The organism is Luteimonas sp. A482 (assembly GCF_054072655.1).
Genome location: NZ_JBSVRO010000001.1, coordinates 961,751 through 1,192,436, shown reverse-complemented (window position 1 = coordinate 1,192,436; position 230,686 = coordinate 961,751). Strand labels below are relative to the sequence as shown.

Here is a 230,686-nt window from a genome sequence, read left to right as displayed (position 1 = left end):
ACACCCTGTCGGGTGGCGAGGCCCAGCGCATCCGCCTGGCCTCGCAGATCGGCGCCGGCCTGGTCGGGGTGATGTACGTGCTCGACGAGCCCAGCATCGGCCTGCACCAGCGCGACAACGAGCGCCTGCTCGGCACCCTCACCCGCCTGCGCGATCTGGGCAACACCGTGATCGTGGTCGAGCATGACGAGGAGGCGATCCGCCTGGCCGACCACGTGGTCGACATCGGCCCCGGCGCCGGCGTGCACGGCGGTGAAATAGTGGCCCAGGGCAAGCTGGCCGACATCCTCAAGGCCCCGCGCTCGCTGACCGGGCAGTACCTGTCGGGCAAGCGCCAGATCGCGATCCCGGCGCAGCGCCACAAGCCCAATCCGAAGATGCAGCTGCGCCTGCTCGGGGCCACGGGCAACAACCTCAAGGACGTCGACCTGACCATCCCGTCCGGGCTGTTCACCGCGGTCACCGGCGTGTCGGGCTCGGGCAAGTCGACCCTGATCAACGACACCCTGTACGCACTGGCCGCCAACGAGATCAACGGCGCCTCGCACAGCGCTGCGCCGTACCGCGAAGTGCACGGACTGGACCTGTTCGACAAGGTCGTGGACATCGACCAGTCGCCGATCGGCCGCACCCCGCGTTCCAATCCGGCGACCTACACCGGCCTGTTCACGCCGCTGCGCGAGCTGTTCGCGCAGGTGCCAGAGGCACGCGCACGCGGCTATTCGCCGGGCCGCTTCAGCTTCAACGTCCGCGGCGGCCGCTGCGAGGCCTGTCAGGGCGACGGCCTGCTCAAGGTCGAGATGCACTTCCTGCCGGACGTGTACGTGCCCTGCGACATCTGCCAGGGCAAGCGCTACAACCGCGAGACGCTGGAGATCCTCTACAAGGGCTACAGCATCCGCGACGTACTCGAGATGACAGTCGAGGACGCGCTGGCGCTGTTCGAGCCGGTGCCGTCGATTTCGCGCAAGCTCGAGACACTGCTCGACGTGGGCCTGGCCTACATCAAGCTCGGCCAGCCGGCCACCACGCTCTCGGGCGGCGAGGCGCAGCGGGTCAAGCTGTCGAAGGAGCTGTCGCGGCGCGACACCGGCCGGACCCTCTACATCCTCGACGAGCCCACCACCGGCCTGCACTTCCACGACATCGAGCATCTGCTCGCGGTGCTGCACAAGCTGCGCGACGACGGCAACACCGTGGTGGTGATCGAGCACAACCTGGACGTGATCAAGACCGCCGACTGGGTGGTGGACCTCGGCCCGGAGGGCGGCCATCGCGGCGGCACGATCATCGGCCAGGGCACGCCCGAAGAGATCGCCCGGCTTCCCGCATCGCACACCGGCCGCTTCCTGGCCCGCACCCTGGGCCTGGACGCGAAGCCCGCCAGGCGCAGGTCGGCGGCTTGAGCATGCCGCTGGCGCGCAACGCCGATCAGCCGAGTTCCCCACCATGAGCCTGGACAACCGCACCGCCCTGTTCCGCCTGCCGATCGAGCTGCGCTGGCGCGACCTTGACGCGTTCAACCACGTCAACAACTCCAACTTCATGACCTACCTGGAGGAGGCGCGGATCCGCTGGTTCGAATCGCTGGGCGAGCCCTGGCTGACCGACGCCTTCGCGCCGCTGCTGGCCGCGGTGCAGATGAACTACCGGGTACCGATCCCGTACCCGGCGCGCGTGGTGGTGGAACTGTTCGCCGACCGGGTCGGTACCACCAGCGTCACCATCGGCCACCGCATCGCCGGCGAGGACGGCACCGTGCTGTACGCCGACGGACACGTGGTGATGGTCTGGATCGACCGCGCCAGCGGCCGCCCGACACCGCTGCCGGAGGCGGTCAAGCGGGTCGCCACCGGCTGAGGCGCGGACCGCTCAGGCGTCCTCGCTGCCGCCCTTGACCAGCGCCAGTCGGCTCCACTGCGCCTCCGGCCGGGCTTCGTGCAGGCCGTGTCGCAGCATCAGCCGGTACAGCGTGACGCGCGAGATGCCGAGCTCGTCGGCGGCCTGGCCCACGCGCTGGCCGTTGCGCGCCAGCGCGCGATCGATCGCGGCGCGCTCGCCCTCGCGCCGGGCCAGGTCGATGGTGATCACGTGCAGTTCCGGGTCCGTGTCCTGCAGCTGCAGGTCGCTTGCGGAGATGTAGCAGCCCTCCGCCATCACCATCGCCTCGCGCACCCGGTTGATCAGTTCCCGCACGTTGCCCGGCCAGGAGTAGGCCTGCATCGCGCGCAGCGCGCAGGCCTTGAAGCCCCTCAGGCGGCACTGCACCTCGCTGGCGTGTCGCTGCAACGCGTGCTGCGCGATCAGCACGATGTCGCTGCCGCGCTCGCGCAGCGGCGGCATCCGCAGTTCGATCACCCGCAGGCGGTGGTAGAGGTCGGCGCGGAACGTCCCTTCGGCCACCGCCCGGCACAGGTCGACGTGGGTGGCCGACACGATCCTGGCATCGACCCGGATCGATTCGCGGCCGCCGAGGCGCTGCATCCGCCCCTCCTCCAGGAAGCGCAGCAGCGAGGCCTGCGACTCCATCGGCAGGTCCGCCACCTCGTCCAGGAACAAGGTGCCGCCGTGCGCAAGTTCGACCCGCCCGAACTTGCGCTGGACCGCGCCGGTGAACGCGCCGCGCTCGTAGCCGAACAGCTCGGACTGCATCAGGCTGGACGGGATCGCACCGCAGTTGATCCCGACGAAGGGCATGCCGCTGCGCCGGGATTGGCGATGGATCGCCGCCGCGGCCAGCTCCTTGCCGGTGCCGGTCTCGCCGGCGAGGAACACCGGTGCCTCGCTGCCTGCGGCCTTGGCCACCCGGCAGGCCAGGCGACGCATCACCTCGCTGTCACCGACCATGCCGTCGATCCGCGGCCCGCCGGCATCCACGGCCCCGTCGCCGGCCGCCAGCCGCGCCATGCCCAGCGCATGCCCCAGCACGATCGAGAGCGTCTCCGGGTCGCAGGGATGGGTGACGTAGTCGCGGCAGCACACATGCACCAGCCGCCCCAGCGCCGGCCAGGCCCGCTGTTCCGGGCGCAGCACGGCCACCCACTCCAGCCGCTGGCCCGCCAGCATCGCCACCAGCTCCGGCTGCGCGAACAGTTCCTGCGCGCCGGCGTCGTCGACACCGCGCAGGTCCAGCAATCCGACACCCGGCACCTCGTGCGGCGACAGCCTTGCGATCGCCCCGGCATCGTCGGCAGTCCGGATCTTCCAGCCCGCCGCGAGCAGTCCGCGCTCGAGTTCACCATCGTCGGGGAAGGATTGCACCCGAAAGTGGATCAGCGCCTGCGGTCCGGGATACGACATGCGGGACATCTCCCCGCACCCTCCCCCCGGGATGCCAGTTGTTGTTGTTGTTGTTGCAAGCTCAACGCAACCGGCCGCGCGCAGCGGCCATAGTGTCGGGCACATCTACCGGACAGTGGAGTGATGACCGAAGGCGCGCCGAGCCGACGCGCGTCATCGCACGGCGCGGCGGCGAGGCAGGCGCGTCAGAAGCTGATCGGCAGGCGCACGGCCAGTGAGACGTCCGGGGTGTCGCGGGTAACCCCGACGCCAAGCGCCACGTTCAGGCTGGTGTGGTCGCCCAGACGGTAGGACCCGCCGACCACCAGTGTGCCCAGGACCACGCGCACCGCGCCCGGTGCGTCCACGCCGTTCTGCCTGGTGCGGTCGACGATGCTCTGGTCGTAGCCGAAGCTGACCGCCGCACGTTCGTTCAATGCCAGGCCCATTCCGAAGTTGAAGCCGATGATGTCGCCGGCCTCCACCGTCCCCAGCGGCTCGGTGGTGGTCTGCGGAAAACCTTCGGGGGCGCCGGTGAGCACGGTCCTGGAGACGTCGTCGCGTTCGAAGTTGTGCAGGTAGCTCAGGCTGCCGAAGAACACCACCGGATCGGAGGCGTACAGCCAGGTGATGCCGGGCTGCAGTGCCGCGAACCCGCTTCCCGTCGGCAGGTCCAGCGGCAGGCCGGTGCCGGTGGCATTGGCCACGCAGCGGGTCACGCAGTCGGTGACGACCTCGAACAGGTCGCGCCCGGTGCGCGTCTTGTAGCGCAGCCACAGCACGTAGAACGGCGTGTCGGCGCCGCCCTGGTTGAGCTGGTAGCGCGCGGTGAGTTCGACATCCCCCACCCCCCTGCCGTCGGCCTGGAAGACGCTGTCCAGCGCAGACCCGGTGAAGATCTCGCGGCTGACGGTATCGCTGCTGATGTAGGAGTAAGGCACCTTCACTTCCAGCTCGAAGCGCCGCCCCACTCCGTAGCGCGCGGCAAGGGCCGCGGTCAGGCTGGTGGTCTTGACCTGGCGCACGTCGATCAGGCCAATCAGGATCGCCGGGATCACGGTGTAGCCGACCAGCGCCACGCGATCGTTGCTGGAATAGTCGAACTGCATCGACGGTTCGAGCACAAGCTGCCCGCGCGGCGTGAGGACGCCAGGCTGGTCGAATATCTGCGCGACTTCAGGCGGCCGTCCGGCCGATTCGGGCGGGCGGCCGACCTGGGTGTCGGCGACCGCCATCGTGTCGGCGTGTCCGGCCGGACCGGCATCGGGTGCGTCCGGTACCTGCGCGGGGGCCATGGCGACCGCGGCCTGTCCGGCGGCAAGCGGAAGCTGCGCCAGCGCCGGACTGCCGCCGCGCGCACGCAGGTCGCCCAGCCGCGAGGCCCCGACCTCGCGCGCCAGGCCGTCGAGTGCGTGCTGCTGATGTTCGACCAGCTGCTGCAGGGCGCCGATCTGGCGATCCTGCTCGACCAATCGCGCTTCCAGCTGTTGCAGCCGCTCGTCCTGCGCGCCCTCCTGCGCGCAAACGTTGCCTGCCAGCAGCAGCGAGCAGCTGGCCAGCATTGGCCAGGCCAGCCGGGCATGGCCGGCTGTCGTGCGCGATGGCGCGCCGGAATCATCGCGGTGACGTGGTGCTGGAGGTTGCCTGTTCATCGCGCACGTCCCTGTCGCACGGGGGTGGTCACTACAGCCCGCCCAGCGAGCCGGTCGAAGCGGCCTGCAGCATCTGCGCCACGTTCAGCGCCTGCAGCATGCCGAGCGCGTTGCTGCTGGCGTCGAGCGTGCTCTGCACCTGGATGCGCTGGCCGTCCAGCGAGTTCTGGATCACCAGTCCGCCAGCCTGTGCCTGCGCCGCATTGCCGCTGCCGATCTGCACGAGCTGCGTCCGCCCCAGCGTCGCCAGCTGGCTCGCCTCATCGGCGCTGATCCGGCCCACGTCGACCACGTCTACGCGCAGCGCCAAGACCAGTGCGCCGTTGACGTGCACGGTGCGCTCGAATCCAAACGAGACCTGCAGACCCGAGGGCATCACCAGGCCGCCGCGCTGGTCTTCGAGCAGGGCCGGATCGACGCGCTGCCATGCCTGCACCGACTCGGCCGGTTCACCCCCGAGCGCCGACAGGCCCGGCAACAGCCAGAGACAGGCCACCAGCCACCACGCGCCTCGGGCAGCCATCAGATGTCTCCCGGGCCGCGCCGCGGGATCACGATGTTCTGCAGTCCCTGGCGCTGGATGCCCGTGTGCAGCGGCGCGGATGGCGTCATGTTCCAGTCGCGCGGCTGGTTGAAGCTGGCCAGCTCGCGACGGTTGTGGACGACGAACAGCACGCGGTTGTCCCAGATGCGTTCGAAATCGCGGCGCGGGATCGCGCGCGCGCCGCGCGCCGGGTCGGCCACCAGCACACGGCCCTGGCGCAGTCCGCGGACCACGACGAAATGGCGGTATCCGCGGTCGTTGACCAGCACGATTGCAGGCAGCCCCTGGTCGAGCAGCCTGTCCAGCGGCACCTGGAAACCGTCGGCGCTGAAGCCGCGCGAGGCGAGGTAGCGGCGCATGTCCAGCAGCGAGAAACCCTCGGCGCGGATCCGCGCCTGGTCGCCGGTGGCGTACATGTGCTCGAACACCTCGGCCTCGTCCACCGGCATCCCGTACTGGTAGGTCAGCAGGGTCGCGACCGCGGCCGAGCCGCAGCTGAAGTCGTAGTGCTGGCGAACCGTGGAGCGGAACCGCGCCTCCTTCAGGCTGGTCACCGGCACCGAGTAACCGCCCCCATACGGCACGCGCAGGTCCATCGACCCGGCCAGCGCCGGCGCCGCCGGCACGGCCAGCGCCAGCAGCGCCGCAAGCAGGGGCGTGAGCCGCATCGTCAGGGCCCGCTGCCGAAGCGCACGTTGACCGCCGTACCGTTCTGGATGAGCACGTTCGAGCCGCTGTTCTGGATCACCGTGGTCAGGCCGGCGGCGTTGGCGAATGCACCGCCGTCGATCCGGTTGTCGCCCGCCACCACGTGGCTGGCTGTGTTGCCGTCCACCGTGCCCTGGTTGTCGACCTCGACCGTGGCCTGGCCATCACCGCCCCGCAGCGCAGACAGTGCTTCGTCGGCGACTGCGCGGCCAAACACGTCCGCGTCCGCGACCGCTGTCGCCGCATCGCCTGCCCCCGTCGTGCGCATTCCGGCCGCAGCCGGCTGCCCCGCCAGCGTGGGCAGCGGTGCCAGCAGCAGGCCCGCGACCAGCACGCGACGCCATGTCCTGCATGCGTCCATGGATTCACCTCCTCGCCTCGACCATCACGGCCCGCGGCATGCCCTGGATGATCAACCGGTCGCGGTGCGCGGCTGCGCATCGCGACCGGTCGAGCCTCGCCCCGTTGCGGGGACGAATCACTGCATCACGGACCGACGGTGAGGTTGGCCTGGACGGTCACGCCCTGCTGGATCAGCGCCGCGGCGCCGCTGTTCTGCGCCATGACCATGATGCCGGCGGCCGCGTTGCCGGAGCCGTTCATGGCGTTGGACATGTTGAAGTTGCCGGTGTCGGCATAGGCCACGCCGCCGTCACCGCCGCGGCCGCCGTTGCCGCCGCTGCCGTCGCCACCGGTGGCGTCGCCACCGCGACCGTTGCCGCCGGTACCGCCGTTGCCGGCCCAGGACGAGGCATCGCCGCTGCTGCCGCTGTTGCTGGCGGTGCTGGCGCCGCCGGTGGCCGAGGTATCGGCGGTGGACGTGGCGTCGGCCTGCGACTGGCTGTCCGCACTGGCCGCACCGGCACCGCGTTCGCGGGTCCGGCTGCGCGCTTCGGCGTAGGCGTCGGACGCGGACTCGCCGGCCGCCGCGGTCTGCGTTGCGCTGCCCGAATCGCCGGCGCGGTCGCTCCAGGCGCCCGAATCGCCGCCATCGCCGCCGTCGCCGGCCGTGCCCGAACCGCCGCCGGCCGAGCCGCCGACGCCCGCACCGCCTGTGCCGCCCGCACCGCCTACCGCGTTGCCGGAGTTGCTGGCGACGTTGCCCAGGCCGGATACGCCGTTGCCGGTGACCGTCCCGCTGAGCTGGGTGGTCGCGACCACGGTGTTGGAGCTGGTGTTGAACGAATCGCTGGTGGTGGACGTGGCGGTGCTGTGGTTGTCGGCCGCGGCGCTGCCCGTTCCAGAGGCCAATGCCTGGCTGGTGTTGTCGCGGTTGTTGCCACGGGTGGAGTTGTTGTCGCCGGCGCCGGCTTCGCTCTGCTCCTGGGCCATGAGCTGGCCGGAGGCGCCCAGCACGACCAGGACGGCCGCAGTGAGGATGCTGTGTCGAATGCGCATTGTGTGACTCCTTCAGGTTCTTCGCGCCAAAGGCCAGTCGTCATGACGGACGCTTGCGCTGCACTCTCCCCGCAAGTGCGATGCCAATCGCTCGCACCGCGCGCAAGCGATTGAATGCCCTGGATTTCCGGACTGCCGGATGCAGCAGCATGCGTCGACGCGCACGTTTTTCGCTGCAAGATGTTGCATCCACGCAACATCCACGGAGCGGCGCTGCGCGTGCAGGCGTTGTTTGCCATCGAAAAAGCCGCGCCGGGCGCGGAATCACCACCATCGCGACGGCGGGCGCGGCTGATTCATGGATGCAACATGCGAACGCGCAAATCGGGCGCAGTGGCGTTACCGGGTCACGTGCAAGGACGGGGAGACTTGCGACCCACCATCACGACGGTATTGCGCGCGTCCGCGTGCAACCCATTGGCTGGCGCCGGGATGCATGGCACTCACAACGTGGCCGCCCCGGACCCGCCTAGGCAGCGATCGCGAAAGCGGTCCGATGTTCCTAGAGCGCGTTGGCGGCGCGCACTTCGAAACCGGCGCGAAGCCTGCGGCCATCGGCCAGCTCCAGTTCGATCTCGAGCGATTCGCCCAGCGCCGTCGTCGCGCGGGGCTGCATCAGCATCAGGTGCAGGCCGCCGGGGGCAAGCGTCGCGGTCGCGCCGGCCGGCACGTCGAGCGTGTCGACGTGGCGCATGCGGCTCACGCCGTCCACGCGCGTGGTCTCGTGCAGTTCCACCGAGCCGAACGCCGGGCTGCTGGCGGACACGACCGTGACCGGCGCCGCGCACGGGTTCCGGATCTGCGCGAAGCCCGCCATCATCGGCATCGCCATCGGCGGCTGGCGGATCCAGCCCGATTCCAGCAGCGGGACGCAGTCATCGGCGCGCACCGTCGCCGGAAGCGCAAGCAGCAGCGCCGACAGGAGCAGAACGATAGGACTTTGCATGACCACTATGATAGCGGCCTTCCATGCACCGGGCCTTGCGCCATGATCGAACGCAGCCAGCACGACGGCATCCACGAACTCCGCCTCGCGCGTCCGCCGGTGAACGCACTCAACCCTGAGCTGTGCGGGCTGCTGGTCGAATCGGTCGCCGCGGCCGTCGCCGATGGTGCCCGCGGCATCGTCCTCAGCGGCGGGCCCGGCGCCTTCTCCGCCGGCCTGGACGTGCCACACCTGCTGACCCTGGATGCGGCGGGCCTGCACGCAGCCTGGCAGGGCTTCATCGATGCGGCGCGGGCGCTGGCGCAATCCCCGGTGCCGGTCGTGGCGGCACTCAATGGACACGCGCCCGCGGGCGGCTGCGTGCTGGCGCTGTGCTGCGACTACCGGGTGATGGCGGAAGGTGACTACCGCATCGGACTCAACGAGACCCAGGTCGGCCTGGTCGCGCCCGAGGGCATCCAGCGGCTGATTCGTCGCGTGGTCGGGCCGCACCGCGCCGAGCGCCTGCTGGTGGCGGGCGAGATGGTCGATGCGCAGCGCGCCCTCCGGATCGGACTGGTCGATGAACTCGCCGCGATCGGGGACGTGCCGCAGCGCGCCCACGCCTGGCTGGCGCAACTGCTGGCGCTGCCGCGCAAGCCGATGCTGGCGACGCGCGCGATCGCGCGCGCCGACGTCATCGACGCACTGCGACCGGAGCTGCTCGACCTCGACCGCTTCGTCGCCTCCTGGAACGACCCGGACACGCAGTCGGCGCTGCGCGCCCTGCTGGCGAAGCTCGGCAAATAGATCGTCCGGTCGGCCCAAGCTGCCGCGCGCTTTGCGGGTCTGGTCCCTGGTCCCGCCCGCCGCGGCTCAATCCTCGCCCGTGGCGACCGACCGTGAGGGATCGCTGATCCATCCGCTCCATGACCCGGTGAACAGCCGAGCCCCGTGCAGGCCTGCGTGCTCGAGCGCCAGCAGATGGTGGCAGGCGGTGACGCCCGACCCGCACATGGCCACGAGTTCCTGCGCCTCACGCCCGTCCAGCAGCGCTTCGAATTCGGACCGCAGCTGCGCCGCGGACTTGAAGCGACCGTCTTCCAGGTTGGCCGCGTAGGGACGGTTGACCGCACCTGGCACATGGCCTGCCACCGCATCGAGCGGTTCGACCTGGCCGCGGAAACGCTCCGGCGCGCGTGCGTCGACCAGCAAGCCGCTGTGGTCGAGATGTCGGCCCGTCGCGTCGGCATCGAGCAGCCTGGCCGCGTCGAACACCGCTTCATAAGGCGCATGCGCAGGCGACGGCAGGTCGGCATCGACCGGCAGGCCGAGCGCGATCCAGCGCGCCCAGCCGCCGTCGAGCACGGCCACCGATTCGTGACCCAGCATCCGCAGCAGGCACCACAGGCGCGCGGCGAACGCGCCATCGCCGGCGTCATAGGCGACAACGCGGCTGCGCGGCGAGATACCCCAGGCCGAGAGCCGGCGGGTGAACGCATCCGCATCCGGCCAGGGATGGCGACCGCGGGACACCGAGGCGGCGCCGGACAGGTCGCGGTCCAGGTGCGCGTAGCGTGCACCGGGCACATGCGAGTCGCGGTATGCGCGCTCGCCCGCGCCCGGGTCGGCAAGGGAGAAGCGGCAGTCGAGGAGCACCATGTCGGCCTCGTCCAGCGCCGCGGCCACCGCTTCGGGCTGCACCAGCGTGGTCCATCCGCGAGCGTTCATCGCAGGGCCTCCAGACGTTGCCGCAGGTTGTACAGGATCGATGCGGTCACGCCCCATATCCGCTGCTCCGGCGCGCCCGGATATGGCGCATATTCGAGTACCGGACGCGGCCGGCCGCCAAACTCGATCCGCAGTTCGCGCAGATGCTGTCGCGCGAGCAGGAACGACAGCGGTACCTCGAACACCGCTGCGACCTCGGCCGGGTCAGGCCGCGCGACGAAGCCCGGATCGAGCTGCGCGATCAGCGGCACCACGCGATAGCCGGTGATCGTGCGCACCGGGTCCAGATAGCCAAGCGGGCGGGCCTGCGCCGGCGACAGGCCGATCTCCTCGCTGGCCTCGCGCAGCGCGGCACCGACCACCCCGGCGTCCTCCGGATCAACTCGTCCGCCCGGCAGGCTGACCTGCCCCGCGTGCAGCCGCAGCCCGTCGTTGCGCCGCGTGAGCAATACGTTGAGGCCGTCGTGACGCTCCACCAGCCCGAGCAGCACGGCCGCAACCAGCGGCGGACGCGGCTCGAGCAGGCCATCAAGTTCGGCCAGGTTCCATTCCGGTCCGACCGGGTCGGCACCCAGCGGATGCGCCGCCCGCACGATCTCGTCCAGATGCGCCATCGCCACGATCACGCCCTCCGCTGCGCTTCGCGCCGCGGCAGTTCGTCGTCCATCAGCCGCGTGCGCTCATCGTCATCCATCCGCGCCCAGTGCGTGATCTCGGCAACGTTGCGGTGGCAACCCATGCATAGACCATCCGCGTCGAGCGTGCACACGCCGGTACAGGGGCTGGGAATTGCGCGAACGAATGCACTCATCTGGATACCACAGGTGGCCTTGGGCCGGAAAGCACAACGCCGGCGGGAAGCCGGCGTTGGGTGATTACGGAAGCGGCTGGCCGGTGGGCGAGCTGACGCGGCATGCGCGTCAGTGAACCCCGCGCTGCGCGGAGATCCCTCGCCTGCGGCTCGGGATGATTGAAAGCCGCGCTGCGCGGAGATCCCTCGCCTGCGGCTCGGGATGATTGAAAGCCGCGCTGCGCGCGGCTTTCAATCACTTGACGCTGACGAGCTTGACGTCGAACACGACCGCCTGGTTGGCCATGCGCCCGGCGCGCATGTCGGTGCCGTAGGCCTTGTCGCCCGGCAACACCACTTCCCAGCGGGCGCCGGCCGGCATCTGCAGCAGTGCCTCGCGCAGGCCCACCAGCGGGATCTGGCTGATCTTCATCGTCACCGGACCAGCCTGCTGGCCTTCCTGCGCCTGCGCGGTGTCGACAAACACGGTGCCGTCGGGCAGCGAGCCCTTGTAGTTGAGCTGCACGTCGCTGGCCTGGGTCGGCTTGGCGCCGCTGCCGTTCTCGACCACGCGGTACTGCACGGTGCTACCCGGCACAGTCTGCACGCCGGCCTTGGCGCGGTTCTGCGCAAGGAAGGCATCGCTCTGGGCCTTGTTGTCGGTCGACAGCTTGGCGAACTCGGCCTCCATCTTGGCCTGCTGCCGCTTCTGCATGTTCTCGACCGCGGCCTTGAGCTGGTCGACGGGCACCGTCGGCTGCTTCTTGGCGTACGCGTCCTGGATCGCCTTGATCACGGTGTTGACGTCGACCGCCTCGCCGCGCGCGGTCAGCTCCGCCAACTCGACGCCGGTGTTGAAGCCGATGGCATAGCTCAGCTTGCCTTTCTCGGATGTGGTGTCCTGGGCGGAAGCCGCCGCGGAGACCAGGGTGATTGCCGCGAGGGAGGCGGCAAGCAGTCGCAATTTCATTCGGTCACTCTCCAGGGGATTTACGGTCGGCCAGTGGACCGGCCCGGACACGACAGGGGGCGGTCGAGCCGCCCCCTAGTGGACGCGCTAGGATAACGGCCGGCGGGCTTAACCGCCACTGACGCCACCCATCCGACCCGTCCCGGATCGACAAGTTCAACGCCGGGCGCCGGGCACCCGTCTTCACGTCCCTGACCATGACCAACTCTCCCCTGCTGATCGACGACCGCGGCGCCGTGCGCGTCATCGCCCTCAATCGCCCCGAGCGCCTGAACGCGCTGGACTCCGCCACCATCGAAGCCCTGCTGGCCGCGGCCGATGCCGCCGCGGCCGATCCGTCGGTGCGCGTGGTGGTGCTGACCGGTGCCGGCCCCAAGGCCTTCGTGGCGGGCGCCGACATCTCCGAGATGTCGGGCCTGACGCCGAGCGAGGGCCGCGACTTCGCCTTGCGCGGCCAGCGCATGATGCGCCGGTTCGAGACCCTGCCCAAGCCGGTGATCGCGATGGTCAACGGCTTTGCCCTGGGCGGCGGGCTGGAGCTGGCGATGTGCTGCCATCTGCGCATCGCGGCCGACACCGCGAAGCTCGGCCAGCCCGAGATCAACCTCGGCCTGGTTCCAGGCTTCGGTGGGACCCAGCGCCTGCTGCGCCTGGCCGGGCGTGCCGCGGCGCTGGAGCTGTGCCTGACCGGCACGCCGATCGATGCCGCGCGCGCCCTGCAGCTGGGTATCGTCAACCGGGTGGTGCCGGCCGCGGAGCTGGAGGCGGCGACAATGGCGCTGGCCACGCAGCTGGCGGCGGCGGCACCGCTGGCGCTGCGCGGGATCCTCGATTGCATCAACACCGGCGGCGAATGCGGCATCGAGGAAGGCCTCGCCTACGAGGCGGCGCAGTTCGGCCTGGTGTTTTCCACCGACGACATGCGCGAGGGCACATCCGCCTTCCTCGACAAGCGCAAGCCGGAATTCCGCGGGCGCTGAGCTACCGACGTGACGCGCCCCATCCCTGGCCCTGCCGCGCCGCCGCCTGCCGCGGCCGCCCTCGACGCGGGACACATCGCCGCGCTGATCCTGGCCGACGACCTCGACGCGGCCCTGGAAGCGGGACTGATGGAATTCGTCGACGACCCGGCGCTTGCGCCGCCCGCGCGCGCGCTGATCCTCGCCACGCAGCGTCGCCTGCGCGAGGCCTGGGACGCGCGCGAGCGCTACCGGGCACGCGAAGCGCGCCCGGCCAGGCGCAAGGCGGCGCGGGACACGCGCCGCGGTCCCGCGACCGCTGCCCTCGCCGGCACGCCCGCGCTGCCGCCGGCCGCAGCCGCTGCGCTGGCCCGGGCAAAGGCACGGGCAGGATCGTCGTGACCCGACCGCCTGCGCGGCGCAAGCCGGCGCGCCGGCTGCAGCGCAGCCGCCTGTCCGCCGCCGAGGTGCACGAGATGTTCGCGCGGCTCGCCGGGATCGACCCCTCGCCGACCACCGAACTCGAGTACACCACGCCATTCGAACTGCTGGTCGCGGTGGTGCTGTCCGCGCAGGCCACCGACGTCGGCGTCAACAAGGCCACGCGTCGCCTGTATTCGGTCGCCAATACGCCGCAGGCCATCCTCGAGCTCGGCGAAGAGGAACTGAAGCGGCACATCTCGACCATCGGCCTGTTCAACGCCAAGGCCAGGAACGTGATCGCGCTGTGCCGCATCCTGGTCGAACAGCATGGCGGCGAGGTGCCGCACGCGCGCGAGGCGCTGGAGGCGCTGCCGGGGGTCGGACGCAAGACCGCCAACGTGGTGCTCAACACGGTGTTCGGCGAGGGCACGATCGCGGTCGACACCCACATCTTCCGCGTGGCCAACCGCACCGGCCTGGCGCCAGGCAAGGATGTGCGCGCGGTCGAGGATGGGCTGATGAAGGTGGTGCCGGGGGAATTTCTGCTGGGCGCGCATCACTGGCTGATCCTGCACGGCCGCTACGTCTGCAAGGCGCGCAAACCCGACTGCCCGCACTGCGTGATCCGCGACCTGTGCCGCTACCCGGACAAGACGCCTCCCGCGTAAGGCGCCGGCGGCCGCGTCATCGCTGTGGCCGGGGATGTCCTCGGCGGCTTGCTGAATCCGTTCATCTACACAAGGGGGGACGCCGGGCATCCATCGCACCGGCTCCGGCATGCATCTGGCCGGCATCCGCCGCCCTCAGAGCCGCCATGCCGACCATGCCCAAGCCAGACTCCGCCAAACGCCAGCGCCGCGACGCCACTCCATCCCGGCGCCGTGTTGCGCCCGCATCGACCGGAGTCCGCTGAGCATGTGCGGGCTGGCGGGTTTCGCGGGCGAGGTGGCGGCGACGCCGCAGGACCGCCTCGACCTGCAGCGCATGATCGCAACGCTGCACCATCGCGGCCCCGACGCCACCGGCTTCCATCTCGCGCCGGGCGTCGGCCTGGCCCACGCACGGCTGTCGATCATCGACCACGCCACCGGGCAGCAGCCCCTGCATGACGGCAGCGAATCGACCTGGACCGTATTCAACGGCGAGATCTTCAACTTCGTCGAACTGCGCGAGGAGCTGCGCAGGCAGGGGTATCGCTTCCGCACCAGTTCCGACACCGAGGTCATCGTCCACCTCTACCACCGCGACGGCGACCGGTTCGTGGAGCGCTTGAACGGGCAGTTCGCGATCGCGCTGTGGGATGCGCGGCGGCGACGCCTGCTGCTGGCGCGGGACCGCGCCGGCATCCGCCCGCTCTACCACGCCACGGCGCGCGGCAGGCGCTGGTTCGCCTCCGAGGTCAAGGCGCTGCTGGCGGTGCTGCCGGAATGCGCGCAGCTGGATCCGGACGGGCTGGTGCAGGCGCTGACGCTGTGGGGACCCAGCGATCCGGACACGCTGTTCTCCGGGGTGAGCAGCCTGCCGCCCGGACACCTGCTGGCGATCGAGGCCGACGGCCGCGAAACGCTCACGCGCTACTGGGACTGGCAATTCCCCGACGCCGGCGCGGCTTCGCCCTTCGCGGCGTTCGACGATGCCGTGGTCGAGCTGCGCGAACTTCTGCTCGACGCGGTGCGCCTGCAGCTGCGCGCCGACGTCCCGGTGGGCGCCTACCTCAGCGGTGGGCTGGATTCTTCGGGGATCGTGGCCCTCGCCAAGCAGGCCGGCATCGCTTCGGTTCGCACGTTCTCGGTCACCTTCGACGATGCCGAGTTCGACGAGCGCGAACAGCAGCAGACCATGGTGCGGCATCTGGGCACCGAGCACACCACGCTGCACTGCACCCGCCGCGACATTGCCGACGCATTCCCCACGCTGGTCCGCCACGCGGAAGCGCCGGTGCTGCGCACCGCCCCGGTGCCATTGATGCTGCTGGCGGGCGAGGTGCGCCGGTCCGGCTACAAGGTGGTGCTGACCGGCGAAGGCGCCGACGAGGTGTTCGCCGGCTACGACCTGTTCAAGGAGGCGAAGGTCCGGCGGTTCTGGGCTCGTCGCCCGGACTCGGCCTGGCGCCACCTGCTGCTGGGGCGTCTGTACGGCTACCTCGGGCACTCGCCGGTCGGCACGCCCGGCTTCGCCCGCGCCTTCTTCGCGCAGGGCATGGAGCACATCGACCGCCCGGTGTTCGCACATGCGCCACGCTGGGCCACCTCGCGGCGGGCGCTCGCCTTCCTGGCGCCGGAACTGCAGGCGCGCGCGATGGCATTCGACCCGCTCGCGTTCCAGGAGAGCCGGCTGCCGGAGGATGTGTCGCGATGGGCACCGCTGTCGCGTGACCAGTACGTCGAGGCCAAGTCGCTGATGGCGGGCTACCTGCTTTCCTCGCAGGGCGACCGGGTCGCGATGGCCAATTCGGTCGAGGGCCGGTTTCCGTTCCTCGACCATCGCGTCATCGAGTTCGGCAATCGCCTGCCGCCGCACTGGAAGCTGCGCGGCCTGACCGAGAAGCACATCCTGCGCAAGGCGCTGGCTCCATTGCTGCCGCGCGAGATCGCCAACCGCACCAAGCAACCCTACCGGGCGCCGGATGCAAGCAGCTTCTTCGACAACGGCCGGCCGGCCGACTATGTCGACGAACTGCTCTCTCCCGCGCGCATCCGCGACGCGGGCTGCTTCGATGCCGGCAAGGTCGGAATGTTGTTCGAAAAGTGCAGGCGCGGACGCGCCGTCGGCTTCGGCGACAACCAGGCCTTCGTCGGCATCCTGTCGACGATGCTGCTGCACGACACCTTCATCCGCCGTCGCGACACGGCGGCGCCAAGCTTGCGTGCCACTGGAACGGAGTGAGACATGACTGAAACCGCCGTCCGCGAAAAGATCCGCGGCCACATCATGGAAAACCTGATGTTCACCGACGACCCCGCGCGCCTGCCGGATGACGCGTCGCTGCTGGACATGGGCGTCATCGACTCCACCGGCGTGCTGGAGCTGGTGCTGCTGATGGAGGAGAACTTCTCGCTGCAGGTGCAGGACGCCGCGATCGTGCCGGACAACTTCGATTCGGTGGACCGCATGGTCTCGTTCGTGCTCCGCTCGAAACCGGCATGACCCTGCCAGACGCGTACGCAGCCCGGCTGCAGCGGCTGCGGCAGGACTGGCAGCCGATCCCGGACAAGCCCGAGGAAACCGCGGAAAACACTCTGCTTGCGCTGTGCTGGACCGCGGCCGGCTCGCCGCGCTCCGCCGTCGCTGCCGACGCATCCGCGATGCTGCCATCGTTGGATGCGGACGCGCAGCGCCGGCTGGATCATCTGATCGACAGCCGCATGGCCGGGGTACCGCTCGCCCACCTCACCGGCCGCCAGCACTTCCTCGGACTGGAACTGATGGCGGGGCCGGATGCGCTGATTCCGCGCGCGGAAACCGAGCTGCTGGGGCGCGCCGTGATCGGCCTGGCGCAGGAGATCGCCGCCACGCTTGCGGTCGATGTGTGCACCGGCTGCGGCAATCTTGCCCTCGCGTTGGCCCACCATGTCGACGGCGTCCAGGTGCACGGCGCCGACCTCAGCGTGCAATCGATCGAACTCGCGCGCCGCAACGCCGCGATGCTGGGCCTGGAGGGACGCACCGGGTTCCGCAGCGGCGACCTGCTCGCGCCTTTCGACGCACGGGAATTTGCGGGCAGCGTCGATCTCATCGTGTGCAATCCGCCATACATCAGCAGCGGCAAGGTCGCGGCGATGGCGCCGGAGATTTCAGCGCACGAGCCGCGGCTGGCCTTCGACGGCGGGACGCTGGGCGTGTCCATCCTCACCCGGCTCATGCACGAAGCGCCACGGTTCCTGCGCAGCGGCGGCTGGCTGGCGTTCGAGGTGGGCGCCGGACAGGGAGCTGCCATGGCGCGCAGGCTGCGCAACGATGCCGCCTGGGATGAGGTGCGCGAACACAGGGATGCCGGCGGCGTGGTGCGCGCGGTGCTGGCACGTCGCGGCAAGCTCGAGGAGGTGGTGGCGTGAGTGGACTGGACTGGAACGTTCTGGACATCGACTACGAAAGTGAGGCCGACCGCATCTGCGCAGGGCTGCGCGAAGCGGTGGCAACGCAGCTGCGCCGGCGCGGCCTGGTGGTGGCGATCTCCGGCGGCATCGACAGTTCGGTGTGCGCGGCGCTGGCGGTGCGTGCCCTGGGCGCGACCAAGGTGCATTGCCTGATCCTGCCCGAGCGCGATTCCGACCCCGACAGCGCCGCGCGTGCGGCGCTGCTGGCCGACTCCTTGAGCGTGCACGCCGAGACCTTCGACATCGCGCCGGCGCTCGAAGCCATCGGCGCCTACGCGGCGCGCGATGCCGCGGTGCGCACCGTGCTTCCGGAGTACGGCGACGACTGGAAAATGAAGCTGGCGATCGCCGGCGGCAGCGAGGGCGCGATCAACCGCTTCCGCCTGGTCGCGCGCTCGCCGGACGGCGCCCTGCACGAACGCGAGCTGCGCCTGCACGAGTACCTGACGATCGTGGCGGCGACCAGCTACAAGCAGCGCCTGCGCAAGACCATCGAGTACTTCCACGCCGACCGCCTGCACTACGCCGTGGTCGGCACGCCCAACCGGCTGGAGTACGACCAGGGTTTCTTCGTCAAGAATGGCGACGGGTCGGCCGACATCAAGCCGATCGCGCACCTGTACAAGACCCAGGTCTACGGCATGGCGCGCCACCTCGGGCTGCCAGAACGGCTGTGCAGCGCGCAGCCGACCACCGACACCTACAGCCTCGAGCAGGGCCAGGACGAGTTCTACTTCGCCCTGCCCTACCGGTCCATGGACCTCGCGCTGTGGGCGCTCGAACAAGGCCTCGATGCTGAAGTGTTGGCGCAGGCCATCGGCGTCACCCCGGCGCAGGCGGCGGCAGTCTACGAGGACATCGTCCGCAAGCGGCGCACCACACGCCCGCTGCACATGCGTCCTGTGCTGCTGGGCGAGGTCGCGGTCGGGACAGACATCGCATGAGCGCCGCCGCCGAAGGCAACGGTTACCGGGTCGAAGATGGCGACATCGCGCGCGAAGGCGACGCGGCCATCGCGGTGTGGCGCGCCAGCCTGGGCGGCAGCGAGGGGCGTGCGGCCAAGTTCGAATGGTTCTACCGTGCCGCTCCCGAGGGCGCCCAGCTGCAGGTCCTGCGCCCCGGGCCGGGCCAGGAGATCGTGGGAACCGCGGGCGTCGGCTGGCGCCGCATGCGCGCCGGCGAGCGCGCCCTGCGCGGCGGCCTGCTTGCGGACATGGCGGTGCTCGCGGGTCACCGCACGCTCGGCCCGGCCATGCAGCTGCAGCGCGCGGCCAGCGAACGCGCACTGGCGACGGGCGATCTGGTCTACGGGTTTCCCAATGCCAACGCCGTGCCGGTGGTGAGGCGGCTTGGCTACGTCCACATCGGCGACATGGTGCTCTATGTCCGCGCCCTGCGACACGCGCCCTACCTCGAGCGCAAGCTGCCCAGGCCGCTCGCACGCATGCTGGGCAGCGCCGTCGACGGCGCGTTTGCGATCCGCGACCTGCTGCGCAACGCGCATCGCGGCCGACTGCATGCGGACTGGAGCCGGACGCCGCACGACCTGCCGCATCCGCGCTGGTCACATCCAGGCATGCTCGAAGGCGTGCGCGACCGGGCGGTGCTCGAATGGCGTTTTGCCCACAGCCCGCTGGCGGTGTTCCGGTTCCTCTATCTTCGCCGCAGCGCCGAGGCGCCGCCCATCGCATGGTTTGCATGCCATCGCGACGGTGATGTGTTGCGCATCGCGGATTTCGGCTTCGAGCCCGGGGCGTCCGTGCCGCACTGCATCGCGCGGCTCGCCCAGGCCGCGGTCGCCGAGGGCTGCAGGTCGCTGGCCGTCGAATGCTGCCTGCCGGAGCAGGAACTCTCCGCGCTCCTGCGCAGCGGTTTCCGGGCGCGGCAGCGGCGTCCCATCTACGCGCGCTGGAAGGATGCAACGCAGGCCACGCCCGCGGTCCGGTTCACCGCGTTCGACGAAGACGAGTAGGCCAGGCACAAAGACGAACCGGGCGCGGCTTTCGCTCGCGCCCGGTTCGCCGGCATCGCATCAGCAGGTGGCGTGTTACCAGGAGAACTGCGTGCGCAGCGCGTACTGCCCGGTCTCGTCGCCGGTGAAGCCGTTGTCGCCCTGCGTGTAGTTGAACATGAAGCGCAGGTTGGGATTGACGTAGTAGTTCACGCCGAGGATCCAGCTGCTGACGTCCAGCGCCTGGATGTCCTTGTTCTCGATCGAGTCGTAGCGCGCGGTCAGCTCCCACAGGCCGCGGTCGTCGACAGCCGCCGAGCCGAACACGCCGGTGCCGCCCTTGTAAGGCTTGTGGCCGCCGTTGAGGTGCCAGCTGCCCTGCAGGTACCAGCTGGCAACGTCCTGGTCGGGGCCGATCGGCTGGCCGAAGCTGGCGTTGGCGTATTCGCCCTGGAAGAACATCGGGCCGAACGAACCGGCGGCCTCGAGGCCGTAGGCCGTCACTTCATCGCCGCTGGCACCACTGACCGTTGCGATGGTCTGCGACGGGCCACGGCGGCCGGCATAGTTGACCGAGGCGCGCAGGTCGGCCGAGCCTTTGTTGGCGTTCTCCTGGCTCACCCAGCCGCCGAAGTGCAGGGTGCTTTCCGCGGTGTTGATCGGCGCGAACGTCGCGCGGCCCGCGTAGCCCACACCCTCGTTGCGCGTGCCGCTGGCGCCACGCAGGTTGAAGGCGCTGAAGCCGGCGGTGTAGCTGTCGCCCGCGCGCAGGTAGCCCACGCCCTGCTGGAACTGACGGCCGTTGAACAGGCCGGTGGCCGACGCGAACGGACGCTCCATCATCAGGATCTCGTTGGAGCTGGTCAGCTCCTCCATCGAGCGGTACGGCTTGAAGTGGCCGATGGTGACCTTGCCGCCCAGCGCGGACTTGGCGATGTAGACGTCGCGGAAGCCTTCCAGGCCACCGCCGGCGCCGAAGTCGTTCTCCATCTTGTAGTCCCAGCCGTAGGCCTTGCCCTGCAGGGTCAGGCGCGCGCGGCGGAACTCGGTGGTGCCGGTGGTATCGGCCTGGTCGCGATCGAAGGCATAGGCATCGAAATGGATGCGGCCGCCGATCGAGGCTTCGAACTTCTTGTCCGGCGAGGTGATCTTGATCCCGCCCTTGGTGGAGACGACCGGATTGGTCGTCGACATCTTGTCCAGGTTTTCCTGGGTGGCGACGTTGATGTCCGACTGCGCGTCGGTGCGCGTCTCCAGCTCTTCGACCTTGGCTGCGAGCGCCATGATCTGGGCCTTGAGCTCGGATACTTCGCGGTCCTGCGCCGACTGCGCGGCGGCGGTGAAGCTGGTCGAGCCGAGCGCGGTGGCAAGCGCGGCAGCGAGGATCGTGTGACGCATGTGATGGATTCCCGATGGTGAGTAGGAAGGAGGGTGCAGGCGACAAGAAGGGCGCGACACTGCGTCCGGAAGCACTTGGGCGGCGATGCATGGCCGCCCTGGCGTGCACAGAATGGGGCGGTTTGATTACGGGAAAATGACAGGACGGATGTGGCCGGCAACCACTGCAAGAGCGCGGTTCCGTAGCGCTGTCATGCAACCGTCATCGCAACGGCATCGGGCTGTCATCTCGCAGTCGTGCAATGGCGTCCGCAGCGGGACTCCTCCCGCATTGACTCCAGGGACTCCATGCACGCCATCCTCAAGACCTCGATCGCCGCGCTCGGCCTGTCGGCGGCCCTTGCCGCTTCCTCCGCATACGCCAACGACGCCACCGGCGCCGGCGCCTCCTTCGTGTATCCGGCCATCTCGCGCTGGTCGGCCGACTACCAGCAGGCCACCGGCAAGCAGATCAACTACCAGTCGATCGGCTCGGGCGGCGGTATCGCCCAGATCAAGGCGGCGACGGTGGACTTCGGTTCGTCCGACGCGCCGCTCAAGCCCGACGACCTGGCCAAGTCCGGCCTGGCGCAGTTCCCGTCGGTGATCGGCGGTGTGGTGCCGATCGTCAACCTGCAGGGCGTGCAGGCCGGCGCGATGAAGCTCGACGGCAAGACGCTCGCCGACATCTTCCTCGGCAAGATCACCATGTGGAACGATCCGGCCATCGTCGCGCTCAATGGCGGCGTTCCGCTGCCGGAAGCCAAGATCACCGTCGTCCACCGCTCCGACGGTTCGGGCACCAGCTTCAACTTCACCAACTACCTGTCCAAGGTCAGCTCCGGCTGGAAGGATGCAGTGGGTGAAGGCACCGCTGTGAAGTGGCCGGTCGGCATCGGCGGCAAGGGCAACGAGGGCGTCGCCGCCTACGTCAAGCAGATCAAGGGCGGCATCGGCTATGTCGAGCTGTCCTACGCGCTGCAGAACAAGCTGGCGTTCTCGCGCCTCCAGAACGCCGCCGGAAATTTCGTGAACCCCAGCGAAGAGACCTTCTCGGCGGCCGCCGCCAGCGCCGACTGGGCCACGACCCGCGACTTCCACCTGGTGATGACCAATGCGCCCGGCGAGAACGCCTGGCCGATCACCGCCACCAACTTCATCCTGATGCGCAAGCAGCCCAAGAACGCGGAAAGCGCGAAGAACGCGCGCGAGTTCTTCCGCTGGGTCTACGCCAACGGCGACGACCAGGCGCGTGCGCTCGGCTACGTGCCGCTGCCCGACTCGCTGGTGCGCCAGGTCGAAACCTACTGGACCACCGCGCTCCCTTACTGATCCGCCCTCCCTCTCTCCCTCGGCGATCTTCTTTGCGGGCCTTCGGGCCCGCTTTTTTTTGTTCCTTCTCCCATTCAAGGGGAGTCGGCCGGGTGGGCGGGATCAGGCCTGCGGCCCGGAATCGCCCCGGGTCGGGGGTTGCTCCTCGGCTCGGTCAGCCATCCATGGCTGACTCGCCGCCGCAGCGCATCCATGCGCTGCTTTCCGCAACCCCCGCCCCGGAGCGACCACTGCCGAGTCACTGATGTGGCTTCGAGAAAGCTGGCCATCGAAGCATCGCAGCACCAGTCCCAGTGAGCCGTGCCCTGGCGACCGGGGATCGCGAAAAGCAAAACATGGATGTTTTGCGCGCGAGTCAGGACAGGATGTCCTGACCGAGCGGAAAGCGATTCCCGGTCGACAGGGCGCGGCGTCCAATCGAAGCCGCGCGGACTCCCAGCAACCGTGTCCAGCTTCTCCCTTGGCTTGGAGAAGAGTCTTTTTTTGCCCGCTCCCGCGTCCGCCCCGTGCAGGAGCGGCTTCCTACAAATTCTGCGAACCGCGAAATACAGCCGTTTCCACGCTCCCCTGTCGCGGCGTCATACGCCTGTAACAAAAACATCATTTCATAGTGGCATCCCGTCCGCGCAGCACCGGACACAACGGAGTCGCCCATGAAATCCCCCATCGCGCGCCTGAGCCTGCTGGCGCTGTCGACCGCCCTGTTCGCCACCGCCTGCTCGTCCGACAGCCCCGCTCCCGGCCAGGCACCTTCGGCCGAAGCCTCGGCCGCGGCGGCCTCCGGCGAGCGCGTGAGCACCGAGATCTCCGGCGCCGGCGCGTCGTTCATCTTTCCGCTGGTGTCGAAGTGGTCGGCCGACTACAACGCCGCCACCGGCGCCAAGGTCAACTACCAGTCGATCGGATCGGGCGGTGGCATCGCCCAGATCAAGGCCGGAACCGTCGATTTCGGCTCCAGCGACAAGCCGCTGTCGAGCGAGGAACTGGCGCAGGCCGGCCTCGGCCAGTTCCCGTCCGCGATCGGTGGCGTCGTGCCCGTCGTCAACCTCGAAGGCCTGCAGCCCGGACAGCTGAAGCTGACCGGCGCCGTGCTCGCCGACATCTTCCTCGGCAAGATCACCACCTGGAACGACCCGGCGATCGCCGCGCTCAACGCCGGCACCACGCTGCCGGACGGCAAGATCAGCATCGTCCATCGCTCTGACGGCTCGGGCACCACGTTCAATTTCTCCAACTACCTGTCCAAGCTCAGCCCCGACTGGAAGGCGAAGGTCGGCGAAGGCACTTCGCTGCAATGGCCGACCGGCGTGGGCGGCAAGGGCAACGAGGGCGTGGCCTCCTACGTGCAGCAGATCAAGGGCTCGATCGGCTACGTCGAACTGGCCTACGCGCTGCAGAACGGCATGCCGTATGCGTCGCTGCAGAACGCGGCCGGCAACTTCGTGCAGCCCAGCGAGGAGAGCTTCGCCGCTGCGGCGGCGACCGCAGACTGGGCCAGCGCCAGCGACTTCAACCTGGTCATCACCAACGCACCGGGCGCGGACGCCTGGCCGATCACCGCGACCAACTTCATGCTGATGCACAAGCAGCCGAAGGATGCGTCGCGCAGCAGGGCGGCGCTGGAGTTCTTCAAGTGGGCGTTCGAGAACGGCCAGGCGCAGGCCAGCGAACTGCACTACGTACCGCTGCCGGCGGAGCTGGTGCAGCAGATCGAGACCTACTGGGCTGCGGAGTTCAAATGACGATCGGCCCCGCGCGCAACGCGCGGGGATGACGCCTCCTCCAATCCGGAAACCCAATGAGCGCCATCCCACTCCCCGCTTCGACCGGCAGCACCCGCGACGTTCGCGACGCGCGCAACGACCGCATGTTCCGATGGGTGCTCACCGCCACCGTGGTGTTCGTCTTGCTCGCGCTCGCCGGCGCCGCGCTGGCGATGCTCTGGGGCGGCCGCGACGCGCTCGCTACGCAGGGCTGGAGTTTCTTCTACTCGGCCGAATGGAATCCGGTCGAGAACCGCTACGGCGCGCTGGTGCCGATCTACGGCACCATCGTCACCGCCATCATCGCCATGATCATCGCGGTGCCGGTGAGTTTCGGCATCGCCTTCTTCCTCACCGAAGTGGCGCCGCGCTGGCTGCGCGGGCCGGTCGGAACCGCCATCGAGCTGCTCGCGGGCATCCCCTCGATCATCTACGGCATGTGGGGCCTGTTCGTGCTGGTGCCGGTGATGACCGAGTACGTCACCCCGTGGCTCAATGACCACCTCGGCACGATCCCGGGCGTGGGCGTGCTGTTCCGCGGCCCGCCGCTGGGCATCGGCATGCTCACCGCCGGCTTCGTGCTGGCGATCATGGTGATTCCGTTCATCTCCTCGGTGATGCGCGAGGTGTTCCTCACCGTGCCAACTCGGCTGAAGGAATCGGCCTACGCGCTGGGCTCGACCAAGTGGGAAGTGAGCTGGGACATCGTCCTGCCGTATACCCGCTCGGCGGTGATCGGTGGCATCTTCCTGGGTCTGGGTCGCGCACTGGGCGAGACCATGGCGGTGGCCTTCGTGGTCGGCAACTCGGTGCGGCTGTCGGCCTCGCTGCTCGATCCGGGCACCACCATCGCGGCGCTGATCGCCAACGACTTCGGCGAGGCCACCGAGACCTATCGCTCGGCGCTGCTGCTGCTGGGCTTCGTGCTGTTCGTCGTGACCTTCGTGGTGCTGGCGATCGCCCGCTTCATGCTGATGCAGCTCTCGCGCAAGGAGGGCAACTGATGTCCGCCGTCACCGCCCGTGAACTCGCGGTCGCCGACCGCCTCTACGCGCGACGCCGCCTTGGCAATGCGCTCGCCATCGTGCTTGCCGTGCTGGCCGCGGCATTCGGCCTGTTCTTCCTGGGCTGGATCCTGTGGACCCTGTTCAGCAAGGCGGTCGGCGGCCTCAACTGGGCGCTGTTCACCCAGATGACCCCGCCGCCGATGCAGGAGGGCGGACTGCTCAACGCCTTCTTCGGCAGCGCGGTGATGTGCGCCATGGCGATCGGCATCGGCACGCCGCTGGGCGTCGCCGCCGGCACCTGGCTCGCCGAGTACGGCAAGGCGCGCAAGATCGGGACCGTCGTGCGTTTCGTCAACGACATCCTGCTGTCCGCGCCGTCCATCGTGCTCGGGCTGTTCGTGTACACCCTGATCGTGATGCAGACCGGCGGCCGTTTCTCTGCGCTGGCCGGTGCGATCGCGCTGGCCTTCATCGTCCTGCCGGTGGTGGTGCGCACCACCGACGAGATGCTGCAACTGGTACCCGTGCAGATGCGCGAGGCGGCGCTGTCGCTGGGCGTTCCGCAGTGGAAGGTGATCGTGCAGGTGCTGTACCGCAGCGCCTCGGCCGGCATCATCACCGGCATCCTGCTGTCGCTGGCCCGTATCTCGGGCGAAACCGCGCCGCTGCTGTTCACCGCCTTCGGCAACCAGTACTGGAACTCCAACGTGCTGCAGCCGATGGCGAGCGTGCCGGTGGTGATGTACCAGTACGCCGGCAGCCCGTATGAATCCTGGCAGCAGCTTGCCTGGTCCGGCGCCTTCGTGCTGACCGCATTCGTCCTGCTGATCAGCCTGTCTGCGCGCGCCCTGCTGCTGCGCAACAGGATTTCCCATGACTGACCTTTCCCTGGACCCGTCCATGAACGATCTCGCCACCGCCGCGTCCCCGCAACGCATCAAGCTCGCGGCGCACCAGCGCGGCGCGCTGGCGCCGATGCCGACCAAGGTCTCGGTCAAGGGCCTGGATTTCCACTACGACAAGTTCCACGCGCTGAAGGACGTGAGCCTCGACATTCCCGAGAAACGCGTGACCGCGCTGATCGGCCCGTCGGGCTGCGGCAAGTCGACCCTGCTGCGCATCTTCAACCGCATCTACTCGCTGTATCCCAAGCAGGTCGCCAGCGGCCAGATCCTGCTGGACGGCGAGAACATCCTCTCGCCGAAGTACCCGATGAACCGGCTGCGCTCGAAGGTCGGCATGGTGTTCCAGAAGCCGGTGCCGTTCCCGATGACGATCTATGAGAACGTCGCTTACGCCATCCGCCACCACGAGAAGCTGTCGAAGACGCAGCTCGACGAACGCGTCGAGCACGCGCTGCACCAGGGTGCGCTGTGGGGCGAGGTCAAGGACAAGCTCGGGCAGTCGGCGCTGGGCCTGTCCGGCGGCCAGCAGCAGCGCCTGTGCATCGCGCGCGCGGTGGCGCTGCGCCCGGACGTGCTGCTGCTCGACGAGCCGACCTCGGCGCTGGACCCGATCTCGACCAGCCGCATCGAGCAGTTGATCGAAGAGCTCAAGCTGGACTACACCATCGTCATCGTCACCCACAACATGCAGCAGGCCGCGCGCGTGTCCGACTTCACCGCCTTCATGTACCTGGGCGACCTGATCGAGCACGACGCCACCGAGACGATTTTCTCCAACCCCTCCAAGCGGCAGACCGAGGACTACATCACCGGGCGCTTCGGGTGACACAGCCCGCTTGCGCGGCACTGCCGGACGCCCGGCCATGATGGCCGGGAAGGACGATCCGAAGCCCACGTTGCCGTACCACGTACGGCTGCGTCCACACCGCCCACCATTGGAACCGTGACCGTCATGAGCACCCAACCCCACGACCACATCGTCAAGAGCTACGACGAAGAACGCCAGCGCCTGCTCGGCGAGATCCTGCGCATGGGCGAAATGTCCGTCGCACAACTGGAGGCGGCGCTCGATGTCGTCGAGCGTCGCGACGACAAGGCCGCCGCGCGCATCGTCGCCAACGACGAGGCGATCGACCTGCTCGAGCAGGAGATCAGCCAGGACGTCATGCGGTTGGCGCTGCGCGGCCCGATGGCACGTGACCTGCGGGAAATCCTGGCTGCGCTGCGCATCGCTTCGGACATCGAGCGCATTGGCGATTACGCGGCCAACGTGGCCAAGCGTTCCACCGCCCTCAACGCCGCGCCGCCGCTGCCGCATACGCGCGGCCTGAACGTGCTGGGCCAGCGCGTGGTGCGCCAGATGCGCGACGTGCTGGCCGCCTTCGTCGCCAACGATGCCGAGGCCGCGCAGCGCGTGCGCGCGCAGGATGCCGAGGTCGACCTCCTGCATACCGGCCTGTTCCGCGAACTGCTGACCTACATGATGGAGGACGCGCGCGCCATCACGCCCTGCACCCATCTGCTGTTCATGGCCAAGAACCTCGAGCGCGTGGGCGACCACGCCACCAACATCGCCGAGAACATCTGGTTCCTGGTGCATGGCGACGACGCGCTGCCGCCGCGCGAGAAGCGCGACGACACCAGCATCGCGACCTGAGTGCTGCGCTGCGTCAAGGGCGCTGGACACGCCGTGCACATCGCTGCGGCAGCTCCCTGCCGCAGGCGGGAACGCGAGCCTGGGGAGGCGTCGGGCTAACCCGCGCTTAATGCGGCTGCGCACACACTCCCGGACCGGAGATGGCGGGACCTGGCAACCGGGTGACCCGTGCCGCCATGCGGCACGGGCTTCAGATCGAGCCGATGCGACGGATCCGCCCCTCCCGACTCCCGCCATCCGCATGGCGGGTGCATCCGTCCAAAGAGGAGCTCCACCATGACGCAGTCCAGCAAGAAACCGACCCTGGTCAGCCTCGGCACCGCCCTCGCCGGCGGCCTGTTGCTGTCGGGCTCAAGCTTTGCGATCACCCCCCTCGCGCAGGGCTACATGGTGGGCGCGCAGGAAGCGGCCACCGCCACCAGTGAACAGCAGGCCGCCCGCAGCGGCGACAAGGCGAAGGCCGAGGGCAAGTGCGGCGAAGGCAAGTGCGGCATCGACAAGGTCGACACCGACAAGGACGGCAAGGTCTCGCGCGCCGAATTCGCTGCCGTCCATCCGGACGAGGCCGCGAAGTTCGCCGCCATGGACGCCAACGCCGACGGCTTCGTCGACCAGGCCGAACACGAGGCCCACAAGGCCGGCAGCAAGGCCGGCATGGAAGGCAAGTGCGGCGAGGGCAAGTGCGGCGGCATGGCCTGATCGCCTGATCCGCGTAGCCATGCACGCGCTGCCGCCACCGCTGGCCGACGCCAGCGCGGGCCTGGGCCTGCGGCGCGGATTGCTGTCCGCGCTGCAGGCTGCCGAGCCTGGCGCATTCGATTTCCTCGAGTGCGCACCGGAGAACTGGATCGGCGTCGGTGGCCGGCTTGGCGCCGCTTTCGAAGCCCTGGCGGAACGGCATCCCGTCACCTGCCACGGCCTGTCCCTGTCGCTGGGCGGGCCGGCGCCTCTGGACGAGACCTTCGTCGCCCGCGTCGGGCGCTTCCTCGAGCGTCATCGCGTCCCGCTCTACAGCGAACACCTGAGCTGGTGCAGCGACGACGGCCAGCTCTACGACCTGCTGCCGCTGCCGTTCACCGAAGAGGCCGTCGAGCACGTGTCCGCCCGGATCCGCCGCGTGCAGGACATCCTCGGGCGCAGGATCGCCATCGAGAACGTGAGCTACTACGCGGCATTGCCGCCCGCGCAGTCGCAGGCGCTGGACGAAGCCGGCTTCATAGAGGCGGTGCTCGAACGCGCCGACTGCGACCTGCTGCTCGACGTCAACAACATCCACGTCAACGCGGTCAACCACGGCTACGACCCGCTCGGCTACCTGCGGCGCATGCCGACGGCGCGGATCGCCTGCTACCACGTCGCCGGCCATCATGACGAGGCCGCCGACCTGAAGGTCGACACCCACGGGGCCGCGGTCATCCCGGACGTGTGGGCCCTGCTGGCCGAAGCCTATCGCGTGCACGGCGTCCGCCCGACTCTGCTCGAGCGCGACTTCAACTTCCCGCCGTTCGGCGAACTGCTGGACGAGGTCGCTGCCATCCGCAGGCTCCAGTACGGCGCTGCCACGCTCGCAGCGGTGCCTGCGCATGGCTGAGGCGCCGGTCGCGCTGCGCGAGCAGCAGTTCGCGCTGTCGCGCCATTTGCGGGATCCGCAGACAGCGCCCGCGCCCGCCGGCATCGAGGAGCGGCGACTCGCGGTCTATCGCGACCTGCTCTACAACAACCTGCAGTCCCTGCTTGCAGGCAACTTCCCGGTGATCCGCGCGACCCTGCCCGATCCGGACTGGCACGCCCTGGTGCGCGCCTTCTACGCCGGCCATCGCTGTCAGACACCGCTGTTCACCGAGATCGGGCGCGAGTTCGTGCGCTGGCTCGACGCCCGGGAGTCCGATACCCCTGCGCTGCCGCCCTGGCTTGCGGAGCTGGCGCACTACGAATGGGTGGAGCTGGCGCTGCAGATTTCGGATGCCGAACCCGGCGCCGACGTGGTCGCGGTCCAGGCCGGGCAACTCGACGCGATGCAGGCACTGCTCGACGGCGTGCCCGTGGGTTCGCCGCAGGCCTGGGCACTGGCCTATCGCTGGCCCGTGCACCGGATCAGCCCGGGTCAGCGCCCGACCGCTGCGCCCGAGCAGCCGACCCTGCTGCTGGTGCATCGCGATGCCGAAGGCGAAGTGTCCTTCGCCGAACTGTCGCCGCTGGCATTCCGCCTGCTGGAGCTGCTGTCACAAGGCGACCGCTGCGGCCACGACTGCCTGCTGGCCCTCGCGACCGAAGCCGGCGCCGACCCGGAAACGTTCCTCGCCGAGGGCGGCGCCATGCTGCTGCAGATGCTGGCCGCAGGCACGATCTGCGGCATCCGCGAGACCTGACCCGGATCCCTTCCGCACTTGCCGGCCGCCACCAGTGCCGGCAGCCGCCGCCGCATGCCCGATCCGTCATCCCGGCGAAAGCCGGGATCCATTTTGATCTAGCTCCCGGGATAGCCACCGCCTGACAGCCTGCGGGCCGCCAAAGCCTGCAGCCCATCCATCAATGCACAAGCCTTGTCGCATTCCGGCCTGACCAGCCGCTCTGCTAGGCTTCGTGCATGGATCAAGCCACTACGCCCGCGCCCCCCGTCAGCCTGCTCACCCGCCGCTTCCGCGGCTACCTGCCCGTGGTCGTGGACGTGGAAACCGGCGGCTTCGATTGGAATCGCCACGCTCTGCTCGAGATCGCCGCCGTGCCGATCGACGTCGACGACAGCGGCGCGCTTGTGCTCGGCGAATCGGTCAGCACCCACGTCGAGCCCGCACCGGGAACCGACATCGACCCGCAGTCGCTGGAGGTCACCGGCATCGACCTCGACCACCCTTTCCGCTTCGCCAAGCCCGAGCGCGAGGCGCTGGACCACGTGTTCGCGACCGTGCGTGCGGCGGTGAAGAAGCACGGCTGCCAGCGCGCGATCCTGGTCGGGCACAACGCCCACTTCGACCTGAACTTCCTCAATGCCACGGTGGCGCGCACGGGCCACAAGCGCAATCCGTTCCATCCCTTCAGCGTGTTCGACACGGTCACCCTTGCCGGCCTGGCGTACGGCCAGACCGTACTCGCGCGCGCGGTGCAGGCAGCGGGTTTCGACTGGAGCAGCGAGGACGCGCACTCGGCGCTGTATGACGCGGAGCAGACCGCGAAGCTGTTCTGCAAGATCGTCAACGCCTGGCCGTCGCCGCAGCGCAGCTGAGCCGCTGACGCTCGCGCACCCACGCCGCAAGCGTCGACCTGGGCTGCACATCGCCTGTGATCCACTCGTGTACATCCGCACGAGAGGAGACCGCACGATGCAGATTACCCGCGCCAAGGCCAGCCAGCTGCTCAACCAGAAGGAAATGGCGCTTTACGACGAGAGCCGGGTCAACGGCCTGCGCCAGCTTGACGGCAAGGCGATCTCGACCCGCATCACCCGCGCCCGCGCGTCGCGCGACCGGGCGCGGGACCTGGTGCGCCGACAGAAACTGTCCTCCCGCGCCGACACCGGCAGCAAGCGCGGCGCCAGCGGCGCCGCCAACCAGCGCAGCAAGGACAAGGCCGAGCTGATGGCCGACATCCTCGCGCGCTTCGAGGCGGGGCTGCGAGATGCGGATGGGGAGGCCGGCACGAAGTCCCGCCGCGCGACCTCGACGGCCACGAAGAAGACGGCCGCGCCTGCGAAGAAGGCTGCGAAGACAACCGGCGCGAAGGCCGCCGGGAAGGTCGCCAAGTCCCCGAAGAAGGTTGCAACCAAGGCCGCAAAAAAGACCGCGACGAAGAAGGCTGAGACGGGAATCGGAAAGAAGACCGCGTCGAAGAAGGCTGCGACGGGAATCGGGAAGAAGACGGCGACCATGAAGGCGGCGGCAACTACCCCGAAAAAGCGGGCTGCGAACAAGACCGCAACCGGCGCCGCAAGTACCGCTGCCGCGAAGGGCAGCCGCACGACGCCAGGTATCGCGTCAGGCAAGGCGGGCGCGTCCCGCAGCCGTCCGCGCAAACGCGGGATCACGCCCGAGCAGGCGCTGGCGCAGACCCAGGCGCTGCTGGAAGCCAAGCAGGCGCGCGACCAGGAGCCCAAGCCCTGGGCCGACGGCGTCGAAGGCGGCGTCGATTCCGGCACGCCGGGCTACCAGTCGGACAGCGCCGCAGGCCGGGCCAAGCGGCTGCATGCCGGCGAGGTCCGTCTGCCGGCGATCCAGGGCAGCGTCAGCACCCGCGACCGCATCAATCAGGGCAAGCGGGACAATCGCGGCAACGACGATTGAGTCGCATCACGACAACCGCAACCTAGGCCGGCGTTGCCAGCTTCAAGCCGATGATCCCGAGGACGATCAGCCCCAGGCTGATCAGGCGCCCCGGGTTCGCCGGCTCGCCCAGCAGCACCATCCCGAGGATTGCCGTGCCGACGGCGCCCACGCCCACCCACACCGCATACGCGGTACCGACCGGCAGCGACTTCATCGCCACGCCCAGCAGCGCCATGCTGACCACCATGGCCGTCACGGTGCCAAGCGTTGGCCACAGGCGGGTGAAGCCCTCGGTGTACTTGAGTCCGATCGCCCAGCCGATCTCGAAAATACTGGCCAGCAGAAGAATGATCCAGGGCATTTCGCAGACCTCCATCATCGATGGGGTCGTCCCCGAAACCGGCAAACGCGCGGGGTCGTCCCCGCGCAGCGGTATCGTCGCACGCCTACCGCTGCGCGACAGGTGACCCGCCCCGGTGGCTCAGTGCCGGTCCGGCGCGCGCAGCAGGCGATAGGCGTTCAGCCCCACCCATGCCACCAGCAGGAAGAACAGCGGCGCGTTGAAGCGCTCCACCGCCACGGGCAGCAGCGCGACGGCACCGAGAAGGCCGAGCGCGGCACGAAGCCGTCCGCGGCCGTCGGCGAGTGGCGAGAACAGGTGCAGGAACAGCGCCAGCAGCATCAGCGCCGCACCGACGAAGCCAAGCCAGTCCTGCCACAGCAGCGCCGCCATCATCGCCATTCCTCCCTTCGTTCAACCGGTGCGCTGTTCAGCCGGTGCGCTGGCGGACCGCTTCGAACAGGGTCACGCCGGCCGCCACCGAGACGTTGAGACTCTCCACGCCCGGCGAAGTTTCAAGGCCCGGCATCGGGATCGACACCAGCTGGTCGCAGTGTTCGCGCGTGAGCCGGCGCAGGCCATCTGCTTCGCCACCCAGCACCAGCGCGACGTTGCCGGTCAAATCGAGCGCGTACAGCGAGGCCTGCGTCTGGCCCACCAGGCCGTAGGTCCACACGCCCTGCTTCTGCAGCTCGGCCAGCGTGCGCGACAGGTTGGTCACGCGCACCACCGGGATGCTGTCGGCGGCACCGGCCGAGGTCTTGCGCACGGTCGCGTTGACCTGCACCGCCTTGTCCTTGGGAATGACCACGGCGGTCACGCCCGCGGCGGCCGCGCTGCGCAGGCAAGCGCCCAGGTTGTGCGGGTCCTGCACGCCGTCGAGCACCAGCAGCAGCGCGCGCCCCTGCGCCTGTTCGACCAGCTCGGTCAGGTCATGCTCGTCCCAGGTCTTCGCTGCCGCGTAGCGCGCAGCCACGCCCTGGTGGCGAACGCCGCCGGCCACGCCGTCCAGCGCCTGCTGCGCCACGCGGCGCACGTCGATCTCGCGGCGGCGCGCGGACGATTCGATCTCGGTCAGGCGCGGGTTCTTGGCGCCGGCCTCGATCAGCACCTCGCGCACGTGCTCGGCGTCGTGCTCGACCGCCGAGGCGACCGCGTTGATGCCGACGATCCACTGGTTCTGTTTGGACATGCGGGGAGACGTGGGATTCTGGATGGATCCGCAAAGCGGAAACCGGGGCGAGGATTGTACGGACCCGCCCCGGATCTTCTCAGTACTTCTGCTTCTTCTTCTTCGCCGGCTGTCCGCGCGGCGCCGGCGGCTTCACCCCGCGCTCCCCGGCGAGGCGGAAGTCGATCTTGCGCTCCTCCAGGCTGGCCTTGAGCACGATGATGCGCACGCGGTCGCCGAGCCGGAACTCGCGGCCGGCGCGCTCGCCGGTCAGGGTCTTGCGCACCGGGTCGAAGTGGTAGAAATCGCTGGGCAGCTGGGTCACGTGGACCAGGCCGTTGACCTTGGACTGGTCGAGTTCGACGAACAGGCCAAAGCTGGTCACGCCGCTGATGGTGCCGTCGAACTCGGAGCCCACATGCTGCTCCATCCACGCGGCGCGGTAGCGCTCGTCCACCTCGCGCTCGGCTTCCTCGGCCCGGCGCGCGCGCTCGGAGCACTGCAGCGCCAGCGACGCCATCTCGCTCGGGCTATGGAAGACCTCGCGGCGACCACCTGCCAGCACATGCTTGATCGCGCGGTGCACCAGCAGGTCGGGATAGCGCCGGATCGGCGATGTGAAATGCGCATAGGCCTGCAGTGCCAGGCCGAAGTGGCCGAGGTTGTCTGGCGAGTACACCGCCTGGCTCTGGCTGCGCAGGACCACGGACTCGAGCAGGGTCGCGTCCGCCCGTTCGCGCACCTTGGTCAGCAGGTTGGCGAAGTCCTTCGGCTGCAGACGGCCCCAGGCGGGCATGCGCAGGGCGAATTCCTTGAGGAATTCGAGCAGGTCGGTGTACTTGGACTCCGGCGGCTTGTCGTGGATGCGGTACGGCGCGGGAATCTTCGCCTCGAGCAGGAACTTCGCGGCCTCGACGTTGGCCGCGATCATGCACTCCTCGATCAGCTTGTGCGCGTCGTTGCGCTGGATCATCCCCGCCTGCACCACCTCGCCGCGATTGTCGAGCACGAAGCGCACTTCGGACGATTCGAACTCGATCGCGCCGCGCTTCGCGCGCGCCTTGGCCAGTACCTTGTACAGCTGGTGCAGCCGCTCGACCTGCGGCAGCTGCGAGCCCACCTGCTGGCGCGCGTCGGCATCGTCCTCGCCCACCGCGTTCCAGACCTGGGTGTAGGTCAGCCGCGCGTGCGAGCGCATCACGGCCTCGTAGAACTTCGACTCCGACACCTCGCCGTCGCGGTCGACCTGCATGTCGCAGACGAAGCACAGGCGGTCGACATTCGGCTTAAGCGAGCAGATGCCGTTGGACAGCGTCTCGGGCAGCATCGGCACGACGAAGCCGGGGAAGTACACGCTGGTCGCGCGCAGCTGCGCCTCGTCGTCCAGCGGCTGGCCCGGACGCACGTAGCTCGACACGTCGGCGATCGCGACCACCAGCCGGAAGCCACGCGCATTGGGTTCGCAGTAGACCGCGTCGTCGAAATCCTTGGCATCCTCACCGTCGATGGTCACCAGCGGCGTGGAGCGCAGGTCGACGCGCCCGGCGGCGGCGGCGGCATCGACTTCCAGCGGCACCGCAGAAGCTTCGTCCAGCACTGCGGGCGGGAACTCGTGCGGCAGGTCGTGGCCGTGGATCGCGGTCTCGACCACCAGCGACGGGGTCAGCGCGTCGCCCAGCACCGCCAGTACCTTGCCGATCGGCGGACGCCGCTCCTCGGCCGGCGCGGTGATCTCGCACACCACCAGTTGCCCGTGCTGCGCCAGCAGGCCCGCGCTGGACGGGATCTGGATGTTGCGCTGGATGCGGCGGTCGTCCGGCACCACGAAGCTGATGCCCGAATCGACGGTGAAGCGCCCGATCAGGCGCTTGACCCGGCGCTCGAGCACTTCGACGATCACGCCCTCGCGGCGACCGCGGCGGTCCAGGCCGGTGACGCTGGCCATCGCGCGGTCTCCGTGCATGACCTTGCGCATTTCCGCCGGCGGCAGGAACAGATCGTCGCCGACGCCTGTGTCCGGGCGCAGGAAGCCGAAGCCGTCGGGGTTGGCGATGATGGTGCCGGCGATCAGGTCCAGCGTGCCCGCAGGCACGTAGCCGCCGCGCCGGTTCTGCAGCAGCTGACCGTCGCGCACCATGGCGCCCAGGCGCTTGCCCAGCGCACTGGCGCGGTCGGGCGCGGTGAGCTCCAGCCGTTCCGCCAGCATTTCCATGGTCAGCGGGCCGTCGGCCTCGTCCAGCTGCTGCAGGATCGCCTCGCGGCTGGCGATGGGTTCGGCATAGCGTTCCGCTTCGCGGCCCGCGTGCGGGTCGACGAAACGCGCGCCCCGACGGGCCGCTGGCCGCGCTTCGCCCCTGGGCGCAGGCGGAGCCGGAGGCAGCCAGCCCGGCGCCTTCGGCTTGCCGCGACCACCGCGCTTGGGTTGCGGGCCCTGGCCCGATGCGGAGCCGTCGCCCCGTCCTGTACTGCGGCCGGCGCCGCCCTTGCCTGGAGTCTTCGTCATCGGCGGCATGGTACACGGGCCGACGTGTCTGCCCGAGCAAAACCCGTTGACTTTGGCCCCGCCGCGCCGCAACATACGCGGCCACCTGCCCAGGTGGCGGAATTGGTAGACGCACTAGTTTCAGGTACTAGCGGGTAAAACCGTGGAGGTTCGAGTCCTCTCCTGGGCACCAAGATGGTCGGTCGGCAAGCAGCATCGCCAGCCGCACGAAAACCCCGCCAGGTGCGGGGTTTTTTGTGCCCGGAATCCGGACGCGCACCCGGCACGCCTTCGTGGACGCATCCTGAGACCGGCACAGTGAAGGCCGCGCGCAGCAACCGTTAGCTCGGCGTGGAGTGTTCATGCGCTGCGTTGCGGGCTGCCCGCAGTCACCGGGCCAGATCCGGCGCTCGCGCACATCAGCCTTGATCCGAAAGCGATGCTCCCCAGGCGGAGCGATACCTGCGGTACGCCTGCGCAAGCGGCTCGGGCAGCGCATCGTCCACGCGCAGGCCCAGCGCCGGCCATGCGTCCAGCACATCGACGATGCCCTGCCACAGGGCGGTCTGCGGCAGGGCATCGGACGGCAGGTCGCGCAAGCACTGCTCGCCCCACTCGAACAGGAGCGGGCGCTCCTCCTGCAGCCGCCGTCTCCACCAGGCTCCGGCGGGCTGATGCACGCGATGACCGAGCTGCAGGTCGCGCTCGGCCTCTTCGCGCAGGAGCGCGGAGGCACCCCGGTACCACTCGGTGTGCCCGCCGGCGCGCAGCGGCACCGTCAGTGGCTGGGGAGCATTCCATGAACGCAGCTGGCGATGCAGCCCGGTTTCGCGGCGCTGCGCCTCGGCCACGCTGTCGAAACCAACCAGGCTGCTGCGCTCGAGGTCAAAGCATTCGTAATAGCGCGGCGCAAACGCACGCACCCGCGCCAGCGGATCGACCGAAATGCCGAGCTTGACGAGGTCCTCGTTCAGCAGCGGGAGAATGTAGAGGTGGCAGGCCGGCATGGCTGGATGGGGCACGTGAAACGCGCAGCATGCGCGCGGACGGTCGCAGCGGTTGCGAAGGCGCGCCGAATCTACGCAGACGGGGACCCGGATCGAACGCCGGTCGAGGTCCGGCCTGCGCAGTTGCGCCCCGCGCCCGGCGGCTCCGCATCGGGACCGATCCGACCGGAATGAGGCGCCCTGCCCCATGCGCGGATGAGCTGCGGGGCGTGAAGGTCGGGCCCCGCATTTTTTCACTCCGCCTTCGTCCCGTCGTTCTTAGAGTCGGCGTTCCCCCCACACCACCCGCGAGGCACGCAACAATGGCAATCAAGACCATCGAGGAACTTTTCATCCACGACCTCTCGGACACCTACAGCGCCGAGAAGCAGATGAGCAAGGCGCTTCCGCGCCTGGCCAAGGCGGCCGACGCCGCTGAGCTGACCGCTGCATTCGAGCTGCACCTGGAAGAGACGCAGGGCCAGATCGAACGCATCGACAAGGTGGTCGAGCTGCTGGGCATCAAGCTCAAGCGCATCAAGTGCGCGGCGATGGAAGGCCTGGTCGAGGAAAGCAAGGAAATCATCGAAGAGATCGAAGCCGGTCCACTGCGCGATGCGGCCCTCATCGGCGGTGCGCAGAAGGTCGAGCACTACGAGATCGCCGCGTACGGCACGCTGTGCGCGCTGGCCAAGCAGCTGGGCTACCGCGACGCGCTTCCCCTGCTCAAGCAGACGCTTGAGGAAGAGAAGGCGACCGACGACAAGCTCACCATGCTGGCCGAGGGCGGCGGCAACCAGCGTGCGGCCAGGGCGGCCTGATCCTGGCCTGAAAAACCAACGTTCCACGAAGACGCTCCGGGTACGCACCCGGAGCGTTTTTCTTTGGCGCGGATATGCGCGGCACGACGCAGGTGCCAGGCGCAACTGCCTATCGGGTCAAGACTCAGTCCCAGCGCAGGCTGCAATGCATCGCCATGGTCTCGCCTGGCTGCAGGACGTGGTCAGGCACGAGGTTGAATGCATCCGGCGGCGCGGTTTGCGGCTCGACGCAGGTGGCGTGCGCGGTGGCGTCGTAGACCACCCAGTCCCGGCACGCGGAGGACACCACCAGACGCTGCCCGCCGCGGTGCAGGACCACATCCTGGCTGTTGACGAAGCAATCGTCCCAGGGGCCGGGCTGCACCGCACCGGTGGGCAGTACCGCGACGCCCTCACCGTCACGCGGATACATCGCCTCGGGGTGGAACTCCAGCCGCTCGGGCTTGCGGAACCAGGGGTGCCAGCCCAGGGACGCTGGCATCGACTGGTCGACGGCGGTGACCGACAGCGCCAGCAGCAGCTGTCGCCCATCGATCGCGACCCTCTGGCCGGCAACGCCCCCGAATGGCCAGCGCGCATCGGACGGCAGCGACAGTTCCATCTCCACGTGCGAGCTCGACTGCGTCGTCACCTGCCAGGGCAGGACGAAGCCCAGCCCGTGGATGGCGTGCTCGCCGAGGTTGGCCGGCAGCACGTGGCGCCGGCCTTCGAACTCGAAGCGGCCACGCCGCACGCGCCCACACCACGGCACCATCGGATAGCAGCCCCAGGCGATGGCGGCATCGCTGCCGTGTTCGCCATGCGAGACCAGTTGTTCAACACCGTCGCAGCGGATCTGCGCGATACGCCCGCCGGCCTGCGGCGCGATGTCCACCGACAGCGCGCCATCGCCGATCGTCAGCAACGGCCCCGGCGGCAGCGGCGCGAGCGCGCCGGCGTGGGCCGGCGCGGCCGCGTCATCGGCCATAGGGTTGCAGGGTGCGGATGCGTCCGTCGGCATCGTGCTCCAGCTCGGCGACCTTGGCCGAGCGCAGGTGGGTGACGCCTCCGGAGAGCAGCGAGTCGTGGTAGTACAGCCACCAGCGCCCCTCGAATTCCAGGATCGAGTGGTGCGTGGTCCAGCCGACCACCGGCTCCAGGATGCGGCCGCCGTAGGTGAACGGCCCGTACGGGTTGTCGGCCACCGACCAGCACAGCAGATGGGTGTCGCCGGTGGAGTAGGTCAGGTAGTAGCGGCCCTGATGCTTGTGTACCCAGGCGGCCTCGAAGAAGCGCCGCTCGGTGTCGCCGGCCAGCAGCGGCTTGCCGTCTTCATCCAGGATCAGCACCTCGCGCGGGGCTTCGGCGAGCTGCTTCATGTCGGCGGTCAGGCGCGCCATGCGTGCGCCCAGGGCCGGCTCGTCGGCGGCCGGCTCCTCGTTCGCCGCGTCGTAGGCGTTGTCGCGGTACTTCTGCAGCTGGCCGCCCCAGATCCCGCCGAAGTACATGTAATACGCGCCGTCCGCGTCCGCGTACACCGCAGGGTCGATGGAATAGGTGCCGGCGATGGGCTCGGGTTCGGCGCGGAACGGTCCCTCGGGGCGATCGCCCACCGCGACACCGATCTGGAAGATGCCGTCCGGCCGCTTGGCCGGGAAGTAGAGGTAGTACTTGCCGTCCTTCGTCGCTGCATCCGGCGCCCACATCTGACGGTCGGCCCAGGGCACGTCCTTCACGTCCAGCGCCAGGCCGCAGTCGGTGGCGGGGCCGTCGGGCGAATCCTGGCGCAGCACGTGGTAGTCGCGCATCTGGAAGTGGCCGCCGTCGTCATCGAACGCGGCGCCCATCTCGATGTCGTGCGAGGGATAGATGTAGATCTTGCCCTCGAACACGTGCGCCGACGGGTCGGCGGTGTAGATGTGGCTGACCAGCGGCTGCGAGAGCGCCCGGTCGGCCAGTGCCTTGAGTTCGGCGTCGGTGTATTGCTGGTCTGCCATGGCGGCGTCTCCTTCAGTAATGCCAGGTCATGCCGGCTGTGCGGCGCGGCGTTCGGCCAGTTCGCGCTCGATGCGCACTTCCGTCGGCTTGTCGATTCGGTAGAAAAACAGCATTGCCACGGCCGCCAGGAACGGCACCGAGCAGTACAGGCTGACCGACAGGCGGATGCCATCCACGGTCTCGGGTGCCTGCACCGCCAAGTCGGCGTTGTAGCCGTAGCGCGCCAGCAGGCCTGCGACCAGCGAACCGCCCACGGCCAGGCCCACCTTCAGCCCACACAGGATCGCCGAGAAGATGATGGCGGTGGCGCGGCGGTTGTTCCTCCACTCCGAGTAGTCGGCGACGTCGGCCACCATCGCCCACAGCAGCGGGATGGTGATTCCGTAGAAGAACCCGTGCAGGATCTGCGCTGTGAACACCAGGGCGATGCGGTCCGGCGGGAACAGGTAGAACGCGAGCATGAACATCGTCGAGATGAACAGGAAGATGCCAAACACATCGCGCTTGCCGAAGCGGTCGGCGAGCTTCTTGGAAAACCCGATGCCCACGACCATGAAGATGATGCCACCCGCATTGAACAGGCTGAAGGCCGAAGTCGATGCATCCTCGGGCCACTGGAACCCGGCCAGGCCCATGCTGGTCAGGGTCGCGTTGAGCCCGGCGATGAAGCCGTTGAATCCGATGTTTTCGAGGAACGCGGCCATGGCGCCGTCGTCCAGGTAGTACTGGAAGTAGTAGACGTAGGTGCCGCCCTTCAGCGAGAGCGTGGTGAACACCAGAATGGTCACCACCAGCAGCACCAGCCAGGGCCGGTTGGACGTGAGGTCGGCCACGTCCTGGCCGATGCTCGACTTCTGCCCCGCTGCCGGCACCACGCGCTCGCGCGTGGTGAAGAAGGTGATCAGGAAGAACACCGTGCCCACCACCGCGAACAGCAGCATGGTGTTCTGGAAGCCCTGCACACGATCACCGTCGCCGAGGATCAGCACCAGTGGCAGCAGCAGCGACTGCACAACCAGCTGCGCGACCATCACCGCGACGAAGCGGTAGGCCGACAGGCTGTTGCGCTCGGCCATGCTGCCGGTGAGCACGCCGCTCAGCGCCGAATACGGCAGGTTGTTGGCCGCGTACACCAGCACCAGCAAGGTGTAGGTCGCCGCTGCGTAGAAGATCTTGCCGCGCATGCCGAAATCGGGCGTGCTGAAGGCCAGCAGCGCGAGCACGCCGAACGGCACCGCGGTCCACAGGATCCACGGCCGGAACTTGCCCCAGCGCGAGTTGGTGCGGTCGGCCAGCACCGCCACCAGCGGCGTGAACACGAACGCGCCCAGCAGTCCGACGACGAAGATGATGGTGGCCGCAGTCCCCGCTGGGATGCGGTAGATGTCGGTGTAGAAGAAAGCCAGGAACGTCATCAACGTCTGGAAGATGAGGTTCGCCGCAAGATCACCGAGGCTGTAGCCGACCTTCTCGGTGACCGAAAGCCGGTCAGTGCGTGTGTTCAAGGAACTCCCCTGCTGTTCGTTGGCTGGAAGGATCGCCGGGCGCAGCTATCGTACCCGCAGCAGCCACGCTGCGACGGCCAGCCCCGCCGATTTTTCACCGTACCGATTCGAACTTTGGCATGGCGCGGCTCAGGACTGGAATGCCTGGCAAAAAAAAACACGACCCGCCCGGCGCAGCAACGCACCGGGAGGGTCGTGGGGAGTAAATGGTCAAGTCAGATCAGAAGGTTCCGCGCAGGCCGATCAGGAAGGTGCGACCGGGCTGGTAGATCTCGCCGGGCACGTTCGGGTAGGTGATGTAGTTGCGGGTCTCTTCGTTGGTGAGGTTCAGCACGTTGAAGGTGATCTGCGGCTTGGACGGAAGCGACGCCAGCGTGTAGCTCGCCGACAGGTCGAACTGGCCGCGGTCTTCGCCGAAGTACTGGCCGTAGGTGAGGCCGCCCTCGTTGTTCCCGAGCGCACGCTGGGCCGAACCCTCGACCCAGTTGTACGACAGGCGCACCGAGGTGACGTCGTTCTCCCAGTACGCCGTGGCGTTCCACATCACCGGCGAGATGCCGAACAGGTTGCCTCCCAGCTGGGCGGCCTCCTGGCCGGTCGGCTCCAGGTCGATGTCGGTGTAGTTGGCCATGAAACCAAGCCCCTGGAACACGAAGTCCAGCGGCTGCACCCAGATCAGCTCCCAGCCCTGGATATCGAGCGTGGCGTCGGCGTTGACCTGCTGGCGCACGTTGACCGGCGCGTCCAGCCCACCATTGGCGTTGAGCGCGGCCAGCTGGTTCTCGGTCAGCGCATCCAGCGGGATGCCGAGGGTGCGGAACGGACGCACGTTGATGCCCTGGTAGGTGTAGCCGGACACGCGCTTGTTGAACAGGGTAAGCGCCACCAGGCCTTCGTCACCCGTGTACCACTCCAGTCCCAGGTCGAAGTTGGTCGACAGGTAGGGCGCGAGGTTCGGGTTGCCCTGGTCGGCGATCTCCGCGGACGGATCGGAGAAGGTCGTCGCCGGAAGCATCGAGCGCGGGTTGGGACGCGTCATCGTGCGCGAACTGGACATGCGCACCACCCAGCTGTCCGCCACGTCCCACGCCACGTTGAACGAGGGCAGCCACTCGTCGTACTTGCTGCTCAACGTCTGCCAAGCACGCGTGCCGCCCAGGGTCACCGGACCGCTGATGTCCTGGTCGGTCTCGACATAGCGCACGCCACCGTTGAAGCGCAGGTTGCGGTTCCAGACCTCGGTCTCGCCGTTGAACTCGACGTAGGCGGCGACGTTCGTCTCGTCAACCCCGCCGGAAGCCGCGCCCACCGACTGCGACGTGTTCACTTCCGGTGCGTTGGCGTTGAACTCGTGGTAGTTGGTCGCGTCGAAGAACGCATCGAAATCGACCGTGACGAAACCGTAGGGCCCAGGCCGCAGAAACTGCGAAATGTCGGCGTTGGGAACCTGCTGCTGGGCATAGGCCTGCCAGTCGACGTTGTCGCCGAACGCCACGATCGAACGGCTGAAGCGGTCCTGCGAAACGCCCACCTTGATGTTCTGGCGATCATCGCCGAACTGCAGGTCGGCACGCAGCCGCCCTGCCTCGGTCACGCGCTTCTCGTTGTTGATCTGGAGGCGCCCGCCTTCCCAGGCCCAGCCCGCGTCGGGGTTGTTGAGATCAAGCCCGCTGGTGAAAGCCGGTGTGCCATTGTTGGTGTAGTCGACCGTGGTGAACGGCGAGGTCGGCATGATGGTCGGCGACTCGCGGAAGAACCAGCTGCGGCTCCAGTTGGCCTGCAGGTCGAGCTTGATGCTGTCGTCTTCGCCGAACCAGAAGGTGGCACCCGGATTGATGTTCCAGTACTGCACCTCATCGCGGTAGGGCCGCGCCTCGAGCAGGAACTGGGAGTTCACCAGGGTGGCGCTGGTGACCACGTTGTTGGCATCGAGCTGCATGTTGGTCGGGAGGAAGCCGACCGGGCCAAAGGTGCGCCCGACCAGATTCGCGTCGATGCGGTCGTTCTCGTAGTTGGCGCGCGAGTACATCGAGTCGACGTAGAAATGCATCCTGTCGTTCGGACGCCATTCCAGCGAACCGACCACCGCGTCGCGCTCGCGGTCGCCGGACATGTCGACCGGCCGTGCCAGGCGCGGGAACAGCGCCTCGGTGATCTGGCCCATCGTCAGCCCCGGGTTCTGCGCAAGCAGCCACTCGGCGTCAACAATGTCCCCCGGTGTCATTCCGGCCCCGAGGGTCGAACCGTTGTCCGGCACCACGTTGGGCATCTGCAGGCTGCCGCCGCCGCCGGGATTGCACTCGGCCGGGCGATTGGTCACCGAAGTACCGATGCCGCACTGCTGCTCGTTGAGGCCCGGATTCATCCAGCCCACCGACTCCCAGCCGCGCACCGCGATGCGGCTGCGCACAACGGACGCGCCAATCAGGGCGCCGAAGGTGCCTTCGTCATTGGTCCAGCTGTACAGGACCGAGCCGCGCGGATTGAACTTCTCGCCAATGGTGTTGTAGTCCATCTGGCCCGAGTAGTTGAGGTGGCGACCCGGGATGTCGAACGGGCGCATGCTGCGCATGTCGACCACGCCGGAGATGCCGCCCTCGGGCAGGCTCGCCTGCGGCGACTTGTAGACCGTGAGCTTGTTGAAGAACTCGGTCGGGAACAGGTTGAGGTCGACTTCGCGGTTCTGGTTGCCGCGGTTGAGACCGATCGAGGCCGTGGCTGCTTCGCCGCCGTTGATGATGGTCTTGGTGAAGCTCTGCGGCAGGCCGCGGATGCCGACGTTCAGGCCTTCGCCGTTGACGTCGCGGTCGATCTGGATGCCGGGGATGCGCGCCAGCGACTCGGCGATGTTGGTGTCGGGGAACTTGCCGATGTCCTCCGAGAAGATCGAGTCGGTGAAGCCGGTCGATTCACGCTTGGCGTCGGTCGAGTACTGCAGGCTCTGGCGGTAGCCGGTAACCACGACCGAGTCGAGGTCGGTGGCGGTGGTGGTGGTCGGCGCCGGCGCATCCTGCGCGACAGGCGCCTGCTGCGCGAGCGCGGAGCCTGTGAGGCCGACCAGGGCCAGGCCCAGGGCATGTGACAAAGCGGTTCTTGTGTGTCTGATCTTCACGGAACTCCCCTCCCGTTGCTGTGGACCGGCTTGGCCTTGAAAAATGACCACCGGTGGACATTGTTGGTTCGATATTTCCCTTGCTCGAGCGTTTGAGTCGCGGCCGGATGGTAGCGCTACCAAGTCAACGGATACACGCTGCGACGCAGCATGCTTCTGAGTGCGACACGAACTCGCGGTTTACTGCGGTGCGGCATCGATTCCGCTGCAACGTTCCATCAAGCGCACTGTCGTCAGGCCGACTATTGCGACCCTCACCGGATGTGATACTGATAGCGCTATCACGTGCGCCGGGGAGAGCGACATGACGCAGCTGCAAAACGTCTTCGGACGCACGTCGCGCCTGGGCGCTGACACCGGTGGCGCCGCATGACAGCGCCCCCTTCCGCTGCCGCACCGGCCGCCGCCAAACTCGGCATGTACCGCTGGCGCGTATGCGCGATGCTGCTCGCGGCGACGACGATCAACTACATCGATCGACAGGTGCTGGGCGTGCTCGCGCCGTTCCTGCAGGACGAGATCGGCTGGAGCGAGATCGAGTACGGCTACATCGTCACCGCCTTCCAGGCCGCCTACGCGATCGGCCTGCTTTGCGCCGGCGCGATCATCGACAGGCTCGGCACGCGCATCGGCTACGCAATCGCCATCGTCGTGTGGAGCATCGCGGCGATGTCGCACGCGCTGGCCGCGACCGTGGTCGGCTTCATGATCGCGCGCTTCTTCCTCGGGCTTGGTGAAGCCGGCAACTTCCCGGCCGCGATCAAGACGGTCGCCGAATGGTTCCCGCGCCGCGAGCGCGCGTTCGCCACGGGCATCTTCAATTCGGGTTCCAACATCGGCGCGATCGTCGCACCGCTGATGGTGCCGCTCATCGCATTGTCGCTGGGCTGGCAGGCGGCCTTCCTGTTCACGGGGATGCTCAGCGCCATCTGGCTGGTGGTCTGGCTGCTGTGGTACCGGGCGCCGGAGCAACAACCGAAACTCACGTCCGCGGAACTCGCCCACATCCGCAGCGACCCGCCGGAAGTGTCAGCCAAGGTGCCATGGGCGCGCATCCTCAAGCATCGCCAGGCCTGGGCCTTCGTCGCGGCGAAGTTCATGACCGATCCGATCTGGTGGTTCTTCCTGTTCTGGCTGCCGAAGTTCCTGCACTCCGAATACGGCTTGACCCTGCTCGGCCTGGGCCTGCCGCTGGTGGTGATCTTCGTGCTGGCCGACGTGGGCAGCATCTTCGGCGGCTGGATCGCGGGCCGCTTCATCAAGCTCGGCTGGAGCGTCAACCGCGCGCGCAAGGGCGCGATGCTGATCTGCGCGCTGTGCGTGGTGCCGATCGTGTTCGCCGCGCAGGCCGAGAACCTGTGGGTCGCGGTGGGCCTGATTGGCCTTGCGACGGCGGGCCACCAGGGCTGGTCGGCGAACGTGTTCACGCTGACCTCCGACATGTTCCCGCGCCACGCGGTCGGCTCGGTCGTGGGCATCGGCGGCTTCGCCGGCGCGGTGGGCGGCATGATGATCGCCACCTTCACCGGTTTCCTGCTGCAGACCACCGGCAGCTACGTGCCGGTGTTCATGATGGCCGGCTCGGCCTATCTGCTGGCGCTGCTGGTGGTGCACCTGCTGGCGCCGCGGCTGGAACCGGCGCGTCTGGATGCGGGCAGCGACGCACGCGCCTGAGCCGATCGACTACGCACACGCAACGCATGACATGACCTCCGGAGCGGCCGAGGTCGCGTCCCCGCAAGGAATCCCGACATGAAACCGACACTGCTGCTGGCCTTCCTGCTTGTCCTGCCGGGGGCAGCGGCCGCCAGCCAGGATTGCCGCGCCCCGGCGACCGTATGCGAGACACGGACCAGCGGCAGCCTGGCGCTGATCGAACGCGGCGCACCGGTTGGCGTGCTCATCGGAGAGGATGACTTTGCCGCCGTGCGCCACGCCGCGGATGCGCTGCGCGCAGACCTGGCGGCCGTGGCCGGCGCTGCGACGTCGTCATCGGCGGGCTCGAATGACACCGCGATCATCGCCGGCACGCTCGGCCACAGCGCGCGCATCGACCGGATCGTGCGCGAGCAGCAGATCGACACCAGCGGCGTTGCCGGCACCTGGGAGGCCTACCTGCTGCAGGTGGTCGACAATCCCGAGCCCGGCATCGATCGCGCGCTGCTGGTGGTCGGCGCCGACCGCCGCGGTACAGCGTTCGGCCTGTACGAACTCTCGCGCCGCATCGGCGTCTCGCCCTGGACCTGGTGGGCCGACGTGCCTCCGCCGCGCCACGCATCGCTCCACGTCGCGCCGGGGCGTTTCGTCGACGCGCCCAAGGTGAAATACCGCGGCATCTTCATCAACGACGAGGATCCCGCGCTCGGCAACTGGAGCAAGGCGACCTTCGGCGGCACCAACCACCGCTTCTACGAGCGCGTGTACCAGCTGATCCTGCGCCACAAGGCCAACTACCTGTGGCCGGCGATGTGGCAGCCGCGCGCGTTCTACGACGACGATCCGCGCAATGCCGAGCTCGCCGACGAATACGGCGTGGTGATCGCCACCACCCACCACGAGCCGATGATGCGCGCGCACGACGAATGGTCGCGCCACGGCAAGGGTCCCTGGGACTACGCGCGCAACGCAGATGCGCTGCAGGAATTCTGGCGCGGCGGCATCGAGCGCCTGCAGGGCCGCGAAGCGGTCGTCACGCTGGGCATGCGCGGCGACGGCGACGAGCCGATGACCGAGGAGACCGCCACCGCCCTGCTCGAGCGCATCGTCGCCGACCAGCGCCGCATCATCACCGAGGTCACCGGCCAGCCCGTGGAGCAGACGCCCCAGGTCTGGGCGCTGTACAAGGAGGTGCAGGACTACTACGACAAGGGCATGCGCGTTCCCGACGACGTGACCCTGCTGTTTGCCGACGACAACTGGGGCAACATCCGGCGCCTGCCCGATCCAGCGCACAAGCGCCCCGGCGGTTACGGCGTCTACTACCACTTCGACTACGTCGGCGGCCCGCGCAACTACAGGTGGATCAACACCACCCAGGTCGAACGTGCCTGGGAACAGATGCGGCTGGCCTGGGCGCACGGCGTGGAGCGGGTGTGGGTGGTCAACGTCGGCGACATCAAGCCGATGGAACTGCCGATCAGCGTCTTCCTCGACCAGGCCTGGGATCCCGATGCCGCCGACCTGGACTGGATCGCCGGCTATCCGGAAGCCTGGGCGGCCGAGCAGTTCGGCCCGGCGCATGCGCGCGAGATCGGCGAAATCCTCAGCCGCTATACGCAGTTCAACGCGCGGCGCAAGCCCGAACTGCTCGACGCCGATACCTGGAGCCTGCTGCACGACGGCGAGGCCGAGCGCGTGGTCGCCGAATGGGACGCGCTCGAGCAGCGCACCCTCGCACTCGCTGCGCGCATCCCGGCCAGCCACCGCGACGCCTGGGTGCAGTTGGTCGAATACCCGGTGCTGGCGAGCGCCAACCTGACCCGCATGTACGTCGCTGCCGCGCGCAACCGCCTGTATGCGGCGCAGGGTCGCGCGTCGGCCAACCACTGGGCAGACGAAACGCAGCGTCTGTTCGAGCGCGACGCCGAACTGCAGCGCGTCTACGAACACGACGTCGCCGACGGCAAGTGGGTGCACATGATGTCGCAGGTGCGCATCGGCTACACCCACTGGCAGCAGCCGCCGCGCAACGTGATGCCGGCGTTGGCGCGCGTGGACGTGCCGGAACGCGGTGTCGCCGGAGTCGCGGTCGAAGGCGATGCACGCGGCTGGCCGCAGCGTGCGGCATCGCCACGGCTGCCGGAACTCGACCCCGTCGGGGCGCGCAGCCGCGAGGTGGTGGTCTACAACCGAGGCGCGCAGGCGATCGGCTTCACCGCGAAGTCCTCGCAGCCGTGGCTGAAGGTATCCCCTGCCAGTGGCGAGGTACAGGACGCGCAGGCGCTCGAGCTCGCCGTCGACTGGGCGCACCTGCCCGAGGGCGAGCACGAAGCGGTGATCGCCATCCGCGGCGCCGACCGCACCGAGGTGTATGTGCAGGTACCGGTGCGCAAGCCGCCGGCGCATCGCGGCGCGCGCGGCTTCGTCGAAGGCGACGGCGTGATCGCGATCGAGGCCGCGCATCATGCGCGCGCGGTGGCGCCTGCCGGTGGCGAATGGCAGGTGATCCCGAATCTTGGTCGCACCCTGTCGGGCGTGACCGCTTGGCCCGCCACCGGCGAGCCGCTGGTGCCCGGTGGCGATGGCGCGCGGCTGGAGTATCCGATCGTCGTGGACGCCGATGGCGAGGTCGAAGTGGGCGTCGCGCTGGCGCCGACGCTCGACCTGCGCCATCGCGGTGGCCTGCGCTATGCCGTGTCGATTGGCGACGAGGCACCGCAGCTGGTCAACATGCGCCTGGATCCGACGCCGGGCGACCGCGACTTCCGCACCTGGGAACTTGCGGTAATCGACAACGTGCACATCGCCAGCTCGCGCCATCGCGTGGCGGCCGGCGCCAATATGCTCAAGCTGTGGCAGGTGGATCCGGGCGTGGTGTTCCAGCGCATCGAGGTGGTCACGCGGCCGCGCGAGCGCGGTACGCTCGGGCCGGAGGAGAGCCAGCGACGCTAAGAGGTCCGGTCCAGTCGCGCGCCGCTGTGGATTTCTCCCTCCGGTCGAAATGACATGTGGTTCGCCCGGGACGCAGCAGGCCTGCGGTCGGAATAGCCGCAGTTTCGCGCGCGGATCGATACCCCGGACTCCCACAGGCCAGCAGAGCCCCGCATCTGCAAACGCCCCAAGCCCTTCACTGCCCCGCCCGGCGGGCGCAGACCACGTATCCCAGACCCGAGCCCATGAACATCGCGACCAAGCCACTCCACCTCCACGAAGACCGCCTGTTTCCCGCCGACGCAACCCAGCGCGCGATCGCGCGGCGCCTGTACGCCGAGGTCGCGTCGCTGCCGATCATCAGCCCGCATGGCCACACCGACCCGGGCTGGTGGGCCAGCGACGCGCCCTTCGCAGACGCCACCGAGCTGCTGCTGGTCCCGGATCACTACGTGTTCCGCATGCTCTACAGCCAGGGCATTGGGCTTGACGCGCTGGGCATCCCGCGCGCCGACGGCTCGCGTGCCGAGGTCGATCCACGCGCGGCCTGGCGGCTGTTCGCGCAGAACTTCCACCTGTTCCGCGGCACGCCTTCGTCGATGTGGCTCAACCATGTCTTCCACGAGGTGTTCGGCCTGCGCGAGCGGCTGGATGCCGGCAGCGCCGACCGCTACTACGACACCATCACCCAGGCGCTGCAGACGCCGCAGTTCCGGCCGCGCGCGCTGTTCGAACGCTTCAACATCGAGGTCATCGCCACCACCGAGTCGCCGCTGGATCCGCTGGAACACCACCAGGCGATCCGCGACAGCGGCTGGGGCGGCCGCGTGGTCACCGCCTACCGCCCCGATCCGGTGATCGACCCGGAACACGAGCAGTTCCGCTCGGCGCTGGAGCGCTTCGGCGAGATCACCGGCGAGAACGTCTACGACTGGGACGGCTACTTGCGCGCGCATCGCCAGCGCCGCGCCTTCTTCGCCTCGATGGGCGCGACCTCGACCGACCATGGACACCCCAGCTGCGCGACCGCCGACCTGCCCGCCGAGCAGGCGCGCGCGCTGTTCACCCGTGTCGTCACCGGCAAGTTCACCGCCGCCGATGCGGAGCTGTTCCGCGCCCAGATGCTGACCGAGATGGCGGCGATGAGCCTGGACGACGGGCTGGTGATGCAGATCCATCCGGGCTGCTTCCGCAACCACAACCGCGGCCTGTTCGAGCATTACGGTCGCGACAAAGGCGCCGACATCCCGATGCGCACCGAGTACGTGCACGCGCTCAAGCCGCTGCTCGACCGTTTCGGCAACGAGCCCGGCTTCCGCCTGATCCTGTTCACCCTGGACGAGAGCACCTACGCACGCGAACTCGCGCCGCTGGCCGGGCACTGGCCCTGCCTGTTCCTCGGCCCGGCGTGGTGGTTCCATGATTCCCCCGACGGCATGTGGCGCTTCCGCGAGCAGACCCTGGGCACCGCCGGGTTCTACAACACGGTCGGTTTCAACGACGACACCCGTGCCTTCCTGTCGATCCCGGCGCGGCATGACGTCGCACGTCGCATCGACTGCGCGGTGCTGTCCAAACTTGTGTCCGAACACCGCATCGACGAGGACGAAGCCACCGAGGTCGTGGTCGACCTCGCCTGGCGCCTGCCCAAGGAGGCATACCGCCTGTGAATCCACACGCCCACGCCGCCCGCGCGCAATCGCGCTTCCACGGCAGCGCCCTGCTGCTCCTGCTTGCGGTGCTCGCGCCCCTGCCGGCGCCGGCGTTTGCGTCGCCGCGCGAGAGCGTCCGCCTCGACAGCGGCTGGCGTTTCCATCGCGGTGACCCGCCCGGCGTCGACGGACGCCTGGACTACGACGTACGCCCCGAGGTAATCCGGAGTGCCGACGGCAAGGTCGCCGACGCGCGCCCCGACGAGGCGGTGCGCATCCAGGCCGATCGGCCGGTGCTCAAGCCCTGGATCCTGCCGACCGCGAACCGCTTCATCGCCGATCCGGATCGCCGCCACGCGCGCCCCGATGCCGACCCGGCCGTGGGCGACGTATCGTTCCTGCAGTCCGGCTTCGACGACAGCAAGTGGCAATCGGTGACGCTGCCGCACGACTGGGCGATCGCCGGACCGTTCATCGCCGAAGGCCCCTATGGCGGCATGGGCCGGCTGCCCAGCTGGGGCATCGGCTGGTACCGGCGCAGCCTCGACATCCCGGTCTCGCAGCAGGGCCGGCAGGTGTTCCTGGACGTGGGCGGCGCCATGTCGCACGCCAGCGTCTGGCTCAACGGTGAGCTCGTTGGCGGCTGGCCCTACGGCTACAACAGCTGGCGCGTGGACCTCACGCCCTACATCGCGTTTGGCGGCGACAACCAGCTTGCGATCCGTCTCGACAATCCACCCGAATCCGCGCGCTGGTATCCGGGCGGCGGGCTGTACCGCGACGTGCGGCTGACCACGACCGCGCCGGTGCACGTGACGCAGTGGGGCACCTACGTCACCACGCCCGAGGTCTCGGCGCAGTCGGCGACCGTCAACCTGCGCGTGGAAATCGACAACGCCACCGACGCGCCGGTGCGGGTGCAGGTGGACACCGGCTTCTTCGCGCTCGACGATGATGGCGCCGCCACCGGCGAAGCTGTCGCAAGCATTCCCACGATCGGCGTCGACGTGGTTGCAGGCGGCAGCACCAGGGTCAGCTCCGGCACGCGCATCGCCAATCCGCGCCTGTGGGGTCCGCCCCCGCGACAGCAGCCGCATCGCTATGTCGCGGTGACCACGCTGCGCCAGGACGATCGCATCGTCGACCGTTACCAAACGCGCTTCGGCATCCGCGACGTGGAGTGGGATCCGGACCGCGGCGTGATCGTCAACGGCGAGCACGTCGTGCTCAACGGCGTGAACCAGCACCACGACCTCGGCGCGCTGGGCGCCGCCTTCAACCTGCGCGCCGCCGAGCGCCAGCTGGAGATCCTGCGCGAGATGGGCGTCAACGCCATCCGCATGGCGCACAACCCGCCCGATCCGCAGCTGCTCGAACTCAGCGACCGCATGGGCTTTCTGGTCGTCGACGAGGTCTTCGATTCCTGGGAAAAGAAGAAGACGCCGCTCGATTTCCACCTCGTCTTCCCCGACTGGCACGAGGCCGACCTGCGCGCGATGCTGCGCCGCGACCGCAACCACCCATCCGTGATCCTGTGGAGCGTGGGCAACGAGGTCGGCGAGCAGTACGACGGCGATGCCGGCGCGGCCATCGGCCGACGGCTGGTGGAGATCGTGCGCGAAGAGGATCCGACCCGGCCCACCACCGCGTCGATGAACTGGGCCAAGGCCGACATGCCCTTCCCCGCCGCCTTCGACGTGATCAACCTCAACTACCAGGGCGAAGGCATCCGCCAGGCACCGGATTTCGAAGGCACCGAGCGCATCCGCACGCCGCCGTCGTACCCGGCGTTCCGCAAGGCCTTCCCGGACAAGGTGATCTTCGGCAGCGAGACGGCGTCCGCGCTGAGCAGCCGCGGCATCTACCTGTTCCCGGTGTCGCCGCAGCAGAGTGCCCCGGTCCGCGACCACAACGGCGGCGGCGATTCGGTGAACCACAACGTCAGCGCGTACGAACTGTACGCCGTGGACTTCGGCTCGAGCGCCGACAAGGTCTTCGCCGCGCTCGACCGCCACCCCTTTGTTGCCGGCGAGTTCGTCTGGAACGGCTTCGACTATCTCGGCGAGCCCACGCCCTACTACACCGCGCGCAGCTCCTACAGCGGCATGATCGACCTGGCCGGCTTCCCCAAGGACCGCTACTACCTCTACCAGGCGCGCTGGCGCCCGGACCTGCCGATGGCGCACATCCTGCCGCACTGGAACTGGGCGGGCCGCGAGGGACAGGTGACCCCGGTGCACGTGTTCACCAGCGGCGACGAGGCCGAGCTGTTCCTCAACGGCGTCTCGCAGGGCCGCAGGAAGAAGGGGGAGTACGAGTACCGGCTGCGCTGGGACGAGGTGGTCTACCAGCCGGGCGAGCTGCACGTGCGGGTCTGGCGCGATGGCCGCGAATGGACGCAGGCGCGCGTGCAGACCACCGGCGCGCCGGCGCGGCTTGCATTGGAGGCCGATCGCGCGCGCATCGGCAACAACGGCCGCGACCTGTCCTTCATCACCCTGCGCGTGCTGGATGCCGACGGTCGCGCAATCCGCAATGCCGACAACCGGGTCCGCTTCGAGGTCGAAGGGCCGGCCGAACTGGTCGCCACCGACAACGGCGATCCGCGCGACCTCACCGCCTTCCCCTCGCCCGAACGCGAGGCGTTCAGCGGGCTGGCGCTGGCGATCGTGCGCGGCCTGCAAGACCAATCCGGCACCGCCATCGTGCGCGTACACGGCGAAGGCCTGGAACCGGCAGAACTGCATCTGCAGGTGGGTCCGCCACAGTGAACAACGCACGCGAGGAATGCCCATGCCGTTGACCCGCCTGACCACGCTGCTGTGCGCGCTGCTCCTGGCCGCGGCGAGCGCAGGCGCCGCGCCACCGGCGCGATCGCCCGAGCCCGAGGCGCCCACCGCCTGGGTGAAGGATCCCCGCTACTGGCCCGAACCGGTGATGGACCAGACGCCGCCACCGCTTCCCGCATTCGAACGCGAGCGCGCGGTGCTGGTGTTCTCCAAGACCAACGGCTTCCGCGACAGCGAACAGATCGAGGCGGCCAACGACGCCCTGGCCGACATGGCGGACGCGCGCGGATGGGACAGCTTTGTCAGCGAAAACGCGGCGCTGTTCAACCCGGATGCGCTGGCGCAGTTCAACGTGGTGGTGCTCAACAGCATCAGCGGCAATGTCTTCACCGACGCGCAGCGCGCCGCCTTCCGCCAATGGGTCGAAGACGGCGGCGGCGTGGTCGCCCTGCATGGTTCCGGCGGCGACCCGCGCTACGACTGGGACTGGTATGTCGACACCCTGATCGGCGCGCAGTTCATCGGCCACACCAATGCGCCGAACCAGTTCCAGGACGCGACCGTGCTGGTCGCCGAACCCGACCATCCTGCAATGGCCGGCCTTCCGGGCGAATGGCGCCGGCAGGACGAGTGGTATGCGTTCGACCGCGTGCCCAACGGCCACGGCACCCGCATCCTCGCGCGCCTGGACGAAGGCAGCTACGAGCCCGCACCCGAACATCGCATGGGCGACCATCCCATCGTCTGGACGCGCTGCATCGCGCGCGGCCGCGTGTTCTACAGCGCGCTCGGGCACAAGGCCGAAACCTACGCCGAGCCATTGCACCTGCGCATGATCGACGGCGCGATCGGCTGGGCCGCCGAAACACCGCGCGACGCCTGCCGCTGAGCCGCATCCACGCATTCCCGGTGAGGCTGCCGACGCCTCGCGACCGCTCCCGATCCGAGGTCTCCCCATGAAGCACTACTCCACCAAGCTCCTCGCCGCCGCGATCCTGCTCGCCGGTGCCGCCGCCACCCATGCCGCGCCACCGCCGACCACGCTCAAGCAGGCCTATGCCGACGCCTTCCTGATCGGCACTGCGGTCAACGACGAGATTGTCAGCGGCGAGGATGCGCGCGCCCAGGCGCTGGTGGCGCTGCACTTCAACGCGATCACCGCCGAGAACGTGATGAAGGCCGAGGTGCTGCATCCCGAGCCCGGCAAGTGGGACTTTGCGGCCGCCGACGCCTTCGTCGCCTTCGGCCGGCAGCACGACATGTATCTGATCGGCCACACCCTGGTCTGGCACAACCAGACCCCGGCCTGGTTCTTCGAAGGCGCGGATGGCCAGCCCGCCGGCATCGACACCATGCGCGAACGCATGCGCGAGTACATCAAGGTCGTCGCCGGGCGCTACGCCGGCAAGGTGCAGGCCTGGGACGTGGTCAACGAGGTGATGGGCGAGGACGGCCAGTACCGCGACACGCTGTGGACGCGCGGCTACGGCGGCGACGGTGACGCGCTGGTGCGCGATGCCTTCCGCTTCGCGAGCGAGGCCGCGCCGGACGCCCAGCTCTACTACAACGACTTCAACGCCTGGCGCCCGGAAAAGCGTGACGGCATCGTGCGCATGGTGAAGATGCTGCAGCAGCACGGCATCCGCATCGACGGCATCGGCATCCAGGGCCACTGGGGCCTCAACTATCCGTCCACCGCGCATATCGAGGCCGCGATCGACGCCTACGCCGCGCTCGGGGTGAAGGTGATGATCACCGAACTCGACGTCGACGTACTGCCGCTGACGAAGGAAGGCCAGATCATCGGCCAGGGCATGGCGCATCCGCAGTTCCAGCTGCCCGAGTTCAAGACCTTCCTTGATCCCTACCGCGACGGCTTGCCGGCCGAAGTGCAGCAGCAGCTCGCCGACCGCTACGGCGAGCTGTTCCGCATCTTCCACGGCCGCCGCGACAAGCTCCACCGCGTGTCGATCTGGGGCGTCGAGGACGGCATGTCGTGGAAGAACGGCTACCCGATCCCCGACCGCACCAACTACACCCTGTTGTTCGACCGCAGCGGCCAGCCCAAGCCCGCACTCGAGGCGGTGCTCGCGGTACCCCGGACGCGCTGAACGGCGGCGGCAGCGCGATTGATCAAGGCGACACCCCGGTCCCCGCGTCCTGGCGGCCGCGTACAATGCGCAGGCGGCCGCAACTGCAGCCGCACCTCCCCTGGGGAGTAGCCGGCTTCCACCCCGGAAGCGCGTCCGTCAACACACTCGGCCTGTACCGGCCGTGGCGGCCGCAACCTGACGTTTGGCGAGACCAGCGGGCCACGCACGCCATTGCGGTCGGGCGCGTGCGCGGTCCGTTGTGCCCAAGCCTCGCCGTCCCGGATCCCCGATGCACCCCGTTTCCATCCTGTTGCTCGGCCTGGCGATGTCCACCGATGCGTTCGCCGCGGCCATTGGCAAAGGCGCCGCCATGCGCAGCCCGCGCTGGCGCGATGCGCTGCGTGCCGGCCTGGTGTTCGGCCTGATCGAGGCCACCACGCCCATCGTCGGCTGGCTGCTCGGCTCGAGCGCGTCGGATCTGGTCGAGGCTTGGGACCACTGGATCGCGTTCGGCCTGCTGGCGGCGCTGGGACTGCACATGATCCACAAGGCGCTGCACGGCGGCACGGACGACGATGCGCCGCCGCAGCGCGGACTGGGTGCGCTGGCGCTGGCGGGGCTGGCGACCAGCATCGATGCGCTCGCGGTCGGCGTGGGCCTGGCGTTCGTGGAGGTGGACATCCTCGCCGTCGCGGCGGTGATCGGCCTGTGCACCTTCGTGATGGTCACCGCGGGCGTGATGGCGGGCCGCGCGCTCGGCCAGGTGCTGGGCCGGCGTGCGGAGATCGCGGGCGGGATCATCCTGATCCTGGTCGGCGCGATGATCGTGTACGAACACGTGTTTGCCTGAAGCGCGGGGCTCGCGTCACGGGATCCCTCATTGCGTCCGGGATGACAACCAAGCGTTGGGGAACCTCCGGGCAAGTCCGATTTGTCATTCCGAACGCAGTGAGAGGCGCTTTACAACGGCGAAGCCGGTCAATCTGGTCGAATCAAGGGAGCAGATTGACCAGCTTTGCTGTTGTAAAGCGCCTCTCGCTATGCTCGAAATGACAGTTGTCCGGAGATTCCTTGGAGGCTGCCCTGACCGGCCGCGCCACAGCGTTCAGCGAACAGCGCTGCTGCGCGCATCCACCCACGGTGCCAGCAGGCGCAGCAGCCGCGGACGGCTGGACAGCAACATCGCCACCAGCAGGACCGAACCGGACAGGGTCATCAGCCAGACCAACACCGCCATCGACGCGTGGTCGGCCTTGAGGCACAACGCCAGCGACGATGCGGCGCCAATTGCGCCGGCCACGCGCAGGAGCTGCGCATGGCGGACGTCAAGCGCACGGCCCCACACCTGCGCCGCGTGCGCCGGCATCGCCAGCGCCAGCCAGCCCATGCCGGCGAAGCCTGCAAGCATCGCGGCCAGCAGCAGTGCCGTTGCGTGCGTGGGCTCAGGCATGCCTTGCCTCCGTACCCGTCGGGCAGCCCACCGCTGCGGCAGCGCGCAGCCGCAGCCGGCGCGCGGCAAATGCCGCCACCGTCGCGCAGGCCAGCAAGGACAGATCGACGCCGGCCACCGGCCAGTAGCCCGCCGCGAGCGTGCGCAGCAGGTGGTCGCCGGTGGTTGCCCAGTTCAGCAGAACGGCGGTCACGGCCAGCATCGCGATCGCAACGCTCTGCTCGCGCCACGCCGGGTTGGATCGCCCCTGTGCGACCGGCGCGCTGCGCCAGGCCGCATGCAGCAGCGCCAGCACCCAGGTGCCCCAGAACGCGTAGCGCTGCCAGTCGCCGCGACCGGCTATGTCTTCGGGCAGCAGCCGGTTGGCGACCAGGATGCCCAGCGCCGCCAACACCATGCCGGTGACCGACGCCACCGCCAGCGCATCGACCACGCGCGCGCCCTGGCTACCCTGTTGCGCGTGCTGGCGCTTGCGCTTCTCGACGAAGAAGATGAAGCCGGTGGCGATGCACACCGCGCCCGCCAGCCCGCCGAACACATACAGCCAGCGCAGCAGCCAGTGGCGGAAGTGCTGCAGGTGCAGGCCGGTGAGGAACTCGGCGACACGCGCGACCGGCGTCGCCGCCGGGTCCTCGCGGATCAGCTCGCCGCTCGATGCCTTGAAGTGGATGGCATCGCCGACCAGGGCGATGCGGTCGGTGCCAGCGCGATAGACGCTGACGAAGCCGTTGGCATCGCCCACGTGCTGCAGCCACAGGAAGCCGACTTCGCCGGCCTTGCCGTTCGCCTCCCAGCGGCGCCGGGCTTCGGCCACCATCGCGTCGACGTTGGCCAGTCCCGCCGCCACGCCTGCGCGCTCGTGCGGCAGGCCGGTCTCGCGCGCCTCCACCTGCGCATGCAGGTCGTGCAGCGCATGCAGCTGGGTATGCCCGACCGGGAAGTAGTACGTGGCCGCGAAGATCAGCAGGCCGGTGAAGGCGAAGAAGAAATGGAACGGCAGCGCCACCACGCCGGTGAGGTTGTGCAGGTCGAGCACGCTGCGCAGGCGCGCCTTGCCCGGCCGGAAGGTGAAGAACTCGCGGAACATCCGGCGATGCATCACCACGCCGCTGACCAGCGCGGCCAGCATCACCAGCGCCGAGAAGCCCACGATCCAGATACCCAGGTTCTTCCAGTCCAGGGTCAGTCCGTAGTGCATCGGATAGAAGAAGCCGCTGCCGACCTTCAGCTGGTCGACCGGCAGCAGCCTGCCGTCGCGCGGGTCGATGGTCACGTCGGCCCAGATCGCCTCTTCCGGGTCCTTGGCGTTGGGCACCTCGAAGCCCGCGAACAGCGCCAGCACCGGGTCGCGATGGGTTGTGTACGCACTCCAGCTCACCGGGGTGTCGAAGCGCTCCGGCATCGGCCCATCCACGCGCGGTCGCATCGCCTCGATCGCGGCGCGCGTGGGCTGCATGCGCTCGAAGGCCGGGCGCAGCACCTGCTCGAACGACGGCATCGGCTGCGCTTCGATACGCGTGGCCGGGATCGCCCAGCGGTCGATCTCGCGGTCGAACACCGACAGCGCGCCGAAGAAGAACGCCGCCATCAACACGAAGCCCAGCACCAGTCCGAACCAGGTATGCAGCCAGGTCATGGCCTGGCGGAAGCTGCTGAACATCATCTTGTCCTCCTTCAGACCAGTGCCCGCTGCACGAGCGAAGCGACCACCGACAGCAGCCCACCCGCACCGAGCAGCAGCATCCACGCCCGCCACGGCCGCTTTGCGGCGATCGCCCACAGGAACACCACCAGGAACGCCAGCACGCCCAGCAGGCTCGCCAGGAACTCGGCGTCGTGGAACCCCATCCCCGCCGCAAACATCAAGCTCGCGCCCGCGGCGACGAAGCCCCAGGCAAAGGCATAGCCGCCGATTACGGCGGCGCCAATGCGCGGGACGACCTGCAGTCGCGCTGCGCGGGGTTGCACGAACGTGGTGGAAAGCCGAGACATGCCCATCAGAACCGCCAATCGAAGCTCAGTGTGTAGTTCGCCGGCGCCCCGTAGTACCCGCTGTAGCGCAGCGTATTGATGTACTTCTCGTCACCGATATTGTTCGCATTGAGCCGCAGGCTCGCGTTTGGCAGGAAGTCCCAGGCCGCGAACGCATTGAGCACAGCATAGCTGCCCTGCCTTACCGTGAAGCCGCTGGCCTCGATGTTGGATATCGCGCTCTGCCAGCGCCCGCCAACGCCCAGAGACAGCGCCGGAAACGCCGGCAGGCGCCCGCTCAGCAGCAGGTTGGCCGTGCGACGCGGCACCCACGGATACGTGTCCTCGCCATTCAACCCGTCCAGCTTCAGCGCCGTGTAGCCGAACACCAGGTCCACGTCCTCGCCAAGCCTGCCCACTGCCTCGAACTCCACGCCTTTGGAGCGCACGTCCATGGGCACGTAGATCGACGATCCGAATTCGTTGTACTGCCCCGTCGGCGTCGCCAGCCCGGCCTGGTCGGCCTTGAACACCGCCAGCGTGGTCAGCAGGCGCTGGTCCAGCCAATCGGCCTTGATACCGGCCTCATAGTTCTCGCCCTTGCTGGCGTCGAGGTAGCGGTCGTTTTCATCCACCTGGTCCTGCGGCTGGTAGATGTCCGAGTAGCTGACGTAGCCGAGCACGCGCTCGCTGAAATCGAAGGTCAGGCCGCCGTAGGGGCTGGTGTGGCTGGTGGTCTGATCGAAGTCCAGGTCGTAGGACCTGCCGCTGCGACGGTAGCGGGCATGGTTGGCGCCGGCGATGACGGTGAGGCGGTCGCTGAGCGCGATCCGTGCCGCGCCGAATGCGCGCCCGAGGCGCTGGTCGAGTACCGAGTACAGCGACGGATCGCTCCAGTCGGGTTCGGGAATGGCATCGGCTGGATACGGGAACGCTGGCAGCGCGCCCCAGGCCGGGTCCGAGAAGTCGGGAACGCCCTGCTCCCAGCCATCCGTCTCGCTCTTCGCCAAGCTGGCACCGAACGTCACCTCCTGGTCGCGGCCGAACATCTGGAAGTGGCCGTTCACCGTGATCGAGCCCAGATGGCTGCTCGCCTCGTCGATGCCGCCCCACGGGTAACCGTACAGGCCCAGCCCGGTGGCCGGATCCAGACCCTCCGCAATGCCGTCGCCATTCGTGTCCTGCAGGAAGGCGTAGAACATCTTCTCGTCGCCGCTGCTGCGGCGATGGTTGTAGGCCAGCTTCAGCTGCCAGTCCTCGCCCAGCCGATGCGCGTATTCGGCAAAGGCCGTCTGGTTGGTCGTGTTCCAGTACGTCCAGTCCTGGGTGGTCGAGGCATTGGTCGGCCACTCGCGCTGCGTGCCATCGCTGTTCATGAAGGTCAGCGCGCCCCACATGATCCCGTCGGACTTGGCCCGCTGCCAGGAATAGCCGAAGGTCAGCGTGCCGTTCTCGCCCACCTGCCCGTCCACGACGCCGTACAGGAAATCGCGACGGTTGTGGTTGGCCTGCAGGTGGGTATCGCCGTCCTCGTGCGCTGCGACCACGCGTCCGGCCCAGCTGCCGTCGGCGGTGAACGGGGTCGAATAGTCGACCTCCGCACGCAGCGTGCTCCACGAGCCGTAGCTCAGCCCGGCCACGCCCTCGCGCTCGTTGGTCGGCCGCTTGCGCACGTAGTTGATGGTGCCGGCGGCATTGCCCACGCCGGTGAGCAGGCCGTTGGCGCCGCGGATCACCTCGACCTTCTCGTAGCCGAAGGCATCGCTCGCCCCGGTGGCGACGCCCCAGCTGTTGGGCAGGCCGACGCCATCGATCTGGGTGTTGAGGATGTCGAAGCCGCGCGCGCTGTAGCTGGTGCGGTTGGTCTCCCATTCGTCCACCTGCACGCCGGTGGCCAGGCGCAGCGCGTCGTTGACGCTGCGTGCGCCGAACTGGCGCATCTGCTCGCTGCTCACCACGCTGATCGACTGCGGCGTGTCCTTGATCGCCAGGTCGAGGTTGGTGGCGCCATTGCTGACGCGGCTGGCGCGCTGGGCGACCACCAGCACCGTATCGAGGTCGGTGGCGGTGTCCCCGCCTGCCTCCGCGTCCTGCGGTGCCGACAGCGCGGCGCCCGGCAACCAGGCGAAGGCAAGGGCCAGCGCCACGGCAAGACGGCCGGGCACCAGCAGGGAATCACGGGCGGCAGCGGGCCGCGCACAGGACAAAGACGGCGAAAGAGTAGGCATGTGGGAGACGGCAATGGGAGGAAGGCCCGTCTCGTTGACGGGAGCACCAGGATTGCCATTGCAAGGGAACTGGGCGATGCGCCCGTTTCCCGGTGGGCGCACCGGGACATGCGCCGGTCTGCGTATTGAATACGAATGATTCGTATTTGACAAGAGACGCCGGTGACCCGCCCTCGATGTCTAGGCGGACATGACGCGCCGCGACCCGCCGCGCACCTGGCTGTACTTCTCGATGGGAGTGCGGCGTCGGCACGATGACGCTTGCGACGCGATATTCACGGCGTGGACGGGCTGGCTGCTGACCTGAGCGCTTGCGCACGGCTTGGACAAAAATCTGACGAGACCCGGCCTGGTCCAGGAGCTGCCGTTCCCTATCCCGGCAACTTCGCCAGATTCCCTACCGAGTCTGCTTCCGGCCAATGCATACACTCAGGGGTCTGCCCTCCGACCGATGAAACGCAGCCCCACCCCCGGCTCGGTGCCGACATAGCGCGGTGCAGCGGCATCGTCGCCCAGCTTATGGCGCAGCTTCGCGACCAGGATGCGCAGATAGTGCGTGTCGTGCTGATGGGTTGGACCCCACAGTTCACGCAGCAGCTGCGGCTGGGTGACCACGCGACCGGCGTGCTGGACCAGCAGTGCCAGCAGCGCGTACTCCTTGCGTGCCAAGGCGACGGGTTCACCCTCGATCCAAACCTCGCGCCGCGAGAGGTCGACATGCAGGCGGCCGTCGTCGAACACCGGCTCCAGTTCACCGGGTGCCATCGCATGGGCACGCAGCAATGCGCGCACGCGCGCCATCAGCTCCTGCACCCCGAACGGCTTGGTGACGTAATCGTTGGCTCCGGCGTCAAGCCCGGCCACCTTCTCGGCCTCGTCGGCGCGCACGGTCAACAGGATGACCGGCACCGACGACCACTCCCGCAGCTCGCGCAGCACGTCGTGACCGTCGCGGTCGGGCAGGCCGAGGTCGAGGATCACGAGATCGGCGCCGTGCATGGCCAGAGCCTCGAGCCCGGCGGCCCCCGTCGCCGCGGTTTCAACCCGGTAGCCTTGCGCACGCAGGCTGATGTCGAGGAACCTGCGGATCTGTGGTTCGTCGTCGACGACCAGCACGCGCGGCGGCGGCGCGGAGGGGGTTGCATCGACTCCCGGGTCGGTCATGGAATGGGTTTCGGCAGCGGCTCGATACGCGGCAGGGTAATGCGGATTGTCGTGCCGCGAGCAGCGGGGCCGGGCAACGCCGCAACGCTGCCGCCGTGGGCGCCGACCATGCCCTGGCAGATAGCCAGCCCCAGGCCAACCCCCTGGCGACCACGATCGCCCCGCTCGACGCTATAGAACATGTCGAAAATGCGCTTGCGCTCTTCCTCGGGAATACCGGGACCACGGTCGGTCACATCGATCTGCAAGGCGCCATCGTCGATGCGACGGGCATCGATCGCGATCGCCTCCCCTTGCGGCGAGAATCTGGCCGCGTTCTCGATCACATTGAACAGTGCCTGCTCGAGCAGCGCCGGGTGCACCCAGATCGTCAGACCGGGTTCGAGCATGACCTCGAAACGCACGCTGGGCTCGTAGCGTTGCAGTCGCGCAACCGCCGAGCCGATGAGCTCGTCGACGCCGATCCAGTCGCGGTTGAGGGCCAGCTTGCCGTGGCCGAGGCGGGTCATGTCGAGCAGGTTCTGGATATAGCGGTCGAGCCGCTCGCCCTCCAGGCGGATCGTCTCCAGCAGGTCGTGGCGATCGTCGAGGCTCATCGCCTCTGCGTAGTGGTCGAGGCTGCTGGCGGCACCGATGATCGCGGCCAGTGGCGAACGCAGGTCATGCGAGACGGACGACAGCAGTGCCGACCGCAGCCGCTCGGTCTCGCCGCTGACACGCGCGTCCTCGAGGTCTGCGACCAGTCGCGTGCGCACGACGGCCTGGGCGATGTCGTCGGCCATCGCCTCGGCGAGGCGCAGTTGCTCCGCACCCAAACGAGGGGTGTGAGGGGGAAAGCGCAACCCGACTACGCCGTCCCCCGCGCCGTCGATTGCCAGTGGCAAGAACCACCATGCCGAACCCGACAGCGTGTCCGTGAAGCGCCCGGCCGGTTGCCTGTGCTTGCGCGCCCAGTCGGCTGCGGCGCGGCCCTTGTCGCCAACACCCAGGCTGTTGTCGTGATCGAGCGCCTCTTCACCAATGTGGACCAAGGCGTCGGCTCCCAGCGAACGCCTGAGCGCGTCGCGTCCGGCCTTCACCACCTGGCCCAGGTCCGCCGCGCTGGCGAGTTGCCGGCCGAGCGTCTGCAACGCCATCGCATGGGCATTGGATGCGCGCAATGCGAGGACCTGCATGCGCAACTTCGCCGCGAGGCGACCGGCGACCAGCGCCGCGACGAGGAACAGCAGTACCGTCGCCACACCTTGGCGCGCGCCGATGAAAAACGTGAGGCGCGGCTCGATGAAGAAGAAGTTGTAGGCGAGAAAGCACAGCCCCGCCGCCAGAACCGCCGCGGCCATGCGCGTGCGTGAGGCGACCACCACCACGGCGACGATGAAGACCAGTGACAGATCGGCGAGCCCGATCCAACGCTCGGCTACCCAGCCCAGGGCCGCAGCCATGGTCGTCGCCGCGAAGGCGAGGCCGGCATCGTTGCGGGTCATCAGTCCGGTGATGCTACGCAGGGATCGCCGTGCCTTTGCGCGCGCCTCCGGCGTGCTGACGATGGTGAGTTCGTAATGCGCGCCGCGCTGGATCAGCTGTTGGGTCAGCGTGCGATTGAAGATCCGCGCGAAGGGTCGCTCACGGGTGCGGCCGACGACGATCGCCGACGCGCCGCTGCGACTGGCGTGGTCGAGCAGCGATTCGACGATGTTCACGCCGCGCACGACTTCCACCTCGCCGCCGAGCCGCCGGGTGAGGGCGAACGCACGATCGAGCTCGAGCTGCTGTGCCTCGTCGACGACCGCGCCCGTCTGGACCGTCACCACCGTCCATGGCGCGTCGCGGCGCTCCGCCAGCCGGCGCGCAACGCGCACCAGGTATTCGGACTGCCCGCGGCCGTCGATCGCTACCAGCACGCGGCGGCGCAGCGCCACCCCCGGCAAGCCGCGCGCGGCCTGGGTCTCGCGCAGGTCACTGTCGACGCGGTCTGCGGCGGTTTGCATCGCCAGTTCGCGCAACGCGGCCAGGTTGCTCGGCGAGAAGAATGCCTGCAGCGCGTGTGCGGCCTGCTCTGGCACGTAGACCTTGCCCTGCTGCAGGCGCTCGATCAGTTCGCGCGACGGCAAGTCGACCAGCACGATGTCGCGCAGGCGGTCGAACACCACGTCTGGCACTGTCTCGCTGACGCGCACACCGGTGATGCGGTGAACGACGTCATTGAGGCTTTCCAGGTGCTGGATGTTGATCGTGGTATAGACGTCGATACCGGCATCGAGGAGTTCCAGCACGTCCTGCCAGCGGCGCTCGTGGCGGCTGCCGGGCACGTTGCGGTGAGCCAGTTCGTCGACCAGCGCAAGCGCCGGCCGACGCGCGATCAGGGCATCGAGGTCGAGCTCCTCGAAGTGGCGGCCCTGGTGGGCGATACGCCGGCGTGGCAGCAACTCGAGGCCCTCGACCAGGGCCTGGGTCTCGCTGCGTCCATGGGTCTCGACCAGTCCGACCACGATGTCGAGGCCGCGCCGCTGCAGCTCGCGGCCACGGGCGAGCATCGCGTAGGTCTTGCCGACGCCAGGCGCCGCCCCGAGAAAGACCGTCAGCCGGCCCGCGCCCTCACGGCGCAGCGCGTCGACCAGGGCATCGGCCTGGTGCTCGCGGTCTGGGGTATGGCGGCTGTCGCTCATGCAGCAATTGTGGCCTTCACAGCGTCGACGCCGCCAGCGCGATCATCGCAACGCGTCGAGCGCGAGGTTCAGGCGCAATACGTTGACGCGTGGCTGGCCGAGGACGCCGAACTGCGCCGCTTCGGTGTGCGCGGCCACCAGTGCGCCCACCTCGACGGGATCGAGTCCGCGCGCGGCCGCGACCCGCGCGATCTGTACCTGCGCGCCGCGCGGCGAAACGTGCGGATCGAGGCCGCCGCCGGACTGCGTGGCCATATCTCCAGGCACGTCCGCCGGCGCGATGCCGTCGCGCAGCGCCACCGCCGCGATGGTCGCGTCGATGCGGACGCGCAGGTCGGGGTTGCTGCGCGCCAGGTTGCTGCCGGCCGCGGCCATCGGGTCGTACCCGGCGGCCGACGGGCGCGGCTGGAACCAGCCTGCGCCCTCGAACGGCTGGGCGACCCAGACCGAACCGACCACGATGCCGTCGCGTTCGATCAGGCTGCCGGTGGCCTGCGCCGGAAACAGCATCCGGCCTGCGCCGGCGCCGGCCAGCGAGTAGAGCAGGCCGAATCCGAGCAGCACCACGGCGGCAAACAGGAATGCGGCACGGAAGGAGACGCGATCGTCGATGGATGCGATGGAGTTCATGGTTCAGATCTCGCGAGAGGATGGGGTCGAACGTCGGCAGACGCTGATGGGGATGGGTGACCGGGGCGACGGACGGGCCGTCAGACGCCCACCGTCGCCGCCAGCGCCAGGTCGATCAGCTTGATCGCCGCGAACGGCAGCAGCACGCCGCCGAGGCCGTAGACCAGCATGTTCCGCCGCAGCAGCTCGGCCGCCCCGGCCGGCTTGAAGCGCACGCCCTTCAGCGCCAACGGGATCAGTGCCGGGATGATCAGCGCGTTGAACACGAGCGCCGCCAGCACCGCGTTGCGCGGGCTCGACAGCTGCATCACGTCGAGCGCCGCCATCGACGGGATCGCCGCGGCGAACAGCGCAGGCAGGATCGCGAAGTACTTGGAGACGTCGTTGGCCAGCGAGAACGTGGTCAGCGCGCCGCGCGTGATCAGCTGCTGCTTGCCGACCTCGACCACTTCAAGCAGTTTGGCAGGATCCGAATCCAGGTCGACCATGTTGCCGGCTTCCTTCGCCGCCTGGGTGCCGGAGTTCATCGCCAGGCCGACGTCGGCCTGGGCCAGCGCGGGCGCGTCGTTGGTGCCGTCGCCGACCATCGCCACCAGCTTGCCGCCGGCCTGCTCGGCGCGGATGCGCGCGAGCTTGTCCTCCGGCGTGGCCTCGGCGATGTAGTCGTCGACGCCGGCTTCGGCGGCGATGGCCGCGGCGGTGAGCGGGTTGTCGCCGGTAATCATCACCGTGCGCACGCCCATCGCGCGCAGCCTCGCGAAGCGTTCCTTGACGCCACGCTTGACCACGTCCGACAGCTCGACCACGCCGAGGATGTGGCGGCCGTCGGCGACCACCAGCGGCGTGGCGCCGCTGCGGGCCACCTGGTCGACCCGCGCGGTCAGCTCCGGCAGCACGTCGCCGCCGAGTTCGCGGACATGGCGGGCGATCGCCTCGCCGGCGCCCTTGCGGATCGCGCGGTCCGGTTGCCCGTTCGCCCCGGGCAGGTCGACGCCGGACATCCGCGTCTGTGCGCTGAACTGCAGGTAGCGGGCATGCTCCGGATCGACGAGGACCGCATGCTGCTCGAGGGCCAGGCGCACGATCGACTTGCCCTCGGGGGTCGGGTCGGCCAGCGAGGAGAGCATGGCGGCATCGCGCAAACGCTCGCGGTCGACACCGGCCATCGGGTGGAATGCGGTCGCCTGGCGGTCGCCGAAGGTGATCGTGCCGGTCTTGTCGAGCAGGAGCACGTCGATGTCGCCGGCGATCTCCACCGCCTTGCCGGACTTGGCCAGCACGTTCGCCGACAGCGCGCGGTTCATGCCGGCGATGCCGATCGCCGGCAGCAGGCCGCCGATCGTGGTCGGGATCAGGCACACCAGCAGCGCGATCAGCAGCAGCGGGTCGAGCGTGGCGCCGACGAAGCCCGCCAGGAATGGCAGCGTCGCGACCACGATCAGGAACGTCAGCGTCATTGCCGCCAGCAGCATCGACAGCGCGATCTCGTTCGGCGTCTTCTGCCGGTTGGCGCCTTCGACCAGGGCGATCATGCGGTCGAGGAAGCTGCCGCCCGGTTCGGCGCTGACACGGATCACGATCTCGTCGGACAGCACCGTGGTGCCACCGACCACGCCCGAGCGGTCGGTACCGGCCTCGCGCAGCACCGGCGCGGATTCGCCGGTGACGGCCGACTCGTTGATGGTGGCCACGCCGCGGATGATCTCGCCATCGGCGGGGATGAGCTCGCCGGCCGACACGATGACCTCGTCGCCGCGCCGGAGCGCGGAGGCAGTGACCGTGGTCTCGGTGCCGTCCTCGAGCTTGCGCGCGACCAGGTCGCGGCGTGCCGCCCGCAGCGATGCCGCCTGGCCGCGGCCACGGGCCTCGGCCACGGACTCGGCGAAGTTGCCGAACAGCACGGTCGTGAGCAGGATCGCGGTCACCGCGATACCGAAGCCCAACGGTGCGGCCCCCGCTGCCGTGATCAGTGCGGCCAGCACCGTGCCGAGGAGCACCACGGCCATCACCGGGCTGCGGATCGCCTGGCGCGGCGAGAGCTTGCGGAAGGCCTCGAGGATCGCGATGCGGAGGCCGGGGCCGTCGAGACCGGCGGCGCGATCGCGACGGGGCCGCGGGGTTGTTGCGGGGATTGGCACAGTCTTGTCCATTACAGTCTTCCTCAGCGCGCAACGAGCGTCAGGTGGTCGCCGACCGGGCCGAGCACCAGCGCGGGCATGAATTGCAGGATGGTCAGCACCACGATCACCGCCACCAGGGTCAATGCGAAGGTCGGAGATTCGACCTGCAGCGTGCCGCTGCCTTGCGGTGCGACGCGCTTGCGGGCCATGAGGCCGGCCACCGCGAGGGGTACGATCAGCGCGGGGAACCGGCCAAGGGCGAGAGCGGCAGAGCAGGTGAGGTTCCACCAATGCGTGGCATCGCCCAGGCCCTCGAAGCCGGAGCCGTTGTTGGCGAATGCCGAGGTGTACTCGTAGAACACCTGGCTGATGCCGTGGAAGCCTGGATTGGAGTTGCCGGTGAACTGCGGCAAGGCCAGCGTGAGCGCGGTGAAGCCGAGCACCACCAGCGGCTGCAGCAGGATCAGCAGGGCCAGCAGTCGCACCTCCGGCGCCTCGATCCTGCGACCGAACAGTTCCGGCGAGCGCCCGGTCATCAATCCGGCGAGGAACACCGCCAGCAGCAGGTACACCAGGAACTGCTGCAGGCCGCAGCCGACACCGCCCCAGATCGAGTTGACCAGCATGTTGACCATCGCAACGCCGCCGGTGAGCGGCGCCAGCGAGTCATGCATGGCGTTGACCGAACCGTTGTTGACCTGCGTGGTGATGGTGGACCACAGGGCGGACGACTGGGCGCCCAGGCGCACCTCCTTGCCCTCCATCAGCGCGATGTCCGCAGACGTCGCCGAGTGCGCCTCGGACCAGAGGGCCGCGCCGGTCGAAACCACCGACATCAGCAGCATCGTGCCGAACACCATGCCGGTGAGCCGCCTGCGGCCGGTGAACGCGCCGACCATGAAAACGACCGAGACCGGGATCAGCAGGATCGCGAGCAGCTCGAGCAGGTTCGAGAACGGGGTCGGGTTCTCCAACGCGACGGTGCTGTTGGGGCCGTACCAGCCGCCGCCGTTGGAGCCCAGCTGCTTGGCTGCGACCATCGGTGCGACCGGACCGAGCGGGATCTTCTGTTGCTTCATCTCGACACTCGGGTCGAGCGGCGTCGCGGTGGGCCCGGCATCGAAGGTCGCGGGCACGCCCTGCGCCACGAGCAACACGGTCCACAACAGGCAGAGCGGCAGCATGAAGCGCAAGGTGGCGCGGGTGACGTCGACCCAGTAGTTGCCGAGGTCGCGTTCGGCCGTCGCCGATGCGGCGCTGGCGGTGGCGATCGGGGCCGGCGAAACGCCCGTCCCCTGCAGCGGCGCCGATGCGTCCTGCGTCGTCGCGGCAGGCGTCGCCGACGCCGCCGCCATCGCCTCGCGCCCGCCGAACAGGCCGCGCAGCGTCGCCACCACCACCGCCAGCCCCATCATTGGCGTCACCACCTGCAGGCCGACGATGCCGACCATCTGCGACAGATAGCTCAGCTGCGCCTGTCCCGAATAGTGCTGCTGGTTGGTGTTGGTCAGGAACGACACCATGGTGTGCAGCGCGGTGTCCCAACGCATGTTGGGGATGGCGTCGGGGTTGAACGGCAGCCAGGCTTGGGTCATGAACAGCGCCCACACCAGCAGGCCGAGCACCAGGTTGCTCAACCCGAACGCCTTGGCATAGCCACGCCATGACATGGCGCGCTCCGGTCGCGTGCCCAGGGCGCGATAGACGGCGCGCTCGACCGGCACGAACACGCCGTCCAGCCTGGACGGCGCGCCGCGCATCACATGCGCAAGATAGTGTCCGAGCGGCCAGGCAAGGCCGATCGCCAGTGCCAGGACCAGCAGTGTCTCGATCATTGGGTTACATCCATTTGGCGGTCAGGCGCGCTCGTCGTTCGAGCCGCTCAGAAGTCTTCGGGGCGCAGGATCACGTACAGCAGATACGCGGCGGCAAGCACCACCGCGACACCGCACACCATGGCAAGCCAGCCGTGCATCGTCCTGCTCCTAGAACGAGGCCTGCAGGGCCGCTTCGATGCGCGTGCCTGCAAGTCCGGGGAACAACGTCTTTGCCGATGCGTCGGTACCGTGCGCGGTCACGCGCAGCTCCAACGGCGCCTTGAACGCCCACACCGCACCGAGCTGGGCGTGCGAATAGCTGTCGCCGTAGGCATCGTCGAGGTCGTAGTGCGCGACTGCCGCCTCCAGGCGAAGCGCGTCGTTGACCGGGAACTTGCCGCCGAGCTGCGCATAGACGCCGTTACCGTCGCTGGCGAACACGTCCGGCGAAAACCCAACCGTCAGCCACCAGGCATCGCGCAGCGTGAGCGTGCCGACCAGCTCGGGATAGTCGAGCTCGGCGCGCGAACCCGGGTAATCGAACCAGGTCACGCTCACGTCGAGCGCCCAGTCATCCGCGAGGCTGCCGCCCCAGCCGAGCACGTAGTCGATCTCGCTGGACGCGCCAGTGTCGCCGGCGAACTCGACCGTGGAGCCCCAGACCGCGCCGTACAGGCCGGACGCGGCCGCGAGCCTGGCGCCCGCCTGCATCGCCGGATCGCCCTGCGTCTGGCTGATGCCGCGGAACACGTAGTCGGTGGTGAGCGCCGCGCTGCCGGTCAACTCGGCGGCGTGGGCAGACGCACCCTGGGTGGCGCTGAAGATGCCGGCACACGCGGCGAGGAACAGCGGAAGCGACGCTTCACGCTGGCGAAGCAGATGCAGGGACATGCGGGTTCCGGGACTGGCGACGAGGCCGAATTGGCCACGGCGCCAGTCTGGGACGACACCGCGTAAAGCCTCTATTCCGCGGAGGCTTTGATGCGTAAATTCAGCGTAAAGCCACTACTGTTACCGCCGGGCAAAGATCCGACTGTCCGCTTCGATCTGAACGGACCATCACGAGGCGTGCGCGACCAGGCTATCAAGCCGCCAGCATTCCCAGCAGCAGCAGGCCACCCAGGCCCACAACGGAATTCGTCATTTCCATCACCGCCCAAGAAGCAACGCCGGCTTCATCGACAGGCTGAAGAACTCCTTGAACATCCAGGACGCTGGGTCGTTGACGTGCGACCCGAACACGCTGCCCGCGCCCATGCGACGGTCCGCTTATTGAATACGATGAGTCGTATTGCACGATTCATCGCCACCATTCATGGCCTCTGAAAGCCGCGGAGTGATGGCTTGTCGCACTCCGGCGCCGTCGCGTGCAAACGTCGCGACGGGTCGACGGATGTTGGCAGGCCCATCCGGAGAGCAGCCCTTGAACCCGGGCGCGCAGGGCCGCGCGCCCGGATCCGGACCACAGATCGCCCGACACCGACTACCTGGGCACGATTTCCAGCGCCTCCACGATGGCGTTGTCGTCCAGTCGCCAGACCTTGACCGTATGGCGGCCAGCCGCGAGCGCGTCGAAGTTCGCGGAAAGATCCACACGGTTCTCCGTCACCGCCTGGTACCAGTTCCGCTGTTGCGGCGTTGACGCGCCGCCGCCCGTGGCTTCGAGTGCGGACACCAGCGTCTGCACGGCGCCGTCATCGATCGACACGCCGATGCGAACGCCGCCACCGCCCGTCGTATCCAGGGTTGGCGCGAGCCGGAGGCGGACCTCGACACCGCGGTTCTCCGGAAGGATGACGTCGTACTCGACGCGTGGCGCGCTCGGCGGCGCCGTTGTCGGTCGCCCCTGGGGCAGCGTCACCAGGCCCGCGCGGGACTGGCCCAGATTCTGGATCGGGGTCCAGGCCAGGCCGTCGGCTGCCACGTTGCGCGCGAAATCCGCCGCCTCGATGGCGATGACGCCGGGCACGGTCTCGGGATCAACGAAGACCGCCTCGGCGTCGCGCATCTTTTCCGGGACATCGCCGGCGGTGCGGATCAGCACAGGTGGATTGTGCTGCGTGGGATCGTTCCAGATGACGTAGTTCATGTGGACCTGCGACATCATCTGGTCCCACTTGCCGTCATTGAGCGCGTGGTATTGCCGCGTCAGTTCGGCATCGCGCGCGTAGGCGCGCTCGGCCAGTTCAAGGAAAACGTTGCCGCGCGGATCGAACTGCGAAGCGAGACGATGGTTCCACGCGGTCGCGTAATACATCTCGTAGAGGTTGGACACCGCCAGGATCGGATACTCGACCAGCTGGAAGAAGGCCGCTTGCGCGTCCCCACCGACGCGTGGACGCACCGCATCGAGCTTGGCCACCAGCGCGCGCCAGTCCTCGACCACGCCGCTCCATTCGCCACGCACCAGCACGTCCGGACGGATCTCGCCGAGTGCATAGGTCTTCTCGTCCACCAGCTCCGGCTTGCGCCGGGCCGAGAGCTTCGCGTACAGGGTCAGCAGCTCTCCCACCTCGGCTCCGAGGTCGGCGCCGAATTGTTGCGTCGCCCAGACTTCCGGATAGGCCGCCAAGGCTTGCGGCGTCATCTTCTCCGGTGCCCAGGCCATGTCCATGAAGAACTCGAGCGGGTACTCCAGGGGCTTGATGTCACCGACGTTCGCGATCCAGATGTTTCGCGCGCCACGCGCGTGGGCCAGATCCATCTGCTGCCAGATCTTCTCGATCTGGTTGGTATTGATCCACTTGTAGTTGCGCGGCACGCCGACGTAGTCGAAGTGGTAATAGACGCCGAAACCACCCTCGCGATCGAGGTCGCGGGTCGGCAGCCGCCTGATCTGTCCCCAGTTGTCGTCGGAGAACAGCAGGGTGACGTCGTCCGGCACGGTCATGCCTTCGTCGTAGTAGTCCTGCACTTCCTTGTACAAGGCCCACATCTGCGGCGTCTGCGAGGCGGGCTTGCCGGTGACCTCCTCGATCAGCGCGCGCTGGTCGGCCACGATGGACTGGAGCAGATCCGTCGCCGTGCCTTCGCTCATCGGCGCGTCGCCGTCGCCGCGCATGCCGACCGTCAGCAGATTCTCGTGGGGGTCCGTGCCGTCCGCGCCCTTCATGCGCTCGAGCCCTCCTTTCCAGAAGGCGCGCAGGTTCTCGGCATTGGTCTGGTAGTTCCATTCGCCGCCGGTTGAAGGATCGTCTTCGAGGCGGTGCCACTCAGATTGCGCCCGGGTCAGCGGCTCGTGATGGGAGGTGCCCATCACAACCCCCATTTCGTGGGCGACACGCGCATTGTCCGCATCGTCCAGGTGGAAGGCCTTCGGTGCCCACATTGCAGGCCAGAGGTAGTTGCCCTTCAGCCGCAGGAGCAGTTCGAACACGTGGGCATACATCTCGGCATTGATCCCGCCAAAGCGCTGCTTCGCCCAGCCGCTGAAGGCGGGGTCCTCATCGTTGATGAAGAAGCCGCGGTAACGCACGCCTGGCCTGTCGGTTCGTGCACCGGCAGTGACATGGACCACGGATCGACGCTGCACCGGCACGTCGGCGAACCAGTACCACGGGGTAACGCCAATCCGCTCCGACAGATCATAAGTGCCGAACACTGCGCCACGGCGGTCGGAGCCGACGACCACCAGCGCACGCTGCGTGCCGGGCCAGGGCTGATCGACAACCGCGACCTGGTAGGCCTCCCACTGCGCCGTGATCGGATCGAGCTCCAGCTTGCCTGCAGCAACGAGTCCATCGATCAGCGCACTGTCACCCGCCACGCCGATCAGCACCAGCGGGCCCTTGGCCTGGCTGGCGTCGGTCAGCACCTCTGCACGGCGACTGCCTACGCGCCCGAGGTCTTCGGCGAAGTTCCCTGCCACGTGCCTGACCGCGGAGTCCGCGTTGACGTCGATCAGCACGGTCGCGGGAACGCCTTGCGCGATAAGGGCAAGGCTGCCCTCCGTGTCGCGATCGCAAACGGATGCCGGCGTATCGCAGGCGACGGCGAGCCCTGGACCCAACAGGCAGCACAGGGTCCCCAGGAATGTCAGCAGGTGCTTGTGTTGCATTGTCGTGCTCCGTTTTCAGATCCGCCGCTACGCGGCTGCGGCCTTGCTTCAGGCAAACAGGTGGCCGTCAGCCCACCAGCATTTCAAGGACCAGCACACCTGCCAGCCCCACGATCGAGATCGTCGTCTCCATCACCGTCCATGACGCGAACGTCTGCTTCATCGACAGGTTGAAGAACTCCTTGAACATCCAGAACGCCGAGTCGTTGACGTGCGAGCCGAACACGCTGCCCGCGCCCACTGCCAGCACCATCAGTTCCGGCGAGGCGCCGGTGGTTGCGATCAGGGGGCCGACGATGCCTGCGGCGGTGATCACCGCCACCGTGGCCGAGCCGATCATCACCCGCAGCAGTGCGGTGGCCAGCCAGGCGAACACCAGCGGCGGCATCTGCCACGTGCTGCTGAACGATGCGATGGTCGCGCCCACGCCGCTGTCGACCAGCACCTGCTTGAACACGCCGCCGGCGGTGATGATGAGCAGGATCACGGCGATGCCGGAGATGGCGGCGTTGAGCCATTTCGTCTGCGTATGCAGGTCGACGCCGCGGCGGTGGCCGAGCCACCAGAACGCAACCAGGGTCGAGAGCAGCAGGGCAACCGTGGGATTGCCGAGGAACAGCAGCGCGGACCGGGTGATGCCGTCGGGCAGCAGGCCGTCGGCCGCCACCGACAGGCCGATCAGCAGCACCGGCGAGAGTGCGATCAGGAACGAGCTCCACGTGCCCGGCAGTTCCTTGTGCCCGGTGCAGGACGCGAACAGGTCCAGCAGCGGCGGGTTGATGTGCTGCATGCGGCGGCCGAGGAACGGCCCGGCGATGATCACGGCTGGAATCGCCATGAGAATGCCGTACAGCAGGGTGACGCCCATGTCGGCGCCGAAGGCGTTGACCAGGATCACCGGCCCCGGATGCGGCGGCAGGAAGCAGTGGGTGGTGCTGAGCGATGCGACGGTGGGGATGGCGAGGTAGAGGATCGGCAGCCCGGTCCTGCGCGCCAGCGAGAAGATCAACGGCACCAGGATGATGAAGCCGGCATTGAAGTACAGCGGGATGCCGACCAGGAAGCCGGTGAGCAGCAGCGCCCACTGGATGTTCTTCTCGCCAAAGCGCGTGACCAGGGTGTTGGCGATCCTCTCGGCCGCGCCGCTTTCTTCCAGCACCTTGCCCAGGACCGCGCCGAGCACGATGACCAGGGCCAGGCCGGCGAGCGTGCTGCCGACGCCGTTGTCGATGGTCTTGAGCAGCTCCTGCGGCGACATGCCGAGCGCCAGGCCCATCGGGATGGCGACGATCAGCAGCGACAGGAACGGGCTGAGCTTGCGCGCGGTCAGGAAGATCTGCAGCGCGATCGCCGCGGCGATGATCAGAAACATGGTCATGCGGTGCGCCCTCCCCGGCGGCTGGGTGGATCCTGGGTGGTTTCAATCGTGTGAGGCGGTGGGTGTCTTGCCGGGTTTGGGGGCAAGAGCAGATCCCTCACTTTGTTCGGGATGACAATGTGGAGGTTGTTTGGGATGACAATTTTTGATTGTCATTTCGAGCGAAGCGAGAAATCTCGCCACTCATGTGCCCGCGTCGCGTGCAGCGCTGCCGTGTTCCTTCGCCAGCGCCTCGCGCCCAGCGCGCAGCGTTTCGATGATCGCGTCGACGTCGTACACGCAGCCGCCCCAGGTGCCGCCGCCGGCGTCCTGCAGCGCGGCCCACAGGCGGGTGTCGGCGGGCAGGCGCGGATGCGGGGCGATGGCGGGATGCAGTTCGCGTGCGTCGAGCAGTGCGGCCGCCACGACCGGTTCAAGCGGCGCGTCCGGGTCGCAGCCGACGAAGTCGATGCGTCCTTCCAGCCGGCCGCGATCGATCTCGATGCGGACGATGTCGCCATCGCGCAGTCGCCCGATCGGACCACCCGCAAGCGCCTCGGGACCGACATGGCCGATGCAGGCGCCGGTGGACACGCCGGAAAAGCGCGCATCGGTGATCACCGCGACGTGCTTGCCCCAGGGCAGGTGCTTGAGCGCGGAGGTGAGCTGGTAGGTCTCCTCCATGCCGGTGCCGGCCGGGCCGCAGCCGGCCAGCACGATGACATCACCCGCCACCACCGCGCCCTCGCCCTTTGACTTGATCGCGCGGATCGCGTCGCGCTCGCTGGCAAACACGCGGGCGCGGCCGCTGTGGCGATAGACGTTGTCGGCGTCGACAACGGATGCGTCGATCGAAGTGGCCTTGATCACCGCGCCTTCCGGCGCGATGTTGCCGCGCGGGAACACCAGCGCGCTCGACAGCCCCGCCGCACGCGCGGCATCCGGCCCCATGATGACGTGCGCGGGATCGACACCGTCGAGTTCTTGCAGGCGCTCGCGCGCAATGCGGCGCGCGTCGCTGCGCTCCCACCAGTCGAGGTTGTCGCCGAGGCTGCGGCCGCTGACCGTCGCCACGTCGAGATGCAGCAGGCCCATGCTTCGCAGGTGCAACATCACCTCGGGCACGCCGCCGGCCATGAACACCTGCACGGTCGGATGATGACGCGGCCCGTTGGGCAACGCATCGACCAGGCGCGGGGTGGCGCGGTTGGCGCGGATCCAGTCGTCGACCGTGGGACGCTCGACACCAGCCGCGTGCGCGATCGCCGGCACGTGCAACAGCAGGTTGGTCGAGCCGCCGAACGCGGCGTGCACGACCAGCGCGTTGTCGAATGCCTCGCGGGTGAGGATCGTCGACATCGCCCTGCCCTGCCCCGCCAGCTGCATCAGCGCCAGCGCCGAGCGGCGCGCGAGGTCGAGCCAGACCGGTTCGCCCGAGGGCGCCAGCGCGCTGTGCGGCAGCGCCATGCCCAGCGCTTCGGCAATCACCTGCGAGGTCGCGGCCGTGCCGAGGAACTGGCAGCCGCCGCCGGGCGAGCCGCAGGCGCGGCAGCCCATCGCCGCCGCGTGCTCAAGGTCGATCAATCCATGCGCGAAGCGTGCGCCGATGGTCTGCACCACGGCGGTGTCTTCGGCGTCGCGCGCCGGCAGGGTCACGCCGCCGGGCACGATCACGCCGGGCAGTTCGCTGCAGCCGGCCAACGCCAGCATCATCGCCGGCAGGCCCTTGTCGCAGGTGGCCACGCCCAGCACGCCCAGGCGCGTGGGCAGCGAGCGCACCAGGCGCCGCATCACCATCGCCGCATCGTTGCGGTAGGGCAGGCTGTCGAACATGCCGGTGGTGCCCTGGGTGCGGCCGTCGCAGGGGTCGCTGCAGGCGACCGAGAACGGCAGGCCGCCCTTCGCTGCCAGGGTCTCTGCCGCGGCGCGCACCATCTGGTCGAGTTCCCAGTGGCCGGTGTGCAGGCCGAGTGCGACCGGCTTGCCGTCCGCGGCGCGCAGGCCGCCCTGGGTGCTGAGGATCAGGTACGGGTCGCGTGCGACTTCGGATGCGCGCCAGCCCATGCCGGCGTTCTGGGTCATGCCGAACAGGTGGCCGCTGGGTGCATCGCGCAGGGTGTCGGCGTCGATCGGCAGGCTGCCGGCAGGGCCTTCGCCACTGGTGCGGGTGTGCAGGAGCGAGGTGCCGTCGCCGAAGATGGGGTCGAAAGAGGTAGTGGTCATGGTTGCCCCTCTTGGTCGAGGCAGTGGCAATTATTCGCGTTGGGCAGGGCGCGCGGGATCGGGTTCGATGCTTCGGTGCGCCCCCACCCCGGCCCTCCCCCGCAGGCGGGGGAGGGAGCGGAGCGGGAGATCGGGCAGCCAACGATCATTCGGCCGGGTTCTCAAGGACGAGGCCGTCGATGTCGATGCGCACCACGTCGCCGCTGCGCAGGGTGAAGTCTTCGCCGGGGACGATGCCGGTGCCGGTGAACAGCAGGGCGCCTGCGGGCTGGCGCAGCTCGCGGAACAGCCAGCCGGCGAGTTCCTCCAAGCGACGCTTGATCTGCGAGCTGCGGGTCTCTCCGGAGAACACGGATGTGCCGCCGCGCAGGATCTGCAGCGAGATCGGCAGGTCGCGCAGCGCATCCGCATCGCACAGGCGGATGCCCGGGCCGATCGCGCAGGAGCCGTCGTAGACCTTGGCCTGCGGCAGGTACAGCGGGTTCTCGCCCTCGATGCTGCGCGAGGATACGTCGTTGCCGGTGGTGTAGCCGACGATGCGCCCCGTCGAGTCGAGCACCAGCACCAGCTCGGGTTCGGGCACGTTCCAGCTGCTGTCGGCGCGCACGCGGATCGGCGCGCCAGGGCCGCAGGCACGCCAGCCGGTGGCCTTGAAGAACAGCTCGGGCCGCTCGGCGCTGTAGACCTTCTGGTAGACGTCCGCGCTCTGCGACTCGGCCTCGCGCGCCATGCGGCTGCTGAGGTAGGTCACGCCGCTGGCCCAGATTTCCTGCGCGTCGTCGACCGGCGCAAGCAGCGGTGCATCCGCCGCTTCATCGCCTGCATCGAGCGCACCGGCGGCTTCACCCGGCGCGAGCGCCAGCCAGCGCGAGAGCGAGAATTCGCGCGGCAGGTAGTGGCCGTCAATTGCCCAGCGCGGGCCGTCCGTGGTGGCGTGTCGGGTCAGCAGTGGGTGCATCGGTGTTGGCTCCGTGGGGCAGTGGGTGGAAGCGTTTCGGGATCACGCGCGCCGGGGAACGTGGTGTACGAACGCGAGCGCGATTGCGCGGCCACGGTTGCGCGTGCAACTTCAAAGGTGCCGCGCCGCGATCGTGTGCAGCGCTTATGATGCGGACGCGGCTTGCGACAGAGGCCGCCCGCGCGCGCACCATGCGGCGCACGCGCCACGCGATGGCGACCGGCTTGCGCATGCAGGCCGGCGCTGCTTCCGACACTTCCAGACAGGACATGCCGATGCGACTTCTTCCTTCGCTGCTGACCGCCGCCCTCGCCCTCGGCCTTGCCGCCTGCACGGCCGGAGGCGACGACAGCGCAAGCGCGAATACCGACGCCGATGCCGCTGCCGCCGAGCCGCCCACGGCCGCCAGCTTCGAAACCGTCGGCCAGCTCACCACCTACGACGCGGCCTTCGCCGACGTCGCGGACGCCGATGCGCGTGTCGAGAAGCTGACCGGCGACGAGTTCACCTGGTCCGAAGGTCCGACCTGGGTACGCGATGGTGGCGGCTACCTGCTGTTCAACGACGTGCCCGAGAACCGCATGTACCGCTGGTCGCAGGCCGACGGCCTGTCGGTCTTCCTCGATCCCTCGGGTTACGCCGGCCCGCCGCTCGACACGCTGCGCGAGGGCGGCGCCAACGGCCTGTTCACCGAAGCCGACGGCAGTGTGCTGTTGGCCGATTCCGGCAACCGCCTGATCGCCCGCTTCAATGCATCCGACAAGTCCCGCACGACGCTGGCCGAGAGCTTTGAAGGCAAGCGCTTCAACAGCCCCAACGACGTGATCGCGCGCGGCGACGGCACGGTGTTCTTCACCGATCCGCCCTACGGGCTCAAGGACGGCGACGACTCGCCGGCCAAGGAGCAGAAGGTCAACGGCATCTACCGCATCGACGCCGATGGCAGCGTGCACCTGCTGGACGATTCGCTGAATCGCCCCAACGGCATCGCGTTCTCGCCCGATGGCAACACCCTGTACGTGGCCAACTCCGACGACAAGCGCCCGATCTGGATGGCCTATACGCTCGATGCGACGGGCAACGTCGTCGACAAGCGCCAGTTCGCCGATGCCTCCGACCTGGTCGGTGATGATGCGCCGGGCCTGCCCGATGGGCTGGCGGTATCCACGGAGGGACTGGTGTTCGCCACCGGCCCCGGAGGCGTGCTGGTGTTCGCCGCCGACGGCACGCGCCTGGGGCGTATCGAAACAGGTAGTGCCGTTGCCAATGCAGCCTTCGGCGACGACGGCCGCACGCTGTACATGACCTCGCACAAGTTCCTGGCCCGCGTACCGCTGAAGGTGACGGGCCTGGGCTTTCAAGACTGAGGCGTCCCCGCGGCGACGGTGAGCGCATGCGCCACCGTCGCCGGCTCGCCGTCCCCGAGCGCGGCATAGGCCTTGCGCAGCGCATCGGCGAAGCGTGCATCGCCCGCGAGCGGGCCGAATACCGCATCGATCTTCAGGAACGCGGCAACGTCCTCCTCGGCATCGCCCGTGGCGGCGTGGCCGATCTGCGAGAGCTTTGCTTCCATCGGGTCGACCAGCGTCGCGCCCACCTGTGACTGGCGCACGACGAAGCGCAGCCAGCCGGCCACCGGCAGGCACAGCCGGTCGATGCGGCGCCCGGCCGACAGCGCATCGACGATGGTGCCAAGCAGGCGCACCGGGATCTTCTGCGAGCCATCCCAGGCGATCTGCGCAAGCAGATGGCGGATGGCCGGATTGCGGAAGCGCTGCAGGATCGCAGCCACATAGCTGTCCGGATCAAATGCGGCCGGCAGCGACAGCGTCGGCACGATGTCCTCGCGCATCAGCCGCTCGACGAAGCCGGCCAGCGCCGGTTCGCGCATGGCATCGGCCACGGTTTCGAGGCGCATCAGCGAGCCGAGGTAGGCCAGCGCAGAGTGCGGGGCGTTGAGCAGGCGCAGCTTGGCCCGGTCGAAGTCGACGATGTCGGCGCTCATCACCACGCCGGCGTTCTCGAACCGCGGTCGGCCACTGCGAAAATCGTCTTCGACCACCCACTGCGTGTACGCCTCGCGCTGCACGGGCCAGGCGTCGTCCACGCCCAGCGCCGCGGACACGCGTGCCCGCAGCGCGTCGTCGCTGGCGGGGGTGATGCTGTCGACCATCGAGCGCGGAAATGCGACCTCCGACTCGATCCAGGCCGCCAGCCCGCGGTCGATGCGGCGCGCGTAGTCCAGTACCGCGCGGCGCAGGCGCCCGCCGTTGTCGGCAAGGTTGTCACAGCTGAGCACGGTGTACGGCGCCAGCCTGCGCTCGCGGCGTTCGCGCAGGCCCGCCACCAGCCAGCCGATGGCGCTGATCGGCTGCTCGGGCGAGGCCAGGTCGCGGGCGATGTCCGGATGCGCGGCATCGATGCCATCGCGCGACAGGCAGTAGCCCTTCTCGGTGATGGTCAACGTCACCAGCCGCACCTGCGGATCGACCAGCCGCGACATCACCGCCTTGCGCTGCTGCGGCGCGCACAGCACCTCGCGGATCGAGCCGATTACGCGCAGCGACGGCTGCTCGCCGAGCAGCGCCAGCGTGTACAGCCCGTCTTGCGGCTGCAGCGCATCGCGCACGCCCGGGTTGTGCAGCGAGACCGCGCTGATCGCCCAGTCCGGCTCCGCGGCCAGCAGGTCGTCCAGGTACACCGCCTGGTGCGCGCGGTGGAACGCGCCCGGGCCGAAGTGGACCACGCCGATGCACGTGGCCTCACGATCGTAGTCCGGGCGCAGCACCTGCGCCGGCAGCGATGCGAGCGTGGCCGTGGCCAGCCGCGGCAGGCCCGCGCGCGCATCGGCCTGCGTCTGCACACCAGCTGCGGGGTTCACGGCGCTTCCACCTCGAACTGGCTGCCGATGCGCAGGTCCTGGCTGGACGCACCCACTTCCACCGCATAGCGGCCGGGGTCGACCGCGTAGCCGCCGGCGGCCTCGTCGTAGTGGCGCAGGTCGCGCGACGGGATGAAGTCGAAACTCAGCTCGCGCGATTCGCCCGGTGCCAGGTGCACGCGCTGGAAGCCGCGCAGCTCGCGCAGCGCACGCTCGCGCATCGGTGCCAGTGGCCGCAGGTAAAGCTGCACGACCTCGTCGCTGGCGCGCTGTCCGCTGTTGCGCACGGTCACTGTCGCGGTGAGCGTGTCGTCGACGCCGGCGCGGTCGCGGTCCAGCCGCAGGTCGCGGTAGTCGAATGTGGTGTACGACAGCCCGTGGCCGAACGGGTACAGCGGCTTGCCGCCGAAGTAGCGGTAAGTGCGGTTTGCCATGTCGTAGTCGTCGAACGCGGGCAGCTTTTCGTCCGCGCTGTAGAACGTGACCGGCAGGCGCCCGGCCGGGCTGACGTCGCCGAACAGCACGTCGGCCACCGCGTTGCCGCCGCGCTGGCCCGGATACCAGGCCACCATGATCGCCGGCAGGTTGGCCTTGGCCCAGTCCACGCCCAGCGCCGAGCCTGCGGTCAGCACCAGCACCACCGGCTTGCCGGTCGCATGCAGGGCCTCGAGCAACTTCTGCTGGGTGGCGGGCAGGCGGATGTCGGTACGGTCGCCGCCGGTGAAGCCGGGGAAGTCGACCTTCATCTCCTCGCCTTCCACGTCGCCGGTCAGGCCGCCGACGAACACCACGGCATCGGCGCCCTGCGCCGCGGCGATCGCTTCGTCGAAAGCGGGCTTGGCGCCGGGCAGGTCCCAGGCCAGGCGCACGCTCGCGTCGCGCTCGCGCTCGTAGTACTCGAGCCGGATGTCGTAGGCGCGCCCGCCTTCCAGGTCGAGTTCGACGCTTTCCGCGCGCAGGCGTTCGGCGTCTTCCCAGTGGTCGAGCACCAGCTTGCCGTCCAGGTACAGGCGGAAGCCGTCGTTGGCACCGGCTTCCAGGCGATAACGACCGTCCACCGGCGGCAGCAGCTGCCCGCTCCAGCGGATGCTGAAGTTCTCGTTGGGCACGGCGTTGTCGGGACCAGCCTCGCCGCGCGCCATCAGGTTGTCGGTGGGCGAACCGCGGTCCCAGCGGAAACCGATCTGCGCATCGACGCGCGCCAGCACCGGCTCGCCGGACAGGTCGGGGTTGCGGAAGTACTCGCCGCGCAGGCCGCGTTCGTTGGAACCGGCCTCCGGGCGCAGGTACTGCGGCTCGACCAGGGGCGTGGCGGCCGGATCCTCGCGTCCTTCGACAAGGTCGGCACCGCGCGCATACACCACTTCCGTGTTGGGCAGTGCCTCGCGGATGCCGCGCAGCACGGTCACCGGATCGGACGGCGTGCCGTAGTAGTTGCCCAGCAGCGACATGGTGTCATCCGCGGTCGGGCCGATGACGGCGAGGCGACGGATGTCCTTCGACAGCGGCAGCACGCCCTCGTTCTTCAGCAGCACGATCGATTGCTGCGCTGCGCGCCGCGCCAGCGCGTCGTGCGCGGGCGCCTGGTTGACCGAATAAGGCGTCTGCGCCCACGGCACCTGGTCAGCCGGGTCGAACATGCCCAGTTCCATGCGCGTGGTCATCAGCCGGGTCAGCGCATCGTCCAGCGCGGCCTCGCTGATCAGGCCCTTGCGCACCGCCACCGGCAGGTGCTCGGCATAGGTGCTGCCGCAGTTGAGTTCGGTGCCGTTGCGCACCGCCAGCGCTGCCGCTTCCTCGGGCGTGGCGACGATCTTGTGGTTCTGCCAGATATCCACGATCGCCCAGCAGTCGGACATCACGTAGCCCTTGAAACCCCACTGCTCGCGCAGGATGTCGCGCAACAGGAACTTGCTGCCACTGGCCGACTCGCCGTACACGCGGTTGTAGGCACCCATCACCGCCTTGACCTGACCCTCCTTCACCAGCGCCTCGAATGCGGGCAGGTAGGTTTCCCACAGGTCGCGGCGCGAGGGGTGCACGTCGAAGGTGTGGCGGTCGGCCTCGGGGCCGCTGTGCACGGCCAGGTGCTTGGCGGTGGCGTCGAGCTTGCGGTACTTGCCGCCCTGCGATTCGGGCAGCAGTGAGCCATCGGGCGCGACACCCTGCAGCCCGCGCACGAACGAGATGCCCATGCGCGCGGTGAGGTAGGGATCCTCGCCGTAGGTTTCCTGGCCACGGCCCCAGCGCGGATCGCGGAAGATGTTGATGTTGGGCGACCAGAAGGTCAGGCCCTGGTAGCGGCCGTGCTGGCCGTTGCGGAAGAACTCGTGGTGCTTGGCGCGCGCCTCGTCGCTGATGGTCTTCGAGACCTGGTCCATCAGCGACACGTCGAAGCTCGCGGCCATGCCGATCGCCTGCGGAAACACGGTCGCCGCGCCGGCGCGGGCAACGCCGTGCAGGGCCTCGTTCCACCACTCGTACTCGGACAGGCCGAGCCGTTCGATCGCCGGCGAGTCGTTCTGCATCTGCGCGGCTTTTTCCTCCAGCGTCATCCGCGACACCAGCGCCGCGGCGCGTTCCTCGAAGGGCTTCGAGGTGTCCAGCCAGGGCCGATTGCCGTCATCGGCCTGCACGCCGAGCGCCGGCAGCGCGGCCAGCAGCGCGATCGCGCAGCCGCGGACCAGCGTGCGCCGCGCCGGGTTGGCGCGCCTTGCCGGCGCGTGTGTTTCGTGTACTCGCATGTCCCCTACCCTCCCAGGTCGTTTCATTGCGCGGCGCGTTCGTCGCGCGCATGCGGGCCGATGGTCGCGCCGACGAATCCGCCGGCCACGTCGGTGCTCAGGATCGTGCCGTCGGCATCGCGCACCAGCCACTGCACGCCCTTGCCGTCGCCGGCGTCGAAGCCGAAGCCGTAGGTCCCTTCGTTGCCTTCGATGTGCAGGGTGAACAGCTCCGCCGCGTCGGCCGAGTGCGTCGCCACCACCTCGACGTCGCCCTCGCCCGCCTTCTTCTCCAGGAACACCTCCACGCCCTGCTCGCCGTCGCGGCGCACGCCGAGGAAGTACCAGTGCGTCTCACCCTGGAACGCGGCCAGGCCTGCCGCCACGCCCGCTGCGGGCAACTCCATGGCGGTGCTGGCCTCGAACACCTGGTGCTGCTGGCGACGCGCGTAGAACGCGGGATTGACCAGCGTGTCGAGCCGCTCTGCCAGCGGCTGGATCGCGAGCCAGCCCGGACGCGAGCTGCCGTCGTACCACTGCGTCTTGGGCACGCGCGGCGTCATCCAGCCGGTGCCCAGTTCGACCGTGTCGAACTCGTCGCGCCAGGTGAAGTTGCCGGTCATCGGCGCCTGGTCCGCCGGCTTCTTCATGAAAGACGGCCCGGGCAGTACATAGGGAATTTTTTCGCCGTCCGGCAGGATCACCGGCCACCCGTCCTTCCAGGTGACCGGCAGCAGGAAGGCCTCGCGTCCGGTGTTGTAGTGGTCGACGCCGTAGTTGCGGCTGGCCAGGAAGGTCGCCCACCAGCTGCCGTCGGGCCCCTGCACCAGGTCGGCGTGGCCGGCGTTGGTGATCGGCAGCGGCCGATTGGGATCAAGGTCGCGCTGGGTGAGGATCGGGTTGTTTTCGTAAGGCTGGTATGGGCCCCAGACGTCGCGGCTGCGCAGGATGACCTGCGAATGCTGCGGCCCGGTGCCGCCCTCGGCGTTGTTGAGGTAGTACCAGCCGTCGACCTTGTAGATGTGCGGGCCTTCAATCCAGATCGGGTTCTCGTCGGGCTTCACGCCGCCGTCGATCAGCACCTTGCGCGGGCCGAACGGCTTGCCGTTGGCAATGTCGATCTCCTGCAGCCAGATCGCGCGATGGCCGTCGTAGCGCACCGGCACCGCAGGCTCATCGTTGTTGAGGATGTAGACCTTGCCATCGTCGTCGAAGAACAGCGACGGATCGATACCGCCGATGCCCGGCAGCCAGACCGGATCGGACCACGGCCCGGCCGGATCGGTGGCGGTGACGATGAAGTTGCCGCCGGCGTCGACCGAGGTGTTGACCACGTAGAAGGTGCCGTCATGGAACTCGATGGCCGGCGCGAACACGCCGCGCGACACGCCGAGGCCGTCGAAATCCAGCTGCTCCGGCCGATGGATGGCATTGCCGACCTGCTTCCAGTGGACCAGGTCCTCGCTTTCGAACACGGGGATGCCGGGGAAGAAGGTGAAGGTCGAGGCCACCAGGTAGAACTTGCCGTTGGCGGCGACCACGCTCGGGTCGGAATGGAAGCCGGCCAGCACGGGATTGCGGAAGCTGCCCTCGGGCACCGGCGCCTCGAAAGCGGCGTCGCGCCCGGTGTATTCGAACCAGTCGAAATGGACGGGCGCTGGCGCATCGGATCCGTCGACGGCGGCGGCGGCGTGCGCCGCAGGCTCGTTGCCGCAGGCGGCCAGCAGCAGCGCGGCAATGCCGGTGGCGAGGATGCGGTTGGTGTTGCCCAGCCGGGCGCGGCGTGTGTTGCGGATGCTCATCTTCATTCCCCTTTCAAGAACGTGCTTCACCAGTCCCACATCGCGCCATCTTCCAGGCGCGCGATGGGCAACTGCTTGGGCGCATACGGATACTTCGCCGCCAGCTTCTCGTCGATGTCCACGCCGATCCCCGGCGTGTCGCCCACGTGCAGACGGCCGTTGCGCAGCACGTAGTCGTGCGGGAACACCGCGTCGGTCTCTTCGGTATGGAACATGTATTCCTGGATGCCGAAGTTCGGCACCCAGGTATCGAAATGCAGCGCGGCGCCCATGGTCACCGGCGACAGGTCGGTGGCGCCGTGGAAGCCGGTGCGCACCTGGTGCAGGGCAGCGAAATCGGCGATGCGGCGCACATGGGTGATACCGCCGCCGTGGACGATGGTGGTTCGGATGTAGTCGATCAGCTGTTTCTCGATCAGGTGCTTGCAGTCCCAGATCGAGTTGAACACTTCGCCCACGGCCAGTGCGGTGACCGAGTGCTGGCGGATCAGCTCGAAGCCCTTCTGGTTCTCGGCCGGGGTCGCGTCCTCCAGCCAGAACAGGCGGTAGGGTTCCAGCGACTTGGCCAGGCGGGCGGCCTCGATCGGGGTCAGGCGATGGTGCACGTCGTGCAGCAGCTCCACGTCCGGACCATGGTCGGCGCGCAGCTGCTCGAACAGCTTCGGCACCGTGTCGAGGTAGCGCGGCGTACTCCATACCGTCTCCAGCGGCAGCTCGCTCTCGGCCGGCTCGTAGCCCTTGGCGTTGGAGATGCCGTAGGACTTCTTGACGCCGGGCACGCCGCACTGCGCGCGCACCGCCAGGAAGCCCTGCTCGATGAATCCGCCGACCGCATCGGAAGCCTCGGCGATGTCGCGGCCGTTGGCGTGCCCGTAGACCAGCGCACCTTCGCGCGAGCGCCCGCCCAGCAGCTGGTAGACGGGCATGCCCGCCATCTTGCCGAGGATGTCCCACAGCGCCACGTCGACCGCGGCGATGGCGCTCATTGTCACCGGGCCACGCCGCCAGTAGGCGCCGCGGTAGAGGAACTGCCAGAGGTCCTCGATGCGGCCGGCGTCGCGGCCGATCAGGTTCGGCACCACGTGGTCCTGCAGGTAGGACGCGACCGCAAGCTCGCGGCCGTTGAGCGTGGCATCGCCAAGCCCGTACACGCCCGAGCGCGTGGTGATCTTGAGGGTGACGAAGTTGCGCCCCGGGCAGGTGACGATGACCTTGGCATCGACGATCTCGCGGTCGTTCTTCGATCCGTGGGCGGAGGTTTCCGTGGTGTTGGTATTCATCGTGCGTGGTCGTCGTCGATCAAAGGGGATACGGGCAGCTCGAACGGGCCTGCCGGCAGGCCGGCGCCATCGAACAGTGTGCAGACCGGGCTGTCGGCCCAGCAGTAGCGCACGCGCGTAGCCGCATGGGCGGCAGGCGCGTTGAGGGTGACGCGGTTGCTCCGGACCTGCGCCTGCGCGTAGCGGCAGGAGCCGGCATCCGCGCCGCACAGCTCGAAGCCGATCGGACCGTCAGCGCCGTATGCGACCAGGCTGTCGCTCACATCGCCGAACTCGACCACCACCGCCTCGCCATTGCGACGGACCGCCATGGCGACCGGACCGGACGCGGGCAGCGTTTCGCCGTACACCACGTGGCGCGCGGCGCGCGCGAAGCGGCGCCCGAGTTCCTGCTTGTTGGTCGGATGGATGTCGTAGCGGTCGCCGATGTCGATCGCCACCACCAGGCCGGTGCCGGCGTCTTCGGCTGCGACCGCACGCTGTGCCTCGCGCATCGCGGCCCAGTCGCTTTCGGTCGGACTGGTCGGCGCCGCGCCGTAGTTGGCGAGCTGCGCCACCAGCAGCGGCAGCCCTTCGCCGAAGCGCGCGCGCCAGTCGCTGCGCAATGCGCGCAGGAGTTCAGCGTAGTCAGCGTGCTCGAAGGTGTTGGACTCGCCCTGGTACCACAGCGCGCCGCGCAGGCCGTAGCGACCGATCGGCGCGATCATGCCGTTGTACAGCGTCGACAGTCCCGCCGCGCTCTGCCAGGGCGCACGCGGGGGCGTGCCCGCTTCCTCCGGGACGATCCGGTACTGCCAGCCGCCCTCCAGCGCCACGCTGCTGCCGTCGGCCAGGCGCAGCGAATGGGCGCTGGCCGGGCCGGCCAGCCCGCCATCGCGATAGGTGTCGAGGACGTTCACCACGATGGTGTTGTCGCCCGCGCGCAGCAGGCCCGGCGGCAGCGCGTACTCGCGGCCCGCGCCGGCGCCGTAGGTGCTGCCGACGCCGCGACCGTTGACCCAGGTCATGTCGATCTCGTCGGCCGGACCCAGCAACAGCACGGCATCCTGCGCCGCCTGCTCCGCAGTCAGCTGCACGTCCGTGCGGTACCAGACCATGCCGTTGAACTCGGCCAGCTCCGCCACGCCCCAACGCTCCCAGGCGCCAAGCTGCGCCGGCGCGGCACGCCAGTCGCCGGCGGCACCGCCCTCCCAGGGACGATCGCCCTCGCCATTTGCCGGCTGCTGCGCCCACCAGCGCTGCCACAGCGCGCCCCACTCGCCCACCGCCGCGACCGGATCGTCGGCGTAGCGCTTGAGCACGTCGAGCTCGCCGTCATAGGTTCCCAGCGTGCGCAAGGCTTCACCGCTGGTCCAGGCCTGGATGCGCGAGCCGCCCCACGAGGCGTCGATCAGTCCCATCGGCACGTCGACCGTCTTCTGCAGTTCGCGCGCGAAGAAGTAGCAGGCCGCGGAGAACTCGCGCACCGATTCCGGATTCACCGGCTCCCAGCGCACGTCTTCGGAAAAGGTCGGTTGCGGCGTCACGTCCGAGACCTGCGGCACCGTCAGCAGGCGGATGCGGTCGTTGCCGGCGCCGGCGATCTCCGCGCGCGCGTCGAGCGCGCGCCAGACCTGCAGCTCCATGTTCGACTGGCCCGAACACAGCCAGACATCGCCGACCAGCACGTCCGACACGCGCTGGCTGCGGCCGCCCGCGGCGACCTCCAGCACGTGCGGCCCGCCGGCCTTCAATGCGGGCAGCTGCGCCTCCCAGCGGCCGTCGGCATCGGCGCGCGCGGATGTGCGCTTGCCGCCCAGCGATACGCGCACCTGCGCGCCCGGATCGGCCTGCCCCCAGACCTGCAGCGGCCGGTCGCGTTGCACCACCGCGTGGTCCTGGAACATCGCGTGCAGCAGCGGTGTCCCGCCCTCTGCCGCAGCCACCGGCGCAAGCAGGCACGCCGACAGCAACAGGCCCAGCGCCGCGCCACGCCCGGCGCAATGCAATGCCCGGCTCATTGCGTGTCTCCCGGTGCATGCGGGAATTCAAGCGCCCTGTAGTACTCCAGCGACTGCGCCGGCGGCGCCTCGCCCTCGGCCAGCGGCAGGCCGGAGAAGGTCTTGAAATAGGCGATGCTGGCATCGCGCCACCACTGCGCTTCGTCGCGCTGGATGGCGAGGAAACGATCCACCTGATGGTGGCGCTCGGCGTCGACATGCGGCTGCAGGCCGGCCCACGTTGCCTGCATGCGCTCTACCTCTGCCACGCCGCGCGAGTAGCGATGCACCAGCTCGTCCCACAGCGTGCGCCCGGAGGCGACGCGGCTGTCCCAGGGACGGTGGTGGAACCACAGCAGGAAATCCTCGGGCACGCGCGCCGGATCGTTGAACAGCGCGGCCACCGGCGGCGCGTACTGCGAGACCGCGTTGCTGCCGCTCGTGGTGCGGTCGAAGCCAATGCCGTCCTTCGTCGCGCGATGGAAATACACCGAGGTCCAGTCCGCGCGCGGGCCGCCCTCGACCCAGGGTGCGGGCCCGTAGTGGTGGCCGCGGCCCATCAGGTGGTGCAGGCCCAGCGGCGTCATGTAGTCCACCACTGCCTGGTGCGAGGCCATCATCATTTCGACCACAGGCTCGACGACGGCGCTGTCGGCGGAGAACGTCATCCGCACCCAGTCCTGCGCGATCCCGCGCGCAGCGGCGTCCGGATTCCAGGCCATGCGCCCGTACACGTACCAGTTGGCCTGGTCGAAGTGCGAGCCGCTCCAGTTGCGGTCGCTGCCGATGTTGGCCACGCCGGCGATGCCGCTGAGCGCGTGCCCTTCGAGCGAGCCGTCGACCACCTTGGCCACGGTGGAGCCCTCGCCCCTGGCATGCGTGTCGGCGCGCAGCACTTCCTCGTACATCGGCCCCAGGTACACCAGGTGGGTGGCGAAGCCCAGGTACTCCTTGGTGATCTGGAACTCCATCATCAGCGGCGTCTTGGGCATTGCGCCGAACAGCGGATGGAAGGGCTCGCGCGGCTGGAAGTCGATCGCGCCGTTCTTGACCTGCACCAGCACGTTGTCGCGGAACTCGCCGTCATGCGGCACGAACTCGGTGTAGGCCTGCTTGTGCCGGTCGTCCGGCTCTTCGTCGGAGTAGACGAAGGCGCGCCACATCACCACGCCGCCATGCGGCGCAACCGCGTCGGCCAGCATGTTGGCGCCGTCGGCGTGCGTGCGGCCGAAGTCCTGCGGGCCCGGCTGTCCTTCCGAGTTCGCCTTGACCAGGAAGCCACCGAAGTCCGGGATCTTCGCGTAGATCTCGTCGGCCTTCGCGCGCCACCAGCGCTGCACCGCTGGGTCCTTGGGGTCGGCGGTCTTGAGGCCGCCAAGTTCCATCGGTGCGCTGAAGCGCGCGCTCAGGTACACGCGGATGCCGTAGGGACGCATCACGCCGGCCAGCGCCGCGACCTTTTCGAGGTACAGCGGTGTCAGGATCTGCGCATTGGCATTGACGTTGTTGAGCACCGTGCCGTTGATGCCGATCGAGGCATTGGCGCGGGCGTAGTCGGTGTAGCGGGGGTCGAGCCAGCCCGGCAGACGATGCCAGTCCCAGATCGACTGGCCCGAATAGCCGCGCTCGACGTGCCGGCTGAGGTCGTCCCAGTGGTTGAGCACGCGCAGCTTGACCTTCGGCGACTCGCGCAGGTCGAGCGCGTCGACCGGCTGTCCGGTCTGCAGCAGGCGCAGCAGGTGGAAGGCGCCATACAGCGCGCCGGCATCGGTATTGGCCGCGACCACGGTTGCAGCGTTGCCGTCCATGCGCGTGCTGCGGATCAGGTAGCCCTCGTCGCCAAGGTCGTCGAGCGCAAGCTGCAGGCTTGCGATCCGCGGCAGCGAGGCCGGCGTGCCGACCAGCAGCGCACCCGCGCGGCCGGCCGCCTCACCCTGCGCCGGCGCCTGGCCGAGCAGGCCCTGCAGTCCGCGCAGCAGTTCGTCGCGCGTGGCGCGCTGCACCGGCGTGGACGCAGGCGCCACCAGTTGCGCGAACCGCGCGCGGTATTCGCCGGCAGCAACGGATTCAATCGGCCGGTAGCGCAGCCACAGGTCGTAGCCGTCCTCGGCCTGCGCCACAAACGGCAGGCACGACAGCACGGCCAGCAGGCAGCCCAGCGTGGCCAGGATCGCGCCGCGGGCGCGTCCGGGCCTGTCCTGCGCGGACATTGCGCCGGGATGTCGTGGACGCCTGTCGATGTGTACCATTCGTTCAGCCCTCAGTTGGTCAATGATGTACGCGCTCCGGCGGCGACCGCCGGTTTGCGCCGTGGGTCGCGTGCGCGCCAGCGCAGCACGCCGCCGCGGCGCGGCAAGGGGACAGGAATTGCAGAATCAGCCCAAGAAGGCCGCGCGCCGCAAGGGACTGGCGGTCACGCTCGACGAGGTCGCGGCACTTGCCAAGGTGTCGCCGATGACGGTCTCGCGCGTGGTCAACGGCCACGGCAAGGTGCGCGAAAGCACCCGCGAACGGGTGCTGCGGGCGGTGCACGAACTGGGCTACTCGCCCAACCTCGCCGCCAGCGCACTGGCCACCGCGCAGGACACGCGGGTGGCGATGATCTACACCAATCCCAGCAACGCCTACCTGCGCGAGCTGCTCGCCGGCGCGCTGCGCGGCGCGACGCGCACGGCCGCCCAGCTGGTCATCGACACCTGGGAGAACATCGGCGTCAACGCCCAGCGCCAGGCCGCGCGCACGCTGGCCAAGCGCGTGGCCGGCGTGATCCTGCCGCCGCCGCTGTGCGAATCCAAATCCCTGGTGGCGGAGTTTGTCGAAGCCGAGGTGCCGGTCGTGGCGATCGCCTCGGGCCGCTTCCACCACGACATCTCCTGCGTGCGCATCGACGACTTCCGCGCCAGCAAGGAAATCACCCTGCACCTGATCGCCGCCGGGCACCGCCACATCGGCTACATCCGGGGCAATCCGAACCAGACCGCGAGCACCCGACGCTACGAGGGCTTCCAGTCGGCGCTGGCCGAATCGGGCATCGAACTCGACGAGAGCGTGGTCGAGTCGGGCTTCTTCACCTACCGCTCCGGGCTCGATGCGACCGAGAAGCTGCTGGCGCACGCCAACCCGCCCACCGCGATCTGCGCAGCCAACGACGACATGGCCGCCGCCGCGGTGTCGGTCGCGCACCGTCGCGGGCTGGACGTGCCGCGCGACCTGTCCATCGTCGGCTTCGACGACACCTCGGCCGCGACCACGGTCTGGCCCGAGCTGACCACCATTCGCCAGCCAATCTCGGCGATGGCCGACTCGGCTGTCGACATCCTGCTGCGCAACATCCGCCGCAAGGACAAGAGCACGCGCACGGTGGTCGACCACGTCGTGCCGCACGAACTGATCGAACGCGATTCGGTCGCGCCACCGGCACGCTGACGCCCCAGCCCTCTTGCGGGCCGGGACATCGATGCGGCAACGGCGCGGCGGCTCGGCTGGCAGGGGCGTTTGCACTCCCATGTCGACCGGCCGCCGTCCGGCTCAGCGCAGCAGGTACTGGTTGAGCAGGTTCTCGTAGCGCTCCTGCTTGCCGCTGATCTGCACCGGCTCACCGCTCTTGCCCGCCAGCGCCGCAAGATCGGCCAGGCCCAGCTTGCCGGCCGCGAAATCGGCGCCTGCGCCGCTGTCGAAGCTGGCATAGCGCTGCTTGCGCCACTGCTCCCACGGCGAATCGTTGAGCAGCGCGTGCGCCACCTCGAGGCCTCGGGCAAACGCGTCCATGCCGCCGATGTGGGCGATGAACAGATCCTCCATGTCGGTCGACTCGCGGCGCGGCTTGGCGTCGAAGTTGAGGCCGCCAACCAGGCCACCCTGGCGCAGCACCACCAGCATCGCGCCGACCGTGTCATACAGGTCGGTCGGGAACTGGTCGGTGTCCCAGCCGTTCTGCGCATTGCCGCGGTTGGCATCGATGCTGCCCAGCAGGCCGTTGTCGGCCGCGACCTGCAGGTCGTGCTCGAAGGTGTGGCCCGACAGCGTGGCGTGGTTGGCCTCGATGTTGAGCGAGAAATCCTTCTCCAGGCCGTGCTGCTTGAGGAAGCCGACGACGGTGGCGCTGTCGAAGTCGTACTGGTGCTTCATCGGCTCCATCGGCTTGGGCTCGATGAAGAACTGGCCCTTGAAGCCGATGCTGCGGCCATAGTCGCGAGCGACGGTGAGGAAGCGCGCGAAGTGGTCGAGCTCGCGCTTCATGTCGGTGTTGTGCAGCGAGGAGTAGCCCTCGCGGCCGCCCCAGAACACGTAATGCTCGCCGTCCAGTTCGACCAGCGCGTCCAGCACCGACTTGACCTGCACCGCGGCGCGGGCAACGACGTTGAAGTCGGGGTTGGTCGAAGCACCATTCATGTAGCGCGGATGCGAGAACAGGTTGGCCGTGCCCCACAGCAGCTTCATGCCGGTGGCCTGCTGGCGCTCCTTGGCAAGGCCCACCAGGTGGTGCAGGTTCTTCTCGTAGGTGCCGATGTCCTCGGCGTCGGGCGCCATGTCGACGTCGTGGAAGCACCAGTACGGCACGCCGATCTTGGTGAAGAACTCGAACGCCGCGTCGACCTTGGCCTCGGCGGTCTTCATCGCATCGCCGGTTTCCCAGGGGAAGCGGCGCGTGCCCGGGCCGAACGGATCGGCGCCGGCGTTGCAGAAGGTGTGCCAGTAGCAGACCGCGAAGCGCAGGTGCTCGCGCATGGTCTTGCCGCCGATCTTCTTGTCCGCGTCATAGGTCTTGAACGCGAGCGGATTGTCCGAACCCGGTCCCTCGTAGGGAATCGTGCCGATGCCGGGGAAGTACTCCTTCGCGCCGATGAATGCCTTGCTCATATGTATGTCCGTGGTGTCGTGGTGGGAACGAGGCGTCAGTCGGCGTAGAGCGGCCGGATCGCATCGAGGTGGGAAAGGAAGTGACGGTACTGCGCGGCGTAGGCCGCGGTGGCGCCGGCGTGCGGCTGCGCGGCCAGGCGCGGGTCCAGGCGCACGTGCGAGGCGGCCAGTGCGCTGAGCTCGCCGTCGCTGCCGCCTTCGGCGCGGCGCACTGCCCACAGCGCCTGCAGCGCGGCACCGAAGGCCGCGCCCTCGGACTGCTCGGGCACGTCCACCGGCAGGCCGAACATGTCGGCCACCATCTGCCGCCACACCGCGCTCTGGCTGCCGCCGCCGGTCAGGCGGATGGCCTCGAAGCGCAGGCCGGCATCGACCAGTGCGTCGTAGCCGGTCATCAGGCTGTAGAGCGCGCCCTCCATCGCCGAGCGATAGAGGTTGGCCGGGGTCAGGTTGGTCGCGGTCATGCCGAACAGGTTGCCGCGCCCGTGCGGCAGGTCGGGCGTGCGCTCGCCGTTGAGGAAGGGCAGCATCAGCAGGCCGTCGGCGCCGGGCGTGGTGCCGGCCAGCAGCGCGTCGCCGTCGCGCGAGGAGAAGCCGCACAGCCGGGCGACCGCTTCGGTGGCGACGGTGCAGTTCATGGTGCAGATCAGCGGCAGCCAGCCGCCGGTCGAATCGCAGAACGCAGCCCAGCGGCCTTCGGCATCGACCACCGGCTCGCCGGCATAGGTGAACAGCGTGCCCGAGGTGCCCAGGCTCATGCTGAGCACGCCGGGCACCACGTTGCCGGTGCCGATCGCGGCCATCATGTTGTCGCCGCCGCCGGCCGACACCTGCACCGAATGCGGCAGGCCCAGCTCGTCGGCAAGCGCCGGGCGGATCTTCACCAGGGTGTCGGCCCCGACCAGCGGCGGCAGGCAGTCGCGCAGGTCGCGGTCGGGGTCGGTCGCGGCCAGCATTTCGGGCGACCAGTCGCGCGTGCGCACGTCGAGCCAGCCGGTGCCGGAAGCATCACCGTGCTCCATCCACAGCTCGCCGGTCAGCCAGTAGTTGATGTAGTCGTGCGGCAGCAGGATCGTCGCCAGGCGCGCATAGGCCTGCGAGCGGTGCTTGCGCGTCCACGGCAGCTTGGAGGCGGTGTAGCCGGCCAGGATCGGGTTGCCGGCCAGCTCGATGCAGCGCTGTGCGCCACCGGCCGCGTCCATGATCTCGTCGCACTCTGCAGTGGTACTGGTGTCGTTCCACAGCTTGGCCGGGGCCAGCACGTTGCCGCCCTGGTCGAGCGGCACGAATCCGTGCTGCTGCCCGGATACGCCGATGGCCGCCACGCGTGCGCGCAGCGTCGGATCGATCCGCGCGAAACACGCGCGCACCGCGTCCACCCACCAGTCCGCGCGCTGCTCGCGGCTGCCGTCGTCGCCGGCCGCCAGGTCCAGCGGCTGGCCCGCGGTCGCGACGATCTGGCGCGCCCCGGGGTCATAGACCACGAGCTTCACGCTCTGCGTGCCTATATCGAGTCCAGCAAACAGCCCCATCGAGAGATCCCCAAAAAAGTTAGCGCTACCACAACGTGGATGCAGGGCACCCAGAACAACACCGACCGATGTGTGTCGATGTCGTGTTCAGGCGTAGCGGCGTGCACGAACTCTACACACCTGTTGGAAAAAAGCCTTGCTGCACTGCGCAATCGGCGTCAGCCCGGGACCCGGATCACGTTAGCGTTAACATTTAATTTCCAATTGGAGGGTTTTTGCCACGGATTTGCGCGGATCACGCGGATTACGCGGATCAAGAAAGCTGAACAGGATTCCGCACCCGGACGCTTCTCTCCTGTTGGCCTGATCCGCGTCAATCCGCGCAATCCGCGGCCAAGGCTTCGGGCCCGGCCCGGCTCACTGCCGCGCCCCCTGCGTCACTTCCCACCGTCCGAAGAGCCTCCTCAGTCTCAGAGCCGCATGATCCGGCACTGGCCGGCCAGCACCGGCCCCGACAGGATCCGGTAGCAGTCGTGTCGAACCCCGGCGCCTCCGCCGACGCGCCCGCATCTCAGCCCGCGAGACCGCGGCCGGCTTCCATGCCCGGGTAGAATTCTCCGGCTCCCTTACGCAGTTTTGAAATGACCGAGTCCGTCCGTCCCGTTTTCCACGGTTTCGAGCAGATCCCGCTGCGCGAATACGCCGAGCGCGCCTATCTCGACTATTCGATGTACGTGGTGCTCGACCGCGCCCTGCCCTTCATCGGCGACGGCCTCAAGCCGGTGCAGCGCCGCATCATCTACGCGATGAGCGAGCTTGGCCTGGCCGCCCCCGCCAAGCCGAAGAAGTCCGCGCGCACCATCGGCGACGTGATCGGCAAGTTCCACCCGCACGGCGACAGCGCCTGCTACGAGGCGATGGTGCTGATGGCGCAGCCGTTCTCCTACCGCTATCCGCTGGTCGACGGCCAGGGCAACTTCGGCTCCTCGGACGATCCCAAGTCGTTCGCGGCGATGCGCTACACCGAATCGCGGCTCACCCCGATCGCCGAGGTGCTGCTGGGCGAACTTGGCCACGGCACCGCCGACTGGGTGCCGAACTTCGATGGCACGCTCGAGGAACCGAGCTGGCTCCCCGCGCGCCTGCCGCACCTGCTGCTCAACGGCACCACCGGGATCGCCGTGGGCATGGCCACCGACGTGCCGCCGCACAACCTGGGCGAGATCGTCAGCGCCTGCCTGCGCCTGCTCGACGATCCCGACGCGACCGTGGCCGAACTGTGCGAGCACGTGCGCGGCCCGGACTACCCGACTGCGGCCGAGATCATCACCCCGGCCGCCGACCTGCTCGCGATTTACGAAACCGGCCACGGCAGCGTGCGCGCCCGCGCCACCTTCGCGCGCGAGGGCCAGAACATCATCGTCACCGCCCTGCCCCACCAGGTCTCGCCGTCGAAGGTGATCGAACAGATCGCCGCGCAGATGCGCGCCAAGAAGCTGCCGTGGCTGGAGGACATCCGCGATGAGTCCGACCACGCCAACCCGGTGCGCATCGCGCTGATCCCGCGCTCGAACCGGGTCGATGCCGAACAGCTGATGGGCCACCTGTTCGCCACCACCGACCTGGAAAAGAGCTTCCGGGTCAACCTCAACGTGATCGGCCTGGACGGCCGTCCGCAGGTGAAGAACCTGCGCATGCTGCTGACCGAGTGGCTGGTGTTCCGCACCAGCACCGTCACCCGGCGCCTCAACCACCGGCTGGAGAAGGTCGAGCGCCGCCTGCACCTGCTCGAGGGCCTGCTGGTCGCCTTCCTCAACCTCGACGAGGTGATCCACATCATCCGCACCGAGGACGAGCCGAAGGCCGCGCTGATCGCGCGCTTCGCGCTGTCCGAGGACCAGGCCGAATACATCCTGGAGACCAAGCTCAAGCAGCTCGCCCGGCTGGAGGAGATGAAGATCCGCGGCGAACAGGACGAACTGGCGAAGGAGCGCGAGGGCATCCAGGCCACGCTCGACAGCAAGGCGAAGCTGAAGAAGCTGATCAAGGACGAGCTGCTGGCCGACGCGAAGAAGCACGGCGATGCGCGGCGCTCGCCGCTGGTCGCGCGCGGCGCGGCGCAGGCGCTGGGCGAGACCGACCTGGTGCCCAGCGAGCCGGTGACCGTCGTGCTCAGCCAGAAGGGCTGGGTGCGCGCGGCCAAGGGGCACGATGTCGACGCTGCGGCGTTGTCGTATCGCGATGGCGATGCGGTGCTCGCCGCAGTCAATGGACGCACGACGCAGCAGGTCGCCTTCCTCGACAGCGGCGGGCGCAGCTATTCGACGCTGGCGCACGCACTGCCCTCGGCGCGCGGCAACGGCGAACCCCTGACCGGACGTTTCTCGCCTGCGGCGGGCGCCTCGTTCGTGGCGCTGGCCAGCGGCGGCAACGACGAGCGCTTCGTGCTGGCCTCCTCGCACGGCTACGGCTTCGTCACCCGCTTCGAGAACCTGACCGGCCGCAACAAGGCTGGCAAGGCGCTGCTGTCGCTGTCGGAAGGCGCGAGCGTGCTGCAGCCGGCGCCGGCGGGCGGCGTGGAGGCAGGCCGCATCGTCGCGGTGACCAGCGCCGGCCACCTGCTCGCCTTCCCCGTCGCCGAGCTGCCCGAGCTGGACCGGGGCAAGGGCAACAAGCTGATCGAGATCCCCAAGGCCAAGCGCGGCACCGAGCGCGTGGTCGCCGTGGCCGTGGTGCCGCCGGGCGGCACCCTGGTGGTGAAGTCGGGCGCACGCACGATGAGCCTGTCGTTCAAGGACCTCGACGTGTACCTGGGTCTGCGCGCCAGCCGCGGCGGGCTGTTGCCGAGAGGATGGCAGAAGGTGGAAGCCTTGTCCGTGGAGTCGTAAGCCAGCGCTAGGACGCGACCCTCCAGCTGTCATCCCGAGCGTAGCGAGGGATCTCGCCTGTATCCGCCATGCAGCGCGCAAACCAAGGACGCCCCGCATCGCTCTCCCGTCAAGAGACCGACCCTGCCGGTAACCGGAGACCACCATGCAACCTGATTTCTGGCACGACCGCTGGCAACGCAACCGCATCGGCTTTCATCGCGACGCGCCGCTGCCGCTGCTCATCCGGCACTGGCCGGACTTGCAGCTTCCGGCAGGCAGCCGCGTCTTCGTCCCGCTCTGTGGCAAGTCGTTGGACATGGTGTGGCTGGCCGAACAGGGCCATCGCGTGCTCGGCATCGAACTGTCGGCAACGGCCATCGAGCAGTTCTTCGACGAGCGTGGGCTCAATCCGCGGATCCACACCAGCCCCGCCGGCACGCACTACAGCAGCGGCGCGTGGGAACTGGTCGCCGGCGATGCCTTCGCCATTCCCCGCGAACTGCTTGCCGAAAGCGTCGGCGTGTACGACCGCGGCGCGCTGATCGCGCTGCCGCCCGACATGCGCGCCACCTACGCCCGGACCACGTGGCAGCGCCTGCCGTCGGGCTGCCGTGGCCTGCTGGTCACGCTCGAATATCCGCAGGCGGAAAAGGCTGGCCCACCGTTCTCCGTCGAAGAAGCGGAAGTCCATGCGCAGTTTGCGCCGGAGTGGGAGCTCGCCCTGGTCGAGCGTCGCGACATCCTTGCGAACGAGCCTTCGTTCCAGAGCGAAGGCGTCTCCGCCCTGTCCACCGCCGTCTACCGCATGCAGCGCACGCCGCCTACCCTGTAGGAGCTGCGGCGCGACGGCAGGTATCCGGCGGCGGCTGGTCCTCAGCCGTGCGGCGCGTCCTCGCCCATGCGCGCCTGCTGGTAATTCTGCAGGCCGACCATTTCGATCAGGCGCAGCTGCTGCTCCAGCCAGCGGGTGTGGTCTTCCTCGGTGTCGACCATTTGTGCCACCAGGATCTGGCGGGTGACGTAATCGCCGTGTTCTTCGCACAGCGCCACGCCCTTGGCGAGGTTTCCGCGCACCTGGTATTCAAGGTCCAGGTCCTTGCGCAGCATCTCCTCGACCGTGCGCCCGGGCTCGAACGGATCGGGCCGCATGTCCGGATCGCCCTCGAGAAACAGGATCCGGCGCAGCAGCGCGTCGGCGTGCTGTGTTTCCTCCTCCATCTCGTGGTTGATGCGCGCATACAGCGCGTGCAGCCCGAGGTCTTCGTAGCGACGCGAGTGCAGGAAATACTGGTCGCGCGCGGCCAGCTCGCCGCGCAGCAGGAAATTGAGGTAATCGACGACTTCAGGCTGGCCTTTCATGGCGAATGGCTCCGGGAACAGGAATGCCGGGCAGTATGCCCAAGCCGGCGCGACGGCGCCGGATGAGAGCCATTTCAGTTCGCATTCTCGACCACGTGCTGCGCTGTCGCCTGTCCAGCCTCGTTCGCTCCGCCCGCACGCGTCGCCTGCCGCAGCGCGCGCAGCGAGCTGGGCTCCTCCGCGATTCCCAGCCCGCGCAGGCTGCGGTCGATGCGATCGACGTAACCGAGGTCGTTGAGCAGCGAAGCTGCCTGCAGTCCATCGAGCTCGCCGCGTCCGACCATCGAAAGCACGTGCTGGCGGAAGCCGGTCTCGAAGTCGACGGCCTGTGCCTCGAGCGCAGTCAGTGCGTCGGTATCCGGCTTGTCCCCGGCGATGCCGTGCAGTCCGCGCATCTGTGCGTACAGGTGCCGGCGCAGCGCAACGTAGGCCTCGCGCAGCGACGACTCGCCATCGCGCAGGCGCGGCAGCAGGTTCTTCTGCAGGTGCTTGGCGCCCTTCACCGCCTCGACCATCTGCACCGCCGCCATCTGCGCCTGGGTCCAGAAGCGCTGGTGCTCCTCGTCCATCGGCACTTCGATGCGGCCCATGAACGCCAGCAGGTCGGCGTACACCCCCTTGACCCGCTGGCGATAGAGCGCATCCGCATCGGGGCTGTCGCGTCCCGGTGGCTCGGAAAGCCGGGCGTCGTCAAACGCGGATTCAGACAGTCCCTCCAGCGGCAGGCCCAGCGCGCGGCAGATCACCTCGACGCTAAGTTCGCCCAGGTGGCGCAGTTCGAGCGCCACCGCCGCGGCCGCGGCGTCGGCCGAATCCAGCGCATGGCCGCTCAGGTGGCGTGCGCGGACCGGTTCGACGTCTCCCGGCGTCACCGGCCCGGTCGCGACCAGCGCGGGCACGGCGCGTTCAGGCAGCCAGCGCTGCAGCCATTGCGCCAGCTGGCCCTGCCACGGCCAGAACAGCGCGACGCCGGTGGCGTTGAACAGCGTATGGAACAGCGCCAGCTGCAGCAGGGTGTTGCCACCGAACCCGACAGGTCCGGCGATGCCGACCACCATCCAGGTCAGTGGCACCAGCAGCACCAGCGCCAGTCCCGCGGTCACCACGTTGAAAAGAACGTGCGCCAGCGCCAGGCGCTGGCCGCTGCGGTTGCCGCCGAGCGCGCCGACCACGCCGGTGCTCACGCTGCTGCCAACGTTGGAGCCGATCGCCAGCGCCAGCGCCTGGCCAAGCTCGAGCTGGCCCGCCGCCAGCGCGGCCAGGATCAGCATCAGGGTCGCGTGGCTGGACTGCAGCACCACCGTCGCGGCCAGCCCCACCAGCACGAGCAGCATCACCCCGCCCGCGCCCTCCGCCGGAATCGCGCTGAAGTCCAGGCCGCCGCCGAACGCCGCAAACCCCGCCTTGACCTGGTCGATGCCCAGGAACACGAACGCCACGCCCAGCACCACCCGTCCCGCCGCACGCCCGCGCGGCCCGGTGAAGCCGGCCAGCACGCCGAACACCAGCAGCGGCAGCGCCAGCGGCGCCAGGCTGAAATCCTGCCCCGCCAGCGCCAGCAGCCAGATGCCGCTGGTCGCGCCCAGGTTGGCGCCGAAGATGATCGCCAGCCCGCCCGCCAGCCCGACCAGGCCGGAGCTGATGAAGGCGATGGTCAGCAGCGAGACCAGGGTGCTCGACTGCAGCACCACCGTCGCGCCGATGCCGAACAGCAGGCCGCGCGCCGGCGTGCCGGTACTGCGCGCCAGCAATTGCTCCAGGCGCCCACCGGCGAGCTGGCGCAGCCCTTCCTCCAGGCACTGCATCCCAAACAGGAAGATCGCCAGGCCCGCGCACAGCTGCAGCCAGCCGGCATCGCGCCAGAACGACCAGGCGAGGATCGCGACGACGACAGCCAGCAGCAACACGCGCAGTTTCGAACCCAATGCTCCACTCCCTCCCCGCAGCGGGCTGCCATTAGACCGCGCCATCGCCCATGCGCCTACCCGTCGCGCGGCAACGGTGCACCCGCCACCGCGGCGGTCGGCGGTGCGCGATCCGCTAGAGTCACCGCTCACGCGCGCGCGGAGCGGCAACGATGGTTCGATGGCTGAAACGGCTGCTGCTGCTTGGACTCGCGCTGGCGGTGGCGGGCGGCGGCCTCGCCTGGTGGTTGCTGCGCGGCAGCCTGCCCGCGCTCGACGGCGAGCTGGCGCTGGCGGGGCTGTCCGCGCCGGTGAGTGTGCAGCGCGACGCGCTGGGCGTGGTCACCATCGACGCGCAGGACGAAGCCGATGCGATGCGCGCGCTTGGCTACGTGCACGCCCAGGAACGCTATTTCGAGATGGACCTGCTGCGGCGCACGTCCGCGGGCGAACTGTCTGCGCTGTTTGGCGCGGTCGCGCTCGATGCCGACCGCCGCCATCGCGTGCACCGCATGCGCGCACGGGTGGACGCGCATCTGGAGGCCATCGCAGGCGAGCGCATGCCGATGCTCCGGGCCTATACCGACGGCGTCAACGCCGGCGTGGCTGCGCTGCGCACCCGGCCCTGGCCCTACCTGCTGCTGCGCCAGCAGCCGGAGCCCTGGCGACCGGCCGACACTGCGCTTGCCGGTTACGCGATGTACTTCGATCTGCAGGATGCGTCGAACGCCAACGAACTCGCGCTGTGGAAGCTCAGGCAAGGCCTGCCCGCGCCGCTGTACGCGCTGCTCACGCATCCCGGCAGCAGTTGGGATGCGCCGCTGATGGGGGCAGCGTTCGGCGACGCGGTGTTGCCGGGCGCGGAGGAAGTGGACCTGCGCGAACTTGCGGCGGCGGGTGCGGGCGCGGCGCGGGAGGCGGTTGCCCCCTCTCCACCGTCCGCTCCGCGGACGGTCCCCCTCTCCACCGCTACGCAGGGGAGAGGCAGCGGCTGGTCGCCTGCGGCGACCGATCTTTTGCCGGGCAGCAACAATTTTGCCGTGTCGGGTGCGCTCACCGACGATGGCCGCGCGATCGTCGCCGATGACATGCATCTGGGGCTGCGCGCGCCCAACCTCTGGTTCCGCGCGCGCCTGCGCTGGCCGGAGGCAGCTGCGCCCGGCGGGAGGGTCGACGTGCAGGGCGTCACCCTGCCCGGCCTGCCGGCGATCATCGTCGGCAGCAACGGCCATGTCGCCTGGGGCTATACCAACAGCTACGGCGACTACCTGGACTGGGCGCTGGAAACGCCCTGCGCCGACGCCGGCATGGCGCCTGCCCAGGCGGCGACGCCCTGTGCCGCGGTCCAGCTCCATCGCGAAACCATCCACATCGCCGGCGCCGAGCCAGTCACTCTGGACGTGCACGAAACCCGCTGGGGCCCGGTTCTCCATGAGTTGCCCGATGGCAGGCTGCTCAGCCTGCGCTGGACCGCGCACCTGCCCGGCTCGATCAACCTCGGCCTGGCCGGCTTCGCGCGTGCCGGCGACCTCGATGCCGCCCTCGCGGTTGCGGACAGCGCCGGCGTGCCGACCCAGAACCTGGTGATCGGCGATGCCGGCGGCCGCATCGCCTGGCGGCTGCTGGGACCGCTGCCGTCGCGCGCACCCGGCTGCGATCCTGCCGCACCGGCGGCCGTGGCGATTGCCGGCGAAGCGATCGGGCCCGACGGGGCCACCTCCGAAGGCGCGCTGGCTGGCGCCTGCCCGCCCTGGCAGTCCACCGCCGACGCCTCGCCCCTCGCCACCTCCCCCGCCTTCGACCGGATCTGGACCGCAAACGCCCGCACCACCGATGGCGAAGCCCTCGCCCGGATCGGCGACGGCGGCTATGCCCTCGGCGCCCGCGCCGGGCAGATCCGCGACGCGCTGCAGGCCGGCCAGCGCTTCACCGAAGCTGATCTGCTGGCCATCCAGCTCGACGACCGCGCCCTGCTGATGACGCGCTGGTGGGAACTGCTGCGCTCGCTCGGGAGCGGCGCGACCCCGGCCCTGCACGAACTCGCCGCAGCCGCCGACACATGGCAGGGCCGCGCCAGCGTCGACTCCGCCAGCTACCGCATCGTCCGCGCGTGGCGGCTGGCGGTGCACGCGCGGCTGCTCGAGGGCCTGCTGGCCCCGGCGCAGGCGGCACCCGGCGAGGATTTCGAACCACCCGCCTTTCCCCTGTTCGAGGGCGTCGCCTGGCCGCTGGTCCAGCAGCGGCCCGCACACCTGCTGCCGCAACGGTTCGACTCCTGGCCTGCCCTGTTCGAAGACGCCGCTCGCGAAGTCCGCGACGACCTCACCGTCCTGGGCCCGCTGCGCGAACGCAGCTGGGGTGAGCACAACACCGCCGCCATCTGCCATCCCCTGGCCGGTGCCATTCCGCTGGGCCGGCGGCTGCTGTGCATGCCGGCCGACCGCCTGCCGGGCGACACGATGATGCCGCGGGTGCAGGGCCCGGCTTTCGGCGCCTCCCAGCGCATGGTCGTCGCGCCGGGCCACGAAGAGGCCGGCGTGATGCACATGCCCGGCGGGCAGAGCGGCCATCCGCTGTCGCCGTTCTGGGGCGCGGGACACGACGACTGGGTGCAGGGGCGGCCGACGCCATTCCTGCCGGGCCCGGCCACGCACACCCTGCGGCTGCAGCCCGAAGGCCGCTGACGGAACCGACGCGATGCGGCATTCACTTGGCACTTGCTAGCGTCGCCTTGCCTGGCTCTGGCCGGGCTCATGGAAGCCGGGTGACCTGACTGCCCTTCTTTCCCCGTTCCCAAGCACAATACCCCGCCAGTCCGCCCCCCGCCGACGCGCAACGCATGATTGAATTCGGACACCTCACCCACGTCGGCCTGCGGCGCGAACTGAATGAGGACACCTATTACGGCGACAGCGAGCTGGGGCTCTGGCTGGTGGCCGACGGCATGGGCGGGCATGAGTACGGCGAGGTTGCCAGCGCGCTGGCGCGCGAGACGATCGTGCGCGAGACCCGCCAGGGCACGCCACTGCCGCAGGCGATCCGCATCGCCGACGAGGAGATCATCCGCGCCTCGCGCCAGCGCAGCGACGCGCTGCCGATGGGCACCACCGTGGTGGCCGTGCGCGTCACCGGCAGCCGCTTCGAGGTGGCCTGGGTCGGCGACAGCCGCGCCTATCTGTGGCGCGACGGCAAGCTGGCCCAGCTCTCGCACGACCACAGCTACGTGCAGGAACTCATCGCCCAGGGCGCGATCAGCATCGACCAGGCGCGCACCCACCCGCACCGCAACGTGGTCACCCAGGCCCTGGGCGTGACCGAACCGCAGTTGCTCAACGTGGAAACCCTGTCCGGCGAACTCGCGCCCGGCTCGCAGCTGCTGCTGTGCAGTGATGGCCTGACCGAGGAGGTGGACGACCGCGCCATCTCGCGCGTTCTGGGGCACACCGAATGCAGCGCCCAGGAGTGCGTGGACGGCCTGGTCGCGGCCGCGCTCGATGGCGGCGGCTCGGACAACGTGACCGTGGTGCTGGTGCGCAGCCACTGAAGTCGTGGCGCGATCGGACCGTCAGGGCATTCCGCCCTGCACCGGACATCACGCCCTGGTGCGCCCGCCTTCCGGTGATCGATCAGCCGGCGACGGCGACCGCCTCGTGCGGCGCCGCCTCGGGCGGCGCCGCCTCGGGCAGCTCCCAGACGCAGCGCCCGGCCTTGCGCCGGATCGCCTCCACCCGCGCGTCGTGCAGCGCCAGATCTTCCGCCGACACCGTGATCGACGGACGCGGCGCGCTTGCACCCGCCGGCAGCACGAAGCGGTTGGCCCCGGTCCCGGCCGCAGGCTCGGCGGCGGCGAAGCCGATCTCGCCCTGCCCCGAGGTCAGCGCCAGCCACGCCTCGGCCAGCAGCTGCGCATCGAGCAGCGCGCCGTGCAACTGGCGGTGCGAGTTGTCCACGCCCAGCCGCCGGCACAGTGCGTCGAGCGAATTGCGCTGTCCCGGGTAGCGCTTCCGCGCCAGCTCGAGCGAATCGAGCACCGTCACGCGCTCGCGCAGCGGCGGGTAGCCGTCGCCCAGCCGCGACAGCTCGGACTCCAGGAAACCCATGTCGAACGCCGCGTTGTGGATCACCAGCTCGGCGCCGTCGACGAAGGCGAGGAATTCGTCGGCGACCTCGGCAAAGCGCGGCTTGTCGGCCAGGAATTCCAGGGTCAGCCCGGTCACCTCCTGCGCGCCGATCTCGAACTCGCGGTCGGGATTGAGGTACTTATGGAAGGTGCGCCCGGTGGGCCGGCGCTCGATCATTTCGACGCAGCCGATCTCGACCACGCGGTTGCCCTTCTTCCATTCAAGGCCGGTGGTTTCGGTGTCGAGGATGATGTGGCGCATGGTCTTCAGAAGCCGGGGCTGTGGTTGGGTGCCTGGTGGCAGTGGTTGATCCGGTCCGGTTGTCACGCCGGACCCAGCGAGGGATCGCTTGGCCTATCCCGCTCGCGCGCGCATGCGGATGGCCTCGTTGCGGGCGAGCACGTCGACGCGCTCATTGTCCAGGTCGCCGGAGTGGCCCTTCACCCAGCGCCAGTCGATCTCGTGGCGGGCGCAGGCCGCATGCAGGCGCTCCCACAGGTCGCGGTTCTTGACCGGGTCGCCGCCGGAGGTCTTCCAGCCGCGCCGCACCCAGTTGGGCATCCACAGGGTGATGCCCTGGCGCACGTACTGGGAGTCGGTGTGCAGCACCACTTCGCAGGCGCGGCTCAGGGTTTCCAGCGCGACGATCGCGGCCATCAGCTCCATGCGGTTGTTGGTGGTGAGCGGCTCCCCGCCGGACAACTCGCGCTCCTTCTCACCAAAGCGCAGCAGCGCCGCCCAGCCGCCGGGACCAGGATTGCCGAGGCAGGCGCCATCGGTATGGATGCCGACGCTCATATCGCCGAGGCTCCCTGGGGCAGCGGCAGGACCCGCCGCGACCGCACCGGCGTCAGCGGGATGGCGCGCTTCTCGGCGCGCAGCAGATAGGCCGCGCGCAGCCCGGGGCCCTGCTGCGGCACGGGCGAGACTTGCACGGTCCAGTTCGGACCCAGCCCCTGCGACACCGCATCGGGCGCCAGCCCGGCCTCGCGCAGGCGCCGGCGCCAGGCCAGCGGCTCGGAGGCGCTGATCCCGCTGCCGCGCCAGCGCCACCGGTAGGGCGCCAGCGGGTTGAGCACGAACAGCGACAGGCGCCCGCCGTTCACCAGCAGGCGCGCTGCCTCCTCCAGCAGGGCGACGCCGCGGGCGCCCCCGGGTCGCGCCACGTGCTGCAGGACGACGGCACCGAAGGCCTCGCTGGGCAGCGGCAGCGGCAGCGCACAGTCGACCGGGCCGCGCCAGCGGGTGCCACTCCTGGGCGCCAGGTACAGGCCGCGACCGGGTCCATCCGCCGCGCGCGGCACCGGGCCGCACCACAGCCAGGGCAGCCCGGGCCGGTCGGCCAGCGCCTCGGCGACAGCCGCCTCCTCGCTGGCCAGCACGGCGCGCCCGGCATCGGTCAGGAACCAGTCGTGGACGGTGGCGGGGTCCATTTGACGGACCGGGATCTGGACGGGCATGGTCGCCATTCTAAAGGCAGCCGGACCCGGACCCGCCGATGCAGCTCACCGCGCTCCCCGCGCTGGACGACAACTACATCTGGCACCTGGCCGGGGCGGACGGCCGTTGGCTGGTGGTCGACCCGGGCGATGCCGCACCGGTCCTGGCCGCGGCCGGCGACGGGCGCGCCCCCGAGGCGATCCTGCTCACCCATCACCACGGCGACCACGTGGCCGGGGTCGCCGGCCTGCGCCAGCGCTGGCCGCAGGTGCCGGTGCACGGCCCGGCGGACGCGCGGATCGAGGCCATCGTCGACCACGTGGCCGCGGACGGCGACCGGATCCAGGCCGGGCCATGGGCGTTCGATGTCCTGTCCGTGCCCGGCCATACCGCCAGCCACATCGCCTTCCACGGGCATGGCCTGCTGTTCAGCGGGGATACCCTGTTCAGCCTGGGCTGTGGGCGCCTGTTCGAAGGTACGCCGCGCGACATGCTCGGCGCCCTCGACCGGCTGTCCGCCCTTCCCGCGGCAACCCTGGTCTGCTGCGGGCACGAATACACCCTGGCCAACGCCGCCTTCGCGCGCGTGGTCGATCCCGACAACGCGGCGCTGCGACGCCGCCACGAAGAGGCCATCGCCATGCGCCACGCCGCACAGCCCACCGTCCCCTCGACCCTTGCCCAGGAGCTGGCCTGCAACCCGTTCCTGCGGATCGACGCGCCTGCCGTCCGCGCCACGCTGGCCGCGCGCGAGCCATCCGCGGCGCATGACCGGGTCGAAGCATTCGCCGCATTGCGGCGCTGGAAAGACGGCTTCCGCGCATGAGGGCGCGCGCCATTGCCGGGGGCCTCGCGCTGCTGTGCGCGCTGGCCGGACCGGCGCTTGCCGGTCAGCCGGTGGCGACTGCACCGGGCCCGGTCGCCGCGCAGACGGCAGAGGTCGCAGATCGAACCGAAGCTGCCGCTGTCGACGCCGTCGCAGGCGACGCTGCGACGCAGTTGCCCGCTTCCGATGCATCCGCGATCGCCCTGCCGGCGGGCACGCGCAGCGGCCTGGACATCTACCGCAACTTCCGCGAAGGCCTGGCCGACCAGGCATGCCCGGCGGACGCCAGCCCGCGCTGGCGGCGCCACTTTGCCCATGCGCCCGGCCAGTTCGTCGCGCCCGGCAGCGACGTGCTGCCGCTGTTCGGCTATGTCGTCGACCGCCTGCGTGACCTGCACCTGCCCACCGAGTACGCGCTGATCCCGTTCGTGGAGAGCGGCTACCGGCCGGGCGCGCGCTCGCCGCACGGTCCGGCGGGGCTCTGGCAGTTCATCGCGCTGACCGCGCGCAACCACAAGGTGGCGGTGGGCCCGGGATACGACGGGCGCCTGTCGCCGGTCGATTCCACCGATGCCGCGACCCGTTACCTGCGCACCCTGCACGGCATGTTCGCCGGCGACTGGCGCCTGGCGGTAATGGCCTACAACGCCGGCGAGTACCGGTTGCTCGGCGCCCTCAAGCGCGCTGGCCAGCGCCCTGCGCAAGCCGATCCGGACGCGTTGCCGATGCCGCAGATGACCCAGGCCTACGTGCGCAAGCTGCAGGCCCTGTCCTGCCTCCTGGTCGAGGCCGGGGAAGGCGATGCCTGGCTGCAGGCGCTGGACCGGCCGGTTCCGGTGCTCACCGCGGCCGCGGTGCCCCTGCAGATTGCCTCGCTGGACGCCCTGGCGCGCGAGCACGGCGCCGATCCCGCCCAGCTGCGACGCCTCAACCCGGTGCACGGCAACGGCCGCATCGCCCGCGCCGGCGGAACGCCCCGCGTGCTGTTGGCCTCCGTGCAGGCGCCGTCCCAACTGGTGGCTCGCGCTGCCCCGCCGCCGGCGCGCGTCCTCGCCAGCGACGACGATATCTCCGACGCCATGGCCGATGCGTCGGGCTTCGTCGAAGCGATGCCGGCGCGCACGCACCTGGTCGTGCGCGGCGACTCAGCCTGGCGCATTGCCAGCCGCTACGGCCTGCGCGTGGCCGACCTGCTGGCGCGCAACGGCCTCGACGCCCGCAGCGTGCTGCGGCCCGGCATGGTGCTGGCGATCGATCCGGCCGGGGCTGCCTCGACGGTCATGGCAGAATAGGCGCCGGTCCACATCGCGAGTCATCCATGGGTTTCCTGCAGGGCAAGCGCGCACTGATCACCGGCATCGCCAGCCAGCGTTCGATCGCCAACGGCATCGCCGAGGCGATGCACCGCGAAGGCGCCGAACTGGCCTTCACCTATCAGAACGAAAAGCTGAAGTCGCGCGTCGACGACGCGGCCGCGAAGCTGGGCGGTGGCCCGTCCTTCCCCCTGGACGTCACCGATGACGCGCAGATCGCCGCGTTGTTCGACGATCTGGGCAAGCACTGGACTGATGGTTTCGACATCCTCGTCCACGCCATCGCCTATGCCCCGCGCGAGGCGATCACCGGCGGCTTCCTGGACGGGCTGACCCGCGAGAACTTCGCGATGGCCCACGACATTTCGGCCTACTCGCTGTCGGCGCTGGCCAAGGGCGCACGCCCGCTGATGCAGGGCCGCCAGGGCTCGATCCTCACCCTGAGCTACCTCGGTGCCGTCCGCACCCTGCCCAGCTACAACGTCATGGGCGTGGCCAAGGCCGCGCTGGAGGCGAGTGTGCGCTACCTGGCGCTCAACCTTGGCCCGGAGGGCATCCGCGTCAACGCGATTTCCGCCGGCCCGATCAAGACCCTGGCCGCAGCCGGCATCGGCGGCTTCCGCAAGATCCTCGGCCACGTCGAGTCCCACGCCCCGATCCGGCGCACGGTCACCATCGAGGACGTCGGCAACGCCGCCGCCTTCCTGTGCTCGGACCTCGCCTCGGGCATCACCGGCGAAATCACCTACGTCGACGGCGGCTACAACATCGTCGGCATGACCGGCCTGGAAGCCGGCGAATAAGCGCGCTTCCGCTAACCAGAACGCCCTCGTCCCGGCGTTGAGCGGCAAGGGCGGACGACAACCGGACGAGCAAATCAGGGCAGCCCGGTCGGCTCCGTCCTTTCCCGAGCGATACAACTCAATGCTACGGGAACGGCGACCGACCGGCGTTGGAGCCGAAGGCCGGACGAACCGCCCGTACCGTGACGATCAGCGTATCTCGCGTGCCAGCGCCTGCAAGCGACAGAAGACGTCGAAGCGGAGATCGTGCAGTTCGGCGATCTCACCGCCGGCATGCAGGCACGTTTCACCCGGATGGCTGAGCGCAGCCATCGCTGCCTGGATATCCACAAACAGGCCGGCCGCTACAGCGCCAAGAGTTGCGGCACCAAGCAGGACCGGCTCCTCGCTGTGCGAGGCCATCACCGGCTTGCCAACAGCGTCTGCCAGCAATTGCCGGATCAGGCGCGATTGCCCTGCCCCTCCGCAGATGACGATCTTCTCGATCGGTGCGCCAGCCTTGGCCTGGGTTTCGATGATCTGCCGCAAGCCGTACCCGACGCCGCACACGCCTGCCAGATAGAGCGCGGCCAAGCTGTCGAGATCCCGCTCCATGCCCATGCCAGCGATCACGGCGCGAGCGTGGGGATCGGCGAACGGTGCACGATTGCCAAGGAACTCGGGAACGACATGAAGCCCGCCCGCGAGGCGGACGATCTCCGACAAGCAGGACGCCCTCGTGATCAGTCGTTCGGTCAACAGTTCCGACACCGGGATGCCGCGGGCCCGGGCCAGCTCACGCGCCTCGCCCGAGGCAGGGTGGCATTCGATCAGGTGATCGATGGCCGCACCGGCGGCGGTTTGCCCGCCTTCATTGAGCCACATGCCCGGCACCATCGCCGAGTAATAAGGACCCCAAACGCCGGGTGTGAACTTCGGCTCGATGGTCGAGGTGAGGGTGCAAGAGGAGGTGCCGAACACATAGGCCACATGCGTGGTAGGCGAGCCCTCGACGCCGACCGTACCGATGCCACCGGCATGCGCGTCGATCATCCCCGCCGACACGGCGGTGCCTGGTTCCAGCCCGAGATCGCGTGCCGCGGCTGCGCTCAGGCCCAGGCCCAGCGGCTGGCCCGGGTCGATCACCCGCGCACCGATCCTCCCGAATCCGTCCTCGACCAGGTCTTCCAGGCCGATGCTGTCGAAGTACGACGCATCCCACCGGCGCTCATGGGCCAGATAGGTCCACTTGCACGTGACGGTGCAGGTCGAACGGGCCAGATCACCGGTGGCCTTCCACGTCAGGAAATCCGAGAGATCAAAGAACGCCCAGGCCTTGGCATAGATCTCCGGGCGGTTCTCCTTCAGCCAGAGCAGCTTGGGCGTCTGCATCTCTGGCGAGATCCGACCGCCGACGTACTTGAGCACGTCGTGCCCGCCCGCGTTGATCCGCGCGGCCTGGTCGACGGCGCGGTGGTCCATCCACACGATCACGTCGCGCGCCGGATCTTCCGACGGCCCGACCGGCAGCGAGGCGCCGCCCTCGGCCAGGACCACGAGCGAGCAGGTGGCATCGAAGCCGATGCCGGCGACCTGCGAAGGAAGCACATCCGCCACCTCGATGGCGGCGCGCACCGAGCTGCATACGGCGTCCCAGATCTGTGCCGAGGACTGCTCGACCATGGCGCCCGGGCCGCGCCAGATTTCAAGCTCGGTCTTGGCCGAGGCGAGCATGTGGCCCGAAAGGTCGAACAGCCCTGCACGCGCGCTGCCCGTGCCGACGTCGACACCAAGGATGAAACGCCCGTTGTTCCTGCCCATATCAGTTTTTCCCGAATCCAGGTCTGCGAAGGTGAATCAAAGGTCCAGGCCGCTCGGCACGATAACCATGTCGCGGATGGTCACGCTGGGCTTGCGCGTGAGCATGAACACGACCGCGTCGGCCACTTCCTCCGGATGCATCAGGCTGCCGTTGGCGAGCGCCTCTTCCATCTTGGCCTTGGGCCAATCGTCCAGCAGCGCGGTGACGACCGGTCCGGGCAGCACCGCGCCCACGCGCACGCCGTGCGGCGCGACTTGGCGGCGGGTGGAATGGACGAAGGCCTGCACCGCGAACTTGGACGCCGTGTAGATCGGCTCCCAGACCACGGGCACGACGCCTGCGACCGACGAGGTGAACAGGATGTCGCCCGCCTTCTGCGCGATCAGGTGCGGCAGCACGGCGCGCACCGAGCGGAACGCTGCATTGATGTTGAGGTTGAGCACGCGGTCCCAGGCGTCCGGATCGCCCTCCGCCACCGCGCCGCCGATGTAGGCGCCGGCATTGGCATGGAACGCGTCGAGCCGGCCGGCCAACTCGAGGATGTGCGGCAGCATCCCCGACACCTGCGGCCCGTCGAGCAGGTCCACGACCAGCGGCAGCGCATCCGGGCCGATCTCCCCGCACAGCGCCTCGAGCCGGTCCCCGGCGCGATCGATCATGACCACCCTGGCACCCGCGGCCACCAGCGCGCGCGCGCACGCCAGGCCGATTCCCGATGCCGCGCCGGTGATGGCGACGACCTTGCCCTTCATCTGTTGCGACATGACGTTCTCTGCCTTGGTTGTCCGGTTACCCGCGGCCGTGCGTCGCGCGCGAGCGACGGGCAAGCGAGTCGACGATGACGGCGATGGCCAGCACGCCACCAGTGATCATGTAGCGCAGGCTGGACGAGAGGTTGAGCAGCGTCAGCCCGTTCGAGATGGCCACGATGACGATGATGCCGAGCAGTGCCGAGTACGCGCTGCCGCGGCCGCCGAACAGGCTGGTGCCGCCGATGACGGCCGCGGCGATCGCGTTGAGGTTGACGTCTCCGGTGCCGGCCTGCTGGCTTGACGAGGCCAGGCGCGCGGCCGAGAGGATGCCGCCCAGCGCGGCCAGCGACGATCCGAGCATGAAGGCCGAGAGGTAGATCCGCTTGACGTTGATGCCGGTGCGGCGCGCCGCCTCGCGGTTGCCGCCGACGGCGAACATCGAACGGCCCCACTTCGTCCGCGTCAGCGCATAGTCCAGCCCCACCACCAGCAGCACGAACAGGCAGAACATCCACGGCACGCCGCGCCCGAGGTTGAGGTACCACACGGCGAACTGCAGCGCGGCGGTCAGGGCGCCGGCCTTGATCAGCAGCAGGCTGGTCGGCTGTGCGGTCAGGCCGACGGTGCGCCGGCGCCTGGCCGTATCCAGGCCGACCAGCAGGATGGCCAGTCCGGGCACCAGCGCCGCCAGGTGGGAGAGCCAGACGGGCATGATCTGCAACTGGCCAAAGGCCACGAAGGACGAGGCGTAGGGAAGGTTGATCGAACCCGCGTTGCCCAGCACGTACAGCTGCAAGCCCAGCAGCGCGAGCAGGCCCGCCAGGGTCGATATGAAGCTCGGCATGCCGATCCAGTTCAGCAGCGTGGCGTAGACCGCGCCAACCAATGCGCCGGCCGCCACCGCCACCAGGATGGCCGGCAGCAGCGGCCAGCCCATGTTGACCCAGAACACGCCGACGATCGCCGAGGCCAGCCCGCTCATCGACCCCACCGAAAGATCGATCTCGCCCAGCATCAGCACGCAGACCACGCCCAGCGAGATGACTCCGATGGTGGCGCAGTCGAACAGCAGGTTGACCAGGTTGTCCGGCGCCAGGAACAGCGGGTTGAGGCTGCTGAAAACCACCGAGATGACGACCAGCCCGACCACGACCGGCAGTGTGCCCAGGTCGCCTGACCGGACCCGGTCGAAGAAGGCGCGGACCGCCCCGAGCATGCTGTCGTCGTGCCTGACGCGCTCGTCGGCGCGGTCGATCGCCTGTGCGTTCTGCTTGCTCATTGCAGTTCCCCTGCCGATTCGGCCGCCTTCCTGCGGGTGCGCAGGGAGACTGAATTCTCTGTCGCGCCGGTGATCGCGGTGACGAGTTCGTGGTTGCTCGCGTCGGGCTCGAAGATCCCGTTGTTGCGGCCCAGCCGCAGCACGACGATGCGGTCGGCGACCGCGCGCACGTCTTCCATGTTGTGGCTGATGAGGATCACGCCCAGGCCGCGCGCGCGCACCCGCTCGATCAGGTTCAGCACCTCGGCCGTCTGGGCGACGCCCAGCGCCGCGGTGGGCTCGTCGAGCATGATGATGTAGGGATCGAGCAGCAACGAACGGGCGATGGCCACGCTCTGCCGCTGGCCGCCCGACAGCGACGCGATCGGCTCGCGCACCGAAGGGATCCGCGCCGCCAGTTCCTTGAGCAGCGTCCAGGCGCGGACTTCCATCTGCACCTCGTCCAGCCACAGCGGGTTGAGCTCGTGCCCGAGGAACACGTTGGCCACGACGTCCAGGTTCTCGCACAGCGCGAGGTCCTGGAACACGGTGGCGATACCCAGCCTGAGGGCTGTCGCGGAGCTGTCCAAGGTCACGGGCTGCCCCATGAACTCGATGGAGCCGGAGGTCGGCTGGTGGACGCCGGCGAGGATCTTCACCAGGGTCGACTTGCCTGCACCGTTGTCGCCGACCAGGGCGACGACCTCGCCGGCACGCACTTCCAGGTCGATGTCGGTCAGCGCGGATACCGCGCCGAATTTCTTGGACACGCCCTTCAGGCGGAGGATGACCTCGCCTGTTGCCGGGCGTCGCGCCGTCTGGCTCATGATGGTGGTCTCCGTGGCTTCGCGCGCATGGCGGCTGGGCAGTTCCGGGCCACGCCGGCATCCCATTCGGATGCGCGGCGCGCGCGGAACGATCGCGGCTGGCTACTCGGGGATGCCGAGCTCCCGGCAGGCTTCCACGTACTCGCCGGTGCACACTTGCGCGGGCGTCTGGATGCCGGTGTCGAAGATCTCGGCCTTGATGTTCCCGCGCGTCACCACGGTGGGGACGAACAGTTCCGCCGGCGTGTCGTAGATGGTGGTCTTCGCCTCCGGCCCCTCGCCGTCGAGCAGCGCCACGGCCACGTTGGCCGCCGCGGCCGCGACGATCTCCGAGGGCTTGGAAATGGTGTTGTACTGGTCGCCGGCAATGATCAGCTGCAGCGCGGCGACCACCGCGTCGTTGCCGGTGACCGGCGGCAGCGCGTCGACGCCCGCCGCCTTGAGCGCGGCGATGGCGCCGCCTGCGGTGCCGTCGTTGGCCGCGACGATGCCCTTGATCTCGGGTCCGAAGCGCGTGATCTGGCCGGCGACCCACTGCTGGGCCTCGGCCGGCTTCCAGTCGGGCGTATCGAATTCGGCAAGCGTGGCGTACCCCGAACCCGCCAGGCCGCGATGGATGCCGTCGCGGATCAGGCCGGCCGCGGCGTCGGTCGGCGAGCCATTGACCTGCAGCACGCCGGAGCCTTCGGGTACGCCGGACGCCTTGAGGTGCTCGACGAACGAGCTCGACAGCGCGTAGCCCAGCGCCTCGTTGTCGAACGACACGTAGTAGTCCGCCGGCGTGCCCGGAACGGGCCGGTCGTAGGCCACGACCTTGGCACCCTGCGACCTGGCCAGCGTCACCAGCGCGGCGGCCGCCGAGGAGTCCACCGGGTTGAGCACGATGACTTTCGCGCCCTGGATCAGCGCGGAGTTGAACTGCTGCTGCTGCAGCGTCGCATCCGCGTTGGCGTTCTGATAGATCACCGTGCAGTCCGGGCAGAGCCTGGCCATCTCGGCCTTGAAGCCGGGGAAGTCGCGCTCCTCGTAACGCGTCGAGCTCTGGTCGGGCATCAGGAAGGCGACCGTGCCGGCGGACTCACCGCCGGAACTGCAGCCGACGAGCAATGCGACAAAGCCTACGGCCGTCGCCAGCCTGGAAAGATTCATTCCGGTTTTCTCCGGTGTGCCTGGGACTGTTTGTGGCTGTTGGTATGGGCGGCAATCGCCGCATGGCCGGGCACTTTTCCGCCGGCCGCCGCGCTTGGACCCGCTCATCTGTTCAACCGGTTGAGCACCCGTGCTCAACCGGTTGAGCGAGGTTGCTGTAAGGGCCGGTCGATGTCAAGCTGCGCCCAGCTCATGGACGATGGGCATGCTGGGGAATGGCCTTGACGGGGAAGCGGACAGCGACGGCAAGGCGCACCGGAAAGCGCACCACGATCTACGATCTGGCCGAACTGGCGGGCACCTCGCCATCGGCCGTGAGCGCCGTGCTCAACGGTACCTGGCGCGAGCGGCGCATCGGCCCTGCCCTGGCCGAGAAGATCCAGCGGGTGGCCGACGAGCAAGGCTACGCGATCAACCTGCAGGCGCGCGGACTGAGCCGCGAGCGCTCCAACCTCATCGGCATGATCGTGCCCAAGTACGACAACCGCTATTTCGGCTCCATTGTCGAGCGGTTCGAGGCGATGGCGCGCGAGCGCGGCCTGTTCCCGATCATCACCTGCACCCAGCGCGACGCGGAGCTGGAAATCCAGGCCGCGCGCGAGATGATTTCCCACCAGGTCGACTACCTGATCGCAACCGGCGCAACGGACCCCGACCGCATCACTGGAATCTGCGCGCGGGCGGGTGTGCGCTCGCTCAACCTCGATCTCCCGGGCAAGCTCGCGCCGTCGGTGATCTCGGACAACCGCGGCGGAGCACGCGAGCTGACGCGGGAGATCCTGAAGGCCTCCCGGGACCGGCGCGTGGAAAACGAGCCGCTGCTGTTCGTCGGCGGCCGGCCGAGCGACCACAACACGATCGAACGCATCAAGGGCTTCCGCGATGCGCATTCGGAATCCGGCATCCCGGTCGACGAGGACAGGATCCTCACCAGGGGCTACGCGCCGGAAAAATCGCGCGGCGCGCTGGAGGCCTATGTCGCCGGCGGCGGCAGCTCGCCCAGTGCGATCTTCGTCAGCTCGACCATCACCCTCGAGGGCGTGGTGCCCTGGATCGAGACAGACCCGGCGTACGCGCAGGCGCGCCCGTGCATCGGCTGCTTCGACTGGGATCCGATGGTGCGGGCACTCGACCGCAACATCCTCATGCTCCGCCAGGACGTGCCGAAGATGCTGCAGGCCCTGTTCGACATGATAGACGGCAAAATCAAGGCGGCGGGGGTCGTGGAAATTCCGCCCGAGCTCGTCGGCGAGGATGCCCCGCCCTGCTAGGCGGCGGCGCGCAGGTGCCTGGTCCGCGCCAGCGGGTCCGGGGATAGGAGGCCGACACTGGCGCGGACAGGCGTTCTGCGCCGGCGGCGATCGCGCGCCGCCGGCGTCAATCATCGCGGGCGTCAGTCGCTGACGACGTTGAACGCCGCCGGATCGGGCAGTTCGACCGGAACGCCCGCGGCATTGCAGGTACCCGCCGCGCACAGCTGTTCGCGCAGCCGGGGCGTGGCCTGCACGATGACATGGTAGACGACGTGCTGCTCCATGGTGCCGCGGAACGCATCGCTGCCGGGACCACGCGCCCAGATGCCCACGTCGTCGCCGCCATGGGTTTCGGCGGTCATCGGCACGAGCACTTCCTGCAGGAAGTCCGGATGCTCGGTGTCGACCTCGCTCAGGTCGGGACGGCCGGTCGCCGGCTCGAACTTGCGCGGGACATGCAGGTGGTGCTTGGGACCGGCGGGCTGCTCGTCGCTGGCACCGACGTAGCCCGAACCGTTGGCGTAGACCAGCGTGGTGTACGGCAGGCCGAGCGCATCGCGCGCGTACTGGGTCGGGTCGCCGCCCTCGCTGGCCAGTCCGCGGACCTTGCCCAGGATCGGGTTGCCGCGCGTGGGATAGCCGACGAAGCCGAGCGTGTGCGAGTGGTCGGCGGTCACCACGATCAGGGTGTCTTCGGCCGAGGTCATCTCGGCCGCGGCCTGCACCGCGCGCGACATGGCGGTGGTCTCGTCGAGCGCACGGAAGGCGTTGCCCTCGTGGTTGGCGTGGTCGATGCGTCCGCCCTCGACCAGCAGCACGTAGCCGTCGCCGCTGCGCGAGAGCCGTTCGATCGCCACGCGCGTCATCGTCTCCAGATCCGGCTCGCCCGCCGCGTCCTTGCGCCGGTCGTGCTCGTACTGCATGTGGTCGGGCTCGAACAGGCCCAGCACGGCCTCGGCGTCGCGGGCCGCGCGCAGCTGCTCGTTGTTCCACACGTAGGCTCCGCGCGGATTGCGCTCCTGCCATTCGGCGACCAGGTTGCGGCCGTCCCGGCGCAGGCCGGTCTTCCCGTCGTACTCCGGATCGCGCTCGGTCGCGGGCAGGAACATCGCGCGGCCGCCGCCCATGACCACCTTCGGCCCCTGGCCCGGCGCGAAGTCCAGCAGTTGGCTGGCGATGTCGCGGCAGCCCGCGGCGCGCGCGTCAGCGGGAAGCTGCGCATCGCTTTCCCAGTTTCGGTCGGGCGAGTGCGCATAGAGGGAGGCGGGCGTGGCGTGGGTCAGCCGTGCGGTGGTGACAATGCCGCTCTGCATACCGACGTCGTCGGCCAGCCGCAGCCAGGACAGCAACTGCCGGTCCAGGCTTTCGGCGCAGTCGCTGCGGTTGCCTGCGGACACGCCGATGGCACCCATGTGCGACTTCGCGCCGGTGGCCAGCGCGGTCATGGTGCCGGCCGAATCCGGCGTCTGCGAATCGGTGTTGTAGGTCTTGCTCAGCGCCGTGTGCTCGAACTGCTCCCAGCTCAGCAGGTGCTCCTCGCCAGGACCGCCGGCGCGCTGGCCTTCGAGAATGCGCGCAGCCGCCACGGTGGTCAGGCTCATGCCGTCGCCAAGGAAGAAGATCACGTTCTTCGCGCCGCCGGACATCGCTCCGTTGCGCGCCGCATGGGCCGCACCGCTGCGGTACCACCACTGCGGCGTTTCGCCCGCTGGACGCGCGATGGACGGAACGTCCACCGCGACCGCCTGCGGTGCCGCGCTCGCCTGCGGTGGGCTCGCCTGGTGTCCCGGGGTCGCGACGCAGCCGGCCAACAGGGCGGCGACAAGTGCGGTAGCGGCAGGCAGCTTACGGGGCATCTGGAATCCTTCGGGTTGCAGAGGCGTTCGACGGATGTCGTACCAGCCTTCAGTGGAAACGCCGGTGGACGGGCGGTGTGTCAGCGGACGCGGCCCCACCGTGCGGCGCCCGGATAGCCGGAGCGGGCCGGGCTTACCAGCAGGTATAGCCGCCATCAACCAGCACGACGCTGCCGGTCATCAGGCTGGACGCGCGCGAGGACAGGAACAGCGCCACCGACGCGATTTCCTCGACCTCGCCCAGCCGTCCCATCGGCGTGCCGCCGATCCAGGCGTCGTACATCTGTGGGTCGTCCTTGACGAAGGCGTTGAGCGGAGTGGCGATATAGGTCGGCGCCAGCGCGTTGACGCGCACGCCGCGCGAGCCCCATTCGGCCGCCAGCGACTTGGTCAGGTGGTGGACGGCGGCCTTGGAAGCGTTGTAGTACGACTGCTCCTGCGGCTTGTTGACGATGAAGCCGGACATCGAACCGATGTTGACGATGGTGCCCTCGCCTTTCTCCAGCATGTGCCTGCCGAAGGCGCGACAGCACCAGAAGGTGCCGTTGAGGTTGACGTCGACGACGTTCAGCCAGTGCTCGTCGGTGACGGCTTCGGCCGGCGTCTGGCTGCGGGCGATGCCGGCGTTGTTGACCAGGATGTCGACCTTGCCGTAGCGCGCGACCAGTTCGTCGGCCACCGCGGTCACGCGCTCCGAATCGGTGACGTCCATCTGCACGAACTCGGCCTCGACCCCCTTGCCGCGCAATTCAGCCAGGCCCTGCTCCGCCACAGCCGGGTCGTGGTCGGCGATGATCACCCTGGCGCCGGCCTCGGCGAGCGCTTCGACGATCGCAAGGCCGATGCTGCGGCCGCCGCCGGTGACGACCGCCACCTGGCCGTCGAGTCTGAACATGTCCAGATACATGGTGCCTTTCCTGTCTGCAAAGTGGATTGGGAAGAAAGCGGGCGCGGGCACGGGCCTCAGCGGATCGCCTGCCGGTTCGCGTCGAACCGGTGCAGGTGCGCCGGGTCCGGCAGCAGCGTGACTGCGTCGCCGGAGGCCACCCTCAGCTCGCCGGTGCAGCGCGCGTTTACGGGGCCGATCTCCGGGACGTCGACGTAGACGAAGGTGTCGCTGCCCAGGTGCTCGGCCTGGATCACGGTGCCTGGCCACGCTTCACCGGGACCCTGGGCGTCGACGCGGCCGTGGTGCACGCCGATGTGCTCGGGGCGGATGCCCAGCGTGCTCGCGCCGTGTCGCTCGGCCGGCGCGCCGGTGAGCAGGTTCATGCGCGGCGAGCCGATGAAGCCGGCGACGAACACGTTGGCCGGACGCTCGTACAGCTCCAGCGGCGAACCGACCTGCTCGATGCGGCCGGCCTGCAGTACCACGATCTCGTCGGCCATCGTCATGGCCTCGACCTGGTCGTGGGTGACGTAGACGGCGGTGGTCTTGAGCTGCTTCTGCAGCCGCGTGACCTCCATCCGCATCTGCACCCGCAGCGCGGCGTCGAGGTTGGACAGGGGCTCGTCGAACAGGAAGCCCTTCGGCTTGCGCACGATGGCGCGGCCGATCGCCACGCGCTGGCGCTGCCCGCCCGAGAGCTGGCCCGGGCGGCGTTCGAGGTAATCGGTGAGGTTGAGGATCTCGGCGGCCCTGGCCACGCGCTCTTCGATCTCGCCCTTGGGCAGGCCCGCCATCTTCAGGCCAAAAGCGATGTTGTTGCGCACGCTCATGTGCGGATACAGCGCGTAGGACTGGAACACCATGGACAGCCCGCGCTTGGCCGGCGGCAAGCGGGTCACGTCCTGGCCGTCGATCAGGATCCTGCCGCCGCTGACGTCCTCCAGGCCCGCGATCATCCTGAGCAGGGTGGTCTTGCCGCACCCGGAGGGGCCGACGAAGACCATGAACTTTCCGTCTTCGATCTCGAGGTCGGCGCCATGGATGACGGTGGTGTCATCGAAGCTCTTGCGCACGCCCTGCAGTGTGATACGTCCCATGAGTTCCTCGTTGCGATCTATTTGACGGCGCCGAACGTCAGCCCGTGCACGAGCTGCTTCTGGCAGAACCACCCCAGCACCAGGATTGGCGCGATCGCCATCGTCGATGCGGCCGACAGCTTGGCCCAGAACAGGCCCTCGGGGCTGGAATACGAAGCGATGAAGGCGGTGAGCGGCGCGGCGCTCGACGAGGTCAGGTTCAAGGACCAGAACGCCTCGTTCCAGGCCAGGATCACGCACAGCAGCAGTGCGGAGAACATGCCCGGCAGCGCCATCGGGGTGAGGACGTAGAGGATCTCCTTGCCGATGGTGGCGCCGTCCATGCGGGCCGCTTCCAGGATGTCCTTGGGGATGTCCTTGAAGTAGTTGAACAGCATCCACACCAGGATCGGCAGGTTGCTCAGGCACAGCACGATCACCAGGCCCAGCTGCGTGTCGAGCAGGCCCGAGTCGCGGTAGATCAGGTAGATGGGCACCAGCACGCCAACCGGTGGCAGCATCTTGGTCGACAGCATCCACAGCAGGATGCCGCGGGTGCGCCGGGTCGGGGAGAACGCCATCGCCCATGCAGCCGGAATGGCGACCGCCATGGCGAGCAGGGTCGAACCCAGCGCCACCACCACCGAGTTCCAGGCGTGGGCCAGGTAGTTGCTGCGCTCCTGGACGGCGATGTAGTTTTCCAGCGTCCAGTCGAAGAAGACGAACGACGGCGGCGTGGTGAACGCGTCGATCTCGGTCTTGAAGCTGGTCAGCAGCATCCACAGGATCGGGAAGAACACGACCAGGCCGACCGCCCAGGCGAATGCGGTAGTCAGGGCGAGCTGGAGGGGGGGCGTGCGGCGTGCCATTGCTCAGGTCTCCAGGTTCTTGCCGATGATGTAGACCAGGAAGATCGCGGCAATGTTGGCCAGCACCACCGCCACCAGGCCGCCGGCCGAAGCCGCGCCGACGTCGTACTTGAGCAGCGCCTGCGAATAGATCAGGTAGGTCAGGGTCGTGGTCTCCATGCCGGGCCCGCCGGCGGTGGTGACGTATATCTCCACGAACACTGTCAGCAGGAAGATCATTTCGATCAGGATGACGATGGTCAGCGGGCGCGCCAGGTGCGGCAGGGTCAGGTGGAAGAAGCGGTCGAACACGCCGGCCCCGTCCATCCGCGCAGCCTCCTGCTGCTCCTGGTCCATCGATTGCAGGGCGGTCAGCAGGATCAGGACGGCGAAGGGGAGCCACTGCCAGGCCACGATCAGGATGATCGAAAACATCGGATATTGGGTGAACCAGTCGACTGGCGTCAGCCCGAATGCCCCCCACAACCACGCAAGCAGGCCCGACACCGGATGCATCAGGAGGTTCTTCCACACCAGCGCGCTGACCGTGGGCATGATGAAGAACGGCGCGATCAGCATCAGCCGCACGATCTGGCGACCGATGAATACCTGGTCGAGCAGCAGCGCGATCAGCACGCCGAACACCGCGGTGATGGCCAGCACCGAACCGACCATCACCAGCGTGTTGGTCAGGGAAGACAGGAATGCTGGATCGCTGAGGAAATACCTGTAGTTGGCCAGGCCGACAAACGCTTTTTCAGGGTTCAGCAGGCTGTAGTTGAGTGTTGAAAACCAGATCGTCATCGCCAGCGGGACGATCATCCACGCCAGCAGCAGGATGACCGACGGCGCGATCAGGAATCGTGCGAGTTTCTGCGTCTGTTGCGTTGCCATCAGGCGCTTTCCGTTGATGCGTATGGACCCGGCGGCAGCCGGGACCGGCAGCCTGTCAGCGGACACCCCGGGTGCCGGGGAGGGGAGGTAGCGTCCCGGGGTGTCCGCCGCAGGACTTTAAAAAACCGGGACCGGCCCGTGGACCGGCGGGGGTTGCGCTTGCGTCGTCGCGCGGCTTGTTCAGCGCGCCTGCTCGACGCGCTTGCTGTCGTCGCGCCTACTTCGGATACCCCGCGCGCTTCATCTCGCGCTCGGTGGTCTCCTGCGCACTCGCCAGCGCCTGGTCCACGCTCACCGAGCCGGCCAAGGCGGCCGAGAACAGCTGCCCGACCGTGGTGCCGATGGACTGGAACTCGGGAATCGCCGCGTACTGCACGCCGATGTAGGGCACGGGCTTCACCGCGGGGTTGCGCGTGTCGGCGCCCTCGATCGCGGCCAGGGTCTGCGCCGCGAACGGCGCCGCCTCGAGGTATTTGGGATTCTTGTAGAGCGAAGCCCGGGAGCCGGGCGGCGCGTGGGCCCACCCTTCCCGCTCGCCCACCAGCTCGATGTACTCGCGGCTGGTCGCCCAGGCGATGAAAGTCTGCGCCTGTTCGACCTTCCTGGAGCTGGCGGGGACGGCGAAGTTCCACGCCCACAGCCAGCCGGTCGTCTTGCCCTTGCCTGCATGCGGGGCCGGGGCGAAGCCCACCTTGTCGGCGACCCTGGAATCCTTCGGGTCGCTGACGAACGAGGCCGCTACCGTAGCGTCCACCCACATCGCGCACTTGCCCGCGTTGAACAGCGCCAGGTTCTCGTTGAAGCCGTTCGACGCAGCGCCCGGCGGGCCGGCTTCGCGCATCACGTCGACGTAAGTCTGGATGGCGGCTTTCCACTCGGGCTGGTCGAACTGCGGAGTCCAGTTCTCGTCGAACCAGCGCGCCCCGAAGGCGTTGCCCATCCCGGTCAGCAGGGCCATGTTTTCGCCCCAGCCGGCCTTGCCGCGCAGACAGATGCCGTACACGCCTGCGTCCTTGTCTGTGAGCCTGGCGGCCGCGTCGGTCACGAATGACCACGACGGATCTTCAGGCATGGCCAGGCCGGCCTGCTCGAACAGGTCGGTGCGGTACATCAGCATCGAACTCTCGCCGTAGAACGGCGCGGCATAGAGCTGCCCGTCGAAGCTCGCGGCCTCGCGGATCTTGGGCAGCAGGTCATCGACGTCGTACTCCGGCCCGAACTCCAGCGGCTTGAGCCAGCCGCGCGCGGCCCAGATCGGAACCTCGTAGGTGCCGATGGTCAGGATGTCGAACTGGCCGCCCTTGGTGGCGATGTCGGTGGTGACGCGCTGGCGCAGGACGTTCTCCTCCAGCGTGACCCACTCGACCTTGATCCCCGGATGCTTCGCCGTGAACTCCGGCGTCAGCTTCTGCATCCGGATCATGTCGGCGTTGTTGAGCGTGGCGATGACCAACGTCTCAGGCTTGCCCGGCGTGCCGCTTTCGCGGGACTGGCCGCATGCCGCCAGTCCCGCGGTGATGACCACCACGAGCGCGCCTTTGGTCAAAGTGCCCATTGCGTATATCTCCAATATCATTTCGAACAATTGCCCGTCGTATGCACACATACTCACAACAGGCCGAATTTGTAAAGTATTTGCCCGCCTTCGCAACCCAGACCGCCGGGATCAGTTCCCGAGCGGCAGCGGCTCCTGCGTGGCCGTTGGCAGTGATACGCCCAGCACCCGCGCGAGCGTCGGCGCGACCTGGCGTGCATCGATCCTGCCCAGGTTCCTGCCCTGCTCCACGCCCGGTCCCGTCACGAATAACGAGGAGTTCATTTCCGGATGCGTGTTGCGATATCCATGCGCACCCGTCGTGCGTGCCTGCGGCCGCAAGACTTCGCCCGTCAGCGCCTTGCCCATGGCGAAGCCGCCCTTGGCGTCCACCATGAACGACGCTTCCTCGAGCGCGCCGTCGCGCACCGCCGCTTCGCCGCGCAGCACGCTGGCCACGCCGCTGTCGGGGTCGCGCTCCAGCGCGGTGAGGATGGCATCGACCGCGCGGTACGTCGCCGCGTCGTCCTTGTCCTTGAGCACCACCGAGGCGCTGCCCCCCGCGCTCCAGGCATAGGCCTTCCACGAACCCAGCTCCCCTTGCGCGTCCAGTTCGATCAGCCCGGCATCCGCGAACGCGGCATTGAGGTTGATGGTCGCGTTGACCGGATGGAAGCCGTGGTCGGAGACGACAACGATGGTCGAGTCCGGGTATACGGCGCGCTGGGCCTCGATCAGGCGCGCGATCATCGCGTCGATCTTCTCCAGCGTTCGCCGCGCCAGGTCGTTGGTCTCCAGCGGACCCCGCTTGTGCTGCGCGCTGTCGAGGTTGGTGATGTGGATGCTCAGCAGCTGCGGCCTGCCCTGCTCGATCATCGCCAGCGCGATCTTCGTCAGCTTCTCGTCGAACGACCACTCGTCCGGCGTATCGGTCGGGTCGAACATCCGGTTGGCGCCGTCCACCGTCTCCAGGAAGCCACGCGGCGTACTGACCGCGTGCAGCACGTGGTCGTCCGACGCCCGGTTTTTGGTGCGCCAGTACTCGGGCACGTTGTAGTCGATGGCTCGATGGCCCACGCTCACCGGCCACAGCACGCTGGCGGTGGTCAGTCCGCCAGCCTTGGCGGCGTCCCACAGGGTGGGCACGCGGATCTGCGATGCGTACCAGTTCCAGGCGCCCTGTTCCAGGCCCTCCGGATCGAACACGGTGTTGCCGCGGATGCCGTGTTCGTTTGGCGCGACGCCGGTGATGATCGAGGTGTGGTTGGGATACGTGAGCGTGGGCGTGACGTTGACCACGCCGGTGGAGTACGTGCCCCTCTTCACGAACTCGCGCAGGGTCGGAACCTCGACGCCGAACCGCTGCGACTCGATCACGTAGCTTGGATGGAGACCGTCGATCGAGATCAGCAGAACCGCAGGCTTGCCTTCCTGCGCACTGACTGCGGGGGCGACCGCGAGCAGCGCGGCAAGGGCGAACCTGAGCATGGAGCAGATATTCATTGGCTTCCTGTTGATTGGCTTCGTTCGTTCAAGTGGGCCGGTGCCCGCGACACGGCTGCATCAGCGGCCGCGTGCAGAATCCTTGCGCAGGAATCCGATCACCCCGAGCGGGTCGTTGGTGAAGATCGCGTCGTAGCCGAACGTCAGCGCCTCGCGCCAGTCTTCCTCGTTGTCGATCACGCCGGAGAACACCAGGACGCCATCGCGCTGGAACTGCCTGACCTGCGCCGGCGTCGTCGTCCGGGCATCCAGCACAATGCAGGTGGCGTGCAGCTCACGCAGCGTGGCGTCGTAATCATGGCTGTTGCGCGGCACGCCCAGCGGGCAGGTACGCACCTTGGGATTGAGCTCGTGCATCGCGGTAATGGTGCGCCAGTCGAAGGACTGCAGGACCACGCGATCCTCCAGACCGTACTTGCGGATCACCTGCTCGAGCTTGGCCGCGTAGAGCGTGGTGTCGACCGGCTCTCCGGGCGAACCCGGCTTGGGCAGCTTGGTCTCGATGAAATACTTGATCCGGGCGTTGTCGCGGAAGGCTTCGAACACCTCCGCCAGCGTCGGCATGCCCGCGGCACGCTTTTCCGCATCCGGATAGATGCTGCGCGAGCGGCTGCCGCAATCGAAGGCGCGGCTCTGTTCCAGGGTCAGATTGCGCACGGGCTTGGGGATCAGCCCTTGGCCGGCCGGCGCGGAACAGAAGGCCGGATTGATGTCCTGGTCGTGGGTGACCAGCAGCGCGTTGTCGGCGGTCATCTGCAGGTCGAACTCCAGGTACTCGACCCCGGCTCTGGTCGCCTGCTCGAACGCGTACAGCGTGTTCTCCGGCCACAGCAGCGCACCGCCGCGATGGGCCACGACCTCGGGCGTTTCGGCCGAGGCCGCTGCCGAGGCGGCAAGCAGCATCCCCGCCAGCACAATCGACCGGACCGGCCTCATGGTTTGCCTCCTTCCTGTTTCATGAAGGCCACCATGTCCTCCGGGCGGTCAGTCAGGAACAGCGTAGCGCCCGCGTCGAGCAGCCGGCGGTACTGCGCGTGCCGCTCCTGCTTGGGCAGGCTGTCGATCTCCCAAAGGGTTTCTGTGGTCAAGCGCGTACCCGGCGGCCGCGGCGCGGCGTGGAAGGCGGCGAAGAACTCCGGCGTGGCGCGGTACCAGAGGAAATAGCCCGCCGGGTTGTATCGTGCAAAACCCATCAGGTCGGCCAGGTCGTTCGGCCGGCACGAGGCAGGCGCGCCTTCCGAGCAGTCCTGGATGCGCGGTACGATCACCAGCACCTGGCCCACGGAAGGATCGGGCTGGTCCGCATCATCCGGCGAACCGGTCACCCAGGCCGTGGCCTGCCCTTCCATGCCGAGCTTGCGGATCATCGCGGCGACTTCGGCGTGGGTGGCGTCCTTGATGTCCAGGTGCACGATGAAGCCGTGCTGCCTGGCTGCCAGCAGCATCTCTTCCAGGGTCGGCAGCGGCTCGTCCGTGACCACCACGCTCGGGCCGCCGTTGCCGCGGCGCAGGCGCAGCTTGCGCAGCTCTTCCGCAGTATGGTCGGCCACCCTGCCCTTGCCGTTGGTGGTGCGCTCGAGGGTGGTGTCATGGATCGACACCAGCACGCCATCCTTCGACTTGCGGATGTCCAGTTCGATGCCGTCGATGCCCTTGCCTGCGCAGGCATGGATCGACGCCACCGAGACCTCCGGCGCCGGGCCGACGCAACCGCGATGGGCCACGACCAGCACGCGCTCGGGATCGCGCAGCTTCTGCGCCGGCCCGTCCGCCGGCGCAGCCTGCGCGAACCCCGCGCAGGCCAGGGACACCAGGCCGGCGAGCGTCGGCCCGGTCAGCAGGGATGCAGTGCTGAGCCTCATCAGAAATCCGCCTTCAGGGTGACGAAGTAGTAGCGTCCGATGGCATCCATGTAGTTCGCGCCGTAGTTGGCGTTGGCCGAGTCGGCGTTAAGGTGTGGAGATGTCGTGTAGGCACGCAGCGTCGGGTGCTTGATCTTGGTGTCGGTCAGGTTCTTCACCCCCAGCGAGATCGAATAGCCGGCGGTCGGGTACCAGCTGACATTCAGATCGTGCTGCCAGTATTCCGGCACCCACGGCAACTCGCGCGTCTCCATTGACTGGTCGGTCCGCGAATACAGGCCCTTGCTGGTGTAGCGGGTGTTGAGCGCGAAGCTGAACTGGCCGACGTCGTACCGGTTCATCAGGTTGGCCTTGAAGTCCGGGTACTGGAACTGGCCGGCGCGATCCGTGCCCTGGCTGCCACGCTGGGAGATGATGCTGCGCTCCAGGTTGCGCGTGCCGCTGAACGCGACGCGGTAGCTGCCCGGGCCCAGGTCGAAGCGGTACTGGGCGCCGAAGTCGATGCCGCGAGTCTTGCGGCCGGCCAGGTTGGCGTACTGCGCCTGCACATAGTCCACCTCACCGACCTGGTGTCCCTCGCCCGACGTGGTGTGACGATGCACGAACTGGCAATAGCCCATGTCGGGGCCGCCGCTGGCGTTGACGCAGTTGTTCATGATCGTGCCGTACGCGATCGACGTGATCACGTTGTCGATGTCGATCTCCCAATAGTCGGCGGTCAGGTCAAGACCGCGGACGAACGAGGGCTGCCACACCACGCCGTAGGAGAACGAGTTCGAGGTTTCCGGCTCGAGATCCGCGTTGCCGCCGGTGAGCACGCTCGGCGTGTTCTGATTCGGCCGCGGCAGGGGCCCCGTCCACCCTGGCACGGTCGCGGCGCAGTTCGCGGCACGATCGTTGTCCTGGAGAATCAGCACTTCCTGGCAGGGGTCGGAGATGTGGCCCATCGTGACCATGCTGACCGGCGAGTGCAGTTCGCCGAAGTTCGGCACGCGAATGCTGTAGCCCTTGACAGCGCGCACGTTCACGCCCTGGAAGGGCGACCAGATCATGCCGAGCTTCCAGGTGTTGGTCGACGGATTGTCGCTGTAGTGCGAATAGCGGTACGCGGCCTCGAGGTCGAGCTTCTGGGCGAACGGCAGGTCGCTCAGCACCGGCACCACCAGCTCACCGTACACCTCCGACACCTTGCGCTCCGCGCTCATGTCGGGGTGCAGGCCGTGGTCGTTGCCCGGCGACCAGATGATGTTGTTGAGCTTGACTGTGTTCGGGTCGTCGCGCGTATCGAGCTTCTCATGGCGCCACTCCGCGCCAGCCGCAAAACGCACCGTGCCTGTAGGCAGGTCAAACAGCTCGCCATTGAAGCCGATGCCGACGTTGAGCATGCTGTTCTGCGTCCGCTCGTAGCGCTCGTGCGGCATGACGTAGTTCAGCCACTCCTGGCTGGGCATCTCCGTGCTGAACAGGTCGGTGGGCACGCAGCCGGCGCGCCGGGCGATCGGGTCGGCGCAGATCGGGGCGCCGGCGGCGTCCACCGTCACGTCACGCGCCAACAGCCACTCGTTGTGCCCCACCATGTTGGTCGTGGTGATGTCGTCCTCGACCGTGCCCCAGCGCAGGAAGCCCTTCCAGTCGATCCGTTCGCTCAGCGGACCCGACAGGTCGGTGCCGAAGCTCACCGCCTGGCGGCGATGGATCTCGCGCGACATCGGCAGATGCGAATAGTGCCGGCTCATGGGCAGCTCGGTCATGTCCTGGTCCAGCATACGCTGGCGCAGCGAATCAGGCAGGAACGGGTCGGACAGTCGCGCCACGAGGCCCGGATAGGCCACCCCGGTGTCGGGATCACGTCCCCACCAGTTCACCTGGCGGATGTCGTCGCGGTGCCCCGGCCACTGGGCGTGGCCGCTGACGTAGGTGCGCGCGTAGCCGAAGTTCGTGTTCCAGATCAACTCCGGCGTCACCGCGAACTCGAGGTTGGCATAGAGCGAACTCTTCTCCGACTTGTCGCGGAGCAACATGTAGTCGTAGATGCCGAACGCCGTATCAGGCCCCCCGTCCTGTTGGCCGGTGTCGTTGTTGGTGATGGAGCGGTAGCTGTCGCGAGGAATGTGACGCACCTGACCGTCGATCAACTGGTACCAGTCGCCGTCGATGGCGTTGGTGCCGCAGGGCGCCTCGCCCTCATATTCGCACCAGGTCGGGTAGGGGGACCGGTAGAACTGATGGAAGTCGATGATGATGTTGTCCGGGATGCCGTCATCCGGACCGGTATTGTCGGGATTGGCTGCATAGACCATTCGGTCGCTGGAGCGGTCCAGCAGCGGGATGTCGTCGGTGTACACGTAGTTCGCACCAAACACGAGGTGCGCCCGGTCATCCAGGAAGTTGAGGCCCGAGGCCGCCGAGATGTGCGTCTGGCGCGCATCGCCCTGCTCGGACAGACCCGTGGTCAGCGAGAGCGAGGTGCCGTCCATGCGCTTCTTCATCACGATGTTGACCGCGCCGGTGACGGCGTCAGCGCCGTAGATCGCGGACGCGCCGCCGGTGACGGTCTCGATACGCTCGATCAGCGCCGAAGGAATGGTGTTGAGGTCCACCGCCGCGGTACGCGCACCACCGGACACCCAGCGCAGGCCGTCGACCAGCACCAGCGAGCGGTTGGTCCCCATGCTGCGCAGGTCGATGTTGGCCACGCCCTTGTCGAACTCCTGGCCCATCGAGTTCATTTCGCCCACGCCTGGGCCGATCGCGGGATTGAGCTGCAGCGCGTCGTACACGCTGAATCGGCCGGTGTCCTTCATCTCGTCGAAGTCCACGACCGAAATGGGCATCACCGATTCGAGCTCGGGACGGGCGATGCGGCTGCCGGTGACCACGACGTTGTCCAGGGTCTGGGCGACTTTGCTATCAGTGCCCGTGGCCTGGGTGGCCGGCTGCTCTTGCGCCGCCGCCGTGGGGGCGAGCGCGACAAGCAGGGCCGCCGTGAGCAGATGCTTCTTTGGCTGGATGCGGAATACTTTCATTTGATTTCTCTCTCCCAAGAAATGAACAAATGCCCTCGTTGTGCGCATATGCTCATGTTACATAAGTGTTGTAAAGCACTTTCGATCCTGCACTGCAGCATTCGTCGCAGCGTAAAAACGCGTTGGCGCGCGCCGCACACCGCGCGGCATGAACGAGGCTATAGGGGAAAAATGTCAGCGACGTGGCAGAACGCCAACGCCGGAGCGCCAGGGCGAAATCGGGCGTCGGCCCGCTGGATGGGTGAAAGCGCGCCGCGCTCAGTCGGCCAGAATGGCCTTGGCGGTTGCTTCGTCGGTAATCAGGCCATTGATGATGCGGCCCTTGAGCGCGGCGCGGATGGCGCCGACCTTCACCGTGCCGGCTGCTACGCCGACCGTCACGCAGTCCTGGTCGGGCGTATGCGGGACGCTGGTCAACCGCAGGTTGCTGCCACCCACGATCACCTTGCCCTCGCGGTCGAACGCCCAGCCGACCACCTCGCCCACGGCTCCGAGCTGGATCAGTTCGAGCAACTCGAGCCGGGTCAGAAACCGGTCCACGTACACGGGTGCCGTCTGGTCGATCTGACCGACACCGACCAGGCGCAGAGTGGCCTTCGCTGCGATCGCGTGGATGCGCTTGAACACCTGCATGTCGAGAAGGCTCCGGCATTCCTCGGGCGAGGACAGCAGCATCGGCAGCGGCATCGGGTAGTACTGCGCGCCGGTGAGCTCGCCCAGCCGGGCGATGGCGTCGAAGGGGCTGGCCGACCCATCCGGGGAGATGTTGCCCACCAGCGACACCAATTGGTGGTCGCGTGCCTGCACCGCGGGCAGGCGTTCGACGGCCGCGCGCATCGCCCGACCGGTGCCGATGCCGATGATGCTCGGCACCTCGCTGCGCAGCGTGGTCTCGAGCAGCGCCGCCGCGCGCTCGGCGATGCCGGCGATGCCACTGGGATCGTCTGGCTCGCTGGGCGCGACGTCGCAGGAACGCAGGTCGAACCGCTCCTGCAGCCGGGCAGCCAGGTCCATGCACTCTGCGATGGGATGGCCCAGGCGGAAGGTGATCAATCGCTGCGTCAGGCACAGCGACACGAGGCGCTGCGCGGTGGCCCGGGACACCTTCAGCTTGCGGGCGATTTCGTCCTGGGTGTTGCCGGCGATGTAGTACAGCCAGCCCGCCCGGGCGGCCGCGTCCAGACGGGAAGTGTCGTTTCCGGGACTTGCCATATCACCTGTTACCTGGTGCCTGTTACCTGATGGTGGCCGCGTACTCGGCATTGCCGACAGCGCTGGAAATGGCCGCTCCTAGTGTACGCATGTCGTCAAACAGTTGGTGCGCGCCGGCTTCGAGCAACGGAGCTGCCGCCTCGGCTCGACCGCGATGATGGCTTCCGCCGGTAAAGGCCCACACCTCCATGCCGGCCGCTCGCGCCGCGAGCACGCCGTGAGGGCTGTCCTCGATCACCAGGCAGTCGGCCGGGACCGCTCGCATGCGCTCGGCGGCAAACAGGAACAGGTCGGGCTCGGGCTTGCCGCGCGAGACCATTTCAGCAGTGAAGAGATGCTCGTCGAAGAACTGCGCCAGCCCGGTGATCTCCAGGCTCAGCCGCACCCGCGCCAGATCGCTGGAAGAAGCCACGCAGCGCGGGAGCGCAAGCCCGGCCAGCAGATCGGCCACGTGCGGGATCGGAAGAAGTTCGCCGCGGAACCGCTGGACCAGCTGGTCGTTGAGGTCGTGCTCGAAGTTCGGCGGCAGATCCAGCTGGTGTGCCACGGCGTGCTCGCGCACCGTGGCTAACTGGCGGCCGAGGAAGTGGCGCGTGACATAGGGAACGTCGGCGGGCAGGCCGCGCTGGGTCAGCGTCTGGGACAGGACGGAGAGCGAAAGCGGCTCGCTGTCGACCAGCACTCCGTCGCAGTCGAAGATCACCAGGGAAGGAGCTGGATTCGGTGCCACCCGCGGCTGCCTGTCGTCTGTCGGAAATTCACTATAGCAGCCGACTGAGCGAACGCATACCGCCTGGGCAAATGTATCAAAATTGAAATGGCTGCCGGAATTTGCGCGGCACGGCAAGGAGCAGTGCAGATTCTCCGGCCGCCGGACCGAGGGATCCGTGCCAAGAACTCCCCTGTGTTCGCTAGAGCGCATGGGTTGCCACGTGGCGACGGTCGACCCGTACTTCGAAAGCGGACGCCGTGCCCTGTCGGCCGGGGTTGCCGATAGCAGCGCATCGATGCGCAGCGGCGAGTCAGCCATGGGTGAGCGCATGGCATGCGCGGCACTGACGCGTAGGCGCGTGAACGCCCGGCGCGCTGCGCCAGGCCGGGCAGGGACGCGGACTGACCGAGCCGGGGAGCAACCCCCGGCCCGGGACGGCCTCGATCCGCCACGCCGGGGGGCAACCCGATGCGGCAGCGGTCGACCCAATGACAGAGAACCAATAAGAGGGCGCCCGCCGACCACAACGAGCCGGCGGGCGCCAGACGAGCAAACTCAGAAGCGCGCGTTCAGACTGACGAAGTAGGCGCGGCCGACGATGTCGTACCTGCCCGACTCGCCCATGTAGATCGACGGCAGGAAGGGCGGATCCTTGTCGGTGAGGTTGGTGATGCCCGCGGTGACGCGGAGGTTGTCGTTGAAGTGCCAGCCCGCGGAAAGATCCATGTAGCGCACCGCCGGGATCTCGTCAATGTCGAAGCTCTCCTCCGAGGCCCGGTTGCGATCGTAGATCGCGCTCCCGTTGTAGCGGTTGTGCAGCGTCACGTCGAAATCGCCCACCGAGTAGCTGGTCATCAGCGTGCCCCGCCAGATCGGATCGGCGCGGCCGCCTTCCTGGTAGGACGTGCTGGCCTCGATGCCCGGAACGCCCTGCTGCTGCTTTTGGATCAGGCGCGTCGCCTTGAGGCTCATCCGCAGATAGCCCGGGCCCACCGGCACGCGGTAGTTGATGCCGTAGTCCACGCCGCGGGCCAGGAAGCGCGCCGCGTTCATCTGCTGCGTCGAGACCTGCAGGACCGTGCGCGCCGGATCCGTGTCACGCACGATCTGGCGGCAGAACGGGTTGTCGAGCGTGGGCATGTCGACGCAGAAGTTGAGCAGGTTGTTCGCGCTCATCTGGGTCACCACGTCCTTGATGTCGATGTCCCAGTAGTCCACGGTGACGTCGAGGCCGGGGACGAAGCTCGGCTGCAGGATCACACCGTAGGTGACGCTGTCGGAGGTTTCCGGCTGCAGGTCCGGGTTGCCGCCCGAGGTGACTTCGGACACGGCTACGCTGTTGGCTGGCGGCATAGCGATCCCCATGGCCTGGCAGTTCGCCAGCCGGTTGGGGGTCTCGTAGGTGTAGATGTCCTCGCAGGGGTCGGCAAGGTTGCTCATGCTGACATTGATCGGCTCGTACAGCTCGCCGAAGTTGGGCGCGCGCACGCTGTGGGACCGCACTCCGCGCAGCGTGATGCCGCGGATCGGCGACCAGGTGCTGCCGAACTTCCAGGCCTTGGTGCCGCCGAAACTGTCGTAGTGCGAATAGCGGTAGGCGCCCTCGATCTCCAGGCGCTCGGCGAACGGCAGGTCGGCCAGCAGCGGCACCACCAGCTCACCGTAGGCCTCGCTGACCCGCATCGATTCGGAAATCTCGGCGTGCGCGGCCACGCTGGCGCTGTGCGCCAGCTCGCCGGATTTCGCCAGCGGGTCTTCCTGCGTGTTGAGCGATTCGCCCCTGTGCTCCACGCCCACGGCGAAGCTGGCGTCGCCCGCCGGCAGCGAGAACGCGGTGCCGGTGAGGCTGGCGCCGAACACGTGCTGGCTGTTGGTGCGCTTCTCCTGGCGGTTGCCGAAGATCCAGGCCGCCTCCTCTGGCGTGGGAACGTGACTGTCGAAGATGTTGAACGGCACGCAGCCACGCGCACGCATTTCGACGTCGCGGCACGCGGCCATGCCGGTCGCCGGATCGATCACCGCGTCGCGCGCGGCCAGCCAGTGCGACACGCGCACCGTGTTGGGGTTGGAGACCTCGCCGGTGTTGCGTCCGTACTGCGCGAACGCCTCCCACTGGAAGCCGTTGTCGAAGCTGCCGGCGAAGGTGTTGTCGATGGACCACAGCTCGCGGTCGTGGATGTCCTCGAACAGGCCGAAGCCGCGGTAGGCGCGGGAGATCCGCAGCCGCTCCAGGCTGTTGTCGCTCATGAAATCGCGCACGGGCCCGGGCAGGTAAGGATTGTCCAGGTACGCCCAGGCACTGCCGGCGCCGTTGAGCCAGCTGTTACGGCTGTCTTCGCGGTAGAAGCTCTTGGTGCCCTCATACCGGGTCTTGCCCACGTCCAGGCGCGCGGTGTAGCGGACCGAGTCGCTGATGTCGTAATCGAGGCGCGCGATCACCGCCGACTGGCGGATCGGCGCGCGCAGCTGGTTGCCCTGGGTCAGCGGCTGGATATCGCTCTGGAACGCGCCGTCGCCGCCGTAGAACTCGCCACGGGCATTGAGCGGCGTGTGGATGTACAGCTCCCGCACGCCACCGCCGGTGTAGCCGTAGTTGAGGTTGTTCAGCAGGAAAGTCGGGTAGTCGTTGTAGTAGAACTCGCCGAAGTCGTAGTGGACGATGCGGTCGGGGATGCCGTCGCCGATCGCGGTGTTCTCCGGGTTGACGCCGTACAGCAGCCGGCCGCGGTGGGTGCGCGGACGGTCGTTGGTGCGCAAGCCCTCGCTGTCGAGGAACGTCCCGCCGACGCTGAAGTGGCCGCGGCCGTCCGCGAAGGGGGTGCCGTACGAGGCCGACACCGTCCTGGTCTGCGCATCGCCCCGGTCGGAGATGCCGTAGCGCACGTTGGCCTGGAAGCCTTCGAGGTCGCTCTTGGTGATGACGTTGACGGCGCCGGTCACGGCGTCCGCGCCGTAGATCGCAGCGGCGCCGCCGGTCACGACCTCGATCCGCTCGATCATGCCCGACGGGATCATGTTCACGTCCACCGCCGAGCTGCGGGCCGACCCGCTCACGCGCCTGCGCCCGTCCACGAGCGTCAGGCTGCGGTTGGTGCCCATGTTGCGCAGGGAGATCGCCGCCATGCCGCCGTCGAAACCCTCGCCCTGCGCGTTGTAGCGGCCGATCCCGGAACCGATCGCCGGCTCCAGGCGCAACGCGTCTTCTGCGGACACGATGCCGATGCGCTCCATGTCCTCCATGGTGATCACGCTGACCGGCATCGGGCTGTCGAGTTCCGGACGTGCGATGCGCGATCCGGTCACAACCACGTTGGCGAGCGTCGAGACGTCTTCGCCGGTCGCAGCGGAGTCGGCCGCTGCCGGCTCCGTGCTGGAACTCAGGGCTTGGTCCTGCGCATGCAGGCTGGCGGAAGAGGAGATCGCGACCATGGCGGCGGCGATGGAGATGGCCAAACGGGAAGTCGTGGGACGCACTGCGTAATTCCTGTAGGGATGGCGTTCCCTGATGAGGACGACGCAGCCGGCGATTTCCTTCAGGCCATGTGGCTCTTCATTCTCCGGCGATGGGCCCGCGGCAGGGGAACGGTGCTGGCCTTGTTCTTGCCGACCCGGATCAGTCGGGATTCCGGGCCTAGCGAGATCCGGTGTCATCGTAGGACGACTGCGCGTGGACGCCCTCGCGGGCCGCGGCTTCGAGCGCATGCAGGGCCGCCTGCGCGCGCAGCAGCGCACCGCGATGGCGGCGATCGGCCTGCAGCCACGCGTCCAGCTCGGCCTGGCGCGCAGGCGTGAGCTCACCGAGGCTCAGGCGGGCCGCCCACCTCGCTGCCTTTTCTGAGCGGTCGCTCGATCGCGGGTGCTCCAATTCCGTTTACCTCGACTTGACCCGCATGCGTCCTCGGCCGTCATCGCGTGCAGCAGCCGCCGGATGCCGCGCACGATGTGATTCTCGACCACATTTTCGCTCACGCCCAGCCTGCGTGCCGTCTCCGCCTGCGACAGGCCGCGGATCCGGCGCAACTCGATCACCTGGCGACAGGTCACCGACAGGCTCGACAGCACCGCCGTGGCCTGCTCCAGCGTCTGGCCGGCCTCGGCCACCCGCTCCGGTGAGGGGGCCTCATCTAGGACGCACGACCACTCGTCTTCCGTCAGCGAAACGGAATTGCGATGCCGGGCCGACCGGATGGTGTCGATCGCAATGGTCCTGGCGGTGGTGAAGAAGTAGGACCTGCCGTTGCGGATGTGGTCGACCGAGTCCAGCTCCGAGATCCTGCAGTAGGCCTCCTGCACCACATCATCGACGTCCACGGTCGTACGCCAGTGGCGCAGCAGCCAGTGGCGCACCTCGGCCTCGTGCGGAAGGATCTTCTCGGCGACCCAGGCTGCGATGTGGTTGCGATTGATGTCCATGGGCATGACGGGAGGAGGTGGCGCTTCAGGCGTGTCCGCTCCCGCACCTGCGGAAGGCGGGACGCCGGGGCCTGCCGAGATTGGCCTTGCGTTATGCAATTTCGGTGACATCACCCGATCCCGTGTCGGGGCGGGTGGCCCGTGGACGCTTGAACTTCATCGATGCACCTCCTGGTCCTGGCGGATCGTCCAGCCGCGCCGGCGGCGCGACGGAGCGGTCCGGCTTCAGCTCATCCAGTTGCCGCCGTCGACGTTGAAGGTCTGCGCGACGATGTAGTCCGAGTCGCTGGATGCCAGGAACACCGCGATGCCGCGGTAGTCCGCCGGCACGCCCATGCGTCCGGCCGGAACGGCCAGGCCGACCTGGCGCTTCTTCTCGCCAGGCTGCAGGCCTTCGTACCTGGCGAAGCCGGCATCGACTTCATCCCACATCGGGGTGTCCACCACGCCGGGGGCGATGCCGTTGACGTTGATGCCGTGCTCGATCAGGCCCAGCGCGGCCGACTGGGTCAGGCTGATCACCGCCGCCTTGGACGCGCAGTAGACGCCGACCAGAGCCTCGCCCCGGCGGCCGGCCTGCGACGCCATGTTGATGATCTTGCCGCCCTGCCCTTGCTCGATCATCTGCCGCGCGGCGGCCTGGATGCACAGCAGCGTGCCCTTGACGTTGATTGAGAACTGGCGATCGAAGCCGTGCTCGGTGATCTCCAGGATCGGCGCCAGCTCGAATACGGCGGCGTTGTTGATCAGGATGTCCAGCCGGCCGAAGGCCGCGACCACCTGCTGCACCATTGCATCGACCGAAGCACGGTCGCGCACGTCGACCCGCACCCCCAGCCCCTTGTCGCCCAACGCCACGGCAACCGATTCGGCATGGTCCAGGGCGATGTCTGCGACCGCCACACGCGCACCCTCCGCGGCGAGCGCGCGCGCCATCTCGGCGCCGATGCCCTGTCCGCCGCCGGTCACTATCGCGACTTTCCCGTCAAGTTTCATATCAGTCCTCGAGGATGGAATGGCCACACCGGCCGTACGGGTGCTTCATGGGTCGAATGCCGGCGGAACCGGAACGGTCGGCGCGCTGCCGCCCCGCGTCGCTTCCGAATAGGGTGCCAGCGCATGCCGCACGGCGGCGATGCACAGCTCGCGCGCGCGCGCGGCCACCCTGCCCGCCGACACCAGCGGATACAGCGGCGCCAGGAACTGGCTGACCAGCGTCTCGGGGATATCCACGCCCTCGAGCCGTGCGAACAGCCGGTCGACGGCGGCCACCGCGCGCGGGTGGCTCCAGTAGTAGCGGATGCGATCGCTGTAGCTGAAATGGCGCTGGACCAGCAGCTGGTTCGCGCTGCCGTGATAGTAGTCCTTCCAGTAGCCCGGCTCGGACGTCATCAGCGCTTCCATGGCCGGACGCAGGCCGTTCGCGTCCTCGTCCACCTCCGGCGCCAGCAGCTCGGCGATGCAGTCGAGCCCGTACAGCGCCTCGCGCAAAGCGAAGGTCAGGCCCGGGCCCACTTTCAGGATGGCAAAGCCGTCCTCGACCAGGTCCGTCAGAGCGGTCACGGGCTGGTAGTCGGTGGAATGCGCTTCGAACACCAGGCCGTCGGCCTGCTCCAGCGCGGCGCTCAGGGCGTGCGCCTTCGCGCGGTCGTAGAACACGACGTTGGCGTTTCCGAATTCGACGCCGGGCTGCACCACTGCCGCGATCACGCGCCCGAACGCCTCTCCAAGACCCAGCGCGTCGAACGCCTGACGGTGTACCCGCAGCGTTTCGAGTGCGGCCTCGGGCGTGGTCACATCCAGCTCGCTGATCTCTTCCAGCGCGCCGCCGGGCACCGGCACCTCGGTGCCGATCACGTACATCGGCGGCGGATGGCCAGAGCGCGCCGCGGCACGCTCGGCCACCTGCGCTAGCTGGGCAGCGCGCGCAGCCGTGACCTCGTTGTCCAGGGCCACAGGCTCGCCGCTGCAGCCCATGCTGGTGTCGAGGTGGATCTTGGTGAACCCCGCCAGCACGTAGGCCTCGACCATCGAGGACGCCTCGTCCATCGCCGCATCGGCCGGCAGCGACTTCCAGGGATTGGGACCCAGGTGGTCACCGCCCAGGAGGATCCGGTCGTTGGCCAGGCCAACCCGGTCGGCGATCCCCAGCACGAAGCGTCTGAAGTCGGCGGGAGTCATGCCGGTATAGCCGCCCCTGTGGTTGACCTGGTTGCAGGTGGCCTCGATCAGTACCGGCCGCGACTCTTCCAGCCCGTGGCGCAGCGCCGCCTCGATGACCAGCGGATGGGCCGAGCACACTGAGGTGATGCCGCGCACGCGCGCGCAGGTGGATCCGGAGGCGGCATTCGTCGTCATCGTGGCGATGCTCATGGTGCGGAAACCGGAGCGCGGGCGGGTGCAGCGGCCATTTGCGCGACGAAGCGCTCGAGCTCGGCTCTGGACGTGTTGCCTTCCATCGGCCCGCGCGTCATCACCGCCCGTGCGCCGCTGGCGTTGGCCAGGCGCAGGCAGGCGTCCGGGCTCGCGCCACTAAGCCAGCTGGCCACGAACGTGCCGCCGAAGCTGTCGCCGGCACCGGTTGGGTCGACTTCCGTGACGGGGATCGGGTCGACGGCCAGGGCGCCAGAGCGGTCGTGGTAGGAGGCGCCCTCGGCCCCGCGCTTGACCACGATCGCCTGCACGCCGCGCTCGAGCAGCTCGGCGATCGCGCCGGCTTCGTCGGTCCGCGTGGTCAGCAGCGTCAGCTCTTGGCCGCTGGGCATGAACAGGTCGGTCGCGGCGAGCACCTGCTCCAGAGCCTGGCGCATGCCGGGGATGGCCAGCATCTCCTTGCGGGCGTTGGGATCGAACGAGACGCTGCCGCCCCTGCTCTTGACCTGCGCGATGGCATCGAGCGTCAGCTGCGTCACGCCGGCCGAGAACAGCGACGAACCCATGACGTGGAGATGGGTGGCGCTGTCGATCGCGCGCCGGGGGGCAGCGCCACTCGCGATCGCCGCGCAGGCGGAGCCGACGATGTTGTAGACGAAGTCGCGCTCGCCGCTGGGGCGGTAGCGCACGAAGGCGCTGCCGGTCGCGAGCACGGGCACCACCTTGACCGCCGAGACATCGACGCCGCTGCTGCGCAGGCGCTGGATGTTCACCCGCCCGAAATCGTCGTCGCCGACTGCACCCACGATCGCGCAGGCCACGCCGTTGCGCGCCACCTGGTCGATGAAGATCGCCGGCGCGCCGGAGGGATACGGGCCGCTGAAGCGCTGCAGCTCCAGGAAACCCTCGCCGATCTGGTCGGCCATTATCTCGACCAGGATCTCGCCGATCACCAGCACCTTGGGCGGTGTCAAGCGCGGTCGCGGCGCGGCGGTGGGCGTTGTGGTGTGGCTTGTCGGCACGTGTTTTCCTCCTGCCCTGGGGGTGGCCGGACCACATACGCCAAGGCCCCCGAACGCAACGCCCGGAAGCATAAACCTTTACACGCGTAAAAGTAAAACCATACCCTTGTCAGCGCTCGGACACCGGTCGCCAATAATGACGGCCGTCGACGATAGACTTCCGGACGCCGCCGTCCCTCACTCGCCCACTCACCAGGCCGGCCGGCGCGGCCTCGCCCGAAGCCGGCCGGGCCGGTCCGCGGGCCTCAACCAAGAGCACTTCAGGTCCAATGTCGAAGATCAGAACGATGGAGGAACTGGCCGCGGCCAGCGGCATCTCCAGGCCCACGCTTTCGAAGTTCTTCAACGATCCGAGCAGCGTCCGCGCACGGACGCGGGCCAGGATCGAGGAGGCGATCAAGCAGTACGAGTACCACCACAACATCTTCGCCAGTAACCAGAACCGCCGGCATCCCCGAACCCTAGGCATCCTGATGCCCCACCTGACCGACCCCTTCTATGCCGAGGTGGTGCGCCACCTGGAGACCTTGTGCGCAACCAGGGGATACTGGGCCATCGTGCTCAGCTCGCACGGCGACCGTGAACGCGAAGAGGCCGCGCTCAGGACGTTGCTCTCGTTGAAGCTGGCTGGCGCCGTTGTGGCCCCATTGGGAACTCAATCCAACCGCAGGGTCTACGCCACCCTCGCGCGTGAACTTCCCGTGGTCCTGCTCGACAATCGTGTCGAGCTCGATGTTCCCTTCGTCGGCACCGACAACGAGACCGGCATCCACTTGATGGTCGAGTACCTCGTGCGGACCGGCGAGCCTCCCTGCTTTCTGGAGATGCCCGCAGTGAATGAGAACGCCGCAGGTCGGCGCAGGGCATATCTCGCCGCGGCCAAGGCTTCCGGATTCGAAGCCCATGTCATTCACACCAAGCGGAAGGATTGGGACTTCGAACTGGCCGGATTCGAAGCAGTCGACACAGCGCTGGGTGGCCGGGGCCTGCCGTCGACGACCCTGCTTTGCGCGAACGATCGTCTGGCATTTGGCGCGTTGTCCGCCGCAAACAAACGCGGGCTCAAGGTTGGACGCGGCGAAGATTGTGATCTGCGTATCGCCGGCCATGACGACCATCCACTTAGTCGTTACGCCTGCCCCTCTTTGACGACCATCGCGCAGGACTTCAGTGCACTGTCAACCGCAGCATTCGAAATCCTGGTAGATCAGCCAGGACCGGAGCTCCGGCCGGCAGCCCAGTTCATTCCAAGCCATCTGGTCATGCGCGACTCCGCCTAGGGCCAGTTGCCCCCGAGTTCCCACGCTGCACGTGCTCGCCACAGAAGGTACGAGCAGTCGTAGTAGCCGCTGGCGACACCCGCAAGCAGCGCCGGATCAGTCGAACCGGAAACTCATCGCGGCAACGTTCGATCACCTGTGGTGGATTACTGCGGCGCTTGACACGAACACTCCTCATGGCCTCGATCGGCCTTCGCGTAAGCGTCCGTGATCTCGGGCTGGAACCCTTCTGGTGCTCGGACCTCGCGCCGGGCATCGCCGGCGAAGACAGCTACGTCGATGGCGGCTACAACATCGTCGGCATGACCGGGTTGGAAGCCGAATGAAGCGTATCCCGGCAGCTTCCACGCCAACGAAAAAGCCCGGCACAAGCCGGGCTTTTTCATGGGTGCGCAATCCGCTGCCTGCTACAGCTGCGACTCCACCACCGTCACCTTCATCTGCCGGCGCAGCGCGCGCTGCAGGGTCTGCGCATCCTCCGCGCCGATCAACGAGGCCATCTGCTGGCGGAACATGTCGCGCTCCACGTCGCTGGCCTCCGAAGCGTCGCCCGGCTTCACATTCCCCACCGTGAACACCAGCCTGCTGCCGTCGGACAGAGCGACATGGCCGGCCGAAACCTCGCCTTCCCCAGGCGCCGCCACGCGGAAATAGGCTTCAGCAGCCGCCTCGTCAGGCACCGGCGTACCGCGCGGCATGCCCGTGAATTCCTGCAGCTGCAGCGATGCCGCGTCCGCCAGCGCCTGCAGCGTCTCGCCTGCCTGCAGCTTGGCCACCATGGCCTCGGCGTCAGCCTCGGCGCGCTTGTCCGCGCGATCGGCGCGGATGGCGGCGACGATGCGGTCACGCGCTTCGTTCACGCCCAGCGCGCGTTCGGGCTCGTGTTTGGTCACCCGGATGATCACGCTGCGGTCCGGGCCGACTTCGATCGGATCGCTGGCGGTGTTGTCCTGCACCAGGCTTTCCGAGAACGCCGCGCGCTGCACGGCGGGCACCGCGATCACGCCTTCGCCCTCGCCGCGCGCGATCGGGCCTGCGGTATGCACCTGCAGGCCGGCCGTCTTCGCCGCTGCGGTCAGCTCGGTGGGATTGCGGTAGACCTCGTCGACGAAGCCACCGACCAGGTCGTTGAACGCACGTTCGCGGTCAGCCAGCACCTGTTCCTGCGCCAGCGTGTCGCGCACCTGCTCGAACGGCACCTGGTGCCCGGTCCGCACCTCGCGCAGCTGGATCACATGCCAGCCAAACTGGCTGCGCACCGGATCGCTGACGCTGCCGGCCTCGGCGGCGAACACCGCATCCTCGAACGGCTTGGCCATGCCGCCATCCTGGCGGACCCAGCCCAGGTCGCCACCGTTGGCGGCCGAACCCGGATCACCCGGATTGGCCCGTGCCAGTTCCGCGAAATCGGCGCCCGGCGCACGCGCCGCCTGCGCGAGCTCCCGCGCCTGCGTCTGGGCGGCCTGCTGCGCGGCGTCGTCCGCGCCCTGCTCCACAGGAACCAGGATGTGCGACACCAGCCGCTGTTCGGGTTCGACGAAGCGTGCCTTCTCCTGTTCGTAGCGTTGGCGCAGCGTGGCCTCGTCGGGCTCGGGCGCGGCCGGCAGCGTGTTCGAATCAAGTTCGACGTACTCGAGCGTGACCCGCTCGGGTGCGCGGTACTCGTTGCGGTGCTCGTCGTACCAGGCCTGGATCTCCACAGCCGACACGGCTCCCGTATCCGCCGCGGGTGGCGGGAGCACGACGAAGGACACGTCGCGACGCTCACCGAGCAGGGCCATGATCCGCCCGGTCTCCGACGACGTGGTAAACGCCGACTGCGCAACCTGCCCCGCCAGCAGCGCGGCCTGCAGGTCCTCGCGCACCATTTCCTGGAAGCCACGCGGCGAATAGCCCTGTGACTGCAGGGTCAACAGGTAGCGCTGCTCGTCGAAGCGGCCATCCACCTGAAACGCGGGAATGGCGTCGATGGCTTCGCGCACGCGCGAATCGCCGACCACCATGCCGTCACGCACCGCTGCCAGCTTGAGCACCTTGCGGTCGATCAGCGCCTCAAGCAGCTCGCGCTTGGTCTCGGGGGATTCGAACGCGCGCGCGTCGAAGGCCTCACCCCCGGCCTCGCGCCGGCGCTGGCGCTCGGACTCGAAGGCTTCGCGGAACTCTTCCGGGCTGATCTCCTCGGACTCCCACGCCAGCCGGCGCACGAGCCACCAGTCGGGCGCACTGCGCCACCACGACGGCTGCACCTCGACCTTGGCGGCGTAGTTGGCGCCGCTCTGGAACAGGTACTGCTCCATGCCGAAGAAGGCGAACGGAATGGCCAGGAGCGCGACGATGACGATCGCGAACCAGCCGGACATCTTGTCTCTGAGGGTCTGCAGCATTGGGCAAGCGGAGTCGGGACGTAGCCGCGCAGTTTACCCGCTTGCCGCCGCGAGGGGCGGCGAAGCGCCTTCGGACGGTTTTTGCGGCCCATGGAAGCGATCGAGGGAAGTTGGATGCGGTAAGGAAGAGCCCCTTTCCGGGCTTCCGACGAACGCCACGCCCTGTCGGCCGGGGATCGCTTTTCGCTCGGTCAGGGCATCCTGCCCTGACTCGCGCGCAAAACATCCATGTTTTGCTTGCCGCAATCCCCGGCCGCCAGTGCGCGGCTCACTGCTACTGGTGCGGCGATGCTTCTATTGCAGCTTTCGAAGCCACGCCAGTGACTGGACGATGGTCGTTCCGGGCCGGGGGTTGCGGAAAGCAGCGCATGGATGCGCTGCGGCGGCGAGTCAGCCATGGATGGCTGACCGAGCCGGGGAGCAACCCCCGGGCCGGGACGACCCCCGGCCGCAGGCCTGATCCACTCGCTTGCAACCCGGCCAACTCCCTCGCAGAGGAGAAGACCCAAAAAAAAGACCCCGCATCGCTGCGGGGTCCTTCGTATCGAAATGGCGGAGCGGACGGGACTCGAACCCGCGACCTCCGGCGTGACAGGCCAGCATTCTAACCAACTGAACTACCGCTCCGCGCTTTGATCTTGAAACTTTCCCCGCAGTTTTGCGCCCCGTTGCCTGGTGGGTGCTGAGGGTTTCGAACCCCCGACCCTCTCCGTGTAAAGGAGACGCTCTACCGCTGAGCTAAGCACCCGTGCAGGGGAACTCAGGAGCCGCTCAGTTTACGGCATCCTTCAGCGCTTTGCCAGCCTTGAACGCAGGATTGTTGGACGCCGGGATTGCGATCGGCTCCTTGGTGCGCGGGTTCAGACCGGTACGCGCGGCCCGGGCCTTGACCGAGAAGGAACCGAAGCCGACCAGGTTGACCGTGTCGCCGCGCTTGAGCGCCGCGGTCACCGATTCAAGCACCGCGTCGAGCGCGCGCCCGGCATCGGCCTTGGACAGCCCTGCCTTGTCGGCGACCTGGTCGATCAATTCACTCTTGTTCACTGGCATGTTGGACACTCCGTGTGCGGACCGCAGCCCGCCTTGCTGGGGACCAGGCCCCTTGTCGACGGGGGTTCCCGCGACGCGGCCTGGCCATGAGGATGGAATCTGGAATCCGCGGCATTTTACGCGGAGGCGCGGCCGAATACGACAGCCGCGACGTGGGTTTGCGGATCAACCGGTCATGCATTCAATCGTTAGGCCAGCGTGAAGCATGCGAAGCGGTCCCGGTTTGCACCATCGACCTCAGTGCTTGACGTCCGCTCCCGGCGTCTTCTCCTTGCGTCGACGCACGATCGCGCTGCGCGCAGGCGCAGTCGCCTTCACAGCCTCCGGCTGTGCAACCGCCAGCGGCCGCTCCAGCGCCAGGTCGAGGACCTCGTCGATCCACTTCACCGGCACGATCTCGATGTGGTCGGTGACGTTGGCCGGAATGTCCGCCAGGTCCTTGCGATTCTCTTCGGGAATGATGACCGTGGTAATGCCACCGCGCAGCGCAGCGAGCAGCTTTTCCTTGAGCCCGCCGATGGCCGTGACCTTGCCGCGCAGCGTGATCTCGCCGGTCATCGCCACGTCGGCGCGCACCGGCACCTTGGTCAGTGTCGACACCAGCGCGGTCGTCATGGCAATGCCGGCACTGGGGCCATCCTTCGGCGTGGCGCCGTCGGGCACGTGCACGTGCACGTCCTGCTTCTGCAGGAAATCCACGTCGATCCCCAGGCGCTCGGTGCGCGCGCGCACCACGCTCAGCGCGGCCGAGGCCGATTCCTTCATCACGTCGCCAAGCTGGCCGGTCAGGATCAGGTTGCCCTTGCCGGGCACCAGGGTCGTTTCGATCTGCAGCAGATCGCCGCCTGCCTCCGTCCATGCCAGGCCGGTGACCGTGCCGATCTCGTTGTCCTGTTCGGCGCGCCCGAAGTCGAAACGGCGCACGCCCAGGTAGGCGTCGAGGTTGTCTGCACCGATCTTGACCGCCTTCACCTTGCCCTTCTTCGGCCCGGCCAGCGCGATCTGCTTGACCACCTTGCGGCAGATCTTGGCGATCTCGCGCTCGAGGTTGCGCACGCCCGACTCGCGCGTGTAGTAGCGCACGATGTCCTGGATGGCATCGGTCGCGATCGCGATCTCCTCGTCCTTCAGGCCGTTGCCCTTCATCTGCTTGGGCACGAGGTATCGCGTGGCGATGCTGATCTTCTCCTCCTCGGTGTAGCCGGGGATGCGGATCACCTCCATGCGGTCGAGCAGCGGGCCAGGGATATTGAGCGAGTTCGATGTCGCGATGAACATCACTTCGGACAGGTCGAGGTCGACCTCGAGGTAATGGTCGTTGAAGGTGTGGTTCTGCTCGGGATCGAGTACCTCGAGCAGCGCCGAGGACGGATCGCCACGGAAGTCCATCGACATCTTGTCGATCTCGTCGAGCACGAACAGCGGGTTCTTCGCGCCCGCCTTGTTGAGGTTCTGCACGATGCGGCCCGGCATCGAGCCGACGTAGGTGCGCCGATGGCCGCGGATTTCGGCCTCGTCGCGCACGCCGCCCAGCGCCATGCGCACGAACTTGCGGTTGGTCGCCTTGGCGATCGACTGGCCAAGCGAGGTCTTGCCCACGCCGGGCGGCCCGACCAGGCACAGGATCGGGCCCTTCATCTGCTTCACACGCGTCTGCACCGCGAGGTATTCAAGGATGCGCTCCTTGACCTTCTCCAGGCCGTAGTGGTCGGCGTCGAGCGTATCCTGCGCGGCCTTGAGGTCCTTGCTCACCTTGCTGCGCTTGTTCCACGGCACGCCCAGCAGCCAGTCCAGGTAGTTGCGGACCACGGCGGCTTCGGCCGACATCGGCGACATCTGCTTGAGCTTGTTGAATTCGTTCTTCGCCTTGGTCTCGACCGGCTTGGGCATGCCGGCCTGGGCGATCTTGCGGGCGATCTCCTCCATGTCGTTGGGCGCCTCGTCGATCTCGCCCAACTCCTTCTGGATCGCCTTCATCTGCTCGTTGAGGTAGTACTCGCGCTGCGACTTCTCCATCTGCGACTTGACCCTGCCGCGGATGCGCTTCTCCATCTGCTGCACGTCGATCTCGCCGTCGACCAGGCCGACCAGCAGCTCCAGCCGTTCGGCGGTGTCCACGCTTTCGAGCAGACGCTGCTTCTCGCCCAGGCGCACCCCCAGGTGCGCGGCCACGATGTCGGCCAGGCGGCCCGGCTCGTCGATGCCGGCCAGGGTCTGCATCAGCTCCGGCGGCAGCTTGCGGTTGGTCTTGACGTACTGCTCGAACAGCGAGACCAGCGAGCGCGCGATGGCTTCCACCTCACGCGCATCGCGGCTTTCCACCAGCTCGATCACATGGCCCACGCCCGCGAGCGTGCCGTCGACCTCACGCACCTGCGACACGCTGACCCGCGACACGCCTTCGACCAGCACCTTGATCGTGCCGTCGGGCAGCTTGAGCAACTGCAGCACCTGGGCAAGCGTGCCAATGCCGTGCAGGTCGTCGCCTTCCGGATCGTCCGTCTCGGCCGATTTCTGCGCGACCAGCAGGATGCGCTTGTCGCCTTCCATCGCGATATCGAGCGCACGGATGGACTTGTCCCGGCCGACGAACAGCGGGATCACCATGTGCGGGAACACCACCACGTCGCGCAGGGGGAGGACGGGCAGTTCCAGCGATTCGCTGCGGGGTCGATCGGTCATTGCGGGTTCCATGGACAGCGGAGCGGCGGGAGCCGGGCGGCACGACGCCGCCCACTGCTGGGTTATGGGGCCCGGCGGGGAACGATGCAAGCGCCGCGGGCGAACGCAGTATCCCGGACGGCGGACGGTGGTCCGCCCATCGGAGCAGCGGCTGCCTGCCTTGCCGGCACACCGTCATTGCCGCGAACGCGGGTCGTTGCTGGGTCGTGGCGCAACGCGGGGCGGTTACGCGACCGTCATCCCGTGAACGGCGGACTGTTCCTGCGACGTCATGCCACGAACGCGAGGCCGTTCCGTGACCGTCATCCCCGCGCTCGCGGGGATGACCGCGACAGCTCGCGCCGCGACCGCGGCTACTCGGCCGAGGCGACCTTCGGTGCGGCCGGCGGGGTCTGGTAGATCAGGTAGGGCTCGGTCTTGTGCTCGATCACCGACTCGTCGACCACCACCTTGCTGACGTTCTCCAGCGAAGGCAGCTCGTACATCGTGTCGAGCAGCACCGATTCGACGATGGTGCGCAGACCGCGCGCGCCGGTCTTGCGCTTGATCGCCTTCTTGGCGATCGCGCTCAGCGCGTCGGGACGGAACTCCAGCTCCACGCCTTCCATCTCGAACAGCTTCTTGAACTGCTTGCTGATCGCGTTCTTGGGCTCGGTGAGGATCCTCACCAGCGCCGGCTCGTCGAGCTCCTCGAGCGTGGCGACCACCGGCAGGCGGCCGACGAACTCGGGGATCAGGCCGAACTTGATCAGGTCCTCGGGCTCGACGTGCGCCAGCACCTTGCCGGTGTCGGTCTTGCGCTCGGAGCTCTTGAGCTTGGCGCCGAAACCGATGCCGCCGGCCTCGGTGCTGCGCTGCTGGATGATCTTGTCCAGGCCCGCGAACGCGCCGCCGACGATGAACAGGATGTTCTTGGTCTCCACCTGCAGGAATTCCTGCTGCGGATGCTTGCGCCCGCCCTGCGGCGGCACGCTTGCGGTGGTGCCCTCGATCAGCTTGAGCAGCGCCTGCTGCACGCCTTCGCCGGACACGTCGCGGGTGATCGACGGGTTCTCGGACTTGCGCGAGATCTTGTCGATCTCGTCGATGTAGACGATGCCCTGCTGCGCCTTCTCGACGTCGTAGTCGCACTTCTGCAGCAGCTTCTGGATGATGTTCTCGACGTCCTCGCCCACGTAGCCGGCTTCGGTCAGCGTGGTGGCGTCGGCAATCGTGAACGGCACGTTGAGCAGGCGCGCCAGGGTCTCGGCCAGCAGGGTCTTGCCCGAACCGGTCGGGCCGACCAGCAGGATGTTCGACTTGGCCAACTCGACCTCGTCGTTCTTGCTGCGACTCTCGATGCGCTTGTAGTGGTTGTACACCGCAACCGCGAGCGTGCGCTTGGCCCGGGTCTGGCCGATCACGTACTGGTCCAGGACCTCGAGGATCTCCTTCGGCTTGGGCAGCGAACTGCGCGCCGACTGGGCCTTCTCCTCGAGCTCCTCGCGGATGATGTCGTTGCACAGCTCGACGCATTCGTCGCAGATGTACACGCTGGGACCGGCGATCAGCTTCCGGACCTCATGCTGGCTCTTCCCGCAGAACGAGCAATAGAGGATCTTGTTGCTGTCGCCGGAACGGCCCTGGCGGTCTTCAGTCATGAATGGATCTGGCTTGCTGATGCGGTCACGGTTTGAGAATAGCACAGCGCCCGGGGGCGCAAAGATCGCGCCACCGGAACACCGTTTTCGTTTTCAATCAATTACTTAAGCGGGCTGGATCGACTCTTCCGGACGCCGCTCCAGGACCTCGTCGACAATGCCGTATTCCCGGGCCGCCTCGGCGCTCTTGAAGTTGTCACGTTCGGTGTCGCTGGCGATGGTTTCGATCGACTGGCCGGTGTGTCGAGCCAGGATCTCGTTCAGGCGCTGCTTCAGGGACAGGATCTCGCGGGCATGGATGTCGATGTCCGTCGCCTGGCCCTGGAACCCGCCCAGCGGCTGGTGGATCATCACCCGCGAATTGGGCAGCGAGTAGCGCTTGCCGGCCGCGCCCGAGGCGAGCAGAAGCGCGCCCATGCTGGCCGCCTGGCCCACGCAGATGGTGCTCACGTCGGGCTTGATGAACTGCATGGTGTCGTAGATCGCCATGCCGGCGGTGACGATGCCGCCGGGCGAATTGATGTAGAGGCTGATGTCCTTCTCGGGGTTTTCGGCCTCGAGGAACAGCATCTGCGCCACGATCACGTTCGCCACGTGGTCATCGATGCCGCCGACCAGGAAGATCACCCGCTCCTTCAGCAGCCGCGAGTAGATGTCGTAGGCGCGCTCGCCGCGGCTGGTCTGTTCGACCACCATCGGAACGAGGTTGAGGGCCCTGGTCTCGTAGCTCATGGATCGATTCTCGCTTGCGGGTCGTGGGCTGGCGGACGGGCCGGCCCGGGGTTGACGCTGCGCCGGCCGGGTGGACCCGGCTTACGGCGTGATGGCTTCCTGGAACGTGAGTTGCTGCTCGGTGTGCTGGGCGCGCTCGGCAATCCAGTCGATCACCTGCTCTTCCATCACGCGGTTCTGCAGTCCCGACATCAACTGGGGGTCGTTGCGGTACAAGTCAATGACCTGCTGCGGCTCCTCGTAGGTCGAGGCGATCAGGCGCAGGTGCTCGTTCAGCCGCTTGGGATCCAGGCGCAGCTGGTTGCGGCGGGCGACCTCACCCACCAGCAGACCGACCAGCACGCGCTTGCGCGCCGCGTCCGTGAAGCCCTGATGGGCGTCGTTCGGAACCGCACCCGGGTCACGGCCGCTGCGGCGCACCTGCTCGACCTGCTGGGCCAGCATCGAACGCGCCTCGGTCTCGACCAGCCGCGGCGGCAGTTCGACCTGCGAATACGCTGCCACCAGCTGCTCCCCGACCTCGCGGCGCAGGCGGTTCATCAGCGCGCCCTTGAGCTCGCGCTCCAGGTTGGTGCGGATATCGCCGCGGAACTGCTCGAGCCCGCCGGTCTTGACGCCGAAGCTCTTGATGAAGGTCGCATCGACCTCGGGCAGCTGCTGCTCCGAAACCTGCACGGCCTTCAGGTGCACCTGTGCGGTCTTTCCAGCCAGCGCGGGCACGCGCCAATCGGCCGGGAAGCTCACCTCGACCGTCTTCTCTTCGCCGGCGGCCATGCCCGCCAGTGCGTCCTCGATGTCCTTGAACATGCCGCCGGAGCCGATCACGGTCGTGCCGCGCTCGACGCCCTCGGCCGGGAAGCGCTCATCGCCCACCTGCGACCACGTCTCGAGCTCGACTGCGTCGCCGGCCTGTGCCGGGCGCGTCACCACGCTCCAGCTGCGGCGCTGCTGCTGGAGGTTATCGATCATGCGGTCGATGTCCTCCTCGGTCACGTCCGCGGCGTGGCGCACGACGCTCAGCTTCGACACGTCGATGTCGCCGAAGTCCGGCACCACCTCGAAGGTGGCCACGTATGCCAGCTCGCCCTCGGCGGTGTCCTGGCTGGGCTCGATCTTCGGCTGGCCGGCCAGGCGCAGTTCGTTCTCGCGCACGGCCTCGTCGAAGCCCTCGCGCAGCAGCCCGTCGAGGATCTCGGCGCGGACCTGCTCGCCGTAGCGCTGCTGGATCACCTTCGCGGGCACCTTGCCCGGACGGAAGCCCTTGAGCCTGGCGGTGCGCGCGATCTCGCGCAGGCGCCCACCCACTTGGGTCTCGAGCCGTTCCGACGGCAGGCGGAACGTGAGGCGGCGCTCGAGGCTGCCCAGGGTTTCGACCGAGACTTGCATTGACTCACTCCTGCCGCGCGGCCAGTGCCGCCGCTGTTTGGATCGGATGGGGGGCCGGGAGGCGCCGTGGCCTGCCGCAGCAGGCCGGCGACGGCCGGCGGAACGGGATATTTTGGCGGAATTGGGGGTTGGCCGCCAGAGTGTTGGTGAATCGTGGCGGCGGGGTGCGGCGGTGGGGAGAGATCCGGGCGGTCGGCGGCGGTTCTGGGCCGACTCTATTCAGCTTGGCGCACAGCGGTGGGTTTGGAGATTTCCGCCCTGCGTTCCGACGCGTGCGGGGACGAACATGTTGCGGGCACAGGACGGGAAGCGGGCTATTGCGAGGAGGCCTTTTTTGCGACTGCGGGTCCTGCCCTCGCCAGCGCTCGCGAGTCGACGTGGCGACGGACCGTTCTGAGGAGGGCTGGTGCGAAAGGGGGGACTCGAACCCCCACGCCTTGCGGCACTGGAACCTAAATCCAGGGCGTCTACCAATTCCGCCACTTTCGCGCTGGGCGCATCTTAAGGCCACGCGGCGCCAATCCGTCCGCGCCCGACAGCCAAATGCCCGGGCAATGCTTCATCTCCGCCCAGAAACGAAAACGCCCGGCCGAAGCCGGGCGATCCGTCGAATGGTGGGCCGTCAAGGATTCGAACCTTGGACCTATTGATTAAGAGTCAACTGCTCTACCAACTGAGCTAACGGCCCGGAAAGCGGGCGCGCAGTGTAGCAAAAGCGCGCCGTGTGCGGCAAAGAACTGCCGCAGTCAAACAAATGGGGTGGCTGAGGGGACTCGAACCCCCGACATCTGGAATCACAATCCAGGACTCTAACCAACTGAGCTACAGCCACCACTGGAACCTGCACAGGATACCCGAGCACGGCCCGGATTCCCCGTCGCGATGCGGACCAGGACACCGCGAACGCTGTCCTGGTCGCACAACGCATGTCTTCGATCGGCTTCCCCACCAGCACCCGACCCCTGCCCGGTGTGGCGCGCCCGGCAGGACTCGAACCTGCAACCACCGGCTTAGAAGGCCGGTGCTCTATCCGGTTGAGCTACGGGCGCGTGTGCGCATGATAGCTGTCCCGGACGGGACGGATGGTCGGGGTAGAGGGATTCGAACCCCCGACATCCTGCTCCCAAAGCAGGCGCGCTACCAGACTGCGCTATACCCCGGCCGGTGACGGGCGGTCGAACCGATCCCCACCGGGCACGCCCGGCGGAGCCGGACATTCTCCGCAGCGCGCCGCGTAGTGTCAACGCGCCGGCTGCGGCACGGCTTCGTACAGCGGCCGCCCATGCGGGCCGTGTATCCTGAACGCCGGCTCCATACAGCGGACAGGACCTCCATGCGCAGCGGCAACCCGGTACTGAAAGAATCGACCTTCCTCGACCTCGGCAGCGGCGCGGTGGTCTCGCGCGATGGCGATGCGATGAGCATCAACGGCACCGTCAACAAGACCGGTTTCCTGCTGCTGTTGACCGTGCTGACCGCCGCGTTCGCCTGGAACCAGGCGCTCGGGCCCGACGGCACGCCGGCGCCCAGCTTCGGCGTCTATGTCTGGGGCGGCGCGATCGGCGGGTTTGTGATCGCCATCGTCACCGCGTTCAAGAAGGAGTGGTCGCCGGTCACCGCGCCGCTGTATGCGCTGCTGGAGGGTTTCTTCCTCGGCGCGATCTCGGCGCTGTACAACCACTTGTACGAAGGCATCGTCATGCAGGCGGTGATGCTGACCTTCGGCACGCTGTTCGCCCTGCTGTTCGCCTACCGCAGCGGCCTGATCCGGGCCACCGAGAACTTCAAGCTGGGCGTGGTCGCGGCCACCGGCGGCATCGCCCTGGTCTACCTGGCGACGATCGCGCTGCGGATGTTCGGCAAGGACATCCCGATGATCCATGAGAACGGCATCGTCGGGATCGGCTTCAGCCTGTTCGTGATCGTGATCGCGGCCATGAACCTGGTGCTGGACTTCGACTTCATCGAGAGCGGCGTCGAGCAGGGCGCGCCCAAGTACATGGAGTGGTACGGCGCGTTTGGCCTGATAGTCACCCTGGTGTGGCTGTACATCGAGTTCCTGCGACTGCTGGCCAAGCTGCAGTCGCGCGACTGACACGGCAGCAGCGATCGAAACAGGCGCCTGCGGGCGCCTGTTTCGTGCCTGGCGCCTGCCTACGGGGTCGGTGGCGCGCTGTCCGCAGCCTGCGCGGGTGCGGAATCGGCACGCTGCGGCCAGGCCATGAACCCGATCGCCACCAGCGCCAGCAGCCAGCAGTACCAGACGCTGCCGGCCAGGGCGAATGGCGACACCGCCGCCAGCGATGCGGCCAGCAGCAGCTGGGCGCCATAGGGCAGCAGCCCCTGCGGCACGCAGGCGAAGATGTCGAGCACGCTGGCGGCGCGGCGCGGGCTGATGCCGTGCTGCTGCGCGATGTCGCGCGCGACGCTGCCGCCGACCAGGATCGCGACCGTGTTGTTGGCGGTGAACACGTCCGCCGTCGTCGCCAGCGCGGCGATGCTGAACTCGCCGGTGCGCCGGCCGCGATGGCCTCGCGCAAACCGCGAGATGACCTGGGCCAGCCAGGCCAGGCCGCCGCTCGCCTTCATCAGCCCGGCCAGTCCGCCGATCAGCAGCGACAGCAGCAGGATCTCGACCATGCCCTCGAACCCGGTCCAGATGTCGCCGGCGTATTGCTGCAGGTCGTAGCCCTCGACCAGCAGCAGGCCAAAGCCACCTGCCAGCGCAAGCCCCAGGCCCAGCACGAGCAACACGTCCAGCCCCGCCAACGCCAGCACCAGCACCACCAGGTAGGGCAGCGCCAGCCAGGCGGGCGCCGAGACCTCGGCCTGCACCGGCGCGGAGTCACCGGCAAAGCCCAGCAGCAGCATCGTCAGCAGCGCGGCCGGGAGCGCGATCTTGAAGTTCTCGCGGAACTTGTCGCGCATCTGCGCGCCCTGGGTGCGGGTGGCGGCGATGGTGGTGTCGGAAATCACCGACAGGTTGTCGCCGAACATCGCGCCGCCGACCACCGCGCCGGCCACCAGCACGCGGTCCAGCCCCGACGCATCGGCCACGCCGATCGCGATCGGAACGACCGCAGCAATGGTCCCCATCGAGGTGCCGATGGCCAGCGACACCGCGCAGGCGATCAGGAACAGCCCCGGCAGCAGCAGCGCCGGATGCAGCGCGCCGATGCCCAGCGACACCACCGCATCGACCGCGCCGATCGCCTTGGACACGTAGGCGAAGGCGCCGGCCAGCAGGAAGATCAGGCACATCAGCACGATGTTCGGGTCGCCCATGCCCTGCAGCAGGGTCTCTCCAGGGCGGATCCCGCGCCGCCATGCAATCCAGGCGGCCAGCGCCAGCGCCGGCAGGATCGCCACCGGCGCGCGCAGCTGGTAGAAGCCCATCGGCTCGCCCTGCATCGAGTAGTACACGCCCGCGCCGAAGAAGATGGCGACGAACAGCAGCAGCGGAGTCAGCGCAAGCGCACTGGGGCGGGTGGTCATCGTGGAGCGCCGGCGGAAAACGTCGATTGTGCGGCTTTTCCCCTAAGTCCGTTAAGCGTCGGCACCGCACACCATGTCAGGCAGCGCCTTGTATTCGGGGATTCGTGTTGTGCTTCTCTCGGCACGATCTGACGGATCACGTCGGGTACGGGCGCCGCAGCCACGAAATTCAAGCCTCGATGCCGCAGCGACCCGGGCAGAGGTGGCGCAAGCGGCACAGGGATGTGCCGCGGTCGCGAGTGCGGACAGGGACGTCTGCCCGAGCGGTGCGTCACCTCTGCCCGGGGCGCTGCGGCCCATCCGAAGCCGACGCTTCGAGGTTCCAGGACAAACGAAAACGGGACGCCGAGGCGTCCCGTTTTCCGTACCGCAGGCCGCCGCGATCAGATCCGCGTAGCGATCGCCTTGGCGAACGACATGGTGTTGCCGCTGCCGCCCAGGTCCGGGGTCAGGCTGTCCTTGGCCTCGAGCGTGGCCACCACGGCGTTGCGCAGGCGGGTGGCGTCATCCGGCTTGCCCAGATGGTCGAGCATCTGCCCCGCGCCCAACAGCAGCGCGCAGGGATTGGCCTTGCCCTGGCCGGCGATGTCCGGCGCGGTGCCGTGCACGGCCTCGAAGATCGCCGCGTCCTTGCCGATGTTCGCGCCCGGGCACAGGCCCAGGCCGCCGACCAGGCCGGCGCACAGGTCGGAGATGATGTCGCCGAACAGGTTGGTGGTGACGATGATGTCGAACTGCTCCGGCCGCATCACCAGCTGCATGCAGGTGTTGTCGACGATCATCTCGTTGCATTCAATCTGCGGGTACTGCGCCGCCACCTCGCGCGCCACCTTCAGGAACAGGCCCGACGTGCTCTTGAGGATGTTGGCCTTGTGCACCACGGTGATCTTCTTGCGGCCCGTGTTCTGCGCCAGCTCGAAGGCATAGCGGACGATGCGCTCGGAGCCCTTGCGGGTGATCTTCTGCATCAGGGTCGCCGTCTCGCCGTCCTCGGTGATCGACTGGCCTTCGCCGATGTAGGCGCCTTCGGTGTTCTCGCGCACCGTGATCACGTCCACGCCGCTGGGGAAGCGCGACTTGGTGTTCGGGAACGACTTGGCCGGACGCACGTTGGCGTACAGGTCGAAGCGCTTGCGCAGCTCGACGTTGATCGAGCTGAAGCCCTCGCCCACCGGCGTGGTCAGCGGGCTCTTGAGCGCGATCTTGTTGCGGCGGATCGAATCCATGGTCGCCTGCGGCAGCAACTCGCCGTGCTTCTCCAGCGCGACCAGGCCGGCGTCGGCCTCCTCGTAGCGCAGGCCGACGTCCATCGCGTCAAGCACGTGCAGGGTGGCGTCCATGATCTCCGGGCCGATGCCGTCGCCGCGGATGACCGTGATTGTCTGGGTCATGTGGGGGATATCCATGCGAAAGACGCCGCGCGGAAGGCGCGGCGTGGAAATTGGTTCAATATGAAATTATGCCCGAAAGCCGGGCTTAGCCCCAAGCCGACCATCGTCGCGCCCGCAGGCAGCGGGCGCTTTCAGGCCTGCGAATGATCGTGCGCGGCCGGTGCGTCAGCCCCGCCCTGCTCGAGCCTGTCGAGGAAATCCACCGCCCGGCGCAGGTGCGGGATGACGATGCTGCCGCCCACCACCAGGCCGACCGAAAACGTCTCGAACAGCTCTTCGCGGCTGGCACCCGCCTCGTGGCACTGGGCCACGTGGTAGCTGATGCAGTCGTCGCAGCGCAGGACCAGGGAGGCGACCAGACCCAGCAGTTCCTTGGTCTTCACGTCGAGCGCCCCGGCCTGGTAGGTCTGGGTGTCGAGCGCGAAAAAGCGCCGCACGACCTGATTGGGCTCGGCGAGGATGCGCTCGTTCATGCGTTTGCGGAATGCGGTGAACTCCTCGCCGCGGTCTGCTTCGCTCATGTGCCCTGCCTTGATTGTTTCGGAAAATCGCCGGGAGCCAGACGGCCGGGGCTCACCGCTCTCGCGGTTCGAACGGCCGCGTCCCACTGGGAAAGTCGCCTGGCCTCAGCCGCCGAGCAGCGGCTCGAGCTTGCCTTGGCGATGCAGCGCCATCATCTCGTCGTAGCCGCCCACGTGCACGTCGCCGACGAAGATCTGCGGCACCGAGGTGCGGCGCGTGCGCGCGACCATGCGTTCGCGCTCGACCGGATCCAGGTCGATGCGCACCTCGTCCCACTGCAGGCCACGGCTGCGCAGGAAGTTCTTGGCGGCCACGCAGTACCCACAGATCGCGCTGGTGTAGATGATGATCGGCGGCTGCGCGTGCGCTGGAGTGGGTTCATCGGCCATGAGGGAACCTTGTATCGCTGGAATGGGTCGAATGGTGGGTCCGCCCGCCATGTTTTTCCACCGCCGCAGGCGGAACGCTGCAAACGATTAACATCGGATTCACTCCCCCGCAGGGGCGCCCCGGCATGCTTGACGCGTGCGCAGCCGCCTCGACCCAGCCACCCCCGGAGCCACATGCGCCCTTGCCTCGCCCGCTTCTGCACGCTGCTGACCACCGCCCTGCTGGTACTGGTGGGCGCGGCCGGCGCGCATGCGCAGGAAAACCGCCTGCCGGACATCGGCTCGTCCGCCGGCAGCCTGCTCGGCCCGGTGCAGCAGGCCGAATATGGCCGGATGATGCTGGCCCAGCTGCGCCACTACGGCTACATCCTCGAGGATCCCCTGACCGAAGCCTGGCTGCAGTCCACCGGCAACCGGCTGGCCGCGGTCAGCGACGACCCGGAACAGCGCTTCACCTTCTTCATGATGAAGGACCGCAGCATCAATGCCTTCGCCACGCTGGGCGGTTATATCGGCATGAACGCGGGGCTGGTGCTGGCCGCCGAACAGGAGGACGAAGTGGCCGCAGTGCTCGGCCACGAGATCGCCCACGTCACCCAGGCGCATGTATTGCGGAGCGTGGAGCGCGCCCAGCGCGACAGCATTCCGATCCTGCTGGCGATGCTGGGCGCGATCGCGATCGCGCAGTCGGCCGGCGGCAACTCCTCGGACGACGCGGCGATGGCGGCGATCGCCAGCGCGCAGGGCTTCGCCGCGCAGCGCCAGATCAACTACACCCGCTCCAACGAGTCCGAGGCCGACCGCATCGGCATCCGCACCCTCGCCCGCGGTGGTTACGAGCCCGAGGCGATGGCCAGCATGTTCGAGCGCATGCAGGCGGTGTCGCGCACCAACCAGGGCGGCGAGCGCGAGCGGCTGCCCGACTACCTCAAGACCCACCCGGTCACCACCACCCGCATCAGCGAGGCCAAGGATCGCGCCGAGCGGCTGGCCGGCAACATCGTGACCGGGTCGGTCTCGACGCCAGATGCCACGCGCACGCAGCGCGTGCGGATCGACGGCGTGAGCGTGCCCGACAGCCTGCGCGTCAGCGACAACCCGCTGCTGCCCTCGACCCTTAGCATGGCCGTTGGCCTGGACGCCGGCGAGAGCCGTGAATTCGGCTGGGCGCGCGAGCGCCTGCGCGTGCTCAGCGCCAACACCGCCGAGGCCGCGGTGCGCGAATACGACGGCATCGCGCGCGCCGCTCCGCTCGACGACGCGCAGCGCTATGGGTTGTCTGTCGCACACCTGCGCGCCGGGCGCGGCGACCAGGCCGCGACCGGCTTCGCCGAACTGCTGGAGCGCTATCCAGGCGACCTGTGGATCACGCTCGGCCTGGCCGAGGCCGACGCCCATGCCGGTCGCGCCGCGGCCGCCGACCGCCGCTTCGAGACGCTGCTCGAACGCATGCCGCGCAACCCGGCGGTGGCGCTGTCCTACGCCGACGTGCTGGTGGCGCGCAACACGGCCGAGGCGGGGCGTCGCGCGCAAGCGGTGCTGCGGCCGCTGACCAACTCCAGCGGCGACGACCCGGCCTTCCAGCGCACCTTCGCCCGCGCCAGCGAGATCGCCGGCGACCCGGTCCGCGCGGGTGAAGCATGGGCCGAAGCTGCCTTCCTCAGCGGTCGCGAGGAGCAGGCCCTGGTCCAGCTGGACACGCTCAAGAAGCGCGAGGACCTGGACTACTACGCGCGGGCGCGGATCGACGCGCGCATTGCCCACATCACGCCGGTGGTGCTCGAACTGCGCCGCCAGGGCATCCGCGATCCGGACCTCAACAACCGCCGCCGCTGAACCGCGGGCGAGCCGGTGTCATGGTTATGTCACAAAACTGTCGTCTAATGCCTGCATCGGCCGTTGTGGCTCGCTTGCAGGACTGGACGTGCAGAAACGCATCCTGATCGTCGACGATGAACCCGCGATCCGCGAGATGGTCGCCTTTGCCCTGCGCAAGGGCGATTTCGAACCGGCCCATGCCGGCGACGCGCGCGAGGCGCAGGCGGCCATTGCCGACAAGGTGCCCGACCTGATCCTGCTCGACTGGATGCTGCCCGGCACCAGCGGCCTGGAGCTGGCGCGGCGCTGGCGCAAGGACACGCTGACCCGCGAGGTGCCGATCATCATGCTCACCGCGCGCGGCGAGGAGAACGACCGTGTCGGCGGGCTTGAGGCCGGCGTCGACGACTACGTGGTCAAGCCGTTCTCGGCGCGCGAACTGCTGGCGCGGATCCGTGCGGTGATGCGCCGCTCCCGCGACGACGACGAGGACGGCAGCGTCAGCATCGGCGGCCTGCGCATCGACGGCGCCGCGCACCGCGTGTACGCCAATGATGCGCCGGTGAGCATCGGCCCGACCGAATACCGCCTGCTGCACTTCTTCATGACCCATCCCGAGCGCGTCTACGGCCGCTCGCAGTTGCTGGACCACGTCTGGGGCGGCAGCGTCTACGTCGAGGAACGCACGGTCGATGTGCACATCCGGCGACTGCGCAAGACGCTGGAACCCTCTGGACTCGACGGCATGGTGCAGACCGTGCGCGGCGCGGGGTACCGGTTCTCGGCGTCGGTATAAGCACTCGCGCCCAGCCCGCGCGCAGCGGGTGATCCAGCCGGGCCCACCCGGCGTGCCGGCGGGCTGATCCCCCGGCTACGCTGGGGATGACAGACTTCCAGCCCCACCATTCCCGACGGCCGCCTTCCCCCATGCCCCCCAACGCCCGTTCCGCGTGGATCCGCACACTTGGCCAGCTTGGCCTGGTGCTGGTGGCTGCGCTGCTGGCGGGGTTGGCGCTTGGACAGGTCGGCCTGGCGCTGGCGATCGCGGCGCTGGGCGTGGTGGCCTGGCATTACTGGCGGCTGCGGCGGCTGCTGGTCCGGCTCGGGTCGCGGCAGCGCCAGCCCGAAGCCCGCGGCGAAGGGGTCTGGAACGAACTCGAGCGCCAGTTGCGCGCGAACCAGGAGGGCATGCGCGCGCGCAAGCGTCGCCTGGTCGCGATGTTGCGCGCCTACCGCGCGATCGCCGCGGCGCTGCCCGATGCGGTGATCGTGGTCGAGCGCAACAGCCAGCGCGTGCAGTGGTTCAACGAAGCGGCCACGCGCCTGCTCGGGCTGCGCCATCCGGTCGACATCGGCCAGCCGCTGGGCGAACGCCTGGGACCGCTGCGGATCTCGCACTGGCTCGCGTCCGGGCGCAATGCCGAGCCGCTGCTCGACGTGCCCTCGCCCGCTGCGTCCGATACCCGCCTGACCCTGCGACTGATCCCCTATTCGGACGAGCTGTGGCTGGTGATTGCGCGCGACGTGACCAAGATGATGCGGCTGGAGCAGATGCGCCGCGACTTCGTGGCCAACGTCTCGCACGAGTTGCGCACGCCGCTGACCGTGGTGCACGGCTACCTGGACATGCTCGACCCGGAGGAGCATCCGGACTGGGCGCCGATGCTTGACGAAATGCGGCAGCAGTCGCAGCGCATGACCCAGCTGGTGGAAGACCTGCTCACCCTGTCCCGGCTCGAAGCCCAGGACGGCATCGAGAGCGAACCGGTAGCGATGGGCTCGATGCTCTCCACGCTGCGCCGCGAGGCCATGGCCCTCAGCCACGGACAGCACCAGGTGAGCATCGACGACAGCGCGGGGGTCGACCTGGACGGTTCCACCCGCGAGCTGCACAGCGCGTTCTCCAACCTGGTGAGCAATGCCGTGCGCTATACCCCGGCGGGCGGGACCATCGCCATCGGTTTCGAGCGCGACCGCGGCGGCGCGGTGCTGTCGGTGCGCGACAGCGGCTACGGAATCCCGGCCGCGCATCTGCCGCGCCTGACCGAGCGCTTCTACCGGGTGTCGACCAGCCGATCGCGCGAATCCGGCGGCACCGGCCTGGGCCTGGCCATCGTCAAGCACATACTGAACCTGCACCAGGCACGGCTGGAGATCACCAGCGAGGTCGGGCGCGGCAGCGTGTTTTCCTGTCACTTCGGCCCCGAGCGCGTGCTGGCGCGCGACGGCGCCCATTCCGGAGTAGCCCCGTGACCCGATCAGGCCAGGCGGCCCAGCCGCGCAAGCCACGCAAAAGTCCTTCCAAGCCGGTCGCGTCTCCTCCAGGCGAGCTGGCCGGAGCCGATCCACTGCGCGATCCTTCGCTGTACTTCAACCGCGAGCTGTCGCAGCTGGATTTCAATTTCCGGGTGCTGGCGCAGGCCCTGGACGAATCGGTTCCTTTGCTGGAGCGGTTGCGCTACCTGTGCATTTCCTGCACCAACCTCGACGAGTTCTTCGAGATCCGCGCTGCCACCGTGCGCCATGCGCAGGACTTCGGCACGGTGCCCACGCCCCCCGACGGCCTGGCACCTGCGACGGTGCTCAAGCGCATCCACGATCGCGCGGCCGAGTTGGTCGATGCGCAGTACAGGTGCTGGAACGAGGTGCTGCGTCCGGCGCTCGCCGACAGCGGCGTGCGCGTGCTCGGGCGCGGACACTGGAGTGCACGCCAGACCCGCTGGCTGCGCGCCTACTTCCGCGACGAGATCATGCCGGTGCTGTCGCCGCTGGGGCTGGATCCGGCGCATCCGTTCCCGAAGATCCTCAACAAGTCGCTCAACCTGGTGGTCGTGCTCAAGGGCAAGGACGCGTACGGCCGTGTCGGCAACCTCGCCATCGTGCGCGCGCCGCGCTCGCTGCCGCGGATCATCCAGCTGCCCGAGAAGGTCTCCGGCGAGAACGACTTCGTGTTCCTGTCGGCGGTGCTGTCGGAGTTCGTGCACGAGCTGTTCCCGGGCATGGAGGTCAAGGGCGCCTACCAGTTCCGCGTCACCCGCAACTCGGAGCTGATTGTCGACGAGGACGAGGTCGATGACCTGGCCCTGGCGCTGCGCGACGAACTGGTGGGTCGCGGCTACCTGCGCGCGATGCGACTGGAGATCGCGGCCAACTGCCCGCAGCCGATCGTGCGCACCCTGCTGCGGAACTTCGATCTTCCCGAGAACGCGGTGTACCGGATCGACGGGCCGGTCAACCTCAACCGCGTGATCCAGGTGTACGACCTGGTGCAGCGCCCCGACCTGAAGTTCACGCCGTTCCAGCCGCGCGCACTTCGGCACAGCGACGCGATATTCGACCTGGTCGCCGGCGGCGACGTACTGCTGCACCATCCCTTCGACGCCTTCTCTCCTGTGCTGGAGCTGATCAAGCAGGCGGCCGAAGACCCGAACGTGCTGGCGATCAAGCAGACGCTGTACCGCACAGGCGCCGACTCGCCCATCGTCGAGCACTTGGTCCAGGCCGCACGCAACGGCAAGGACGTCACCGTGGTGGTCGAGTTGCGCGCGCGCTTCGACGAAGAGGCCAACCTCGGCCTGGCGGATCGACTGCAGGAGGCAGGCGTGCAGGTGGTGTACGGCGTGGTCGGCTTCAAGACCCACGCCAAGATGCTGCTGGTCGTGCGTCGCGAAGGCCGCAAACTGCGCCGCTACATGCACCTGGGGACCGGCAACTACCACTCGGGCACGGCGCGCGTGTACACCGACATCGGGCTGATCACCGCCGATGCCGACATCGGCAATGACGTGCACCAGATCTTCCAGCAGCTGTCGGGACTGGCGCCTGCGATCAGCCTCAAACGCATGCTGCAATCGCCGTTCACCCTGCACCCGGGGATACTCGACCGCATCGAGCGCGAGATCGCGCATGCGCAGGCGGGACGTCCGGGCCGGATCATCGCCAAGATGAATGCGCTCAACGAACCGCAGGTGATGCGCGCGCTGTACGCCGCATCGCAGGCGGGCGTGTCGATCGACCTGATCGTGCGCAGTGCCTGTTCCCTGCGCCCCGGCGTGCCGGGGGTGTCCGAGAACATCCGCGTGCGCTCGATCGTGGGGCGCTTCCTCGAGCACCATCGCGTGTACTGGTTCGGAAACGACGGCGAGCCGGACCTGCTGTGCTCCAGCGCCGATTGGCTGGAGCGCAACCTGCTGCGACGCGTGGAGACCTGCTTCCCGATCCTCGATCCGGCGCTCGCCGCGCGGGTCAAGGAGGAGGTTCTCGACAACTACCTGGCCGACAACCTCAACGCATGGGAATTGCACGAGGACGGCGTTTACCGCAAGCTTGCGCCCGACGACGACGCCCTGCCCCACTCGGCGCAGACTTTCCTGCTGGACAGACTCTGCGGATGATGGATGCGCTTGCCCGTGCCGGTTCATTGACATCGCCATTGCGCGATGGCGACGTGCTGGCCGCGATCGACCTGGGCTCCAACAGCTTCCACATGGTCGTCGCGACGTTCACGCTGGGCCAGCTGCGCATCGTCGACCGTCTTCGCGAAACCGTGCGCCTGGCCGAAGGCCTGGACGGCAAGGGCGGGCTGTCGGCCGAGGTGCGCCAACGCGCGCTTGCCTGCCTGGCGCGGTTCGGGCAGCGCATCCGCGACATCCCGCCGCAGCGGGTGCGCGCGCTGGCGACCAACACCGTGCGCCTGCTCGCGTCGCCGCAATCGTTCCTGGTGCCAGCGGAAACGGCGCTGGGCCACAGTATCGAAGTCATCTCCGGTCGCGAGGAGGCCCGCCTGATCTACCTGGGCGTCGCGCACGCACAGCGGCCCCGGCCCGGCAGCCTGCGCCTGGTGATCGACATCGGCGGCGGCTCGACCGAGTGCATCATCGGCCGCGGATTCCAGGCCGTCGAACGCGAGAGCCTCCAGGTCGGCTGCATCGCCACCACACGCCGCTTCTTCGGCAACGGCAAGCTGTCGAAGAACAGGTGGCGCGAGGCGGTGATCGAGGTCGGCTCGGAGTTCCAGCAGTTCGCCAATGCCTACCGCGCGCTGGGCTGGAACGAGGCGATCGGCGCATCGGGCACCAACAAGGCGATCGGCGACATCTGCGCGGCGATGAAGCTCACCAAGGGCGCGGTCACCGCCGAAGCGCTGCCGCAGGTGCGCGACCGTCTGCTGCAGGCCGACCATATCGACCGGATCAAGCTGCCCGGCCTGTCCGCGGACCGGCGCCCGATCATCACCGGCGGGATCCTGGTGCTGGAGGCCGCTTTCGCGGCCCTTGGCCTGACGCGCATGGCGGTGAGCAAGGCGGCGATGCGCGAGGGCGTGCTGTACGACATGCTCGGCCGCGGCAGCGAACACGATCCGCGCGAGGCATCGATCCTCGCCCTGACCCACCGCTACGGCATCGACGTGGCCCAGGCCGCGCGCGTGGAAACCACAGCGATCCGCCTGTTCGAACAGGCTGCGCCCGCCTGGAATCTCGATCCCGACGACCTGCTGATGCTGGCCTGGGCGGCGCGACTGCACGAGGTGGGCCTGGTCATCGCGCACAGCCAGTACCAGGTGCACGGCGCCTACATGATCGAACACTCCGACATCGCCGGCTTCTCGCGCCAGGAGCAGCAGTTCCTCGCCGCGCTCGTGCGCACGCACCGGCGCCGCGTTCCGAAATCCGCCTTTGACCCGCTGCCCGACCGCCTGCTCGACGCCGCGCGCCGCACTGCGGCCCTGCTGCGCATCGCCGCGCTGCTGCACCGCGGCCGCGACGCAGACGAGATCCCGCGGCTGGACCTGGACGTGGCGGGAGCGCATCTCACGCTGCGCATGGACCGCCGCTGGCTGGAGATGCGCCCGCTCCTGCGCGCCGACCTGGAGGGTGAGCCGGCGGACATCGCGCCGCTGGGGATCGAGCTCGAGATCGCGGCGGAATAGCCCGCTGCTCCCGATCCCGCGAGGCGGTATCCGTCACGCGTCCCCTTGCCCCGCCGGCACCGTCACCGCACGGTCATCCGCACGCCATCCGGGCTTCATGCGGGCACGGCAGCATGGGCCAAACGCGGAGGCCGCATGCATTACGCCATCGTCACCGAAACGTACCCGCCCGAGGTCAACGGCGTGGCGCTGACCGTGCAGTCGCTGGAAAACGGGCTGCGCGCACGCGGGCACCGGGTTTCGCTGGTACGTCCGCGCCAGCAAGGCGCCAGCCCCGCGCCGCCCGACCATACCCTCGTGCCCGGCTTCGGGCTGCCGCGCTACCCGGGCCTGCGTGCCGGCCTGCCGGCGGCGAGCCTGCTGGGCCGGATCTGGCGCCGCGCCACGCCGGACGCGATCTACATCGCCACCGAAGGTCCGCTCGGCTGGTCGGCCCTGCGCGCGGCAGGACGTCTTGGCATCCCGGTCGCGACCGGCTTCCACACCCGCTTTGACGAATACATGCGCGACTATCGGATGCCGTGGCTGCAGCCGGTGGCGCTGGGCTGGATGCGCCGCTTCCACAATCGCGCCGATGCCACCCTGGTACCGACGCACGAACTCGAGGTGGCGCTGCGCGGCAGCGGCTTCCGGCACGTGCGCCTGCTGTCGCGCGCGGTGGACACGCAGCTGTTCGATCCCGCAAAGCGCAGCGAGGCCGTGCGCGCCGGGTTCGGCGTGGCTCCCGACGCGCCGCTGCTGATCCACGTTGGCAGGCTTGCCGCGGAGAAGAACCTGCCGCTGGCGCTGCGTGCGTTGCGCATGCTGCAGGCGCGGCGACCCGACGCACGCATGGTCTGGGTTGGGGATGGTCCCCTGCGCGAGCGGCTGCAGCGCGAGAACCCGGACTGCATCTTCACCGGCGTGCTGCGTGGCGAGGAGCTGGCGCGGCTGTTCGCCAGCGCCGACCTGTTCGTGTTCCCGAGCCGCAGCGAGACCTTCGGCAATGTCACCCTTGAATCGATGGCCAGCGGCGTACCGGTGGTCGCCTACGACTATGGCGCGGCGCGCGAGCACCTGTGCGACGGCGTACACGGCGCAGCAATCACCTCCGGCGATGAACAGGCATTCCTCGCAGCGGTGCTGCGCCTGGGCACTGACACGGACACCCTGCATTCCATGGGCCGCGCCGCGCGCGCCGCCATGCTGGGGCTGTCGCCACGGCAGGTGGCGGCCGACTTCGATGCCGTGCTGGCTGGGCTTTGCAACCGGGAGAACGCACATGTCGGCAGCGCCGCAGCCTAACTGGTGGTCGCAAAGCGATTCGGGCTGGTGCCTGCGCGCCAACCGCGCCGGCGCCAGGCGCGACATCCGCTTCTGTTTCGCCGTGATCAGCCGGCTCGGCGACGGCGTGTTCTGGTACCTGCTGATGGCCGGGATGATCGTGGCCGATGGTCTGGACGGACTGGCCGCCAGCGCCCATCTGGCGGCGACCGGCGCCGTCGCGCTGAGCCTGTACAAGACGCTCAAGCGCTGGACCAGGCGCCCGCGTCCGTTTGCCGCCGACGGCCGCATCCACGCCTGGGTCGCGCCGCTCGACGAATTCAGCTTTCCGTCCGGCCACACCCTGCACGCGGTGGCGTTCACCGTCGTGGCCCTGGCCTACTACCCCGCGCTGGCATGGCTGCTGGTGCCCTTCACCGTGGGCGTGGGCGCGTCGCGCGTCGTGCTGGGGCTGCACTATCCCAGCGACGTCATGGCGGCCACCGCCATCGGTGGCGCGCTGGCCGCGCTGTCGCTGTGGCTCGGGTCGATGATCTAGCAGCGGCATCACCAAGCGGCGACGCCTGACGCACCCTATGTCGGGTCTTCGACCCGCGCCGTGGTGAGTGCAGGCAGGGACTGCCCGCGCCAGTCGCGGTCGTTGGCCACCTGCGCGTGGTCGCGCGATGCCTCCAGCGCGGCGAGGTCGATATCGGAGATCGCCCATTGCCCACCGTCACGGGTGCTCGCCAGCACGCCGTCGGCGGGAAACCCTGCGTCCATCGGTGCGTAGATCGCGGCCTCGCCCGTGTTCACGTCCAGCGCCGGATGCCACGGCGCGTCGCCGGCGGTGACCGCGTGCGCGACGAAGCAGCGGTTCTCCAGCGCGCGCGCCAGGCCGCCCACGCGCACCCGCGTCGCGCCTGCTGCGGTATCGGTGCAGCTGGGCACCAGCAGCAGTCGCGCGCCGGCCTCGTACTGCGCGCGCACCGGAAGTGGGAATTCGATGTCGTAGCAGACAGCCAGGCCCAGCCTCGCACCACCCGCGTCGAAGACCTTGAGCGCATCACCGCCGTCAATCAGGCCGGTGGACTTTTCGAAGCCGGTCAGCTGCAGCTTGTCCTGCCACGCGTGGCCGCCGCCGGGCAGGAACAGATCGGCGCGGTTGCGGTAGCGGCCGTTGCCAAGGTCGAGCAGGAAGGTGCCCGCGGCGATGATCATGCCGGTGTCGCGCGCGATGGCCGCGAACAGCGCCAACCATGCTTCGCGATAGCGCTGGATCGCCGCCAGCGATGCGCGCAACTCGCCCGCCACGTCGGCGGCCAGGGTCGAGGCCAGCTCCAGCGACAGGTACTCCGGCAGCACCGCGATATCCGCGCCCTGCACGGCGACGCCCTCGAGCAGGCGCCGCTGGCGCTCGGCAAACGCGTCGAAGCTTGGCGGCGCCTGGATCGCATACTTCGCGGCTGCGACCTTCATGCCGCCTGCTCCAGCGGACGCAGCCAGAAGCGCAGCGCGTGCGAGCACTCGCCGACACCGGCTTCCGCCCAGTCGAGCTGCATCCCGAGCTCCGGCCTGCGCGTGTAGCCGCGGGCCGTCCACAGCACCTCATGGCCGCGGTGGCCCTCCGGGCGGCGCGGATCCTGTGGCCCGCGCTCGACCGCGGCGAAGGCCGTCCATCCGAAGCCGCCGAGTCGGCGCGCATGCGCCTCGCGATGGTCGAAGACTGCGATGCGCAGCGCGGCGACATCGTCCAGATGCCGCCGCGCGTCGCTGCCGGTCAGGCTGCGGATGGTGATGGAAGACGCCTCGTGCATCCGCGGATTCTAGCGCTGCACCTCAGCCCGGCGTCGTCGTGCGCGAGGACAGCTGGTACCAGTCCACCTTGCGCGTGGCCACCATGATCGCGGCCAGGATCAGGAACAGCAGCCCAGCGCCCAGCACCAGCGCGTTGTCCTCCGACACCAGCAGGCCATAGAGCGCGGCGTACAGCGCCGCAAGCATCGCCGCAAAACCCAGCCCGCGCGCAGTGCTGCGCAGCACGGCGGCCAAGTAGAACGCGATCAGCCCGATGCAGGCGACGGTTGCGCACAGGTAGGCCAGGCCGAAGGCCACGTGCTCGCTCAGGCTCACCAGCAGCAGGAAGAAGAGCGCGATCGCCAGGCCGACCAGCGCGTACTGGATCGGATGGATCGGCAGCCGCTTGAGCAGCTCGAACATGAAGAAGCCGACGAAGGTCAGCAACACGAACAGCAGCCCGTACTTGGTCGCGCGCTCGGCCTGCAGGTAGGGGTTGACCGGGTCGACCAGCGATACGCTGACGCCATCGGGCTGGGGCGACCACGGCAGGTCGGCCGCGGCTTCGCGGAATCGCTCCGGAACCGTGAGCGCGGGATCCTGCAGGTAGCGGCGCTGCGCGTTGCTCGCCACCGATGCCACCTGCCAGCGCGCGCGGAAGCCACTGCCGTCGATGTCGTGCTGCGGCGAGACGCCTTCGAACTTGGGATGCCGCCACGACGAGGCCAGGCGCAGGTCGTTGCTGCGGCCGTAGGGCATCATCGCGAAGGTCTCGGTGCCGCGCAGCTGCAGTTCGATGCGCGTGTCCAGCACGATGCGGCCGTCGTCGCCGGGCGCATCCAGGCGTACGTGCAGGCCGGGACCGTCGCCGTGGCCGATGCCCTGCAGCGGCGTCATCGCGCGACCACCCACCTGCAGCTGCGGCGTGCCGCGCAGGCCGCGCACGTCGGCGATGCCGTAGCTCAACCAGGGGCGGCCAACCTCGCGGCTCGTGGCGGCGCTCTCGGGCGGCGGCAGCCGCACGTCGAACCTGGCCAGCGCCACGCCGTCCCACTGGTAGACCCGCACCTCGTGCAGCCCGCGCCGCCGCGTGTCCGGCTGCAGCGTGCCGTCGATGGAGAGCGATTCGGGAAAGAACGTCCAAGTGCCCGGCTTGCGCTGGACAACCCTGCGCACGTCGCCTTCGCCGTGGACGACATCCTCCTCGACCGTGTCGACATAGGGCACCAACAGTACCGGCCCGCCAAACACCTGGCGTCCACCGAAGTTGGCGGCGATGTCGCGCACCACTTCGTGCCGGTAGGCCTGTCGCTCCTGGATCGTGCCGCGGATCAGCATCAGCGGTACCAGGATCGCCAGGGTCATGCCCGCCACCATCAAGATCTTCAGCCACAGTCGCATTGCACCACCTCCTCGAAGGAACAGGGCGCCACGATGCGCGCGACGTGCGGGGAGAGGATGGCGGGACGGTGAAGCGGGAGTGAAGTGGTGATCTTGCTGCGGGCGGACGAAAGACGGCGACTGCCGACGCGGAATCAACCTCCGGCGAGGGGCAGGCTCACGCTGGCGATCGCGCCGCCTTCGGGGTGGTTGCGCAGGTCCGCCTCGCCGCCGTGGAGCGCGGCGACTTCGCGCACGAAGCCCAGCCCCAGGCCGCTGCTGCGCGCACCGGTGCCGGGACGCGGCAGCGAATAGAACCGCTCGAACACGCGGCCGGCCGCGTAGTCGGGTATGCCACCACCCTGGTCGGCCACCTCGATATGCAGGCGTGCGCCGTCCACGCGGGCGGAGAGCGTCACCACCCCGCCACGCGGCGAAAAGTCGATGGCGTTGTCGAGCAGGTTGCCCAGCATCTGGCGCAGCAGGAAGCGATCACCGTGCAGCGGCGGCAGCGCCTCGTCGTCACCTGTCTCGATGCGGACGCCAGCCTCGCCGGCGCGCATGGCGGCGTCGGCGGCGACTTCGGCCAGCAGCGCAGGCAGGCCCACTGCTTCGGGCGCATCGATCCGCTGCCGGTGCTCGACGGCCGCCAGGGCCAGCAGCATGTCGATGGTCCGGGTCATGCGCTCGCCCTGTTCCCGGATCGTGCCGGCGAAATGGACGCGGTCGGCCTCGGGCAGGGGGCGTTCGAGCAGTTCGGCCGCACCGCGGATCGCGGTCAGCGGCGATTTCAGCTCGTGGGTGAGGCTGTGCACGTAGTTTTCCACGTATTGCTTGCCCTCGAGCCGGTCGCGCATGGTTTCCAGCGCCAGGCCGAGGTCGCGGAATTCACCGGCCGAGCGCGGCAGCGTGGCGCGCTCGCCCTCGGTCACCGCGCGCGCGTAGCGCTGCAGGCCGCCAAGCTGGCGCGACAGCCACCAGGCCATGAACAGGCCGATGGTCAGCGCCACGCCCAGCAGCACCAGGCCCCAGCGCCGCACGATGCGCTCGCTGCGCTGGATGAAGGGCTCGATCGTCTGATTCGGCTTGGACACCGTGAGCACGCCGAGCACGCGCCCACCGTCGCGGATCGGCGCGGCCACATACATCACCGAGGAGGACTCATCGTCCGGATCGCTGCGCGTGGAGCGCGCGCCGTACTGGCCGCGCAGCGTGCGGTGGACATCGTTCCAGCGCGAGTTGTCGCGGCCCAGGTCGCGCCCGGCCGAATCGAACACGACGATGCCGGCCGCATCGGTGACGGTGATGCGGTAGCTCACGCCGGCCTTGTCGAAGTCCCAGATCTTCGCGCCCAGTTCGCGCTCACGCAGCCGGGCGATGCGCGCGGCGAAGTGGCCGTCGGCGATGCGCCCGGCGAGCATGTCGTCGGTGGCCAACTCGGCCAGCACGTTGGCGGTGTCGGCCAGCGTGTCCTCCATCGCCTGGCGCACGCCCGGCTTGACCTCCTGCACGAACACGCGCATCAGCAGGAATCCGGCAACCGCGACGATCACGAAATAGCCGAGCAGGATGCGCAGGCCGATCTTCACGGCGGCTCAGCCGGCGTCGATCGAATAGCCGAGGCCGCGATGCGTGCGGATCGGCTCGGCATCGGGCGCGACCGCGTGCAGCTTGGCGCGCAGCGTCTTGACGTGGGTGTCGATGGTGCGGTCCCCGGTGTCCAGCGCATCGCCCCACACCCGGTCCATCAGCTGCGCCCGGCCCAGCACCGCGCCGGGGCGCGCCAGCAGCGCAGCCAGCAGGCCGTACTCGTAGCGGGTCAGCTCCAGCAGGCGGCCGTGGTAGCGGACGCGCATGCCTTCTGCATCGTGTTCGAAGGCCGTCATCGCCGGCTGCGCAATGGCCTCGGCCGCCGTGGGCTGCGCGCGTCGCAGCACCGCGCGCACGCGCGCCACCAGCTCGCGCGGCGAAAACGGCTTGGACACGTAATCGTCGGCACCCAGCTCGAAGCCCAGGATGCGATCCGCCTCCTCCTGTCGCGCGGTCAGGAAGATCACCGGCAGGTCCCTTTGCTCGCGCAGCCTGCGACAGAGCGCAAAACCGCCCAGGTCGGGCAGACCGACGTCGAGGATGGCCAGGTCGAACGCCTGCTCCGCCGCGACTGCCAGCGCATCGCCCGCGGTGAGGCAGTGCCTGGCCTGGTAGCCCTCCTCGCGCAGCGCGTACAGCACCGTGCCGGCGATGGCGGCTTCGTCTTCGACCAGGAGGATGGAAGGCATGGGCGGAATCGGGAAGCGGAATCGAAAGGAAGCGTAGCGAGTTGTCATCCCGAGCGCAGCGAGGGATGTGTTTCTGATCCGGGTAAAGCAGATCCCTCGCTGCGCTCGGGATGACAAACCGTTAGGCTCCTTCGACCCCCGACCCCCAGCCCAGCCCCATGAACTACCGCCACGCCTTCCACGCCGGCAACCACGCCGATGTCCTCAAGCACACCGTGCTGCTGGCCCTGTGCGAAGCGCTGGTGACCAAGCCCAGCGCCTGCTTCGCGCTGGATACGCACGCCGGGCGCGGCCTGTACCAGCTCGATGGCGAGCATGCGCGGCGTACCTGGGAAGCAACCGATGGCGTCGGCGCCCTGCTGGAGCGGGGTGACGATCCCGTGCTCGCACCGTATCGCGCCGCCATCGATGCCTGCCGCACGCAGCACGGCCCGAGCGCGTATCCGGGTTCACCATGGCTGCTGGCCCGCGCGCTGCGCGAGTATGACCGGATCGCGTGCTGTGAACTGCAGCCGGGCGAAGCCGCAGCATTGAAGGAGTGTTTCGCCGGCGACCCGCGCGTGGGTGTGCACCAGCGCGACGGTTATGCCGCCATCGAGGCGCTGCTGCCGCCCAAATCCGGAACCCCCCGCATCGGCCGCGGCCTGGTGCTGATCGATCCTCCGTACGAGGCGCAGCGCGCGGAATTCGACGCCATCCTGTCGTCGCTGCGCGCGGGCCTGCTGCGCTGGCCGCAGGGCATGTTCATGCTGTGGTACCCGATCAAGCAGCGCGCGACCCTGCAGCCGTTCCTGCGCAAGGCCGCGCACCTGCCGGCGAAGTCGGTAGTGATCGCGGAGCTGATGGTGCGCCCCGAGGAATCAGCGCTGCGCATGAACGGCAGCGGCCTGCTGCTGTGCAACCCGCCCTGGCAGTTCGAGCAGACCCTGCAGCGGCTGCTGCCAGCGCTGCAGGCCGCGCTGGCGCCTGCAGGCGGCGCCCACAGGCTGCAGTGGCTGCGCCAGGACGAGAGCTGAGCGCCCGCCCCTTGGGCTGCACGCGTTAAAATCCGGCCTTTCGAACGCTGGCAACGCCGTTGCCGGCGCGGTCGTGCTTTTCCGGAACCCGCGTAGATGCCCCCACAGGACAGCCCTTCCCCCCACCTGCCGCGCGCCGGCCAGCCCCGCGCCTGGTGGCGCGTGCCGGCCAGCCGCAGCGCCCTGGCCTGGCACGCCGCACGCGCGGCGCACGCGCAGTCGGCGCCGCTGCTGCTGATCGCCCGCGACAACCACGCCGCGCACCAGCTCGAATCCGACCTGCACACCCTGCTGGGCGCTGACGCGAGCCTGCCGGTGGTCCCCTTCCCGGACTGGGAAACCCTGCCCTGGGACCGCTTCAGCCCGCATCCGGACATCATTTCCCAGCGCCTGTCCACGCTGCTGCGCCTGCCGACCCTGCGCAGGCAGGCGATCGTGATCGTTCCGGTGCAGACCCTGCTGCAGCGGCTGCCGCCGCTGCGCTACGCGGTCGGCAGCGCGTTCGACGTGCGCGTGGGGCAGACGCTCGACCTCGATGCCGAGAAGCGCCGGCTGGGTGGCGCCGGCTACCGCAACGTGCCGCAGGTGTACGACCCGGGCGATTTCGCCGTGCGCGGCGGGCTGCTGGACGTGTACCCGATGGGCGCGACCGAGCCCTACCGCGTCGAGCTGTTCGACGACAGCATCGAGACAATCCGTGCCTTCGACCCCGAAACCCAGCGCTCGCTGGACAAGGTCGAGGCGGTGCGCATGCTGCCCGGGCGCGAGGTGCCCACCGACGCGGACGCACTCGGCGCGGTGCTCGACGCGCTGCGCGGCCGCTTCGACGTCGACACCCGGCGCAGTGCCCTGATGCAGGACCTCAAGGCTGGCATCGCGCCCGCCGGCATCGAGTACTACCTGCCGCTGTTCTTCGATTCGACCGCCACCCTGTTCGACTACCTCGCGCCCGGCACCCTGCCGCTGGTCGACGAAGGCGCACTGGAGGCCGCCGACCATTTCTGGAAGCAGGCCGGCGACCGGTACGAACAGTTGCGCCACGACATCGAGCGCCCGCTGCTGCCGCCGTCCGAGCTGTGGATGTCGCCCGAGACGCTGCGCGAACGGCTCAACGAAGGCCAGCGCATCGAGCTGTGCCCGCCCTCGCACCCGCGCCACGCGCAGGCACAGGCGCTGGGCGACCAGCCCGCGCCCGTGCTGCCGCTGGCACTGCGCGACAGCGCGCCGGGCGCTTCGCTCAAGAGCTTCCTGTCCAGCTACGGCGGCCGCGTACTGGTGGCCGCCGACTCGGCCGGTCGACGCGAGGCGCTGCTCGAGATGCTCGACGTGGCCGGCCTGGTCCCCGAGGTCCTGCCCGACTTCGCCACGTTCATTTCCGACCGTGGTCCCGGCGGAAGCGGCAAGCCGGCATCCGACGGCAAGGCCACCGATGCACGCGCGCACGACCCCGGCTTTGCCATCGCCGTCGCGCCACTCGACGACGGCTTCGCGCTCGACGCGCCGCACGTCGCGATCCTCACCGAGCGCCAGCTGTTCCCCGAGCGCGCCTCCCAGCCGCGCCGCCGCAAGCGCGCCGGCCGCGAACCCGAGGCGATCATCCGCGACCTGGGCGAGCTCGGCGAAGGCGCGCCGATCGTCCACGAGGACCACGGCGTCGGCCGCTATCGCGGCCTGGTCACGCTTGAAGCCGGCGGGCAGGCCGGCGAATACCTCGACATCGAATACGCCAAGGGCGACCGCCTGTACGTCCCGGTCGCGCAGCTGCACCTGGTCAACCGCTACTCCGGCGCCTCTCCCGAAACGGCGCCGCTGCATTCGCTCGGCGGCGAGCAATGGGCCAAGGCCAGGCGCAAGGCCGCCGAAAAGGTGCGCGACGTCGCCGCCGAGCTGCTCGAGATCCAGGCCAAGCGCATGGCACGCGCGGGCCTGGCGCTGACCGTCGACCGCGCCATGTACGAGCCGTTCGCCGCGGCCTTCCCGTTCGAAGAAACGCCCGACCAGCACGCCGCGATCGAGGCGGTGATCCGCGACCTCGGCTCCAGCCAGCCGATGGACCGCGTGGTCTGCGGCGACGTCGGCTTCGGCAAGACCGAGGTGGCGGTGCGCGCGGCCTTCGTCGCCGCGGCCGCCGGCAAGCAGGTGGCCATCCTCGTGCCGACCACACTGCTGGCCGAGCAGCACTACCGCAACTTCCGCGACCGCTTCGCCGACTGGCCGCTCAAGGTCGAGGTGCTGTCGCGCTTCAAGAGCACCAAGGAGATCAAGGCCGAGCTGGAAAAGCTGGCGGAAGGGAAGATCGACGTCATCGTCGGCACCCACCGTCTGCTGCAGAAGGACGTCAAGTTCAAGGACCTGGGCCTGGTCATCGTCGACGAGGAGCAGCGTTTCGGCGTGCGCCAGAAGGAAGCGCTGAAGGCGCTGCGCGCCAACGTGCACCTGCTCACCCTCACCGCCACTCCGATCCCGCGCACGCTCAACATGGCCATGGCCGGCCTGCGCGACCTGTCGATCATCGCCACACCGCCCGCGCACCGCTTGGCGGTACAGACTTTCATCCATGCCTGGGATGACGCGATGCTGCGCGAGGCCTTCCAGCGCGAGCTCTCGCGCGGCGGCCAGGTCTACTTCCTGCACAACGACGTCGAAAGCATCGGGCGCATGCAGCGCGAGCTGGAACAGCTGGTGCCGGATGCGCGCATCGGCATCGCCCACGGGCAGATGCCCGAGCGCGAGCTGGAGCGGGTGATGCTCGACTTCCACAAGCAGCGCTTCAACGTGCTGCTGTGCTCGACCATCATCGAGTCGGGCATCGACATCCCCAACGCCAACACCATCGTCATCAACCGCGCCGACAAGTTCGGCCTGGCCCAGCTGCACCAGCTGCGCGGCCGCGTGGGCCGCTCGCATCACCGCGCCTATGCCTACCTGGTGGTGCCCGACGGCCGTTCGATCACCGCCGATGCGCAGAAACGCCTGGATGCGATCGCCTCGATGGACGAACTCGGCGCCGGCTTCACCCTGGCCACCCACGACCTGGAAATCCGCGGCGCCGGCGAGCTGCTGGGCGAAGACCAGAGCGGGCAGATGGCCGAGGTCGGCTTCAGCCTCTACACCGAGCTGCTGGAGCGCGCGGTGCGCTCGATCCGCCAGGGCAAGCTGCCCGACCTGGACGAAACCGCCTATCGCGGCGCGGACGTGGAGCTGCACGTGCCGGCACTGATCCCGGATGCCTATCTGCCCGACGTGCACGCGCGCCTGACCCTGTACAAACGCATCAGCTCCGCGCGCGACGCCGACGAACTGCGCGAGCTGCAGGTCGAGATGATCGACCGCTTCGGCCTGCTGCCCGATCCGGCGAAGCAGCTGTTCGCCATCGCCGAGCTCAAGCTGCAGGCCACGGCGCTGGGCATCCGCAAGCTCGACCTGGGCGGCGCAGGCGGCCGACTGCAGTTCGCCGACCAGCCCGCGATCGACCCGATGGGCGTGATCCGCCTGATCCAGAGCCAGCCGAATCACTACCGCATGGACGGCCCGGACAAGCTGCGCATCACCCTGGAGTTGCCCGACTTCGACACGCGACTCAAGGCCGCGCGCGGGCTGTTGGTGGCGCTCGCGCCCACCGGCGCACCGGCTGGACGGAAGCAGTGAGCGGCGACAGGCGGAATGCCCAAGCCGCTGTGGCGTGCCCACCTGCAGCCGCAGGCAGGCGCGGCGTGGCCCGCCTGTCGTGGCTGCTGGCCGCGCTCGTACTTGCCGCCTGCGCCACGCCGCAGCCGCGCGCCAGCACGGACGAGGTGGCCTTCGTCATCGTGCGACATGCGGAGAAGGCGGACGCTGTGGGCGGCGATCCCGCGCTGAGCGCCGCCGGCCGCGAACGCGCCGCATCCCTGGCACGCAGGCTGGCGGGCGCGAACGTCGTGGCGATCTACACCACCGGCTTCCGCCGCACCCGCGACACGGTCGCCCCCACCGCCACGGCGCAGGGACTGGCAGCCACCGTCTACGACGCGGATGAGCCGGCAACTATCCTGGTCGCACGGCTGAAGGCCGCACATCGCGAGGGCACGGTGCTGGTGGCCGGGCACAGCAACACCGTGCCGGACATCGTCGCCGCGCTGTGCAGCTGCGACGTCGCAGCCATGACCGAAGCCGAGTTCGACCGGACCAGCACCGTCCGCATCGATGCCCGCGGGCGGGCGCGGCTGGAAACCGGGCGCTACTGACAATCAGGTGGAGCGGATGGGCCCGTCCGTGCATGCCCCGCAAACAGCGGGGCCATGCATGCAAAGCATGACGTCCGTCGGCTTTGGTGCGTTGCGTCATCCGCCTGCCCATGGCATGGTCGGGCGGTTCTCCCTTGCATGGACCGCCCGATGATCAAGCGCTGGATTCCGCTCGCCGCCCTGCTCGTGCCGCTGCAGGCCCTCGCCCAGGCAGGCAACTGCCCGGAACTGCCAACCGCCAGCGGACTGGAGTGGCAGATGTCCGAAGGCGCCGGCTTCCTGTATTGCCGGGCCATGCGCGAGACCGACGGCAGCCAGGCGTTCTCGGTGATGTTGCGCAGCGAATCGCCAATGCGGGAGCGCATGTCCCTGCGCGAGGAGCGCGGGGAGATCGACGGGCACGAAGTGCGCTGGTATCGCGGCGTTATCGCCGACCAGAGCGCGATCGTGCGCGAGACGGCGATCGAACTGGACGACGACGTGTTCGCGCATGTCGTGCTGCGCGCGGACAGCGAGCAACAGCTTGCCGAAAGCCGGCGCCTGGCCGAGGGCCTGCGTTTCCGCGATACGCGGCTGGGCAGCCACTAGCGCCACGGCCTTGACCGGGGGCGGCGCCTGGTCCACGTTGCTGCGGCCGGCGATACCGGCCGGCTGTCGCGAGCGGTCAGTCGCCGCCGACGGCGGTCGCGCGGAAGCGCAGCGCCTCGGCCAGCTGCTGGTTTTGTGCCAGCAGGTCCTCGGAGTCGGCGCGCACCACGATGTGCGCATTGCTCCGCCGGCCAAGTTCAACCAGCGTCTCGCGCACGTGCACCTCGCGCACCGTCGCCACCTCGCCGCGATACCAGCGCACCTTGTGGCCATCGATCACCGCGGATTCCTCACGCATCCCGCGCTCCGGTCGGAACGACGGATCAGCGCCCAGCATCACCGACAACGCCTGGGTACCGTCGCTCTGACGGATCGCCTTGCAGAATACGAAGTCGGGCCCCTGGACCACATCCCAGGCCACGGCAGCGCCCGTAGGCAGCTCGGGACAATTCTCTTCGGCCGCCTGCGCGGACCCCTGGCTCGACCACAGCAGGCCGGCCACCAGCAGGAAGATCGTTCTCATCGGAAATAGCTCCATGTAGCGAAGGGACCACGAGGTCACAGTCCTGCATGGGGGAAGGTGCCGTACCGCAACAGCGCCGCGGGTATCACGTACTGCAAGGGGGGCGAAGTCCATTTCCAAGGCCACTATAGCGGCGCGCGGCGGCCACCCGTGCTGCAGCGCCGCATCGACGGGCGGCGGCGACCGTTCCCCCGTCGCGCCGAGCGCGTCGCCCCGGCGGGATGTCCGATCGCTGGCCGGGCTGTCGCCAACCCGGCTGCCACTCAGAAACGGCCTTCCTGGTAGTCGACGAAGGCCTGCATGAGCTCCTGGCGGGTGTTCATCACGAACGGCCCATGGCGTGCGACCGGCTCACGCAGCGGACGCCCGGCGACCAGGATCAGGCGCACGCCCGCATCCCCGCCGCGCAGCGTCAGCAGCGCAGGCCCCGGCTCGCTGTCGAATCCGCCCCCGCCGAGCACGGCCAGCTCCTGCGCCACCAGTGGCCTGGCATCCTCGCCCGTACCGACGCTCGCGCTGCCCTCGAACGCGTAGGCGAACGCGTTGTGTCCGGCCGGCAGTTCGTACTGCCATTGCGTGTTTGCCGCGAGCGAGATGTCGAGATAGAGCGGGTCGGTGGCCGGCTGCGAGATCGGTCCACGCACGCCGTCGACCTCGCCGGCGATCAGCTTGATGCTGACGCCTTCGGCAGGCTCCAGCACCGGCAGCTGCGCCGGAGGGAATTCCTGGTAGCGCGGCGCGGTCATCTTGTCCTTCGCCGGCAGGTTCACCCACAGCTGGAAGCCGCGCATGCGGCCTGCCTCCTGCTCGGGCATCTCCGAATGCACCAGGCCGCGACCGGCGGTCATCCACTGCACGGCGCCGGGGACCAGCAGGCCCTCGTTGCCGTGGTTGTCGCGATGGCGCATGCGGCCATCGAGCATGTAGGTCACCGTCTCGAAGCCGCGGTGCGGATGGCTGGGGAAGCCAGCGAGATAGTCCTCCGGGCGATCGGTGCCGAACTCGTCGAGCAGCAGGAATGGATCCAGGTCGGGCAACTCGCCGCTGCCGATCACGCGGGTCAGCTTGACCCCCGCGCCATCGGACGCGGGCATGCCGCGCACCTTGCGGACGATGCGGGCCTGGCGGTCGGTATTTGTCGCGTTCATGGCGGTGTCCTCATGGAGTGCCGGCCAATATGGCGCGCCGATGCCGCCCGCAAAACCTGCACCGATGGAACGGTACTTGCCACCCCGCGCTACCGCCCCACCAGCCTCCAGGTCCGGTGGATGCGCGGATTGCGTGCGAAATCGGGCGGGATCGTGCCCGCGCTGACATCCTCGACCTCGGCGAACGCCGAGATCGCCTCCGCATCCAGCCGGAAGCGCCGGAAGTTGTTCGAGAAATACAGCACGCCGCCAAACGACAGCCGTGCCACCGCCAACCGCAGCAGCTCCACATGCGAGCGCTGCACGTCGAAGTCATCTGCGCGCGCAGAGTTGGAGAACGTGGGCGGATCGCAGAACACCAGGTCGTACTCGCCGCGATCCGCGCGCAGCCAGGCCATGGCGTCGGCCTGGACGATGCGGTGGCGGGTGCCGCCGATGCCGTTCTCGCGAAGGTTGTCGGCCAGCCACTCCAGGTAGGTGGCGGACAGGTCGACGCTGGTGGTCTGCGCGGCGCCGCCCACAGCCGCCTGCACCGTGGCCGCGCCGGTGTAGCAGAACAGGTTGAGAAAGCGCGAGTCACGCGCCTCCTGCGCGATGCGCAGGCGCAGCGGCCGGTGGTCGAGGAACAGGCCGGTGTCGAGGTAGTCGAACAGGTTCACCCGCAGCTTCGCGTCGCCCTCGCGCACGGTGATGAACTCGCCGCGATGGGCCAGGTTGCCGTACTTGCTGCCGCCCTTGCCGCGCGTGCGGGTCTTGAGCGCGATGCGCTCCCGCGGCACATCCAGCGCGTCGGCGGCACCGGCCATCAGCTCGCCCAGGCGCCTGCGCGTGACGGGCTCGGGGATTTCCGCCGGCGCCGCGTACTCCTGCACATGCAGCCAGCGCTCGCGCGAGTTCGCATCGGTGTATACGTCGACCGCGGCGGCGTGCTCGGGGATGTCGGCGTCGTAGGCACGGAAGCAGTCGACATGCTCGCGCTCTCGCCAGGTCTTCGACGCCTTGAGCGTCTTGCGCAGGCGATTGGCGACCATGCGCGCACCCTCGGCCAACTCGCGCGGCGCGGCATCGGCGCGCATCGTCGGCTGCACCGGGTCGCAGACGATCAGGGTGCATTCGAGCGCGCCGTTGAACAGCTGGTAGCTCTTCTTGGCGCGCAGGCCGGTGGCGAATGCGAGCTCGCGATCACCGCACAGCAGGCTGGCGCGCCAACCGGGGACCACGCGCCGCAGCGCATTGCCAAGCGCGCGGTACAGCGCGGGATCGGCGGCCAGCCGCGCGTCGTAGGGCGGATTGCAGACGACGAGGCCGGGGGACGTGTCGGCCGGCGGAGATTGCGCCTCGCCGTCCTGCCGCGCCACGGCCGGTGCCTGCGCGGGCGCTACCGCCTGCGTGCCGCCCTCGGAAGGCGGGCCGATGTCGCCTGCATCCAGCTGCTCGATCCCGCGCACGTCCCAGCGGATCAGCTCGCGCAGTCCGGCCGCCGTCGCGTTCTCGCGCGCGGCGCGGATCGCCTGGGGATCCAGGTCACTGCCGTCGAACACTGGACGCAGCGACAGGCGCCCGGCGCGCTCGCGCGCCAGCGCGTCGTCGACCAGCACCCGCCACGCATCGATGTCGAAGCCGCGCCACCGGCTCGGCGCCACGTCGCCATGCCGCAGCAGGCCCGGCGCCACGTCGGCGGCCATCAGCGCGCCCTCGATCAGCAGGGTGCCGCTGCCGCACATCGGGTCGAGCAAACCGCCGCCCTGCGCGTACAGCGCCGCCCAGCCGCCGCGCATGAGCACCGCCGCGGCCAGCGTTTCCTTGAGCGGTGCATCGCCCTGTGCGCCGCGCCAGCCGCGCCGGTGCAGCGGACCACCGCCGAGGTCGACCGAGAGCAGCGCCCGGCCCTTGCGCACCACCAGGTTCAGGCGCAGGTCCGGCGCGGCGACATCGACGTCCGGGCGCGCGCCCGTCGCCTCGCGCAGCACGTCGACCACGGCATCCTTGACCCGCTGCGCGGCATAGCGCGCATGCGTGATGGCGCTGCCCGAGACGTGCGCATCGGCTGCAAGTGTCATCTGCGTGTCGAGGTGCTCGGGCCAGGGCAGTTCGCGCGCGCCGCGATAGAGCGCATCGGTATCGGCGCACTCCCAATCGGACAGCGGCCACAGCACGCGGCTGGCCAGGCGCGACCACAGCACCGCACGCTGCGCGTCCACCAGGCTGCCTTCGGCATTGACGCCGGCCATGGCCGCGGTGGCGCGCGTGCAGCCGAGCGCGACCAGTTCGTCGGCCAGCAGGTATTCCAGGCCCTTGGCGCAGGAGGCGAAGAACCTCATTGCCCGATCCGCGCAAGCAGGGCGGCGAAGGCATTGGCCGAGGCCTGCACGCTGGCCGACAGGCGGTGCCTGTCATCGACCAGCAGCAGCTCCGCGCTGCGTGCGCGCGCCCATTCGACCACGTCGCCTGCGGCGATCAGTTCGTCGTGCCAGCCATGCACGATGCTGGTCGGAACGTCCGCCGCCTGCAGCGGCGGCGCCTCGCCCATGCTCGTGGGCGGCGCCATCAGGAACAGTCCGCGCACCGCGACGCGCAGAGAGACCTGGCCGGAAATCCAGGCGCCCAGGCTTGAACCGGCCAACACCAGCGGGCCGCGCATCGCGGCAGCTTCGGCCAGCGCGCGCAGGCGCTCAACGCGCGCGAGCACGTCGCCGACGCGGCTGATCCCGTGCTTCGCATCGAGGTCGGTGTAGTCCGGCCGCTCGTGGCTCCAGCCCAAGCGCGCGGCGACTTCGGCCAGCGCCGTGACCTTGGTTGCGTCGGGACCACTCTCGAACCCGTGCGAGAGGATGCAGTGTCCGCGGATGCTCATGCCTCCACCCATGCCACGGTGTCGCCCAGCCGCAGCGTGCCGCCCTCGAGGATGCGTGCGCACAGCCCGCCCATGCCGCGCATGGCGTTGTAGCCGCCCGCGCCGAGTGCGTCTTCCATGCGCGAGCAGGGATCGCAGGCGTCGGTGCCCTCCAGCAGCACCCCGCCGACACGGAAGCGATGGCCCTTGAGCGCGGCCAGCGTGATGCCGGACACCACCAGGTTGCGGCGCAGCGTGGCCGGCACGACCATTCCATGCCCGGCAAGCGCCGCGATCACGGGCAGGTGTTCGGCCTGGATCAGGGTCACGCCGCGCTTGCCGCTGCCGCCGGCATAGCGGTCGCCGGCCAGGCCGCCGCCGGCCGCCGCCTCGACCGCGTCGACCTCGCGCATCGCCACGTTCCGGCCCGGACGCAGCCCGATCCACTGCACGATTCCGGCGCGCGGAAACCGCGACATCAGGGCGTGCATCTGTGTTCCGGGAGGCGGGATTTTCATTGCGCAATGCTAGCATCGCCCGATGCCTGCGCCCTCCAGCGAGATCGGGATCGACGTCCATCACCTGCCCTATGTCGAGCGCCTGCAGGCACGTACACCGGAGGCGGTGGAGCTGGTCGTGATCCACTGCACCGAGCTGCCGGACCTGGCCACTGCCCGCGAATACGGTGAACGCGTGCTCTACGATGCGGGCACGGGCAACAGCGGCCACTGGTACATCGACCGCGACGGCAGCATCGTCGAGTACGTACCGGCCACGCGCATCGCCCACCACGTGCGCGGGCGCAACGCAAATTCGGTCGGCATCGAGCTGGTCAACCGTGGGCGATTTCCGCACTGGCTGGACGCGGGCCACCAGGCGATGGATGAGCCCTATCCGGATGCGCAGATCGAGGCGCTGCTTGCGTTGCTCGCGCATCTGCACGCCGCCTTGCCAGCGCTCGAAGGCATTGCGGGCCACGAGGACCTCGACACCGAGCGCGTCCCGGCAAGCGACGACCCGACCACGCTGGTGCCGCGCAAGCGCGATCCCGGCCCGCTGTTTCCCTGGCCACAGGTGCTGGCCAGCTGCGGGCTGCGGCGACTGCCCTGAGAACTCCCTGCCGGGACTCCTTGTCCAGGGCACAACCCGTATACGGCAGAAATGGTTCTCCACCAATGTGCGGGAGGCTGCCCAAGCGCCAGGGATTGAATCGGGGTTCGGAACCGCGGGGGATCAAGGCATCGCCGGCAGGAGCAGCGACGAGGCGCGTCCTGGCGGCCGGGGATTGCGGCAAGCAAAACATGGATGTTTTGCGCGCGAGTCAGGGCAGGATGCCCTGACCGAGCGAAAAGCGATCCCCGGCCGACAGGGCGCGGCGTCCGACCGAAGCCAAGACGGCGGGGCACTTCTTCCCTATTGCATCCAACTTCCCCTTGATTGGAGAGGAACCAGAAAAATCCAGGGGAACGCGGGCTGCGGTGGGGCCACGACGCCCCGGCGGGGGATGGCGCACCGCTCGGGCAGACATCCTTGTCCGCACTCGCGGCCGCGGCACATCCATGTGCCGCTTGCACCATCCCCCGCCGGGTCGCCGCGGCTTTGCGACTCGCGGCACATGCCTTCGGCAGGATCCCGCTACTACGGCAAGCGCTTCCCGTGTCTTGCACTGGGCCTTGCTGCCATCCCCGTATAATCCGCGCCATGAATTCCGCCGTATCCGAATTGATCGAACTGCTTTCGCTTGAGCGGCTGGAGGACAACCTCTTCCGCGGGCAGAGCCGTGATATCGGCACCCGCTACGTGTTCGGCGGGCAGGTGCTGGGGCAGGCGCTGTCGGCGGCGCAGGCGACGATGCCCGAGCCCCGTCCGGCGCATTCGCTGCACGCGTATTTCCTGCGCGCCGGCGACGTCGAGCATCCGATCGTGTACCACGTCGACCGCACCCGCGACGGCGGCAGCTTTTCGGTGCGCCGGGTGACCGCGATCCAGCACGGCAAGGTGATCTTCTTCTGCGCGGCCTCGTTCCAGGAAGAGGAGAACGGCGCCGAGCACCAGCCGCCGATGCCGCAGGTGCCCGCCCCGGAGGACATCCGGCCAGCGGATCCGCTGGCGCCCGATGTGCTGGCGGCACTACCGAGCAAGGTGCGGCGCTGGCTGGACCGCGCCGGTCCGTTCGAATTCCGCCACGTCCACCCCCGAAACGACCTGGAGCCGGCGCGGCAGCCGCCGTTCAACCACGTCTGGTTCCGGCTGTCGGAGCGGGTTGGCGACGCCCCTGAGCTGCATCGCGCCCTGCTCGCCTACGCATCGGATTTCCATCTGCTGGGCACGACCACCTTCCCGCACGGCATCAGCTATTACCAGCCGAACGTGCAGATGGCTTCGCTCGACCATGCGCTGTGGTTCCATCGTCCGTTCCGCGCCGACGAGTGGCTGCTGTATGCGATCGACAGCCCGAGCGCGCAGGGTTCTCGCGGGCTGGCGCGCGGCCAGATCTTCTCGCGCGACGGGCGGCTGGTGGCCAGCGCCGCGCAGGAAGGAATGATCCGCGTGCTTGGGGACGCCGACACGGCTCCGGCGAAGGGCCAGGGCGCCTGATGGCGACGCGGCCGACCACAAGCGGATGCAGGGGCTGACATGCGCCAGGTCTTCAGCAGTGCCCGCATCGAGAACGTGCAGGCCGTGGCGAAACTGCTCGCCGACGAAGGGATCGAGGTGCGGGTCGAGGACGGGCAGCGCTACCGGCGTTCGATCCGCAGCGGCTTCAGCTATCGCGAAAGCGGTGGCAACGCGTCGCGCGCCAGCGTGTGGGTGGTGCGTTCGGACGACCAGTCACGCGCGCGCCAGTTGCTGCACGCGGCGGGACTGCTGGAAGCCACGCCGGCCAATCCCGCCAGCTTCCTGCCCGGGTCCGGGCACGCCGCGCGAGCGGCCGCGCCCAAGCGGCGCGCGCAGGTGGGGCTGGGCATGTTCCTTGTCGCGGCGGTGGCGCTGGCGCTGTGGCTCAACCAGTTCCGCACCCCGGGCTGGGACCTGCCGACGCCGGTGAGCCGTACTGTGCCGGCCAATGCTCCGCTCGATCCATCACTGCAGGCGATCAACACCGTCGATGCCGTGCACCTCGTCCCGACTCCGCCCGCGCTGGCGGTGACGCTGGCCGTGGCCGAGCAGGCGCGCGTGCCAGGCGCACAGCTGTGCCTGTCGGTGGACGGGCAGGACCCGGGCGAGGCCACGCAGGCCGCGGCGCGCGAAGCAGGCCTCGACCCTGCACCCGCGTCCGCCTGCCCCGGGGCCGGCGACGTGCTGCGCGTGGACGTGTCCGATTACCGCACCGACGGCTCGGGCGCGGGCACGATCGCGCTGGACGTGGCCCGCGGCGACGCCGCACCGGCCGTCCGGCAGCTCGACGTCCGCCGCGAGGGCGATGCATGGCAGGTCGGCGATACACTCTGAGCGGTCACATCGGTCGCCGCCGCGCGTCCCGTCACGAAGCCAACTGACGAAGCCGCATGTCCAACGAAGCGATCGACCTGCTGATCAAGCGTGAACTGCCGGCCGCCGTCCGTGGCGACCGCGACGCCTACGGGCGCATCATCGTCGCCAGCCAGAACGCGGTCACCGCAGTGGCCCTGGCCATCACCCGCGACGTGCACACCAGCGAGGACATCGCGCAGGAGGCCTTCCTCTCGGCCTGGCACCATCTGCCGCGGCTCAAGAACCCGTCGAGCTTCCTGCCGTGGCTGCGGCAGATCACCCGCAACCTCGCACACGACCACCTGCGCGGCCGCCGCAACCGCATGCTCGACGGCGAGGTCGCCGATCTTGCGATCCAGCATGCCGCCGACCCGGACGGTTGCCCGATGGAGCAGGCGCTCGATGCCGAGCGCGACGCGGTCGCCGCCGACCTGATTTCCGAGCTGCCGGAGGAGAGCCGCGAGGCGCTGCTGCTGTACTACCGCGAGGGACAGAGTTCCAGGCAGGTGGCGATGCTGCTTGGCCTGTCCGATGCCGCCGTGCGCAAGCGCCTGTCGCGCGCGCGCCAGAGCGTGCGCGAGGACCTGCTGCAGCGCTTTGGCGAGTTCGCGCGCAGCAGCGCACCTTCGGCGGCGTTCGCTGTCGGCGTCACTGCCACCCTCGGCATCGCCAAGCCGGCGGCCGCGGCCGGCCTGGGCCTGGCCACCAGGTCGCTGGCGGGTAGCCTGCTCGCGCGCTTTGCGCTGGGTTTCGCGGGCGCCGCGGCCGGCGGCCTGCTTGGCGGCCTGGTCGCCGCATGGTTCGCGCGCAGCATCATCCTCGACTACGCCGACGATCCCGCCGAACGCAACATGCTGCTGCGCTTCTCGCGCCGCTACATCGCGTTCTCCCTGGTGATGATCGCCGCGATCGTCGGCACCCACCTGGTGTTCCGCGATGCGTCCCACACCTTCATCGCCATCGCCGTCGCCATGCTCGCCATGAACTGGCAGCTGCTGGTGATGCTGCCCAGGCACATGAACCCGCTGCTCGCGCGCGATGCCCGTCGCGATCCGGTGGGCGCCAGGCAGCGCCTGCTGGCCTATCGCCTGACCTGGGGCCGTAGCGGCGTGCTGATGAGCAACCTCATCGTGATCGGCTCGCTGGTCATCGCTCATCTGCATTTCGCGTGACGCGGCGGCGACGCCACTGCCCGCTCCGGGACCGGAAAGAACCATAAGAGGTTCTTCCCCAACCGAGGGGAGTTCGCCCGATCTGAAGCGACTGGATCAGCCCTGCGTCCGGGGGTCGTCCCGGGCCGGGGATTGCTCCTCGGCTCGGTCAGCCATCCATGGCTGACTCGCCGCCGCAGCGCATCCATGCGCTGCTCTCCGCAACCCCCGCCCCGCAACGACCATCGCCCAGTCACTGGCGTGGCTTCGAAAAAGCTGCCCATCGAAGCATCGCAGCAGCAGTAGAGCGAGCCGTGCCCTGGCGACCGGGGGTCGCGGAAAGCAAAACATGGATGTTTTGCGCGTGAGTCAGGGCAGGATGCCCTGACCGAGCGAAAAGCGATCCCCGGTCGACAGGGCGCGGCGTCAATTCGAAGCCTGCGCCGGCCTTCTAGTTTGATTGGGGGCAGAACCAAAAAAAGCCCGCGTCCAGGGACGCGGGCCTCCGAGTCATGCAGTGACGGGAATCAGCGCTTCATAGGACGCAATTCATCGCGGCTCAGGAAGCCGTCGCGGTTGTCGTCCATCCAGGCGAAGCGGTCGGACAGGCGCGGCATCTTCTCGTCCACCTCGACGCGGCTGAGCTTGCCGTCGCTATTGAGGTCGGCGGCAGCGAAGCGCTCGTCGAAGCGCTTGCGCATCTCTGCTTCGCGCTGCGGACGCTGGCGCTCGTGCCAGGCGCCGATCTCGCTGCGGACGAGATGGCCGTCGCGGTTGGCATCGATCGCGGCGAAGTGCTCGACCAGCGGATTGGCACGCTTGCCGCGCGCATTGGCGCTCGCTTCGACTTCGGCGCGACTGAGGCGACCATCGCCGTCGGTGTCCAGTCGCGCATGGTCGCGGTGGGCGCCGTGCTGCGGGCGCTTGCCGCCATGGTGGCCGTGCCTGCGCTGCGGGCGCTCGCTGGCCTCGAGGCGTCCGTCGCCATTGCGGTCGAGTCGATCGAAACGCTCGGCCAGGCGCGGGGATTTCGCCGCTTCGGCGCGATCGATCACGCCGTCGCCGTTGGTATCCAGCGTGGCCTTGGCGCTGCGCTGGGTGGAGGTTGCCGGCTCGGCGGCGGTTGCGCCCGCGGCAGTCAACACGGCCAGGGTGAGCGCGGTGAACAGGATCCTGTGCTTCATCTGCGGTGTTCCTCGAAGGTGCGGCTCCAGCGCCGCCGTGCACCCATCAACGCATCGTCCGCGGCAACCGTTGACCCGGCGGCCGCGCGATTCAGCTGGCGGTCGGTCGCGGCGCCTGCGACAGCCACGCAGTATGCTGGCCTCGGCATGGGCGAGAACGACAACCTGCGGCTGTTCCACACCGGCGAGCACGCCTGCGGCTACTGGCCCGAGCGCGTGGCGCGCGACCTCGTGTTCGATCCGCACGACGAGCGCCTGGCCGCGTTCTATCCGCAGGCGCTGGAGTGGGGCTTCCGCCGCTCCGGCGACATCGTCTACCGCCCGCACTGCCAGGGCTGCCGCGCCTGCGTCGCGGTGCGGATCGCGGTCGACGCGTTCGCTGCCGACCGCAGCCAGCGCCGCTGCCTGGCGCAAAACGCAGCGATCGAAGCGCGCATCCTGCCCGCCGAGCGCAGCGACGAACGGCTTGCGCTGTACCGGCGCTACCTCGCCGCGCGCCATCCGGGCGGCGGCATGGACGGGCACGGCCCGCACGAGTTCGATCAGTTCCTGGTCGGCAGCTGGGCCAACACGCGTTTCCTCGAGCTGCGCGAGCATGGCCGCCTGCTCGCCATCGCCGTGACCGACATCGATGAGAAGGCGATGTCGGCCGTCTACACCTTCTATGATCCGGACGAGGCCGCGCGCGGCCTTGGCACGCTGGCGATCCTGCGCCAGATCGAATGGGCGCGGCGCGAAGGCCGTCGCCACCTCTACCTGGGCTACTGGATCGCAGGGCACGACAAGATGGACTACAAACGCAGGTTCCGCCCGCTGGAAGGCTTCGATGGCCGTCGCTGGCGCCCCTTTGAAGCGATCGCGGCGGAATGAGCCGCCGCCTGACCGCGCTGCTTGCGCTCGCCGCCCTGTCTGCGCTGGCGCTGGCCGCCTGCGTGCGGGTCAACGTCCACGGCACCCCGCCGCAGTCCGGATCCCCGATGCCCGACCCCGCCCCGCTTCGCGTCGCCAGCTACAACGTCTCGCTCTTCGACGAAGACACGGGCGGGCTGGTCCAGCGGCTGGAGCTCGGCAACGCCCAGGCGCGGCGCATCGCCGCGGTGCTGCAGAAGGTGCGACCGGACATCGTCCTGCTCAACGAGTTCGACCACGACCCTCAAGGCCGCGCGGCCGACCTGTTCCAGCGCGACTACCTCGAGCAGCCCCAGCCCGGCGGCGGAGAGCCGCTGCACTATCCCCACCGCTACATGGCGCCGGTCAACACCGGCGTGCCGAGCGGCCTGGACCTCGACGGCAGCGGCAGCGTCGGCGGCCAAGGCCGCGAGCGAGGCAATGACGCCTGGGGCTACGGACTGCATCCCGGCCAGTACGGCATGCTGCTGCTGTCGAAACATCCGATCGACGCGGCACAGGCGCGCACCTTCCAGCTGCTGAAGTGGAGTGCGATGCCCGGCGCGCGGCGTCCGGTCGATCCCGTGACCGGGCAGCCCTTCCACAGCGATGCGGTGTGGCGCCAGCTGCGGCTGTCGTCGAAATCGCACTGGGACGTGCCGGTGCGCACGCCGCTGGGCGTGGTGCACGTGCTGGCCTCGCATCCCACGCCACCGGCCTTCGACGGGCCGGAACGTCGCAACGTGCTGCGCAACCATGACGAGATCAGGCTGTGGCGCGAATACCTCGCACCCGAAGCAGGCCAGGCATCCTGGTTGTGCGATGACGCCGGCCGCTGTGGCGGGCTGGACGCGGACGTGCGCTTCGTGATCCTCGGCGATCTCAACAACGATCCCGTCGACGGCGCCGGGGAACACGCCGCCATCGTCTCGCTGCTCGAACATCCGCGCGTGCTGCGCCACGCGGCTCCGGGCAGCGAGGGCGCAGACCTGGCCTCGCGCATCGACCCGGGCAATGCCGCGCACCGCGGCGCGCACGCGCACGACACCGGTCGCTTCGGGCCGCGCGTGGGCAACCTGCGCCTGGACTATGCGCTGCCGTCCACCGGCTTCCGGCTTGCGGGTACGGGCGTGTTCTGGCCACCGCGGGGTCATCCGGACGAAGACATCGCCGCGGCCAGCGATCATCACCTGGTGTGGGTGGACCTGTTGCGTTGAGTGGGCGTGCAGGCACACGCATCTGGCGTACGGCACCTGCGGGAGCGGCTTCGACCGTTCTCCGGTGATCCGCGAACCTGCAGCTGCGTTCGCGGCTGAAGCCGCTCCTACGGCGGGGTTCCGTCCGCTGCTGGCGCATGCGGGCGGAAGCCGAAACTCCCGGCCTGCTGGCTCGAGACGATCATCCGGACCATGCTGGTCGGCACCAGCAGGTCGAGGGTCGCGTCCTGGTCCTGCGGCGTCCTGCCCGACATCGTCATCTCGACGAAGGCGCCGGCCGTATCGATCTCATGGCAGAGCAGGTGCGCGCCACCGCTTCCGCTGTCCTGCAGGTACGGCTTGATCGCATCGCCCAGCGCTTCCAGCGCCTGGGGATAGAAGAATACGGCGTAGCCGTTGCTGCCTTTCATGCCTGCTCCATTGGGGACGCGCTATTGGAGATCGATGGTAATCGCCGCGGTCGCATCGCGCGCGACCGCGCGTGCCGCGTCGATCGAATCGGCTCGCGCAAGCGTCACGCCCACGCGGCGCTGGCCGTCGACACGCGGCTTGCCGAACAGGCGCAGCGCGGTGTCGGGCGCGTGCAGTGCGGCCTGGATGTTGCCGAACGCCGGTACGCCGTGGCCCTGCGCCAGCATCGCGCTCGAGGCCGACGGCCCGCGCTGCGGGATGAAGCCACCATCCTCGGCACCCACCGGCAGGCCCAGGATGGCGCGCGCGTGCAGCGCGAACTGGCTGAGATCCTGCGAGACCAGGGTCACCAGGCCGGTGTCGTGCGGCCGCGGCGACACCTCGCTGAACCAGACCTCGTCGCCCTTCACGAACAGCTCCACGCCAAACACGCCCCAGCCGCCGAGATCGTCGGTGATGGCGCGCGCGATCTCCATCGAACGCGCCAGCGCGCCTGGCGACATCGGCTGCGGCTGCCAGCTTTCGCGATAGTCGCCGTCGCGCTGCAGGTGGCCGATCGGCGCGCAGAACGAGGTGCCGCCGGCGTGGCGCACAGTGAGCAGGGTGATCTCGTAGTCGAAATCGACGAAGCCCTCGACGATGCAGCGGCCCGCGCCGGTGCGCCCGCCTGTCTGCGCGTAGTCCCAGGCCGGGTCGATGTCGGCCTCGCCGCGCAGCGTGCTCTGGCCCTTGCCCGAGGACGACATCGCCGGCTTGACCACGCAGGGCAGGCCAATGGCCGCCACCGCCTCGCGGTATTCGGCCCCGGTGTCGACGAAACGGTAGGCAGAAGTCGGCAAGCCCAGGGTTTCCGCGGCAAGCCGGCGGATGCCCTCGCGGTCCATGGTCAGCCACGCCGCACGCGCGGTCGGAACCACGCGCTGGCCGCGGTCGCGCTCCAGCGTCACCAGGGTCGGGGTGTGGATGGCCTCGATCTCGGGCACGACCAGGTGCGGCTGTTCGCATTCGACCAGGGCGGCGAGCGCGGCCGGGTCGAGCATGTCGAGCACATGGCTGCGATGCGCGACCTGCATCGCCGGCGCATCGGCGTAGCGGTCGGCGGCGATCACCTCCACGCCCAGTCGCTGCAGCTCGATCGCGACTTCCTTGCCCAGTTCGCCCGACCCCAGCAGCAGCACGCGGGTGGCCGAGGGTGACAGGGGGGTGCCGAGGGAGGTGGGCATGGGCAGGTCCGGGTACGGGGCCGCCATTCTAGCCAGCGCCGGACCGGCGCCACGCAAGCGCTTCGGCGCAGTGCTGCCTAAAATCTTGACAATCTGATATCAGATTGATATCAATCAGGCACGCACTGCTTTCCCCGCGCGCACCCCAGTCCCGAGGCACACCATGAAAGAGAACCCGATCCGTTCGCTGCCCGGCATTCCGGTGCTGCTGGTCCTGCTGGCGCTCATCGCCACCGCCGTCTGGATGTTCCTGCAGGGCAGCGTGCTGCCGATCCTGGCGATCGTCGTGGCGCTGGGCAGTGCGTTCCTGATGCTTGGCGCCTACATGGTCGAACCCAACCAGGCGGCCGTGCTCAGCCTGTTCGGCAAGTACGTGGGCACAGCCAAGGAAAACGGGCTGCGCTGGAACAACCCATTCTTCAGCAAGAGGAAAGTCTCGCTGCGGGTGCGCAACTTCGAGAGCGGCAAGCTCAAGGTCAACGAGCTGGACGGCTCGCCGATCGAGATCGCTGCGGTGATCGTCTGGCGCGTGGTCGATTCGGCCGAAGCGGTGTTCAACGTCGACGACTACGAGAGCTTCGTGCACATCCAGTCCGAGGCGGCGCTGCGCGCAATGGCGACCAGCTATCCCTACGACCAGCACGAGGAGGGCGACATCTCCCTGCGCAGCCATCCGGTCGAGATTTCCGACCGGCTCAAGGAACAGCTGGACGAGCGCCTGACCGCCGCCGGCGTCGACGTGGTGGACGCCCGCATCAGCCACCTCGCCTACGCCCCCGAGATCGCCCAGGCGATGCTGCAGCGGCAGCAGGCCAACGCGGTGATCGCCGCACGCACCCGCATCGTCGCCGGCGCGGTCGGCATGGTGGAGATGGCGCTGGCGGAACTGGAGAAGAACGGCACGGTGAAGCTGGACGAGGAGCGGCGCGCGGCGATGGTCAGCAACCTGCTGGTCGTGCTGTGCGGCGACCGCAGCACCCAGCCGATCGTCAACGCCGGCTCGCTGTACTGAGCGCCATGCACGCCCTGGGATCACTGCTGATCGCCCTGACCGCGCTGCCCGCGCTGGGCATCGCCGCGTGGCAGGCCCGCCCCGCCGCGTCCGATCCCAAGGCGCGTGGCCTGGCCCTGCGCTGGGCCGGGATCGCCCTGGCCATGTTCGGCGGCGCGGTGGGCATGTACTTCGCCGGTGCCGACCGCGGGCTGGCGACCACGATCGCGATCCTCATGGTGGTCGCGGTCAACGTGCTGCTGCTCTCGATGATCCTGCACATGCGCGGACGGGCGCGGCGCTGATGGCCGAACGCAAGGCCTATCCGCTGCGGATCGGTGCCGACGTGCTGTCGGCGGCGCAGCAGTGGGCCGACGACGAGCTGCGCAGCCTCAACGCGCAGATCGAATACGTGCTGCGCGACGCGCTGCGCAAGGCCGGGCGGCTGCCGCAGGCGGACGCACCCAACGAAAAGGACGTGCCATGAGCAAGCGTTGGCAGTACAGGATCCATGAGATCAAGCCGAAGTTCCTCGGCCTCAAGTCCGTCGACATCGAGGAGGAGCTGTCCCGGCTCGGCCAGCAGGGATGGGAGCTGGTTTCGGTCGTCCAGGCCGGGATGGTCGTGCGGTGCTACCTGAAGAAGGAGCAATGACCAGGTGCGACGCAGGCCGCGAGAGGCCGTGGCGTGAACTGGCGCCACACCGGGCGCGTCGATAAGCTGCGCCCATGCGCGTCCTTCCCCGCACCCTGCTCAACACGCCGGAGATCGAGCTGTGGCCAGCCTGGCTGCTGCGCGCGCGCAGCAATGGCGATGCGCGGATCGTCTCGCGCGCCACGCGGGTGCTGCGACGCAAGCGCGACGGCTGCTACCTGGCAGCGGTGCTGCCCGAAGGCCTGATGCCGCTGGTGCCGCGCCTCGTGCGCGAGCCGGGCGTGGACGATGCGCTCGACCTGCTCGACGGCGAACCCGCACGCGACAGCGTGAGTGAAACCGGAACATTGCCGCTGCATCGCCTGGCCGAACGACTCGATGCGCTGGGCCTTGAGGCCGACGACTACGCCGCCCGCAGCGCCCTGGCGCTCGTACCCGAGCCCGACGTGCTGGCGCTGGCCGGCTTCGACCGCTACCGCCGCCCGCTATGGCTGCTGCCCGAGGCGGCGCGCGCCTGGCAGCGCATGCGCGAGGCGGCCGCACGGGACGGCGTGGCGCTTGATGCCATCTCCGGCTACCGCAGCCACGATTACCAGTTGGGCATTTTCGAGCGCAAGCGCGCACGCGGACTCGCGCTGGCGCAGATCCTCACGGTCAACGCAGCGCCGGGCTTCAGCGAACACCATTCGGGCGAAGCGCTGGATATCGGCGCGCCGGGAGACCCCCCCGCGGAGGAATCGTTCGAACAGACCGCCGCATTCGCCTGGCTGCAGCAGCACGCCGACGATTTCGGCTTCTCGATGAGTTATCCGCGCGACAACGCACACGGGATCGTGTACGAGCCCTGGCACTGGCGGTACGCGGGCGTCCCGACGGCGCGATAAACCGCACTCGCCGCGCCGCGCACTTCCTGCGGCGCACGACGCAAGCGCGCACTATCCCTGCGAACGATCCGTCGCCGCCTTCGCCGCGCTGGCGAGGTCGGCGATCCGCCACAGGTACAGACCCGCGTACGTGCGGTACGGCCCCCACTTCTCGCCACGCACCGCCAGCTCCTTCGGCGTCGGCATCGCGTCGAGGCGGTCCACGCGCTGCGCGCCCTTGCGGATGCCGAGGTCGTCGACCGGCAGCACGTCCGGCCGGCCAAGCCGGAACATCAGCATCATCTCCACCGTCCAGCGGCCGATGCCGCGCACCGGCACCAGCGTCGCGACGATGTCGTCGTGATGCATGGTGGACATCTGCCGCAGCGTCGGGATCTCGCTACACGCCTCGCGCGCCGCCAGGTCGCGCAGCGCCAGCGCCTTGTTCCCGGACACGCCGCAGGCACGCAACGCGGCATCGTCGACCCGCCCCAGCGTGTCGGCATGCAGCCGCCTGCTGCCGATCGCCGTCTCCACGCGCCCGACGATGGTCGAGGCGGCCTTGCCGCTGAGCTGCTGGAACAGGATCGCGCGCGCCAGCGCATCGACCGGATCGAAGCGGGCACGCCAGCGGGGCTCCGGTTCGATCACGCCGATGCGCTTCATCCACGCGCCCAGCCGACGGTCGCGCCGCTGCAGGTGGTCCCAGGCGGCCGCCGTATCGAAACCGCGGGCGTATCGCGGCACGGCGCTCAGTCCCGCAGCGCGCTGGCCGCGTACAGCAGCCAGCCCAGGATCAGGACCATGCCGCCAAATGGCGCCGGCGCCGACGATGCGTCCCACAGCGACTTCGCCACCAGCGCACCGGCGAACACCAGCGTACCCAGCAGCAGCATCGCCAGCGCCGCCAGCGACAGCCGCGACGCCACTCCGCGCGCCAGCGCAGCAAGCGCGATGCCATGGCCGAATGCGAACAGCGCGGCCGTCTGCAGGTTGCCGCGCGCGCCCTCGCTGGCGCCATGCGACGCGTAGGCCGCCAGCGCCACGCCCAGTCCCGCCAGCACGGCGCCGCTCGCGCGCAGCCAGCGGGTCGACGGAAAGGCGACAGTCGGGCTCATGGATTCGGGGGACACAAACGCAGCGCGCCGCATCCGGGGATGCGGCGCGCGACGGACAGGGGCATGGAAGCGCCTTGCCTTACTGCTTGAGCCTCCAGAACACCTCGAACTGGCCGTTCTCGGTGAACGCCTCATCGATACCGTTCTTGTAGTACTCGAACGGACGATCGGTGACTTCGTGGCCGTGGGTCATCGCCCAGGCGCGCACCGCATTGCGCACGTTCTCCAGCTCGGCCATGTAGCCGGTGTACTCGCCACGGGCAACCTTGCCCGCCTCGACGCGGATGTATTCGACCGGCGCACCCTCGGGGATCTTGATCTCGAGCTTGCCCTCGTCCACCGCCGGCGCCTGCGCAACCGGCTGCGTCACGGCTTCGCCAGCTTCGCCTGCTTCGCCTTCACCTGCCGCGTCTTCCGCGCCGGATGATGCGCCCGCACCCTTGCGGCGCACCGCCTGCACCACGTCGAAGGTGTAGTTCTCGCGGCCCAGCTCGGTGGACACGATGCGCAGCGGACCGACCGGCTCGAGGTCATTCGCATCCATCGTGCGCTTGATCCACTCGCTGTTGGCCTTCATCGACTGCTTGATCTTCTCGTTGTTGCGCTCGACGGCGCCCGCGAACACCGACAGCAGGTTCTCGGCCGGGCGATCGACGACGCCCAGGTTGGTCAGGCTCACGCCCTCGGCGCGATAATCGACGTTGGGTACGCCCGCCAGCATGCTGGTGAGCTTGCCCAGGCCCATCTTCATGTCCTCGCCGACGTGGCCACGCACGTACATGCCGGCATAGCGGCCCAGCAGGTTCCAGCCGTAATCGACGTCGTAGCGCTGGGTGACCTCGATGTTGCGGCCGCCGCGACCGGTCGGCTTGAGCGTGAATTCCATGCGCTTGTTGTCGCCGCGGTCGGGATTCTCGAGCCGGTAGAGCACGCGGCTGTCAGGATCGCTCTCGACGATCTCCCAGCTGCCCTCGCCCAGCGCGCGCGCTTCGGAGGTGTAGTCGATGCGTGCACCGACGCCCGACTGCGGGCCGGACAGTTCCAGCTTCGCGGCTGGATCGCGCATGGACAGCGCGTTCCAGTCCTTGAAGCGGCTGAAGCTGTTGAGGGTGTCGAACACAATGGCCGGGCGCCGGTTGGTCTCGATCTTTTCGGTGATCGTGCGGCTCGACGGCAGGAACAGAGCGACGATCACGAACAGCGCGGCAACGATCGCCGTGGAAATCAGGATCTCGATCAAACGGGTCATTCAGGGTTCTCCGGGACCATTTCCTGCCGTAGCAGGGGCAAGTCGCCAATCCTATCAAGAACCGCCCGCGCCGGGCGAGCAATGCAGTCCTGAACCGGTCTTCCCGGAGGGGCGCCACGGTTGCCGGCGCAACTGCTGGCCCGGATACAAACGCGGGCCGTGCGACCACCCGCCCGCACGGGATCACGCAGTTTCAAGGCGCTTCATCGGCTCGCGGGGCGGCCACCGGAGCGAGCGGTCTCGTCGCTGACGATCGCGGCTGAAGCCGCTCCTACAGGTATCCGCCCCACGCAGGAGCGGCTTCAGCCGCGACCNCTACCCCCCCCCCCCCCCCCCCCCCCCCCCCCCCCCCCCCCCCCCCCCCCCCCCCCCCCCCCCCCGCGACCGGGCACCAGACCTTTGCGCAGTCGCGGCAGCACCCGTGCTGCCCGCGAACGCCCGCCGCGCTGCGGTGGGCCGGCCATCCTGTCGATCAGACCAGCTGCAGCTCGAAGGCCTTCAGCACAGCCCGGGTGCGGTCGCGCACGCCGAGCTTGGACAGGATGTTGGACACGTGGTTCTTGATCGTGCCCTCGGCCACGCCCAGCGAATTGGCGATCTCCTTGTTGGAGAAGCCACCTGCCATCAGCCGCAGGATCTCGGTTTCGCGCTCCGTCAACGGGTCGGGCCGGTCGAGGCTCACGAAATCGTTGCGCATGTGCTCCAGGCCCGAGAGCAGGCGCTGGGTCACCGCCGGCTGCACCAGCGAACCGCCGCCGGCGACGGCCCGGATGGCGCCCACCAGTTGCTCCAGCGACACGTCCTTGAGCAGGTAGCCCTTGGCCCCGGCCTTGATGCCGGCCAGCACCAGTTGGTCGTCGTCGAAGGTGGTCAGGATGATCGTCGGCGGCAGCTGGCCGGCGCGCGAGAGCGCCTGCAGCGCCTCCAGGCCCGACATCACCGGCATGCGCATGTCCATCAGCACCACGTCGGGCTTGATCCCGGGGATCAGCTCGACCGCGTGCTTGCCGTCGAAGGCCTCGGCGATGACCTCGATGCCGCCGTCGAGCGCCAACAGCGAGCGGATGCCCTGCCTCACCAGGGTCTGGTCGTCGACCAGGCAGACACGGATCATGGAACCTCCAGGGGTCGGGGCGGATGGGACGGGGCGGGAGCCGGCGCGATCGCGGCCGGAGGGATCGGATCAATGACCACCACGCCGCCGTCCATCGGCAGGCGCAAGCGTACGCTGAAGCCGCTGCCGGGCGAGGTTTCCACCTGCAGCGTGCCGCCGTGCGCGGCCAGCCGCTCACGCATGCCGAGCATGCCGTTGCCGGCGGTCGCACCCTCAGCCCCGCGCCCGTCGTCGCGGGCATCCAGGACCACCGCATCCCCGTCAAGCCGGTAGCGCAGGCGCAGCAGGCTGGCCTCGGCATGGCGCACGGCGTTGGTGACGATCTCCTGGGTACAGCGCAGCAGCACGTGGGCCCGTTCGGGATCGTCGACCAGGAAGGTCCGTGGCATGTCCATGTCGATGCGCAGGCCCGGCACGTTGTCGGCCAGGGGCAGCAGGGTCGCGCGCATGTCGATGGCGTCGTCGTCGCGCAGCCGGCTCACCGCCTCGCGCACGTCGCTCAGCAGCAGCTTGGCCAGGGTGTGGGCCTGGCTGACGTGCACCTGGGCCTGGCCTTCCACGAGATGGTTGGCGACCTCGAGGTTGAGGCTCAGCGCGGTCAGGTGGTGGCCGAGCAGGTCGTGCAGCTCGCGGGAGATGCGGGTGCGCTCGTTGACGCGGACACTTTCGGCAAGCAGCGCGCGGGTGGCGCGCAGCTCGGCGTTCAGCCGGCGTTGCTCGTCGCGGGCCAGGACCTGCTGGCGGGCGACATAACCGGTCGCGAACACGAAGCAGTTGAAGCCGACGTACAGCATCGACTGCATCACCGCTTCGAGCAGCGAGAAACCGATCGCCCGCACGTAGACCGGCACCACCAGCAGCACGCTGATCACCAGCGCGGCGATGCTCACCGGCAGCGGCAGCAGCCAGGGCAGCACGCAGGCGGCGACCATCAGCAGCAGCACGCCCAGGCCGGTGTTGCTGTAGTAGCTCAGCGCCACCGCGCTGCCGATCATCAGCACCAGCAGCAGGTAGTCCGGCACGCTCACGCGGCGCGAATCGAGCGCGCGGGTCAGCCACGCGAAGCTGAACCCGAACAGACCCCAGGCGAACCATGCGTTCCAGCCGGCGCCGACACTCGACAGCGGATCGGCATCGTCCACCGGCCCCGAAATCACCCACAGCGGCAGAACCATCACCGCCCATGTGAACAGGCCGGCATAGCGCAGGAGGCGGGCATGGTCGAGGTGCGACAGCATGGCGCCATGGTAGGCGCAATCCGGGCCGCCGCGATCCCTCGGAAGTCATGCTGCGAAGCGGCATGCGCCCCCCCCCGCGGGCGGCGCCCATGCGATAATCCGCGGTGGCCGTCGCACGGCGCGCGCGCCGTTTGCCGAGCTGCGGCCGGGCAGCACCCGCAGTCTTCTGGAGTCAGGAATGTCGATCGTCATCCGCGACGTGCGCGAGCACGAGCTGGATTCCATCCTCGCCCTCAACAATGCCGCTGGCCCGACGATCCTGGCGCTGGACGCGGCCCGCATCCGCAGGTTTTTCGACACCGCCGAATACTTCCGCGTCGCCGAGCGTGATGGCGCCCTGGCCGGGTTCCTCGTCGGCCTGGGTTCGGACGCCGAGCACGACAGCAGCAACTTCCACTGGTTCCGCACCCACTGCGACCGGTTCTTCTACATCGACCGCATCGTCGTGGCCAGCCGCCGCCGCGGCGGCGGCGTGGGCCGCGCCTTCTACGCCGACGCGCAGAGCTATGCCGAATTGCGCTACCCGCTGCTGACCTGCGAGGTGTTCCTGGAGCACGACGCCGACCCGGTGCGCCTGTTCCACGGCAGCTTCGGTTTCCAGGAGATCGGCCAGCACGTGATGCCCGAGAGCGGCATCCGCGCCTCGATGATGGCCAAGGACATGTGCAGTTACGAATGGGTGCGCGATACCTACCGCGAGGCCTTGCCGGCCGAGCCGTGGCTGCTGCGCCCGCGCGCGGCCATGGCCGAGCCGTCCGCCGCATGAGCGCGGGCATGGATTACGAACAGGCCGGCGAGCTGAAGATCGGCCAGGTCGGCATCGCCAACCTGCGGGTGCGCACGCTCGACATCGGGCGCCTGGCCGAGGAGATGCGCAGCCGCGTGGCCCGCGCGCCGAAGCTGTTCGCCCGCGCCGCGGTCATCCTCGACTTTGGCGGCCTCGCCGCGTCCCCCGATGCCGCCACTGCCCGCGCCCTGGTCGAGGCCCTGCGCGAGGCCGGCGTGCTGCCGGTGGCGCTGGCCTGGGGCAGCAGCGACAACGAGGCACTGGCGGTCCAGATCGGGCTGCCGGTGCTGGCGCGCTTCCGCGCCCAGTACGAGTCCGTCGCAGGGGAGACTGAGACAGCGGCGCCCGCGCCCGCGTCGACCCCGCCAGCGTCCGCCCAGCGCGCGCCGGCAGCGGCGCCCCCGCCCGCCGACCGCGCCGCCCCGGGCCTGGTCCAGACCGCGCCGGTCCGCTCCGGCCAGCAGCTCTACGCCGAGAACCGCGACCTGACCGTGCTCTCCCAGGTCGGCGCCGGCGCCGAGGTCATCGCCGACGGTTCCATCCACATCTACGGCCCGCTGCGCGGGCGTGCGCTGGCCGGGGCCCAGGGCAACGCGAAGGCGCGCATCTTCTGCCGCGCCTTCCACGCCGAGCTGGTCGCCGTGGCCGGCCACTACAAAGTGCTGGAAGATATCCCGAAGGATCTGCACGGCAAGGCGGTGCAGGTCTGGCTCGACAACGACGAACTCAAGATCGCCGCACTCGATTGACGGCGACACACACAGGAGACGTGTTTTGGCAGAAATCATCGTGGTCACCTCGGGCAAGGGAGGCGTTGGCAAGACCACCAGCAGCGCCAGCCTGGCCAACGGCCTTGCGCGGCGCGGCAAGAAGGTCGCGGTCATCGACTTCGACGTGGGCCTGCGCAACCTCGACCTGATCATGGGCTGCGAGCGCCGGGTGGTGTACGACTTCGTCAACGTCGTCCAGGGCGAGGCCTCGCTGCGCCAGGCGCTGATCAAGGACAAGCGCTTCGACAACCTGTTCGTGCTGGCCGCCTCGCAGACGCGCGACAAGGACGCGCTGACGATCGAAGGCGTGGAGAAGGTGCTCAAGGACCTGTCCGAGGACGGCTTCGACTACATCCTGTGCGATTCGCCGGCGGGCATCGAGAAGGGCGCGCACCTGGCGATGTATTTCGCCGATCGCGCGATCGTGGTGGTCAACCCCGAGGTTTCCTCGGTGCGCGACTCCGACCGCATCCTGGGCCTGCTGTCGTCCAAGACCCGAAAGGCCGAAACCGGCGAGCGCGTGCAGGAATACCTGTTGCTGACCCGCTACAACCCGCAGCGCGTGGAAAAGGGCGAGATGCTCTCGATCGCCGACGTGGAGGAGGTGCTGGGCATCAAGACGCTGGGCGTGATCCCCGAATCCAACGACGTGCTCGACGCCTCCAACAAGGGCGAGCCGGTGATCCTGGCCAGCGAATCCATGGCCGGCCAGGCCTATGACGACGCCGTTGCACGGCTGCTCGGCGAAGACCGGCCGATGCGCTTCACCCAGGCGGAGAAGAAGGGCTTCTTCAGCAAGCTCTTCGGGAGCTGAGTGATGGGACTGTTTGATTTCCTCAAGCCCAAGCAGAACACCGCGGCGATCGCCAAGGACCGCCTGCGCATCATCGTCGCGCAGGAGCGCACCAGCCGCGGCGCGCCCGACTACCTGCCGCTGCTGCAGCGCGAGCTGCTGGAGGTGATCCGCAAGTACGTCAGCGTGGACGTGGACGCGGTCAAGGTCGACCTGGTCAAGGATGGCGAGCACGACGTGCTGGATATCTCGGTCGCACTGCCTGACGGCCGTTCCGCGACTGCCTGATCGCAAGGCGTTCGCCAAGAAAGGGCGTCTCCTCATTGGACGCAAGTCCGACGCGGCGGGCTAACTGTCCACCTGGACTTCGGATAGACGCCGCGTCCTGTCGGCTGGGCATCACTTTGCGCTCGGTCAGGGCATCGTGCCCTGACTCGCGCGCAAAACATCCATGTTTTGCTTGTCGCGATCCCCGGCCGCCAGGACACGGCTCACTGCTGCTGGTGCCGCAACGCTTTGGTGCCCACGGATGTTGAAGCACGGGACGGCTCCAAACCGAAGACCTGCACCCAATCGGCGCCGACGTAACGGACGACTGTCGACATGACCGCCCAAGCCACGCCAGCACCAGACAAGATCTTGCTGCTGCGCCACATCGCCTTCGCCGACGCCGCAGCGCTGATCCAACGCTACGGCCTGCAGTTGCACCATGTCGACGATGGCGCGCCGATCCCCGGCAGCTATTGGGGTGAGCCGGAAGCAGGCATTGTCGGCAGCAATGTGTACGTCCGCGGCGACACGCCGGTGCACTCGATGCTGCACGAAGCCTGCCACCTGATCGTGCTGCCCGAAGAGCGCCGCCAGGCCGTGCACACCGACGCGACCGATTCTGTGGCCGAGGAGGACGCGGTCTGCCTGCTGCAGGCCCTGCTCGGCGACGCCCTGCCCGGCGTCGGCCGCGACCGCGTGTTCGCCGACATGGACGCCTGGGGTTACACCTTCCGCCTCGGCAGCGCGCGCGCCTACTTCCAGCACGATGCCGGCGCGGCCTGGGACTGGCTGCACGCGCGCGGGCTGGTCGATGCGCAGCGCAGGCTGCTGGCGGCCTGAGTCCGGACTTCCCGCACTTGCCCGGCGGCGGCCGCCGATCTAGCCTGCCGGCACCGCATTGCGCGCACTGCCCGGATCCCATCGTGAATCATCGCCACGCCCTGCTCGTCCTCGCCATCGGCGCAAGCCTTGCCCTGTCTGCCTGCAAACGCGAACCCACGCCCGCAACCGACGGCAGCGCGGGCGCGCCGACCGGCACGGTGCACGCCGACGAGACCGCCGACGCCTTTGTCGCGCGCGTCAACGCCGAGCTCAAGGCGATGTATCCGGAGATGACCGCCGCGCAGTGGCTGTCGAGCACCTACATCATCGAGGACAGCCAGCTGCTGGCGGCCAAGTCCAGCGAGAAGTTCCTGACCGCGCTCAATGCGTGGATCGAGCAATCCAAGAAGTTCGAAGGCCAGCAGATGTCGCCCGAGACCGCGCGCGCGATCACCCTGCTCAAGCTCGGCACCGCGATGCCGGCACCCAAAGACCCGGTCAGGCTGGCCGAACTGACCCGTATCGCCACGAAGATGGAAGGCATGTACGGCTCGGGTTCGTACTGCAAGGCCGAGGGCGACAGCCAGAAGTGCCGCCAGCTGGGCGAGCTGGAGGACGTGCTGGCCAAGAGCCGCGACTACAACGCCCAGCTCGACGCCTGGCAGGGTTGGCACACCATCGCCCAGCCGATGCGCGGCGACTACACGCGCTTCGTCGAGCTGGTGAACGAAGGCTCGCGCGAACTCGGCTACGCCGATGCCGGCGAGATGTGGCGCGCGGGCTACGACATGTCGCCGGTCGAACTGTCGGCCGAAACCGATCGCCTCTGGGGCCAGGTCAAGCCGCTGTACGAACAGCTGCACTGCTACGCGCGCAGCCGCCTGGACGCACAGTATCCGGGCCAGGGATCGGTCGACGGCCTGCTGCCGGCACACCTGATGGGCAACATGTGGCAGCAGGACTGGGGCAACCTGTGGGACGTGCTGGCACCGTACAGCGCCCAGCAGGCCGGCAGCCTCGACGTCAACGGCGCGCTGCAACGCCAGTACCAGGCCATGCTCAACGAGCGCCTCTCGCGCGAGAACGCGCTGATCGACACCGACAGCCGGGTCGAGGTGGTGCGCAAGGCGCAGCTCGAGCATGCGCGCCAGATGACCCGCCAGGCCGAGGAGTTCTACGTCTCGCTGGGCATGCCTGCGCTGCCGGAGAGTTACTGGCAGAAGACCCAGTTCATCAAGCCGCGCGACCGCGACGTGGTCTGCCATGCCAGCGCCTGGGACATGAACATGGGCGGCGATGACGGCAAGTCGCCCGACGTGCGCACCAAGATGTGCATCAAGCCCGGCGAAGAGGACTTCTTCACCATCTACCACGAGCTGGGCCACGTGTATTACTACCTGGCCTACAACAAGCTGCCGCCGCTGTTCCAGGGCGGTGCGCACGACGGTTTCCACGAGGCGATCGGCGACACCATCGAGCTGGCGATGACGCCGACTTACCTCAAGTCGATCGGCCTGGTCGGCGAGCAGCAGCCCAGCCATGAGGCCTTGATCAACGCGCAGATGCGCATGGCGCTGGCGAAGGTCGCGTTCATGCCGTTCGGGCTGATGATCGACCGCTGGCGCTGGGGCGTGTTCGACGGCTCGATCACGCCGGAGAACTACAACAGCGCCTGGTGGGATCTCAAGGCGAAGTACCAGGGCGTGGCGCCGGTGACGCCGCGCGGCGAGGAGTTCTTCGACGCCGGCGCGAAGTACCACGTGCCGGGCAATACGCCGTACACGCGCTACTTCCTCTCGCACGTGCTGCAGTTCCAGTTCTACAAGGCGCTGTGCGACGCGGCCGGCCACCAGGGTCCGCTGTACGAATGCACCTTTGCCGGCAACAAGGCCAGCGGCGCCAAGTTCTGGGCGATGCTCTCGCACGGCAACAGCCAGCCCTGGCAGCAGACGATGAAGGAACTCACCGGCGGCGAGCAGATGGATGCATCCGCCGTGCTGGAGTACTTCGCGCCGCTGCAGGAGTGGCTCAAGCAGCAGAACGAGGGCCGGACCTGCGGCTGGCAGGCGCCAGCGGCGGCGGCCAATGCCGAACCGGCGGCGGCCGCTCCCCCCGGCGACGGCTGAGGCCCGTCGTGCGGCCCAGCGCGGGGCTGCACGTTCCCGCCCCGCTCGCCTATGATGCGCGCCGAACAGGGGATGACAGGATGCCAGCCATGCGCAGGACGGTGCTTTCGTTGTGCTTGACCGCGGTCGTCGCAACGGCCGCGGCCGCGGATGCGCCGCGGGTGCACAGCGAGGCCAGCCGTACACCCGCGACGAAGTCGGCCACCGGCTGGCGCGCCGCGGATACACCGGTGGCGCAGTTGCGCTACAGCGAGATGTCCGCGCAGCGGATCCACCGGCTGCAGCAGGACAACGCCTCGCGCAGCGGCAAGCCGATCCAGATCGGCATCGCCCGCGAGGCCGCCGTCGAAACTTCGGCGCGAGCGCTCCCTGCACTGCAGTGGACCCGGCTGGCCGACGGCAGTTCGGTGGCGCGCATCGAGTTCGTCTCACCGCTGGCTTACGGCGTGCGTGCCGGGCTGCGGATCGACGGCCTGGACCCACGCGCTGAACTGCGGTTCGCGGGATCGGCCCAACCGGGCCACATCGTCGCCATCGTCCGCGGCCAACAGGCCGCCGGGCTTGCCGGTGACGACGGGCTGTACTGGACGCCCACGACCGAAGGCGAGCGCCAGATCCTGGAGATCTGGCTGCCGACGGGAACCTCGCCCAACGGCGTCCAGATCGATGCACCCCGCCTGAGCCACCTGATGGCCAATGCGGTCGACGAGTTTCGCATCCTCAAGAACATCGGCGGGTCGGGCAGCTGCAACGTCAACGCCGTGTGCCGCGTCGGCGAGTTGGGCCAGGGCTATGCGCTAACCAAAGACGCGGTGGCACGCATGGTTTTCGTCAGTGACGGCGTCAGCTACCTGTGCACGGGCACCTTGCTCAACGATACCGACAGCGCGACGCAGGTGCCCTGGTTCCACACCGCCGACCACTGCATCGATTCGGCGCAGCTTGCGGCGACGCTCAACACCTACTGGAAGTACGAATCCATCGCGTGCGACACCAACTCGGTGGGCGGGTACGTGCAGCTCAGCGGCGGCGCCGACTACCAGTACTCGAGCTCTGTCACCGACGGTGCCCTGCTGCGCCTGCGCGACGCTGCGCCAGCCGGTGCAGTGTTCGCCGGCTGGGATGCGAATGCGCTGCCCTCCGGCATCAGTGTCCTGGCCATCCACCATCCCGCCGGCGATCTGAAAAAGGTGTCATCTGGCCACCACGCGACGTCCAGGAGCACAGGGGCGCGCAATGCTGCGAGCTGGCTGAATGGAACTACCGAGCAAGGCAGCAGTGGCTCAGGCCTGTTCACTCTTGACGGCGGCAACTACTACCTGCGCGGCGGGCTGCAAGGCGGCTACGCCTCCTGCGCAAACTCGAACACAACGCACACCGACAACATCGACTGGTATTCGCGTTTCGACGTGGACTTTCCCGCCATCCGCCAGTACCTCGCCCCCGAGCAGCCCACCGCGCCGCGCCGGCGCAACGGCTCGCAGCCGCTACGGCCGCGCTGACCGGCTGGAAGCGCCACTGCCGCCTCATCGCGAAAGCATCGCGGCTGAAGCCGCTCCTACAGCTGTTCGGTCGGTTCCAGCGCGCCCGGCGCCTGCGGGCAGTCCGGCGGCGTGCTGCCGCGGCGGATCTCCCAGCGCCAGAACGCCCAGCCCGACAGCATGAAGGCTGCGGCCAATGCGGCCAGATGCAGTGGATCGTGGCTCACCAGCGGCGAGATCACGCCAGCGATCAGCGCGTTGAGCACCAGCCCGGCGAAGGCCTGCAGCGACGAGGCCGAGCCGCGCTGGCGCGGATACATGTCGAGGATGGCGAGCGTCACGATCGGGAACACCAGCGCGATGCCGAAGGCATTGAGCACCATCGGCAGCACCGCCCAGGGCACGCTCGGCTGCGGCACGGCCGCGCTGTAGGCGAGGTTGACCAGGACCGCCACGCTGCTGAGCGCAAAGCCGATGTTGGCCAGGCGTGTCCCGCTGATGCGCCCCGCCGCGCGCCCCGACACGAAGGCCCCCAGCATCATGCCGCTGATCATCGGGATGAAGAACCAGCCGAACTGGCGCTCGTCCAGGTGCAGCAGGTCGAGCACGAAGGCCGGGGCGGAAGCGATGTACAGGAACAACGCGGCGAAGTTGAGCGCGCCGGCCAGCGCCAGGCGCACGAAACGCGGGTTGGTCGCGATCCAGGCGAAGTCGCGCAGCAGCCGGCGCGGCGACGGCGCCAACCGGGCCTGCGGCGGCAGTGTCTCGGGCAGCCAGCGCCAGGTCGCCAACAGCAGCAGCACCGAGAACCCGACCAGGAACCAGAAGATCAGCGGCCAGCGGCCCCAGCCCAGCAGCCAGCCGCCCACCACCGGCGCGATCGCCGGCGCCACGCCGAAGATCATCGACACCTGGCTCATCAGCCGCTGCGCGTCGTCGCCATGCAGCACGTCGCGGATCACGGCGCGGCCGACGATCAGTCCCACGCCCGCCGACAGGCCCTGCAGCGCGCGGAAGGCCAGCAGGGTGCCGAGGTCGGTGGACAGCGCGCAACCGACCGAGGCGGCGATGAAGACCACCAGCCCGGCCAGGATCACGCGGCGCCGGCCCAGCATGTCCGACAACGGCCCATGCACCAGGCTCATCAGCGCGTAGGCGATCAGGTAGACGCTGATGGTCTGCTGCATCGCCAGCTTGTCGGCGCCCAGGTCCGCGCCTATCACCGGGAACGCCGGGAAGATGGTGTCGATCGAGAACGGCCCGAACATTGCCAGGCCCGCCAGCAGCAGCGCCAGGCGGCGGAGGCCGGGCGGACGATGGCTCATCGCGGCGTGCGCCTCACGGTCGGGGGCGCCTGCTGCTCCGGCGCGACACCGGCTTCCTCGCGGTCCCCACGCGAGCGCCAGCCCAGCAGGCGGATCGCCGAGACCGAATCGATCGGCAGCACTTCCGCGCGCCGCTCGCCAGGATTCCACACGAACACGAAGGCACTGCTGGTGCCGAGCATGCGCCAGTCTCCCGGCAGTTCCCGCGCCTGGTTGGTCAGCCGCACCGACACGGCGTGGCCGCCACCCTCGTACGTCCGCTGGCCCCGGCTGTCGCCGAGTGCGTACAGGCAAAAGGCCATCGCCAGCAGCGCGGCCAGGGTCGTCATGGTTTCCGGATGCAGCCCCATGTAAGCCCACCAGTCGCTGCGGCGCGGCAGCAGCACGCGGCCCCACCAGCGGCGTTCGATCCGCGACACGCGCTCGGGATGGCGCTGGCGCCAGCGTTCGGGCAGCAACGCCAACCAGGACGCCAGCAGCGTCCACAACAGGAGCCACAGGTACTCGGGCCGGCGCAGGCCGGCCACGAAGTAGTCGCTGCTCTGCATGAACTCCAGGATCGGGATGTCGAAACGGCGGTAGAACCAGTAGCTGTCCCACAGTCCGTAGACCGAGATGAACAGGTAGCTGCAGCTGATCAGCAGGACGGGTTCGCGACGGAACACGCTCCAGATCCTGCGGACCAGGGACACGTCGCCGTCGGCATCTGGCCCGGGGCCCTTGGTGGAGTGCTGCGCCTGGGTCGGAATCATGCGGGGGAATATCCGGGAAAGGCGTTCAGATTAACAACTCCGTGCCCGCGAAGACGCCCATGGTCCGCGATCGGGCAGCAGCCAGGCGCTATAATCGCGAGGCAATGGTGGGAGAAGCACAGGGCGCGTTGCCCGTGCTGCCGAAGGCGCAAACGCCCGTAATCGCTCAGGCCCGATACCACCGGACGCGGCAAACACTCTGGAGAGACCGACCGGCACGAGCCGGAACCGGCGCCGAAGGGGCACGAAGCACGCGATCCTCGTCCGCGCGCTTCCAAACTCTCAGGCAAAAGGACAGAGGGGCACCACCGCCACGGAACGCCCGTTGTCGTTCCAGCCCACGCTGGAACCCGTCCATGCTCCTGCGTCCGCGCAGGAGCGGCCATGGGTCCCGGCTTCGGCCGGGATGACGATGCAGCGGCATCCGGGCGGCGCCCTTCACTTTTCCGGTGCCTCCGCCATGTCCAAGCCCAGCCTGCGCGAACTCGAACACCACGACGCCTTCGTCGAACGCCACATCGGCCCCAACGACGCCGAGGTCGCGCACATGCTGCGCGAGGTCGGCCACGACTCGCTGGAGTCGATGACCGACGCCATCGTCCCCGCCACCATCAAGCCCACCGGCACGCTCGATCCGGCGTCGAGCCCCGGCCTGGCCCTGCCCGGCTCGCTGACCGAGGTCGAGGCGCTGGCGAAGATCCGCACGATCGCCGAGCGCAACGACGTGTTCCGCAGCTTCATCGGCCAGGGCTATTACGGCACCCACACGCCCAACGTCATCCTGCGCAACGTCCTCGAGAACCCGGCCTGGTACACCGCCTACACACCCTACCAGGCGGAGATCTCGCAGGGCCGCATGGAGGCGCTGATCAACTTCCAGCAGATGTGCTCCGACCTCACCGGCATGGATATCGCCAACGCATCGCTGCTGGACGAAGCCACCGCCGCGGCCGAGGCTATGACGCTTGCCAAGCGTTCGGCGAAATCGAAGTCCAACCTGTTCTACGTCGCCGACAGCGTGCATCCGCAGACCCTGGAAGTGGTGCGCACGCGTGCCGACGGCATGGGTATCGATCTGCAGGTCGGGCCGGCGGCGGACGCGGCCGAGGCCGACTGCTTCGGCGTGCTGCTGCAGTATCCCGACACCTACGGCCACATCGTCGACCATGCCGCTCTGGCCGAGGCCGTGCATGCGCGCGGCGCCCTGGTCACGGTCGCCGCCGACCTGCTCGCGCTCACCTTGATCAAAGCACCGGGTGAATGGGGCGCCGACATCGTGGTCGGCAACACCCAGCGCTTCGGCGTGCCGTTCGGCTTCGGCGGACCGCATGCGGGCTTCATGGCCTGCCGCGACGCGTTCAAGCGCTCGATGCCCGGCCGCCTGATCGGCGTCTCGGTCGACGCTGCCGGCAAGCCCGCCTACCGCCTCACCCTGCAGACGCGCGAGCAGCACATCCGGCGCGAGAAGGCGACCAGCAACATCTGCACCGCGCAGGTGCTGCTGGCGGTGATGGCCGCGATGTACGCCGTCTACCACGGCCCTGACGGGCTGGTGCGTATCGCCCGTCGCGTGCATCGCCAGACCGCGATCCTGGCTGCGGCACTGCGCCAGGTGGGCGTGCAGGTGGGCGGAGATTTTTTCGACACGTTGCACGTCAGCGGCGTCGAGGCCGAGACCGTCCACAACTACGCCAGCCACCAGCGCATCAACCTGCGCAAGATCGACGCGACCAGCGTCGGCATCAGCCTGGACGAGACCGTCACCCGCGCCGACCTCGCCGCGCTGGCGAAGATCTTCGGTGCCGAGCTCAACGGCGGCGCAATCGACGCGCTTGATGCGGACATCGACGACGCCCTGCCGGCCGCGCTACAGCGCGAGTCGAAGTTCCTGCAGCACCCCGTGTTCAACACGCACCACAGCGAGCACGAGATGCTGCGCTACCTGCGTGCGCTCGCCGACAAGGACCTGGCGATGGACCGCACGATGATCCCGCTGGGCTCGTGCACCATGAAGCTCAACGCCACCGCCGAGATGATCCCGATCACCTGGCCGGAATTCGCCGGGATCCATCCGCTCGCGCCATCCTCGCAGACGCGCGGATACCGGGAACTGATCGATTCACTCGAAGCGATGCTGGTGGAGATCACCGGCTACGACGCGATCAGCTTCCAGCCCAACTCCGGTGCCCAGGGCGAGTACGCCGGCCTGCTCGCGATCCGCGCATACCACGCATCGCGCGACGAGGGCCACCGCGATATCTGCCTGATCCCCGAATCCGCGCACGGCACCAACCCGGCCTCGGCGCAGATGTGCGGCATGAAGGTAGTGGTGACGCGCTGCGACGCCAACGGCAACGTCGACGTCGAAGACATCCGCCGCGCCGCGGAGAAGCATTCGGCCAACCTCGCCGCGATCATGATGACCTACCCGTCCACGCACGGCGTGTTCGAGGAAGACGTGGTCGAGATCTGCGAGATCGTCCATCGCCACGGCGGGCAGGTCTATACCGACGGCGCCAACATGAACGCGCTGGTCGGCCTGGCGAAGCCGGGCAAGTGGGGCTCCGATGTGAGCCACCTCAACCTGCACAAGACGTTCTGCATCCCGCACGGCGGCGGCGGCCCGGGCGTGGGCCCGTGCGCGGTCAAGGCGCACCTGGCGCCGTTCCTGCCACGCGGACACAAGGATTCCGAAGGCAGCGTGGGCATGGTGTCCGCCGCCGCGCACGGCAGCGCCTCGATCCTGCCGATCAGCTGGATGTACATCGCGATGATGGGCGCCGGCGGCCTGCGCCGTGCCACCCAGGTCGCGCTGCTCAGCGCCAACTACGTGTCCAGGCGGCTCGCTCCGCACTACCGCACGCTGTACACGGGACGCAACGGGCTGGTGGCGCACGAATGCATCCTCGACCTGCGGCCGCTGGAGAAGGCCACCGGCGTCAGCGCCGAGGACGTGGCCAAGCGGCTGATCGATTTCGGCTTCCACGCGCCGACGCTCAGCTTCCCGGTCGCCGGCACGCTGATGGTCGAGCCGACCGAGAGCGAATCGCTGCATGAACTCGACCGCTTCATCGACGCGATGATCCAGATCCGCGACGAGATCCGCGCGATCGAGGATGGACGCCTGGATCGCGTGGACAACCCGCTGAAAAACGCGCCGCACACCGCCGACGCGGCCGCCGCGAGCGAGTGGACGCACGCCTATCCGCGCGAGCTGGCGGTGTTCCCGCTGGCCAGCCTGCGGCAGCAGAAGTACTGGCCGCCGGTGGCGCGCGTGGACAACGTGCACGGCGACAAGAACGTGTTCTGCGCCTGCATCCCGGTCGACGCGTTCAAGGAAGAAGACGCCGACGCCTGATCAAAGTTTCACCACTGCAACAAGCACACACGCAACCGCCCCGCAAGGGGCGGTTCGCGTTTGCGGCAATGGCGTTGTTTTCACCAAACAGTCGCCGGGCGTGACGCCACGCGGGCTGGCGGCGGTTGTTCAATGGGCCCTCCACAACCTTGTCCACAAGCGTCGTGGATAAGTCTGCGCGGGCACACGACGAGGTTCGGCAATCGTTGCGCAATGCAAGCCCCAATCGCGACGCACTTGACGGATGCAGCCGGGGGTGCAGGCAGCAGGCCGGCCTTCGATGCTTTCCGCGGCGCAAGCAGTCCGCCCGGCACGCCCGACTACTTCGGCGTGCCACCACAGATCGAGTCGAGCAGCTGGCTCAACGGCGCCGGGCGGCCAAGCAGGTAGCCCTGCGCCTGGTCGCAGCCGTTGTTGCGCAGCCATTCGAACTCACCTTCGTGCTCCACGCCTTCGGCGATCGTGCCCAATCCCAGGCCGCCGGCCAGCGCGATCAATGCGCGGCAGATCGAGGCGTTGCGATCGTCTGTGTGCACGTCCTGCACGAAGCTCCGGTCGATCTTCAGATAGTCCAGCGGCAGGTCGCGCAGGTAGGCCATGCTGGAAAAGCCGGTGCCGAAGTCGTCGATCGAAATCGGCACCCCGGCATTGCGCAGCGCCAGCATGCGCGTGCGCGCCGCCTGCGGCTGGCGCAGCACCACGCTCTCGGTCAACTCGACGTGCAGTGCGCCGCGTGGCAGCCGGTACTGCTGCTGCAGTTCGGCCACGGCGTCGGCGATGTTGTCGCCCAGCAGCTGTACCGCCGAGATGTTGACGGCGATGGAGACATCGCGGAGTCCGCGATCGGCCAGGCGCCCGTGACAAAGCGCAGCCTGCTCCAGCACCCAGCGGCCGATCGGCACGATCAGGCCGGAGGTTTCCGCCAGCGGCATGAACACGGCCGGCGGCACCAGCCCGCCGTCCTGGCGCCAGCGCAGCAGCGCTTCCAGCGCTACCAGCCGACCGTCGGACACGCGCCGGATTGGCTGGTAGTGCAGCTCGAACTCGCCGTTGGGCAGCGCGCCGTGCAGGCGACGCGCCAGGGCGATGCGTTGCGCGGCCTGATCGGCCATGGTGCGGTCGTAGGGCAGGACCTGCACCAGCTCCCGTCCCGCCTGCAGCGAGGCCAGGGCGGCGTGGCCGATCACCTGCTCGGCGCCCTCGCCCGTTTCGGGACCTTCGGCAATGCCGATCCAGGCCTCGACCGGATGGGCCCCGCCCTCGATCTGGACCGGCAGCGCGATCGCTTCCTCGACTGCCGCCAGCATCTCCTGCTGGCGACTGGCGTCCAGCGCCACCACGACGAACGATTCGCCGGGCCGGAACCCCACCGCGCCAAATTCGCGCCCCACCACGCTCAGGCGCGCCGCCGTCTCGCGCAACAGCAGCTCACTGGTGGTCGCGCCCAGGGTGGGCGCCACCAGCTCCAGGTCGCGCAGGCGCACGAAGGCCGCCGCATAGCGCGATCCGGGCACGTGCTGCGCATCGATCTGCTCGACCAGCGCCGACAGACGCGTCAGGCCGGTGATGCCGTCGTGGGTGGCGCGCCAGGCAAGGTCGCGCTCATACGAGACGCGGTCACTGACGTCCTCGGCCAGCACCAGCCGCGCCGGCCGCCCCCCGAACTCGATGCCGCTGCTGAAGACGCGCACGTCCAGGCGACTGCCATCGCTGCGGACGTGGGTCCACACGCCGTCCACGTCCTGGTTGGCGCCCCGCCTGTCCATCGACGCTTCGACATGCTTTCGCTCCGATGCCGGACGGATGTCGAAGATGGTCATCGCACGGAACTCTTCCGCGCTGTAGCCGTAGGACGATACCGCAGCGTCGTTGACGGCGAGGAACCGCAGGGTCTGCGCGTCGAACACCCAGAACGGCAGCGGATTACGCTCGAACAATGCGCGGAACTGCGCTTCCGCGCGCTCGATGCGTTCCTGCGCCTTGTGCCTGGCGGTCACGTCGGCGACCGTGCCGGTGATCCGACCCTTTCCCTGGCTGTCGGCGGCGAGGCCTCCGCTGCCCCTGACCCAGCGCTCGCTGCCGTGATCGGTCAGCACGCGGTACTCCGCGCTGAAGGGCGTACCCGTCTCGAGCGTGTGAGCGAACCGCTGCTCCACCCGCTGGCGATCGTCCGGATGGATCCGCTCGAAGAATGCACGGATCGGCAGCACCCCGGCCCTGGGCTCGAACCCGAACATCACAGCAGTGTGCTCGGAGACCTTGATGTGCTCGCCGTCGGATTCGATCCGCCACACGCCGGTGCGCGAGGCGCGCTGCGCCTGGTCCAGCCAGTCCGCCTGCTCCTCCAGTTCGACGAGCAGATCCTCGCGCACGCGCTCGCCGCTGGTGAGCCGGTGCAAGAAATAGCCCAGCCCGAGCCAGTACAGCAGCACGAAGCCGGACGCGATCGACACGTTGCGATACCAGGGCACCAGCGCCTCGCGCAGGCCGATGCCGGCAACGACGACGACGTCATAGCCACTCATCGCACTGAGGCCGGCCAGCCGCGCGACGCCATCGACGTGGCTGACCCGCAGGCCCGACGCCGTGCCCTTGATATCCCGCAGTTCCGGTGACAGCGGGGTCTGGCGGCCAACGAAGCTACCGGTGGCAGCTTCCGGCTGTCGCGCGAGCACCACGCCGTTGCGGTCGAGCACGGTGGCGTTGCCTTCGCGGCCGATGTCGAGGTCGCGGATCATCCGCTCGATCGCGATCGTGTGCAGTCGCGCCAGCAGCCAGCGCCCGTCGCCGAACGGCCAAGCCACGCGCAGCCACCATCCGTCTTCGCCGTTGGCCTGCAGCGTACCGATCACCAGGCGGCCGCTGCGCGCGTTTGCGACCCATTCCGGCAGCCCCGGGTCGCCCTGCTCGCCCACCACCAGGGCGCGCCCCTGCGAATCGACCACCGCGACCGAGTCGAGATCGGCGCGCCGCGCAACCACGCCTGCGATGGCATCGCGCAGCCGCGCGTCCGCCCGGGCCGGGGCCGAGCCGGCGTAGGCGGTGGCATCGGCAGTGATGCCGGCCATCGCACGCTCCAGGCTGCCGAACTCCTGCCGCAGCAGCCGGTCCACGCCGGTTGAGAGCGCCAACGCCTGGCGCTGCGCCGACGCGACGCGGAGCTCACGATCCTGGTACAGCAGCAGCGCCAGTCCCAGCATCATCAGCAGGCCCAGCGCGACCCCTACGGTCAGTACCTTCCTGACCGATCCGGGCAACCGCTTGCGCACGCGTGGACGCATTGGACCGTTCTGCTCCCCTAGATTGTCTGCACCATGCCAACCGCCGCGGCGGCGTGCAAGGACGCGCAGCATTCGCTGTGGTGACGCAACCACGACATCGGCACGGACGCTTCGGCCTGAAGGCCTCGTGGTGGTGGCTGCCGTTGCCCGCGCCGTGGCGGACGGGCTTGACCCGATCCGCCGCCAGGCAGGCGCGGCAGCGACGGGCCCTCAGTCGCGCGCATGTCCCCGTGGCGCGCGCCGCGCCGCGGGCAGCGGGTCGCCGCCCTCGGTGTAGGCGGGAGGCGTATAGAAGTTGAGTGTCCTCAGCAGGCCGCGACCGGTGTTGCGGATCTCGTGGCGCTCGCCGCGTTCGATCACCAGCAGGCTGCCCTCGCGCAGCTTCCGGCGCGAGCCATCGACAATGGCGAGGCCGGTGCCGCTGACCACATAGATCCACTGGTCGGCGCCGCGATGGAAATTGTCCGCGCCACCTTCGCTGTCGCCGGGCGCGATCACCATCTCCGCCGCCTGGACCTTGCGGACGGTGAAGGCGGGGCGGAATCCTTTTCCAAAGCGCAGATGTTTCGATTGCATCGTGACCCCCGAAGCCTGCTTCCACCTTGGTGCCATGTCCGTCAAGGCGCTGCGAACAGGTGCGACAACCGTCCAGACGCCGCGTTCACGCGGTCGGGGCCATCTTGCGCTCACGCCGCATCCGTGCCACCCGGGAGGTTCCAGGAGCCGGCACGCACTCCAGGAGCCATCCATGTCACTGACCATCGCCGTGATCGTCGGCAGCCTGCGCCAGGATTCATTCAACGCGCGGCTGGCCGATGCGCTTGCCAGGCTCGCGCCGGACGACATCGAGTTCCGCCGACTGCGGATCGACGACCTGCCGCTGTACAACCAGGACGACGACGCTTCGCCGCCGGCGCCGGTGATCCGACTGAAGGAAGCGATCCGCGAAGCCGACGGGCTGCTGTTCGTCACGCCCGAGTACAACCGTTCGATCCCCGGCGTGCTCAAGAACGCGCTCGACCACGCCTCGCGCCCCTACGGCGACAGCGCCTTCCCGGACAAGCCGGCGGGCGTCATCGGCGTTTCCATCGGCGCGATCGGCACCGCGGTCGCGCAGCAACACCTGCGCACCATCCTCGCCTACCTCGACATGCCCACGCTCGGACAGCCCGAGGCCTTCCTCAAGGCCGACGACGTGCTGGATGAAAACGGCGACATCGCCGATGGCAGCCGCAAGTTCCTGCAGGACTGGATGGATGCGTACCTGGAGTGGGTACAGCGCCACGCCTGAGGCCACAGAACCGCGTGAGCCTGCGCGCTGGCGTCTCGCGGGCGGAGCATCAGCCCCTGCAGGAGCGGCTTCAGTCGCGAACGCCGGCGCCACGTGTGCCTTCTTTCGCGGCTGAAGCCGCTCCTACAGATGGCAATGCTGTTTTGTGGATGCGTCGTGCGCGGGCGTCATGCGACTGCATCCGGTTTCGCGCGGAACACCACGCTGATGCGCGGTTCGGCCTGGCGCGTCTTCGGGATTCCGTGCTCGTGCGTGGTCTGCATCGCATGGCTCATCGCCAGCAGGCTGCCGGGCATCAGGTCGACGGCGATCTGGTCGGCGTGGTCGCGCACGGAGCGGATCAGCATGCGCCGCGGTGCGCCCAGCGAGAACACGACGACCGGATGCCCCTCGCCCAGCAGGTGCAGCTTGTCGCCGTGCATGGCCACGCTGTCGTTGCCGTCGCGATAGAAGTTCATGCCGATCGAGGTGAATGGCGCCGGCACGTGCTGTTGCACGCAGGCGTGCATCGTTGCCAACGGCAGGTCCACGGGCAGGTCGTTCACCGCGTACGAGGCAAGCAGCCGCGGCACGTCGACCATGCGCTCGTACATGGGGCGACGCAGGTGGCGCCACCCGGCGCGCTCGACAAGCTGGTCGAACCAGCGCTGCGCCGTGTCCGGGTCGACCACGCCGGGCCAGTAGCGCGCGCCGCCCTGCGCATCGTCCACCAGCTGCAGCATGGACGGTGCGAACAGGTCGCCGGCAAGCGAGGCGGTGCGCATGGATGCCATCAGCGGAAGTCCCGCGAGCTGGTGTGGACCTGGCCGAGCAGCGCGGTCATGTCCTGCAGGTCGCGCGCGATCAGGTGGCGCACGCCATCGACCTGCTCCCAGCGACCGCGCACCGCCAGCAGGCGCGCGCCCAGCAGGGCCTTGCGCCGGCGCAGCGCGAGATGCGGCCACACCACCACGTTGACCATGCCGTGTTCGTCCTCGAGGGTGACGAAGATCGTGCCCTTGGCCGTCGCCGGACGCTGGCGCTGGGTGACGATGCCGGCGACGAAGGCGCCGCGCCCGTGCGGCAGCTCCAGCAACTGGCGCGTGTCGAGCAGGCGCTCGCGCTGCAGGCGTTCGCGGATCAGCGACAGCGGATGCGCGCCGAGCGTCAGCCCGGTGCTGCGGTAGTCGGCCACCGCCTCCTCGCCGGGCGAAGGCGCAGGCAACGCGATCTCGTCTTCGTCCGGGCTGCCCGGCAGCAATGGCCGCTTGTTCTCGATGCCCGCCACCGCCCAGCGCGCGGCATTCCGATGCCCGGACAGCGACGCCAGCGCACCGGATTCGGCCAGCGCAGTGCGCGCCTTGCCGTCGAGACCGGCGCGCAGGCACAGGTCGCGCACGTCGACGAACGGACGCTGGCCGCGCGCGGCCACGATGGCGTCGGCCGCGGCCTGCGACAGGCCCTTGACCTGGCGCAAGCCGAGCCGGATCGCCGCCTGCCCGCCGTCGTCAAGGCCGCTGCGCGCATGCCCGCCTTCGAGCGTGCAGTCCCACTGGCTGCAGGCCACGTCGACGGCAAGCACCTCCAGGCCCACGCGCGCATCGCGGCCGCGGCGCGCGTCCTGCACGATCTCGCTGGGCGAATAGAATCCCATCGGCTGCGAATTGAGCAGGGCGCAGGCGAAGGCCGCCGGTTCGTGGCGCTTGAGCCAGCAGCTGATGTAGACCAGCTTGGCGAACGAGGCGGCGTGGCTCTGCGGGAAGCCGTAGGAGCCGAAGCCCTTGATCTGTTCGAAGATCTGGTCGATGAACTCGGGCGCGTAGTTCTTGTCGAGCATCAGCTCGCGGATGCGCACGCGGTGCGGCTCCATGTCGCCGCCCCGCCGCCATGCCGCCATGGAGCGGCGCAGGTTGTCCGCTTCGCTCGGGGAATAGCCGGCGTGGATCACCAGCTCCATCACCTGCTCCTGGAACAGCGGGATGCCCAGCGTCGGCCCCAGGATCGCCTTCACGCCTTCGGACGGATAGGTCACCGCCTCCCTGCCCTGCCGGCGGCGCAGGTAGGGATGGACCATGTCGCCCTGAATCGGGCCGGGGCGCACGATCGCGACTTCCACCACCAGGTCGTAGTACTTGTCCGGTTTGAGTCGCGGCAGCATGCTCATCTGCGCGCGCGATTCGATCTGGAACACGCCCACGGTGTCGGCGGCCTGGATCATCTCGAAGGTGGGCCTGTCGTCGGTGGGCAGCCGCGCGATGTCCACCACGTGGCCGCGATGGCGTTCCACCAGTTCCACCGCCTTGCGGATGCAGGTGAGCATGCCCAGCGCCAGGCAGTCGACCTTGAGCAGCTTCATCGTCTCCAGGTCGTCCTTGTCCCACTGGATGATGCTGCGCTCGGGCATCGATGCGTTCTCCACCGGCACCACGGTGGCCAGCGGTGCATCGCAGATCACGAAGCCGCCGACGTGCTGCGAGAGATGGCGCGGGTGGTCGCGCAGTTGGCCGGCCACCATCAGCACGCGCGCGATCAGCGGGTTGTCCGGATCGAAACCGGCTTCGCACAGGCGCTGCTGCATCGGCGTCTCGCCATTGCCCCAGCCGAAGCACTCGGCCAGCAGCACGATCTGGTCGGGCGGCAGGCCGAAGGCCTTGGCCACGTCGCGCACCGCGCTCTTGCCGCGATAGCGGATCACGGTCGCAGCCAGCGCCGCACGATGGCGACCGTACTTGGCGTAGACGTACTGCAGCACTTCCTCGCGCCGCTCGTGCTCGAAATCGACGTCGATGTCGGGCGGCTCGTTGCGTTCCTCCGACAGGAAGCGCGCCATCAGCAGGCGGCTTTCAGTCGGGTTCACCACCGTGATGCCGAGCGCGAAGCACACCGCCGAGTTGGCCGAGGAGCCGCGGCCCTGGCAGAGGATGTCCTGCGACTTGGCAAAGCGGACGATGTCCTCGACGGTGAGGAAGAAGGCTTCGTATCTGAGCTTCGCGATCAGGGCGAGTTCGTCCTCGATCTGGAGCACCACGTCCGCAGGCACAACTTCCTGCCAGCGTTCGCGCATGCCGCGATACGTGAGTTCGCGCAGCCAGGTGGTGGGGGTGTGGCCTTCGGGCACCAGTTCGACCGGATAGGCGTAGCGCAGGTCGTTGCCGAGATCGAAGCTGCAGCGGCGCGCCAGCGCCACCGCGTTGTCCAGCAGGGCCGCCCCGCCCTCCACCGCGCCATGGATGTTGCCCAGCGCGCGGCGCGTGCGCAGGTGGCGTTCGCCGTTGCGGAACAGCTGCGCGCCGCATTGGGACAGCGGCGTGTTGTGTCGGATCGCGGTCATGGTGTCCTGCAGCGCGCGACGCCGGCGCACGTCCATGTGCACGTCGCCGGCAGCGATGGGCGTCATGTCCAGTGCCTTTGCGAGGTCGAGCAGCTGCGTGAGTCGCGCCACGTCGTCCTGTTCGCGATGCAGCTCCACCGCGAGGAAGGCGCGATCATCGAACACCGTGCGCAGCCAGCGGCCCTGTGCGGGATCAACCTCGCGCGCCGGGATCCACAGCGCGAACAGGCCGCTCAGCGAAACATCCACGTCCGACAGCCGGCGTTCGACATCCTGGCGCGTAAGCCGGTAGCCCTTGCCCTCGACCGCACGCCGCGCCTGGGTGATCAGTTCGCACAGCCGCGTGTAGCCGGCCGGGGTTTCCACCAACAACACGAATTTGAGTCCGCAGTCGAGGATGAACTCGCTGCCGACGATCAGCTTGACCCCGGTGATGCGCGCCGCCTCAAGTCCGCGCACGATGCCGGCCAGCGAGCACTCATCGGTGATCGCCAGCGCCTCGTAGCCAACCTGGGCCGCGCGTGCGAACAGCTCTTCGGCGCTTGCCGCGCCGCGCAGGAAGGAAAAGTCGGACAAACAGTGCAGCTCGGCATAGGCCGGCAGCCCCGCCTCGACCGGCGCATCGTCGTTGGCCGCGGTCGACAGGCGCAGGCGCTGCGCGGTTTCCCAGGCGCGCGGCGGGCGGCCGCTGGGGGTGTCGCGGTCGATGCCGTCGGTATCGCTCATGCGAACCATCCCTGCAGCATCCAGCCGCCTTGCTCGCCCGGCGGCGCAAAGGCCCAGGCGCGCTGTCCCTGCGAGGTTTCGATGACGTAGTAGTCGCGACGCGCGTCCTCGCCGTCCCACCAGCCACTTTCCAGGCGCTCCGGTCCCGAGACGATGCGCGGCCGCGAATCGCGCAGCGGGATCGGACGCGGCAGCAGCCAGCAGGGGCGCGGCGGGCGGGCGGGCGCCTCGTCGATGCGGCCCGCATCGTCTTCCACCCTTCGCCACGCGCGCTCGGGACGTGGATCGCCTGATGGCGCCACGGCATACACCGCCTCGTCGCCCAGGCGCGCGCGCAGCCGCTCGCGCAGCTGCGGCCAGGGCAGCTGCTGTTGGCTGCGCGTATCGAACAGGTCGCGCGAGGCCGGCGCGAAGGGGGGAAGTTCGCGCGCAAGCAGGCGCAGCGCGACCACCGGCCTGTCGATCCGCACCCGCTCCAGCCGGCTGCGCGTCACCTCCAATAGCATCGCCGCATCGCGTTCGGCCGAGAGCAGTCCGACCTCCACGTCGGTGTGTCCTGTTTCATGCTCGAGCCGCAGCACGAAGCACTGCACCCCACCGTCGCGCATCGACAGATAGGTGCACAGGTCGCCCACCAGCCGCCGCAGCGGGAACAACAGGGCCATGTGGCTTTCGACCTCGTAGCCCATTTCAACACGCGCATCGAAATGATCCGGCGGCGCGTAGCAGTCCAGCGGATCGTCGACCTCACCGTAGAGCCGGTCGAGATGGTCGAGCAGCTCGCGCCCGAAGCGCCGCCGCAGCGCATCGCGCGGCAGCGCGCGCAAGGCACGCAGGTCGCGCACGCCCATGCGCTGCAGGCGCTCGCCGCTGTCGCCGGGAAAGCGCGCGCGCCGCACCGGCATGCGGTCGAGCGTGGCCGTCATCGCGTCGCCGTGCATCAACGCCAGGCCATCGCGCAGTCCCGCCAGCACGCGCGCGGCGCGCGGCGTCGGCGCCAGCGCGATGCGGTGTTCGAAGCCCAGCGCCGCAAGCTCCTCGCGCAGGCGGTGTTCGATCTGCGGCCACGGCCCGAGCAGACGAAAGCTGCCGCGCACCTCCAGCACGATGCAGCCCGGCCACTGCGCGCTCACCAGCGAACTGTGGCGATAGGCCCAGGCGGCGAGGAAGCGCTGCCAGCGAGCTTCGGCCTGCGGATCGTGCTCGACCATCGCGAAGTCCGGCAGCAGCGCATGCGCGGCAGTCAGGCGCATGCCCAGCCGCAGGCCCGCATCCGCGGCTGCGGCATTCACCGCATGCAGGCTGCGCAGCTGCGCCGGCCCGGTCACCAGCGCCAGCGGCGCCTGCGGATCAGGCAAACGGCGGAGGACGCCATCCAGCGCCAGTTGCGGCAGCAGTACGCAGGCCCAGAGCATCGGCGTCGTCAGCCACGCAGGAGCGGCGCGGGGGCCTGGACGAGATGGAGCTCGTGCTGCGGGCAGGCGAGCGTTCCGGGAGAGGGAGCGCGCGAAACCTCGAACGTTGGCTTTTCCTTCCCCCGCTCGCGGGGGAAGAGCCTGCCCTGAGCCTGCCGAAGGGTGCCGAAGGCGGATGGGGGCGCGCCGCAGGCGCGGGCAGTTGCGTCGCGACCGGCTTGCCCCCACCCCAGCCCTCCCCCGCTTGCGGGGGAGGGAGCCAGGTGCGCGGGTGCCTCCCGATCTGCGACCTCCCGATCCGTCCGGGCAGACGGAAGCTGCGCGACCGGAACGGAAGTTGCAGCCGTGTCCGTCTGCATCGGCTCCAGCACGAATGGCGCTGCCGGCACCGGCCCACCGCGGCACTTGCGCACCTGCCAGGCAATCGCGCGCTCCGTGCACACCGCTTCCAGCCGCAGCGCTGCCGGAGAAGGGTTCGCCGCGTGTTTGCGGTCGCGCAGCGCGAAGCCCAGGCATTGGCCGCTGTCGGCGGCCACCTGCAGGCGACGCAGCGCGCGCGCGTCGGCCTGCTGCGGCCAGCCCAGTACTACCGCGCAGGTGCCGCTGCGCAGGCATTGTTCGAATGCCCAAAGTGCATCACGCGGGGATGCATCGATGATGCGCAGCTGCGACAGGTCCACGCTGGCCGCCTGCCAGGCCGGTGCATACGGCAGGTATGGCGGCGCAATCACCGCCACCCGTTCGCCCTGCTGCGTGCAGCGCGCCAGCGTGGGCAGCAGCAGCGACAGTTCGCCCACGCCGTCGGCCGGCAGCAGCAGTTCGGTCAGCGCGCGCCGCGGCCAGCCACCCTGCGGCAGCAGCGCGTCGAGCACGGCGTGCCCGGTCGGCTCGCCATCGGCGGCGATCGCCGCGCTGCGGCCGGCGTGCCACAGCGTGCGCGCGGCCAGCAGGGTTTCTAGTGCGACAACGGCCGACATGCCTAGCCCCTGCGCACCAGACCGCAGTACACGCCCTCGATGGCGAAATCCTGTCCGGCGCGGACCTCGATCGGTCCATGGTCGGGATTGCGCGGCAGCAGGCGGATGCGGGCGCGCCCGCGCTCGAGTCGCTTGATGGTGATCTCGCCATCGATGCGCGCCACCACCACCTGGCCGTTGCGCGCCTCGCTGGCGCGCTTCACCGCCACCAGGTCGCCGTCGAAGATGCCATCGTCGCGCATCGATTCGCCCTTCACCCTGAGCAGGTAGTCGGGCTTTTCGGAAAACAGCGCGCGGTCGAGCAGCAGCAGTTCGTCGCTGCCGATGTCGGCGCCGATCGGGGTACCCGCCGCCACCTGGCCCAGCACCGGCAGCGGCAGCTGGTCGGGGCGCCCGGGCAGGCGCAGCCCGCGCATGCGGCCGGTGTCCAGCTCCAGCAGGCCGTCGGCCACCAGCGCCTGCACGTGCTTGTGGGCGGCGTTGCGCGAGGCGAAGCCGAAAGCGTGGGCGATCTCGGCCAGGCTCGGTGCCCGGCCCGCTGCCAGTTCCTGGCGCAGGAAGGCCAGCACGGCGGCGCGTTGCGGCGAGAGGGTGTCGATGGGGCTCATGGGTGTACATATGTACACCTCTCCGGCGCATTGCGCGAGACTGGACATAGCCGCGCTTTCACTTGCCCGGGAGGCCCGGAGGACGCAATATAACTTTCGTTATAACGGACCGGTACCCACCATGAAGCTGAAAATCACCGCCATCGGCAATTCCGCCGGCGTCATCCTGCCCAAGGAACTGCTCGCCCGCCTGCGCCTGGGCAAGGGCGACGAGCTGTATGCGCTGGAGACGCCCGACGGCATCCGCCTGACCGCCTTCGATCCCGAGCTGGCCGCGCAGATGGGAGTGGCCGAGCAGGTGATGCGCAAGCGACGCACGCTGCTCAACAAGTTGGCGCAATAGCCATGATCGTCTGGATCAACAAGGCGCTGGCCATGGCCATCCACGACAGGCAGCTCGCCGAACATGGGGGTGCCAGTGGCGTGCGGGACGACGCCCTGCTCGATTCCGCCCTTGCCCGGTCGCAGCAGCTATACGCCTACGGCGATCCTCCACCAGATCTGGCTGCTCTTGCCGCCAGCCTGGCCTTTGGCCTTGCACGCAACCATCCCTTCGTGGACGGCAACAAGCGCACCGCCGCAGTGGGCTGCGAAGTCTTCATCATGCTCAACGGCGGCACGCTGCAAGCCGAAGACCACGAGCTGTATCCGCAGTACCTCGGTCTCGCCGAAGGTTCCCTGGACGAAGCCGGGTTCGCCGCCTGGCTGCGTCCGCGCATCACCATCAAGCCAGGTGGGCGGGTGCAGGAAACGGCCGGCAGCGGCGCCTGAGATTACCGCCGCATCCATGCCCTCAGGTCCACCCCGTCATCTCGACTGCAGAGATCTGCTGTCCGATCCAGGATTTACCGGCTGCGCCGTTGAAGAGCGCTTCTCCCTTCGGTCGAAATGACAGGCTCGGGGCGGCGGAGCTGCCTGCAACATCCCTTCACCCTGTCATCTCGACCGCAGAGTCCGTCATCTCGACCGCAGGGAGAGATCTGCTTCTGCTGCCCGCCACGCCGCGCCTCACTCTTCCGCAGACGGCGCCGGCCCCAGCCACTGCGGATAGCGCCGCACGATCTCGAGCATGCGCTGCTGGAAGTCGGGATGCTCACGACCGATGGTCCGCGCCAGTTCCACGCGGTCCAGGAAGAACTGCTCGAACCCGCCCGGCGAGAGTCGCGTCAGCAGGCGCACCGGGTTGCCGTCGGCACTTCCCTGGGCATGGACCGTTCCGCGCGGGACATGGACGTACGAACCCGCCGGCAGCCGGTACGCATGGCCGTCCATGTCCAGCGTCAGGGTGCCCTCCAGCACGTAGAAGCTTTCGTCCAGCTGCGGATGCACGTGCGGCGGCGTGCGGTAGGGCGGTTGTTCGATGAGCTCCACCAGCGCGTACGCTCCCCCGGTGCTGGCCGAAGGCACCAGCACACGCAGCGCGCCGGCATCGTAGGGTAGCGCCGGCGCCTCGCCAGCCGTGATCGCCAGTGGGCTGTCCGCGCGCGCCGCAGCCGGTTCGACGGCCATCGCTGCCGTGCAAGTCAGCAGCAGCGCCGCCGCGCAGGTGAATCGAATGTCCTGGAATATCATCGGCAGCGCTCCCGGGGCGGCGACATCGCCGTTGCCAGGCAACAACGGCGTCCGGCGACGGCGGCGGTCACCGCGCCTCCTGATCGCGGGAGCGGATGCCGCCGCTCAGCCGCGTCCTGCTTCGAGCCGGTGCATGAACACGCCGGCCACCGCCACGCCTACCGCCACCACGCTGATGATCAATGTCGCCAGCGCGTTGATCTCCGGCGTCACCCCCAGCTTGACCTTCGAATAGATCAGCATCGGCAGGGTGCTCGCGCCCGGGCCGGAGGTGAAGCTGGCGATCACCAGGTCGTCCAGCGACAGGGTGAAGGCCAGCAGCCAGCCGGCCAGCAGCGCGGGCGCGATCAGCGGCAGGGTGATCAGGAAGAACACCCGCCACGGCCGCGCGCCCAGGTCCATCGCCGCCTCTTCCAGGCTGCGGTCGAGCGAAGTCAGGCGCGAGCGCACGACCACGGTCACGTAGCAGGTGGTCAGGGTGATGTGCGCCAGCATGATCGTGGTCATGCCGCGCTGCGGCCAGCCGGTCATCTGCTGCAGCGACACGAACAGCAGCAGCGACGACAGCCCCAGCATCACGTCGGGCATCACCATCGGCGCGGAATTCATCAGGCTCAGCAGGCCGCGCCCGGGAAAGCGCCCGAAGCGCGACAGCGCCATGCCGCTGGCGGTACCGAGGAACACGGCGGCGGTGGCTGCGGTGGCCGAGATCACCAGGCTGCGCCCCAGCGCATCGAGGATCTGCTGGTTGTCCAGCAGCGCGCCATACCAGCGCAACGAGAACCCGCCCCACACCGTCGCCAGACGCGAGGCGCTGAACGAGTACACGATCACCGACAGGATCGGGATGTAGAGGAAGGCATAGCCGCCGGCGATCACCGCCCACAGCCACCATGGCCGGCCTTTCATGCGTCGACCTCGCGCTGTTCGCGCCGGTTTTCGATGTACTCGAACACCAGGGTCGGGATCACGATCAGCAGCAGCATCGCCACCGCCACCGCCGAGGCCAATGGCCAGTCGCGGTTGGTGAAGAATTCGGTCCACAGCACGCGACCGATGGTCAGCGCGTCGGGACCGCCCAGCAGGTCGGGGATGACGAACTCGCCCACCGCCGGGATGAACACCAGCAGGCAGCCGGCGATGATGCCGGGCATCGACAGCGGCAGGGTGATGCGCAGGAACGACTGCGCCGGCTTCGCGCCCAGGTCGGCCGCAGCATCGAGCAGGGTGAAGTCCAGCCGCATCAGTGTCGCCGCCAGCGGCAGCACCATGAACGGCAGGTAGTTGTAGACGATGCCGATGTACACCGCGAGGTTGGTGTGCAGCACCGCCTCGCCCGGCTCAAGCAGGCCGATGGCCGCCAGCGCGCTCGACAGCCAGCCGTTGGTCTTGAAGATGCCGATCATCGCGTAGGTGCGCAGCAGCGAGCTGGTCCAGAACGGCAGGATCACCAGCATCATCAGCAGCAGCCGCGTCACCGGCTTCGCACGCGCAATGCCGTACGCCATGGGATAGCCGATCAGCAGGCAGAACAGCGTCGACACACCGGCGAACAGCAGCGATCGCAGGTAGGCCGCCACGTACAGCGGATCCTGCAGCAGCAGCGCATAGCTGGAGATGTGCACGCGCAGCGACAGCGCCCCGTCGCCGGCCTGCTCGAGCAGCGCGGTATACGGCGGCACCTGCCCGAACACCGCCTCGGCAAAGCTGATCCGGGCCACGATCAGGAACGGCACGGCGAAGAACAGCCCCAGCCACAGCATCGGGATGAGCTTGACCAGCAGCCGACCACGGCGGGTGCGGAACTCGTCGCGCACCACGCGGAAGAAACCGAACAGGTTGCGGACCACGTCGGCCCAGAAGCTCCACGTGCCTTGGTCACGCCGCGCGTTCACGAGGCCAGCACCACGGCGCCGGTGGCGGGCCAGCTCAGCCACAGCGTGTCGTCCCAGTCGTAGTGCGGCTCGGAGCTGCGCTCGACGTGGGTTTCCTGTACCTGGATCACCGCGCCGGACTCGGTCTGCACGTGGTAGATCGACACGTCGCCGAGGTAGGCGATGTCGCGCACCTTGCCCACGGCCACGTTGTCGGCGGCCGGGCGCTCCTCGTGCACGTCGATCTTCTCCGGCCGCACCGCCACGCTCACCGTGGTGCCTTCCGGGATGTAGTCCGTATGCCGCGCCAGCACCGGCTCGGCCAGCGCGTCGCACTGCACGCGCACCAGCCCGGCATCGAGGTCATGCGAGAGCACGCGACCCTCGAACAGGTTGATGCCGCCGATGAACTCTGCCACGAAGCGCGTTGCCGGGAATTCGTACAGCGCCGCCGGCGTGGACACCTGCACGATGCGCCCCGCATCCATCACCGCGATGCGCGAGGACATGGTCATCGCCTCTTCCTGATCATGCGTGACCATGATGAAAGTGGTGCCGACCTTTTCCTGGATGTTCACCAGCTGGAACTGGGTGCGCTCGCGCAGGCGCTTGTCGAGCGCGCCCAGCGGTTCGTCGAGCAGCAGCAGCTTGGGCTCGCGAGCCAGCGCGCGGGCCAGGGCGACGCGCTGGCGCTGTCCGCCGGAGATCTGGTCGGGCTTGCGGTTGCCCAGCTGCGGCATCTGCACCAGCTCCAGCATGGCCTGCACGCGGTCGCGGATTTCACCGGCCGGCCGCCGGTCCTGCTTCAGGCCGAACGCGATGTTCTGCGCCACGGTCATGTGCGGGAACAGCGCATAGCTCTGGAACATCATGTTCACCGGCCGCTGGTAGGGCGGCAGCGCGGTCACGTCGACGCCGTCGATCAGCACGCGCCCCTTGTCGGGCGCCTCGAAGCCGGCCATCACCCGCAGCAGCGTGCTCTTGCCCGAGCCCGACCCGCCGAGCAGCGCGAAGAACTCGCCGCGGTAGATGTCCAGCGAGATGTCGTCGCAGGCGTAGAACTTGCCGAAGGTCTTGGTGACGCCTTCGATGCGCACGAACGGCTGCGCGTCGGCATCGCGCCAGGGCTCGATCGGTGGCGTGGCGCGAGCGGGTGCTGCCATGTGTGTCGATCTCCCGGGCTGGCCCTGGCACCGGTGCGCTGCGCGCACGTCGGGCAAGACCGGTGGAAACAGTGCGCGTCCGCAGGACGCCGCATTCGGCGAAGCGGGCATGGTACGTCCTCGCGCCGCGCCTGTGCGCGACGTCCGCGATGGTGACGGTCAGCGCGTTGCCGGCACGCCGCGGCGGCGCAGCAGCCGCTGCGCGAGCGGACGCCCCGCGAACTCCACCACCAGCAGCACCGCGCCGCCGATCAGCGTATCGACCAGGCGGTCGACCAGCAGCGGCGCCAGCGCCGACACCTGCGCCAGGTATCCCACCACCAGCGCCAGCGGCGTGATGAAGACCGTCGCCAGCCAGTACACGCGGCCGACGAACAGCTCGGTGGCGAACTGGAACGCGCCCACCGCCAGCACCAGCACCCAGGCCGGCAGGCCAAGGCCCAGCAGCAGGCCGGCGACCAGCACGCCCAGCGCGGTGCCGATGATCCGGTGTCCGGTCTTGACCGCGAAGTGCCGGCTGTAGGGGCGCGGCATGCAGGCCACCACCGTCACCGCGGCCCAGTAGGCGTGGCCGAAGCCCAGCGCCTCGACCACCACGATCGCCAGCACCACGCCCATGGCCACTTCCACCGCCGTCCACCACACCACAACGTCGGTCCAGGCCGCGGGTCTGCGTCGCGCCGGGCGCAGCGGCGCGAACGCGGGCAGATGCACGGCTCGCCGCAACCGCGTCGCCATCGCCCGGCGCAGCAACAGCCCGGCCATGCCCACCACCCAGCACAGCGCTACCGTGGCCGCGGACAGCAGCAGCCGCGCCGGCACCTGCGCGGGTTCCACCGGCACCGAGGCGACCACGGCGAAAGAGAACACGAAGAACGTCCCGCCAAACGGGATCCACTGCATCCGCTCCGACAACACCACGCCCGCGGCCGCAAGCGCCGCAAGCATGAGCGTGACCTGCCAGCCGTTCCACATCGCGACCGAGGCCAGCGTCGCCGCCGCGACAATGCCCAGCAGGCAGAACCCGGCCACGGCCAGCGTCACCACGCGGTCGCGATAGCGTTCGCCGCGGCCGTACAGCGAGGTGAATGCAGGAAAGGCCACGTAGACGATCAGGTCGGACCGCCCCAGCGCCAGCAGCAGCGCCAGCGGCACGACCACGCAGAACGAGGCGCGGATGGCGGCCTCGACGTCCATGCGGCCAAGCCGCTCGGGCCAGATCCATTCGGGCAATGGGCGCGTCATGGGCGCGTCATGGTCTGGAACCGGGGCTCAGCGTAGTGGGATCATGCGGCGACTGCCGCGGGGGCAGCGCTCCTAAAGTGCCTCCCAACTGCAGACACCGGCTGTCTACAGCTGTCATTTCGACCGCAGGGAGAAGCGCTCTTCAACGGCGCAGCCGGTAAATCTGGTTTTATCCCGGCAAGAAGCAGATTTCTCCCTGCGGTCGAAATGACAGTGTGCCGTTTGGAGGTCAACGGCGCCCGCTCCTCACCGCCAGCCGTTGCCGCGAGCCTTTGTGGCCAAGCCTGGCCGCCACTCCTCACCGCCCCTTACCGCCCGCTCTTGATCGCCGTCCATGCGCGCACGCGCTGGCGCTGCACGTCTTCGGGCAACGACACCGGATCGACCAGCTTCGCGCGCACTTCTTCCGGCGGGTACACGCCGGGGTCGGCGGCGATCTCCGGATCCACCAGCGCGGTCGCATCGCGGTTGGCGTTGGCATAGGCCACGTGGTCGGTGACCTTGGCGATCACCTCGGGCTGCAGCAGGTAGTCGATGAAGGCATGCGCGTTGTCGGCGTGCGGCGCGTCCTTGGGAATCGCGATCACGTCCATCCAGCGGATAGCGCCCTCCTTCGGAATCACGTAGCGGATGTCGGGCGCATCCTTGCCGGTGGCTTCGGCCGCTTCGGCGGCGACGTCGCGCGCCTGGCCGATGTCGCCCGAATAGCCCATCACCAGGCAGGCGTCGCCATTGGCCAGCGCATCCTTGTAGGCGGCATTGTTGAAGGTGCGCACATGCGGCCGAACCCCGGCATAGGCCTGCTTCACCAGCTCGATCTCCTCGACCCCGCCGCCATTGGGATCCCTGCCCAGCCAGATCAGCGCCGCGCCAAAGGCTTCCTGGTCGTCATCGAGCACATGGATGCCGCAGGAGGCGAGTTTCGCGGCGTTGGCCGGGTCGAACAGCAGCGCCCATGAATCCAGCGGCGCATCGGGCCCCAGCGCCGCCTGCACCTTGTCCACGTTGATGCCCAGCCCCGTGGTGCCCCACATGTACGGCACCACGTGCGCATTGCCCGGGTCGATGTCGGTCAGGCCGGCCAGCACGTCCGCATCCAGGTGTGACCAGTGCGGCAGTTGGGCCTTGTCGAGCTCGGCATACAGTCCGGTCTTGATCTGGCGTTGCGCGAACGGGCGCGCCGAGGGAAACACCACGTCATAGCCGGAGCTGCCGGTGGTGAGCTTGGTCTCGAGCGTCTCGTTCTCCGAGTACACGTCGTAGCTGACCTTGATGCCGGTCGCGGCCTCGAAGCCCGCGATGGTGTCCTCGGCCACGTAGTCCGACCAGTTGTAGACGTTGAGCTCCTGCGCGGAACCACCGCCAGCGTCGCCGGAGCCGCCGCCGCAGGCGACCAGCGTCAGCGCGCAGGCAAGCGGCGCAAGGCGGGGAAGGATCGTGCGCATCGGGGGGATTCCTGTGCAGGGAAAGAAGCAGGCGGGCCGTGGCCGCCCGTGGTGGCGGCATGTTAAGCCCTGCACTCCGGGGCTGCATGCGAAGGCGCGTTCCACGCGTGTATCGTATGCGCCCCCACGCTGCCCGCCCACGCACATGCGCCTCGCCAAGACCAGCCTTCTGCTCGCCCTCGCCGCCCTGCCCGGCATCGTCCTCGCCCAGGACGCGGACGGCGGCAGCGCCTGGTCCGTGGAAGGCGAGATCGCCGTCGCCAGCGAGTACGTCTGGCGCGGCCTGACCCAGACCGACGGCAAGCCCGCTCTGATGGGCGAAATCACCGTGTCCCACGAAAGCGGCTTCTATGCAGGCGCCTGGGCCGGCAGCGCGGATACCGGCGATTCGGAGTCCGGCATCGACCACGAGATCGACCTCTACCTCGGCTGGGCCGGCGAACTGGCCGAGGACGTCGAGCTGGACCTGTCGGTCACGCGCGTCAAGTACCCCGGCGTCAACGAAGGCTACGAACTCGACTACACCGAATTCGCCGCCGCGCTGTCGTTCGCGGAGTACTACACCGTCGGCGTCGCCTATTCACCCGACATCGTCCAGTTCGGCGAGCAGGGCATCTACTACAGCGCTGCCGCCGAGTACCCGCTGGGCGACAGCGGCTTCGGCTTCAAGCTGTCCAGCGGCTGGTACGACCTGGACGATGCCGCCGGCGACAGCTATGGCAACTGGCTGGTCGGCGTGACCCGCTCCTTCGGCCCGATCGACGCCGAACTGCACTACACCAACACCTTCAGCTACGGCGAAGCGCTGTCGGAAAACTTCGACGACGCCGAAAAGGCCGACGGCCGCGTCGCCCTGCGGCTGGCTTGGGGTTTCTGAGGCCGGGACTGTCCCGCGACGCACGGGCAACTTGAACACGGTCGGCCGCAAGCCCTCAGAATCCGCGCAGCAGCGCAGGCACCCCTACCGCGATCTCCCGCGCAAGCAATCCCATTGCGCCGCCGCCCTCCAACCTT

General features: G+C 68.7%; 190 protein-coding genes, 8 tRNA genes, 3 pseudogenes and 1 riboswitch (2 of these 202 cut by a window edge). Of the genes and pseudogenes, 79 read left to right on the top strand and 122 right to left on the bottom strand.

All coding sequences use genetic code 11. The features are described from left to right. Both uvrA and ACW5DW_RS05295 read left to right on the top strand, forming a co-directional pair. A pseudogene (gene uvrA, locus ACW5DW_RS05300) lies at positions 1-1,403 on the top strand (excinuclease ABC subunit UvrA) (its annotated part extends 1,477 nt beyond the left edge of the window); the annotation flags it as partial. 46 nt (positions 1,404-1,449) lie between these two features. Further along, the gene (locus ACW5DW_RS05295) at positions 1,450-1,860 is read left to right on the top strand and encodes an acyl-CoA thioesterase (RefSeq protein WP_457017711.1); all 411 of its coding nucleotides are present in this window, start codon (positions 1,450-1,452) and stop codon (positions 1,858-1,860) included. Between the two features lie 12 nt (positions 1,861-1,872). Here the strand turns inward: ACW5DW_RS05295 and ACW5DW_RS05290 are convergent, their stop codons facing one another. The 7 genes from ACW5DW_RS05290 to ACW5DW_RS05260 all read right to left on the bottom strand — a co-directional run bounded on the left by ACW5DW_RS05290 (position 1,873) and on the right by ACW5DW_RS05260 (position 8,527). Next, positions 1,873-3,300: a sigma 54-interacting transcriptional regulator gene (locus ACW5DW_RS05290; RefSeq protein ID WP_457017710.1), complete on the bottom strand. Its 1,428-nt coding sequence runs from the start codon at positions 3,298-3,300 to the stop codon at positions 1,873-1,875. Between the two features lie 185 nt (positions 3,301-3,485). After that, complete coding sequence (locus ACW5DW_RS05285) at positions 3,486-4,931, bottom strand: acetate kinase (RefSeq protein ID WP_457017709.1); 1,446 nt, start codon at positions 4,929-4,931, stop codon at positions 3,486-3,488. Between the two features lie 31 nt (positions 4,932-4,962). Then, the gene (locus ACW5DW_RS05280; RefSeq protein ID WP_457017708.1) at positions 4,963-5,454 is read right to left on the bottom strand and encodes a hypothetical protein; all 492 of its coding nucleotides are present in this window, start codon (positions 5,452-5,454) and stop codon (positions 4,963-4,965) included. After that, complete coding sequence (locus tag ACW5DW_RS05275) at positions 5,454-6,143, bottom strand: C39 family peptidase (protein WP_457017707.1); 690 nt, start codon at positions 6,141-6,143, stop codon at positions 5,454-5,456. Before ACW5DW_RS05275 ends, ACW5DW_RS05280 begins: the two co-directional genes overlap by 1 nt. A gap of 2 nt (positions 6,144-6,145) precedes the next feature. Beyond that, a complete protein-coding gene (locus ACW5DW_RS05270; RefSeq protein ID WP_457017706.1) occupies positions 6,146-6,544 on the bottom strand; it encodes a hypothetical protein in 399 nt (132 codons plus the stop codon). 125 nt (positions 6,545-6,669) lie between these two features. After that, positions 6,670-7,581, bottom strand: a complete 912-nt coding sequence (locus ACW5DW_RS05265) for a hypothetical protein (protein WP_457017705.1) — start codon at positions 7,579-7,581, stop codon at positions 6,670-6,672. A gap of 502 nt (positions 7,582-8,083) precedes the next feature. Further along, positions 8,084-8,527, bottom strand: a complete 444-nt coding sequence (locus ACW5DW_RS05260) for a copper chaperone PCu(A)C (protein WP_457017704.1) — start codon at positions 8,525-8,527, stop codon at positions 8,084-8,086. 42 nt (positions 8,528-8,569) lie between these two features. Here ACW5DW_RS05260 and ACW5DW_RS05255 point away from each other — a divergent pair, with 42 nt between their 5' ends. After that, positions 8,570-9,316: an enoyl-CoA hydratase/isomerase family protein gene (locus tag ACW5DW_RS05255; protein ID WP_457017703.1), complete on the top strand. Its 747-nt coding sequence runs from the start codon at positions 8,570-8,572 to the stop codon at positions 9,314-9,316. A 66-nt stretch (positions 9,317-9,382) separates the two neighbouring features. Here the strand turns inward: ACW5DW_RS05255 and ACW5DW_RS05250 are convergent, their stop codons facing one another. From ACW5DW_RS05250 to ACW5DW_RS05240, 3 genes and pseudogenes are all read right to left on the bottom strand, one after another. Continuing rightward, positions 9,383-10,237: a sulfurtransferase gene (locus tag ACW5DW_RS05250; protein ID WP_457017702.1), complete on the bottom strand. Its 855-nt coding sequence runs from the start codon at positions 10,235-10,237 to the stop codon at positions 9,383-9,385. Beyond that, positions 10,234-11,048: pseudogene (locus tag ACW5DW_RS05245) on the bottom strand (NUDIX hydrolase). Before ACW5DW_RS05245 ends, ACW5DW_RS05250 begins: the two are co-directional and overlap by 4 nt. Before the next feature lie 235 nt (positions 11,049-11,283). Next, complete coding sequence (locus ACW5DW_RS05240) at positions 11,284-11,997, bottom strand: FKBP-type peptidyl-prolyl cis-trans isomerase N-terminal domain-containing protein (protein WP_457017701.1); 714 nt, start codon at positions 11,995-11,997, stop codon at positions 11,284-11,286. A gap of 197 nt (positions 11,998-12,194) precedes the next feature. Here ACW5DW_RS05240 and ACW5DW_RS05235 point away from each other — a divergent pair, with 197 nt between their 5' ends. From ACW5DW_RS05235 to ACW5DW_RS05200, 8 genes are all read left to right on the top strand, one after another. After that, on the top strand, positions 12,195-12,977 hold the full coding sequence (locus ACW5DW_RS05235) for an enoyl-CoA hydratase/isomerase family protein (protein ID WP_457017700.1): 783 nt from the start codon (positions 12,195-12,197) through the stop codon (positions 12,975-12,977). A gap of 9 nt (positions 12,978-12,986) precedes the next feature. After that, complete coding sequence (locus ACW5DW_RS05230; protein ID WP_457017699.1) at positions 12,987-13,358, top strand: hypothetical protein; 372 nt, start codon at positions 12,987-12,989, stop codon at positions 13,356-13,358. Positions 13,359-13,432: 74 nt separating this feature from the next. Further along, on the top strand, positions 13,433-14,047 hold the full coding sequence (gene nth, locus ACW5DW_RS05225; protein WP_457018409.1) for an endonuclease III: 615 nt from the start codon (positions 13,433-13,435) through the stop codon (positions 14,045-14,047). A 247-nt stretch (positions 14,048-14,294) separates the two neighbouring features. Then, positions 14,295-16,265 carry an asparagine synthase (glutamine-hydrolyzing) gene (gene asnB, locus ACW5DW_RS05220; RefSeq protein WP_457017698.1) on the top strand — a complete coding sequence of 657 codons (1,971 nt, stop codon included), beginning with the start codon at positions 14,295-14,297 and terminating at the stop codon, positions 16,263-16,265. 3 nt (positions 16,266-16,268) lie between these two features. Next, positions 16,269-16,526 carry an acyl carrier protein gene (locus ACW5DW_RS05215; protein ID WP_457017697.1) on the top strand — a complete coding sequence of 86 codons (258 nt, stop codon included), beginning with the start codon at positions 16,269-16,271 and terminating at the stop codon, positions 16,524-16,526. Then, on the top strand, positions 16,523-17,434 hold the full coding sequence (gene prmC / locus ACW5DW_RS05210; RefSeq protein WP_457017696.1) for a peptide chain release factor N(5)-glutamine methyltransferase: 912 nt from the start codon (positions 16,523-16,525) through the stop codon (positions 17,432-17,434). The genes ACW5DW_RS05215 and prmC overlap by 4 nt, the downstream gene beginning before the upstream one ends. Next, positions 17,431-18,420, top strand: a complete 990-nt coding sequence (gene nadE, locus ACW5DW_RS05205) for an NAD(+) synthase (protein WP_457017695.1) — start codon at positions 17,431-17,433, stop codon at positions 18,418-18,420. The genes prmC and nadE overlap by 4 nt, the downstream gene beginning before the upstream one ends. Beyond that, on the top strand, positions 18,417-19,448 hold the full coding sequence (locus ACW5DW_RS05200) for a hypothetical protein (RefSeq protein WP_457017694.1): 1,032 nt from the start codon (positions 18,417-18,419) through the stop codon (positions 19,446-19,448). Before nadE ends, ACW5DW_RS05200 begins: the two co-directional genes overlap by 4 nt. A gap of 75 nt (positions 19,449-19,523) precedes the next feature. Here the strand turns inward: ACW5DW_RS05200 and ACW5DW_RS05195 are convergent, their stop codons facing one another. Continuing rightward, a complete protein-coding gene (locus ACW5DW_RS05195; RefSeq protein ID WP_457017693.1) occupies positions 19,524-20,825 on the bottom strand; it encodes an OprO/OprP family phosphate-selective porin in 1,302 nt (433 codons plus the stop codon). Positions 20,826-21,113: 288 nt separating this feature from the next. On the opposite strand from ACW5DW_RS05195, the gene pstS (ACW5DW_RS05190) reads away from it, so the two are divergent. The 11 genes from pstS (ACW5DW_RS05190) (at position 21,114) to ACW5DW_RS05140 (ending at position 31,745) form a co-directional block, all read left to right on the top strand. Then, positions 21,114-22,136, top strand: a complete 1,023-nt coding sequence (pstS, locus tag ACW5DW_RS05190; protein WP_457017692.1) for a phosphate ABC transporter substrate-binding protein PstS — start codon at positions 21,114-21,116, stop codon at positions 22,134-22,136. A gap of 653 nt (positions 22,137-22,789) precedes the next feature. After that, positions 22,790-23,878 (top strand): phosphate ABC transporter substrate-binding protein PstS, encoded by a 1,089-nt coding sequence (gene pstS / locus ACW5DW_RS05185; RefSeq protein WP_457017691.1) that lies wholly within the window; start codon positions 22,790-22,792, stop codon positions 23,876-23,878. 56 nt (positions 23,879-23,934) lie between these two features. Further along, positions 23,935-24,903 (top strand): phosphate ABC transporter permease subunit PstC, encoded by a 969-nt coding sequence (gene pstC, locus ACW5DW_RS05180; RefSeq protein ID WP_457017690.1) that lies wholly within the window; start codon positions 23,935-23,937, stop codon positions 24,901-24,903. Then, positions 24,903-25,787 carry a phosphate ABC transporter permease PstA gene (gene pstA / locus ACW5DW_RS05175; protein ID WP_457017689.1) on the top strand — a complete coding sequence of 295 codons (885 nt, stop codon included), beginning with the start codon at positions 24,903-24,905 and terminating at the stop codon, positions 25,785-25,787. The genes pstC and pstA overlap by 1 nt, the downstream gene beginning before the upstream one ends. Positions 25,788-25,806: 19 nt before the next feature. Continuing rightward, positions 25,807-26,637, top strand: a complete 831-nt coding sequence (pstB, locus tag ACW5DW_RS05170; protein ID WP_457018408.1) for a phosphate ABC transporter ATP-binding protein PstB — start codon at positions 25,807-25,809, stop codon at positions 26,635-26,637. A 126-nt stretch (positions 26,638-26,763) separates the two neighbouring features. After that, positions 26,764-27,468, top strand: a complete 705-nt coding sequence (gene phoU, locus ACW5DW_RS05165) for a phosphate signaling complex protein PhoU (protein ID WP_457017688.1) — start codon at positions 26,764-26,766, stop codon at positions 27,466-27,468. A 276-nt stretch (positions 27,469-27,744) separates the two neighbouring features. Continuing rightward, on the top strand, positions 27,745-28,167 hold the full coding sequence (locus tag ACW5DW_RS05160) for an HvfA family oxazolone/thioamide-modified RiPP metallophore (protein ID WP_457017687.1): 423 nt from the start codon (positions 27,745-27,747) through the stop codon (positions 28,165-28,167). Positions 28,168-28,186: 19 nt separating this feature from the next. Then, complete coding sequence (locus tag ACW5DW_RS05155) at positions 28,187-29,059, top strand: HvfB family MNIO-type RiPP peptide maturase (RefSeq protein WP_457017686.1); 873 nt, start codon at positions 28,187-28,189, stop codon at positions 29,057-29,059. Further along, positions 29,052-29,837: an HvfC family RiPP maturation protein gene (locus tag ACW5DW_RS05150; protein ID WP_457017685.1), complete on the top strand. Its 786-nt coding sequence runs from the start codon at positions 29,052-29,054 to the stop codon at positions 29,835-29,837. The genes ACW5DW_RS05155 and ACW5DW_RS05150 overlap by 8 nt, the downstream gene beginning before the upstream one ends. Before the next feature lie 218 nt (positions 29,838-30,055). Next, a complete protein-coding gene (gene rnt / locus ACW5DW_RS05145; protein WP_457017684.1) occupies positions 30,056-30,691 on the top strand; it encodes a ribonuclease T in 636 nt (211 codons plus the stop codon). 97 nt (positions 30,692-30,788) lie between these two features. Continuing rightward, a complete protein-coding gene (locus ACW5DW_RS05140; protein ID WP_457017683.1) occupies positions 30,789-31,745 on the top strand; it encodes a hypothetical protein in 957 nt (318 codons plus the stop codon). A gap of 22 nt (positions 31,746-31,767) precedes the next feature. Here ACW5DW_RS05140 and sugE read toward each other — a convergent pair whose 3' ends face one another. The 4 genes from sugE to rnr form a co-directional block, all read right to left on the bottom strand. Continuing rightward, the gene (gene sugE / locus ACW5DW_RS05135; protein ID WP_457017682.1) at positions 31,768-32,088 is read right to left on the bottom strand and encodes a quaternary ammonium compound efflux SMR transporter SugE; all 321 of its coding nucleotides are present in this window, start codon (positions 32,086-32,088) and stop codon (positions 31,768-31,770) included. A gap of 120 nt (positions 32,089-32,208) precedes the next feature. Continuing rightward, positions 32,209-32,460, bottom strand: coding sequence for a CBU_0592 family membrane protein (locus ACW5DW_RS05130; protein ID WP_457017681.1), 252 nt, complete (start codon positions 32,458-32,460; stop codon positions 32,209-32,211). 37 nt (positions 32,461-32,497) lie between these two features. Then, the gene (gene rlmB / locus ACW5DW_RS05125; RefSeq protein ID WP_457017680.1) at positions 32,498-33,259 is read right to left on the bottom strand and encodes a 23S rRNA (guanosine(2251)-2'-O)-methyltransferase RlmB; all 762 of its coding nucleotides are present in this window, start codon (positions 33,257-33,259) and stop codon (positions 32,498-32,500) included. 79 nt (positions 33,260-33,338) lie between these two features. Next, positions 33,339-35,741 carry a ribonuclease R gene (rnr, locus tag ACW5DW_RS05120; RefSeq protein WP_457017679.1) on the bottom strand — a complete coding sequence of 801 codons (2,403 nt, stop codon included), beginning with the start codon at positions 35,739-35,741 and terminating at the stop codon, positions 33,339-33,341. Positions 35,742-35,828: 87 nt separating this feature from the next. On the opposite strand from rnr, the gene ACW5DW_RS05115 reads away from it, so the two are divergent. Further along, positions 35,829-35,913, top strand: a tRNA-Leu gene (locus ACW5DW_RS05115). A gap of 226 nt (positions 35,914-36,139) precedes the next feature. On the opposite strand, the gene ACW5DW_RS05110 is transcribed toward ACW5DW_RS05115, so the two are convergent. Next, entirely contained in the window at positions 36,140-36,727 is a 588-nt protein-coding gene (locus ACW5DW_RS05110) for a GIY-YIG nuclease family protein (protein WP_457017678.1), read from the bottom strand. A gap of 302 nt (positions 36,728-37,029) precedes the next feature. Here ACW5DW_RS05110 and ACW5DW_RS05105 point away from each other — a divergent pair, with 302 nt between their 5' ends. Continuing rightward, the gene (locus ACW5DW_RS05105; RefSeq protein ID WP_457017677.1) at positions 37,030-37,527 is read left to right on the top strand and encodes a YciE/YciF ferroxidase family protein; all 498 of its coding nucleotides are present in this window, start codon (positions 37,030-37,032) and stop codon (positions 37,525-37,527) included. Positions 37,528-37,651: 124 nt separating this feature from the next. On the opposite strand, the gene ACW5DW_RS05100 is transcribed toward ACW5DW_RS05105, so the two are convergent. The 4 genes from ACW5DW_RS05100 to ACW5DW_RS05085 all read right to left on the bottom strand — a co-directional run bounded on the left by ACW5DW_RS05100 (position 37,652) and on the right by ACW5DW_RS05085 (position 44,121). Continuing rightward, a complete protein-coding gene (locus ACW5DW_RS05100; RefSeq protein ID WP_457017676.1) occupies positions 37,652-38,494 on the bottom strand; it encodes an aldose epimerase family protein in 843 nt (280 codons plus the stop codon). Then, complete coding sequence (locus tag ACW5DW_RS05095) at positions 38,484-39,503, bottom strand: glycoside hydrolase family 43 protein (protein ID WP_457017675.1); 1,020 nt, start codon at positions 39,501-39,503, stop codon at positions 38,484-38,486. Before ACW5DW_RS05095 ends, ACW5DW_RS05100 begins: the two co-directional genes overlap by 11 nt. A 27-nt stretch (positions 39,504-39,530) precedes the next feature. Continuing rightward, a complete protein-coding gene (locus ACW5DW_RS05090; RefSeq protein WP_457017674.1) occupies positions 39,531-41,009 on the bottom strand; it encodes an MFS transporter in 1,479 nt (492 codons plus the stop codon). A gap of 220 nt (positions 41,010-41,229) precedes the next feature. Beyond that, positions 41,230-44,121, bottom strand: coding sequence for a TonB-dependent receptor (locus ACW5DW_RS05085; protein ID WP_457017673.1), 2,892 nt, complete (start codon positions 44,119-44,121; stop codon positions 41,230-41,232). Positions 44,122-44,490: 369 nt separating this feature from the next. Between ACW5DW_RS05085 and ACW5DW_RS05080 the strand changes: the two genes are divergently transcribed. The 7 genes from ACW5DW_RS05080 to ACW5DW_RS05050 all read left to right on the top strand — a co-directional run bounded on the left by ACW5DW_RS05080 (position 44,491) and on the right by ACW5DW_RS05050 (position 56,095). Next, a complete protein-coding gene (locus ACW5DW_RS05080) occupies positions 44,491-45,795 on the top strand; it encodes an MFS transporter (RefSeq protein WP_457017672.1) in 1,305 nt (434 codons plus the stop codon). Between the two features lie 78 nt (positions 45,796-45,873). Then, positions 45,874-48,732, top strand: coding sequence for a glycosyl hydrolase 115 family protein (locus ACW5DW_RS05075; RefSeq protein WP_457017671.1), 2,859 nt, complete (start codon positions 45,874-45,876; stop codon positions 48,730-48,732). A gap of 224 nt (positions 48,733-48,956) precedes the next feature. After that, entirely contained in the window at positions 48,957-50,381 is a 1,425-nt protein-coding gene (gene uxaC / locus ACW5DW_RS05070) for a glucuronate isomerase (protein WP_457017670.1), read from the top strand. A gap of 68 nt (positions 50,382-50,449) precedes the next feature. Beyond that, a complete protein-coding gene (galB, locus tag ACW5DW_RS05065) occupies positions 50,450-53,134 on the top strand; it encodes a beta-galactosidase GalB (RefSeq protein ID WP_457018407.1) in 2,685 nt (894 codons plus the stop codon). 22 nt (positions 53,135-53,156) lie between these two features. Next, complete coding sequence (locus tag ACW5DW_RS05060; protein WP_457017669.1) at positions 53,157-54,041, top strand: ThuA domain-containing protein; 885 nt, start codon at positions 53,157-53,159, stop codon at positions 54,039-54,041. A gap of 67 nt (positions 54,042-54,108) precedes the next feature. After that, entirely contained in the window at positions 54,109-55,263 is a 1,155-nt protein-coding gene (locus ACW5DW_RS05055; RefSeq protein WP_457017668.1) for an endo-1,4-beta-xylanase, read from the top strand. Positions 55,264-55,534: 271 nt separating this feature from the next. Further along, positions 55,535-56,095, top strand: a complete 561-nt coding sequence (locus tag ACW5DW_RS05050; RefSeq protein ID WP_457017667.1) for a manganese efflux pump MntP — start codon at positions 55,535-55,537, stop codon at positions 56,093-56,095. Between the two features lie 255 nt (positions 56,096-56,350). Here ACW5DW_RS05050 and ACW5DW_RS05045 read toward each other — a convergent pair whose 3' ends face one another. The 11 genes from ACW5DW_RS05045 to ACW5DW_RS04995 all read right to left on the bottom strand — a co-directional run bounded on the left by ACW5DW_RS05045 (position 56,351) and on the right by ACW5DW_RS04995 (position 70,182). Continuing rightward, positions 56,351-56,695 (bottom strand): DUF3325 domain-containing protein, encoded by a 345-nt coding sequence (locus tag ACW5DW_RS05045; protein WP_457017666.1) that lies wholly within the window; start codon positions 56,693-56,695, stop codon positions 56,351-56,353. Then, a complete protein-coding gene (locus tag ACW5DW_RS05040; RefSeq protein ID WP_457017665.1) occupies positions 56,688-58,358 on the bottom strand; it encodes a PepSY-associated TM helix domain-containing protein in 1,671 nt (556 codons plus the stop codon). The genes ACW5DW_RS05045 and ACW5DW_RS05040 overlap by 8 nt, the downstream gene beginning before the upstream one ends. Before the next feature lie 11 nt (positions 58,359-58,369). Next, positions 58,370-58,687 carry an iron uptake protein gene (locus tag ACW5DW_RS05035; RefSeq protein ID WP_457017664.1) on the bottom strand — a complete coding sequence of 106 codons (318 nt, stop codon included), beginning with the start codon at positions 58,685-58,687 and terminating at the stop codon, positions 58,370-58,372. Positions 58,688-58,692: 5 nt separating this feature from the next. After that, a complete protein-coding gene (locus tag ACW5DW_RS05030) occupies positions 58,693-60,831 on the bottom strand; it encodes a TonB-dependent siderophore receptor (RefSeq protein WP_457017662.1) in 2,139 nt (712 codons plus the stop codon). Positions 60,832-61,323: 492 nt separating this feature from the next. Continuing rightward, positions 61,324-62,058 carry a response regulator gene (locus ACW5DW_RS05025; protein WP_457017661.1) on the bottom strand — a complete coding sequence of 245 codons (735 nt, stop codon included), beginning with the start codon at positions 62,056-62,058 and terminating at the stop codon, positions 61,324-61,326. Further along, the gene (locus tag ACW5DW_RS05020) at positions 62,055-64,724 is read right to left on the bottom strand and encodes an ATP-binding protein (RefSeq protein WP_457017660.1); all 2,670 of its coding nucleotides are present in this window, start codon (positions 64,722-64,724) and stop codon (positions 62,055-62,057) included. The genes ACW5DW_RS05025 and ACW5DW_RS05020 overlap by 4 nt, the downstream gene beginning before the upstream one ends. 42 nt (positions 64,725-64,766) lie before the next feature. Further along, the gene (gene kdpC, locus ACW5DW_RS05015) at positions 64,767-65,354 is read right to left on the bottom strand and encodes a potassium-transporting ATPase subunit KdpC (RefSeq protein WP_457017659.1); all 588 of its coding nucleotides are present in this window, start codon (positions 65,352-65,354) and stop codon (positions 64,767-64,769) included. A gap of 80 nt (positions 65,355-65,434) precedes the next feature. Continuing rightward, positions 65,435-67,504 carry a potassium-transporting ATPase subunit KdpB gene (gene kdpB, locus ACW5DW_RS05010; protein ID WP_457017658.1) on the bottom strand — a complete coding sequence of 690 codons (2,070 nt, stop codon included), beginning with the start codon at positions 67,502-67,504 and terminating at the stop codon, positions 65,435-65,437. Positions 67,505-67,515: 11 nt separating this feature from the next. Further along, a complete protein-coding gene (gene kdpA / locus ACW5DW_RS05005) occupies positions 67,516-69,309 on the bottom strand; it encodes a potassium-transporting ATPase subunit KdpA (protein WP_457017657.1) in 1,794 nt (597 codons plus the stop codon). Between the two features lie 47 nt (positions 69,310-69,356). After that, complete coding sequence (locus ACW5DW_RS05000) at positions 69,357-69,449, bottom strand: potassium-transporting ATPase subunit F (RefSeq protein WP_457017656.1); 93 nt, start codon at positions 69,447-69,449, stop codon at positions 69,357-69,359. A gap of 10 nt (positions 69,450-69,459) precedes the next feature. Continuing rightward, positions 69,460-70,182 (bottom strand): TorF family putative porin, encoded by a 723-nt coding sequence (locus ACW5DW_RS04995; RefSeq protein WP_457017655.1) that lies wholly within the window; start codon positions 70,180-70,182, stop codon positions 69,460-69,462. A 90-nt stretch (positions 70,183-70,272) separates the two neighbouring features. On the opposite strand from ACW5DW_RS04995, the gene ACW5DW_RS04990 reads away from it, so the two are divergent. Next, on the top strand, positions 70,273-70,617 hold the full coding sequence (locus tag ACW5DW_RS04990) for a hypothetical protein (protein WP_457017654.1): 345 nt from the start codon (positions 70,273-70,275) through the stop codon (positions 70,615-70,617). A gap of 157 nt (positions 70,618-70,774) precedes the next feature. On the opposite strand, the gene ACW5DW_RS04985 is transcribed toward ACW5DW_RS04990, so the two are convergent. The 4 genes from ACW5DW_RS04985 to ACW5DW_RS04970 all read right to left on the bottom strand — a co-directional run bounded on the left by ACW5DW_RS04985 (position 70,775) and on the right by ACW5DW_RS04970 (position 77,886). Beyond that, positions 70,775-73,348, bottom strand: coding sequence for a glycosyl hydrolase 115 family protein (locus ACW5DW_RS04985; RefSeq protein WP_457017653.1), 2,574 nt, complete (start codon positions 73,346-73,348; stop codon positions 70,775-70,777). A 67-nt stretch (positions 73,349-73,415) separates the two neighbouring features. After that, positions 73,416-74,726: a GntT/GntP/DsdX family permease gene (locus ACW5DW_RS04980; RefSeq protein ID WP_457017652.1), complete on the bottom strand. Its 1,311-nt coding sequence runs from the start codon at positions 74,724-74,726 to the stop codon at positions 73,416-73,418. A 183-nt stretch (positions 74,727-74,909) separates the two neighbouring features. Beyond that, positions 74,910-76,928: a YjhG/YagF family D-xylonate dehydratase gene (locus ACW5DW_RS04975; RefSeq protein ID WP_457017651.1), complete on the bottom strand. Its 2,019-nt coding sequence runs from the start codon at positions 76,926-76,928 to the stop codon at positions 74,910-74,912. 145 nt (positions 76,929-77,073) lie between these two features. Then, positions 77,074-77,886 (bottom strand): fumarylacetoacetate hydrolase family protein, encoded by an 813-nt coding sequence (locus tag ACW5DW_RS04970; RefSeq protein WP_457017650.1) that lies wholly within the window; start codon positions 77,884-77,886, stop codon positions 77,074-77,076. A 275-nt stretch (positions 77,887-78,161) separates the two neighbouring features. On the opposite strand from ACW5DW_RS04970, the gene ACW5DW_RS04965 reads away from it, so the two are divergent. Continuing rightward, a complete protein-coding gene (locus ACW5DW_RS04965; protein WP_457017649.1) occupies positions 78,162-79,253 on the top strand; it encodes an SMP-30/gluconolactonase/LRE family protein in 1,092 nt (363 codons plus the stop codon). Here the strand turns inward: ACW5DW_RS04965 and ACW5DW_RS04960 are convergent. Genes ACW5DW_RS04960 through ACW5DW_RS04935 form a run of 6 tightly spaced genes read right to left on the bottom strand, consistent with a single transcriptional unit; the run spans position 79,244 to position 90,761 of the window. After that, entirely contained in the window at positions 79,244-80,767 is a 1,524-nt protein-coding gene (locus ACW5DW_RS04960; protein WP_457017648.1) for a mannitol dehydrogenase family protein, read from the bottom strand. The two genes, ACW5DW_RS04965 and ACW5DW_RS04960, sit on opposite strands and share 10 nt — an antisense overlap. Further along, positions 80,764-83,511 carry a glycoside hydrolase family 3 C-terminal domain-containing protein gene (locus ACW5DW_RS04955; RefSeq protein WP_457017647.1) on the bottom strand — a complete coding sequence of 916 codons (2,748 nt, stop codon included), beginning with the start codon at positions 83,509-83,511 and terminating at the stop codon, positions 80,764-80,766. The genes ACW5DW_RS04960 and ACW5DW_RS04955 overlap by 4 nt, the downstream gene beginning before the upstream one ends. Positions 83,512-83,534: 23 nt before the next feature. Then, positions 83,535-85,292, bottom strand: coding sequence for a glycoside hydrolase family 43 protein (locus ACW5DW_RS04950; RefSeq protein WP_457017646.1), 1,758 nt, complete (start codon positions 85,290-85,292; stop codon positions 83,535-83,537). A 26-nt stretch (positions 85,293-85,318) separates the two neighbouring features. Beyond that, complete coding sequence (gene manD / locus ACW5DW_RS04945) at positions 85,319-86,572, bottom strand: D-mannonate dehydratase ManD (RefSeq protein WP_457017645.1); 1,254 nt, start codon at positions 86,570-86,572, stop codon at positions 85,319-85,321. Beyond that, positions 86,569-88,572, bottom strand: a complete 2,004-nt coding sequence (locus tag ACW5DW_RS04940) for a sialate O-acetylesterase (RefSeq protein WP_457017644.1) — start codon at positions 88,570-88,572, stop codon at positions 86,569-86,571. Before ACW5DW_RS04940 ends, manD begins: the two co-directional genes overlap by 4 nt. Next, positions 88,569-90,761, bottom strand: a complete 2,193-nt coding sequence (locus ACW5DW_RS04935) for an alpha-glucuronidase family glycosyl hydrolase (protein ID WP_457017643.1) — start codon at positions 90,759-90,761, stop codon at positions 88,569-88,571. The genes ACW5DW_RS04940 and ACW5DW_RS04935 overlap by 4 nt, the downstream gene beginning before the upstream one ends. A gap of 28 nt (positions 90,762-90,789) precedes the next feature. Between ACW5DW_RS04935 and ACW5DW_RS04930 the strand changes: the two genes are divergently transcribed. Next, on the top strand, positions 90,790-91,977 hold the full coding sequence (locus tag ACW5DW_RS04930; RefSeq protein ID WP_457017642.1) for a LacI family DNA-binding transcriptional regulator: 1,188 nt from the start codon (positions 90,790-90,792) through the stop codon (positions 91,975-91,977). 102 nt (positions 91,978-92,079) lie between these two features. Here ACW5DW_RS04930 and xylA read toward each other — a convergent pair whose 3' ends face one another. Both xylA and xylB read right to left on the bottom strand, forming a co-directional pair. After that, positions 92,080-93,411: a xylose isomerase gene (xylA, locus tag ACW5DW_RS04925; RefSeq protein WP_457017641.1), complete on the bottom strand. Its 1,332-nt coding sequence runs from the start codon at positions 93,409-93,411 to the stop codon at positions 92,080-92,082. Positions 93,412-93,446: 35 nt separating this feature from the next. Next, complete coding sequence (gene xylB, locus ACW5DW_RS04920) at positions 93,447-94,943, bottom strand: xylulokinase (RefSeq protein WP_457017640.1); 1,497 nt, start codon at positions 94,941-94,943, stop codon at positions 93,447-93,449. 581 nt (positions 94,944-95,524) lie between these two features. Between xylB and parC the strand changes: the two genes are divergently transcribed. Next, entirely contained in the window at positions 95,525-97,771 is a 2,247-nt protein-coding gene (parC, locus tag ACW5DW_RS04915) for a DNA topoisomerase IV subunit A (RefSeq protein WP_457017639.1), read from the top strand. A gap of 145 nt (positions 97,772-97,916) precedes the next feature. Further along, the gene (locus ACW5DW_RS04910; RefSeq protein WP_457017638.1) at positions 97,917-98,585 is read left to right on the top strand and encodes a thiopurine S-methyltransferase; all 669 of its coding nucleotides are present in this window, start codon (positions 97,917-97,919) and stop codon (positions 98,583-98,585) included. A gap of 41 nt (positions 98,586-98,626) precedes the next feature. Here the strand turns inward: ACW5DW_RS04910 and bfr are convergent, their stop codons facing one another. Both bfr and ACW5DW_RS04900 read right to left on the bottom strand, forming a co-directional pair. Further along, the gene (bfr, locus tag ACW5DW_RS04905; RefSeq protein ID WP_457017637.1) at positions 98,627-99,112 is read right to left on the bottom strand and encodes a bacterioferritin; all 486 of its coding nucleotides are present in this window, start codon (positions 99,110-99,112) and stop codon (positions 98,627-98,629) included. A gap of 74 nt (positions 99,113-99,186) precedes the next feature. Continuing rightward, positions 99,187-101,037: a Na/Pi cotransporter family protein gene (locus tag ACW5DW_RS04900; RefSeq protein ID WP_457017636.1), complete on the bottom strand. Its 1,851-nt coding sequence runs from the start codon at positions 101,035-101,037 to the stop codon at positions 99,187-99,189. Positions 101,038-101,189: 152 nt separating this feature from the next. Here ACW5DW_RS04900 and ACW5DW_RS04895 point away from each other — a divergent pair, with 152 nt between their 5' ends. After that, complete coding sequence (locus tag ACW5DW_RS04895) at positions 101,190-103,700, top strand: penicillin acylase family protein (RefSeq protein WP_457017635.1); 2,511 nt, start codon at positions 101,190-101,192, stop codon at positions 103,698-103,700. A 155-nt stretch (positions 103,701-103,855) separates the two neighbouring features. After that, positions 103,856-104,560 carry a PP2C family protein-serine/threonine phosphatase gene (locus ACW5DW_RS04890; protein WP_457017634.1) on the top strand — a complete coding sequence of 235 codons (705 nt, stop codon included), beginning with the start codon at positions 103,856-103,858 and terminating at the stop codon, positions 104,558-104,560. An 82-nt stretch (positions 104,561-104,642) separates the two neighbouring features. Here ACW5DW_RS04890 and dnaQ read toward each other — a convergent pair whose 3' ends face one another. The 3 genes from dnaQ to ACW5DW_RS04875 all read right to left on the bottom strand — a co-directional run bounded on the left by dnaQ (position 104,643) and on the right by ACW5DW_RS04875 (position 106,597). Continuing rightward, positions 104,643-105,398 (bottom strand): DNA polymerase III subunit epsilon, encoded by a 756-nt coding sequence (gene dnaQ, locus ACW5DW_RS04885; protein WP_457017633.1) that lies wholly within the window; start codon positions 105,396-105,398, stop codon positions 104,643-104,645. A 93-nt stretch (positions 105,399-105,491) separates the two neighbouring features. Beyond that, positions 105,492-105,935, bottom strand: coding sequence for a ribonuclease HI (rnhA, locus tag ACW5DW_RS04880; protein ID WP_457017632.1), 444 nt, complete (start codon positions 105,933-105,935; stop codon positions 105,492-105,494). Continuing rightward, a complete protein-coding gene (locus tag ACW5DW_RS04875; protein ID WP_457017631.1) occupies positions 105,932-106,597 on the bottom strand; it encodes a hypothetical protein in 666 nt (221 codons plus the stop codon). Before ACW5DW_RS04875 ends, rnhA begins: the two co-directional genes overlap by 4 nt. A gap of 38 nt (positions 106,598-106,635) precedes the next feature. Here ACW5DW_RS04875 and gloB point away from each other — a divergent pair, with 38 nt between their 5' ends. From gloB to ACW5DW_RS04860, 3 genes are read left to right on the top strand one after another with little or no spacing between them, the layout of a single operon-like run. Then, positions 106,636-107,403, top strand: a complete 768-nt coding sequence (gloB, locus tag ACW5DW_RS04870; RefSeq protein ID WP_457017630.1) for a hydroxyacylglutathione hydrolase — start codon at positions 106,636-106,638, stop codon at positions 107,401-107,403. Further along, the gene (locus tag ACW5DW_RS04865; RefSeq protein ID WP_457017629.1) at positions 107,400-108,695 is read left to right on the top strand and encodes a transglycosylase SLT domain-containing protein; all 1,296 of its coding nucleotides are present in this window, start codon (positions 107,400-107,402) and stop codon (positions 108,693-108,695) included. The genes gloB and ACW5DW_RS04865 overlap by 4 nt, the downstream gene beginning before the upstream one ends. A gap of 26 nt (positions 108,696-108,721) precedes the next feature. Beyond that, positions 108,722-109,519 carry an enoyl-ACP reductase FabI gene (locus ACW5DW_RS04860; RefSeq protein ID WP_457017628.1) on the top strand — a complete coding sequence of 266 codons (798 nt, stop codon included), beginning with the start codon at positions 108,722-108,724 and terminating at the stop codon, positions 109,517-109,519. 189 nt (positions 109,520-109,708) lie between these two features. Here the strand turns inward: ACW5DW_RS04860 and ACW5DW_RS04855 are convergent, their stop codons facing one another. From ACW5DW_RS04855 to ACW5DW_RS04835, 5 genes are all read right to left on the bottom strand, one after another. After that, positions 109,709-111,319: an FGGY-family carbohydrate kinase gene (locus ACW5DW_RS04855; RefSeq protein ID WP_457017627.1), complete on the bottom strand. Its 1,611-nt coding sequence runs from the start codon at positions 111,317-111,319 to the stop codon at positions 109,709-109,711. Between the two features lie 36 nt (positions 111,320-111,355). Continuing rightward, positions 111,356-112,084 (bottom strand): SDR family oxidoreductase, encoded by a 729-nt coding sequence (locus ACW5DW_RS04850; protein ID WP_457017626.1) that lies wholly within the window; start codon positions 112,082-112,084, stop codon positions 111,356-111,358. A gap of 25 nt (positions 112,085-112,109) precedes the next feature. Then, entirely contained in the window at positions 112,110-113,351 is a 1,242-nt protein-coding gene (locus ACW5DW_RS04845) for a sugar ABC transporter permease (protein WP_457017625.1), read from the bottom strand. Then, a complete protein-coding gene (locus ACW5DW_RS04840) occupies positions 113,348-114,157 on the bottom strand; it encodes an ATP-binding cassette domain-containing protein (RefSeq protein ID WP_457017624.1) in 810 nt (269 codons plus the stop codon). Before ACW5DW_RS04840 ends, ACW5DW_RS04845 begins: the two co-directional genes overlap by 4 nt. Positions 114,158-114,259: 102 nt before the next feature. Beyond that, positions 114,260-115,306 (bottom strand): ABC transporter substrate-binding protein, encoded by a 1,047-nt coding sequence (locus ACW5DW_RS04835; RefSeq protein ID WP_457017623.1) that lies wholly within the window; start codon positions 115,304-115,306, stop codon positions 114,260-114,262. 215 nt (positions 115,307-115,521) lie between these two features. Between ACW5DW_RS04835 and ACW5DW_RS04830 the strand changes: the two genes are divergently transcribed. Next, complete coding sequence (locus ACW5DW_RS04830) at positions 115,522-116,577, top strand: LacI family DNA-binding transcriptional regulator (protein ID WP_457017622.1); 1,056 nt, start codon at positions 115,522-115,524, stop codon at positions 116,575-116,577. Between the two features lie 122 nt (positions 116,578-116,699). Here the strand turns inward: ACW5DW_RS04830 and ACW5DW_RS04825 are convergent, their stop codons facing one another. The 18 genes from ACW5DW_RS04825 to ACW5DW_RS04740 all read right to left on the bottom strand — a co-directional run bounded on the left by ACW5DW_RS04825 (position 116,700) and on the right by ACW5DW_RS04740 (position 139,779). Further along, positions 116,700-118,415, bottom strand: a complete 1,716-nt coding sequence (locus ACW5DW_RS04825) for an alkaline phosphatase (protein WP_457017621.1) — start codon at positions 118,413-118,415, stop codon at positions 116,700-116,702. Between the two features lie 133 nt (positions 118,416-118,548). Next, a complete protein-coding gene (locus ACW5DW_RS04820; protein WP_457017620.1) occupies positions 118,549-119,322 on the bottom strand; it encodes an SDR family NAD(P)-dependent oxidoreductase in 774 nt (257 codons plus the stop codon). Positions 119,323-119,378: 56 nt separating this feature from the next. Further along, complete coding sequence (locus tag ACW5DW_RS04815; RefSeq protein ID WP_457017619.1) at positions 119,379-120,401, bottom strand: ABC transporter ATP-binding protein; 1,023 nt, start codon at positions 120,399-120,401, stop codon at positions 119,379-119,381. Positions 120,402-120,418: 17 nt separating this feature from the next. Further along, positions 120,419-121,249 (bottom strand): carbohydrate ABC transporter permease, encoded by an 831-nt coding sequence (locus ACW5DW_RS04810; protein ID WP_457017618.1) that lies wholly within the window; start codon positions 121,247-121,249, stop codon positions 120,419-120,421. A gap of 3 nt (positions 121,250-121,252) precedes the next feature. Continuing rightward, the gene (locus ACW5DW_RS04805) at positions 121,253-122,122 is read right to left on the bottom strand and encodes a carbohydrate ABC transporter permease (protein ID WP_457017617.1); all 870 of its coding nucleotides are present in this window, start codon (positions 122,120-122,122) and stop codon (positions 121,253-121,255) included. A gap of 217 nt (positions 122,123-122,339) precedes the next feature. Then, positions 122,340-123,677: an ABC transporter substrate-binding protein gene (locus ACW5DW_RS04800; protein WP_457017616.1), complete on the bottom strand. Its 1,338-nt coding sequence runs from the start codon at positions 123,675-123,677 to the stop codon at positions 122,340-122,342. A 111-nt stretch (positions 123,678-123,788) separates the two neighbouring features. Continuing rightward, complete coding sequence (locus ACW5DW_RS04795) at positions 123,789-125,159, bottom strand: alkaline phosphatase family protein (protein ID WP_457017615.1); 1,371 nt, start codon at positions 125,157-125,159, stop codon at positions 123,789-123,791. Between the two features lie 60 nt (positions 125,160-125,219). Then, entirely contained in the window at positions 125,220-126,095 is an 876-nt protein-coding gene (locus tag ACW5DW_RS04790) for a glycerophosphodiester phosphodiesterase family protein (RefSeq protein ID WP_457017614.1), read from the bottom strand. Beyond that, positions 126,092-127,021, bottom strand: coding sequence for a glycerophosphodiester phosphodiesterase family protein (locus ACW5DW_RS04785; protein ID WP_457017613.1), 930 nt, complete (start codon positions 127,019-127,021; stop codon positions 126,092-126,094). The genes ACW5DW_RS04790 and ACW5DW_RS04785 overlap by 4 nt, the downstream gene beginning before the upstream one ends. Next, positions 127,021-130,047, bottom strand: a complete 3,027-nt coding sequence (locus ACW5DW_RS04780) for a TonB-dependent receptor domain-containing protein (RefSeq protein ID WP_457017612.1) — start codon at positions 130,045-130,047, stop codon at positions 127,021-127,023. The genes ACW5DW_RS04785 and ACW5DW_RS04780 overlap by 1 nt, the downstream gene beginning before the upstream one ends. A 258-nt stretch (positions 130,048-130,305) precedes the next feature. Continuing rightward, on the bottom strand, positions 130,306-131,310 hold the full coding sequence (locus ACW5DW_RS04775) for a sugar-binding transcriptional regulator (RefSeq protein WP_457017611.1): 1,005 nt from the start codon (positions 131,308-131,310) through the stop codon (positions 130,306-130,308). After that, entirely contained in the window at positions 131,282-131,962 is a 681-nt protein-coding gene (locus ACW5DW_RS04770) for an HAD family hydrolase (RefSeq protein WP_457017610.1), read from the bottom strand. The genes ACW5DW_RS04775 and ACW5DW_RS04770 overlap by 29 nt, the downstream gene beginning before the upstream one ends. A gap of 564 nt (positions 131,963-132,526) precedes the next feature. Continuing rightward, positions 132,527-135,424, bottom strand: coding sequence for a TonB-dependent receptor (locus tag ACW5DW_RS04765; protein ID WP_457017609.1), 2,898 nt, complete (start codon positions 135,422-135,424; stop codon positions 132,527-132,529). 178 nt (positions 135,425-135,602) lie between these two features. Further along, positions 135,603-135,836 carry a FecR/PupR family sigma factor regulator gene (locus ACW5DW_RS04760; RefSeq protein ID WP_457017608.1) on the bottom strand — a complete coding sequence of 78 codons (234 nt, stop codon included), beginning with the start codon at positions 135,834-135,836 and terminating at the stop codon, positions 135,603-135,605. Then, the gene (locus ACW5DW_RS04755; RefSeq protein ID WP_457017607.1) at positions 135,776-136,384 is read right to left on the bottom strand and encodes an RNA polymerase sigma factor; all 609 of its coding nucleotides are present in this window, start codon (positions 136,382-136,384) and stop codon (positions 135,776-135,778) included. The genes ACW5DW_RS04760 and ACW5DW_RS04755 overlap by 61 nt, the downstream gene beginning before the upstream one ends. A 225-nt stretch (positions 136,385-136,609) precedes the next feature. Continuing rightward, positions 136,610-137,380 (bottom strand): L-iditol 2-dehydrogenase, encoded by a 771-nt coding sequence (locus tag ACW5DW_RS04750; protein WP_457017606.1) that lies wholly within the window; start codon positions 137,378-137,380, stop codon positions 136,610-136,612. 45 nt (positions 137,381-137,425) lie between these two features. After that, entirely contained in the window at positions 137,426-138,742 is a 1,317-nt protein-coding gene (locus ACW5DW_RS04745) for a D-tagatose-bisphosphate aldolase, class II, non-catalytic subunit (protein ID WP_457017605.1), read from the bottom strand. An 11-nt stretch (positions 138,743-138,753) separates the two neighbouring features. Further along, positions 138,754-139,779 (bottom strand): sugar kinase, encoded by a 1,026-nt coding sequence (locus ACW5DW_RS04740; protein WP_457017604.1) that lies wholly within the window; start codon positions 139,777-139,779, stop codon positions 138,754-138,756. A 287-nt stretch (positions 139,780-140,066) separates the two neighbouring features. Here ACW5DW_RS04740 and ACW5DW_RS04735 point away from each other — a divergent pair, with 287 nt between their 5' ends. Beyond that, positions 140,067-141,059: a LacI family DNA-binding transcriptional regulator gene (locus tag ACW5DW_RS04735; protein WP_457017603.1), complete on the top strand. Its 993-nt coding sequence runs from the start codon at positions 140,067-140,069 to the stop codon at positions 141,057-141,059. A gap of 176 nt (positions 141,060-141,235) precedes the next feature. Continuing rightward, positions 141,236-141,385, top strand: a complete 150-nt coding sequence (locus ACW5DW_RS04730) for a hypothetical protein (RefSeq protein WP_457017602.1) — start codon at positions 141,236-141,238, stop codon at positions 141,383-141,385. A gap of 81 nt (positions 141,386-141,466) precedes the next feature. Here ACW5DW_RS04730 and ACW5DW_RS04725 read toward each other — a convergent pair whose 3' ends face one another. The 13 genes from ACW5DW_RS04725 to ACW5DW_RS04665 all read right to left on the bottom strand — a co-directional run bounded on the left by ACW5DW_RS04725 (position 141,467) and on the right by ACW5DW_RS04665 (position 152,093). After that, positions 141,467-143,443 (bottom strand): SurA N-terminal domain-containing protein, encoded by a 1,977-nt coding sequence (locus ACW5DW_RS04725; protein WP_457017601.1) that lies wholly within the window; start codon positions 143,441-143,443, stop codon positions 141,467-141,469. 550 nt (positions 143,444-143,993) lie between these two features. After that, positions 143,994-144,070: transfer RNA gene (locus tag ACW5DW_RS04720), tRNA-Asp, on the bottom strand. A gap of 46 nt (positions 144,071-144,116) precedes the next feature. After that, positions 144,117-144,191, bottom strand: a tRNA-Val gene (locus ACW5DW_RS04715). Positions 144,192-144,214: 23 nt separating this feature from the next. Further along, complete coding sequence (locus tag ACW5DW_RS04710) at positions 144,215-144,502, bottom strand: HU family DNA-binding protein (protein ID WP_457017600.1); 288 nt, start codon at positions 144,500-144,502, stop codon at positions 144,215-144,217. Positions 144,503-144,730: 228 nt separating this feature from the next. Continuing rightward, positions 144,731-147,175 (bottom strand): endopeptidase La, encoded by a 2,445-nt coding sequence (gene lon, locus ACW5DW_RS04705; RefSeq protein WP_457017599.1) that lies wholly within the window; start codon positions 147,173-147,175, stop codon positions 144,731-144,733. 353 nt (positions 147,176-147,528) lie between these two features. Further along, positions 147,529-148,815, bottom strand: coding sequence for an ATP-dependent Clp protease ATP-binding subunit ClpX (clpX, locus tag ACW5DW_RS04700; RefSeq protein WP_457017598.1), 1,287 nt, complete (start codon positions 148,813-148,815; stop codon positions 147,529-147,531). A gap of 105 nt (positions 148,816-148,920) precedes the next feature. Continuing rightward, entirely contained in the window at positions 148,921-149,547 is a 627-nt protein-coding gene (clpP, locus tag ACW5DW_RS04695; RefSeq protein ID WP_457017597.1) for an ATP-dependent Clp endopeptidase proteolytic subunit ClpP, read from the bottom strand. Positions 149,548-149,628: 81 nt separating this feature from the next. Continuing rightward, positions 149,629-150,933, bottom strand: coding sequence for a trigger factor (gene tig, locus ACW5DW_RS04690; RefSeq protein ID WP_457017596.1), 1,305 nt, complete (start codon positions 150,931-150,933; stop codon positions 149,629-149,631). 404 nt (positions 150,934-151,337) lie between these two features. After that, positions 151,338-151,422: transfer RNA gene (locus tag ACW5DW_RS04685), tRNA-Leu, on the bottom strand. Positions 151,423-151,545: 123 nt separating this feature from the next. Then, positions 151,546-151,621: transfer RNA gene (locus ACW5DW_RS04680), tRNA-Lys, on the bottom strand. 67 nt (positions 151,622-151,688) lie between these two features. Beyond that, a tRNA-His gene (locus tag ACW5DW_RS04675) sits at positions 151,689-151,765 on the bottom strand. 140 nt (positions 151,766-151,905) lie between these two features. Next, positions 151,906-151,982 (bottom strand) — tRNA-Arg (locus tag ACW5DW_RS04670). A 34-nt stretch (positions 151,983-152,016) separates the two neighbouring features. Beyond that, a tRNA-Pro gene (locus ACW5DW_RS04665) sits at positions 152,017-152,093 on the bottom strand. A gap of 173 nt (positions 152,094-152,266) precedes the next feature. On the opposite strand from ACW5DW_RS04665, the gene ACW5DW_RS04660 reads away from it, so the two are divergent. Continuing rightward, positions 152,267-153,028 carry a Bax inhibitor-1/YccA family protein gene (locus ACW5DW_RS04660; protein WP_457017595.1) on the top strand — a complete coding sequence of 254 codons (762 nt, stop codon included), beginning with the start codon at positions 152,267-152,269 and terminating at the stop codon, positions 153,026-153,028. 59 nt (positions 153,029-153,087) lie between these two features. Here the strand turns inward: ACW5DW_RS04660 and ACW5DW_RS04655 are convergent, their stop codons facing one another. From ACW5DW_RS04655 to grxC, 4 genes are all read right to left on the bottom strand, one after another. After that, positions 153,088-154,428, bottom strand: a complete 1,341-nt coding sequence (locus ACW5DW_RS04655; protein ID WP_457017594.1) for a Na+/H+ antiporter NhaC family protein — start codon at positions 154,426-154,428, stop codon at positions 153,088-153,090. 383 nt (positions 154,429-154,811) lie between these two features. Next, positions 154,812-155,819 carry an isocitrate dehydrogenase gene (locus tag ACW5DW_RS04650; protein ID WP_457017593.1) on the bottom strand — a complete coding sequence of 336 codons (1,008 nt, stop codon included), beginning with the start codon at positions 155,817-155,819 and terminating at the stop codon, positions 154,812-154,814. A 131-nt stretch (positions 155,820-155,950) separates the two neighbouring features. Further along, entirely contained in the window at positions 155,951-156,340 is a 390-nt protein-coding gene (locus ACW5DW_RS04645; RefSeq protein WP_457017592.1) for a carboxymuconolactone decarboxylase family protein, read from the bottom strand. A 105-nt stretch (positions 156,341-156,445) separates the two neighbouring features. Beyond that, entirely contained in the window at positions 156,446-156,730 is a 285-nt protein-coding gene (grxC, locus tag ACW5DW_RS04640; protein WP_457017591.1) for a glutaredoxin 3, read from the bottom strand. A gap of 174 nt (positions 156,731-156,904) precedes the next feature. Here grxC and ACW5DW_RS04635 point away from each other — a divergent pair, with 174 nt between their 5' ends. The 7 genes from ACW5DW_RS04635 (at position 156,905) to ACW5DW_RS04605 (ending at position 166,278) form a co-directional block, all read left to right on the top strand. Next, positions 156,905-158,566, top strand: coding sequence for a M48 family metalloprotease (locus tag ACW5DW_RS04635; RefSeq protein ID WP_457017590.1), 1,662 nt, complete (start codon positions 156,905-156,907; stop codon positions 158,564-158,566). Between the two features lie 88 nt (positions 158,567-158,654). Beyond that, on the top strand, positions 158,655-159,344 hold the full coding sequence (gene phoB, locus ACW5DW_RS04630) for a phosphate regulon transcriptional regulator PhoB (RefSeq protein WP_457017589.1): 690 nt from the start codon (positions 158,655-158,657) through the stop codon (positions 159,342-159,344). A 131-nt stretch (positions 159,345-159,475) separates the two neighbouring features. Next, the gene (phoR, locus tag ACW5DW_RS04625; protein WP_457017588.1) at positions 159,476-160,801 is read left to right on the top strand and encodes a phosphate regulon sensor histidine kinase PhoR; all 1,326 of its coding nucleotides are present in this window, start codon (positions 159,476-159,478) and stop codon (positions 160,799-160,801) included. Between the two features lie 77 nt (positions 160,802-160,878). Beyond that, on the top strand, positions 160,879-162,942 hold the full coding sequence (gene ppk1, locus ACW5DW_RS04620; protein ID WP_457018406.1) for a polyphosphate kinase 1: 2,064 nt from the start codon (positions 160,879-160,881) through the stop codon (positions 162,940-162,942). Beyond that, positions 162,942-164,477 (top strand): exopolyphosphatase, encoded by a 1,536-nt coding sequence (ppx, locus tag ACW5DW_RS04615; protein WP_457017587.1) that lies wholly within the window; start codon positions 162,942-162,944, stop codon positions 164,475-164,477. Before ppk1 ends, ppx begins: the two co-directional genes overlap by 1 nt. A 135-nt stretch (positions 164,478-164,612) precedes the next feature. Next, positions 164,613-165,761, top strand: a complete 1,149-nt coding sequence (locus ACW5DW_RS04610) for a glycosyltransferase family 4 protein (protein ID WP_457017586.1) — start codon at positions 164,613-164,615, stop codon at positions 165,759-165,761. Further along, positions 165,739-166,278, top strand: a complete 540-nt coding sequence (locus ACW5DW_RS04605; protein ID WP_457017585.1) for a phosphatase PAP2 family protein — start codon at positions 165,739-165,741, stop codon at positions 166,276-166,278. The genes ACW5DW_RS04610 and ACW5DW_RS04605 overlap by 23 nt, the downstream gene beginning before the upstream one ends. Before the next feature lie 35 nt (positions 166,279-166,313). Here the strand turns inward: ACW5DW_RS04605 and ACW5DW_RS04600 are convergent, their stop codons facing one another. The 5 genes from ACW5DW_RS04600 to creB form a co-directional block, all read right to left on the bottom strand. Further along, positions 166,314-167,198, bottom strand: a complete 885-nt coding sequence (locus ACW5DW_RS04600; protein WP_457017584.1) for a carbon-nitrogen hydrolase family protein — start codon at positions 167,196-167,198, stop codon at positions 166,314-166,316. Continuing rightward, entirely contained in the window at positions 167,195-167,536 is a 342-nt protein-coding gene (locus ACW5DW_RS04595) for a hypothetical protein (RefSeq protein ID WP_457017583.1), read from the bottom strand. Before ACW5DW_RS04595 ends, ACW5DW_RS04600 begins: the two co-directional genes overlap by 4 nt. Positions 167,537-167,558: 22 nt before the next feature. Beyond that, positions 167,559-168,917 (bottom strand): cell envelope integrity protein CreD, encoded by a 1,359-nt coding sequence (gene creD / locus ACW5DW_RS04590; RefSeq protein WP_457017582.1) that lies wholly within the window; start codon positions 168,915-168,917, stop codon positions 167,559-167,561. A gap of 134 nt (positions 168,918-169,051) precedes the next feature. Next, complete coding sequence (gene creC, locus ACW5DW_RS04585) at positions 169,052-170,485, bottom strand: two-component system sensor histidine kinase CreC (RefSeq protein WP_457017581.1); 1,434 nt, start codon at positions 170,483-170,485, stop codon at positions 169,052-169,054. Positions 170,486-170,491: 6 nt separating this feature from the next. Beyond that, positions 170,492-171,175, bottom strand: coding sequence for a two-component system response regulator CreB (creB, locus tag ACW5DW_RS04580; RefSeq protein WP_457017580.1), 684 nt, complete (start codon positions 171,173-171,175; stop codon positions 170,492-170,494). Between the two features lie 158 nt (positions 171,176-171,333). On the opposite strand from creB, the gene ACW5DW_RS04575 reads away from it, so the two are divergent. The 4 genes from ACW5DW_RS04575 to ACW5DW_RS04560 all read left to right on the top strand — a co-directional run bounded on the left by ACW5DW_RS04575 (position 171,334) and on the right by ACW5DW_RS04560 (position 177,002). After that, positions 171,334-172,191: a 23S rRNA (adenine(2030)-N(6))-methyltransferase RlmJ gene (locus ACW5DW_RS04575; protein ID WP_457017579.1), complete on the top strand. Its 858-nt coding sequence runs from the start codon at positions 171,334-171,336 to the stop codon at positions 172,189-172,191. 96 nt (positions 172,192-172,287) lie between these two features. Beyond that, entirely contained in the window at positions 172,288-175,839 is a 3,552-nt protein-coding gene (gene mfd, locus ACW5DW_RS04570; protein ID WP_457017578.1) for a transcription-repair coupling factor, read from the top strand. 65 nt (positions 175,840-175,904) lie between these two features. Further along, entirely contained in the window at positions 175,905-176,414 is a 510-nt protein-coding gene (locus ACW5DW_RS04565) for a SixA phosphatase family protein (RefSeq protein ID WP_457017577.1), read from the top strand. 150 nt (positions 176,415-176,564) lie between these two features. Next, the gene (locus ACW5DW_RS04560; RefSeq protein WP_457017576.1) at positions 176,565-177,002 is read left to right on the top strand and encodes a hypothetical protein; all 438 of its coding nucleotides are present in this window, start codon (positions 176,565-176,567) and stop codon (positions 177,000-177,002) included. 76 nt (positions 177,003-177,078) lie between these two features. On the opposite strand, the gene ACW5DW_RS04555 is transcribed toward ACW5DW_RS04560, so the two are convergent. The 5 genes from ACW5DW_RS04555 to ACW5DW_RS04535 form a co-directional block, all read right to left on the bottom strand. Then, positions 177,079-177,525: a hypothetical protein gene (locus tag ACW5DW_RS04555; protein ID WP_457017575.1), complete on the bottom strand. Its 447-nt coding sequence runs from the start codon at positions 177,523-177,525 to the stop codon at positions 177,079-177,081. A 263-nt stretch (positions 177,526-177,788) separates the two neighbouring features. Then, positions 177,789-178,673, bottom strand: a complete 885-nt coding sequence (locus tag ACW5DW_RS04550; protein WP_457017574.1) for a pirin family protein — start codon at positions 178,671-178,673, stop codon at positions 177,789-177,791. An 89-nt stretch (positions 178,674-178,762) separates the two neighbouring features. Further along, the gene (gene rlmKL, locus ACW5DW_RS04545; protein WP_457017573.1) at positions 178,763-180,994 is read right to left on the bottom strand and encodes a bifunctional 23S rRNA (guanine(2069)-N(7))-methyltransferase RlmK/23S rRNA (guanine(2445)-N(2))-methyltransferase RlmL; all 2,232 of its coding nucleotides are present in this window, start codon (positions 180,992-180,994) and stop codon (positions 178,763-178,765) included. Continuing rightward, positions 180,991-181,527, bottom strand: a complete 537-nt coding sequence (locus ACW5DW_RS04540; protein ID WP_457017572.1) for a hypothetical protein — start codon at positions 181,525-181,527, stop codon at positions 180,991-180,993. Before ACW5DW_RS04540 ends, rlmKL begins: the two co-directional genes overlap by 4 nt. Beyond that, positions 181,524-181,997: an MOSC domain-containing protein gene (locus ACW5DW_RS04535; protein ID WP_457018405.1), complete on the bottom strand. Its 474-nt coding sequence runs from the start codon at positions 181,995-181,997 to the stop codon at positions 181,524-181,526. The genes ACW5DW_RS04540 and ACW5DW_RS04535 overlap by 4 nt, the downstream gene beginning before the upstream one ends. A 49-nt stretch (positions 181,998-182,046) precedes the next feature. On the opposite strand from ACW5DW_RS04535, the gene ACW5DW_RS04530 reads away from it, so the two are divergent. The 4 genes from ACW5DW_RS04530 (at position 182,047) to ACW5DW_RS04515 (ending at position 186,152) form a co-directional block, all read left to right on the top strand. After that, complete coding sequence (locus tag ACW5DW_RS04530; RefSeq protein WP_457017571.1) at positions 182,047-182,616, top strand: N-acetylmuramoyl-L-alanine amidase; 570 nt, start codon at positions 182,047-182,049, stop codon at positions 182,614-182,616. Between the two features lie 591 nt (positions 182,617-183,207). After that, positions 183,208-184,104: an acyl-CoA thioesterase II gene (tesB, locus tag ACW5DW_RS04525; RefSeq protein WP_457017570.1), complete on the top strand. Its 897-nt coding sequence runs from the start codon at positions 183,208-183,210 to the stop codon at positions 184,102-184,104. Positions 184,105-184,143: 39 nt separating this feature from the next. Continuing rightward, complete coding sequence (locus tag ACW5DW_RS04520; RefSeq protein WP_457017569.1) at positions 184,144-184,959, top strand: hypothetical protein; 816 nt, start codon at positions 184,144-184,146, stop codon at positions 184,957-184,959. A 56-nt stretch (positions 184,960-185,015) separates the two neighbouring features. Next, entirely contained in the window at positions 185,016-186,152 is a 1,137-nt protein-coding gene (locus ACW5DW_RS04515) for an RNA polymerase sigma factor (RefSeq protein ID WP_457017568.1), read from the top strand. Positions 186,153-186,658: 506 nt separating this feature from the next. Here ACW5DW_RS04515 and ACW5DW_RS04510 read toward each other — a convergent pair. Next, the gene (locus ACW5DW_RS04510; RefSeq protein ID WP_457017567.1) at positions 186,659-187,315 is read right to left on the bottom strand and encodes an EF-hand domain-containing protein; all 657 of its coding nucleotides are present in this window, start codon (positions 187,313-187,315) and stop codon (positions 186,659-186,661) included. A gap of 147 nt (positions 187,316-187,462) precedes the next feature. Between ACW5DW_RS04510 and ACW5DW_RS04505 the strand changes: the two genes are divergently transcribed. Both ACW5DW_RS04505 and ACW5DW_RS04500 read left to right on the top strand, forming a co-directional pair. Continuing rightward, positions 187,463-188,185: an arginyltransferase gene (locus tag ACW5DW_RS04505; RefSeq protein WP_457017566.1), complete on the top strand. Its 723-nt coding sequence runs from the start codon at positions 187,463-187,465 to the stop codon at positions 188,183-188,185. Beyond that, complete coding sequence (locus ACW5DW_RS04500) at positions 188,182-189,420, top strand: endonuclease/exonuclease/phosphatase family protein (RefSeq protein ID WP_457017565.1); 1,239 nt, start codon at positions 188,182-188,184, stop codon at positions 189,418-189,420. Before ACW5DW_RS04505 ends, ACW5DW_RS04500 begins: the two co-directional genes overlap by 4 nt. A 107-nt stretch (positions 189,421-189,527) precedes the next feature. Here ACW5DW_RS04500 and ACW5DW_RS04495 read toward each other — a convergent pair whose 3' ends face one another. After that, positions 189,528-189,830 carry a hypothetical protein gene (locus ACW5DW_RS04495; RefSeq protein ID WP_457017564.1) on the bottom strand — a complete coding sequence of 101 codons (303 nt, stop codon included), beginning with the start codon at positions 189,828-189,830 and terminating at the stop codon, positions 189,528-189,530. Between the two features lie 21 nt (positions 189,831-189,851). Beyond that, positions 189,852-191,054: a formate-dependent phosphoribosylglycinamide formyltransferase gene (gene purT / locus ACW5DW_RS04490; RefSeq protein ID WP_457017563.1), complete on the bottom strand. Its 1,203-nt coding sequence runs from the start codon at positions 191,052-191,054 to the stop codon at positions 189,852-189,854. 163 nt (positions 191,055-191,217) lie between these two features. On the opposite strand from purT, the gene ACW5DW_RS04485 reads away from it, so the two are divergent. The 5 genes from ACW5DW_RS04485 (at position 191,218) to ACW5DW_RS04465 (ending at position 193,583) form a co-directional block, all read left to right on the top strand. Beyond that, positions 191,218-192,066 carry an SPFH domain-containing protein gene (locus ACW5DW_RS04485; RefSeq protein ID WP_457017562.1) on the top strand — a complete coding sequence of 283 codons (849 nt, stop codon included), beginning with the start codon at positions 191,218-191,220 and terminating at the stop codon, positions 192,064-192,066. Between the two features lie 5 nt (positions 192,067-192,071). Continuing rightward, positions 192,072-192,350 (top strand): hypothetical protein, encoded by a 279-nt coding sequence (locus ACW5DW_RS04480; protein WP_457017561.1) that lies wholly within the window; start codon positions 192,072-192,074, stop codon positions 192,348-192,350. Continuing rightward, complete coding sequence (locus ACW5DW_RS04475; protein WP_457017560.1) at positions 192,350-192,532, top strand: Arc family DNA binding domain-containing protein; 183 nt, start codon at positions 192,350-192,352, stop codon at positions 192,530-192,532. Before ACW5DW_RS04480 ends, ACW5DW_RS04475 begins: the two co-directional genes overlap by 1 nt. Next, entirely contained in the window at positions 192,529-192,699 is a 171-nt protein-coding gene (locus ACW5DW_RS04470) for a DUF4177 domain-containing protein (RefSeq protein WP_457017559.1), read from the top strand. Before ACW5DW_RS04475 ends, ACW5DW_RS04470 begins: the two co-directional genes overlap by 4 nt. Before the next feature lie 74 nt (positions 192,700-192,773). Then, entirely contained in the window at positions 192,774-193,583 is an 810-nt protein-coding gene (locus ACW5DW_RS04465; protein ID WP_457017558.1) for a M15 family metallopeptidase, read from the top strand. Between the two features lie 51 nt (positions 193,584-193,634). Here ACW5DW_RS04465 and ACW5DW_RS04460 read toward each other — a convergent pair whose 3' ends face one another. From ACW5DW_RS04460 to ACW5DW_RS04440, 5 genes are all read right to left on the bottom strand, one after another. Further along, entirely contained in the window at positions 193,635-194,309 is a 675-nt protein-coding gene (locus tag ACW5DW_RS04460; RefSeq protein WP_457017557.1) for a DNA-3-methyladenine glycosylase family protein, read from the bottom strand. 5 nt (positions 194,310-194,314) lie between these two features. Next, entirely contained in the window at positions 194,315-194,680 is a 366-nt protein-coding gene (locus ACW5DW_RS04455; protein WP_457017556.1) for a DUF423 domain-containing protein, read from the bottom strand. A 79-nt stretch (positions 194,681-194,759) separates the two neighbouring features. Beyond that, a complete protein-coding gene (locus ACW5DW_RS04450; RefSeq protein WP_457017555.1) occupies positions 194,760-195,929 on the bottom strand; it encodes a polyketide cyclase in 1,170 nt (389 codons plus the stop codon). A gap of 472 nt (positions 195,930-196,401) precedes the next feature. Further along, complete coding sequence (locus ACW5DW_RS04445) at positions 196,402-197,043, bottom strand: response regulator (RefSeq protein WP_457017554.1); 642 nt, start codon at positions 197,041-197,043, stop codon at positions 196,402-196,404. Continuing rightward, positions 197,040-198,281 carry a histidine kinase gene (locus ACW5DW_RS04440; RefSeq protein ID WP_457017553.1) on the bottom strand — a complete coding sequence of 414 codons (1,242 nt, stop codon included), beginning with the start codon at positions 198,279-198,281 and terminating at the stop codon, positions 197,040-197,042. The genes ACW5DW_RS04445 and ACW5DW_RS04440 overlap by 4 nt, the downstream gene beginning before the upstream one ends. Before the next feature lie 178 nt (positions 198,282-198,459). Between ACW5DW_RS04440 and ACW5DW_RS04435 the strand changes: the two genes are divergently transcribed. The 7 genes from ACW5DW_RS04435 to ACW5DW_RS04405 all read left to right on the top strand — a co-directional run bounded on the left by ACW5DW_RS04435 (position 198,460) and on the right by ACW5DW_RS04405 (position 205,351). Beyond that, a complete protein-coding gene (locus ACW5DW_RS04435; protein WP_457017552.1) occupies positions 198,460-199,047 on the top strand; it encodes a GNAT family N-acetyltransferase in 588 nt (195 codons plus the stop codon). Next, positions 199,044-199,817 carry a septum site-determining protein MinC gene (gene minC, locus ACW5DW_RS04430; RefSeq protein WP_457017551.1) on the top strand — a complete coding sequence of 258 codons (774 nt, stop codon included), beginning with the start codon at positions 199,044-199,046 and terminating at the stop codon, positions 199,815-199,817. Before ACW5DW_RS04435 ends, minC begins: the two co-directional genes overlap by 4 nt. Positions 199,818-199,842: 25 nt before the next feature. Next, entirely contained in the window at positions 199,843-200,652 is an 810-nt protein-coding gene (gene minD, locus ACW5DW_RS04425; RefSeq protein WP_457017550.1) for a septum site-determining protein MinD, read from the top strand. Between the two features lie 3 nt (positions 200,653-200,655). Further along, positions 200,656-200,919 (top strand): cell division topological specificity factor MinE, encoded by a 264-nt coding sequence (gene minE / locus ACW5DW_RS04420; RefSeq protein ID WP_457017549.1) that lies wholly within the window; start codon positions 200,656-200,658, stop codon positions 200,917-200,919. Positions 200,920-201,234: 315 nt separating this feature from the next. Beyond that, entirely contained in the window at positions 201,235-201,741 is a 507-nt protein-coding gene (locus ACW5DW_RS04415) for a hypothetical protein (protein WP_457017548.1), read from the top strand. 83 nt (positions 201,742-201,824) lie between these two features. Then, positions 201,825-203,849, top strand: coding sequence for a M2 family metallopeptidase (locus ACW5DW_RS04410; protein WP_457017547.1), 2,025 nt, complete (start codon positions 201,825-201,827; stop codon positions 203,847-203,849). An 89-nt stretch (positions 203,850-203,938) separates the two neighbouring features. Continuing rightward, entirely contained in the window at positions 203,939-205,351 is a 1,413-nt protein-coding gene (locus ACW5DW_RS04405) for a trypsin-like serine peptidase (RefSeq protein WP_457017546.1), read from the top strand. A 56-nt stretch (positions 205,352-205,407) separates the two neighbouring features. On the opposite strand, the gene ACW5DW_RS04400 is transcribed toward ACW5DW_RS04405, so the two are convergent. Both ACW5DW_RS04400 and ACW5DW_RS04395 read right to left on the bottom strand, forming a co-directional pair. Continuing rightward, a complete protein-coding gene (locus ACW5DW_RS04400) occupies positions 205,408-206,655 on the bottom strand; it encodes a multidrug effflux MFS transporter (protein ID WP_457017545.1) in 1,248 nt (415 codons plus the stop codon). Further along, complete coding sequence (locus ACW5DW_RS04395) at positions 206,652-207,407, bottom strand: hypothetical protein (protein ID WP_457017544.1); 756 nt, start codon at positions 207,405-207,407, stop codon at positions 206,652-206,654. Before ACW5DW_RS04395 ends, ACW5DW_RS04400 begins: the two co-directional genes overlap by 4 nt. A 189-nt stretch (positions 207,408-207,596) precedes the next feature. Continuing rightward, positions 207,597-207,715: riboswitch (glycine riboswitch) on the top strand. Between the two features lie 152 nt (positions 207,716-207,867). Between ACW5DW_RS04395 and gcvP the strand changes: the two genes are divergently transcribed. Further along, positions 207,868-210,765 (top strand): aminomethyl-transferring glycine dehydrogenase, encoded by a 2,898-nt coding sequence (gcvP, locus tag ACW5DW_RS04390; protein ID WP_457017543.1) that lies wholly within the window; start codon positions 207,868-207,870, stop codon positions 210,763-210,765. A gap of 320 nt (positions 210,766-211,085) precedes the next feature. On the opposite strand, the gene ACW5DW_RS04385 is transcribed toward gcvP, so the two are convergent. Both ACW5DW_RS04385 and ACW5DW_RS04380 read right to left on the bottom strand, forming a co-directional pair. Beyond that, on the bottom strand, positions 211,086-214,046 hold the full coding sequence (locus tag ACW5DW_RS04385) for a bifunctional diguanylate cyclase/phosphodiesterase (protein WP_457017542.1): 2,961 nt from the start codon (positions 214,044-214,046) through the stop codon (positions 211,086-211,088). Between the two features lie 210 nt (positions 214,047-214,256). Further along, entirely contained in the window at positions 214,257-214,622 is a 366-nt protein-coding gene (locus tag ACW5DW_RS04380) for a cupin domain-containing protein (protein ID WP_457017541.1), read from the bottom strand. A 172-nt stretch (positions 214,623-214,794) separates the two neighbouring features. On the opposite strand from ACW5DW_RS04380, the gene ACW5DW_RS04375 reads away from it, so the two are divergent. Continuing rightward, positions 214,795-215,337 carry an NADPH-dependent FMN reductase gene (locus tag ACW5DW_RS04375; protein WP_457017540.1) on the top strand — a complete coding sequence of 181 codons (543 nt, stop codon included), beginning with the start codon at positions 214,795-214,797 and terminating at the stop codon, positions 215,335-215,337. 167 nt (positions 215,338-215,504) lie between these two features. Here ACW5DW_RS04375 and ACW5DW_RS04370 read toward each other — a convergent pair whose 3' ends face one another. The 5 genes and pseudogenes from ACW5DW_RS04370 to lexA all read right to left on the bottom strand — a co-directional run bounded on the left by ACW5DW_RS04370 (position 215,505) and on the right by lexA (position 222,364). Next, positions 215,505-216,101: an alpha-ketoglutarate-dependent dioxygenase AlkB gene (locus tag ACW5DW_RS04370; RefSeq protein WP_457018404.1), complete on the bottom strand. Its 597-nt coding sequence runs from the start codon at positions 216,099-216,101 to the stop codon at positions 215,505-215,507. A gap of 8 nt (positions 216,102-216,109) precedes the next feature. Then, complete coding sequence (locus ACW5DW_RS04365; RefSeq protein ID WP_457017539.1) at positions 216,110-219,382, bottom strand: error-prone DNA polymerase; 3,273 nt, start codon at positions 219,380-219,382, stop codon at positions 216,110-216,112. Beyond that, positions 219,370-220,788: a Y-family DNA polymerase gene (locus ACW5DW_RS04360; RefSeq protein WP_457017538.1), complete on the bottom strand. Its 1,419-nt coding sequence runs from the start codon at positions 220,786-220,788 to the stop codon at positions 219,370-219,372. Before ACW5DW_RS04360 ends, ACW5DW_RS04365 begins: the two co-directional genes overlap by 13 nt. Before the next feature lie 365 nt (positions 220,789-221,153). Next, positions 221,154-221,765 (bottom strand): annotated as a pseudogene (imuA, locus tag ACW5DW_RS04355) (translesion DNA synthesis-associated protein ImuA); the annotation flags it as partial. Positions 221,766-221,767: 2 nt separating this feature from the next. Further along, the gene (lexA, locus tag ACW5DW_RS04350; RefSeq protein ID WP_457018403.1) at positions 221,768-222,364 is read right to left on the bottom strand and encodes a transcriptional repressor LexA; all 597 of its coding nucleotides are present in this window, start codon (positions 222,362-222,364) and stop codon (positions 221,768-221,770) included. A gap of 130 nt (positions 222,365-222,494) precedes the next feature. Here lexA and ACW5DW_RS04345 point away from each other — a divergent pair, with 130 nt between their 5' ends. Together ACW5DW_RS04345 and ACW5DW_RS04340 are read left to right on the top strand one after the other, a co-directional pair. Beyond that, positions 222,495-222,716: an AbrB/MazE/SpoVT family DNA-binding domain-containing protein gene (locus ACW5DW_RS04345; RefSeq protein ID WP_457017537.1), complete on the top strand. Its 222-nt coding sequence runs from the start codon at positions 222,495-222,497 to the stop codon at positions 222,714-222,716. 2 nt (positions 222,717-222,718) lie between these two features. Further along, positions 222,719-223,144, top strand: a complete 426-nt coding sequence (locus tag ACW5DW_RS04340; RefSeq protein WP_457017536.1) for a type II toxin-antitoxin system death-on-curing family toxin — start codon at positions 222,719-222,721, stop codon at positions 223,142-223,144. A 237-nt stretch (positions 223,145-223,381) separates the two neighbouring features. Here the strand turns inward: ACW5DW_RS04340 and ACW5DW_RS04335 are convergent, their stop codons facing one another. The 6 genes from ACW5DW_RS04335 to ACW5DW_RS04310 form a co-directional block, all read right to left on the bottom strand. After that, on the bottom strand, positions 223,382-223,945 hold the full coding sequence (locus ACW5DW_RS04335; RefSeq protein ID WP_457017535.1) for a cupin domain-containing protein: 564 nt from the start codon (positions 223,943-223,945) through the stop codon (positions 223,382-223,384). 105 nt (positions 223,946-224,050) lie between these two features. Continuing rightward, a complete protein-coding gene (locus tag ACW5DW_RS04330; protein WP_457017534.1) occupies positions 224,051-224,854 on the bottom strand; it encodes an ABC transporter permease subunit in 804 nt (267 codons plus the stop codon). After that, entirely contained in the window at positions 224,851-225,708 is an 858-nt protein-coding gene (locus tag ACW5DW_RS04325; RefSeq protein WP_457018402.1) for an ABC transporter permease subunit, read from the bottom strand. The genes ACW5DW_RS04330 and ACW5DW_RS04325 overlap by 4 nt, the downstream gene beginning before the upstream one ends. A gap of 128 nt (positions 225,709-225,836) precedes the next feature. Continuing rightward, the gene (locus tag ACW5DW_RS04320) at positions 225,837-226,982 is read right to left on the bottom strand and encodes an ABC transporter ATP-binding protein (protein ID WP_457017533.1); all 1,146 of its coding nucleotides are present in this window, start codon (positions 226,980-226,982) and stop codon (positions 225,837-225,839) included. 159 nt (positions 226,983-227,141) lie between these two features. Next, a complete protein-coding gene (locus ACW5DW_RS04315) occupies positions 227,142-228,227 on the bottom strand; it encodes an FUSC family protein (RefSeq protein ID WP_457017532.1) in 1,086 nt (361 codons plus the stop codon). Between the two features lie 308 nt (positions 228,228-228,535). After that, positions 228,536-229,672 (bottom strand): polyamine ABC transporter substrate-binding protein, encoded by a 1,137-nt coding sequence (locus ACW5DW_RS04310; protein ID WP_457017531.1) that lies wholly within the window; start codon positions 229,670-229,672, stop codon positions 228,536-228,538. 145 nt (positions 229,673-229,817) lie between these two features. On the opposite strand from ACW5DW_RS04310, the gene ACW5DW_RS04305 reads away from it, so the two are divergent. After that, positions 229,818-230,549: a TorF family putative porin gene (locus ACW5DW_RS04305; RefSeq protein WP_457017530.1), complete on the top strand. Its 732-nt coding sequence runs from the start codon at positions 229,818-229,820 to the stop codon at positions 230,547-230,549. A 55-nt stretch (positions 230,550-230,604) separates the two neighbouring features. Here ACW5DW_RS04305 and ACW5DW_RS04300 read toward each other — a convergent pair whose 3' ends face one another. Then, a protein-coding gene (locus ACW5DW_RS04300; protein ID WP_457017529.1) for an NAD(P)H-hydrate dehydratase crosses the window boundary here: on the bottom strand, positions 230,605-230,686 show its 3' end. 824 nt of this gene lie beyond the right edge of the window; only the last 82 of its 906 coding nucleotides appear in the window; its start codon lies off the right edge, out of view — the gene reads right to left on this strand; the stop codon is at positions 230,605-230,607.

Coding starts and splice junctions, on each gene's coding strand:
- ACW5DW_RS05295 (WP_457017711.1), top strand. CDS start 1,450: ATGAGCCTGGACAACCGCACCGCCCTGTTCCGCCTGCCGATCGAGCTG.
- ACW5DW_RS05290 (WP_457017710.1), bottom strand. CDS start 3,300: ATGTCGTATCCCGGACCGCAGGCGCTGATCCACTTTCGGGTGCAATCC.
- ACW5DW_RS05285 (WP_457017709.1), bottom strand. CDS start 4,931: ATGAACAGGCAACCTCCAGCACCACGTCACCGCGATGATTCCGGCGCG.
- ACW5DW_RS05280 (WP_457017708.1), bottom strand. CDS start 5,454: ATGGCTGCCCGAGGCGCGTGGTGGCTGGTGGCCTGTCTCTGGCTGTTG.
- ACW5DW_RS05275 (WP_457017707.1), bottom strand. CDS start 6,143: ATGCGGCTCACGCCCCTGCTTGCGGCGCTGCTGGCGCTGGCCGTGCCG.
- ACW5DW_RS05270 (WP_457017706.1), bottom strand. CDS start 6,544: ATGGACGCATGCAGGACATGGCGTCGCGTGCTGGTCGCGGGCCTGCTG.
- ACW5DW_RS05265 (WP_457017705.1), bottom strand. CDS start 7,581: ATGCGCATTCGACACAGCATCCTCACTGCGGCCGTCCTGGTCGTGCTG.
- ACW5DW_RS05260 (WP_457017704.1), bottom strand. CDS start 8,527: ATGCAAAGTCCTATCGTTCTGCTCCTGTCGGCGCTGCTGCTTGCGCTT.
- ACW5DW_RS05255 (WP_457017703.1), top strand. CDS start 8,570: ATGATCGAACGCAGCCAGCACGACGGCATCCACGAACTCCGCCTCGCG.
- ACW5DW_RS05250 (WP_457017702.1), bottom strand. CDS start 10,237: ATGAACGCTCGCGGATGGACCACGCTGGTGCAGCCCGAAGCGGTGGCC.
- ACW5DW_RS05240 (WP_457017701.1), bottom strand. CDS start 11,997: ATGAAATTGCGACTGCTTGCCGCCTCCCTCGCGGCAATCACCCTGGTC.
- ACW5DW_RS05235 (WP_457017700.1), top strand. CDS start 12,195: ATGACCAACTCTCCCCTGCTGATCGACGACCGCGGCGCCGTGCGCGTC.
- nth (WP_457018409.1), top strand. CDS start 13,433: ATGTTCGCGCGGCTCGCCGGGATCGACCCCTCGCCGACCACCGAACTC.
- asnB (WP_457017698.1), top strand. CDS start 14,295: ATGTGCGGGCTGGCGGGTTTCGCGGGCGAGGTGGCGGCGACGCCGCAG.
- ACW5DW_RS05215 (WP_457017697.1), top strand. CDS start 16,269: ATGACTGAAACCGCCGTCCGCGAAAAGATCCGCGGCCACATCATGGAA.
- prmC (WP_457017696.1), top strand. CDS start 16,523: ATGACCCTGCCAGACGCGTACGCAGCCCGGCTGCAGCGGCTGCGGCAG.
- ACW5DW_RS05200 (WP_457017694.1), top strand. CDS start 18,417: ATGAGCGCCGCCGCCGAAGGCAACGGTTACCGGGTCGAAGATGGCGAC.
- ACW5DW_RS05195 (WP_457017693.1), bottom strand. CDS start 20,825: ATGCGTCACACGATCCTCGCTGCCGCGCTTGCCACCGCGCTCGGCTCG.
- pstS (WP_457017692.1), top strand. CDS start 21,114: ATGCACGCCATCCTCAAGACCTCGATCGCCGCGCTCGGCCTGTCGGCG.
- pstS (WP_457017691.1), top strand. CDS start 22,790: ATGAAATCCCCCATCGCGCGCCTGAGCCTGCTGGCGCTGTCGACCGCC.
- pstC (WP_457017690.1), top strand. CDS start 23,935: ATGAGCGCCATCCCACTCCCCGCTTCGACCGGCAGCACCCGCGACGTT.
- pstA (WP_457017689.1), top strand. CDS start 24,903: ATGTCCGCCGTCACCGCCCGTGAACTCGCGGTCGCCGACCGCCTCTAC.
- pstB (WP_457018408.1), top strand. CDS start 25,807: ATGAACGATCTCGCCACCGCCGCGTCCCCGCAACGCATCAAGCTCGCG.
- phoU (WP_457017688.1), top strand. CDS start 26,764: ATGAGCACCCAACCCCACGACCACATCGTCAAGAGCTACGACGAAGAA.
- ACW5DW_RS05160 (WP_457017687.1), top strand. CDS start 27,745: ATGACGCAGTCCAGCAAGAAACCGACCCTGGTCAGCCTCGGCACCGCC.
- ACW5DW_RS05155 (WP_457017686.1), top strand. CDS start 28,187: ATGCACGCGCTGCCGCCACCGCTGGCCGACGCCAGCGCGGGCCTGGGC.
- ACW5DW_RS05150 (WP_457017685.1), top strand. CDS start 29,052: ATGGCTGAGGCGCCGGTCGCGCTGCGCGAGCAGCAGTTCGCGCTGTCG.
- rnt (WP_457017684.1), top strand. CDS start 30,056: ATGGATCAAGCCACTACGCCCGCGCCCCCCGTCAGCCTGCTCACCCGC.
- ACW5DW_RS05140 (WP_457017683.1), top strand. CDS start 30,789: ATGCAGATTACCCGCGCCAAGGCCAGCCAGCTGCTCAACCAGAAGGAA.
- sugE (WP_457017682.1), bottom strand. CDS start 32,088: ATGCCCTGGATCATTCTTCTGCTGGCCAGTATTTTCGAGATCGGCTGG.
- ACW5DW_RS05130 (WP_457017681.1), bottom strand. CDS start 32,460: ATGGCGGCGCTGCTGTGGCAGGACTGGCTTGGCTTCGTCGGTGCGGCG.
- rlmB (WP_457017680.1), bottom strand. CDS start 33,259: ATGTCCAAACAGAACCAGTGGATCGTCGGCATCAACGCGGTCGCCTCG.
- rnr (WP_457017679.1), bottom strand. CDS start 35,741: ATGACGAAGACTCCAGGCAAGGGCGGCGCCGGCCGCAGTACAGGACGG.
- ACW5DW_RS05110 (WP_457017678.1), bottom strand. CDS start 36,727: ATGCCGGCCTGCCACCTCTACATTCTCCCGCTGCTGAACGAGGACCTC.
- ACW5DW_RS05105 (WP_457017677.1), top strand. CDS start 37,030: ATGGCAATCAAGACCATCGAGGAACTTTTCATCCACGACCTCTCGGAC.
- ACW5DW_RS05100 (WP_457017676.1), bottom strand. CDS start 38,494: ATGGCCGATGACGCGGCCGCGCCGGCCCACGCCGGCGCGCTCGCGCCG.
- ACW5DW_RS05095 (WP_457017675.1), bottom strand. CDS start 39,503: ATGGCAGACCAGCAATACACCGACGCCGAACTCAAGGCACTGGCCGAC.
- ACW5DW_RS05080 (WP_457017672.1), top strand. CDS start 44,491: ATGACAGCGCCCCCTTCCGCTGCCGCACCGGCCGCCGCCAAACTCGGC.
- ACW5DW_RS05075 (WP_457017671.1), top strand. CDS start 45,874: ATGAAACCGACACTGCTGCTGGCCTTCCTGCTTGTCCTGCCGGGGGCA.
- uxaC (WP_457017670.1), top strand. CDS start 48,957: ATGAACATCGCGACCAAGCCACTCCACCTCCACGAAGACCGCCTGTTT.
- ACW5DW_RS05060 (WP_457017669.1), top strand. CDS start 53,157: ATGCCGTTGACCCGCCTGACCACGCTGCTGTGCGCGCTGCTCCTGGCC.
- ACW5DW_RS05055 (WP_457017668.1), top strand. CDS start 54,109: ATGAAGCACTACTCCACCAAGCTCCTCGCCGCCGCGATCCTGCTCGCC.
- ACW5DW_RS05050 (WP_457017667.1), top strand. CDS start 55,535: ATGCACCCCGTTTCCATCCTGTTGCTCGGCCTGGCGATGTCCACCGAT.
- ACW5DW_RS05045 (WP_457017666.1), bottom strand. CDS start 56,695: ATGCCTGAGCCCACGCACGCAACGGCACTGCTGCTGGCCGCGATGCTT.
- ACW5DW_RS05040 (WP_457017665.1), bottom strand. CDS start 58,358: ATGATGTTCAGCAGCTTCCGCCAGGCCATGACCTGGCTGCATACCTGG.
- ACW5DW_RS05035 (WP_457017664.1), bottom strand. CDS start 58,687: ATGTCTCGGCTTTCCACCACGTTCGTGCAACCCCGCGCAGCGCGACTG.
- ACW5DW_RS05025 (WP_457017661.1), bottom strand. CDS start 62,058: ATGACCGACCCGGGAGTCGATGCAACCCCCTCCGCGCCGCCGCCGCGC.
- ACW5DW_RS05020 (WP_457017660.1), bottom strand. CDS start 64,724: ATGAGCGACAGCCGCCATACCCCAGACCGCGAGCACCAGGCCGATGCC.
- kdpC (WP_457017659.1), bottom strand. CDS start 65,354: ATGAACTCCATCGCATCCATCGACGATCGCGTCTCCTTCCGTGCCGCA.
- kdpB (WP_457017658.1), bottom strand. CDS start 67,504: ATGGACAAGACTGTGCCAATCCCCGCAACAACCCCGCGGCCCCGTCGC.
- kdpA (WP_457017657.1), bottom strand. CDS start 69,309: ATGATCGAGACACTGCTGGTCCTGGCACTGGCGATCGGCCTTGCCTGG.
- ACW5DW_RS05000 (WP_457017656.1), bottom strand. CDS start 69,449: ATGCACGGCTGGCTTGCCATGGTGTGCGGTGTCGCGGTGGTGCTTGCC.
- ACW5DW_RS04995 (WP_457017655.1), bottom strand. CDS start 70,182: ATGTCCCTGCATCTGCTTCGCCAGCGTGAAGCGTCGCTTCCGCTGTTC.
- ACW5DW_RS04990 (WP_457017654.1), top strand. CDS start 70,273: ATGCGTAAATTCAGCGTAAAGCCACTACTGTTACCGCCGGGCAAAGAT.
- ACW5DW_RS04985 (WP_457017653.1), bottom strand. CDS start 73,348: ATGCAACACAAGCACCTGCTGACATTCCTGGGGACCCTGTGCTGCCTG.
- ACW5DW_RS04980 (WP_457017652.1), bottom strand. CDS start 74,726: ATGACCATGTTTCTGATCATCGCCGCGGCGATCGCGCTGCAGATCTTC.
- ACW5DW_RS04975 (WP_457017651.1), bottom strand. CDS start 76,928: ATGACCACTACCTCTTTCGACCCCATCTTCGGCGACGGCACCTCGCTC.
- ACW5DW_RS04970 (WP_457017650.1), bottom strand. CDS start 77,886: ATGCACCCACTGCTGACCCGACACGCCACCACGGACGGCCCGCGCTGG.
- ACW5DW_RS04965 (WP_457017649.1), top strand. CDS start 78,162: ATGCGACTTCTTCCTTCGCTGCTGACCGCCGCCCTCGCCCTCGGCCTT.
- ACW5DW_RS04955 (WP_457017647.1), bottom strand. CDS start 83,511: ATGCGAGTACACGAAACACACGCGCCGGCAAGGCGCGCCAACCCGGCG.
- ACW5DW_RS04950 (WP_457017646.1), bottom strand. CDS start 85,292: ATGAGCATCCGCAACACACGCCGCGCCCGGCTGGGCAACACCAACCGC.
- manD (WP_457017645.1), bottom strand. CDS start 86,572: ATGAATACCAACACCACGGAAACCTCCGCCCACGGATCGAAGAACGAC.
- ACW5DW_RS04940 (WP_457017644.1), bottom strand. CDS start 88,572: ATGAGCCGGGCATTGCATTGCGCCGGGCGTGGCGCGGCGCTGGGCCTG.
- ACW5DW_RS04935 (WP_457017643.1), bottom strand. CDS start 90,761: ATGTCCGCGCAGGACAGGCCCGGACGCGCCCGCGGCGCGATCCTGGCC.
- ACW5DW_RS04930 (WP_457017642.1), top strand. CDS start 90,790: ATGTGTACCATTCGTTCAGCCCTCAGTTGGTCAATGATGTACGCGCTC.
- xylA (WP_457017641.1), bottom strand. CDS start 93,411: ATGAGCAAGGCATTCATCGGCGCGAAGGAGTACTTCCCCGGCATCGGC.
- xylB (WP_457017640.1), bottom strand. CDS start 94,943: ATGGGGCTGTTTGCTGGACTCGATATAGGCACGCAGAGCGTGAAGCTC.
- parC (WP_457017639.1), top strand. CDS start 95,525: ATGACCGAGTCCGTCCGTCCCGTTTTCCACGGTTTCGAGCAGATCCCG.
- ACW5DW_RS04910 (WP_457017638.1), top strand. CDS start 97,917: ATGCAACCTGATTTCTGGCACGACCGCTGGCAACGCAACCGCATCGGC.
- bfr (WP_457017637.1), bottom strand. CDS start 99,112: ATGAAAGGCCAGCCTGAAGTCGTCGATTACCTCAATTTCCTGCTGCGC.
- ACW5DW_RS04895 (WP_457017635.1), top strand. CDS start 101,190: ATGGTTCGATGGCTGAAACGGCTGCTGCTGCTTGGACTCGCGCTGGCG.
- ACW5DW_RS04890 (WP_457017634.1), top strand. CDS start 103,856: ATGATTGAATTCGGACACCTCACCCACGTCGGCCTGCGGCGCGAACTG.
- dnaQ (WP_457017633.1), bottom strand. CDS start 105,398: ATGCGCCACATCATCCTCGACACCGAAACCACCGGCCTTGAATGGAAG.
- rnhA (WP_457017632.1), bottom strand. CDS start 105,935: ATGAGCGTCGGCATCCATACCGATGGCGCCTGCCTCGGCAATCCTGGT.
- ACW5DW_RS04875 (WP_457017631.1), bottom strand. CDS start 106,597: ATGCCCGTCCAGATCCCGGTCCGTCAAATGGACCCCGCCACCGTCCAC.
- gloB (WP_457017630.1), top strand. CDS start 106,636: ATGCAGCTCACCGCGCTCCCCGCGCTGGACGACAACTACATCTGGCAC.
- ACW5DW_RS04865 (WP_457017629.1), top strand. CDS start 107,400: ATGAGGGCGCGCGCCATTGCCGGGGGCCTCGCGCTGCTGTGCGCGCTG.
- ACW5DW_RS04860 (WP_457017628.1), top strand. CDS start 108,722: ATGGGTTTCCTGCAGGGCAAGCGCGCACTGATCACCGGCATCGCCAGC.
- ACW5DW_RS04855 (WP_457017627.1), bottom strand. CDS start 111,319: ATGGGCAGGAACAACGGGCGTTTCATCCTTGGTGTCGACGTCGGCACG.
- ACW5DW_RS04850 (WP_457017626.1), bottom strand. CDS start 112,084: ATGTCGCAACAGATGAAGGGCAAGGTCGTCGCCATCACCGGCGCGGCA.
- ACW5DW_RS04845 (WP_457017625.1), bottom strand. CDS start 113,351: ATGAGCAAGCAGAACGCACAGGCGATCGACCGCGCCGACGAGCGCGTC.
- ACW5DW_RS04840 (WP_457017624.1), bottom strand. CDS start 114,157: ATGAGCCAGACGGCGCGACGCCCGGCAACAGGCGAGGTCATCCTCCGC.
- ACW5DW_RS04835 (WP_457017623.1), bottom strand. CDS start 115,306: ATGAATCTTTCCAGGCTGGCGACGGCCGTAGGCTTTGTCGCATTGCTC.
- ACW5DW_RS04830 (WP_457017622.1), top strand. CDS start 115,522: ATGGCCTTGACGGGGAAGCGGACAGCGACGGCAAGGCGCACCGGAAAG.
- ACW5DW_RS04825 (WP_457017621.1), bottom strand. CDS start 118,415: ATGCCCCGTAAGCTGCCTGCCGCTACCGCACTTGTCGCCGCCCTGTTG.
- ACW5DW_RS04820 (WP_457017620.1), bottom strand. CDS start 119,322: ATGTATCTGGACATGTTCAGACTCGACGGCCAGGTGGCGGTCGTCACC.
- ACW5DW_RS04815 (WP_457017619.1), bottom strand. CDS start 120,401: ATGGGACGTATCACACTGCAGGGCGTGCGCAAGAGCTTCGATGACACC.
- ACW5DW_RS04810 (WP_457017618.1), bottom strand. CDS start 121,249: ATGGCACGCCGCACGCCCCCCCTCCAGCTCGCCCTGACTACCGCATTC.
- ACW5DW_RS04805 (WP_457017617.1), bottom strand. CDS start 122,122: ATGGCAACGCAACAGACGCAGAAACTCGCACGATTCCTGATCGCGCCG.
- ACW5DW_RS04800 (WP_457017616.1), bottom strand. CDS start 123,677: ATGGGCACTTTGACCAAAGGCGCGCTCGTGGTGGTCATCACCGCGGGA.
- ACW5DW_RS04795 (WP_457017615.1), bottom strand. CDS start 125,159: ATGAATATCTGCTCCATGCTCAGGTTCGCCCTTGCCGCGCTGCTCGCG.
- ACW5DW_RS04790 (WP_457017614.1), bottom strand. CDS start 126,095: ATGAGGCCGGTCCGGTCGATTGTGCTGGCGGGGATGCTGCTTGCCGCC.
- ACW5DW_RS04785 (WP_457017613.1), bottom strand. CDS start 127,021: ATGAGGCTCAGCACTGCATCCCTGCTGACCGGGCCGACGCTCGCCGGC.
- ACW5DW_RS04780 (WP_457017612.1), bottom strand. CDS start 130,047: ATGAAAGTATTCCGCATCCAGCCAAAGAAGCATCTGCTCACGGCGGCC.
- ACW5DW_RS04775 (WP_457017611.1), bottom strand. CDS start 131,310: ATGCCGAGTACGCGGCCACCATCAGGTAACAGGCACCAGGTAACAGGT.
- ACW5DW_RS04755 (WP_457017607.1), bottom strand. CDS start 136,384: ATGGACATCAATCGCAACCACATCGCAGCCTGGGTCGCCGAGAAGATC.
- ACW5DW_RS04750 (WP_457017606.1), bottom strand. CDS start 137,380: ATGAAACTTGACGGGAAAGTCGCGATAGTGACCGGCGGCGGACAGGGC.
- ACW5DW_RS04745 (WP_457017605.1), bottom strand. CDS start 138,742: ATGACGACGAATGCCGCCTCCGGATCCACCTGCGCGCGCGTGCGCGGC.
- ACW5DW_RS04735 (WP_457017603.1), top strand. CDS start 140,067: ATGGAGGAACTGGCCGCGGCCAGCGGCATCTCCAGGCCCACGCTTTCG.
- ACW5DW_RS04730 (WP_457017602.1), top strand. CDS start 141,236: ATGGCCTCGATCGGCCTTCGCGTAAGCGTCCGTGATCTCGGGCTGGAA.
- ACW5DW_RS04725 (WP_457017601.1), bottom strand. CDS start 143,443: ATGCTGCAGACCCTCAGAGACAAGATGTCCGGCTGGTTCGCGATCGTC.
- lon (WP_457017599.1), bottom strand. CDS start 147,175: ATGACCGATCGACCCCGCAGCGAATCGCTGGAACTGCCCGTCCTCCCC.
- clpX (WP_457017598.1), bottom strand. CDS start 148,815: ATGACTGAAGACCGCCAGGGCCGTTCCGGCGACAGCAACAAGATCCTC.
- clpP (WP_457017597.1), bottom strand. CDS start 149,547: ATGAGCTACGAGACCAGGGCCCTCAACCTCGTTCCGATGGTGGTCGAA.
- tig (WP_457017596.1), bottom strand. CDS start 150,933: ATGCAAGTCTCGGTCGAAACCCTGGGCAGCCTCGAGCGCCGCCTCACG.
- ACW5DW_RS04660 (WP_457017595.1), top strand. CDS start 152,267: ATGCGCAGCGGCAACCCGGTACTGAAAGAATCGACCTTCCTCGACCTC.
- ACW5DW_RS04655 (WP_457017594.1), bottom strand. CDS start 154,428: ATGACCACCCGCCCCAGTGCGCTTGCGCTGACTCCGCTGCTGCTGTTC.
- ACW5DW_RS04650 (WP_457017593.1), bottom strand. CDS start 155,819: ATGACCCAGACAATCACGGTCATCCGCGGCGACGGCATCGGCCCGGAG.
- ACW5DW_RS04645 (WP_457017592.1), bottom strand. CDS start 156,340: ATGAGCGAAGCAGACCGCGGCGAGGAGTTCACCGCATTCCGCAAACGC.
- grxC (WP_457017591.1), bottom strand. CDS start 156,730: ATGGCCGATGAACCCACTCCAGCGCACGCGCAGCCGCCGATCATCATC.
- ACW5DW_RS04635 (WP_457017590.1), top strand. CDS start 156,905: ATGCGCCCTTGCCTCGCCCGCTTCTGCACGCTGCTGACCACCGCCCTG.
- phoR (WP_457017588.1), top strand. CDS start 159,476: ATGCCCCCCAACGCCCGTTCCGCGTGGATCCGCACACTTGGCCAGCTT.
- ppx (WP_457017587.1), top strand. CDS start 162,942: ATGGATGCGCTTGCCCGTGCCGGTTCATTGACATCGCCATTGCGCGAT.
- ACW5DW_RS04610 (WP_457017586.1), top strand. CDS start 164,613: ATGCATTACGCCATCGTCACCGAAACGTACCCGCCCGAGGTCAACGGC.
- ACW5DW_RS04605 (WP_457017585.1), top strand. CDS start 165,739: ATGTCGGCAGCGCCGCAGCCTAACTGGTGGTCGCAAAGCGATTCGGGC.
- ACW5DW_RS04600 (WP_457017584.1), bottom strand. CDS start 167,198: ATGAAGGTCGCAGCCGCGAAGTATGCGATCCAGGCGCCGCCAAGCTTC.
- ACW5DW_RS04595 (WP_457017583.1), bottom strand. CDS start 167,536: ATGCACGAGGCGTCTTCCATCACCATCCGCAGCCTGACCGGCAGCGAC.
- creD (WP_457017582.1), bottom strand. CDS start 168,917: ATGCGACTGTGGCTGAAGATCTTGATGGTGGCGGGCATGACCCTGGCG.
- creB (WP_457017580.1), bottom strand. CDS start 171,175: ATGCCTTCCATCCTCCTGGTCGAAGACGAAGCCGCCATCGCCGGCACG.
- ACW5DW_RS04575 (WP_457017579.1), top strand. CDS start 171,334: ATGAACTACCGCCACGCCTTCCACGCCGGCAACCACGCCGATGTCCTC.
- mfd (WP_457017578.1), top strand. CDS start 172,288: ATGCCCCCACAGGACAGCCCTTCCCCCCACCTGCCGCGCGCCGGCCAG.
- ACW5DW_RS04560 (WP_457017576.1), top strand. CDS start 176,565: ATGATCAAGCGCTGGATTCCGCTCGCCGCCCTGCTCGTGCCGCTGCAG.
- ACW5DW_RS04555 (WP_457017575.1), bottom strand. CDS start 177,525: ATGAGAACGATCTTCCTGCTGGTGGCCGGCCTGCTGTGGTCGAGCCAG.
- ACW5DW_RS04550 (WP_457017574.1), bottom strand. CDS start 178,673: ATGAACGCGACAAATACCGACCGCCAGGCCCGCATCGTCCGCAAGGTG.
- rlmKL (WP_457017573.1), bottom strand. CDS start 180,994: ATGAGGTTCTTCGCCTCCTGCGCCAAGGGCCTGGAATACCTGCTGGCC.
- ACW5DW_RS04540 (WP_457017572.1), bottom strand. CDS start 181,527: ATGAGCATCCGCGGACACTGCATCCTCTCGCACGGGTTCGAGAGTGGT.
- ACW5DW_RS04535 (WP_457018405.1), bottom strand. CDS start 181,997: ATGCACGCCCTGATGTCGCGGTTTCCGCGCGCCGGAATCGTGCAGTGG.
- ACW5DW_RS04530 (WP_457017571.1), top strand. CDS start 182,047: ATGCCTGCGCCCTCCAGCGAGATCGGGATCGACGTCCATCACCTGCCC.
- tesB (WP_457017570.1), top strand. CDS start 183,208: ATGAATTCCGCCGTATCCGAATTGATCGAACTGCTTTCGCTTGAGCGG.
- ACW5DW_RS04520 (WP_457017569.1), top strand. CDS start 184,144: ATGCGCCAGGTCTTCAGCAGTGCCCGCATCGAGAACGTGCAGGCCGTG.
- ACW5DW_RS04515 (WP_457017568.1), top strand. CDS start 185,016: ATGTCCAACGAAGCGATCGACCTGCTGATCAAGCGTGAACTGCCGGCC.
- ACW5DW_RS04510 (WP_457017567.1), bottom strand. CDS start 187,315: ATGAAGCACAGGATCCTGTTCACCGCGCTCACCCTGGCCGTGTTGACT.
- ACW5DW_RS04505 (WP_457017566.1), top strand. CDS start 187,463: ATGGGCGAGAACGACAACCTGCGGCTGTTCCACACCGGCGAGCACGCC.
- ACW5DW_RS04500 (WP_457017565.1), top strand. CDS start 188,182: ATGAGCCGCCGCCTGACCGCGCTGCTTGCGCTCGCCGCCCTGTCTGCG.
- ACW5DW_RS04495 (WP_457017564.1), bottom strand. CDS start 189,830: ATGAAAGGCAGCAACGGCTACGCCGTATTCTTCTATCCCCAGGCGCTG.
- purT (WP_457017563.1), bottom strand. CDS start 191,054: ATGCCCACCTCCCTCGGCACCCCCCTGTCACCCTCGGCCACCCGCGTG.
- ACW5DW_RS04485 (WP_457017562.1), top strand. CDS start 191,218: ATGAAAGAGAACCCGATCCGTTCGCTGCCCGGCATTCCGGTGCTGCTG.
- ACW5DW_RS04480 (WP_457017561.1), top strand. CDS start 192,072: ATGCACGCCCTGGGATCACTGCTGATCGCCCTGACCGCGCTGCCCGCG.
- ACW5DW_RS04475 (WP_457017560.1), top strand. CDS start 192,350: ATGGCCGAACGCAAGGCCTATCCGCTGCGGATCGGTGCCGACGTGCTG.
- ACW5DW_RS04470 (WP_457017559.1), top strand. CDS start 192,529: ATGAGCAAGCGTTGGCAGTACAGGATCCATGAGATCAAGCCGAAGTTC.
- ACW5DW_RS04465 (WP_457017558.1), top strand. CDS start 192,774: ATGCGCGTCCTTCCCCGCACCCTGCTCAACACGCCGGAGATCGAGCTG.
- ACW5DW_RS04455 (WP_457017556.1), bottom strand. CDS start 194,680: ATGAGCCCGACTGTCGCCTTTCCGTCGACCCGCTGGCTGCGCGCGAGC.
- ACW5DW_RS04450 (WP_457017555.1), bottom strand. CDS start 195,929: ATGACCCGTTTGATCGAGATCCTGATTTCCACGGCGATCGTTGCCGCG.
- ACW5DW_RS04445 (WP_457017554.1), bottom strand. CDS start 197,043: ATGATCCGTGTCTGCCTGGTCGACGACCAGACCCTGGTGAGGCAGGGC.
- ACW5DW_RS04440 (WP_457017553.1), bottom strand. CDS start 198,281: ATGCTGTCGCACCTCGACCATGCCCGCCTCCTGCGCTATGCCGGCCTG.
- ACW5DW_RS04435 (WP_457017552.1), top strand. CDS start 198,460: ATGTCGATCGTCATCCGCGACGTGCGCGAGCACGAGCTGGATTCCATC.
- minC (WP_457017551.1), top strand. CDS start 199,044: ATGAGCGCGGGCATGGATTACGAACAGGCCGGCGAGCTGAAGATCGGC.
- minE (WP_457017549.1), top strand. CDS start 200,656: ATGGGACTGTTTGATTTCCTCAAGCCCAAGCAGAACACCGCGGCGATC.
- ACW5DW_RS04415 (WP_457017548.1), top strand. CDS start 201,235: ATGACCGCCCAAGCCACGCCAGCACCAGACAAGATCTTGCTGCTGCGC.
- ACW5DW_RS04405 (WP_457017546.1), top strand. CDS start 203,939: ATGCGCAGGACGGTGCTTTCGTTGTGCTTGACCGCGGTCGTCGCAACG.
- ACW5DW_RS04400 (WP_457017545.1), bottom strand. CDS start 206,655: ATGAGCCATCGTCCGCCCGGCCTCCGCCGCCTGGCGCTGCTGCTGGCG.
- ACW5DW_RS04395 (WP_457017544.1), bottom strand. CDS start 207,407: ATGATTCCGACCCAGGCGCAGCACTCCACCAAGGGCCCCGGGCCAGAT.
- gcvP (WP_457017543.1), top strand. CDS start 207,868: ATGTCCAAGCCCAGCCTGCGCGAACTCGAACACCACGACGCCTTCGTC.
- ACW5DW_RS04385 (WP_457017542.1), bottom strand. CDS start 214,046: ATGCGTCCACGCGTGCGCAAGCGGTTGCCCGGATCGGTCAGGAAGGTA.
- ACW5DW_RS04380 (WP_457017541.1), bottom strand. CDS start 214,622: ATGCAATCGAAACATCTGCGCTTTGGAAAAGGATTCCGCCCCGCCTTC.
- ACW5DW_RS04375 (WP_457017540.1), top strand. CDS start 214,795: ATGTCACTGACCATCGCCGTGATCGTCGGCAGCCTGCGCCAGGATTCA.
- ACW5DW_RS04370 (WP_457018404.1), bottom strand. CDS start 216,101: ATGCGCACCGCCTCGCTTGCCGGCGACCTGTTCGCACCGTCCATGCTG.
- ACW5DW_RS04365 (WP_457017539.1), bottom strand. CDS start 219,382: ATGGTTCGCATGAGCGATACCGACGGCATCGACCGCGACACCCCCAGC.
- ACW5DW_RS04360 (WP_457017538.1), bottom strand. CDS start 220,788: ATGCTCTGGGCCTGCGTACTGCTGCCGCAACTGGCGCTGGATGGCGTC.
- ACW5DW_RS04345 (WP_457017537.1), top strand. CDS start 222,495: ATGAAGCTGAAAATCACCGCCATCGGCAATTCCGCCGGCGTCATCCTG.
- ACW5DW_RS04340 (WP_457017536.1), top strand. CDS start 222,719: ATGATCGTCTGGATCAACAAGGCGCTGGCCATGGCCATCCACGACAGG.
- ACW5DW_RS04335 (WP_457017535.1), bottom strand. CDS start 223,945: ATGATATTCCAGGACATTCGATTCACCTGCGCGGCGGCGCTGCTGCTG.
- ACW5DW_RS04330 (WP_457017534.1), bottom strand. CDS start 224,854: ATGAAAGGCCGGCCATGGTGGCTGTGGGCGGTGATCGCCGGCGGCTAT.
- ACW5DW_RS04325 (WP_457018402.1), bottom strand. CDS start 225,708: ATGCTGTGGCTGGGGCTGTTCTTCGCCGTGCCGTTCCTGATCGTGGCC.
- ACW5DW_RS04320 (WP_457017533.1), bottom strand. CDS start 226,982: ATGGCAGCACCCGCTCGCGCCACGCCACCGATCGAGCCCTGGCGCGAT.
- ACW5DW_RS04315 (WP_457017532.1), bottom strand. CDS start 228,227: ATGACGCGCCCATTGCCCGAATGGATCTGGCCCGAGCGGCTTGGCCGC.
- ACW5DW_RS04310 (WP_457017531.1), bottom strand. CDS start 229,672: ATGCGCACGATCCTTCCCCGCCTTGCGCCGCTTGCCTGCGCGCTGACG.
- ACW5DW_RS04305 (WP_457017530.1), top strand. CDS start 229,818: ATGCGCCTCGCCAAGACCAGCCTTCTGCTCGCCCTCGCCGCCCTGCCC.